236 protein-coding genes, 9 tRNA genes, 1 rRNA gene, 12 pseudogenes and 4 riboswitches (1 of these 262 cut by a window edge) are annotated in these 230686 nt (G+C 42.8%); of the genes and pseudogenes, 169 read left to right on the top strand and 89 right to left on the bottom strand.

The genetic code is table 11. The features are described 5' to 3' along the window. Positions 1–146, top strand: partial view of an aminotransferase-like domain-containing protein gene (locus tag AC0C66_RS16555; RefSeq protein WP_014112625.1) — the final stretch only. Its footprint begins 1189 nt before the window's first position; only the last 146 of its 1335 coding nucleotides appear in the window; the start codon falls outside the window, past its left edge; it ends in the stop codon at positions 144–146. Here the strand turns inward: AC0C66_RS16555 and AC0C66_RS16550 are convergent. The 8 genes and pseudogenes from AC0C66_RS16550 to bsdA form a co-directional block, all read right to left on the bottom strand. Beyond that, on the bottom strand, positions 141–815 hold the full coding sequence (locus AC0C66_RS16550; RefSeq protein WP_409509429.1) for a 4'-phosphopantetheinyl transferase family protein: 675 nt from the start codon (positions 813–815) through the stop codon (positions 141–143). The two genes, AC0C66_RS16555 and AC0C66_RS16550, sit on opposite strands and share 6 nt — an antisense overlap. A 104-nt stretch (positions 816–919) precedes the next feature. Further along, positions 920–1567: a YczE/YyaS/YitT family protein gene (locus tag AC0C66_RS16545; protein WP_014112627.1), complete on the bottom strand. Its 648-nt coding sequence runs from the start codon at positions 1565–1567 to the stop codon at positions 920–922. A gap of 121 nt (positions 1568–1688) precedes the next feature. Further along, complete coding sequence (locus AC0C66_RS16540) at positions 1689–1811, bottom strand: hypothetical protein (RefSeq protein WP_276206281.1); 123 nt, start codon at positions 1809–1811, stop codon at positions 1689–1691. Next, positions 1811–2697 (bottom strand): annotated as a pseudogene (locus tag AC0C66_RS16535) (response regulator aspartate phosphatase). Before AC0C66_RS16535 ends, AC0C66_RS16540 begins: the two are co-directional and overlap by 1 nt. A gap of 115 nt (positions 2698–2812) precedes the next feature. Further along, complete coding sequence (gene tcyC / locus AC0C66_RS16530) at positions 2813–3556, bottom strand: cystine ABC transporter ATP-binding protein TcyC (RefSeq protein ID WP_014112630.1); 744 nt, start codon at positions 3554–3556, stop codon at positions 2813–2815. Between the two features lie 13 nt (positions 3557–3569). Continuing rightward, positions 3570–4274, bottom strand: a complete 705-nt coding sequence (gene tcyB, locus AC0C66_RS16525) for a cystine ABC transporter permease TcyB (RefSeq protein ID WP_014112631.1) — start codon at positions 4272–4274, stop codon at positions 3570–3572. Continuing rightward, on the bottom strand, positions 4261–5067 hold the full coding sequence (gene tcyA, locus AC0C66_RS16520) for a cystine ABC transporter substrate-binding lipoprotein TcyA (RefSeq protein ID WP_061186179.1): 807 nt from the start codon (positions 5065–5067) through the stop codon (positions 4261–4263). The genes tcyB and tcyA overlap by 14 nt, the downstream gene beginning before the upstream one ends. A gap of 115 nt (positions 5068–5182) precedes the next feature. After that, complete coding sequence (gene bsdA / locus AC0C66_RS16515; RefSeq protein ID WP_014112633.1) at positions 5183–6055, bottom strand: transcriptional regulator BsdA; 873 nt, start codon at positions 6053–6055, stop codon at positions 5183–5185. 89 nt (positions 6056–6144) lie between these two features. Here bsdA and AC0C66_RS16510 point away from each other — a divergent pair, with 89 nt between their 5' ends. From AC0C66_RS16510 to AC0C66_RS16490, 5 genes are all read left to right on the top strand, one after another. Beyond that, positions 6145–6759, top strand: a complete 615-nt coding sequence (locus tag AC0C66_RS16510; protein WP_029316764.1) for a non-oxidative hydroxyarylic acid decarboxylases subunit B — start codon at positions 6145–6147, stop codon at positions 6757–6759. Positions 6760–6761: 2 nt separating this feature from the next. Next, the gene (gene bsdC / locus AC0C66_RS16505) at positions 6762–8183 is read left to right on the top strand and encodes a phenolic acid decarboxylase BsdC (protein ID WP_014112635.1); all 1422 of its coding nucleotides are present in this window, start codon (positions 6762–6764) and stop codon (positions 8181–8183) included. A 16-nt stretch (positions 8184–8199) separates the two neighbouring features. Then, on the top strand, positions 8200–8427 hold the full coding sequence (bsdD, locus tag AC0C66_RS16500) for a phenolic acid decarboxylase subunit BsdD (RefSeq protein WP_019257455.1): 228 nt from the start codon (positions 8200–8202) through the stop codon (positions 8425–8427). Further along, positions 8424–8888, top strand: coding sequence for a pyridoxamine 5'-phosphate oxidase family protein (locus AC0C66_RS16495; protein WP_072183608.1), 465 nt, complete (start codon positions 8424–8426; stop codon positions 8886–8888). Before bsdD ends, AC0C66_RS16495 begins: the two co-directional genes overlap by 4 nt. A gap of 67 nt (positions 8889–8955) precedes the next feature. Continuing rightward, a complete protein-coding gene (locus tag AC0C66_RS16490) occupies positions 8956–9801 on the top strand; it encodes an alpha/beta fold hydrolase (RefSeq protein WP_014112638.1) in 846 nt (281 codons plus the stop codon). A gap of 39 nt (positions 9802–9840) precedes the next feature. On the opposite strand, the gene AC0C66_RS16485 is transcribed toward AC0C66_RS16490, so the two are convergent. Beyond that, the gene (locus tag AC0C66_RS16485; protein WP_472973632.1) at positions 9841–11319 is read right to left on the bottom strand and encodes a peptide MFS transporter; all 1479 of its coding nucleotides are present in this window, start codon (positions 11317–11319) and stop codon (positions 9841–9843) included. A 279-nt stretch (positions 11320–11598) separates the two neighbouring features. Here AC0C66_RS16485 and AC0C66_RS16480 point away from each other — a divergent pair, with 279 nt between their 5' ends. Beyond that, positions 11599–13353, top strand: a complete 1755-nt coding sequence (locus AC0C66_RS16480) for a right-handed parallel beta-helix repeat-containing protein (RefSeq protein WP_061186182.1) — start codon at positions 11599–11601, stop codon at positions 13351–13353. A 16-nt stretch (positions 13354–13369) separates the two neighbouring features. On the opposite strand, the gene AC0C66_RS16475 is transcribed toward AC0C66_RS16480, so the two are convergent. Beyond that, on the bottom strand, positions 13370–13591 hold the full coding sequence (locus AC0C66_RS16475) for a YczF family membrane protein (RefSeq protein WP_014112641.1): 222 nt from the start codon (positions 13589–13591) through the stop codon (positions 13370–13372). A gap of 118 nt (positions 13592–13709) precedes the next feature. On the opposite strand from AC0C66_RS16475, the gene gerKA reads away from it, so the two are divergent. From gerKA to AC0C66_RS16460, 3 genes are read left to right on the top strand one after another with little or no spacing between them, the layout of a single operon-like run. Beyond that, positions 13710–15344 carry a spore germination protein GerKA gene (gerKA, locus tag AC0C66_RS16470; protein WP_472973631.1) on the top strand — a complete coding sequence of 545 codons (1635 nt, stop codon included), beginning with the start codon at positions 13710–13712 and terminating at the stop codon, positions 15342–15344. Then, positions 15334–16557 (top strand): Ger(x)C family spore germination protein, encoded by a 1224-nt coding sequence (locus AC0C66_RS16465; protein WP_072181735.1) that lies wholly within the window; start codon positions 15334–15336, stop codon positions 16555–16557. Before gerKA ends, AC0C66_RS16465 begins: the two co-directional genes overlap by 11 nt. Positions 16558–16581: 24 nt before the next feature. Beyond that, positions 16582–17706 (top strand): spore germination protein, encoded by a 1125-nt coding sequence (locus tag AC0C66_RS16460; protein ID WP_072181734.1) that lies wholly within the window; start codon positions 16582–16584, stop codon positions 17704–17706. Between the two features lie 102 nt (positions 17707–17808). Here the strand turns inward: AC0C66_RS16460 and AC0C66_RS16455 are convergent, their stop codons facing one another. Then, a complete protein-coding gene (locus AC0C66_RS16455) occupies positions 17809–18489 on the bottom strand; it encodes an ABC transporter ATP-binding protein (protein WP_088680296.1) in 681 nt (226 codons plus the stop codon). 15 nt (positions 18490–18504) lie between these two features. Next, entirely contained in the window at positions 18505–19959 is a 1455-nt protein-coding gene (locus tag AC0C66_RS16450) for an ABC transporter permease (RefSeq protein WP_461845819.1), read from the bottom strand. Positions 19960–20171: 212 nt separating this feature from the next. Here AC0C66_RS16450 and yclJ point away from each other — a divergent pair, with 212 nt between their 5' ends. The 4 genes from yclJ to phrC all read left to right on the top strand — a co-directional run bounded on the left by yclJ (position 20172) and on the right by phrC (position 23679). Beyond that, entirely contained in the window at positions 20172–20855 is a 684-nt protein-coding gene (gene yclJ / locus AC0C66_RS16445; protein ID WP_079288493.1) for a two-component system response regulator YclJ, read from the top strand. Beyond that, on the top strand, positions 20842–22263 hold the full coding sequence (gene yclK, locus AC0C66_RS16440; RefSeq protein ID WP_072565741.1) for a two-component system sensor histidine kinase YclK: 1422 nt from the start codon (positions 20842–20844) through the stop codon (positions 22261–22263). Before yclJ ends, yclK begins: the two co-directional genes overlap by 14 nt. Positions 22264–22424: 161 nt before the next feature. Beyond that, entirely contained in the window at positions 22425–23573 is a 1149-nt protein-coding gene (gene rapC / locus AC0C66_RS16435; RefSeq protein WP_014112649.1) for a response regulator aspartate phosphatase RapC, read from the top strand. Then, positions 23557–23679, top strand: coding sequence for a phosphatase RapC inhibitor PhrC (phrC, locus tag AC0C66_RS16430; RefSeq protein ID WP_003224994.1), 123 nt, complete (start codon positions 23557–23559; stop codon positions 23677–23679). The genes rapC and phrC overlap by 17 nt, the downstream gene beginning before the upstream one ends. Before the next feature lie 98 nt (positions 23680–23777). On the opposite strand, the gene AC0C66_RS16425 is transcribed toward phrC, so the two are convergent. Both AC0C66_RS16425 and AC0C66_RS16420 read right to left on the bottom strand, forming a co-directional pair. Continuing rightward, positions 23778–23885: a YjcZ family sporulation protein gene (locus AC0C66_RS16425; protein WP_041520857.1), complete on the bottom strand. Its 108-nt coding sequence runs from the start codon at positions 23883–23885 to the stop codon at positions 23778–23780. A gap of 152 nt (positions 23886–24037) precedes the next feature. Beyond that, positions 24038–25402 carry an aspartate kinase gene (locus tag AC0C66_RS16420; RefSeq protein WP_461845820.1) on the bottom strand — a complete coding sequence of 455 codons (1365 nt, stop codon included), beginning with the start codon at positions 25400–25402 and terminating at the stop codon, positions 24038–24040. 385 nt (positions 25403–25787) lie between these two features. Between AC0C66_RS16420 and yclN the strand changes: the two genes are divergently transcribed. From yclN to yclQ, 4 genes are read left to right on the top strand one after another with little or no spacing between them, the layout of a single operon-like run. Then, positions 25788–26738 (top strand): petrobactin ABC transporter permease YclN, encoded by a 951-nt coding sequence (yclN, locus tag AC0C66_RS16415; RefSeq protein WP_439846181.1) that lies wholly within the window; start codon positions 25788–25790, stop codon positions 26736–26738. Further along, positions 26731–27678, top strand: a complete 948-nt coding sequence (gene yclO / locus AC0C66_RS16410) for a petrobactin ABC transporter permease YclO (RefSeq protein WP_014112652.1) — start codon at positions 26731–26733, stop codon at positions 27676–27678. Before yclN ends, yclO begins: the two co-directional genes overlap by 8 nt. Beyond that, a complete protein-coding gene (gene yclP / locus AC0C66_RS16405; protein ID WP_014112653.1) occupies positions 27672–28430 on the top strand; it encodes a petrobactin ABC transporter ATP-binding protein YclP in 759 nt (252 codons plus the stop codon). The genes yclO and yclP overlap by 7 nt, the downstream gene beginning before the upstream one ends. 21 nt (positions 28431–28451) lie before the next feature. Then, complete coding sequence (gene yclQ / locus AC0C66_RS16400) at positions 28452–29408, top strand: petrobactin ABC transporter substrate-binding protein YclQ (RefSeq protein WP_014112654.1); 957 nt, start codon at positions 28452–28454, stop codon at positions 29406–29408. Between the two features lie 45 nt (positions 29409–29453). Here yclQ and AC0C66_RS16395 read toward each other — a convergent pair whose 3' ends face one another. The 4 genes from AC0C66_RS16395 to AC0C66_RS16380 all read right to left on the bottom strand — a co-directional run bounded on the left by AC0C66_RS16395 (position 29454) and on the right by AC0C66_RS16380 (position 32986). Further along, positions 29454–30872 carry an MDR family MFS transporter gene (locus tag AC0C66_RS16395; RefSeq protein ID WP_090557327.1) on the bottom strand — a complete coding sequence of 473 codons (1419 nt, stop codon included), beginning with the start codon at positions 30870–30872 and terminating at the stop codon, positions 29454–29456. Positions 30873–30891: 19 nt separating this feature from the next. Next, positions 30892–31770, bottom strand: a complete 879-nt coding sequence (locus AC0C66_RS16390) for a TetR/AcrR family transcriptional regulator (RefSeq protein ID WP_072181729.1) — start codon at positions 31768–31770, stop codon at positions 30892–30894. A gap of 162 nt (positions 31771–31932) precedes the next feature. Beyond that, positions 31933–32682 carry an NADPH-dependent oxidoreductase gene (locus tag AC0C66_RS16385; RefSeq protein ID WP_072181728.1) on the bottom strand — a complete coding sequence of 250 codons (750 nt, stop codon included), beginning with the start codon at positions 32680–32682 and terminating at the stop codon, positions 31933–31935. Between the two features lie 16 nt (positions 32683–32698). After that, positions 32699–32986 carry a putative quinol monooxygenase gene (locus AC0C66_RS16380; RefSeq protein WP_003240208.1) on the bottom strand — a complete coding sequence of 96 codons (288 nt, stop codon included), beginning with the start codon at positions 32984–32986 and terminating at the stop codon, positions 32699–32701. Between the two features lie 140 nt (positions 32987–33126). Here AC0C66_RS16380 and AC0C66_RS16375 point away from each other — a divergent pair, with 140 nt between their 5' ends. Beyond that, positions 33127–33441: an ArsR/SmtB family transcription factor gene (locus AC0C66_RS16375; RefSeq protein ID WP_014112658.1), complete on the top strand. Its 315-nt coding sequence runs from the start codon at positions 33127–33129 to the stop codon at positions 33439–33441. Between the two features lies 1 nt (position 33442). On the opposite strand, the gene gabR is transcribed toward AC0C66_RS16375, so the two are convergent. After that, the gene (gene gabR, locus AC0C66_RS16370) at positions 33443–34882 is read right to left on the bottom strand and encodes a MocR-like transcriptional regulator GabR (RefSeq protein WP_072181727.1); all 1440 of its coding nucleotides are present in this window, start codon (positions 34880–34882) and stop codon (positions 33443–33445) included. A gap of 105 nt (positions 34883–34987) precedes the next feature. Here gabR and gabT point away from each other — a divergent pair, with 105 nt between their 5' ends. The 4 genes from gabT (at position 34988) to gdh (ending at position 39547) form a co-directional block, all read left to right on the top strand. After that, positions 34988–36298, top strand: a complete 1311-nt coding sequence (gabT, locus tag AC0C66_RS16365; protein WP_072181726.1) for a 4-aminobutyrate--2-oxoglutarate transaminase — start codon at positions 34988–34990, stop codon at positions 36296–36298. Between the two features lie 68 nt (positions 36299–36366). Then, entirely contained in the window at positions 36367–37755 is a 1389-nt protein-coding gene (gene gabD / locus AC0C66_RS16360; protein ID WP_014112661.1) for a succinate-semialdehyde dehydrogenase, read from the top strand. 124 nt (positions 37756–37879) lie between these two features. Continuing rightward, complete coding sequence (glcU, locus tag AC0C66_RS16355) at positions 37880–38743, top strand: glucose uptake protein GlcU (protein WP_014112663.1); 864 nt, start codon at positions 37880–37882, stop codon at positions 38741–38743. Positions 38744–38761: 18 nt separating this feature from the next. Further along, a complete protein-coding gene (gdh, locus tag AC0C66_RS16350; RefSeq protein WP_014112664.1) occupies positions 38762–39547 on the top strand; it encodes a glucose 1-dehydrogenase in 786 nt (261 codons plus the stop codon). Positions 39548–39590: 43 nt separating this feature from the next. Here gdh and AC0C66_RS16345 read toward each other — a convergent pair whose 3' ends face one another. Genes AC0C66_RS16345 through ycnK form a run of 3 tightly spaced genes read right to left on the bottom strand, consistent with a single transcriptional unit; the run spans position 39591 to position 42451 of the window. After that, on the bottom strand, positions 39591–40205 hold the full coding sequence (locus tag AC0C66_RS16345; protein ID WP_014112665.1) for a YcnI family copper-binding membrane protein: 615 nt from the start codon (positions 40203–40205) through the stop codon (positions 39591–39593). A gap of 13 nt (positions 40206–40218) precedes the next feature. Next, positions 40219–41844 carry a copper resistance CopC/CopD family protein gene (locus tag AC0C66_RS16340; protein WP_072181743.1) on the bottom strand — a complete coding sequence of 542 codons (1626 nt, stop codon included), beginning with the start codon at positions 41842–41844 and terminating at the stop codon, positions 40219–40221. Positions 41845–41878: 34 nt separating this feature from the next. Next, positions 41879–42451: a copper uptake transcriptional regulator YcnK gene (gene ycnK, locus AC0C66_RS16335; RefSeq protein ID WP_072181725.1), complete on the bottom strand. Its 573-nt coding sequence runs from the start codon at positions 42449–42451 to the stop codon at positions 41879–41881. Positions 42452–42616: 165 nt separating this feature from the next. Here ycnK and AC0C66_RS16330 point away from each other — a divergent pair, with 165 nt between their 5' ends. The 5 genes from AC0C66_RS16330 to AC0C66_RS16310 all read left to right on the top strand — a co-directional run bounded on the left by AC0C66_RS16330 (position 42617) and on the right by AC0C66_RS16310 (position 47309). Next, the gene (locus AC0C66_RS16330) at positions 42617–42970 is read left to right on the top strand and encodes a hypothetical protein (RefSeq protein ID WP_088680032.1); all 354 of its coding nucleotides are present in this window, start codon (positions 42617–42619) and stop codon (positions 42968–42970) included. 171 nt (positions 42971–43141) lie between these two features. Next, a complete protein-coding gene (locus AC0C66_RS16325) occupies positions 43142–44575 on the top strand; it encodes a PTS mannitol transporter subunit IICB (RefSeq protein WP_461845822.1) in 1434 nt (477 codons plus the stop codon). Positions 44576–44599: 24 nt separating this feature from the next. Then, complete coding sequence (locus AC0C66_RS16320) at positions 44600–45031, top strand: PTS mannitol transporter subunit IIA (RefSeq protein WP_014112670.1); 432 nt, start codon at positions 44600–44602, stop codon at positions 45029–45031. Position 45032: 1 nt separating this feature from the next. Beyond that, the gene (locus AC0C66_RS16315) at positions 45033–46154 is read left to right on the top strand and encodes a mannitol-1-phosphate 5-dehydrogenase (protein ID WP_014112671.1); all 1122 of its coding nucleotides are present in this window, start codon (positions 45033–45035) and stop codon (positions 46152–46154) included. A gap of 90 nt (positions 46155–46244) precedes the next feature. Next, the gene (locus AC0C66_RS16310) at positions 46245–47309 is read left to right on the top strand and encodes a tartrate dehydrogenase (RefSeq protein WP_072181723.1); all 1065 of its coding nucleotides are present in this window, start codon (positions 46245–46247) and stop codon (positions 47307–47309) included. Here the strand turns inward: AC0C66_RS16310 and AC0C66_RS16305 are convergent. Further along, positions 47295–47903 carry a dienelactone hydrolase family protein gene (locus AC0C66_RS16305; protein ID WP_461845824.1) on the bottom strand — a complete coding sequence of 203 codons (609 nt, stop codon included), beginning with the start codon at positions 47901–47903 and terminating at the stop codon, positions 47295–47297. The genes AC0C66_RS16310 and AC0C66_RS16305 overlap by 15 nt on opposite strands. Positions 47904–47987: 84 nt before the next feature. Here AC0C66_RS16305 and AC0C66_RS16300 point away from each other — a divergent pair, with 84 nt between their 5' ends. Continuing rightward, positions 47988–48380, top strand: coding sequence for a 3-hydroxyacyl-ACP dehydratase FabZ family protein (locus AC0C66_RS16300; protein ID WP_461719646.1), 393 nt, complete (start codon positions 47988–47990; stop codon positions 48378–48380). A gap of 34 nt (positions 48381–48414) precedes the next feature. On the opposite strand, the gene AC0C66_RS16295 is transcribed toward AC0C66_RS16300, so the two are convergent. Then, positions 48415–48579, bottom strand: a complete 165-nt coding sequence (locus AC0C66_RS16295; RefSeq protein ID WP_061186203.1) for a hypothetical protein — start codon at positions 48577–48579, stop codon at positions 48415–48417. Between the two features lie 132 nt (positions 48580–48711). On the opposite strand from AC0C66_RS16295, the gene AC0C66_RS16290 reads away from it, so the two are divergent. The 9 genes from AC0C66_RS16290 (at position 48712) to AC0C66_RS16250 (ending at position 56136) form a co-directional block, all read left to right on the top strand. Beyond that, the gene (locus AC0C66_RS16290) at positions 48712–49461 is read left to right on the top strand and encodes a Cof-type HAD-IIB family hydrolase (protein ID WP_003225050.1); all 750 of its coding nucleotides are present in this window, start codon (positions 48712–48714) and stop codon (positions 49459–49461) included. A 205-nt stretch (positions 49462–49666) separates the two neighbouring features. Further along, complete coding sequence (pxpA, locus tag AC0C66_RS16285) at positions 49667–50440, top strand: 5-oxoprolinase subunit PpxA (protein WP_014112676.1); 774 nt, start codon at positions 49667–49669, stop codon at positions 50438–50440. 14 nt (positions 50441–50454) lie between these two features. After that, on the top strand, positions 50455–51669 hold the full coding sequence (locus AC0C66_RS16280) for an NRAMP family divalent metal transporter (protein ID WP_268455030.1): 1215 nt from the start codon (positions 50455–50457) through the stop codon (positions 51667–51669). Between the two features lie 5 nt (positions 51670–51674). Continuing rightward, on the top strand, positions 51675–52466 hold the full coding sequence (locus tag AC0C66_RS16275; RefSeq protein ID WP_014112678.1) for a putative hydro-lyase: 792 nt from the start codon (positions 51675–51677) through the stop codon (positions 52464–52466). A gap of 45 nt (positions 52467–52511) precedes the next feature. Next, positions 52512–53234 (top strand): 5-oxoprolinase subunit PxpB, encoded by a 723-nt coding sequence (gene pxpB, locus AC0C66_RS16270; RefSeq protein ID WP_461845825.1) that lies wholly within the window; start codon positions 52512–52514, stop codon positions 53232–53234. A gap of 2 nt (positions 53235–53236) precedes the next feature. Then, on the top strand, positions 53237–54244 hold the full coding sequence (locus AC0C66_RS16265) for a 5-oxoprolinase subunit C family protein (protein ID WP_090557481.1): 1008 nt from the start codon (positions 53237–53239) through the stop codon (positions 54242–54244). Positions 54245–54259: 15 nt separating this feature from the next. Further along, on the top strand, positions 54260–55012 hold the full coding sequence (locus AC0C66_RS16260; RefSeq protein ID WP_061186210.1) for an IclR family transcriptional regulator: 753 nt from the start codon (positions 54260–54262) through the stop codon (positions 55010–55012). A 63-nt stretch (positions 55013–55075) separates the two neighbouring features. Beyond that, positions 55076–55717: a spore germination lipase LipC gene (lipC, locus tag AC0C66_RS16255; RefSeq protein WP_472973630.1), complete on the top strand. Its 642-nt coding sequence runs from the start codon at positions 55076–55078 to the stop codon at positions 55715–55717. A 173-nt stretch (positions 55718–55890) separates the two neighbouring features. After that, entirely contained in the window at positions 55891–56136 is a 246-nt protein-coding gene (locus AC0C66_RS16250) for a YczI family protein (protein ID WP_014112683.1), read from the top strand. A gap of 5 nt (positions 56137–56141) precedes the next feature. On the opposite strand, the gene AC0C66_RS16245 is transcribed toward AC0C66_RS16250, so the two are convergent. Beyond that, on the bottom strand, positions 56142–56429 hold the full coding sequence (locus AC0C66_RS16245) for an antibiotic biosynthesis monooxygenase family protein (RefSeq protein ID WP_019257494.1): 288 nt from the start codon (positions 56427–56429) through the stop codon (positions 56142–56144). Between the two features lie 151 nt (positions 56430–56580). Here AC0C66_RS16245 and pbpC point away from each other — a divergent pair, with 151 nt between their 5' ends. From pbpC to AC0C66_RS16225, 4 genes are all read left to right on the top strand, one after another. Then, positions 56581–58587 carry a penicillin-binding protein 3 gene (pbpC, locus tag AC0C66_RS16240; RefSeq protein ID WP_472973629.1) on the top strand — a complete coding sequence of 669 codons (2007 nt, stop codon included), beginning with the start codon at positions 56581–56583 and terminating at the stop codon, positions 58585–58587. 100 nt (positions 58588–58687) lie between these two features. Beyond that, positions 58688–59590 carry an aldo/keto reductase gene (locus AC0C66_RS16235; RefSeq protein ID WP_014112686.1) on the top strand — a complete coding sequence of 301 codons (903 nt, stop codon included), beginning with the start codon at positions 58688–58690 and terminating at the stop codon, positions 59588–59590. A 189-nt stretch (positions 59591–59779) separates the two neighbouring features. Next, entirely contained in the window at positions 59780–61870 is a 2091-nt protein-coding gene (gene mtlR, locus AC0C66_RS16230; protein ID WP_090557309.1) for a mannitol operon transcriptional activator MtlR, read from the top strand. A gap of 211 nt (positions 61871–62081) precedes the next feature. After that, a complete protein-coding gene (locus AC0C66_RS16225; RefSeq protein ID WP_472973628.1) occupies positions 62082–63593 on the top strand; it encodes a class I adenylate-forming enzyme family protein in 1512 nt (503 codons plus the stop codon). Positions 63594–63611: 18 nt separating this feature from the next. Here AC0C66_RS16225 and AC0C66_RS16220 read toward each other — a convergent pair whose 3' ends face one another. Continuing rightward, positions 63612–64208 carry a class I SAM-dependent methyltransferase gene (locus AC0C66_RS16220; protein ID WP_014112689.1) on the bottom strand — a complete coding sequence of 199 codons (597 nt, stop codon included), beginning with the start codon at positions 64206–64208 and terminating at the stop codon, positions 63612–63614. Between the two features lie 150 nt (positions 64209–64358). Here AC0C66_RS16220 and AC0C66_RS16215 point away from each other — a divergent pair, with 150 nt between their 5' ends. The 5 genes from AC0C66_RS16215 to amj all read left to right on the top strand — a co-directional run bounded on the left by AC0C66_RS16215 (position 64359) and on the right by amj (position 68193). Further along, the gene (locus AC0C66_RS16215) at positions 64359–65219 is read left to right on the top strand and encodes an SDR family oxidoreductase (protein WP_014112690.1); all 861 of its coding nucleotides are present in this window, start codon (positions 64359–64361) and stop codon (positions 65217–65219) included. Positions 65220–65234: 15 nt separating this feature from the next. Then, positions 65235–65738, top strand: a complete 504-nt coding sequence (gene lyxE, locus AC0C66_RS16210) for a D-lyxose ketol-isomerase (protein ID WP_079288478.1) — start codon at positions 65235–65237, stop codon at positions 65736–65738. An 87-nt stretch (positions 65739–65825) separates the two neighbouring features. Further along, on the top strand, positions 65826–66377 hold the full coding sequence (locus AC0C66_RS16205) for a GNAT family N-acetyltransferase (protein ID WP_014112692.1): 552 nt from the start codon (positions 65826–65828) through the stop codon (positions 66375–66377). A gap of 77 nt (positions 66378–66454) precedes the next feature. Beyond that, positions 66455–66877, top strand: coding sequence for a pyridoxamine 5'-phosphate oxidase family protein (locus AC0C66_RS16200; RefSeq protein WP_061186218.1), 423 nt, complete (start codon positions 66455–66457; stop codon positions 66875–66877). Between the two features lie 506 nt (positions 66878–67383). Beyond that, entirely contained in the window at positions 67384–68193 is an 810-nt protein-coding gene (gene amj / locus AC0C66_RS16195; RefSeq protein ID WP_461845826.1) for a lipid II flippase Amj, read from the top strand. Positions 68194–68233: 40 nt separating this feature from the next. Here the strand turns inward: amj and AC0C66_RS16190 are convergent, their stop codons facing one another. Further along, a complete protein-coding gene (locus tag AC0C66_RS16190; RefSeq protein ID WP_072565758.1) occupies positions 68234–68527 on the bottom strand; it encodes a DUF3817 domain-containing protein in 294 nt (97 codons plus the stop codon). Positions 68528–68712: 185 nt separating this feature from the next. Between AC0C66_RS16190 and lrpC the strand changes: the two genes are divergently transcribed. From lrpC to AC0C66_RS16135, 11 genes are all read left to right on the top strand, one after another. After that, positions 68713–69147, top strand: coding sequence for a transcriptional regulator LrpC (lrpC, locus tag AC0C66_RS16185; RefSeq protein WP_072181712.1), 435 nt, complete (start codon positions 68713–68715; stop codon positions 69145–69147). 64 nt (positions 69148–69211) lie between these two features. Then, complete coding sequence (locus tag AC0C66_RS16180; RefSeq protein ID WP_014112696.1) at positions 69212–71398, top strand: DNA topoisomerase III; 2187 nt, start codon at positions 69212–69214, stop codon at positions 71396–71398. Between the two features lie 203 nt (positions 71399–71601). Next, positions 71602–72690, top strand: a complete 1089-nt coding sequence (locus AC0C66_RS16175; RefSeq protein WP_072565759.1) for a glycosyl hydrolase family 8 — start codon at positions 71602–71604, stop codon at positions 72688–72690. Further along, a complete protein-coding gene (epsK, locus tag AC0C66_RS16170) occupies positions 72671–73522 on the top strand; it encodes a cyclic-di-GMP receptor EpsK (RefSeq protein WP_072181709.1) in 852 nt (283 codons plus the stop codon). Before AC0C66_RS16175 ends, epsK begins: the two co-directional genes overlap by 20 nt. A gap of 10 nt (positions 73523–73532) precedes the next feature. Then, complete coding sequence (locus AC0C66_RS16165) at positions 73533–75242, top strand: DUF2334 domain-containing protein (protein ID WP_472973647.1); 1710 nt, start codon at positions 73533–73535, stop codon at positions 75240–75242. Next, positions 75235–76497: a glycosyltransferase family 2 protein gene (locus AC0C66_RS16160; RefSeq protein WP_014112700.1), complete on the top strand. Its 1263-nt coding sequence runs from the start codon at positions 75235–75237 to the stop codon at positions 76495–76497. Before AC0C66_RS16165 ends, AC0C66_RS16160 begins: the two co-directional genes overlap by 8 nt. Before the next feature lie 5 nt (positions 76498–76502). Beyond that, positions 76503–78614: a cellulose biosynthesis cyclic di-GMP-binding regulatory protein BcsB gene (locus AC0C66_RS16155; RefSeq protein WP_461845827.1), complete on the top strand. Its 2112-nt coding sequence runs from the start codon at positions 76503–76505 to the stop codon at positions 78612–78614. A gap of 133 nt (positions 78615–78747) precedes the next feature. Then, positions 78748–78891, top strand: a riboswitch (cyclic di-AMP (ydaO/yuaA leader). A gap of 193 nt (positions 78892–79084) precedes the next feature. Further along, entirely contained in the window at positions 79085–80908 is a 1824-nt protein-coding gene (gene kimA / locus AC0C66_RS16150) for a potassium transporter KimA (RefSeq protein ID WP_061186226.1), read from the top strand. 57 nt (positions 80909–80965) lie between these two features. Continuing rightward, positions 80966–81415 (top strand): NUDIX hydrolase, encoded by a 450-nt coding sequence (locus tag AC0C66_RS16145; protein ID WP_090557302.1) that lies wholly within the window; start codon positions 80966–80968, stop codon positions 81413–81415. 66 nt (positions 81416–81481) lie between these two features. Then, positions 81482–83206 carry a pyruvate oxidase gene (locus AC0C66_RS16140; RefSeq protein ID WP_079288473.1) on the top strand — a complete coding sequence of 575 codons (1725 nt, stop codon included), beginning with the start codon at positions 81482–81484 and terminating at the stop codon, positions 83204–83206. 96 nt (positions 83207–83302) lie between these two features. Next, positions 83303–83500, top strand: coding sequence for a hypothetical protein (locus AC0C66_RS16135; RefSeq protein WP_072181704.1), 198 nt, complete (start codon positions 83303–83305; stop codon positions 83498–83500). A 2-nt stretch (positions 83501–83502) separates the two neighbouring features. On the opposite strand, the gene AC0C66_RS16130 is transcribed toward AC0C66_RS16135, so the two are convergent. From AC0C66_RS16130 to AC0C66_RS16115, 4 genes are all read right to left on the bottom strand, one after another. Beyond that, complete coding sequence (locus tag AC0C66_RS16130) at positions 83503–83769, bottom strand: hypothetical protein (protein ID WP_461845837.1); 267 nt, start codon at positions 83767–83769, stop codon at positions 83503–83505. A 102-nt stretch (positions 83770–83871) separates the two neighbouring features. Next, positions 83872–85149, bottom strand: a complete 1278-nt coding sequence (locus tag AC0C66_RS16125; protein ID WP_072181703.1) for an Nramp family divalent metal transporter — start codon at positions 85147–85149, stop codon at positions 83872–83874. Between the two features lie 228 nt (positions 85150–85377). Then, on the bottom strand, positions 85378–85635 hold the full coding sequence (locus AC0C66_RS16120; protein ID WP_014112708.1) for a GlsB/YeaQ/YmgE family stress response membrane protein: 258 nt from the start codon (positions 85633–85635) through the stop codon (positions 85378–85380). 77 nt (positions 85636–85712) lie between these two features. Then, positions 85713–86165: a DUF2188 domain-containing protein gene (locus AC0C66_RS16115; protein ID WP_114150927.1), complete on the bottom strand. Its 453-nt coding sequence runs from the start codon at positions 86163–86165 to the stop codon at positions 85713–85715. 117 nt (positions 86166–86282) lie between these two features. Here AC0C66_RS16115 and AC0C66_RS16110 point away from each other — a divergent pair, with 117 nt between their 5' ends. The 4 genes from AC0C66_RS16110 (at position 86283) to AC0C66_RS16095 (ending at position 88432) form a co-directional block, all read left to right on the top strand. After that, positions 86283–87101, top strand: a complete 819-nt coding sequence (locus AC0C66_RS16110) for an EcsC family protein (RefSeq protein ID WP_090557300.1) — start codon at positions 86283–86285, stop codon at positions 87099–87101. 128 nt (positions 87102–87229) lie between these two features. Further along, a complete protein-coding gene (gene gsiB / locus AC0C66_RS16105; RefSeq protein WP_014112711.1) occupies positions 87230–87601 on the top strand; it encodes a glucose starvation-inducible protein GsiB in 372 nt (123 codons plus the stop codon). Between the two features lie 135 nt (positions 87602–87736). Next, positions 87737–88078, top strand: coding sequence for a cupin domain-containing protein (locus AC0C66_RS16100; protein WP_072181701.1), 342 nt, complete (start codon positions 87737–87739; stop codon positions 88076–88078). 9 nt (positions 88079–88087) lie between these two features. Beyond that, positions 88088–88432 carry a YdbC family protein gene (locus tag AC0C66_RS16095; protein ID WP_072181700.1) on the top strand — a complete coding sequence of 115 codons (345 nt, stop codon included), beginning with the start codon at positions 88088–88090 and terminating at the stop codon, positions 88430–88432. Between the two features lie 36 nt (positions 88433–88468). Here the strand turns inward: AC0C66_RS16095 and AC0C66_RS16090 are convergent, their stop codons facing one another. Together AC0C66_RS16090 and dctB are read right to left on the bottom strand one after the other, a co-directional pair. Further along, positions 88469–89290 (bottom strand): manganese catalase, encoded by an 822-nt coding sequence (locus AC0C66_RS16090; protein WP_014112714.1) that lies wholly within the window; start codon positions 89288–89290, stop codon positions 88469–88471. Between the two features lie 85 nt (positions 89291–89375). Beyond that, entirely contained in the window at positions 89376–90428 is a 1053-nt protein-coding gene (gene dctB, locus AC0C66_RS16085) for a C4-dicarboxylate TRAP transporter substrate-binding protein DctB (protein WP_072565766.1), read from the bottom strand. Between the two features lie 69 nt (positions 90429–90497). On the opposite strand from dctB, the gene dctS reads away from it, so the two are divergent. From dctS to AC0C66_RS16040, 9 genes are all read left to right on the top strand, one after another. Then, entirely contained in the window at positions 90498–92105 is a 1608-nt protein-coding gene (gene dctS / locus AC0C66_RS16080) for a two-component system sensor histidine kinase DctS (protein WP_072565767.1), read from the top strand. After that, on the top strand, positions 92095–92775 hold the full coding sequence (gene dctR, locus AC0C66_RS16075; RefSeq protein WP_061186237.1) for a two-component system response regulator DctR: 681 nt from the start codon (positions 92095–92097) through the stop codon (positions 92773–92775). Before dctS ends, dctR begins: the two co-directional genes overlap by 11 nt. Positions 92776–92895: 120 nt before the next feature. Next, complete coding sequence (gene dctP, locus AC0C66_RS16070; protein WP_003225140.1) at positions 92896–94161, top strand: C4-dicarboxylate transporter DctP; 1266 nt, start codon at positions 92896–92898, stop codon at positions 94159–94161. A gap of 150 nt (positions 94162–94311) precedes the next feature. After that, positions 94312–95364 (top strand): AI-2E family transporter, encoded by a 1053-nt coding sequence (locus AC0C66_RS16065; RefSeq protein WP_072565768.1) that lies wholly within the window; start codon positions 94312–94314, stop codon positions 95362–95364. Between the two features lie 48 nt (positions 95365–95412). Continuing rightward, a riboswitch (cyclic di-AMP (ydaO/yuaA leader) is annotated at positions 95413–95542 on the top strand. A gap of 73 nt (positions 95543–95615) precedes the next feature. Further along, positions 95616–96854, top strand: a complete 1239-nt coding sequence (locus AC0C66_RS16060; protein ID WP_014112719.1) for a dicarboxylate/amino acid:cation symporter — start codon at positions 95616–95618, stop codon at positions 96852–96854. A 91-nt stretch (positions 96855–96945) separates the two neighbouring features. Beyond that, on the top strand, positions 96946–97872 hold the full coding sequence (locus tag AC0C66_RS16055) for an ABC transporter ATP-binding protein (protein ID WP_072181698.1): 927 nt from the start codon (positions 96946–96948) through the stop codon (positions 97870–97872). Beyond that, positions 97865–98632 (top strand): ABC transporter permease, encoded by a 768-nt coding sequence (locus AC0C66_RS16050; RefSeq protein ID WP_014112721.1) that lies wholly within the window; start codon positions 97865–97867, stop codon positions 98630–98632. The genes AC0C66_RS16055 and AC0C66_RS16050 overlap by 8 nt, the downstream gene beginning before the upstream one ends. 94 nt (positions 98633–98726) lie before the next feature. Then, on the top strand, positions 98727–99062 hold the full coding sequence (locus AC0C66_RS16045) for a hypothetical protein (protein WP_014112722.1): 336 nt from the start codon (positions 98727–98729) through the stop codon (positions 99060–99062). A gap of 129 nt (positions 99063–99191) precedes the next feature. Continuing rightward, positions 99192–100337 carry an acyl-CoA dehydrogenase family protein gene (locus tag AC0C66_RS16040; protein WP_242734749.1) on the top strand — a complete coding sequence of 382 codons (1146 nt, stop codon included), beginning with the start codon at positions 99192–99194 and terminating at the stop codon, positions 100335–100337. Between the two features lie 24 nt (positions 100338–100361). On the opposite strand, the gene fbpB is transcribed toward AC0C66_RS16040, so the two are convergent. Together fbpB and AC0C66_RS16030 are read right to left on the bottom strand one after the other, a co-directional pair. Further along, the gene (fbpB, locus tag AC0C66_RS16035) at positions 100362–100541 is read right to left on the bottom strand and encodes a Fur-regulated basic protein FbpB (RefSeq protein WP_072181696.1); all 180 of its coding nucleotides are present in this window, start codon (positions 100539–100541) and stop codon (positions 100362–100364) included. Then, positions 100495–100659, bottom strand: a complete 165-nt coding sequence (locus AC0C66_RS16030; RefSeq protein WP_003225157.1) for a Fur-regulated basic protein FbpA — start codon at positions 100657–100659, stop codon at positions 100495–100497. Before AC0C66_RS16030 ends, fbpB begins: the two co-directional genes overlap by 47 nt. Positions 100660–100904: 245 nt before the next feature. Between AC0C66_RS16030 and AC0C66_RS16025 the strand changes: the two genes are divergently transcribed. Next, positions 100905–101777, top strand: a complete 873-nt coding sequence (locus AC0C66_RS16025; RefSeq protein ID WP_072181695.1) for a cation diffusion facilitator family transporter — start codon at positions 100905–100907, stop codon at positions 101775–101777. A gap of 14 nt (positions 101778–101791) precedes the next feature. Here the strand turns inward: AC0C66_RS16025 and AC0C66_RS16020 are convergent, their stop codons facing one another. Next, positions 101792–102112 (bottom strand): thioredoxin family protein, encoded by a 321-nt coding sequence (locus AC0C66_RS16020; RefSeq protein WP_072181694.1) that lies wholly within the window; start codon positions 102110–102112, stop codon positions 101792–101794. Between the two features lie 153 nt (positions 102113–102265). On the opposite strand from AC0C66_RS16020, the gene AC0C66_RS16015 reads away from it, so the two are divergent. From AC0C66_RS16015 to AC0C66_RS15995, 5 genes are all read left to right on the top strand, one after another. Next, entirely contained in the window at positions 102266–103351 is a 1086-nt protein-coding gene (locus tag AC0C66_RS16015) for a D-alanine--D-alanine ligase (RefSeq protein WP_061186244.1), read from the top strand. Between the two features lie 74 nt (positions 103352–103425). Then, the gene (locus AC0C66_RS16010) at positions 103426–104799 is read left to right on the top strand and encodes a UDP-N-acetylmuramoyl-tripeptide--D-alanyl-D-alanine ligase (RefSeq protein WP_072181693.1); all 1374 of its coding nucleotides are present in this window, start codon (positions 103426–103428) and stop codon (positions 104797–104799) included. A gap of 400 nt (positions 104800–105199) precedes the next feature. After that, positions 105200–106684 carry a degradosome RNA helicase CshA gene (gene cshA / locus AC0C66_RS16005; RefSeq protein ID WP_014112727.1) on the top strand — a complete coding sequence of 495 codons (1485 nt, stop codon included), beginning with the start codon at positions 105200–105202 and terminating at the stop codon, positions 106682–106684. 171 nt (positions 106685–106855) lie between these two features. Beyond that, the gene (locus tag AC0C66_RS16000) at positions 106856–107335 is read left to right on the top strand and encodes a PH domain-containing protein (RefSeq protein WP_014112728.1); all 480 of its coding nucleotides are present in this window, start codon (positions 106856–106858) and stop codon (positions 107333–107335) included. Further along, complete coding sequence (locus AC0C66_RS15995) at positions 107325–108806, top strand: PH domain-containing protein (RefSeq protein WP_041520861.1); 1482 nt, start codon at positions 107325–107327, stop codon at positions 108804–108806. The genes AC0C66_RS16000 and AC0C66_RS15995 overlap by 11 nt, the downstream gene beginning before the upstream one ends. On the opposite strand, the gene AC0C66_RS15990 is transcribed toward AC0C66_RS15995, so the two are convergent. Next, on the bottom strand, positions 108803–109402 hold the full coding sequence (locus AC0C66_RS15990) for a rhomboid family intramembrane serine protease (RefSeq protein ID WP_472973627.1): 600 nt from the start codon (positions 109400–109402) through the stop codon (positions 108803–108805). The two genes, AC0C66_RS15995 and AC0C66_RS15990, sit on opposite strands and share 4 nt — an antisense overlap. Positions 109403–109496: 94 nt before the next feature. On the opposite strand from AC0C66_RS15990, the gene acpS reads away from it, so the two are divergent. The 14 genes from acpS (at position 109497) to AC0C66_RS15920 (ending at position 120381) form a co-directional block, all read left to right on the top strand. Continuing rightward, positions 109497–109862, top strand: a complete 366-nt coding sequence (gene acpS / locus AC0C66_RS15985) for a holo-ACP synthase (RefSeq protein ID WP_014112730.1) — start codon at positions 109497–109499, stop codon at positions 109860–109862. 164 nt (positions 109863–110026) lie between these two features. Further along, positions 110027–111043 carry a LolA family protein gene (locus AC0C66_RS15980; protein ID WP_072181690.1) on the top strand — a complete coding sequence of 339 codons (1017 nt, stop codon included), beginning with the start codon at positions 110027–110029 and terminating at the stop codon, positions 111041–111043. A gap of 114 nt (positions 111044–111157) precedes the next feature. Beyond that, the gene (alr, locus tag AC0C66_RS15975; protein WP_090557282.1) at positions 111158–112327 is read left to right on the top strand and encodes an alanine racemase; all 1170 of its coding nucleotides are present in this window, start codon (positions 111158–111160) and stop codon (positions 112325–112327) included. Positions 112328–112442: 115 nt separating this feature from the next. Further along, the gene (endB, locus tag AC0C66_RS15970; RefSeq protein WP_003225183.1) at positions 112443–112724 is read left to right on the top strand and encodes a type II toxin-antitoxin system antitoxin EndoAI; all 282 of its coding nucleotides are present in this window, start codon (positions 112443–112445) and stop codon (positions 112722–112724) included. 4 nt (positions 112725–112728) lie between these two features. Next, positions 112729–113079 carry a type II toxin-antitoxin system endoribonuclease NdoA gene (ndoA, locus tag AC0C66_RS15965; RefSeq protein WP_003156187.1) on the top strand — a complete coding sequence of 117 codons (351 nt, stop codon included), beginning with the start codon at positions 112729–112731 and terminating at the stop codon, positions 113077–113079. Positions 113080–113195: 116 nt separating this feature from the next. Then, entirely contained in the window at positions 113196–114020 is an 825-nt protein-coding gene (gene rsbRA, locus AC0C66_RS15960; RefSeq protein WP_003240350.1) for an RsbT co-antagonist protein RsbRA, read from the top strand. 4 nt (positions 114021–114024) lie between these two features. Then, on the top strand, positions 114025–114390 hold the full coding sequence (gene rsbS / locus AC0C66_RS15955) for an RsbT antagonist protein RsbS (protein WP_003225190.1): 366 nt from the start codon (positions 114025–114027) through the stop codon (positions 114388–114390). A 3-nt stretch (positions 114391–114393) separates the two neighbouring features. After that, entirely contained in the window at positions 114394–114795 is a 402-nt protein-coding gene (rsbT, locus tag AC0C66_RS15950) for a serine/threonine-protein kinase RsbT (RefSeq protein WP_014112733.1), read from the top strand. A gap of 11 nt (positions 114796–114806) precedes the next feature. Then, positions 114807–115814: a phosphoserine phosphatase RsbU gene (rsbU, locus tag AC0C66_RS15945; RefSeq protein ID WP_003225194.1), complete on the top strand. Its 1008-nt coding sequence runs from the start codon at positions 114807–114809 to the stop codon at positions 115812–115814. Between the two features lie 61 nt (positions 115815–115875). Continuing rightward, positions 115876–116205 (top strand): anti-sigma factor antagonist RsbV, encoded by a 330-nt coding sequence (gene rsbV / locus AC0C66_RS15940; RefSeq protein WP_003225196.1) that lies wholly within the window; start codon positions 115876–115878, stop codon positions 116203–116205. Further along, on the top strand, positions 116202–116684 hold the full coding sequence (gene rsbW / locus AC0C66_RS15935; RefSeq protein ID WP_003234299.1) for an anti-sigma B factor RsbW: 483 nt from the start codon (positions 116202–116204) through the stop codon (positions 116682–116684). Before rsbV ends, rsbW begins: the two co-directional genes overlap by 4 nt. After that, a complete protein-coding gene (sigB, locus tag AC0C66_RS15930; protein ID WP_003240361.1) occupies positions 116650–117438 on the top strand; it encodes an RNA polymerase sigma factor SigB in 789 nt (262 codons plus the stop codon). The genes rsbW and sigB overlap by 35 nt, the downstream gene beginning before the upstream one ends. Further along, positions 117438–118037, top strand: a complete 600-nt coding sequence (gene rsbX / locus AC0C66_RS15925) for a phosphoserine phosphatase RsbX (protein WP_014112736.1) — start codon at positions 117438–117440, stop codon at positions 118035–118037. The genes sigB and rsbX overlap by 1 nt, the downstream gene beginning before the upstream one ends. Positions 118038–118221: 184 nt before the next feature. Continuing rightward, positions 118222–120381 (top strand): Tex family protein, encoded by a 2160-nt coding sequence (locus AC0C66_RS15920; RefSeq protein WP_472973626.1) that lies wholly within the window; start codon positions 118222–118224, stop codon positions 120379–120381. Between the two features lie 9 nt (positions 120382–120390). On the opposite strand, the gene cmpA is transcribed toward AC0C66_RS15920, so the two are convergent. After that, on the bottom strand, positions 120391–120504 hold the full coding sequence (gene cmpA / locus AC0C66_RS15915; RefSeq protein ID WP_003225207.1) for a cortex morphogenetic protein CmpA: 114 nt from the start codon (positions 120502–120504) through the stop codon (positions 120391–120393). A 103-nt stretch (positions 120505–120607) separates the two neighbouring features. On the opposite strand from cmpA, the gene AC0C66_RS15910 reads away from it, so the two are divergent. The 10 genes from AC0C66_RS15910 to AC0C66_RS15865 all read left to right on the top strand — a co-directional run bounded on the left by AC0C66_RS15910 (position 120608) and on the right by AC0C66_RS15865 (position 123863). Further along, positions 120608–121060 carry a SprT family protein gene (locus AC0C66_RS15910; protein ID WP_014112738.1) on the top strand — a complete coding sequence of 151 codons (453 nt, stop codon included), beginning with the start codon at positions 120608–120610 and terminating at the stop codon, positions 121058–121060. 122 nt (positions 121061–121182) lie between these two features. Then, positions 121183–121257: transfer RNA gene (locus AC0C66_RS15905), tRNA-Asn, on the top strand. Between the two features lie 4 nt (positions 121258–121261). Next, positions 121262–121352, top strand: a tRNA-Ser gene (locus tag AC0C66_RS15900). Positions 121353–121381: 29 nt separating this feature from the next. Beyond that, a tRNA-Glu gene (locus AC0C66_RS15895) sits at positions 121382–121453 on the top strand. 12 nt (positions 121454–121465) lie between these two features. After that, positions 121466–121540: transfer RNA gene (locus tag AC0C66_RS15890), tRNA-Gln, on the top strand. Between the two features lie 27 nt (positions 121541–121567). Next, positions 121568–121643 (top strand) — tRNA-Lys (locus AC0C66_RS15885). Between the two features lie 11 nt (positions 121644–121654). Next, positions 121655–121736: transfer RNA gene (locus AC0C66_RS15880), tRNA-Leu, on the top strand. Between the two features lie 81 nt (positions 121737–121817). Then, positions 121818–121901, top strand: a tRNA-Leu gene (locus AC0C66_RS15875). Positions 121902–122827: 926 nt separating this feature from the next. Then, positions 122828–123514 (top strand): hypothetical protein, encoded by a 687-nt coding sequence (locus tag AC0C66_RS15870; protein WP_072183595.1) that lies wholly within the window; start codon positions 122828–122830, stop codon positions 123512–123514. Positions 123515–123647: 133 nt separating this feature from the next. Next, positions 123648–123863, top strand: coding sequence for a hypothetical protein (locus tag AC0C66_RS15865; protein WP_133063244.1), 216 nt, complete (start codon positions 123648–123650; stop codon positions 123861–123863). Positions 123864–123960: 97 nt separating this feature from the next. Here the strand turns inward: AC0C66_RS15865 and AC0C66_RS15860 are convergent, their stop codons facing one another. From AC0C66_RS15860 to AC0C66_RS15850, 3 genes and pseudogenes are all read right to left on the bottom strand, one after another. Further along, positions 123961–124170, bottom strand: coding sequence for a helix-turn-helix transcriptional regulator (locus AC0C66_RS15860; protein ID WP_072183593.1), 210 nt, complete (start codon positions 124168–124170; stop codon positions 123961–123963). 549 nt (positions 124171–124719) lie between these two features. Beyond that, complete coding sequence (locus tag AC0C66_RS15855; protein WP_309294815.1) at positions 124720–125076, bottom strand: VOC family protein; 357 nt, start codon at positions 125074–125076, stop codon at positions 124720–124722. Between the two features lie 509 nt (positions 125077–125585). Further along, a pseudogene (locus tag AC0C66_RS15850) lies at positions 125586–125711 on the bottom strand (tyrosine-type recombinase/integrase); the annotation flags it as partial. Between the two features lie 3 nt (positions 125712–125714). On the opposite strand from AC0C66_RS15850, the gene AC0C66_RS15845 reads away from it, so the two are divergent. Continuing rightward, positions 125715–125834: a phosphatase gene (locus AC0C66_RS15845; RefSeq protein ID WP_072183293.1), complete on the top strand. Its 120-nt coding sequence runs from the start codon at positions 125715–125717 to the stop codon at positions 125832–125834. Between the two features lie 213 nt (positions 125835–126047). Here AC0C66_RS15845 and AC0C66_RS15840 read toward each other — a convergent pair whose 3' ends face one another. From AC0C66_RS15840 to AC0C66_RS15825, 4 genes and pseudogenes are all read right to left on the bottom strand, one after another. Beyond that, a complete protein-coding gene (locus AC0C66_RS15840) occupies positions 126048–126353 on the bottom strand; it encodes a YfzA family protein (RefSeq protein WP_072183292.1) in 306 nt (101 codons plus the stop codon). 495 nt (positions 126354–126848) lie between these two features. Continuing rightward, positions 126849–127306: pseudogene (locus AC0C66_RS15835) on the bottom strand (SMI1/KNR4 family protein). 8 nt (positions 127307–127314) lie between these two features. Further along, entirely contained in the window at positions 127315–127833 is a 519-nt protein-coding gene (locus AC0C66_RS15830) for a hypothetical protein (protein ID WP_072183290.1), read from the bottom strand. A gap of 10 nt (positions 127834–127843) precedes the next feature. Beyond that, a pseudogene (locus AC0C66_RS15825) lies at positions 127844–129565 on the bottom strand (ribonuclease YeeF family protein). A 417-nt stretch (positions 129566–129982) separates the two neighbouring features. After that, positions 129983–130086, top strand: a riboswitch (TPP riboswitch). A gap of 77 nt (positions 130087–130163) precedes the next feature. Here AC0C66_RS15825 and AC0C66_RS15820 point away from each other — a divergent pair. From AC0C66_RS15820 to AC0C66_RS15800, 5 genes are read left to right on the top strand one after another with little or no spacing between them, the layout of a single operon-like run. Beyond that, positions 130164–130610 carry a nucleoside 2-deoxyribosyltransferase gene (locus tag AC0C66_RS15820; RefSeq protein WP_072183289.1) on the top strand — a complete coding sequence of 149 codons (447 nt, stop codon included), beginning with the start codon at positions 130164–130166 and terminating at the stop codon, positions 130608–130610. A gap of 14 nt (positions 130611–130624) precedes the next feature. Continuing rightward, positions 130625–131632, top strand: a complete 1008-nt coding sequence (locus tag AC0C66_RS15815) for a thymidylate synthase (RefSeq protein WP_072183288.1) — start codon at positions 130625–130627, stop codon at positions 131630–131632. Continuing rightward, the gene (locus tag AC0C66_RS15810; RefSeq protein ID WP_072183287.1) at positions 131632–132402 is read left to right on the top strand and encodes a class I SAM-dependent methyltransferase; all 771 of its coding nucleotides are present in this window, start codon (positions 131632–131634) and stop codon (positions 132400–132402) included. Before AC0C66_RS15815 ends, AC0C66_RS15810 begins: the two co-directional genes overlap by 1 nt. 1 nt (position 132403) lies before the next feature. Next, complete coding sequence (gene thiD, locus AC0C66_RS15805) at positions 132404–133222, top strand: bifunctional hydroxymethylpyrimidine kinase/phosphomethylpyrimidine kinase (RefSeq protein ID WP_072183286.1); 819 nt, start codon at positions 132404–132406, stop codon at positions 133220–133222. Between the two features lie 11 nt (positions 133223–133233). Then, the gene (locus tag AC0C66_RS15800; RefSeq protein ID WP_240510055.1) at positions 133234–134469 is read left to right on the top strand and encodes an HAD-IIA family hydrolase; all 1236 of its coding nucleotides are present in this window, start codon (positions 133234–133236) and stop codon (positions 134467–134469) included. A gap of 865 nt (positions 134470–135334) precedes the next feature. Here the strand turns inward: AC0C66_RS15800 and desA are convergent. Then, complete coding sequence (gene desA, locus AC0C66_RS15795) at positions 135335–136363, bottom strand: Delta(5) desaturase DesA (RefSeq protein WP_072183283.1); 1029 nt, start codon at positions 136361–136363, stop codon at positions 135335–135337. A gap of 109 nt (positions 136364–136472) precedes the next feature. On the opposite strand from desA, the gene AC0C66_RS15790 reads away from it, so the two are divergent. Both AC0C66_RS15790 and cspC read left to right on the top strand, forming a co-directional pair. Beyond that, the gene (locus AC0C66_RS15790) at positions 136473–136643 is read left to right on the top strand and encodes a molecular chaperone TorD family protein (RefSeq protein ID WP_326199873.1); all 171 of its coding nucleotides are present in this window, start codon (positions 136473–136475) and stop codon (positions 136641–136643) included. A gap of 467 nt (positions 136644–137110) precedes the next feature. Further along, positions 137111–137311 (top strand): cold shock protein CspC, encoded by a 201-nt coding sequence (gene cspC, locus AC0C66_RS15785; RefSeq protein ID WP_013351108.1) that lies wholly within the window; start codon positions 137111–137113, stop codon positions 137309–137311. A 778-nt stretch (positions 137312–138089) separates the two neighbouring features. Here the strand turns inward: cspC and AC0C66_RS15780 are convergent. Continuing rightward, the gene (locus tag AC0C66_RS15780) at positions 138090–138551 is read right to left on the bottom strand and encodes a CarD family transcriptional regulator (RefSeq protein WP_041521131.1); all 462 of its coding nucleotides are present in this window, start codon (positions 138549–138551) and stop codon (positions 138090–138092) included. A 499-nt stretch (positions 138552–139050) separates the two neighbouring features. Beyond that, complete coding sequence (locus tag AC0C66_RS15775) at positions 139051–139923, bottom strand: AraC family transcriptional regulator (protein ID WP_472973625.1); 873 nt, start codon at positions 139921–139923, stop codon at positions 139051–139053. A gap of 241 nt (positions 139924–140164) precedes the next feature. Between AC0C66_RS15775 and AC0C66_RS15770 the strand changes: the two genes are divergently transcribed. The 4 genes from AC0C66_RS15770 to AC0C66_RS15755 all read left to right on the top strand — a co-directional run bounded on the left by AC0C66_RS15770 (position 140165) and on the right by AC0C66_RS15755 (position 144671). After that, complete coding sequence (locus tag AC0C66_RS15770) at positions 140165–141553, top strand: aminotransferase-like domain-containing protein (RefSeq protein WP_072183278.1); 1389 nt, start codon at positions 140165–140167, stop codon at positions 141551–141553. 97 nt (positions 141554–141650) lie between these two features. Further along, the gene (locus tag AC0C66_RS15765; protein ID WP_072183277.1) at positions 141651–142952 is read left to right on the top strand and encodes an MFS transporter; all 1302 of its coding nucleotides are present in this window, start codon (positions 141651–141653) and stop codon (positions 142950–142952) included. Positions 142953–143316: 364 nt separating this feature from the next. Continuing rightward, positions 143317–143691 carry a hypothetical protein gene (locus tag AC0C66_RS15760; RefSeq protein WP_072183276.1) on the top strand — a complete coding sequence of 125 codons (375 nt, stop codon included), beginning with the start codon at positions 143317–143319 and terminating at the stop codon, positions 143689–143691. Between the two features lie 386 nt (positions 143692–144077). Further along, entirely contained in the window at positions 144078–144671 is a 594-nt protein-coding gene (locus AC0C66_RS15755) for a YdeI/OmpD-associated family protein (protein ID WP_072183275.1), read from the top strand. Between the two features lie 194 nt (positions 144672–144865). Here AC0C66_RS15755 and AC0C66_RS15750 read toward each other — a convergent pair whose 3' ends face one another. From AC0C66_RS15750 to AC0C66_RS15730, 5 genes are all read right to left on the bottom strand, one after another. After that, on the bottom strand, positions 144866–145474 hold the full coding sequence (locus AC0C66_RS15750; protein ID WP_175304919.1) for a CPBP family intramembrane glutamic endopeptidase: 609 nt from the start codon (positions 145472–145474) through the stop codon (positions 144866–144868). A gap of 131 nt (positions 145475–145605) precedes the next feature. Beyond that, entirely contained in the window at positions 145606–145779 is a 174-nt protein-coding gene (locus AC0C66_RS15745; RefSeq protein WP_165762157.1) for a hypothetical protein, read from the bottom strand. A gap of 608 nt (positions 145780–146387) precedes the next feature. Beyond that, on the bottom strand, positions 146388–147101 hold the full coding sequence (locus AC0C66_RS15740) for a hypothetical protein (RefSeq protein WP_072183273.1): 714 nt from the start codon (positions 147099–147101) through the stop codon (positions 146388–146390). 416 nt (positions 147102–147517) lie between these two features. Then, positions 147518–148225 (bottom strand): SDR family oxidoreductase, encoded by a 708-nt coding sequence (locus tag AC0C66_RS15735; RefSeq protein WP_072183272.1) that lies wholly within the window; start codon positions 148223–148225, stop codon positions 147518–147520. A 249-nt stretch (positions 148226–148474) separates the two neighbouring features. Then, positions 148475–148750, bottom strand: coding sequence for an HPr family phosphocarrier protein (locus AC0C66_RS15730; RefSeq protein WP_014112777.1), 276 nt, complete (start codon positions 148748–148750; stop codon positions 148475–148477). 333 nt (positions 148751–149083) lie between these two features. On the opposite strand from AC0C66_RS15730, the gene AC0C66_RS15725 reads away from it, so the two are divergent. Continuing rightward, positions 149084–149629, top strand: coding sequence for a TetR/AcrR family transcriptional regulator (locus AC0C66_RS15725; protein WP_061186266.1), 546 nt, complete (start codon positions 149084–149086; stop codon positions 149627–149629). A 419-nt stretch (positions 149630–150048) separates the two neighbouring features. On the opposite strand, the gene AC0C66_RS15720 is transcribed toward AC0C66_RS15725, so the two are convergent. Continuing rightward, positions 150049–150810 carry an MBL fold metallo-hydrolase gene (locus AC0C66_RS15720; protein WP_072183271.1) on the bottom strand — a complete coding sequence of 254 codons (762 nt, stop codon included), beginning with the start codon at positions 150808–150810 and terminating at the stop codon, positions 150049–150051. 272 nt (positions 150811–151082) lie between these two features. Here AC0C66_RS15720 and AC0C66_RS15715 point away from each other — a divergent pair, with 272 nt between their 5' ends. After that, on the top strand, positions 151083–151493 hold the full coding sequence (locus tag AC0C66_RS15715) for an Lrp/AsnC family transcriptional regulator (protein ID WP_003225257.1): 411 nt from the start codon (positions 151083–151085) through the stop codon (positions 151491–151493). Positions 151494–151646: 153 nt separating this feature from the next. Here AC0C66_RS15715 and AC0C66_RS15710 read toward each other — a convergent pair whose 3' ends face one another. Then, entirely contained in the window at positions 151647–152510 is an 864-nt protein-coding gene (locus tag AC0C66_RS15710) for a DMT family transporter (RefSeq protein WP_014112782.1), read from the bottom strand. Between the two features lie 154 nt (positions 152511–152664). On the opposite strand from AC0C66_RS15710, the gene pdxR reads away from it, so the two are divergent. Both pdxR and AC0C66_RS15700 read left to right on the top strand, forming a co-directional pair. Then, positions 152665–154056, top strand: coding sequence for a MocR-like pyridoxine biosynthesis transcription factor PdxR (gene pdxR / locus AC0C66_RS15705; protein ID WP_072183270.1), 1392 nt, complete (start codon positions 152665–152667; stop codon positions 154054–154056). A 267-nt stretch (positions 154057–154323) separates the two neighbouring features. Then, on the top strand, positions 154324–154749 hold the full coding sequence (locus AC0C66_RS15700; protein ID WP_072183269.1) for a MaoC family dehydratase: 426 nt from the start codon (positions 154324–154326) through the stop codon (positions 154747–154749). A 52-nt stretch (positions 154750–154801) separates the two neighbouring features. On the opposite strand, the gene AC0C66_RS15695 is transcribed toward AC0C66_RS15700, so the two are convergent. Together AC0C66_RS15695 and AC0C66_RS15690 are read right to left on the bottom strand one after the other, a co-directional pair. Then, positions 154802–155374 (bottom strand): alpha/beta hydrolase, encoded by a 573-nt coding sequence (locus AC0C66_RS15695; protein ID WP_472973624.1) that lies wholly within the window; start codon positions 155372–155374, stop codon positions 154802–154804. A gap of 83 nt (positions 155375–155457) precedes the next feature. Next, entirely contained in the window at positions 155458–155787 is a 330-nt protein-coding gene (locus AC0C66_RS15690) for a winged helix-turn-helix transcriptional regulator (protein WP_072183267.1), read from the bottom strand. 254 nt (positions 155788–156041) lie between these two features. Here AC0C66_RS15690 and AC0C66_RS15685 point away from each other — a divergent pair, with 254 nt between their 5' ends. Next, on the top strand, positions 156042–156914 hold the full coding sequence (locus AC0C66_RS15685; protein ID WP_014112786.1) for a YitT family protein: 873 nt from the start codon (positions 156042–156044) through the stop codon (positions 156912–156914). Positions 156915–157091: 177 nt separating this feature from the next. Here the strand turns inward: AC0C66_RS15685 and AC0C66_RS15680 are convergent, their stop codons facing one another. Further along, positions 157092–157415: a winged helix-turn-helix transcriptional regulator gene (locus AC0C66_RS15680; RefSeq protein ID WP_072183266.1), complete on the bottom strand. Its 324-nt coding sequence runs from the start codon at positions 157413–157415 to the stop codon at positions 157092–157094. On the opposite strand from AC0C66_RS15680, the pseudogene AC0C66_RS15675 reads away from it, so the two are divergent. The 5 genes and pseudogenes from AC0C66_RS15675 to AC0C66_RS15655 form a co-directional block, all read left to right on the top strand. Beyond that, positions 157395–157901: pseudogene (locus AC0C66_RS15675) on the top strand (NAD(P)H-dependent oxidoreductase); the annotation flags it as partial. The gene AC0C66_RS15680 and the pseudogene AC0C66_RS15675 overlap by 21 nt on opposite strands. A 347-nt stretch (positions 157902–158248) precedes the next feature. After that, a complete protein-coding gene (locus AC0C66_RS15670) occupies positions 158249–158563 on the top strand; it encodes an ArsR/SmtB family transcription factor (RefSeq protein WP_061186304.1) in 315 nt (104 codons plus the stop codon). Positions 158564–158575: 12 nt separating this feature from the next. After that, positions 158576–159883: an arsenic transporter gene (locus tag AC0C66_RS15665; protein WP_072183097.1), complete on the top strand. Its 1308-nt coding sequence runs from the start codon at positions 158576–158578 to the stop codon at positions 159881–159883. A gap of 15 nt (positions 159884–159898) precedes the next feature. Next, positions 159899–160318 carry an arsenate reductase (thioredoxin) gene (gene arsC, locus AC0C66_RS15660; RefSeq protein WP_014112792.1) on the top strand — a complete coding sequence of 140 codons (420 nt, stop codon included), beginning with the start codon at positions 159899–159901 and terminating at the stop codon, positions 160316–160318. A 217-nt stretch (positions 160319–160535) separates the two neighbouring features. After that, the gene (locus AC0C66_RS15655) at positions 160536–161315 is read left to right on the top strand and encodes a GNAT family N-acetyltransferase (protein WP_072183096.1); all 780 of its coding nucleotides are present in this window, start codon (positions 160536–160538) and stop codon (positions 161313–161315) included. A 78-nt stretch (positions 161316–161393) separates the two neighbouring features. Here AC0C66_RS15655 and AC0C66_RS15650 read toward each other — a convergent pair whose 3' ends face one another. The 6 genes from AC0C66_RS15650 to AC0C66_RS15625 form a co-directional block, all read right to left on the bottom strand. Continuing rightward, positions 161394–162281 (bottom strand): LCP family glycopolymer transferase, encoded by an 888-nt coding sequence (locus AC0C66_RS15650; RefSeq protein WP_080376114.1) that lies wholly within the window; start codon positions 162279–162281, stop codon positions 161394–161396. Positions 162282–162493: 212 nt separating this feature from the next. Then, positions 162494–163324: a polysaccharide deacetylase family protein gene (locus AC0C66_RS15645; protein WP_072183094.1), complete on the bottom strand. Its 831-nt coding sequence runs from the start codon at positions 163322–163324 to the stop codon at positions 162494–162496. A gap of 248 nt (positions 163325–163572) precedes the next feature. Further along, a complete protein-coding gene (locus tag AC0C66_RS15640; RefSeq protein WP_072183093.1) occupies positions 163573–164706 on the bottom strand; it encodes a hypothetical protein in 1134 nt (377 codons plus the stop codon). Next, positions 164703–166154: a sensor histidine kinase gene (locus AC0C66_RS15635; RefSeq protein WP_072183092.1), complete on the bottom strand. Its 1452-nt coding sequence runs from the start codon at positions 166152–166154 to the stop codon at positions 164703–164705. Before AC0C66_RS15635 ends, AC0C66_RS15640 begins: the two co-directional genes overlap by 4 nt. 3 nt (positions 166155–166157) lie before the next feature. After that, positions 166158–166859: a response regulator transcription factor gene (locus tag AC0C66_RS15630; protein WP_461845838.1), complete on the bottom strand. Its 702-nt coding sequence runs from the start codon at positions 166857–166859 to the stop codon at positions 166158–166160. 233 nt (positions 166860–167092) lie between these two features. After that, positions 167093–167995 carry a DMT family transporter gene (locus tag AC0C66_RS15625; RefSeq protein ID WP_088680013.1) on the bottom strand — a complete coding sequence of 301 codons (903 nt, stop codon included), beginning with the start codon at positions 167993–167995 and terminating at the stop codon, positions 167093–167095. 133 nt (positions 167996–168128) lie between these two features. Here AC0C66_RS15625 and AC0C66_RS15620 point away from each other — a divergent pair, with 133 nt between their 5' ends. After that, positions 168129–169577 carry an aminotransferase-like domain-containing protein gene (locus tag AC0C66_RS15620; RefSeq protein ID WP_461845834.1) on the top strand — a complete coding sequence of 483 codons (1449 nt, stop codon included), beginning with the start codon at positions 168129–168131 and terminating at the stop codon, positions 169575–169577. A 118-nt stretch (positions 169578–169695) separates the two neighbouring features. Here the strand turns inward: AC0C66_RS15620 and AC0C66_RS15615 are convergent, their stop codons facing one another. Then, positions 169696–170319 carry a flavin reductase family protein gene (locus AC0C66_RS15615; protein WP_072183090.1) on the bottom strand — a complete coding sequence of 208 codons (624 nt, stop codon included), beginning with the start codon at positions 170317–170319 and terminating at the stop codon, positions 169696–169698. 89 nt (positions 170320–170408) lie between these two features. Here AC0C66_RS15615 and AC0C66_RS15610 point away from each other — a divergent pair, with 89 nt between their 5' ends. After that, entirely contained in the window at positions 170409–171089 is a 681-nt protein-coding gene (locus AC0C66_RS15610) for an ArsR/SmtB family transcription factor (RefSeq protein WP_072183089.1), read from the top strand. A gap of 64 nt (positions 171090–171153) precedes the next feature. Here AC0C66_RS15610 and AC0C66_RS15605 read toward each other — a convergent pair whose 3' ends face one another. The 3 genes from AC0C66_RS15605 to AC0C66_RS15595 all read right to left on the bottom strand — a co-directional run bounded on the left by AC0C66_RS15605 (position 171154) and on the right by AC0C66_RS15595 (position 172029). Further along, positions 171154–171597 carry a carboxymuconolactone decarboxylase family protein gene (locus tag AC0C66_RS15605; RefSeq protein WP_014112803.1) on the bottom strand — a complete coding sequence of 148 codons (444 nt, stop codon included), beginning with the start codon at positions 171595–171597 and terminating at the stop codon, positions 171154–171156. 88 nt (positions 171598–171685) lie between these two features. Further along, positions 171686–171862 (bottom strand): hypothetical protein, encoded by a 177-nt coding sequence (locus tag AC0C66_RS15600; RefSeq protein ID WP_072183088.1) that lies wholly within the window; start codon positions 171860–171862, stop codon positions 171686–171688. After that, on the bottom strand, positions 171859–172029 hold the full coding sequence (locus AC0C66_RS15595) for a hypothetical protein (protein ID WP_014112805.1): 171 nt from the start codon (positions 172027–172029) through the stop codon (positions 171859–171861). Before AC0C66_RS15595 ends, AC0C66_RS15600 begins: the two co-directional genes overlap by 4 nt. A 271-nt stretch (positions 172030–172300) precedes the next feature. On the opposite strand from AC0C66_RS15595, the gene AC0C66_RS15590 reads away from it, so the two are divergent. The 7 genes and pseudogenes from AC0C66_RS15590 (at position 172301) to AC0C66_RS15560 (ending at position 179748) form a co-directional block, all read left to right on the top strand. Further along, positions 172301–173524 (top strand): sensor histidine kinase, encoded by a 1224-nt coding sequence (locus AC0C66_RS15590; protein ID WP_087941762.1) that lies wholly within the window; start codon positions 172301–172303, stop codon positions 173522–173524. Then, positions 173517–174158 carry a two-component system response regulator YdfI gene (gene ydfI, locus AC0C66_RS15585; protein ID WP_014112807.1) on the top strand — a complete coding sequence of 214 codons (642 nt, stop codon included), beginning with the start codon at positions 173517–173519 and terminating at the stop codon, positions 174156–174158. The genes AC0C66_RS15590 and ydfI overlap by 8 nt, the downstream gene beginning before the upstream one ends. 121 nt (positions 174159–174279) lie before the next feature. Beyond that, a complete protein-coding gene (locus AC0C66_RS15580) occupies positions 174280–176451 on the top strand; it encodes an MMPL family transporter (RefSeq protein ID WP_072183087.1) in 2172 nt (723 codons plus the stop codon). 109 nt (positions 176452–176560) lie between these two features. Next, positions 176561–176932, top strand: a pseudogene (locus AC0C66_RS15575) (nucleosidase); the annotation flags it as partial. A gap of 301 nt (positions 176933–177233) precedes the next feature. Then, positions 177234–177503, top strand: a pseudogene (locus tag AC0C66_RS15570) (AzlC family ABC transporter permease); the annotation flags it as partial. A gap of 323 nt (positions 177504–177826) precedes the next feature. Further along, on the top strand, positions 177827–179149 hold the full coding sequence (gene brnQ / locus AC0C66_RS15565) for a branched-chain amino acid transport system II carrier protein (protein ID WP_088680020.1): 1323 nt from the start codon (positions 177827–177829) through the stop codon (positions 179147–179149). 155 nt (positions 179150–179304) lie between these two features. Then, positions 179305–179748: a Rok-like winged helix domain-containing protein gene (locus tag AC0C66_RS15560; protein ID WP_014112813.1), complete on the top strand. Its 444-nt coding sequence runs from the start codon at positions 179305–179307 to the stop codon at positions 179746–179748. 422 nt (positions 179749–180170) lie between these two features. On the opposite strand, the gene AC0C66_RS15555 is transcribed toward AC0C66_RS15560, so the two are convergent. From AC0C66_RS15555 to mneP, 3 genes are all read right to left on the bottom strand, one after another. Beyond that, positions 180171–180860, bottom strand: a complete 690-nt coding sequence (locus tag AC0C66_RS15555) for a DUF554 domain-containing protein (protein ID WP_014112814.1) — start codon at positions 180858–180860, stop codon at positions 180171–180173. A 91-nt stretch (positions 180861–180951) separates the two neighbouring features. Further along, positions 180952–181764 carry a MerR family transcriptional regulator gene (locus AC0C66_RS15550; protein ID WP_072183085.1) on the bottom strand — a complete coding sequence of 271 codons (813 nt, stop codon included), beginning with the start codon at positions 181762–181764 and terminating at the stop codon, positions 180952–180954. A gap of 147 nt (positions 181765–181911) precedes the next feature. Beyond that, complete coding sequence (gene mneP / locus AC0C66_RS15545) at positions 181912–182805, bottom strand: manganese transporter MneP (RefSeq protein WP_072183084.1); 894 nt, start codon at positions 182803–182805, stop codon at positions 181912–181914. Between the two features lie 483 nt (positions 182806–183288). Here mneP and AC0C66_RS15540 point away from each other — a divergent pair, with 483 nt between their 5' ends. The 6 genes and pseudogenes from AC0C66_RS15540 (at position 183289) to AC0C66_RS15515 (ending at position 187278) form a co-directional block, all read left to right on the top strand. Next, a complete protein-coding gene (locus AC0C66_RS15540; protein ID WP_072183083.1) occupies positions 183289–183909 on the top strand; it encodes a nitroreductase family protein in 621 nt (206 codons plus the stop codon). Positions 183910–183935: 26 nt separating this feature from the next. Then, complete coding sequence (locus tag AC0C66_RS15535; RefSeq protein ID WP_072183082.1) at positions 183936–184874, top strand: ring-cleaving dioxygenase; 939 nt, start codon at positions 183936–183938, stop codon at positions 184872–184874. A 136-nt stretch (positions 184875–185010) separates the two neighbouring features. Continuing rightward, positions 185011–185400 carry a DoxX family protein gene (locus AC0C66_RS15530; protein ID WP_072183081.1) on the top strand — a complete coding sequence of 130 codons (390 nt, stop codon included), beginning with the start codon at positions 185011–185013 and terminating at the stop codon, positions 185398–185400. A 186-nt stretch (positions 185401–185586) separates the two neighbouring features. Then, complete coding sequence (locus AC0C66_RS15525; RefSeq protein WP_072183080.1) at positions 185587–185925, top strand: thioredoxin family protein; 339 nt, start codon at positions 185587–185589, stop codon at positions 185923–185925. Between the two features lie 373 nt (positions 185926–186298). Further along, a pseudogene (locus AC0C66_RS15520) lies at positions 186299–186653 on the top strand (hypothetical protein); the annotation flags it as partial. Beyond that, positions 186643–187278 (top strand): annotated as a pseudogene (locus AC0C66_RS15515) (O-methyltransferase). The pseudogenes AC0C66_RS15520 and AC0C66_RS15515, both read left to right, overlap by 11 nt. 73 nt (positions 187279–187351) lie before the next feature. Here AC0C66_RS15515 and AC0C66_RS15510 read toward each other — a convergent pair. The 4 genes and pseudogenes from AC0C66_RS15510 to AC0C66_RS15495 form a co-directional block, all read right to left on the bottom strand. After that, a pseudogene (locus tag AC0C66_RS15510) lies at positions 187352–187593 on the bottom strand (spore germination protein). 676 nt (positions 187594–188269) lie between these two features. Beyond that, on the bottom strand, positions 188270–188701 hold the full coding sequence (cotP, locus tag AC0C66_RS15505; protein WP_072183078.1) for a spore coat protein CotP: 432 nt from the start codon (positions 188699–188701) through the stop codon (positions 188270–188272). Positions 188702–188713: 12 nt separating this feature from the next. Further along, entirely contained in the window at positions 188714–188956 is a 243-nt protein-coding gene (locus AC0C66_RS15500; RefSeq protein ID WP_014112826.1) for a spore germination protein, read from the bottom strand. Positions 188957–188969: 13 nt separating this feature from the next. Continuing rightward, entirely contained in the window at positions 188970–189242 is a 273-nt protein-coding gene (locus AC0C66_RS15495) for a spore germination protein (protein ID WP_041520868.1), read from the bottom strand. 240 nt (positions 189243–189482) lie between these two features. Between AC0C66_RS15495 and AC0C66_RS15490 the strand changes: the two genes are divergently transcribed. The 3 genes from AC0C66_RS15490 (at position 189483) to AC0C66_RS15480 (ending at position 191057) form a co-directional block, all read left to right on the top strand. Continuing rightward, complete coding sequence (locus AC0C66_RS15490) at positions 189483–190082, top strand: TetR/AcrR family transcriptional regulator (RefSeq protein WP_072183077.1); 600 nt, start codon at positions 189483–189485, stop codon at positions 190080–190082. After that, positions 190079–190423, top strand: coding sequence for a DoxX family protein (locus AC0C66_RS15485; protein ID WP_072183076.1), 345 nt, complete (start codon positions 190079–190081; stop codon positions 190421–190423). The genes AC0C66_RS15490 and AC0C66_RS15485 overlap by 4 nt, the downstream gene beginning before the upstream one ends. A 160-nt stretch (positions 190424–190583) precedes the next feature. Next, positions 190584–191057 (top strand): GNAT family N-acetyltransferase, encoded by a 474-nt coding sequence (locus tag AC0C66_RS15480; RefSeq protein WP_072183075.1) that lies wholly within the window; start codon positions 190584–190586, stop codon positions 191055–191057. 10 nt (positions 191058–191067) lie between these two features. Here the strand turns inward: AC0C66_RS15480 and AC0C66_RS15475 are convergent, their stop codons facing one another. Continuing rightward, a complete protein-coding gene (locus tag AC0C66_RS15475; protein WP_061186293.1) occupies positions 191068–191451 on the bottom strand; it encodes an HIT domain-containing protein in 384 nt (127 codons plus the stop codon). Between the two features lie 301 nt (positions 191452–191752). On the opposite strand from AC0C66_RS15475, the gene AC0C66_RS15470 reads away from it, so the two are divergent. The 6 genes from AC0C66_RS15470 (at position 191753) to AC0C66_RS15445 (ending at position 198171) form a co-directional block, all read left to right on the top strand. Beyond that, a complete protein-coding gene (locus tag AC0C66_RS15470) occupies positions 191753–192778 on the top strand; it encodes a Gfo/Idh/MocA family oxidoreductase (protein WP_072183074.1) in 1026 nt (341 codons plus the stop codon). A gap of 93 nt (positions 192779–192871) precedes the next feature. Next, positions 192872–193876, top strand: a complete 1005-nt coding sequence (locus AC0C66_RS15465; protein ID WP_014112832.1) for a LacI family DNA-binding transcriptional regulator — start codon at positions 192872–192874, stop codon at positions 193874–193876. 85 nt (positions 193877–193961) lie between these two features. Further along, positions 193962–195305: a sugar porter family MFS transporter gene (locus AC0C66_RS15460; protein WP_072183073.1), complete on the top strand. Its 1344-nt coding sequence runs from the start codon at positions 193962–193964 to the stop codon at positions 195303–195305. Between the two features lie 15 nt (positions 195306–195320). After that, positions 195321–196142 (top strand): sugar phosphate isomerase/epimerase family protein, encoded by an 822-nt coding sequence (locus AC0C66_RS15455; protein WP_072183072.1) that lies wholly within the window; start codon positions 195321–195323, stop codon positions 196140–196142. 251 nt (positions 196143–196393) lie between these two features. Further along, positions 196394–197608: an MFS transporter gene (locus AC0C66_RS15450; protein WP_072183071.1), complete on the top strand. Its 1215-nt coding sequence runs from the start codon at positions 196394–196396 to the stop codon at positions 197606–197608. Then, the gene (locus tag AC0C66_RS15445; protein ID WP_061186297.1) at positions 197605–198171 is read left to right on the top strand and encodes a TetR/AcrR family transcriptional regulator; all 567 of its coding nucleotides are present in this window, start codon (positions 197605–197607) and stop codon (positions 198169–198171) included. The genes AC0C66_RS15450 and AC0C66_RS15445 overlap by 4 nt, the downstream gene beginning before the upstream one ends. A gap of 39 nt (positions 198172–198210) precedes the next feature. Here the strand turns inward: AC0C66_RS15445 and vmlR are convergent, their stop codons facing one another. From vmlR to dinB, 3 genes are all read right to left on the bottom strand, one after another. Then, positions 198211–199839 carry an ABC-F type ribosomal protection protein VmlR gene (vmlR, locus tag AC0C66_RS15440; protein ID WP_072183070.1) on the bottom strand — a complete coding sequence of 543 codons (1629 nt, stop codon included), beginning with the start codon at positions 199837–199839 and terminating at the stop codon, positions 198211–198213. A 331-nt stretch (positions 199840–200170) separates the two neighbouring features. Further along, a complete protein-coding gene (locus tag AC0C66_RS15435) occupies positions 200171–201547 on the bottom strand; it encodes an amino acid permease (RefSeq protein WP_003225371.1) in 1377 nt (458 codons plus the stop codon). 174 nt (positions 201548–201721) lie between these two features. Continuing rightward, the gene (dinB, locus tag AC0C66_RS15430) at positions 201722–202240 is read right to left on the bottom strand and encodes a damage-inducible protein DinB (RefSeq protein WP_072183069.1); all 519 of its coding nucleotides are present in this window, start codon (positions 202238–202240) and stop codon (positions 201722–201724) included. Between the two features lie 166 nt (positions 202241–202406). Between dinB and AC0C66_RS15425 the strand changes: the two genes are divergently transcribed. Together AC0C66_RS15425 and AC0C66_RS15420 are read left to right on the top strand one after the other, a co-directional pair. Then, positions 202407–202865, top strand: coding sequence for a MarR family transcriptional regulator (locus AC0C66_RS15425; protein ID WP_072183098.1), 459 nt, complete (start codon positions 202407–202409; stop codon positions 202863–202865). Then, on the top strand, positions 202862–205519 hold the full coding sequence (locus tag AC0C66_RS15420; protein ID WP_472973623.1) for an MMPL family transporter: 2658 nt from the start codon (positions 202862–202864) through the stop codon (positions 205517–205519). Before AC0C66_RS15425 ends, AC0C66_RS15420 begins: the two co-directional genes overlap by 4 nt. Positions 205520–205683: 164 nt before the next feature. Here the strand turns inward: AC0C66_RS15420 and AC0C66_RS15415 are convergent, their stop codons facing one another. The 3 genes from AC0C66_RS15415 to AC0C66_RS15405 form a co-directional block, all read right to left on the bottom strand. After that, the gene (locus AC0C66_RS15415) at positions 205684–206313 is read right to left on the bottom strand and encodes a nitroreductase family protein (protein ID WP_014112842.1); all 630 of its coding nucleotides are present in this window, start codon (positions 206311–206313) and stop codon (positions 205684–205686) included. A gap of 15 nt (positions 206314–206328) precedes the next feature. Continuing rightward, positions 206329–206823, bottom strand: coding sequence for a MarR family transcriptional regulator (locus AC0C66_RS15410; protein ID WP_072565824.1), 495 nt, complete (start codon positions 206821–206823; stop codon positions 206329–206331). An 84-nt stretch (positions 206824–206907) separates the two neighbouring features. Beyond that, the gene (locus tag AC0C66_RS15405) at positions 206908–207465 is read right to left on the bottom strand and encodes a helix-turn-helix domain-containing protein (RefSeq protein ID WP_072565825.1); all 558 of its coding nucleotides are present in this window, start codon (positions 207463–207465) and stop codon (positions 206908–206910) included. A 118-nt stretch (positions 207466–207583) separates the two neighbouring features. On the opposite strand from AC0C66_RS15405, the gene AC0C66_RS15400 reads away from it, so the two are divergent. The 3 genes from AC0C66_RS15400 to AC0C66_RS15390 all read left to right on the top strand — a co-directional run bounded on the left by AC0C66_RS15400 (position 207584) and on the right by AC0C66_RS15390 (position 210031). Next, positions 207584–208309 (top strand): AzlC family ABC transporter permease, encoded by a 726-nt coding sequence (locus AC0C66_RS15400; RefSeq protein ID WP_072183066.1) that lies wholly within the window; start codon positions 207584–207586, stop codon positions 208307–208309. Next, positions 208306–208629 carry an AzlD domain-containing protein gene (locus tag AC0C66_RS15395; protein ID WP_014112846.1) on the top strand — a complete coding sequence of 108 codons (324 nt, stop codon included), beginning with the start codon at positions 208306–208308 and terminating at the stop codon, positions 208627–208629. Before AC0C66_RS15400 ends, AC0C66_RS15395 begins: the two co-directional genes overlap by 4 nt. Before the next feature lie 193 nt (positions 208630–208822). Further along, entirely contained in the window at positions 208823–210031 is a 1209-nt protein-coding gene (locus AC0C66_RS15390; protein WP_090557243.1) for a Bcr/CflA family efflux MFS transporter, read from the top strand. Positions 210032–210067: 36 nt separating this feature from the next. Here AC0C66_RS15390 and AC0C66_RS15385 read toward each other — a convergent pair whose 3' ends face one another. Next, positions 210068–210805: a sulfite exporter TauE/SafE family protein gene (locus tag AC0C66_RS15385; RefSeq protein ID WP_014112851.1), complete on the bottom strand. Its 738-nt coding sequence runs from the start codon at positions 210803–210805 to the stop codon at positions 210068–210070. Positions 210806–211053: 248 nt separating this feature from the next. Here AC0C66_RS15385 and AC0C66_RS15380 point away from each other — a divergent pair, with 248 nt between their 5' ends. From AC0C66_RS15380 to AC0C66_RS15370, 3 genes are all read left to right on the top strand, one after another. Continuing rightward, complete coding sequence (locus AC0C66_RS15380) at positions 211054–211728, top strand: GntR family transcriptional regulator (RefSeq protein WP_090557240.1); 675 nt, start codon at positions 211054–211056, stop codon at positions 211726–211728. A gap of 121 nt (positions 211729–211849) precedes the next feature. Continuing rightward, complete coding sequence (locus AC0C66_RS15375; protein ID WP_090557237.1) at positions 211850–213112, top strand: glycoside hydrolase family 18 protein; 1263 nt, start codon at positions 211850–211852, stop codon at positions 213110–213112. A gap of 159 nt (positions 213113–213271) precedes the next feature. Then, positions 213272–214459, top strand: coding sequence for a glycosyltransferase (locus AC0C66_RS15370; RefSeq protein ID WP_327816474.1), 1188 nt, complete (start codon positions 213272–213274; stop codon positions 214457–214459). Between the two features lie 37 nt (positions 214460–214496). Here AC0C66_RS15370 and AC0C66_RS15365 read toward each other — a convergent pair whose 3' ends face one another. After that, positions 214497–215207 carry a membrane lipoprotein lipid attachment site-containing protein gene (locus AC0C66_RS15365; RefSeq protein ID WP_041520872.1) on the bottom strand — a complete coding sequence of 237 codons (711 nt, stop codon included), beginning with the start codon at positions 215205–215207 and terminating at the stop codon, positions 214497–214499. A 65-nt stretch (positions 215208–215272) separates the two neighbouring features. Continuing rightward, positions 215273–216661, bottom strand: a complete 1389-nt coding sequence (gene phoB, locus AC0C66_RS15360; RefSeq protein WP_079288419.1) for an alkaline phosphatase PhoB — start codon at positions 216659–216661, stop codon at positions 215273–215275. Between the two features lie 143 nt (positions 216662–216804). On the opposite strand from phoB, the gene AC0C66_RS15355 reads away from it, so the two are divergent. Next, positions 216805–217413 carry a transglutaminase-like domain-containing protein gene (locus tag AC0C66_RS15355; RefSeq protein ID WP_176364376.1) on the top strand — a complete coding sequence of 203 codons (609 nt, stop codon included), beginning with the start codon at positions 216805–216807 and terminating at the stop codon, positions 217411–217413. Positions 217414–217448: 35 nt separating this feature from the next. Here the strand turns inward: AC0C66_RS15355 and AC0C66_RS15350 are convergent, their stop codons facing one another. Both AC0C66_RS15350 and AC0C66_RS15345 read right to left on the bottom strand, forming a co-directional pair. After that, positions 217449–217934 carry a YdhH/YoaO family protein gene (locus AC0C66_RS15350; RefSeq protein ID WP_072183057.1) on the bottom strand — a complete coding sequence of 162 codons (486 nt, stop codon included), beginning with the start codon at positions 217932–217934 and terminating at the stop codon, positions 217449–217451. Between the two features lie 17 nt (positions 217935–217951). Next, positions 217952–218416: pseudogene (locus tag AC0C66_RS15345) on the bottom strand (GNAT family N-acetyltransferase). 64 nt (positions 218417–218480) lie between these two features. Here AC0C66_RS15345 and AC0C66_RS15340 point away from each other — a divergent pair. Then, the gene (locus AC0C66_RS15340; protein WP_088680026.1) at positions 218481–219458 is read left to right on the top strand and encodes an HD domain-containing protein; all 978 of its coding nucleotides are present in this window, start codon (positions 218481–218483) and stop codon (positions 219456–219458) included. Between the two features lie 158 nt (positions 219459–219616). Beyond that, positions 219617–220233, top strand: a pseudogene (locus AC0C66_RS15335) (YdhK family protein). Between the two features lie 15 nt (positions 220234–220248). Here AC0C66_RS15335 and pbuE read toward each other — a convergent pair. After that, positions 220249–221415 carry a purine transporter PbuE gene (gene pbuE, locus AC0C66_RS15330; RefSeq protein ID WP_014112862.1) on the bottom strand — a complete coding sequence of 389 codons (1167 nt, stop codon included), beginning with the start codon at positions 221413–221415 and terminating at the stop codon, positions 220249–220251. Between the two features lie 54 nt (positions 221416–221469). After that, positions 221470–221569: riboswitch (purine riboswitch) on the bottom strand. A 176-nt stretch (positions 221570–221745) separates the two neighbouring features. Between pbuE and AC0C66_RS15325 the strand changes: the two genes are divergently transcribed. The 8 genes from AC0C66_RS15325 to AC0C66_RS15290 all read left to right on the top strand — a co-directional run bounded on the left by AC0C66_RS15325 (position 221746) and on the right by AC0C66_RS15290 (position 228993). Then, a complete protein-coding gene (locus AC0C66_RS15325) occupies positions 221746–222057 on the top strand; it encodes a PTS sugar transporter subunit IIB (protein WP_014112863.1) in 312 nt (103 codons plus the stop codon). Further along, a complete protein-coding gene (locus AC0C66_RS15320; RefSeq protein ID WP_014112864.1) occupies positions 222057–222389 on the top strand; it encodes a PTS sugar transporter subunit IIA in 333 nt (110 codons plus the stop codon). Before AC0C66_RS15325 ends, AC0C66_RS15320 begins: the two co-directional genes overlap by 1 nt. A 20-nt stretch (positions 222390–222409) precedes the next feature. Further along, complete coding sequence (celB, locus tag AC0C66_RS15315) at positions 222410–223738, top strand: PTS cellobiose transporter subunit IIC (protein WP_014112865.1); 1329 nt, start codon at positions 222410–222412, stop codon at positions 223736–223738. 17 nt (positions 223739–223755) lie between these two features. Next, positions 223756–225153, top strand: coding sequence for a glycoside hydrolase family 1 protein (locus tag AC0C66_RS15310; protein WP_072182137.1), 1398 nt, complete (start codon positions 223756–223758; stop codon positions 225151–225153). A 147-nt stretch (positions 225154–225300) separates the two neighbouring features. Continuing rightward, positions 225301–226014, top strand: a complete 714-nt coding sequence (gmuR, locus tag AC0C66_RS15305) for a transcriptional regulator GmuR (RefSeq protein ID WP_014112867.1) — start codon at positions 225301–225303, stop codon at positions 226012–226014. Positions 226015–226042: 28 nt separating this feature from the next. Further along, positions 226043–226942: an ROK family protein gene (locus AC0C66_RS15300; protein WP_088680029.1), complete on the top strand. Its 900-nt coding sequence runs from the start codon at positions 226043–226045 to the stop codon at positions 226940–226942. Beyond that, positions 226939–227886, top strand: coding sequence for a mannose-6-phosphate isomerase, class I (gene manA, locus AC0C66_RS15295; RefSeq protein ID WP_088680030.1), 948 nt, complete (start codon positions 226939–226941; stop codon positions 227884–227886). Before AC0C66_RS15300 ends, manA begins: the two co-directional genes overlap by 4 nt. Positions 227887–227904: 18 nt before the next feature. Further along, complete coding sequence (locus AC0C66_RS15290; protein ID WP_014112870.1) at positions 227905–228993, top strand: glycoside hydrolase family 26 protein; 1089 nt, start codon at positions 227905–227907, stop codon at positions 228991–228993. Between the two features lie 50 nt (positions 228994–229043). On the opposite strand, the gene AC0C66_RS15285 is transcribed toward AC0C66_RS15290, so the two are convergent. Further along, positions 229044–229898 (bottom strand): manganese catalase family protein, encoded by an 855-nt coding sequence (locus AC0C66_RS15285; protein ID WP_072182140.1) that lies wholly within the window; start codon positions 229896–229898, stop codon positions 229044–229046. A gap of 336 nt (positions 229899–230234) precedes the next feature. Between AC0C66_RS15285 and AC0C66_RS15280 the strand changes: the two genes are divergently transcribed. From AC0C66_RS15280 to AC0C66_RS15270, 3 genes are all read left to right on the top strand, one after another. After that, positions 230235–230311, top strand: a tRNA-Arg gene (locus tag AC0C66_RS15280). A 14-nt stretch (positions 230312–230325) separates the two neighbouring features. Then, positions 230326–230399: transfer RNA gene (locus AC0C66_RS15275), tRNA-Gly, on the top strand. 161 nt (positions 230400–230560) lie between these two features. Beyond that, positions 230561–230686: ribosomal RNA gene (locus AC0C66_RS15270) — 16S ribosomal RNA — on the top strand; the annotation flags it as partial.

Below are 230686 nucleotides of genomic sequence, written 5' to 3'. Positions count from 1 at the left end.
TGAAAAAACAAGGGGTTCTCCTTGAGGCGATAGACCGTCATTATTTATCAGATTATCCGAAAGAAAATCTATTAAAAATCAGTATTTCCAATGTGAAAACGGAAGATATTGAGCATGGCGTCAAGCTGCTGATGAGCCACTTATAAAAGCGCTTCGTACGAGACCATTGTGATATCCTCGGGGAAATCGTGGTGCGCGGCGCACACAGCCATTTTGTAGGCGGGATCCACCTCATAGGTTTTGATATAGCATGGTGTATGGCTGTCCGGAAGCTCAATGGATACTTGCCCGTCCTGGTGCAGGCGCACTGAAAAGGAATCAAGCGGAAGCGATAAGCCTTTGCCTTCCTGTTTGATAAAGCTTTCTTTCATTGACCATAGATGATAAAAATAGTCTGTCTGCTCGTCCTTATTTTTTGCCAAAAGGTCGCTGTACTCTGTTTTTGAAAAGAAACGTTTGGCGATCTCAAGGCTGATCGGTTTCATTTTTTCAATATCGATGCCAATCGGCTGTGAATCAAACGCACAAACGACCCAGCGGCCAGAGTGAGAAATGTTGAAATGGGCGTTAGGAAGATCAGGGATGCAGGGCTTCCCGTATTCCTGCGCGCTGAAGAGGATGTCGGCTTTGTCCAGCTGATACTGTCCGCTGATGACTGAGCGAACGAGCACATCTCCCAGCAGGGTGCGGTGAGCATCTTCTTTATGATAAAATCTCCGGCATTTCTCCCGTTTTTCAGGCGATATGAAAGACATTAACCGTTCAGTCTCTTCCTGTGAAAGCGGGCGGTCCATATACATTCCGTAAATCTTCATTCTAGATCCTCCGTCTGCAAAAGATTGTCAAAACCATCCTATCATACTTCAACAAGACTCATATAGAGGAGAAAATAAAAAAACAAAGCCGAGGCGGCTTTGTTTTAGTGTATAGGCGGAGATGCTTTCACAGCGGCTGTCCGCCTTGCCACAGCATAATTCAGCAGCTGGATTGACTGGGGCAATGAAAAGCGCAAAATGAGTCCGGTGAGGATGGCGGTCAAAATAGTGCCAAAACCGATCGGGCCGCCCATGCCCCATGCCGCAAATAAAATTGTTATTTCCATGCCGTTCCGCACCCATTGCACATTCCAGCCGGTTTTTTCTGTAATCAGCATCATCAGTGAATCACGCGGCCCCGCGCCAAGGCCTGCTGATACATAAACACCGACGCCGTAGCCGATCAGGAGCACACCGAGAGAGAAGACGATGACGGAGCCCGTGTAGGTCGAGGGGGCAGGCAGAATGAAATTGAAAAAATCTATAAATATACCAATGAGCACCATATTCAGGATCGCCCCAATTTTTGGCCAAGCCCTCGTAAACAATGACGTTAATCCGACGATGAGCGCTCCAATAATGATGGACCACTGGCCGACGGTAAGCCCGAAGTGCTGAAACAGGCTGTAATGAAATGCATCCCACGGGCTAATGCCGAGTGCTTTTCCTTCTATCGTCAGGGATACACCAAAAGCCAAAATGATCAAACCGGCAAAATAAAATGTCCAGCGCAGAACAAGTTCTTGCTTCACGTGAGGTCCCTTCTTTCGTAAAAATCAGTCGATTGTCATTGTAGCACATCTGACAGAAGGGCGGAATAGGCGAAAGGGGCTCAACAAAAAAAAGGGGCGCCTGTGGCAGCCCTGTTTTGGTTTAAATATTTATTGCCTTTTCTGCTACTTGAAATGAGTCTGACTCGTTAGCGTATGATCCTGCATTTAATAAACCAGCAAAAAGGAAACCAATCAAAGCGGTGCTGATAATAAGTTTTTTCATTATAGCGCCTCCGTAACTTTTAGTATTTGAGTTTGGGCATTTATAGTCCTCTTTAAGAAATTCCTTCCTTCGGTAAAATTTCCTGTTTCAAAATGAAAGTCACCTATCTTTTCTGTTAATTCTGCATATTCAGACCATAGACATTTCTTTTCCGAATATTTAAGGCTGCGCTCCACTTCTTTCTCATTATACTCTTCATAAATTGAATAAATGATTGTTAATTTTGCTTTATATTCTTCTTCATTAAAATGCAAGGCTAGTTTTAATGCTTTTTCATAAAATAAATGTGCTTCATCCAGTTTAGAAGATTGATAAATCACATTTGCCATCATATATAATGTCCTAATACTATTAGCTGTGTTCATGTGATCTTTCATTTCTAATGCTCTTCTGAAAAAATACTCAGCATCTGTAAGATTTCCACCTCTTGTTGATACCAGTCCTAAGTTATGGTGGATTACCCCGATAATCCTATTTGCTTGTTTTCCTTTCAAATGTTCAGCCTTGTGTAAAGCTTCTCGATAATAATGGATTGCCTCTACATAGTCTTTTTGATCAAATTCATACATTCCACGGAAAAATAATGAATAATATTTAAGAAGACCAGTAAGCCTTTTTTGGCGGTTTTCAATTTTCTCAAGCAGTTCTGAGATGCTTGGTCGCTTATATTTTTTCTCTGGCGGTTCTAAGGATCTAACATCAATTGGTGACGAAAACACATAAGAGAATAATAGAGGAGTAAATCTTGATCCTCTTCCATTGCCTTTATTTCTAGCTCAACCTCTGCCTTTAAAACTTCAGCATCAGGTACACTAAATTGACGAATCATCTTATACCATTCGTTAATTTTAACGCCTACGTGTGATGATGGTACTGCTGACCCCATATCATTTGCAATATGATGCTTGTCCGCAAAAAAACCGCAAACTTCTAGGAGTTATTACTAGATCTTATAAAAGAAAAAACCCAAAACGGCATTCGTTTTGGGTTTTTTTAAGATTTTACAGCGGGTTCAAAATCCGGTTCAAGAACCGCTGCGTCCGTTCTTCCTTTGGTGCGGAGAAAATTTGCTCCGGCGGTCCCTGTTCCACGATGACGCCACCGTCGATGAAGATGACTTCATCCGCCACATCCTGGGCGAATTTGATTTCGTGAGTTACGACGACCATTGTCCAGCCTTCGTTGGCCAAATCCTTGATAACCTTCAGCACCTCTCCGACAAGCTCGGGGTCAAGCGCTGAGGTCGGTTCGTCAAACAGCATGAGCTCAGGCTGAATCGCCAATGCACGGGCGATGCCGACGCGCTGCTGCTGGCCGCCGGAGAGCTGGAACGGATATAAATCCATTTTGTCCTTCAATCCGACTTTTTCAAGAAGCTGAATCGCTTCTTTTCTGACTTCCTCTTTGTTCCGTTTTTGCACCTGAACAGGGCCCTCCATCACGTTTTCAAGGGCTGTGCGGTGCGGGAACAGGTGATACGCCTGGAATACCATTCCGGATTTCCGGCGCAGCTTTAGGATATCTGCCTGTTTCACTTTTTTGGAGAAATCGATGGAGAAATCATCAAATGCAAGCTCCCCGCGATTCGGAATCTCCAGCGCGTTCAGGCAGCGGAGCAGCGTCGTTTTCCCTGAACCTGAAGGCCCAAGTATGGCGATGACTTTCCCTTTTTCAATCTTCATATCTATCTTTTTTAAAATTTCATTTTCACCGAATGATTTGTTTAATCCTTTAACGGTAAGCATACTCGGAACCTCCTTATTTGGCCACGTAGCGGTCAAGACGCCGTTCGATGACATGCTGGACGAGTGAAAGCAGGAAGCAGATAATCCAATAAATAAAGGCTGCTTCAATATAGATCACTAAAATCTGATCAAGATTCCGCGCGCCGATTTCCTGAGCTTTTCTGAATAGCTCAGCGACCAAAATCTGAGAGGCAAGGGATGTATCTTTGATCAGGCTGATAAAGGTATTGGATAATGGCGGGATCGACACACGAAACGCCTGCGGCAAAATGACGCGGAACAGCGTTTTCTGATGTGTCATGCCAATTGTGTAGCCGGCTTCCCATTGCCCTTTCGGCACGGATAAAATAGATGCCCGGATGATTTCAGATGCATAGGCGCCGACGTTTAATGAAAAGGCGATAACTGCGCTTGGAAATGGATCTAATGTGATGTTAAAGGCCGGGAACAGATAGAAAATGATGAACAATTGAACGAGAAGAGGAGTGCCCCGTATCGCGGATACGTATATGCTGAACACCCATCTCAAAGGTCTCACTTTCGACATTCTGGCAAGCGCCGTAATCAGCGCCAGTATCATTCCGAATATAAAGGAAAGAATGGTAAGGGGAATCGTATAGTAGATTCCCCCTGAAAGTATCGGCCAGAATGACTGCTGCACCAGATCCCACGGGATCGCCGTGCCAAGCGTCAATGCCGGCAGATTATTTAGAAACATCTTCGCCGAACCATTTTTTAGAAATTTTAGAAAGAGTCCCGTCCTCTTTCATTTCTTTTAAAGCTTTGTTGACTTGATCAACAACCTCGCCGCTTCCTTTGCGGAACGTGAAGTACGTTTCCTGAGGATCGCCTGTTTCAAACGCGATTTTCACGTTTTTGTTGCCTGATGTTTTTAAGTAGTTCAATACGGCAAGCTTATCGTTGTATGTCATATCGACGCGGCCTTGCTGGATCAATTGAAGGGATTGTGCCAAGCCTTCAACACCTTCTACTTTCGCGCCGGCATCTGTAGCTAATTTGTTGTAGTTGCTTGTCAGTGATTGAGCTGATGTTTTTCCTTTTACATCTGCTTCTGACTTAATATCGTTGTTGTCTTTTTTCGTCACGACAACGGCTCTTGATGTTGTGTATTTATCTGAGAAATCATATTTGTCTTCACGATCTGTTTTTCCGACTTGGTTGGCAATGACGTCAAACCGTTTGGAATTCAGGCCGGCAAACATGCTGTCCCATTGCGTTTCCTTAAAGTCGACTTTCAGTCCCAGGCGTTTTGCGACTTCTGTGATGACTTCCACATCATAGCCAGTCAGCTTGTCAGTGTCTTTGTCGTGGTAAGTGAACGGTTCATATGTTCCTTCCGTACCGACTGTCAGCACACCTTTTTTCTTAATAGAAGCCCAAAGATCGCCATCTTTGGCGTTATCTTTTGACTGATTGTCATTTCCTGCTCCGCAAGCTGCGAGAACGGCAATGCTTACGACCATGAATAAAGCCAATAATGCTTTTTTCATCTTATTCCCCACTTTTCTGGTTGATTTTATTGAAATAAAAAATTAGCTTACAAATCTAAAGGATAACTTTTTTTTAGTATGAGTCAAGTATTTGGTTTTCATAAGGCAAAATCTTTTAAAACAAATCCAAAAATTGCTGTACCGGTTTTGGCAAATAACTGTCTGTTCTCCACATGACTGCCGGTGTCATAATGAAGGGATTGTTTTCGATATGGACGGTGTGAACGTGGTTTCTCATATGGACGGGAATCATCGTGACGGGCAGAATGGACGCGCCGAATCCGGATGAGACGAGACTGAGCAAAGTTGCGGAATCGTGGCATTCGCAAACAATGCGCGGCTCCAGATTCAAACGATGAAATTCATTCATGACCTGATTATAGACGCCTTTTCCGTTGACAGGCCGCAGCAGAATCAGCGGAAAGGAAGGAATGTCCTCCATTTTAATGGTGTCACCGCACGGATACCCGGCTTCTTCTGAAAGCACGAGCACACATGGAATGTCATCAAGCTGTTTGAATTGAACTGTATCGCTTTTGATCAGTGTCGTCGTGACCGCAGCATCGATTTGACGGCTTTCCAGCAGCTCTAACAGTGTCGCAGGCTCATTCTCCCAAATATTAAAGGTGAGGTGCGGGTATCTCTCTTTGATCTGTGTTACTTTTTCAAGCATCAGAGCCGCGCAATAAATCGTTGAACCCACTGCCAGCGTGCCGGCTACCTCCTCCTTCAGCTCTTGTACCTCGATGACGGCATCCTCAAACCTATGCAGAATCTCCTTGGCTCTTTTCAGAAAAACAGTTCCTTCATATGTAAGCGTCATTTGTTTTTTCTTATTCCGGTCAAACAGAACAACACCTAGCTCATCCTCCAGCTGTTTCAGCTGCCTGCTTAAAGGCGGCTGCGCCATGTGGAGTTTTTTGGCGGCGGACGTGATTTTCTGTTCTTGGGCAATGGTAATGAAATATCGAAGCTGGCGAATGTCCAAAAGAAAGTGCCTCCTAACTATACCTTTTAGGTATTAAATATAGATTTAACAGATATTTTTCATATGGATATATCAGGAGTATGATGGAAATGAAAGCAGAATTCAAGCGTAAAGGAGGGGGCAAAGTGAAACTCGTTGTCGGAATGACAGGGGCAACAGGGGCTATTTTCGGGGTCAGGCTGCTGGAGTGGCTGAAGGCGGCCGAAGTAGAAACCCATCTCGTCGTGTCTCCTTGGGCTAACGTCACGATCAAACATGAAACAGGCTATACCTTAAAAGAAGTAGAACAACTGGCCACATACACGTATTCGCATAAGGACCAGGCGGCAGCCATTTCAAGCGGGTCGTTTGATACCGATGGAATGATTGTTGCGCCATGCAGCATGAAATCTCTCGCAAGCATTCGCACCGGGATGGCGGATAATCTGCTGACGCGTGCGGCGGATGTCATGCTCAAGGAAAGAAAAAAACTCGTCCTCTTAACGAGAGAGACGCCTTTGAACCAGATTCATCTCGAAAATATGCTAGCGCTTACGAAAATGGGTACCATCATTCTTCCTCCGATGCCGGCATTTTATAATCAGCCGAGCAGCTTAGAGGAAATGGTTGACCATATTGTATTCAGAACGTTGGACCAATTCGGCATTCGCCTTCCTGAAGCGAAACGCTGGAATGGGATTGAAAAACAAAAAGGAGGAGCTTGATCATGGCTTATCAAGATTTCAGAGAATTTCTCGCTGCCCTTGAAAAAGAAGGACAGCTGCTAACAGTGAATGAAGAGGTAAAGCCGGAGCCGGATATAGGGGCTGCAGCACGCGCAGCCAGCAATCTTGGCGATAAAAGCCCCGCGCTCTTATTTAATAACATTTATGGCTATCACAACGCGCAAATTGCGATGAATGTGATCGGCTCCTGGCCGAACCATGCAATGATGCTGGGCATGCCGAAAGACACGCCGGTGAAAGAACAGTTTTTTGAATTTGCGAAACGTTATGACCAATTTCCGATGCCGGTCAAACGTGAGGAATCAGCGCCTTTTCATGAAAATGAAATCACAGAAGATATCAATTTGTTCGATATACTGCCTCTTTTCAGAATTAACCAAGGAGACGGCGGTTACTATCTAGACAAAGCATGTGTCATTTCCCGCGATCTTGAAGATCCTGAGAATTTCGGCAAACAAAACGTCGGAATTTATAGAATGCAGGTCAAAGGAAAAGACCGCCTTGGCATTCAGCCTGTGCCGCAGCACGATATTGCGATCCATCTGCGTCAAGCTGAAGAACGCGGCATCAATCTTCCGGTCACCATTGCGCTTGGCTGTGAGCCGGTCATAACAACGGCGGCATCGACTCCGCTTCTTTATGATCAATCAGAATACGAAATGGCAGGCGCAATTCAAGGTGAACCATATCGCATCGTGAAATCTAAGCTGTCTGATCTTGATGTTCCATGGGGCGCTGAAGTAGTGCTTGAAGGTGAAATCATTGCCGGAGAGCGTGAATATGAAGGCCCGTTCGGTGAGTTCACAGGCCATTATTCCGGTGGACGCAGCATGCCGATTATTAAAATTAAACGAGTGTATCATAGAAACAATCCGATTTTTGAACATTTATACTTAGGCATGCCTTGGACAGAATGCGATTACATGATTGGCATTAACACTTGTGTGCCGCTTTATCAGCAGTTAAAAGAAGCGTATCCGAATGAAATTGTGGCTGTGAACGCCATGTACACACACGGTTTGATCGCGATTGTTTCCACAAAAACACGCTATGGCGGATTTGCGAAAGCAGTCGGCATGCGCGCGCTCACAACACCGCACGGACTCGGCTACTGCAAAATGGTCATTGTCGTTGACGAGGATGTCGATCCATTCAACCTGCCGCAGGTCATGTGGGCGCTTTCGACCAAAATGCATCCGAAGCACGATGCGGTCATCATTCCAGACTTATCTGTCCTGCCGCTTGACCCGGGATCTAATCCATCAGGAATCACTCACAAAATGATTCTTGACGCCACTACACCGGTTGCGCCGGAAACAAGAGGCCATTATTCACAGCCGCTTGATTCACCATTAACAACGAAAGAATGGGAACAAAAATTAATGGACTTAATGAATAAATAAGGAAAGGATGATCGAAATGCATACATGTCCTCGTTGCGATTCGAAAAAGGGAGAAGTCATGAGCAAATCGCCTGTAGAAGGCGCATGGGAAGTTTATCAGTGTCAAACATGTTTTTTCACATGGAGATCCTGTGAGCCGGAAAGTATTACAAATCCGGCGAAATACAATCCAGCGTTTAAAATTGATCCGAAGGAAACAGAAACAGCAATTGAAGTTCCGGCTGTGCCGGAACGAAAGGCTTGATCAGCGTGAACTGTATGTCAGATCGCCTCTTTGAGCTGCTTGACGGGAATCGCTTGAATGAGAAGCAGCATGAGGCTTTCGTTCTGCAAACTGTATCGGAGGGCGGCTGGCCGCACGCCGCTATGATCAGCGCGGGAGAAATCATCGCTCTGAGCCGAACAGATATCCGAATCGCTCTGTGGAAAAACACAGCGACTGCAGCCAACATCCTTCGCACAGGAAAAGCGCAGTTCACGGCATGGTGGAAGGGAGCCGCTCATTATGTGAAGCTGCAATGCGAGCCTTTGCCGCCTCTGAAAGAAGCCGAATATGACAGAGACCGTTTTGCCTGCCGCATCGTTTCAATGAAGGAGGATGTGGCGAAATATGCTGGTTTGACTTCTGGTGTCCGTATCCAGCTTCACAGCCCTGAAGAGGTGCTGAACAGATGGGAAAAGACGCTTGAGGAATTAAAACGGTAATATCGAAAGCCTGACGCCATGCGTCAGGCTTTTATTTTATATAATGAAAACAAAGGGGGCGTGAGAAATGGAACGTACGGGAATCTGTCACTCAGACGGTTTTGATTTATCTTATCGAATCGAGGGAGAGGGCGCACCCATCCTTGTGATCGGAAGTGCGGTTTACTACCCGCGTCTTTTTTCCTCAGATATCAAACAGAAATATCAATGGATATTTGCTGATCACAGAGGATTTGCCAAGCCAAAGCGGGAATTGCGGACAGAAGATCTGAGGCTTGAAGCCGTTTTGGCCGATATTGAAAGGCTGAGAACGTCTCTTCAGCTTGAGGATGTGGTCATCTTGGGTCATTCTGGACACGCATTTATGGCTTTAGAATATGCCAGGACATATCCTGAACATGTCCGGAAGGTTGCGCTTTTCAACACTGCACCTGATAACAGTGAAGCAAGACAGCGAAAAAGTGAATCGTTTTTCATGGAGACAGCCAGTCTTGAGAGAAAAAAACGCTTTGAAAAAGATATCGTGAATTTGCCGCTGGACATCAAAAAAGATCCCGAGAGACGCTTTGTGCACATGTGTATTCGCGCTGAAGCGAAAAGCTTTTATCAAGAGCGGCCGCATGCTGCTGCTTTATGGGACGGTGTTTTCACGAATATGCCGATTATTGATGAATTATGGGGGCATACATTTGCCCAGCTTGATCTTATTCAGAGGTTAGCTGATGTTCAAGTGCCGGTTTACATCGGCTTAGGAAGATATGATTATCTAGTTGCGCCTGTTACACTCTGGGATGCTGTTGCCGGTTTATATCCCCATGTGGAGAAGGTTATTTTTGAGAAGAGCGGCCATCAGCCGATGCTGGAAGAACCGCAAGCCTTTGATCAAAGCTTCAGCAAATGGATGGACAAATAAAAAACAGCCCGCAGATCAAAATCCGCGGGCTGTTTCTTATTATAAGACCCCTTTCATCGCGCGTTTGATAATCGGCGAAAGCAGCAGGAGAATGCCGCCAAGTACGATAGATATCAAACCGATGGTACCGAAGTAGGTTGTTTCAGGAATTTTATCAAATAATCCGGCTACTTGGGCATTGATCGCTTGGGCTGCTGCGTTAGTCAGAAACCACATACTCATTGTCTGTGCAGAGAATGCAGCTGGCGCCAGTTTCGTTGTTACGGATAAACCGACTGGAGACAGACACAGCTCTCCAAGCACGACAAGCAGGAAGCTGAGAACGAGCCAAAGCGGGCTTACGAGTGCTTCTTTTCCTTGCATTGCAGGGAAAACCATAATGATAAATGACAAGCCAGCTAGAATAATTCCGATTGAGAATTTCACTGGCGTGGACGGCTGGCGTTTGCCAAGCTTCATCCATAGCCACGCAAAAATTGGCGCAAAAATGACAACAAACAATGGATTTAATGATTGGAACCAAGATGACTGAAGTTCTAATCCACCCAATGAAAGCCTTATGCGTTCATCAGCGTAAACCGCAAGAATGGTCGCTCCCTGTTCCTGAATGGCCCAGAACATGACAGCACCGATAAACAAAGGGATGTAAGCGGCAAGACGAGATTTTTCTGTTTTGTCCGCTTTTTTGCTTGTAAACATGATGATGAAATAAACAATAGGAATCAAAATACCGAGAATACTTACAAGGTTGATGAAACCATTGATCGTCAGCATGCCTGTTTGTACAGAGATAATCACTGCGATTGTCACAATGATAACACCGATTCCAGTACCAATCGCAGATTTTTTAGACAGCGGATTCGGCACATTTGAGCCTGCAAGCCCGAGGTTATTCTTTCTTGTCAGAGCAAATACGATAAGTCCGAGAAGCATTCCAACAGCGGCAGCTCCGAAGCCGAGATGATAGTTGTACTTCTGTCCGAGTGTTCCGACAATTAACGGCGCGAGTAAACCGCCAAGGTTAATCCCCATGTAGAAAATACTAAAACCTGAGTCGCGGCGCGGGTCTTCTTTCGTGTAAAGATCTCCAACCACGCTTGAAACGTTTGGTTTTAATAAGCCTGTTCCGATAATGATAAGCACCATGCTGATATAGAATGCTGTCGCGCTGCCCGGATAGGCGAGTGCAATGTGGCCGAACATAATGAATATGCCGCCGTAAAACACGGTGTTTGCGGTTCCGAATACCCGGTCAGCAAGCCATCCGCCAATAATAGTGGACATGTATACGAGAGAACCGTAAATCGACATAATGGCAACTGCTGTGCCTTTGTCAAAGCCAAGCCCTCCGTTTACCGTCTCTGTATACAGATAGTAAAGCAAGATTGCTCTCATACCATAGTAAGAGAAACGCTCCCAAAATTCGGTGAAAAATAGTGTAAATAGTCCTCGCGGGTGACCAAAGAACCCTTTTTGCGGGACGCTTTTAATGATACTTTCGTTATCAATCGAAGCCATGTCAGCCAAACCCTTTCTTAAAAAAGTGTATTATAAAAATCATATTCTTATATAATACTTGTGTCAATATAATTTATACTCATTTCAAACAGTTCCATAATGGAAAAATTATAAATGTATAAAAATAGTGATTTCATCCTAATTATTAAGTCCTTTTTTGTAAGGTTTGCTTACAAAACTATTCCTTTATATTTTTTTAATAAAATTTTAGAGAAATGTACAAGCGGATCGGGCCTTTGTGAGTATCATGATAGTAATCATAGAGAAGGAGGCTCGCAATTGGCTGAATTCATATTAAATGCGGCGGATTTCGGTATCTCAGGAGATGGTAAAACGGATTCAACAGAACTGATTAATCAATGCCTCAGTACGGCTGTTTCGAAAGGATATCATACTGTCTGGTTTCCAAAGGGAACATATTTAATAGACGGAACGCTTGGAGGAGATCCCAATCAGAAGTTTCGAAACGCTGGGATCATTGTTCCCGGCAACCTTGAGATTGTGATGGACCCCGAGTGTATCATCAAAGTGATCCCGAACAGTTCGTGGGGTTATTCCGCATTTTATGTAGGCAAGCAAGAGAATATAACCATTTCCGGGGGACAACTTATCGGTGAACGCGATGAGCATACGTATGCGTCCGCAGGAATAAGATCAACCCATGAATGGGGCTTTGGCATTTGCATTGAAGGATGCTCGAATGTTGTCATTGATGATGTCAAAATTTCTGATTTTACCGGGGACGGGATCATTGTCAGTCCGAGGGGATTAAAGACAAATCATGATTATCGAACGTCAGAGCAAATTATCATCCGCCGCTGTGAGGTTCGGCGGTCGAGAAGAAATAATATTTCCATTACCGGATGTGATATGGTCACGGTGGAGGACTGCGTGATTGCAGATGCCGGAACGGGGAATGGAACAGCACCGAGATTCGGAATAGACATAGAAGGATATGGAGAAGGTGATATTGATTATGAAGAACCGATCAATGTATCCATTCGCAATAACCATTTTATCGGAAACGTTTCAAGTTCTGTGACCAATTTTAACGGGTACGGCATTTCAATAGAAGGAAACCACTCAGACAATACGATCAGTTATGGGTATGGAACGCAAACGGTAATTAAAGGAAATATTCTCAGACGGGCGGAAGGCGCGGCTGCTGCGCCTAGAGTTGGGATTACCGGACTCGGTGTGTCACAAGGAAAAGAGAGCAGTGATGCGGTCATCGCAGGCAATCTCATTACCGGGTTTTCCACCGGGATTGATGTCAGGGGAAAGAGTGTTCTTGTCACGAACAATAAAATCAGCAACTTTGAAAACACAGGGATATTGGTTTATCAGTCTTCTGACGTAAAGGTAGATGGCAACCAGATTCAAAACGGCCTGTCTGAAACAAGGCGCAGTACCGGCCTTCGCGCAGTGCTGTCAGATGATAGCGCATTTCTGAATAACTGCCTCATTCAAGTCATTGACGGCGTGAACATTTCCGGAGGCGATATGATCATTAAAGATAATGTGCTGAGAAAATTCAGCCGGGGGATCTGGATCGCTCAAGGAAACGCGGTGATTGAAGGAAATACACTGAATCCAGACGCGTTTGAAGCAGCCCCAGAATCATATGCTGTTTCTGTTACAAACAATGCCAGCGCTATCATCAAAAACAACACATGTAAAGAGTTTAAAAATTACCCGATTTACTGTTCCACAAGTGCGAAAACCTCAATTATCGGCAACCATTTCGAGAGATCTCCGCTTTTGGTTACCATCTATATTAACGCCGGTGTGCATGAAATTTTTGATAACACCATTTCTGTCAACAGAACAGCCGGAAATCCGATTGTCATTTATATCAACGGTTCTGCAGGCTCTATCATCTCTGGAAACACCATCAATAACCTCTCCGCAGGCACGGCGACAGCTATTCAAACAAACACCTCAACCAATTCCAAAATCATCGGCAATCGAATCTTCAAAGGAACCATCAACAGACATAGCAGCGATACAGCAGACGGCAATATTATCGCTTGAAAAAAAGCGCCCCGCTTTAGGGGTTCTTTTTTTTCGATTTATAGATCACGTACATTTCTCTCACTAATATGAAAACAAAAAATAAAAGCACGACCCATTCTGCAAACGTCGTCATCTTAAAGCTGGACACATTGTTATAAATGGCTTTTGTCAAACTGAAACCTTGAAGCATGTCCATAAAAACAGAAATGGTTAATAAACAAATCAGTATGACCCCTGTCACGCCTAATATCTTCATGCTTCATCACCCTCCACTTTTAGTGTCTATCTTTATCGGAGAAGTTATACCGCAGCATGCATAATCTGAACTCCAAAAGGAAGAATATGAGAAAATAACTAGGAAAGGTATTTTGTGTATGCCTTTATTTTCTAAGCAAAAGGAAAAGACCGATTCGAAAGATAAACAGAAAACAGAAGAAAAGAATCAGGATCAGCAGCAAGAAAATGAAAGGCCGGTTCTCGTTTCCGCAAGTTTGGCAAAAAATATAGCGGAAACGAAGAAAGAGGTCGGAAGCAGCTCGGACGTCATCATTCGCGAGATTAAAATCGGGGAGCAGGATCGTGTCCATCTGGCTGTTATTTATATTGCAGGACTGGTCGATAATAACACGATCCATGAATCGTTAATCGAACCTTTGGTACAGGATGAGTCTATCCAAAATCCTCATGCGATCCAGCAGATTCTTGAAAAAACGCTCCCGTTAGGCGGAGTGAAAGCGGAAAAGAGCTGGGACAAGCTTTTTTCTGAATTAATGCTCGGCAATGCGCTCGTTTTTGCTGATGGCTATGATGAAGCGCTTATCTGCAGCACTCAAGGGGGAGAGCAGCGTTCTATTCAAGAGCCGAGCACCCAGGTGTCTTTCCGCGGCCCGCGCCAAGGATTTACAGAGTCTCTTCAAACCAATATTTCCATGATCCGCCGATACATCAAAAATCCGAATGTATGGGTAGAGAAAATGAAAATCGGGTCTGTAACCCACACGGATGTCGCGCTCATGTACATTCATGGCATTTGTGATGAAAAGGTGCTGAAGGAAGTGAAGCAGCGCCTGAAAAAAATAGACATAGACAGTATTTTAGAATCCGGATATATCGAGCAGCTGATTGAAGATGAAACCTTTACGACGTTTCCGACCATGTATCATACAGAACGCCCTGATGTTGTAGCGGGAAATCTGTTAGAAGGAAGATTTGCGATCGTTGTGGACGGAACACCGTTTGTGCTTATTGCCCCGGCCTTATTTGTTCAATTCTTTCAGTCTGTTGAAGATTACTATTCGCGTTTTGACATTGCGACAAGCATACGGGTTCTGCGGGTTTTAGTCTTTTTTATTTCACTCGTGGCTCCGGCTGTTTACGTGGCAGCCACGACGTTTCACCAGGAAATGATCCCGACGCAGCTGTTAGTCGTCATTGCAGCCCAGCGGGAAATTGTCCCGTTTCCAGCTGTCGTCGAAGCACTTACGATGGAGGTTGCTTTTGAGATTCTCAGAGAAGCCGGTGTCAGGCTGCCGCGTGTTGTCGGCTCGGCGGTATCGATCGTAGGTGCGCTTGTTATCGGACAGGCTGCTGTACAGGCTGGTATCGTCTCTCCGGCCATGGTCATTATCGTTGCGATCACCGCGATTGCCAGCTTCGCGACACCGGCTTTCGCCATGGCGATTTCAGCCCGTCTCATTCGATTTATCTTTATTATTGCGTCCTCTATTATGGGGTTTTACGGGCTGATTTTAGGCATTATTATGATGTTTGTCCATTTATGCAGCCTGCGCTCATTCGGTGTTCCTTATATGTCGCCGCTCGCTCCTTTTTCATCTCAAGGGGTAAAGGACACATTGTTCAGGGTGCCATGGTGGGCTGATGAAAAAAGGCCGGAATCAATCAGCAAGCAAGATAAGGTGCGGCAGGGGGATGATCAACGCCCAGAGCCTGACGGTTCACGCGGAATGGTGAACAAAGATTTGGAAGAAGGGGATCAGAATGGTACGTAAACGTGTATTAACCGTCCTCATGCTTTTGAGCGTGATTGTGCTGCCCGGCTGCTGGGATAAGCGGGAACTGACGGACCTTGCGATTATCTCGGCGATTGGCATCGATCGGACGAACGAAGGCAACTACGTGCTGCATCTTCAAATTATCAATCCCGGAAATGTTGCCGGCGGGCTTCAGGGAGGCGGTGCTGGAGACAGGCCGCCTGTATCCGTTTATTCAATTGTAGGCGACAACATGACGGAAGCGCTCAGAAAAGCCTCCATGAAAGTATCCCGGCGGCTTTACTTTGCCCATACCAATCTCGTTGCGATCAGTGAAAAGCTGGCGAGAGAGGAAGGCTTGGATTTTGTGTTAGATAATCTTGATCGCGACACAGAATTCAGGACAACGGCCACAGTTGTCATCGCTCATAAAACGAAAGCGGAAAACATCGTGAAAATCCTGACGCCGATTGATAAAATCCCGTCAAATAAAGTCAATAAAACACTCGACTTCACGGAGGCGCAATACGGACGGGTGGTCAAAACCAATATTCAGGACGTCCTGAAACAACTTGCCACCAACACAAGAGCACCGATTATCCCGGGATATATGATGATTGGCGACGAAAAAAAAGGAATCAGCATGGAAAACACGCAGGCGACAGATCCGAAAGCCATTCTTCAGGCAGACGGTTTGGCGGTTTTTAATAAGTCAGGCCATTTAAAGTATTGGATCGAGGATAAAGAAAGCGTTGGAGCTGTCTGGCTTATGAACAAGGTTCAGCATACGTTTATTAATGCTGATTGGGACAAGACAAAGGACGCGGTCAGCTTACAGGTTACTCATCAAACCACAAAGCTCGTACCTGAGATGCGGAACGGACGTCCGCACATCCACGTGCGTGTGGCGGTTGAAGGAATTATAGATGCTGTCAAATACCCTTTCCAATTGTCTGATCCAAAGGTGCTGTCTGCCATTGAAAAAGCTCTCAACAAAGAGTTGGAAAAGGAAATCACCAACACTGTGAAAATGGTCAAGAAGAATAAAATTGACTTTATCGGATTTGGTGACACGATATACAGAAAGTATCCGAAGCAGTGGGAAAAAATGAAAGACACTTGGGATAAAGAGTATTTGCCCGAACTGCCAGTCGATGTGAAGGCAGAGACGTATATCAGAAGAACGGGATTGCGCAACAATCCAATCCAACACCAGCTTGAAGATGAATAGGTCTGGAGAAAGGGGACATGCCAGGTGGAAAAAGCCAAAATCAGCATAAGACAGCTGTTTGTCATGGTTATTATTTTTGAGCTGGGCAGCTCCTTATTGATTACACCAGGTTCAATGGCGGGCAGGGATGCTTGGATAGCGGTTCTATTCGGCTGTGCGGCCGGTTTGTTTCTTTACTATTTGTATCAAGGCATTTATCAATGTTACCCCGAATCTTCACCGAAAGAATATATGGATGATATGCTCGGAACCAAGCTGAGCTGGCTGTTTTCATTTCTGTATATCCTGTACTTTGCCTATATTGCAGCACGGGTGCTGCGGGATTTTGGGGAAATGCTGTTGACGTTTGCTTATCATGATACACCGATTCTGATTGTGAACGCTTTATTAATGATTGTTAGCATATATGCCGTCAGAAAAGGAATTGAAGTGCTCGCACGTGCGGCTGAGCTTCTTTTCGGAGCCATGTATATACTGGGCGCTCTCGGCCTTGTGCTGATTATTGTCTCGGGTTCCATAGATACGCAGAATTTAAAACCGGTTTTAGAAGACGGCATTGTTCCTGTCATTCACTCTGTTTTCACACAGACCATGTACGTTCCGTTTGGTGAAGTTGTTTTATTTGTGATGATATTCCCTAATCTTAATGACCGAAAAGATGTAAAGAAAGTGGGAATGGCTGCCATAGCCATCAGCGGATTGGTTGTGGCGCTTACCGTGGCGATTAATATTAGCGTGCTTGATGTTGATCTTACACTCAGATCCCAGTTTCCGCTTTTAAGTACGATTCAGACGATTAAGGTTGAAGAATTTCTAGACCGTCTCGATGTCTTTTTTATGCTGGCGCTGATCATCGGCGGTTTCTTCAAGGTCAGCCTCTACTTATACGCAGTGGTGGTGGGCGCGTCCACGCTCTTTAAGGAAAAGAACCCTTCTCAATTGGCATATCCGATGGGACTGGGTATCTTAATCCTTTCCATTACCATCGCGACTAATTTTTCGGAGCATCTGAACGAAGGCCTGAAGGTGGTGCCGCTGTATATTCATTTGCCCTTTCAGCTTTTATTTCCGCTTTTCTTGTTTATAATAGCCGTTTGGAAAAAGAAGCGAAGAGAGAAATCAAAGGGATCAGAAAAAAAGAAACAATAAAAAGAGCGGGGGGATGCAGCCACCGCTCTTTTTATGTTCACTTCTATATAAAAGGGGGATATAGGTTGCGCCCCTGTCTGCACTGGCAGAGGCGCGCTTTTGTTATACGACTGCGACGTTTTCCTTCACAGTAAAGCTTCCTCTTGAAAGCCTAATGTTGATGTCTGATACTTTTGCAATTTGCTCATCGTGCGTTACCATGATGACGCATTTATTTCCCTTGTGCGCCAGATCTTGAAAGAGCCGCACGATTTCTTTTGATGTATCCTCGTCAAGGTTTCCGGTTGGTTCATCAGCTACGATGAGATCCGTATCACAGCAGAAAGCTCTTGTAATCGATACCCGCTGCTGCTGTCCGCCGCTTAATGTCAGCACTTTTTGACGGGCTTGTTTTTCACTGATGCCAACCTTCTGCAGCATTTCCAGCGCATACGCTTCTTTGTTCTTTTCTTTAGAACCTGTGATTTCCATGGCGGTTGTGACGTTCTGCAGAGCCGTCATATATGGAAGCAGGTTGTACGCCTGAAAGATAATTGATACATATTGATTTCTGAAATTTGTTAAGCCGATTTTGGAAACCGCTTTTCCATCGTAAAGGATCGTTCCTTCTTTTGGTGCGTCAAGTCCGCCTGCCAGAGACAGGAAAGTGGTTTTCCCTGTCCCTGATGTGCCGACGATTGTATAGAATTTTCCTTTTTGAAAGCTGATGTTGATATCCTGAAACAATGGCTGGCTTTTGTCTTTATACCAGTAGCCGACTTGTTGAAATTCTAATAAGCTCATAGGTTTCGCCTCTTTCTATTCTTGTTTTGTCAATATCGTTTTCGGATGGAGCCGCAGTACTGAAATAGACGGCAGCAATGTTGCAATGATGGCGATTAAGATGCCGATTCCGCCAAGAACAAGCATGTCGTTCATAGAAACCGCGACGTTCAGTGAATCGATAACGTTCACGTTTGCTGAGCTGTGGCCGAACATTCCGCCGCCCATGCCGCCACCGCCGCTAGGCATATGTCCGTTTGCGGTTTGCGTTGAATCAGTTGATGAACTGATCTGCTGGGATAAAAGCTGATTGCCGAGCTGGTTCGCGACTAGATTTCCCGTTACCGATGCAAGGCCGATTGCGATAACGGCCACGATCAGAATCTCAGTTAAGAACTGTCCGATCAATTTCCAGCGTTTTTCACCGATGGCCATTAACACGCCCATCTCATATTTGCGCTCTCTGATTGACATCATGACAATCAGGCCGAGAATGACAGCGCCTGCCACTGATACAAGATACACGACGTTTTTAGAGAAAGAAGCTACATTTTCAATCGGGCCGACCATTTGCTGGTAAAGCTGATCGTTTGTATTCAGTGTGTACGTATCGAAGTCAATTGATGTTTTCTTCGCTGCTTTTACGAAACTGTCCATATTTTTCGCATCGTCCATATAGTAAACAGCTGAGTCAATCGTATTTTTATAGTCGTCACCTTTCAGCGCTGCTGTTGCTGTGTAAGGCGTGTAAAGCTTGTTGTAAGGATTTAAGAAAGAGAAATTTTGGGCTTGGTCGTCGCCTGAAGACGTTGTTTTATAGATACCGACAATCTTCAGCTTCACTGTTGTATCTTCGTCTGTTGCTGATTCAATTGTGATCGAATCTCCAATGCTTACATCATTTTCTTCCGCTAATGTTTCGTTAATCACTGTTACCTTTTTGCCGACATCAGATTTTGTAATTGCGCGTCCGTCAGTGATTTTTGAATCTCCGTCAGAGAAATCATCGACTAACGCTGTGCTGATGACACCTTCAATCGAAAGATCGGCTTGAACCATTTGCAGTCCGCCTTGGCTGTTTTTAGCATTTGAGCTTGAACTGCTTGAGCTGGAATCACTTGAACTAGAGCTTGAGCTTTCAATCGCATCAAAGTTTCCCGCGTTGGCTGAAGCTGATGTGATGTAGTTGTAGCTCTTCACATGATCAAGTGCAGCAAGCTTGTTTGCATCAGACACTGTGATCGGTGTTGATTCGAAGCTGCGTTTTTCTCCGCTGTCCTGCTGTTTTTCCATTTGCTTTTGGCGGTCAACTTGAAGCGTTACGCTTCCGCCGAGCTCCTGTCTGGCCAGTTCACTTGATTTTTGTGCTGCGGACTGGATGGTGAGGCCTGACAGAACAAAGACACAGATGACTGTAAACACAAATAATTGCAATAACGTTTTTCCCTTTTTAGCCTTCATATTCCAAAAGGCCCGTTTGATAAAGTTCATTTATGTTCCTCCGTATAGGTATTTTTATTGATAAGACCGCCTGTGGGGCGGACCCGCTTGTTGATAAATTAATAGTAGTCCAAAGGTATGAAAAAACTATGAACAATCTATTTCTGGTTGATGAAATAAAAACTAACAATTGTGAAACACAAAACCTTCTGTATAAAATGGTGCTAATATATAAAAAAGCGTCAAAACAACCGGAGGATATAATGAAAATATTAATGATAGAAGATAATGTTAGTGTATGTACGATGACGGAGATGTTCTTTTTTAAGGAAGGTTTTGAAGCGGAATTCGTTCATGACGGATTAGAGGGATACCAGCGTTTTACGGAGGAAAGTTGGGATCTGATCATTTTGGATATCATGCTTCCATCCATGGACGGCGTGACCATCTGCAGAAAAATAAGAGAGACAAGCACGGTGCCGATTATCATGCTGACTGCCAAAGACACTGAATCAGATCAGGTCATCGGTTTTGAGATGGGAGCGGACGATTATGTCACAAAGCCGTTCAGCCCGCTGACATTGGTTGCCCGCATCAAAGCCGTCATCAGAAGATACCAGGCGACAGGCAAGGCGGTCATTGATGAAGATATGATCGAATCGGAATGCTTTACAATTAATAAGAAGACGAGAGAAGTATTTTTAAACGGAGAGCCTGTAGAAAACCTCACGCCGAAGGAATTCGATCTGCTTTATTACCTTGTCCAAAACCCGCGGCAGGTGTTCTCCAGAGAACAGCTGCTTGAGCAGGTATGGGGCTATCAGTTCTACGGAGATGAACGAACGGTTGACGTTCATATTAAACGGCTGCGGAAAAAGCTTGCCAGCGAAGACAAGCCTTTCCTATACACTGTGTGGGGAGTAGGGTATAAATTTGATGAAGATTAAATATTTATATCAGCTGCTGCTGAGCCATATCAGCATTTTGATTTTAGCGTTTGTCATTATCATTTCTCTGTTTTCCCACTTTGTAAAAGAGTTTGCCTATCAAAACAAAGTAGAGGAATTAACGTCATATGCGGTGCAGATCGCAAACGAATTCCAAGCCGGCCAGGTTGACATGCGCAGACTGTATCCATATCAGGATATTTTAAGCACAAGAAAGACACAGTTTATCATCTTTAATGAAGAGCAGCAGCCTTATTTTCTTCCTGAAGGCTTTCACCATCAACCAAGGGAAAAGCTGAAGAAATCAGAATGGAATAAGCTGAAAAAAGGGCAGACTGTCATGATCAGGGCAGATGGCCGTTTTGATGATGAAGTGTCCCTTGTGGCGCAGCCTATATTTGTTCAGAACGAATTTAAAGGCGCCGTTCTGCTGATTTCTCCGATCAGCGGCGTTGAACAGATGGTCAATCAAGTCAACCTCTATATGTTTTACGCTGTGATCAGCACGCTCGTCATTACCATTCTCGTCAGCTGGCTTCTGTCAAAATTCCATGTCAAACGGATCCAAAAGCTGAGAGAAGCGACGGATAAAGTGGCTTCCGGCGATTATGACATCCACTTGGAAAACAGCTACGGGGACGAAATTGGCGTGCTGGCGTCTGACTTTAATATCATGGCGAAAAAATTAAAGCAATCAAGGGATGAAATCGATCGCCTTGAGAAGCGGAGAAGGCAGTTTATCGCAGACGTATCACATGAATTAAAAACACCGCTGACGACGATCAACGGTTTGGTTGAAGGGCTGAACAGCCATACGATTCCTGAGGATAAGAAGGATAAATGCTTCTCGCTTATCAGTGAGGAAACGAAGCGCATGCTGCGGCTCGTAAAAGAAAATCTGGATTATGAAAAAATCAGATCCCAGCAAATTACCTTGAACAAGCTTGATGTTCCGCTGATCGAGGTGTTTGAAATCGTGAAAGAGCACTTGGAGCAGCAGGCGGAAGAAAAACAAAACAAGCTGATGATCCAGGTAGAGGATCACGTCATCGTTCATGCCGATTACGACCGATTCATTCAAATTCTCGTCAACATTACGAAAAACAGCATCCAATTTACGCAAAACGGTGACATTTGGCTGCGCGGAATAGAAGGATATAAAGAGACGATTATCGAAATCGAAGATACGGGAATCGGCATTTCAAAAGAGGATATTGAGCATATTTGGGAGCGGTTCTACAAAGCTGATATTTCAAGAACGAACACGGCATACGGGGAATACGGACTCGGTCTCTCCATCGTTAAGCAGCTCGTTGAAATGCATCAGGGCACAGTAGAAATCAAGAGTGAAAAAGGAAAAGGCACAAAATTCATCATCCGCCTTCCTTTAACGGCAAAACAGAAATAATATACAGGGCGGCGGCATCTCAAATGCAGCCGCCTTTTTTGCATACCGCTTCGGTTTATTGCGTGCTCCCGAAACAAAGATTGCGTGTTTTTCGGGTTGGGACGGCCTGTAAACATGATAAAATATGACATAAACAGTTTTTGATGGGAGAGGGTGAAGGAATGAAGAGCGGGGTAATTCCTTCTTCAGCGGTCGGTCAAAAAATTAACGAGTGGTACAAATATATCCGCACATTCAGCGTACCGGATGCCGAAGTGTTAAAAGCTGAAATCCAGCAGGAACTGAAACACATGCAGCACGATTCCAACTTGCTGCTTTATTATTCACTAATGGAATTCCGCCACCAGCTTATGCTTGATTATCTAGAGCCGTTAGAGAAATTAAATATCGAAGACCAGCCCAGCCTGTCTGAATTATCAAGAAACATTGACAGCAACCAGGCAGATCTCAAAGGGCTGCTTGACTATTATGTGAATTTTTTCCGCGGAATGTATGAGTTTGATAAGCGGGAATTTATTTCTGCCATTACATATTATAAACAGGCGGAGAAAAAGCTTTCCTTTGTCGCAGACCATATTGAACGGGCTGAATTCTATTTTAAAATCGCGGAAGCCTATTATTATATGAAGCAAACGTACTTTTCACTGATCAATATAAAAAACGCCTATGAAATTTACGTGGAGCAGGAAACCTATAATGTGAGAATCATTCAGTGCCATTTCGTGTTCGGGGTCAACCTGATGGATGAAAGGAATTTCGAACAAGCCGCACGCCATTTCAAATTGGCGCTCGATATGGCCGAAGCAGAACAAAAAGCCCAGCTTGTCGGAAGAGCATATTACAATCTTGGATTATGCTATTACAATCAAGACCTTCTTGACCCTGCTATTGACTACTTTGAAAAAGCGGTCTCCACGTTTGAAAGCAGCAGGATCATCAATTCGCTGCCGCAAGCATATTTTTTAATCACCCTGATTTATTATAAGCGGGGAAAACATGATAAAGCTTCGGCATATCACAAGCGGGGCTATGAATATGCTAAAGAAACAGACGATGCAGACTACGCGATAAAATTCGAGTTTTTACAATCCCTATATCAGGATCAGCCCAATGAAGAAGGAATCGAACGATGTTTCCAATACTTAAAAAATAAAAATATGTACGCTGATATAGAGGATTTAGCCCTAGAAGTAGCAAAATATTACTATGAACAGAAATGGTTTAAACTGTCTGCTTCCTACTTTCTACAAGTTGAAGAGGCAAGAAAACAAATACAAAGGAGTGAAGGTTTGTATGAAATTGAAATCTAAGTTGTTTGTTATTTGTTTGGCCGCAGCCGCGATTTTTACAGCGGCTGGCGTTTCTGCTAATGCGGAAGCACTCGACTTTCATGTGACGGAAAGAGGAATGACGTAAGAAACAACACCCCTTCTCATCGTGAGAAGGGGTGTTTCTTTTTTAAAACAGCGCCGCAAGATGTAGACCTTACGGCGCTCGCAGAGACGGTCAGCAGCTTAGAAGCCGCCAAAAAACGCAGTCCCTACGATAATTAAAAGAATAAACAATACAACGATCAAAGCGAAAGAATTGCCGTAACCGCCGCAGTTAGAATATCCTGACATAAGGCTTCACCTCCCTATGAAGGATACTATAAGGTATGCAGAAACGATCAGCTTGGCAGGGATAAGAGTGGACAAGAGAAAAAATGAACAATTCGGCTATGATTCAGATCGTATCAAAAATAGCGGACGCTTGCGCCCGCTATTTATGTATATTAAGAGATCAGCACGCCAGCGAAAAATTCCTGGTATAACGCTTGAACGGCTTTTCTTTCTTCGGCTTCTTTCACGCCGAACATCATGCTTACCTCAGAAGAGCCCTGGTTGATCATTTCAATATTCACCTTTGCCTCTGATAATGCTTTGGCCGCTCTTGCCGTTGTGCCGACATTGTGGCGCATCGCTTCTCCTACAACCATAATCAGTGCGAGGTGATGCTCGACAATCACTTCGTCGGCGTGCAGATCCTCTTGAATCCGTTTAATGACGCTGCGTTCAGTGGCGGTATCCATTTGACCCTCCCGTAAGATGATGGTTATGTCATCAATTCCCGATGGAACATGCTCATACGTTAAACCGTGTTCCTCCAGGATTTGAAGGGCCCTGCGGCCAAAACCGATTTCTCTGTTCATGAGATACTTGCTGATATAAATGCTGAAAAAACCGGTATCGCTGGCAATGCCGACGACAGGCCCGTTTGTGTTATCCCGCTTGCTGACGACGCGGGTGCCTTCGGCTGACGGGTTGTTCGTATTTTTGATCTGAACAGGAATCCCCGCTCTGAATGCCGGAATGAGCGCTTCATCATGAAACACTGAAAAGCCCGCGTAGGAAAGCTCTCGCATCTCTCTGTATGTCAACTCGCTGATTTCTTTTGGATTCTCAACGTAGGAAGGATTGACAGAGTACACTGCGTCCACGTCCGTAAAGTTTTCGTATAAATCCGCTTGAAGCCCGTTGGCAAGAATCGAGCCGGTAATATCAGAACCGCTCCGTGAGAATGTGATCACATCGCCAGCCTCGCTGAATCCGAAAAAACCGGGAAAAATGATGAGACCGTCACGTTCCCGAAGACGATAGAGGTTTTGATAGGATTCAGGAAGTACTTGCGCGTTGCCGGGTTCATTTGTCACAAAAAGGCCGGCATCCTTCGGGTTGACATATTCCGCTTTGACGCCTTTATGGCGGAAATAGGCGGCGATCAGCTTGGCGTTATTATCCTCCCCGCTGGCTTTAACTGCGTCAAGATACTGCTCGGGATTGCTTTTATCTCCTTCTAAAAGCGTAAACAGATCATCGCGGATTTTTTCGATAATGCTTTGCTCTAGCTGAAGCTCATTTGCGATGAGGGCATACCGTTCCACAACAGCTTCCGCCAGTTCAGGGGCGCTGCCTGATGCCAAATATTGTTCTGCACATGCGATTAAGAGATCAGTCACTTTCGTATCCTCAGCATAGCGTTTTCCCGGAGCTGAAACGACTACAGCTTTCCGTGCCGGGTCTGAGGTTACGATGTGAAACACCTTTTCAAGCTGGGCGCCTGAAGCGAGTGAGCTGCCTCCGAATTTAACGACCTTCATGTTTACATCTCCTAATGTTTAAAATTTTCACACAAATTTAGTATTTATTATCTCTCTTTCAGTCCTGTAAATCAAGGGGGAATTTCTTTCTGTCGTGAACATTTGTATTTTCCACAAGGAATAATGTCAGGTGTGTTGACCGTATACATGCGTTCTGAAGATAAATATGGTAAACAACCTAACGATTTGGGATGGAAAATGATTAGAATGATTAGTAAAATTAAATACATGACTAGGTTAATATTTTGAAAGAATATTGACTAACACTAGAAAAATGGTAATATGTAAATGATAATGATAATCAATTACTATATGGCCATATTGTTTTGAGTCCTTGCGGAGTAGGAGATACGTTCTTTTTGCTGTAAGGATGTAAGGAGGCAGCATGAAGTTACGTTACTTATTTATTCTACTTATCATATTAGCAGTCACATCTGTATTTATCGGCGTAGAAGATCTGTCGCCGCTTGATCTCTTCGATTTAAGCAAACAAGAGGCGTCAACGCTGTTTGCAAGCCGTTTGCCGCGATTGATCAGCATTGTCATCGCGGGATTAAGCATGAGCATCTGCGGTTTGATTATGCAGCAGATCAGCAGAAACAAATTCGTGTCACCGACGACGGCGGGCACGATGGATTGGGCTCGGCTCGGCATTTTAATTTCATTGCTGCTGTTCACATCCGCCAGTCCTTTAATGAAAATGCTGGTCGCGTTCGTCTTTGCCCTTGCAGGAAATTTTCTGTTTATGAAAATCCTTGAAAAAATCAAGTTTAACGACACCATCTTTATTCCGCTTGTCGGTTTAATGCTCGGGAATATCGTCAGTTCAATCGCGACATTTATCGCATATAAATATGACTTGATCCAGAATGTGTCATCATGGCTCCAAGGAGACTTCTCTTTAGTGGTAAAAGGAAGATACGAGCTTCTTTATCTGAGTATTCCGCTCGTTATCATTGCCTATGTGTATGCGGATAAATTCACATTGGCCGGTATGGGAGAAAGTTTTTCTGTCAACCTCGGCCTGAAGTACAAACGGGTTGTGAACATCGGGCTCATTATCGTGTCCCTGATCACGTCTCTTGTCATTTTGACTGTCGGTATGTTGCCGTTTCTCGGTTTAATCATCCCGAATATTGTCTCGATTTACAGAGGAGACAATCTGAAGAACAGCCTGCCGCACACGGCGCTATTGGGAGCGGTTTTTGTGCTCTTTTGCGATATACTGGGCAGAATCATTATCTTCCCTTACGAAATCTCGATTGGCCTGATGGTCGGAATCATCGGCAGCGGCATTTTCCTGTTTATGCTGTTAAGGAGAAAAGCATATGCGTAACCAGATGAAAATTGCGTTGCTCGTTGTTTTAGCCATCGTATGTATTGGCTTGTTTCTGTTTTATGACTTAGGCAATTGGGATTACACCTTGCCGAGAAGAATCAAAAAGGTCGCTGCCATTGCGCTGACTGGGGGAGCGATTGCGTTTTCGACTATGATCTTTCAAACGATTACGAACAACCGCATCCTGACGCCGGGCATCTTGGGCCTTGATTCTCTCTACATGCTGATTCAGACCGGCATTATCTTTCTGTTCGGTTCTGCGAATATTGTCATCATGAATAAAAACATCAACTTTATCATCTCTGTTCTGCTGATGATACTGTTTTCCCTTGTTCTGTATCAGATCATGTTCAAGGGAGAGGGGAGAAATATCTTTTTCCTTCTGCTCATCGGAATCGTGTTTGGCACGTTGTTCAGCAGCCTGTCTTCCTTTATGCAGATGCTGATTGATCCGAATGAGTTCCAAGTTGTGCAGGACAAGATGTTTGCCAGCTTTAACAACATCAATACGGATTTGTTATGGCTCGCGTTCATCATCTTCCTGCTGACAGGCGCTTATGTCTGGCGTTTTACAAAGTTTTTCGACGTGCTTTCTCTCGGGCGCGAGCACGCCGTGAATTTGGGCATCGACTACGACAAAGTGGTGAAGCAGATGCTGATCGTGGTTGCGATCCTTGTTTCTGTTTCGACTGCGCTAGTCGGGCCGATTATGTTCTTAGGCCTTCTTGTCGTCAACTTGGCGAGAGAATTCCTGAAAACGTATAAGCATTCATACTTAATCGCAGGCTCCGTTTTCATCAGCATCATTGCGCTGGTCGGAGGGCAGTTTGTGGTTGAGAAAGTGTTTACCTTCTCAACGACGCTGAGCGTCATTATTAATTTTGCCGGCGGGATTTATTTTATCTACTTGCTGTTAAAGGAGAATAAATCATGGTAGAGGTCAAAAATGTAAGCAAACAATATGGCGGGAAAGTGGTCCTTGAAGAGACGTCAGTCACGATTCCAAAAGGCAAAATTACCTCGTTTATCGGTCCTAACGGCGCCGGCAAAAGCACGCTGCTGTCTATTATGAGCCGCCTAATCAAAAAGGATTCCGGCGAGATTTTCATAGACGGACAAGAGATTGGAGCCTGCGACAGCAAAGAGCTTGCCAAAAAAATGAGCATTTTAAAGCAGGCGAACCAAATCAATATCAGGCTCACCATCAAAGACCTCGTCAGCTTCGGCAGATTTCCGTACTCACAGGGCCGGCTGACAGAGGAAGACTGGGTTCATATCAACCAGGCGCTAGGCTACATGAAGCTTGAAGACATTCAGGACAAATACCTGGATCAGCTGAGCGGCGGACAGTGCCAAAGGGCGTTTATCGCAATGGTCATTGCCCAAGATACAGATTATATCTTTCTGGATGAGCCGCTGAACAATCTGGATATGAAACATTCAGTTGAAATTATGAAATTGCTGAAACGGCTGGTAGAGGAGCTTGGAAAAACGATCGTGATCGTCATTCACGATATCAATTTTGCTTCTGTCTATTCGGACCATATCGTAGCTTTGAAAAACGGCCGAATCGTAAAAGAGGGGCCGCCTGAAGACATGATAGAAACCTCTGTGCTTGAGGAAATCTATGATATGACTATCCCGATTCAGACGATTGATAATCAAAGAATAGGTGTTTATTTTTCTTAATATATAGAAGAGGTGAAGAGCATGAAAAAGTTCGCATTACTATTCATCGCTTTGGTGACGGCAGTTGTCATTTCTGCATGCGGAAACCAAAGCACAAGCAGCAGCAAAGGTTCTGATTCAAAGAATGAACAAATCACAGTGAAACACCAGCTGGATAAAAACGGCACAAAAGTACCAAAGAACCCTAAAAAAGTTGTTGTATTTGATTTTGGAAGCTTAGACACGTTAGATAAACTCGGTCTTGATGATAAAGTCGCAGGCTTGCCGAAACAAGCCCTTCCAAAGTATCTGTCTAAATTCAAGGATGACAAATATGCTGATGTCGGAAGCTTAAAAGAACCAGACTTCGAAAAAGTGGCGGATTTAGACCCTGATCTGATCATTATTTCAGGAAGACAATCTGAGTCTTACAAAGAATTCTCTGAAATTGCTCCGACGATTTACCTTGGCGTAGACACAGCGAAATACATGGAATCATTTAAATCAGACGCAGAAACCATCGGTAAAATCTTTGATAAAGAAGACGAAGTGAAAGATGAACTCGCAACAATTGATCATTCAATTGCGGATCTTAAGAAAAAAGCTGAAAAGCTTAACAAAAACGGTCTTGTCATTATGGCGAACGACGGAAAAATCAGCGCGTTCGGTTCTAAATCAAGATACGGCCTGATCCATGACGTATTCGGCGTAACACCGGCTGATAAAAACATCAAAGCGTCTACCCACGGACAAAGTGTTTCTTACGAGTACATTTCAAAAACAAACCCGGATTACCTGTTTGTCATTGACCGCGGTACAGCGATCGGTGAAACATCATCTACTAAACAAGTCGTTGAAAATGATTATGTGAAAAACGTAAACGCAGTGAAAAATGATCATGTCGTCTACCTTGATTCTGCTACTTGGTACTTATCAGGAGGCGGACTTGAGTCTATGACGCAAATGATTAAAGAAGTGAAAGACGGTTTAGAGAAGTAAACAAAAAAGAGCCTCCGCTTAAAAGCGGGGCTCTTTTTTTATGGATCAGCGTGCAGGCTGCTGTTCGGCAGGGCGCTGAGGTTTCTTTAATGTAAAGGATAGAAGGAAGCCGGCAAGCGCAATGCAGGCTGCCACGATAAATGCGGCGTTCATGCCGTGCAGGGCGGCATGCTTCACATTTGTCGTGCCTGCGTGAGCCGCCTGGTTGCTCATGACGGATACCAATAGTGCAGTTCCGATTGAGCCGCCGACTTGGCGAATCGTATTGTTCATCGCTGTTCCGTGTGGGATCAGGTGGCGCGGCAGCGCGTTGATTCCGGCTGTCGTCACCGGCATCATGATCATAGCGGTACCTAAGAGACGAACGGTGTATAAAACGACAATCCAAGCGAGTGACGTATGGTCAGTCAGCTGCATAAACGGCAGTGATGTCAGGAAGATGATACAGAAACCTGCAATCGCGAGGCCTCTTCCACCGACACGGTCAAAAATTCTTCCGATAATCGGTGACATGAAGCCCATCACAATGGCTCCTGGAAGAAGCATAAGACCTGTATCAAAGGCTGTAACGTCTCTGACGGTTTGTGTATAAAGCGGCAGGATGGTTTCCGTACCGATCAATAAGGCAAAGACAAGTGTTCCCAGCAGGGTTGTTAAGCTGAAGACACCAAATGTAAATACGCGGAATTCCAGCATCGGTTTTTCAAGCTTCATTTGTCTTGTGATGAACAGGAGCAATGCGATGACACCCACCAGCAATGAAATCAAGACGGTTGAACTGGTCCAGCCGTAAGAGCCGACGCTTGAGAAGCCGTACAGAAGGCCGCCGAATCCAAATGTCGAAAGGATCACTGATAAAATATCAATCTTAGTTTTTCTTAAAGACGTCACGTTCTTCATCAGGATGCTGGCAAGAATTAAATCAATCACAGCAAACGGAAGAATGATATAAAACAATGATCTCCAAGAGAAAGCTTCGACTGCCCATCCGGAAAGAGTCGGTCCGATCGCAGGCGCGAACGAGATGACCAATCCGACCATACCCATAGCCTGGCCGCGCTTTTCAATCGGAAAGATCGTCAGGAATACGGTCTGCATGAGCGGCATCATAATGCCGGCCCCGGCCGCTTGAATGATACGTGCTGTAAGCAGAACCGGGAAGTTCGGCGCGAATGCCCCGACAATTGTTCCGGCAGTGAAAATGCTCATTGCTGTGATAAGCAGCGTCCTGCTCGTGAATTTCTCAATTAAAAACGCGGTAATCGGAATTAAAATCCCGTTGGTTAACATAAATGAAGTTGTCAGCCATTGCGCTTGGTTGGCATCTACATTGAAATCCCTCATAATATGGGGAAGTGCAGTAATTAACAGCGTTTGATTCAAAATCGCGACAAACGCCCCGGCTAATAAAATGCCGACAATGACAGAACGGTTAAAAGGTTTTGGTTCGATACTTTTGTCCAATACATATCCCTTCTTTTCTTTAAGTAATTAACAGTGTTTTTAACATCGAAACGGGCTGTGTTAAAACACCGGTTTGTTCCAGATAGCCAATCAGTGATTTGAGCAAAAAAGCGCGGGGTTCTTCCTTCTTCGCTTCTTCCTCCAGCATGGCGGCTGCGGATGTCAGTTCATCTACGTCAAAGTCTGCGGCGGGCAGGGAAGAGATGCCATTATGTAATTCCTTCAGGCTTTCCGACAATAGGGCTGATTTATCCTTTGGCTTGTAGGAGGATGCTGAATGAATGTAAAGCTCGATGGCTTCGGGCGGAAGGAGAGACTGCCGGGTTTCCTTGTTTTTGACAATCTGATTGAGGGTGCTGATGATAAACTCTGCAATCGGGTCAAGCTCAAGCGGTTTTTCCTCTATTTTGATCAGCATTAAAAACTCACGCATCATGCCGTGAAGAATGATGACCAGATCCCACACAAACGGAAGAATGCTTTCTCCATACGCCTGGATCAGCGAATCACGGTGCCAGCAAATAATCGTTGACCTGGTCTGATGGATATGCTGTTTAACCCGGTTATTATGAAGCTTAGGATTTCCGTAGGTCAGCATATTGAAAAACTGCTGATTCCGCCTGAAGCCTTCCAGCTCCATTTTGACCTTTTGCGTCAAACGCTCCTCCGGTGTCAGGGCGGTATTCTCCTGAAGTCTTGAGGCCGCGGCCACCATTTGTTTCTGGTTAAATGACAGCAGCTCCAAAAGCAGATCTTCCTTAGATTGAAACAGCTTATATATCGAAGCTTTTGACATCTTACATTCTTCTGCGATCGCCTGCATGGAAACCGACTTAAAATCCTTTTCCGAAAAAAGCTTTCGCGCAGCTAACAAGATATCTGTTTTTTTATCAAGCATCTCATGGCTTCCTTCTTTCTTGAACATTAGAAAACCCATTGGTTCACAGAAAACCAATGAGTAACAATGAAAAAATTTTACCAAATAAACTAAATAGAAGTCAATGGATTTTAACCGGACAATCGAAAGGCCTGCCGGAAAATCCGACAGGCCGGGTGAGGCTTATTTTTCAACTTTAAATCCTTGTTTCTCAAGCATTTCACGGATGTGCGGATAGTACAGGCGCTCATAATAGGAAGCGATGCCCTGTGACCAATTTCTTGTTTCTTTACCGTTTGTCCGCTTATTCATATATTCAGACATTTGCTCATCATATGCCTGAATGTGAGAAGTCAGCTCATCTTGATTCAAATATGTTTCCTGATGATTGACTGCTTCCTGCGGAAGGCGCGGTTTTTTCGCTGAACGGTCAGCTGGATGGCCGATGACAAGGCCTGATACAGGGAACACGTATTTCGGAAGCTCAAGCAGTTCGATCAGCTCTTGAGGGTTTCCGCGAACCGCACCGATCGGAACCGTGCCAAGTCCAAGTGATTCAGCCGCTGCTGTCGCTGTGCCGAGGGCGATACCAGCGTCTACAGCACCGACAAGAACAGACTCTAAGCCATTTGTGATCTCCATTTTGAAATCATTCAGATCTTCAAGCGCGATTTTGGCCCGGTTGAAGTCTGCGCAGAACAGCAAGAAAACAGGAGCCTGATCAATCCAAGGCTGTCCGCCTGCCAGCTCGGAGATTTTCTTTTTGCGCTCTTTATCCTGTACTGTGATCACAGTCACTTGCTGCCCGTTGATAGAAGTTGGGGCAGATTGCACCGCTTGAATGATTTGGTCTAATTGTTCCTGAGCTACAGGTTCATCTGTATAGCTGCGAATCGAGCGGTGGTCTGTTAATGATTTGATGACTTCATTCATATGGGACACCCTTTCCTTACTCGCTAAGCTCTGTGCGGACAACATCAAGAGGAGCGCTCAGCAGTTCTTTTCCTTTTGCTACAAATCCTTGGAAATGCGCGGTTTCATTGTGGAATTTCATCGCCGCTTCATCTTTCCATTGTTCGAGCATTACAAATGTATTTTCTTCGCCTACTTTTTCAAATAGGTCGTATTGCGCGTTGCCTTCCTCAGCTCTTGAATGCTGAACAAGCGATTGTGCCTCGCTCAAAAATTCCTCGCGTTTTTCTGGTTTTACTTTGATGTAAGCTTGTAATACGATCATGTCAATCTCCTCCATCGTTATGCTGAATTTATTGTTCGAATTTCATCGAACTAACTGTACCATGTAATCAAAATGAGGTAAAGGAAAAACCCTTAAATAGTAAAATTGTCATTCTAATTGTTGTGTGATACATTTGTGTCATGAACATTCCAAACCATCCAGAAACAGAAACGTTGCAGCTGACAAAGGTCCTTCACGCACTGAGTGATCCGCTTCGTTTAGAGCTCGTAAAGCAATTAGCTGGCGCGAAAGAAAAAACGTGCGGCACCTGTGCGGATGTACAGGTTGCCAAATCGACCTTGTCACATCATTTTAAAGTATTGAGAGAATCAGGCATCGCTCAAGTTCGTATAGAAGGAAAGCGCCGGTATTATTCGCTTCGCGCTGAAGACCTCGAAAAGGCATTTCCGGGCCTGCTTGAAGCCGTGCTGAATGTGGACCAGGACCGCTGGTGACTCAATCCCCTGTACCGGGGATTTTTTTATGTCCGTAAACAGCACGGGAAAGCCTCTCGACACCCTCCTGAATGTCTTCTTCCTTCAGCCGGGCGAATCCGATAATGAGAGCGGGCCTGCCTGTTTGCCTTCTTTTTTCCTTCAAATCAAACCGGCTCATTCCGAAGATTTCAAGCTGCTGGCCGGCGGCATGTGCCAGGATGTCTTGTTCGGTGCGGCTGGTTTCAAATTCAGTAACAAAATGCAGTCCCGCATTTGCCCCCTTTACGGTAACCTCTCCGCTGAACTCTGTTTCTAAAGCGGCGATCAGGCTCTCTCTCTTTTCTTTATAATGCTGCTTCATTTTTTTTATATGCTTCTGATATTCTCCGGACTCGATAAATTCCTGCAGGGTGAGCTGCGTAAGAGACGAGCATGTCTGCAAATCATAGCCTCGCTGTTTGTATGTCCTCAATAGCTCAGGCGGCAAAACCATATAGCTGATCCGCAAGCCAGGGAGAAGGGATTTTGAAAAGGTGCCCATATAGATGACATTTTGAAAACGGTCGAGGCTTTGCAACGCTGGAATACTGTCTACATCATATGTAAATTCACTATCATAATCGTCTTCAATAATATAGCGGTGCGGCTTTTCGGCTGCCCAGTTCAGCAGCTGAATTCTTCTGGATACAGGCATAATCGTTCCGGCCGGAAATTGATGCGACGGAGTCGTCACCAGTACATCAGGCTGCTGTCTGCTGATTTCAGCAATCGACATGCCTTTGTCATCCAGCATGATGGTCTTCACCTGTTTTCCGGCATTTTTTAAAAGCTGGTACATGCGCCTGTAACCGGGTTCCTCCATCGCATACACCGCCTCCTTAGGCAAAAGCTCAGTCAATAGCTGCATAAGCACCTGTGTGCCTGCCCCTATGACGATTTGTTCCGGCCGGCATTTTACGCCCCGCGTCAGGGAAATGAGCCTGGTAATGGCCGCGCGCACCCCATAGATCCCTTGTGGATGCGACATATCGCCAAGTGTTCGATATGAGCGTGAGGCCGCTTTTTGCTCGCAGCGAAACCAGCTTTTGATCGGAAAATGGTCTGTATCGGCACTCATGTGTGAAAACGAAATCCAATTGCTCTGATCGATGTGAACCTCTTTCAGGTCATCCGCCAATGAAAATGGGGGGTGCTCCTCGGCAGAAAACATGTCGAGCTTCTCCACGAAAAATCCCTTTCGCTCAATGGCGTACAAATATCCCTCAGCCAGAAGCTGCTGATAGGCTGAATTCACTGAGTTTACGCTGACCTTCAGCTTCTCAGCCAGCTCTCTCTTGGAGGGAACCTTCGAGTGTGGCAGCAGATTGCGGCTGAGAATTTCTTTTTTCAGCTTTTGATAAATTTGCTGATAGATATAATCGGCTTGTTCTGAGCGATCGAGTGTGATTGTGATGTCCATTTGCAGTTTCTCCTTCTGGTACCATCAAAAAGTTATAATTGGTACTTTTCATCATACCAAAGAGAAGTCAGAATGATAAGAAAATAGCGACAGGGGGACATACACATGAGTCAAACAACAGCAAGCATTACGACTGCCCAGTGGCAGCAAAAACGGGATCAATTCGTGTCCAAAGGTGTGAGCAACGGCAATCGCAGTCTGGCGGTAAAAGGAGTAGGGGCTGAGCTGTATGATTTGGACGGCCGGAGATTTATTGATTTTGCAGGCGCCATCGGAACGTTAAATGTCGGACACTCGCATCCGAAGGTCGTTGAGGCTGTGAAGCGGCAGGCGGAGGAGCTGATTCACCCGGGTTTCAATGTCATGATGTACCCGTCTTATATCGAATTAGCGGAAAAACTGTGCGGCATTGCACCGGGCGGCCATGAGAAAAAAGCGATCTTTCTGAACTCAGGAGCGGAAGCGGTCGAAAACGCTGTAAAAATTGCCAGAAAGTATACAAAGCGCCAAGGGGTTGTCTCGTTTACACGCGGGTTTCATGGGCGCACGAATATGACGATGAGCATGACGAGCAAGGTAAAACCTTATAAATTTGGCTTCGGACCTTTTGCGTCAGAGGTTTATCAAGCACCATTCCCCTATTATTATCAGAAGCCGGCCGGCATGAGTGATGAAAGCTATGATGACATGATCATCCAAGCGTTCAATGATTTCTTCATCGCATCAGTCGCGCCGGAAACGGTCGCATGTGTCGTGATGGAGCCTGTACAGGGAGAAGGCGGCTTTATTATTCCTTCGAAACGATTTGTGCAGCATGTCGCATCTTTTTGCAAAGAACACGGCATTGTTTTTGTGGCTGATGAAATTCAAACGGGTTTTGCCAGAACAGGCACCTATTTCGCAATTGAACATTTTGATGTTGTTCCTGATCTGATCACGGTTTCTAAATCACTTGCAGCGGGATTGCCGTTAAGCGGTGTGATCGGCCGTGCGGAAATGCTTGATGCAGCAGCGCCAGGGGAGCTGGGCGGCACGTATGCCGGCAGCCCGCTCGGGTGCGCGGCGGCTTTGGCTGTCTTGGATATTATTGAAGAAGAAGGGCTGAATGAGCGTTCTGAAAAAATTGGCAAAACGATTGAAAACAAGGCGTATGAGTGGAAACAAGAATTCCCGTTCATCGGTGACATCCGCAGACTCGGAGCAATGGCCGCAATCGAAATCGTCAAGGATCCTGACACGCGTGAGCCTGATAAAGCGAAAGCGGCAGCAATCGCGTCGTATGCGAATCAAAACGGATTGCTTTTGCTGACTGCGGGAATTAATGGCAATATCATCCGCTTTCTGACGCCGCTCGTCATCTCAGACAGCCTTCTGAATGAAGGACTCAGCATCTTGGAGGCGGGCCTGCGAGCTTAATTATTGGAAAGAAAACGGCTGGGTCTGCTATCATTTTAAGTAATCATGAAAAGAAGGGAATGTTCAATATGCCAGATCAATTAACGGTCTACAACCCGGCTACGGGCGAGGAGATCAAAACGATTCCTCAGCAATCAGCCAAAGAAGTAGAAGAAGCCATTGAACGTTCACATCAAGCGTTTAAAACGTGGTCTAAAACATCAGCGAACGAAAGAGCGTCTCTTTTGAAAAAATGGTATGAGCTGATTGTTGAACATAAAGAAGAACTTGCAGATTTAATTACAAAGGAAAACGGAAAACCGTATCAGGAAGCGGTCGGCGAGGTCCTGTACGGCGCAGGCTATATCGAATGGTTTGCAGAGGAAGCGAAGCGTGTGTACGGAAGAACTGTGCCTGCTCCGACAACCGGTAAACGAATTGTCGTCACACGCCAGCCAGTCGGCCCTGTTGCTGCCATCACGCCTTGGAATTTCCCGAATGCGATGATTACACGCAAAGCTGCACCTGCTCTTGCTGCCGGCTGTACGTTTATCATCAAGCCGGCGCCGGACACACCGCTGTCTGCCTATGAGCTTGCGCGCCTCGCATATGAAGCGGGCATTCCGAAGGACGTTCTTCAGGTAGTCATCGGCGATGGAGAAGAAATTGGAAATGTGTTCACAGGCAGTCCGAAAATCCGCAAAATCACGTTCACAGGATCAACGCCGGTAGGGAAAATCCTCATGAAAAATAGTGCGGACACCGTGAAACATGTTTCCATGGAGCTCGGCGGACATGCCCCGCTGATCGTGGATGAAGATGCAAACATAGACCTTGCCGTTGAACAGGCGATGGTGTCTAAATACCGAAACGCGGGCCAAACATGCGTATGTGCGAACCGCCTGATCGTCCATGAATCCATCAAAGATGAATTTGCGGCGAAACTGAGCGAGCAAGTGTCTAAGCTAAAAGTCGGAAATGGACTTGAAGAAGGCGTCAATGTCGGCCCGATTATCAACAAAAGAGGTTTCGAAAAAATTGTCAGCCAAATTGATGATGCGGTTGAAAAAGGTGCGAAAGTTCTCGCTGGGGGCACGTATGACCGAAACGATGACAAAGGCTGCTACTTCGTCAACCCGACAGTTCTCGCAGATGTCGATACGTCCATGAATATCATGCATGAGGAAACATTCGGCCCGGTTGCACCGATCGTCACGTTTTCTGATATTGATGAAGCGATTCAGCTTGCCAACGATACACCGTACGGCCTGGCTGCTTACTTCTTCACAGAAAACTACCGCCGCGGCATCTATATTTCCGAAAACCTTGAGTACGGGATTATCGGCTGGAATGACGGCGGACCATCAGCGGTTCAAGCGCCATTCGGCGGAATGAAAGAAAGCGGCATCGGCCGCGAAGGCGGTTCGGAAGGCATCGAGCCTTATCTTGAAACAAAATATATGTCCATCGGTTTGTAAAAGAATGCAAGCTCCTGAGAGCTGCCGGATCTTCCGGCAGCTCTTTTTTGCTGTTCCGGCGAATAAACCCAGCCATTCCAGACAAAATAACAGCAAATACATTTTGAAAGAAGGTTCCCCAACAATGGATTTATTATTGGCTCTTCTCCCGGCTTTGTTTTGGGGGAGCATTGTTCTCTTCAATGTGAAATTAGGCGGCGGGCCGTACAGCCAGACACTGGGAACGACGATCGGGGCGCTCATTGTTTCTATCGTTATTTACTTTTTTGTTCAGCCCGTTCTGTCACTGCGGATTTTTATTGTTGGAATCGTATCCGGCTTATTTTGGTCACTTGGGCAGGCCAACCAGCTGAAAAGCATTGAATTGATGGGTGTATCTAAAACAATGCCGATTTCCACAGGAATGCAGCTCGTTTCCACATCGTTGTTCGGTGTGATCGTGTTCCGCGAATGGTCAACACCGATTGCGATTACGCTTGGCATTCTCGCTCTGATCTTTATCATTGTGGGAATCATTCTCACATCTTTGGAAGATAAGAAGGATAAAACAGAGGGCGAGCCAAGCAACTTGAAAAAGGGCATTTTGATTCTCCTTGTCTCGACTCTTGGTTATTTGGTTTATGTCGTCGTGGCGAGATTGTTCAATGTGTCCGGCTGGTCCGCGCTGCTGCCACAGGCGATTGGCATGGTGGTTGGAGGGTTAGTTTTAACCTATAGACACAAACCCTTTAACAAATATGCGATCAGAAATATTCTCCCAGGATTAATCTGGGCAGGCGGAAATATGTTTTTGTTTATTTCTCAGCCGAGAGTCGGAGTCGCAACAAGCTTTTCTCTCTCTCAAATGGGAATTGTCATTTCAACGCTCGGCGGCATTTTCATCCTGCGTGAAAAGAAAACAAAACGCCAGCTTATTGCGATTGCCATAGGGATTGCACTGATTATTGCGGCCGCTGTATTTTTAGGAATCGCCAAAACGAATTCATAACAATTGAGGAGGATGTATATGTATCCAGATTTAAAAGGAAAAGTCGTCGCCATTACAGGCGCTGCATCAGGTCTTGGGAAAGCCATGGCCCTTCGCTTCGGCAAGGAGCAGGCAAAAGTGGTTATCAACTATTATAGTGATAAACAGGATCCAAACGAGGTAAAAGAAGAGGTCATCAAGGCGGGCGGTGAAGCAGTTATCGTCCAAGGAGATGTCACGAAAGAGGAAGATGTAAAAAATATTGTGCAAACTGCCATTAAAGAGTTCGGCACACTCGATATTATGATTAATAATGCGGGACTTGAAAATCCTGTGCCATCTCACGAAATGCCGTTGAAGGATTGGGATAAAGTCATCAGCACGAACTTAACGGGCGCCTTTTTAGGAAGCCGTGAAGCGATTAAATATTTCGTAGAAAATGATATCAAGGGAAATGTCATCAACATGTCCAGTGTGCACGAAGTGATTCCTTGGCCGTTATTTGTCCACTATGCGGCAAGTAAAGGCGGGATAAAGTTGATGACAGAAACATTGGCGTTGGAATACGCGCCGAAGGGCATTCGCGTCAATAATATTGGGCCAGGCGCGATCAACACGCCAATCAATGCTGAAAAATTCGCTGACCCTAAACAGAAAGCTGATGTAGAAAGCATGATTCCAATGGGATATATCGGCGAACCGGAGGAGGTCGCCGCAGTAGCAGCCTGGCTTGCTTCGAAGGAAGCCAGCTACGTCACAGGCATCACGTTATTCGCGGACGGCGGTATGACACAATATCCTTCATTCCAAGCAGGACGCGGTTAAACAAAAAAAGCGACCCAGACATGACATCTGGATCGCTTTTTTATTACGCACGCTTTTTCTTTACAAGCGCTGCTATAGATAAAATAATGGCTGCCGCAGACAGCACAATCGCTGTGATGTCCAGAGCAGAAGAGCCCGATTCTTTGGAATCGTCCTCTGTTTTCGTAGCACCGTGCTCATCTGTCACTTGCTTTGCAGCGGTGATGTTTGTAATGGAATGAGGCGTATCCGCATCCTCGTCACCTGTCCACTCGACAATGCTGCCGTCTTTGTAATATTGGTATGCGTCCCAAGCTGCTTCCTCCGCTTTGTCAGGGTTTTTGGCAACAAAGGTAAACCGCTGGAACTGTCCTTCCTGAATGCCGCCGTCAGTCGCTTCCCACGTCACGGACACTGATTTGTCGTCGTGTTTCTGGGTGGATACCTTCCAGCCTGGAATTGGCTCGTATTGCTGGAATTCAACATCCTTCGGCATTTTGAGGACAACCTTTGTTGTCGGCTGATTTTTCTCAGAAGGAACCTTCATCGTATAAGTTTCCCAAGAGCCTGCAGCGGATTCAGCAGGCTTTACCGTAACGTGCGCACTGGCAGGGGCCGTAAAGAATAAGAGAGAGCCGACGATAGCCGGGCATAGCGTGAATGCAATTTTCTTCAACAATTCAAACACTCCTTTAATGGGTCTTTGTAAACATGATATTGATTTCGTTAAAGTCTCCGGTCAGCCCGTGGACTTTGATCTTCCAGTTTCCCTTTTCATTAATGGATAGGTTTTCATCCTGAAAGACGCCTTTTGTTTTCTCTTTTAATTGAAACGTGCTTTTGTTTTCGCTGCCTGACAGGCCTGTTTTATAAATGGTTAACGTGATTTGCTGGATGTTTTTCACCGGTTCGCCGTTATGGTCAGTGATCCGCAGCTCAAATTCGTTTTTCCCTGGTTGGTTCGGGCTGATGCTGAGAGACACGCTTTGTCCGTTCTCAATCGCTTTCGTTTGGAAGAACGGTTCCGGCGCCGGCTCAGGTGGGCTTGGCAGGCTTGTAAACACGGCCGCTGTGATCAATACAGCGATGCCGATTGCCCATTCCATTTTGAGCGTTCGGCTGATTCCTGTGCGGCGCTGCTTTCTGGTGAGCAGAAAATGAAGCGCGCCTAAGACCAGCATCAACACAAACAGTCCGCTTTTTACTATAAGAGCTTGGCCGTACGCTGTATGGAACAGCGAATCCATGGATCGAATGATGAAAAATCCATTGAGCAAGCCTGAAAACAAAATGACGCCGACTGCAGTAAGCGCCCATGGGGAGAACCGGCTTACCGTTTCCCATGCGAGCGTTTTGTCGGGCTGCCTCCATTCTTTTGCGAGCAGCAAAACGAGTGCTGCTATTCCGCCAACCCAGATGGAAGCGGAAGATAAATGAAGGAAATCCATTAAAATGCCGACCGCTTTTTCTTCAACGACAGCAGCATGTCCGGTAAACGCTTTGGCAAGCAGGAGACCGAAAAAGAAAATGAGCGGCGCTGTCCAATAGCCAAAGGAAGAAAAGCGTTTTTTGCGTATCACAGGGATCGCAGACAGTGCAAGCAGCAGATACAGCACGGCCTGTATGATCCAAATGGTGCCGCCTGCTGTCTCAAACAGAGTTTCTCTGATGTAGCCCGGCTGGAAGGCGCTGCCCCAGCCGCCGCCCGCGTTCGCTTTTGTCTGAATGGGAAGCTGAAGCAAAAGCGCCAGCCCCAATGCAGTGATCGAGACGATCAGGATACGTCTCGTCCGTTTGGCGAGTTGTTCTGGATCTCCTTTATACCAGAAGAGATGGAAGAAAACCGTCCCGATAAACAGAGATAAGGCTGTATACAGAATCGCGCGGTCTGCGGCTGTTGCCGGATTCAGCGCTGAACCGGCGGCTTTTTGGCTGCTGAATCCGCCGTCCGCTTTCCCGATGCTGAACGGAATGACACCGGAAACCGGATGCCCGTCCGCGGACACGGCATTCCATTCCGCTCTGTACACATCATGCGGCAGATTCTTTTTCAGCTTCACTGTCATGATGTGATGATTATCTTTTTTGATTTCAGTCTTATCTGTATCCACCCGATCGCCGTTTGAATTATAGACTTTAATGTAATGAAACCCTTCTTCAACCGGTTCATTAAATTCGATTTCCACCTGTGAAGGGGCGCTTTTTAATTCGCTGTTTTCACCAGGTGAAGATTTGACAATATAGGCGTGAGCAAAGCTTGTTTTCGGCAGGAAAACAAGAAAAAGCAGAAGGATGATCCACCATCTGTTTCGCTTCATCACTCAGACACCACCTTCCGCTGTATATGTTGTGTTATTTCTTGGTGCAGGTGCAGCGTTTTTTTCTGTCTTGAAGCATGTCTTCCAGCGCCTGATCGAAGGTGCGGACGGCTCCGCCGAATCCTTTTCGAAACCGTTCGGCATGGTCGAGTGTCGCAAACGGAATCGCCTGAGGCTGGCAGCAGTGCAGGTTTAGTTCAGCATTTACGACGAAATAAGCCGAACCGGCACTGACTGTTGTGTGTAACAGAAAATCTCTGCAAATCAAGTGTGAAACCTCTTCCGTTTTATCTGCATACCGCAAAAACGCACAATGTGCGCAGCATAGCTGTTCAATGTCTTGGTTTACCGTAATCAGCTGAACCGAATGGGCTTGATTGACCGGCTTCAGGCAATAGCTGCACATATGATCCGCTTGAGATGTTCGGGCTGGGAGCGTGATGCCACCGGCTGTTTTAATGACCTGATTTGACTGAACAAGCTGATTGACATCTCTGTATACTGTCATTTCCGAAACACCGAACCTTGCGCTGATATCAGAAATTCTGAGCGCGCCTTCTTCTTTCAGCCACTTCAGGATGTGTTGCTGTCTATTAATCGGAAGCATTCATACATCCCCTCCAAATAAGATCTATTTAAGCGTAGAGGATTTTAGAGACAGAGACAAGTAAGCTGATGATAAAAAATGTGAAAATGTGTTGAACAGCAACAAAACGAAACAGAAGGGACTCTGGTATAATAGACATATGGAATGGAAAGTGAGGAATACCCTATGAAAGAAACACGATGCCCGAACTGCGGCAAACCTTTGACAGGCGACATGGTCAGATCATCAAATGTGCCTTGTCAATTTCGCTGCGGACACTGCCGGGAACGGCTTCATGAATATAAAGTATCAGCTCCGATCATGCTGGTGTCATTAGCAGTCATCGTGCTGCTCATTTATCTTTTGCTGCTCCTCCGCAATGCGGCAGGTTCAATGATACCGGCCGTACAGCACGTGCCGATGGCTGTTTTTGCGCTTGTGTGCGCCTATCCCGTTTTTATTGTGAGTGAGCGGATGATCGCCAAGTACGTGATTCAAAACGGAAACATAATTTATAGAGGAAAGAGAAAAGGCTCCTGATATCAGGGGCCTTTTTATTTTTAAAAAATTGTCACACCCTTGTGCCAAAGTCCTCTTTACTTTCAATTGTATAGGGACTGTAAGCGTTTTAACATAGAGTCAAAGGGAAGCATCATTCTCTGAACATCTTTTTATATCTTACAGCGACAAACAAACAGGGAGGGTTTATATATGCAGCAAGAACAGCAGCAAGGCGGCATGAAAGTGAAAGTGCAGCGCTTCGGCAGTTATTTGAGCGGAATGATCATGCCGAATATCGGCGCGTTTATCGCGTGGGGCATCATTACCGCGCTGTTTATTCCGGCGGGATGGTTTCCGAATGAACAGCTGAATACACTTGTCAGCCCGATGATCACATATTTACTGCCGCTTTTGATAGCGTATACAGGCGGAAAAATGATTTACGACCACCGCGGCGGAGTCGTCGGGGCAACAGCGGCAATCGGGGTGATTGTCGGGTCGGATATTCCAATGTTTTTAGGTGCAATGATCATGGGGCCGCTTGGCGGATACCTCATTAAACAGACGGATAAATTGTTCAAGGATAAAGTCAAACAAGGCTTTGAAATGCTCATCAACAACTTTACGGCAGGGATTGTCGGCGCGGCTTTAACGATTCTCGCGTTTTACGCCATCGGCCCAGTTGTCCTGACGTTAAACAAATTGCTGGCGGCCGGTGTGGAAGTTATTGTACACGCTAATTTACTGCCTGTAGCCAGCGTTTTTGTGGAACCGGCGAAAGTGTTGTTCCTAAACAACGCCATTAACCATGGAATCTTAAGCCCGATCGGAATCGAGCAGGCAGCCCAAACGGGAAAATCAATTCTGTTTTTAGTAGAAGCCAACCCTGGACCGGGACTCGGCATTTTGCTGGCGTACATGTTCTTTGGCAAAGGTTCTTCAAAATCAACGGCTCCCGGAGCGGCGATCATTCATTTCTTCGGCGGGATTCACGAGATTTACTTCCCGTACATTTTGATGAAACCGGCCCTGATTCTGGCAGCTATTGCCGGCGGAGCAAGCGGACTCTTAACGTTCACGATCTTTAATGCCGGACTTGTCGCAGCATCGTCACCGGGAAGCATTATCGCATTGATGGCGATGACGCCAAGAGGCGGCTACTTCGGCGTATTGGCGGGTGTATTGGTCGCTGCGGCTGTTTCGTTCATCGTATCAGCAGTGATCCTGAAATCTTCAAAAGCAAGCGAAGAAGACCTCGCTGCCGCAACTGAAAAAATGCAGTCCATGAAGGGGAAGAAAAGCCAAGCAGCCGCAGCTTTAGAAGCGGAACAAACCAAAGCTGAGGAAGCGTCTGAGCTGTCTCCTGAAAGCGTAAATAAAATTATCTTTGCATGTGATGCGGGAATGGGATCGAGCGCCATGGGAGCATCCATCTTAAGAAACAAAGTGAAAAAAGCAGAGCTTGACATCAGTGTGACCAATACGGCCATTAACAATCTGCCAAGCGATACTGACATTGTCATCACCCACAAAGATTTAACAGATCGCGCGAAAGCAAAGCTGCCGAACGCGACGCACATATCAGTGGATAACTTCTTAAACAGCCCGAAATATGACGAGCTGATTGAAAAGCTTAAAAAGTAATCTCATAGAAAGAGAGTGATACTCATGCAAGTACTCGCAAAGGAAAATATTAAACTCAACCAAACGGTATCTTCAAAAGAAGAAGCCATCAAAATGGCTGGCCAGACGCTGATTGACAACGGCTATGTGACAGAGGATTACATTAGCAAAATGTTTGAAAGGGAAGAAACGTCTTCTACGTTTATGGGGAATTTCATTGCCATTCCACACGGCACCGAAGAAGCGAAAAGCGAGGTGCTTCACTCAGGAATCTCAATTATACAGATTCCTGATGGTGTGGAGTACGGAGAAGGCAACACGGCAAAAGTGGTATTCGGCATTGCGGGCAAAAATAATGAGCATTTAGACATTTTGTCTAACATCGCCATCATTTGTTCAGAAGAAGAAAATATTGAACGCCTAATCTCTGCTAAAAGCGAAGAAGATTTGATCGCCATTTTCAACGAGGTGAACTGACATGATCGCCTTACATTTCGGTGCGGGAAATATCGGGAGGGGGTTTATCGGCGCACTGCTTCACCACTCCGGCTATGATGTGGTGTTTGCGGATGTGAACGATACGATGGTCAGCCTCCTCAATGAAAAACGGGAATACACAGTGGAGCTGGCAGAAGAGGGGCATTCATCAGAGGTAATCGGTCCGGTCAGTGCCATCAATAGCGGCAGCCAGCTGGAGGAGCTGTATCGGCTGATCAATGAGGCGGCGCTCATCACAACAGCAGTCGGCCCGAACGTGCTGAAGCTGATTGCTCCGTCTATCGCAGAAGGGTTAAGACGAAGAGACGCTTCAAACACACTGAATATCATTGCCTGCGAAAATATGATTGGCGGGAGCAGCTTCCTGAAGAAAGAGATATACAGCCATTTAACAGAAGCTGAGCAGGAGTCCGTCAGTGAAACGGTCGGTTTTCCGAATTCCGCCGTTGACCGGATCGTGCCGATTCAGCATCATGAAGATCCGCTCAAAGTATCGGTTGAACCATTTTTTGAATGGGTCATTGATGAATCAGGCTTTAAAGGAAAAACACCAGTCATAAACGGCGCGCTATTTGTTAATGATCTGACGCCGTACATCGAAAGAAAGTTGTTTACAGTCAACACCGGACACGCGGTGACAGCGTATGTCGGCTATCAACGCGGACTCAAAACGGTCAAAGAAGCAATCGATCACCCGGAAATCCGCCGTGTCGTTCATTCGGCGCTGCTTGAAACCGGTGACTATCTCGTCAAAACGTATGGCTTTAAGCAAACCGAACACGAACAATATATCAAAAAAATCATCGGACGCTTTGAAAATCCATTCATTACGGACGATGTAACCCGCGTGGCGAGATCACCTCTCAGAAAACTGGGAGAGAATGATAGACTCGTAGGCCCGGCAAAGAAAATAAAAGAGCCGAACGCACTGGCGGAAGGGATTGCCGCAGCATTGCGCTTCGATTTCACCGGTGACCCTGAAGCGGTTGAACTGCAAGCGCTGATCGAAGAAAAAGGATACAGCGGCGTGCTTCAAGAGGTGTGCGGCATTCAGTCCCATGAACCGCTGCACGCCATCGTTTTAAAGAAACTCAATCAATAACCGACCACCCGTGACACAATGTCACGGGCTTTTTTTACCATCTCGCAATCTAGTATAATAGAAAACGCTTACGACAACAGGGGAAGGAGAATGACGATGAAACAATTCGAGATTGCGGCAATACCGGGAGACGGAGTAGGAAGAGAGGTTGTAGCGGCTGCTGAGAAAGTGCTTCATACAGCGGCTGAGGTGCACGGAGGTTTGTCATTCTCATTCACGGCTTTTCCATGGAGCTGTGATTATTACATGGAGCACGGCGAAATGATGCCTGAAGACGGAATACATACGCTTACTCAATTTGAAGCGGTCTTCTTGGGAGCCGTCGGAAATCCGAAGCTGGTTCCCGATCATATTTCGTTATGGGGGCTGCTGCTGAAAATCCGGAGGGAGCTTGAGCTCTCCATTAATATGAGACCCGCCAAACAAATGGCGGGCATTACGTCGCCGCTTCTGCATCCAAATGATTTTGACCTCGTGGTGATTCGCGAGAACAGTGAAGGTGAATACAGTGAAGTCGGCGGACGCATTCACAGAGGCGATGATGAAATCGCCATTCAGAATGCCGTATTTACGAGAAAAGCGACAGAACGTGTCATGCGATTTGCCTTCGAATTGGCAAAAAAACGGCGCGGCCATGTGACAAGTGCGACAAAGTCTAATGGCATTTATCACGCGATGCCGTTTTGGGATGAAGTCTTTCAGCAGACTGCCGCTGATTACAGCGAAATCGAAACGTCATCCCAGCATATTGATGCGTTGGCCGCTTTTTTTGTAACGCGTCCGGAAACGTTTGACGTCATTGTGGCGAGCAACCTGTTCGGTGATATTTTAACGGACATCAGCTCAAGCCTGATGGGAAGCATCGGTATTGCGCCGTCTGCGAACATCAACCCGTCCGGCAAATATCCGTCCATGTTCGAACCGGTTCACGGCTCAGCTCCCGACATTGCCGGTCAGGGCCTTGCCAATCCAATCGGCCAGATTTGGACAGCGAAGCTGATGCTTGACCATTTCGGAGAGGAAGAACTGGGAGCAAAGATCCTGGATGTGATGGAACGAGTAACAGCTGACGGCATCAAAACACGCGACATTGGCGGACAAAGCACAACGGCTGAGGTTACGGACGAAATCTGTATGCGTTTAAGAAAACTTTGATGAAACAGGGCGGGGCAGTTTTTCTGCCTCGTTTTTTATGATGGAAAGCGTTTTGAAGAAGAGTGCCCTGTCAAAATAAACCGACTCAGGATTGGCAAAGCCATGAAGAGCATCGAATTGATAAATCTCCAAATCGGGATGCTGTTTTTCCCTCAGTTTTTTGATAAGAACCGCAACATCAAACGACGGTTCATCTGAAGGGAAAAACAATAGGACTGGGCAGGCTGGCACGTGATGAAGAGAATCGCGTATCCGGGAACCGTAATAACAAACAGCTCCGCTCACCTCAGGCATACTGCTGCATTTCCATGCGATCGTCGCGCCCGCACTGAATCCAATCACAAAGATGCGCCGTCCCGCGTTTTGCCTGATCACGTTCTGAATGATGGTTTCTCCTGTTTTCAGCCGTTCATGTTTTGTAAACTGTTCGTATGCTGTTTTTTCCTCTTGCAGTGAGTAGACTTCACCATCTCCGAGCAGGTTGGGCGTTATCACATCATATCCAGCCATTTTGATCAGCCGGGCCATCTTTTTCATATGGATGTTTACACCGTATATTTCGTGTGCGAGAATGATGAGCGGTTTTTGGGACATAACAGGCTCCTTTTGCGTTTTTTCCATTATATCCTATCGTTGAGCTTAGGGCTGATATATAATAGTCAAAAAAGGAGAAATAGAATGAATTCATTATCTTTGCCTCACCGCTATCCGTTTTTGTTTATTGATGGCGTGACGGAAAGCGAGCCCGGCAAACATGCGGCCGCATATAAGCTGATTAGTGAGAACGACTGGTTTATCACTGACACGCAAACAGAAATGCCGTTTTCACTAGTGATTGAAGCACTTGCGCAAACGGCGGCTTTTACAGGGATTACAGATGAGAACAGCTTGGGGTTATTGTCTTCTGTGAAGAAAGCGGAAAAGCTGGGCGCGGCCGTGCCCGGTGACCGGCTTGATCTTTTGTTTGATGTCACGCGCAATCGGCGCGGGTTTGTGTTTGGACATGCCAAGGCGTCAGTAGGCGGGCAGCCTGTTGCTGAAGCTGAAATCGGCATTTATATTGAAAAATGAAAAAACCCTTCACAACGATTTGTGAGGGGTTCTATTATTTCGTATCGTAATCCCGTTCGCTCTGTGAGTCATCTCTTTGCTGGCGTTTGTGTTTTTCATCATTCATATTTTCCTTCAGCTCTTCATTCGGAATCGGATCGGTTAAGTCGTTGTGCTCGGGGTTTTCGTTTGGTTTGTTTTGCTGTTTTCTTTCTGTCATGTTTAATCACCTCACCGTTTGTTTTCCTCTTATCAGCGCACCTCAAACATGTGAAATCGCTTTTTTGTTCCGCTGGGTATAATGTATTAGAATAGAAAGAAGAACAACTAAAAGGCAAAGAGAGGTACATATATGTCTATTCAAAGAGAAGATGTAGATATCAAGCTGATCGCAATTGATATGGATGGAACGCTGCTTAATGACGAGCAGCTGATCTCGGATGAAAACCGTAAAGCCATTCGTGAAGCCGAGGATAAGGGCGTGTACGTGGTGATCAGCACGGGCCGGACACTGATGACGTGCCGGGAGCTGGCGGAATCGCTGAAGCTGTCATCCTTTTTAATCACGGCAAATGGCAGCGAAATATGGGATTCGAATTTTAATTTGGTGGAACGCAAGCTGCTCCATACAGATCATATTCAAATGATGTGGGATTTGCGGAATAAGCACAACACCAATTTCTGGGCTTCTACGGTGAATAAGGTATGGAGAGGTGAGTTCCCGGAAAATATTACGGACCATGAATGGCTCAAATTCGGCTTTGACATTGAGGATGACGACATCCGAAACGAAGTGCTGGAGGAGCTGAGAAAAAACAAAGAGCTCGAAATCACAAATTCAAGCCCGACAAACATTGAAGTCAACGCGCTTGGCATCAACAAAGCCGCAGCGCTTGCGAAGGTTTCTGAAAAACTCGGCTTTACGATGGAGAATGTGATGGCGATGGGTGACAGCCTTAATGACATCGCGATGATCAAAGAAGCGGGTCTGGGCGTCGCGATGGGCAATGCGCAAGACACCGTGAAAGAAACGGCTGATTGGATCACGGATACAAATATTGAGGATGGTGTCGCTAAGGCGATTCGCCATTGGGTACTATAAAAAAAGGGAGTCCTAAGATGGACTCTCTTTTTTTAGTTTGGCAGGTTTTCTTGTGGGACCATGGTAGGTTTTCTGACAAAAGTATTTCACAAACTGATATGATTGAATTATAATGAACCAAAGTTCAAAAATTCGGAATAGTAGTTCCGAATTTCGGAACAATAAATACATAAAGCATATCGTATGCTTTGGCAGGAGGGATTCTGTGTTTCAGATTGATTTGAACTGTGATTTAGGAGAAAGCTTCGGAGCCTATACGATAGGCCTTGACCAAGATATTTTAGAGTATGTCACATCAGCGAACATCGCATGCGGATTTCATGCAGGAGATCCCGGTGTCATGCGGAAAACCGTCGCGCTTGCGGCAGAAAAAGGCGTGAAAATCGGCGCACATCCGGGCTTGCCGGATTTACTCGGCTTTGGGCGCCGCAATATGGCGATTTCTCCTGAGGAAGCGTATGATCTCGTCGTCTATCAAATTGGCGCGCTCTCTGGTTTTCTAAAAGCAGAGGGACTTCACATGCAGCACGTCAAGCCGCATGGCGCTTTATATAATATGGCGGCAGTCGATCAAAAGCTGTCGGACGCTATCGCGAAAGCTGTCTATAAGGTTGATCCTGGCCTGATTCTTTTCGGTCTTGCTGAGAGCGAGCTCGTAAAAGCGGGAGAACGGATCGGACTTCAGACGGCAAATGAAGTGTTCGCCGATAGAACATACCAAGCGGACGGCACGCTGACACCGCGCTCGCAGCCGGACGCACTCATTGAAAGTGATGATGCCGCTGTCACCCAGGTGATCAAAATGGTGAAAGAAGGGGCGGTCAAATCTCAGCAAGGGCATGATGTGTCATTAAAAGCAGATACCGTTTGCATCCATGGAGATGGAGCCCACGCGCTGACATTTGCGCAAAAAATCAGAAAAGAGCTCAAAGCGGCAGGAATTGAAGTGACAGCTATTTCAGCACAGAAGTCAACATAAAGGAGGAACAATAGATGGGGCAACAGAAAAAAACAGCAGAAAAAAAAGCGGGCAGCTGGTCATTGCTGATGGGTGCTGCCTTTTTAATGGCCACTTCGGCGATCGGCCCAGGTTTCCTGACACAAACCGCAACATTCACAAACACACTCGCGGCAAGCTTCGGTTTTGTCATCTTAATCTCTATTATTTTAGATATTTTCGCCCAAACCAATGTTTGGCGCATTATCGCAGTGTCTGGAAAACGCGGTCAGGAAATTGCGAATATGGTGCTTCCGGGACTGGGGTATTTCATCGCCATTCTCGTCGTGCTTGGCGGACTAGCTTTTAATATCGGGAATATCGGAGGTGCCGGTCTCGGACTCCAAGTGCTGTTCGGCATTACACCAGAAACAGGCGCTTTGATCAGTGCTGTCGTTGCCATTTTCATCTTTTTAATTAAAGAAGCAGGAAAAGCGATGGACCGCTTTACGCAAATTGCGGGCTTTGCCATGATCATCTTAACGCTGTACGTCGCAATCACGTCTGCACCGCCAGTTGGACAGGCTGTGGCAAACACCTTTGCCCCTGGACAAATCAGTATATTCGCAATTGTAACACTAGTCGGCGGGACAGTTGGCGGATACATCACGTTTGCTGGGGGACACCGCTTACTGGATGCTGGCATTAAAGGAAAGGAAGCGATTCCGCAGGTGACAAAAAGCTCAGTTGCCGGAATTTTAATTACATCTGTTATGCGAATTGCTCTTTTCTTAGCTGTGCTCGGCGTTGTTTCAAAAGGCCTGCATATTGACGAAAGCAACCCGGCGGCCTCAGTGTTCCAGCTGGCAGCGGGAAATGTCGGTTATAAAATTTTCGGATTGATCATGTGGTCTGCGGCCATTACCTCTGTTATCGGGGCAGCTTATACGTCTGTTTCGTTCTTTAAAACCTTTTCTCCGAAAATTGAAAGGAATTCACGCGGCATTATTATCGGCTTTATCGTGATTTCTACGTTAGCTTTTGTCACAATCGGACAGCCTGCGAAAATTCTCGTGCTTGTCGGATCACTAAATGGCTTAATTCTGCCGATTGCGCTAGGAACGCTGCTTATTGCCGCATATAAGAAAAAGATTATTGGTGATTATAAGCATCCGCTTTGGCTGACCGTTTCAGGTGCACTTGTTGTGGTCGTAATGGCGATTATGGGAGTCTACACGTTATTTACACAACTTCCTCAATTGTGGAGCTGATAAAGGTGGAGCAATTAAACAAAATGGCGCCGAAGGATGTGCGCGCCTTGATACGAGAGGGAAAAATAACCGGGCCGACTGCAGGAATGTCCGGCGGCTATGCCCAAGCGAATCTTGTGATTTTGAAGAAAGACCTTGCGTTTGACTTCCTGCTGTTTTGCCAGCGGAATCAAAAACCCTGTCCTGTGCTGGATGTGACAGAAGCGGGTTCGCCAGTGCCATCGCTGGTCGCGCCGGATGCTGATATCAGAACGGACTTTCCAAAATACCGTATTTACAGGCAGGGTATCTTGACGGAAGAAGTATCTGATATTACGCCATACTGGGAGGATGACTTTGTCGGCTTTCTGATCGGATGCAGTTTCTCTTTTGAACAGGCGCTGATCAATAATGGAATAGCTGTCCGGCATATTGATGAGGGGACAAACGTCCCGATGTATCAAACGAATATCGATTGTGTTCCGGCAGGAGCGTTTCAAGGACAGATAGTTGTCAGCATGAGACCCGTTCCAGAACGGCTGGCTGTACGCGCTGCACAAGTGACCTCACGTTTTCCGGCTGTGCACGGAGGACCGATCCATATCGGCAATCCGGGAGCAATCGGCATTCGCGATCTGGACAAGCCGGATTTCGGAGATGCCGTTTCCATTCGTGAAGGCGAGGTTCCTGTTTTTTGGGCGTGCGGGGTGACACCACAAGCCGTGGCTATGAATGTAAAACCTGAAATGGTCATCACACATGCGCCGGGGCACATGCTCATCACAGATATTCGAGACGAGTCGCTTGCGGTGCTGTAACCTCTCGTCCTCCAAATGAACGAGAAATAAAAAGAGGTGAGAAAGATGACTGAACGATTTCAAATCGAGCAGCTCGGTGATTCTGCAATGATGATCCGATTTGGAGAAGAAATAAACGAGCAGGTTAACGGCCTTGTCCATGCCGCGGCCGCTTACATAGAAGAACAGCCATTTCCGGGATTCATTGAATGTATCCCGGCTTTTACAAGTTTGACGGTATTTTATGATATGTATGAAGTGTACAAGCATTTGCCTCAAGGCATAAGCTCACCTTTTGAGAAGGTCAAGCGCGATGTCGAAGAACGGCTGAAGGAAATAGCCACAGACTATGAGAACAACCGCCGCATTGTAGAAATTCCCGTCTGCTATGGCGGTGAATTCGGGCCGGATTTAGAAGAGGTGGCGAAGATCAATCAGCTGTCACAGGAGGAAGTCATCGCCATTCATACAAACGGCGAATATGTGGTGTATATGCTTGGCTTTGCACCTGGTTTTCCTTTTTTAGGCGGGATGTCCAAACGTATCACCGCTCCAAGGAAATCTTCGCCAAGGCCGTCGATTCCCGCCGGTTCAGTTGGAATTGCGGGAATGCAAACAGGTGTTTATCCGATTTCAACGCCGGGCGGCTGGCAGCTGATCGGCAAAACGCCGTTGGCTCTGTTCCGGCCGCAGGAAAACCCGCCGACGTTATTGAGGGCGGGAGATATTGTTAAATTCGTACGCATCTCAGAGGATGACTATCACGCCTATAAGGAGGAGTCCAATTGAGCATGAAAGTGGTAAAGCCCGGACTGCTCACAACGGTTCAGGATATAGGCAGAACGGGGTATCAAAAATACGGCGTTCTGGCAAGCGGAGCCATGGACGCGGTTTCGCTGCGCATTGCCAATCTGCTGATCGGCAACAGCGAAAATGAAGCCGGTCTTGAAATTACGCTGATGGGGCCCGGTCCGTCGTTTTATTTTTCAAAAACGACGTTGATTGCGGTGACAGGGGCGGACTTCACTTTGCGTATTAATGACGAAGAAGCGCCTTTATGGAAGCCTCTGCTCGTCAAGGAAAACAGCACGGTCAGCTTTGGTCCCTGCAAACTTGGCAGCCGTGCGTATTTAGCAACAGCCGGCGGCTTCGATGTGCCTGCCGTCATGGAAAGCAAAAGCACGTACGTCAGAGCAGGGATCGGCGGACTTCATGGCAGAGCGCTTCAAAAGGAAGATGAACTATCCATTGGAGAGACGTCATCTCTTTCGCAAACCATTCTTTCCCGATTAAGCCCGCAGCTTGGAAAGCAGGGATTTGCAGCGCCGAAATGGTCGGTCAGCCGCGGGAGGTTTCTGCCATTGAAAAAGAATCCTGTCATTCGGGTGCTGGAAGGAAAACAATTCGGCTTTTTTACAGAAAAATCGAAAACGCGTTTTTATGAAGAAACATTTCGTGTCACGCCACAGTCCGACCGTATGGGCTACAGGCTCAAAGGAGAACCGCTCGCACTGAAGGCACCACTAGAGATGGTGTCAGAAGCGGTTTCGTTTGGAACAGTTCAGGTGCCGCCTGACGGCAACCCGATTATCCTGCTTGCAGACCGGCAAACGACCGGCGGCTATCCGAGGATCGCGCATATCATATCCGCTGATCTTCCGATTGTCTCCCAAATCATGCCGGGCGAGCACGTCCAGTTTGAGCCTGTATCCCTTCAGGAAGCGGAAGCGCTAGCGATTGAACGGGAACAGCATATAAAAGAACTGAAAACGAGAATGAAGATGGAATGGCTGACATAACAAAGGAGATGAATGATGCAGAATAAAAACAAAACCGTAGTCAAATCTATGGCTCTGCTTAATTTGTTTTTGCATGAACCAAGTCTTACCTTAAGTGAACTGGTATCGCTGTCAGGTATGCCGAAAACCTCTGTTCACCGGATGGTCAGCTCTTTGGAGGAAATGGGGTTCCTCAATCGGGATTTGTCCGGCGCTTATTCGCTGGGACTGGTGTTTTTGGAATTCGGACAGCTTGTTGCTGACAGGCTGGATATCAGAAAAATAGCGAAACCGGTGATGGAAGAGCTGTGCCGGGAAGTGGATGAGGCCGTGCAATTGATCATGAGGGACGGCAATGAAGCGATATACGTTGAGAAAATAGAAGGGACACAGACTGTGCGGTTGTACACGGCGATCGGCAGGCGTTCTCCTCTGTACGCTGGAGCGTGCGCCAGAAGCATTTTGTCCTTTCTTCCCCGTGAAGAAATCGAAACATACATCAAACAAACGGAGCTCATTTCAATTGGCTCCGGCACGATTACCGATCCCGAAAAACTGCTGCAGGAGATTGATGCCTCTATACAAAATGGCTATACCGTCAGCTATTCAGAGCTCGAAAACTATACAGCGGCCATCGGCGCCCCGATCTTTAACCATAAGCGTCAGGTGGCAGCCGGCATCAGCATTGCAGGCTTTGAAGCGAGATTTACAGAAGACAGGCTGCCTTATTTAACAGAAAAGGTGAAGGATGCCGCTTTACAGATTTCCAGAAAAATAGGGTATTCATAAGTAGCCGATCTTTTCTCCGCTGCGTACATTAACGTATCGACGTTCAGGAGTGGAGGAAAGAACATGGTGCTTCGATATATAGCAGTGGGGGATTCTTTGACGACGGGGAGAGGCTCCGGGCTGTTTTCTCCCGGCTTCGTCCAACGTTTCGGAGACATGATGGAAGCCGACTTGAAAACAAAAACGGCAATATCCATCTTTGCCAAATCAGGCTTAAATACAGAAGAAATTCTGGGGCTCCTGTCATATCCCTATGTGCAAAAATGCATTCAAGATGCTGGCATGATAACCATTACAGGGTGCGGAAACGATCTCATCGATTCTGTCTTAGCCTACCAAACGTCTAAGGATGAAACGATTTTCAGCCGTGTATCCGCCCATTGCCATGAGAATTTTGAAAAGATGATTGCCAAAATCGCTGAGATCAAAGGAGAAAACCCGTCCCCGTACGCCATCCGTGTGTTCAACTTATACAATCCGTTTCCCGAAATTGATATCGCTGGCAAATGGATCACATCCTTTAATTCACATTTAGAAACACTTGCATCAGCACCCCATGTCAAAATCGCGGATGCCTACAGCATCTTCAAAGGCAAAGAACAGGAATATCTGTCCTTTGACGGTGTCCATCCGAACAGCAAAGGCTATCAAGCGATGGCTGAAGCAGTTCACAAGTTAGGCTATAAAGAATTGTCAGTTTCATAGAAGACGCGCCTTATGACAGGGCGCGTTTTTTATGTGTGAATGAAATATTAAAAGAAACTTAAAATTCCCTTTCTTCTGTTCTACAGACAAAAAAAGTGCGCTAGAATAATGGAGGACGTAGGCAAAAATAGCCATAACGTTCAATATTTCGTATATAAGGAAGGATGGTCCTTTTGTTTCGGATTTTTAAAATGTCTTTTGCGGTTATCATTATTGTACTGGCGCTTATTGCTTTTAAATATACGGAACACACCTCTGTTATCCAATCGGTCATGCTCGTCTTTCTTGGCGCCGTCATGTTTATGCAGGGGCTTGAAGAGCGCAAAAAAGAAAACGACGGCTCAGGCGCTTTCAATATTTATACCGCCGTTTTCGTATGGTCTGTCTCTCTCATCGGTTTTACACTTCATATTATATAAATCTATTACACATCCTGAAAATGCTCGACCGTCGGGAACGGGGTATAGAACCGATGAAGCAAGGCTTTCCACTCTTGATACTCTGAAGAACCGCGAAAGCCTTCCGTATGGTCCTCAAGTGTTTCCCATTCCACAAGCAGCAGATATTTATGTGTTTCTTCCATGCATTTTGATAACGAGTGAGTGATATAGCCCTTCATGCCGGAAATAATCGGCGCCGCTTGCCGGAACGCCTCCTCAAACTCTTGTTCAAGCCCTTCTTTAATGTGAAGCATTGCTGCCTCTCTGACCATGTCATCCCTTCTTTCCTTCTTTTCAAATAGTCTACAGCAAATGACAGGAGATTTCTGCAAAATCGAAGAACCTTTTCCTTCATTTTCAAAAAAATCTTGCACGCACCAATTCATTTAAGAGAAAATAATAAGTGGAAGGCAGGGGAAAGTCATGTTAAAAAAGTGTATTCTACTAGTATTTCTATGCGTCGGATTGATTGGGTTAATCGGATGCTCCAAGACAGATTCACCAGAGGATCGCATGGAAGCATTCGTGAAACAGTGGAACGATCAGCAATTCGATGACATGTATCAAAGCCTGACTAAAGATGTCAAAAAAGAAATCTCCAAAAAAGATTTCGTCAACAGGTATAAAACCATCTATGAGCAGGCAGGCGTAAAACATCTGAAAGTCACTGCGGGAGAAGTGGATGAAGACGATAAAGACAACAAGACGATGAAGCACATCCCGTATAAAGTCAGCATGGATACAAATGCGGGCAAGGTCAGCTTCAAAAATACCGCCGTGCTGAAATTAGAAAAAACAGATGACGAGGAGTCATGGAATATAGATTGGGACCCATCGTTTATTTTCAAGCAGCTGGCTGATGACAAAACGGTACAAATTATGAGCATTGAACCAAAACGCGGCCAAATCTACGATAAAAATGGGAAAGGCTTAGCCATCAATACAGATGTTCCAGAAATCGGAATTGTTCCCGGAGAGCTTGGCGACAAAAAAGAAAAAGTCATAAAAGAGCTCGCGAAAAAACTTGATTTGACTGAAGACGATATCAAGAAAAAGCTGGATCAAGGCTGGGTGAAGGACGATTCGTTTGTGCCGGTCAAAAAGGTCAAGCCGGACCAGCAAAAATTAGTGTCTGAGGCGACGTCATTACAAGGTGTAACAAGAACGAATGTCAGCTCCCGCTATTATCCGTATGGCGAAAAGATAGCCCATTTGACAGGCTATGTCCGCGCCATCACTGCGGAAGAACTGAAGAAAAAGAAAGACGGAATGTACAGCGATACGTCTAACATCGGCATCGCCGGACTTGAAAATGTGTATGAAGACAAGCTAAGAGGCACAACCGGATGGAAAATCTACGTGCCGCAAACTGGAGAAGTCATCGCTGAAAAGAAAGCGAAGGACGGCGAGGATCTTCATCTTACAATTGATATCAAAACGCAAACGAAGCTGTATGATGAACTGAAGGATGACAGCGGGACGGCAGTCGCGCTGCAGCCGAAGACAGGCGAAACACTCGCACTTGTCAGCGCGCCTTCTTACGATCCAAACGGATTTATTTTCGGCTGGAGCGATAAGGAATGGAAAAAACTAAACAAAGATAAAAACAATCCGTTTTCAGCGAAATTCAACAAAACATACGCACCGGGTTCTACAATTAAACCGATTGCGGCTGCCATCGGGATCAAAAACGGCACCCTAAAAGCGGATGAGAAGAAAACAATCAAAGGAAAAGAGTGGCAAAAAGATTCGAGCTGGGGCGGCTATTCAGTGACACGTGTGTCAGAGAGCCTTCAGCAAGTTGATCTTGAAAATGCCCTTATTACGTCAGACAATATTTATTTTGCACAGAACGCGCTTGATATGGGAGCGGACACCTTCACAAAAGGCTTGAAAACGTTCGGCTTCTCAGAGGATATTCCATATGAATTCCCGATCCAGCAATCGTCTATCGCAAATGACAAGCTCGATTCAGACATTTTGCTTGCTGATACGGGGTACGGACAAGGGCAAATGCAAATGTCTCCGCTTCACTTGGCGGCTGCTTACACGCCATTTGTCGACAACGGAGATCTTGTCAAACCGACGCTAATCAAAAAAGATTCGCAAACAGCTGATGTTTGGCACAAGCAAGTTGTCACGAAGGAAGGAGCGGCAGACATTACAAAAGGACTGAAGGGCGTTGTGGAAGACGAGCGTGGATCAGCGTATCAGCCTGTCGTGAAAGGAATCACCGTTGCCGGAAAAACAGGAACAGCCGAGCTGAAAACATCTAAAGATGATAAAGAAGGCGCTGAAAATGGCTGGTTCGTCGGCTACGATTATAAAAACAAAGACCTGCTTGTCGCCATGATGATCCAAAATGTGCAGGACCGCGGTGGCAGCCACTATGTTGTTGAGAAAGCGAAAAAGCAATTTCAATCGAATTAAAATGCCTTTTTGACAGGAGCGAAAGGAAAAAGGGGATCTGAGGCCGAATGAACTAATAAGGGGCAAAACCCGGTTTATACAAAGAAAAGAGGGATTTTGCATGCAGCGTATTCAATTGGCGGAGGATCTTCAATTTTCAAGAGTCGTACACGGGCTTTGGCGGCTGAATGAATGGAACTATTCAGATGCCGAGCTGCTCAGCCTCATTGAATGGTGTATCGATCACGGCATCACAACCTTTGATCATGCGGATATTTACGGAGGCTATACGTGCGAAAAACTGTTTGGAAATGCCCTTGCCCTTTCGCCCGGATTAAGGGAAAACATAGAGCTGGTCACAAAATGCGGCATTGTTCTTGAATCACCTGAACGTCCCGCACACAAATCGCATCATTATAACACAAGCAAATCACATATTTTGGCATCTGTTGAGCAATCCCTTTTAAACCTTAGAACGGATTATATCGACGTACTGCTGATTCACAGACCTGACCCGCTCATGGATCCGGAGGGAGTAGCAGAGGCGTTTCAGGCGCTAAAATGCTCCGGCAAGGTCAGGCACTTCGGCGTTTCAAATTTTAAAGATCACCAGTATCGCATGCTGGAATCGTATTTGCCTGAGAAGCTCGTGACCAACCAAATTGAGCTTTCTGCATATGAATTAGAAAATGTTCTGGACGGCACTTTGAACTTGTGCCAAGAAAAACGGATTTCGCCGATGGCTTGGTCACCGCTGGCAGGCGGCAAAGTTTTCACTGGTGACACGGAAAAAGACCGCCGTGTCCGCTCGGCGCTCGAATCTGTTCAGGCGGAAATCGGCGCCGCTTCATTGGACGAGGTGATGTACGCATGGCTGTTCACGCATCCGGCCGGCATCATGCCGATTGTCGGAAGCGGAAAACGCGAGCGGATTTCCGCCGCAGTAAATGCTTTGGCATACAAGCTTGACCATGATCAGTGGTTCCGTATTTTTACAGCCGTACAGGGTTACGATATTCCTTAACAAAAAGCACCAGCTTAGCAGCTGGTGCTTTTTCAATATTGTCACACCGCTTAGTGCCAAATTACCATTTATAAGTGATTGAAACTCACTTGAAAGCGTTTTATATTATAAAGAAAACCTCTCTTTTTCCTCTCCTGTATCTCCTTGCGACTTCATCCGCACATCATGACTGTCTAGGAGGCCTTTTTTATGTATATGACTGCCAGAGAACAAAAGCTTTTAAAGCACTTGTTATTACAAAATCGATATGTAACCGTAACTGAGCTTGCTGAGCTGATGGAAGTCAGCACGAGAACCATTCACAGGGAGCTCAAATCAATTAAGCCGCTGATGGAAACTGTTGGGCTTACGCTCGATAAGCAGCCTGGAAAAGGGCTGAAGGCAGTGGGAAGTCCCGAAGATAAACAAAAGCTGCTTACCGATTTATCATATGAACAGCATGAATATAGCGCGGACGAACGGAAACTGCTTATTCTCTGTTCGTTATTAGAGTCTCAGGAACCCGTCAAGCTGTACACGCTAGCTCATGACCTGCAGGTGACGAATGCCACGGTCAGTTATGACTTAGACGAGCTGGAGAAATGGATTTCTCCCTTCGGATTGACACTGATCCGTAAAAGAGGTTTTGGCATCCAACTCATAGGACCGGAGAATGCAAAACGTAAAATTGTCGGCAACCTGATTGTGAACCGCCTCGACATCCAAATGTTTTTGGAAGCGGTTGAATTAAACATCAAAGGTAAAGCGGATTCTTCAGAGTCAGAGAAAATGTTTGGTGTAGTCAGCAAAGGCGAGCTGTTAAAAATGGAGCGTATCCTATTTCAGCTGAAAGAAGAAATCGCCTTTTCATTGTCCGACAGCTCTTATATAGCGCTCGTCGTCCATCTGACGTTTGCGATCGAACGGATCAAGCTTGGGGAAACCATCACCATGGAGCAAAATGAGCTTGAGGAACTGAAAAATGCGAAAGAATACAGCTCCGCTCTTGAAATCGCTGGCGAGCTTGAACGTGCCTTCGGCGTGACGATTCCAGAAGCGGAGGTCGGCTATATTACAATCCACCTTCGAAGCGCCAATCGAAAATACAAAACAGAATACAAAGCACAGGAAATCGAACTGGAAACAGCCCTGCAAACAAAGCGGCTCATTGCTTTTATTTCAGACAAAATCAGAATGGATCTCACGAAAAACTACTCTTTATATGAAGGGTTGATCGCCCATTTGGAGCCGGCCGTCAGCCGCATAAAAGAGAATATCGAGATATATAATCCGATGAAGGAACAGATCAAGCGCGATTATTTTCTGCTTTATATGGCGATCGAAGAAGGCGTGGAAAAGTATTTTCCGGGTATGTCCTTTTCTGATGATGAGATCGCTTTTATCGTCCTTCACTTCGGGTCTGCCCTTGAAATCAAAAAAGAAGAAGCAAAAGTGAAAGCGCTTGTCGTTTGCTCGAGCGGGATCGGCTCTTCGAAAATGCTTGCTTCCAGACTGAAGAAAGAACTGCCGGAAATTCAATCGTTTGATATGTCATCTTTGATCGAGCTGAAGGGCAAGGACGTCCAAGCCTATGATATGATCGTTTCCACCGTTCCGATTCCTTACGAAAACATTGATTACATTATGGTCAGCCCGCTTTTAAACGAGGAAGATGCAAACCAGGTGAAACAGTATATCAAGCGGAAAATTCCGCTCATTCTTGAGAAAAACAGAAGCCCGAAGGAAGAGGTGCAGCAAGATGACGTACCTGACATGTTGAAAGCGGCGGAAAGCATGGGGCGGTATATGGCCGTCATTCAAGATGTTCTGCGCCACTTTACACTTACTCACCTCAAAACAAACCCGGATCATAGTATGCTCTTGTTAGAGCTTTTTCAACAGCTGAAGAAGGATGGCTTGATCCGTGATCCGAAAAAAGCAGCGGTTTGCCTGGCGGAGCGGGAGAAACAAGGGGGATTGGGAATCCCGGGGACGAACATGGCGCTTTATCATCTCAAAAATGATGAAATCGTCCTGCCTTTTTTCAAAATGTATGATCTGAGCACCTCTTATGAAGTGAATGGCATGGACGGAAATACCCTCAGCATGACACGCATCCTTGTGATGATGGCGCCTAGCTCATTATCTGCTGAAGGATCGGAGATTTTAAGCGCGATCAGCTCCGCTATTATCGAGAGCAGAGAGAGTATGGCGGGGTTTCAGGGAGAGGGAGAACAAGAACTGTATCAGCGGTTAAACCGCATATTTTTCACATGGATAAAGGGAAAAAACATACTGTAATCCGGCATGGCACACGTCAAAAAATTGGCGTGTGTTTTTATGTGGATAGGGTACAAAATAAGAAAAAGTGGGACTATTTTATCATTCAGTAATGGAATAATTCCAAAATGAAATAGTTTTACAAGTTATCTTTTTTGGGTTAAAATGGGTGAGGTAAGGAAGAAAATCTAACAAATAATTGAAGATTCAAGAGAATATAGGAGATGACGATATGGAAACATTACAGCATCTGATTCTGCATGACATGCCGGATAGCGAAGAAATAGAAGCTGTAAAAAGCGGAGCTCATACACTGACATATAAAGGTTACCGCAAACGGATTAATCAGCTGGCGAATGCCCTGCTGCAAAAAGGAATTCAAAAAGGCGACCGTATTGCATTGCTTTGCAAAAACGGTCATCCCGCATCAACTGTTATGTTTGCTGCGCTTGAAATAGGTGCTGTTGTCGTACCTGTCAGCTGGCAGCTGAAACCATATGAAATGACAGGTATTTTAAAAGCAAGTGAACCAAAAGCGATGTTTTATGGAGCGGAGTTTAAAGAGACACTGGACGAAGTTCTTCCTGAACTGTCTTCACTGTCTTTAACAATGGAAACAGGGACTGCTTACGAAACATCTGCTGAATTTGAAGCTCTGTTTGCTGGTCCTGATCATTTGCCCGAAACTGAAATGGTTTCCCCTGATGATACAGCGCTTCTGATGTTTACGTCTGGAACAACGGGAAACCCGAAAAGATGCATGATCACACATGGCGGCATATACAGATACGTAGCAAGATCCAACAGCTCAACAACACGCATGCAGAGCCTTCGTTTTCTCGCGTGCCACCCGATTTATCATACGAGTGCGCTCATTTGCATCATGCTTGGAACCTTTGCAGGCACAACCTTCATTTTTACAAAGGACCAAGATCCTGTTCATATGCTGAAGGTCATTGAAGAAGAAAAAATTCAGAGTGTGATGGCTCTTCCTGTGTTTTACACGTATTTGCTTGAAGCGTGGGAAACGCACCAAACCGACTTATCTTCGCTTGTGATTTTAATGACAGGCGGAACAAAAGTGCCGAGCAGCCTGATCCGCCGCTATCTTGATATCGGCATTCCGCTCGCGCACGGGTATGGAAGCACTGAAGCTTGGGGAATCAGCACATGGACGCCTGACATGGGAATGGATAAAGCGGCCTCTGCAGGAAAGCCTGTGGCAGGTGTTAAAGTCAAAGTGGAAGATCCTCAGACGGGAGAAGAACTCCCTCAAGGAGAAATCGGCGAAATCGTTGTTCACACCCCATTTTTATTTAAAGGCTATGAAGACAATCCTGAAGCGACAGCGAAAGTGCTGCAAAACGGCTGGTTTAGAACTGGAGATTCAGGCTATGTAGATGAAGATGGCTTTATTTTCATCACTGGACGCTACAAGGATGTCATTATTTACGGAGGCGATAACGTCTATCCGGATCAGGTTGAAGAAGTCATCCAGCAGATTCCGGGAATCCTTGAAACAGCGGTGGTCGGTATTCCTGACCCGCTGTACGGGGAAAAGCCGAAAGCTTTTATCGTGACAAACGGCGGCCAGCGTATAACGGAAGAGGATGTCATCGCATTTTGTAAAGAACGCCTTTCCGCTTACAAAATACCTGAAGTCGAGTTCGTTAAAGAACTGCCTAAAAATAACCTCGGCAAGGTGAAAAAAGACGTCTTGCGCAAGCAGGCCGTACATTCGTAAAAAGAGAAGCCCGCCACTTTATGTGGCGGGCTTCTTTGCAGTTGCACAGACAGAAAGCTCAGGCTTCATGTTTTTAAATTGCAACTCAATGTCTTGGAAGCCGGCCGCTTTGAAGTCAGCAATCATCTGTTTTCCAAATGATTTGGTTTTCTCGGGACTGGCATCCGCTTCCCGCGGCTGCATCGTAATCGCTGCTTTTCCGCCGGGCTTTAGCGCCCGAAATATCTGTTTCATGCCTTTTGTTTGGTCATTCCAAATGGTGTAGTTGTTAACGGAAATCACTTTATCATAAAACGAGGCATTAAGAGGAAATGTCTCGACACTTCCTTGTATCAGGCGCACCTCCTTCGTTTTTACTCTGCGGGCGGCCAGCTTCAGCATGGCCTCTGACACATCAATCCCATCAAGACGGATGTCCTTTTCACGATTCAGCATCTGCTGCATGCAGTATCCCGGCCCAAACCCCACTTCTAAAATGCTGTCCCCGCGTGTGATCCCCAGCTGATCTATTGTCCACTGATTCAGTGTCTGATTTTCAGCAGCCATGATGTACCCGGCAATCATGCCGATTACGCCCTTTGGCCTGCTGAATTTTTTAGAAAGCATGTTAATCATTCAGCAACCCCCTTTGCAAGTTATTTCCTCCTTGCGTTTCATGTGAAACATTTTTCTGATAAAGCAATGTGAAGGTGCCAATCCATGTTTATCCAAAGAACGTGTGAGGTACACAACAAATAGACATGAAAACAAAGGAGGAGAATCATCATGGCCAATTATCCAAAAGAACTGCCGGCCCAAACCCAAAATCGCCAACCGGGAATTGAAAGCGAAATGAATCCAAGTCCGGTGTATGAGTATGAGGATTATAAAGGAGCGGACAAATTAAAAGGAAAAGTAGCGCTCATTACGGGCGGCGACAGCGGGATCGGACGCGCGGTATCCGTTGCATACGCAAAGGAAGGCGCTGACATCGCCATTGTGTATAAGGATGAGCATGGGGACGCCGAAGAGACGAAGAAGCGTGTAGAACAAGAAGGCGTAAAATGCCTGCTGATCGCTGGTGACGTAGGTGAAGAGGAATTCTGCAATGAAGCGGTTGAAAAAACGGTCAAGGAACTAGGCGGCCTTGACATCCTTGTAAATAATGCCGGTGAACAGCATCCGAAGGAAAGCATCAAAGATATTACAAGCGAACAGCTTCACCGCACATTCAAAACAAACTTTTATTCTCAATTTTATTTGACTAAAAAAGCAATTGATTACCTGAAACCGGGCAGCGCGATTATCAACACGACATCTATCAACCCGTATCGCGGGAACCCGACGCTGATTGATTATACAGCGACAAAAGGCGCAATCAATGCCTTTACCAGAACAATGGCGCAGGCGCTTGTGAAAGACGGCATCCGCGTAAACGCAGTCGCGCCAGGACCAATCTGGACACCATTAATCCCGTCTACGTTCTCTGAAGATAAAGTTGCTCAATTTGGGCAAAATACGCCGATGGGCCGTCCGGGTCAGCCTGTTGAGCACGTCGGCTGTTATGTGCTGCTGGCTTCAGATGAGTCATCTTACATGACAGGCCAGACGCTGCATGTCAACGGCGGAGACTTTGTAACGACGTAAGAGGGAGTGAGACATATGGACATCACGAAAGAGGAAGTAAACGGCTATTATCAAAAAGCCGGTATTGTATTAACGGATGAGGAAGTAGACCAAATCCAGCTGATGGACTACGGCTTAGGAAAAGAAAGAAAAGTCGGGCTCCAGCTCTTTGTCTACGTCAATACGGACCGTTATTGCTCAAAGGAACTGGTGCTGTTTCCGGGACAGACTTGCCCGGAACACCGCCATCCGCCGGTCGACGGCCAGGAAGGCAAGCAGGAGACATTCCGTTGCCGCTACGGAAAAGTGTATCTTTACGTAGAAGGAGAAAAAACGCAGCTTCCAAAGGTTCTCCCTCCGCAGGAGGATAGAGAACACTATACGGTCTGGCACGAAATTGAACTTGAACCGGGCGGACAATATACCATTCCGCCAAACACAAAGCATTGGTTCCAGGCCGGGGAGGAAGGTGCCGTGGTGACGGAAATGTCTTCGACGAGCACAGATCAACATGATATCTTTACCGATCCAAGAATATAAGGATGAGGCGTAACAGCCCATCCTTTTTTGTGTTGAAAAAAAGGGAATCATCGTTATAATGGGTAAAAAAGGAAAGAGGGCGAGGGAATGTTCACCTGCAAGGTAAATGAGCACATCACCATTCGATTATTGGAGCCAAAGGATGCGGAGCGGCTGGCCGAACTCATTATCCAAAATCAGCAGCGGCTCGGCCAGTGGCTGTTTTTTGCGGAAAATCCAAGCAGTGCTGAAACGTACAGAGAAACGATCATTCCAGATTGGCGGCGGGAGTATGCCGACCTGAACAGCATCGAAGCGGGGCTCCTTTTTGACGGCAGCCTATGCGGCATGATCGGTCTGCATAACCTTGATCAAGTGAATCGAAAAGGGGAAATCGGATACTGGATTGCCAAAGAATATGAGGGCAAAGGCATCGTTACCGCCGCCTGCCGAACACTCATCACGTACGCTTTTGAAGAGCTTGGACTGAATCGCGTTGCTCTCTGTGCTGCTGTAGGGAATCAGAAAAGCAGAGCGGTCCCGGAGCGGCTTGGCTTTCAAGAGGAAGGAAAGGCACGGGACGGCTTATTCGTTAATGGCAGGTATCATGACCTTGTCTATTACAGCTTGCTGAAGCGTGAATGGAAAGGATCAAAATAAAGCGCGCATTTTTTTGTTTAAATCTTCCCCGGATGTGGAAAAGTAACAGCGGAGACGTTAAAAAGGAGTGATTCAAGATGAATCAGCAAGACATTAAACAAAAAGTGCTGGATGTTCTAGATCACCATAAAGTAGGCTCGCTCGCAACGGTTCAAAAAGGCAAGCCGCATTCCCGCTACATGACTTTTTTCCATGACGGGCTGACGATCTACACACCGACAAGCAAGGAAACTCATAAAGCGGAAGAAATTGAGAACAACCCCAATGTCCACATTTTATTAGGCTATGATTGTGAAGGCTTTGGCGACGCGTATGTTGAGGTTTCCGGGAAAGCCAAAATCAACAATTCGGCAGAACTGAAGGACAAAATATGGAGTTCCAAATTAGAGCGCTGGTTTGACGGTAAGGATGATCCGAATCTGGTGATTCTTGAAATTGAACCGGAGGATATCAGATTAATGAATGCCGGAGAGAAAACACCGGTCTCACTCGAACTATAAAAAATTTGTGTTTTCAGGGGCGATATGTTATCATGAATAGCTAGTAAGAAAAATAAGCAAATAAAAAAGAAAGTAAACTTCTTTTTTCTGTTTTGAGAGAGAAGCTTACCGCTTCCCCAAGCAGCATAACCAGCTGCCCTTATTCTTTTCCTTCATAACAAATCGCCCCTAACGATGAGATGGAAAAAAGACTTTTTTGTTTTACAATTCACACCGGCGCGGCTTCGGAGCCGCAGTGACGATTGAGAGGTAGGGCTTTCGTTGTCTTGTGTTCAAGAAATTTCCATGGTGTTTACTTTCCAGAATGATTCTTCGGAACAATGCTTTATGAATCTAACCCGCCCGACTTGGCGGATGATATAATCTTTATTTGCGTATAGAAAAGAATAAGACAAACCGCTCGGCGTACGCCGGCGGTTTTTTTATTGTTAAAAAACACATCGCACTGAAACCTCTTTGTCTCCTTTCGAGTCTTATCTCTAGGATGAAATTGGAGGAAGAATAACGTGCATGTCATGACAACACAAGTACTTTTTATTTTCTGTTTTTTATTACTGATTCACTCGATAGAAACCTTAGCTTACGCCACAAGGCTTTCCGGGGCCCGCGTGGGATTTATTGCGTCCGCGCTTTCCCTTTTTAATGTCATGGTCATCGTGTCCAGAATGTCGAACATGGTGCAGCAGCCCTTTACCGGACATTTAATTGATGATGCGGGAAAAAACGCACTGGCGATTGTAGGCGAACAGTTCCGCTTCTTGATTTTCGGATCGACAGTCGGCACCATCCTGGGCATTACCCTGCTCCCGTCTTTTGTCGCTCTTTTTTCACGGGCGATTATTCACTTGGCGAGCGGCGGCGGCTCCGTTTTTCAAGTGTTTCGAAAGGGGTTCTCAAAACAAGGATTCAAAAATGCCCTTTCCTATGTGCGTCTGCCGTCTCTTTCATATGTAAAGGGATTTCACATCCGCTTGATTCCGAAGCGTTTGTTTGTCATCAACATGCTGATCACATCGATTTATACGATTGGCGTGCTTTCAGCTTTGTACGCAGGCCTTCTGGCGCCGGAGCGCAGCACGACAGCCGTCATGGCATCGGGCTTGATCAACGGAATTGCGACCATGCTGCTGGCGATTTTTGTTGATCCTAAGGTATCCGTTCTTGCCGATGATGTGGCAAAAGGAAAACGAAGCTATACGTATTTAAAATGGACCTCTGTCACAATGGTCACATCAAGGGTGGCAGGCACTCTTCTCGCCCAGCTGATGTTTATTCCGGGCGCCTACTATATCGCGTGGCTGACAAAGTGGTTTTGATAAGAAAGGCTGGATCATAAAGATCCAGCCTTTTTCGCGCTTACTTATTTATTTTCCGTAATCCGCGGTCGTACAAAAAGTTTCCGAATGGGACAAAAGCGGCGATGAAGCCGGCGGCTGACCATTTCAGCGACCATTTGACTGAGAAGGTTGCATACGCCAAGACAAGCAAATACAAAATGAACAACCCGCCGTGAACCGAACCGACAATTGTCACCGCAAGCGGAAGGCCTGCCCAATATTTAAGCGGCATGGCGATGAACAGCAGGATTAAGAGTGACATTCCTTCAATAAAACCCATCGTGCGAAGTCTTCCGATCGGCGTTTGCAGCATAAATCGCCCTCCTTGTGGACACGTTTTCATTCTATACTATAAACAATCCAGAGGGCGCATATGACAGCTTTCAGAAAATGTTCGGAAAACATTCATTTTTAAATACTATTTCTAGGGGACTGTACTTGTCATTTACAAAAATACCCGAGATAATGTGTACAAAATCATAAAAGAAGGATGTTGAAATGAAACTTGACCAGATTGATCTGAATATCATTGAGGAGCTGAAGAAGGACAGCCGTTTGTCAATGAGGGAATTAGGCAGGAAAATTAAGCTGTCGCCGCCATCTGTGACAGAACGGGTGAGGCAGCTTGAATCGTTCGGGATCATTAAGCAATACACGCTGGAGGTCGATCAGAAAAAGCTGGGGCTTCCCGTTTCATGCATTGTGGAAGCAACCGTCAAAAACGCGGATTACGAGAGGTTCAAAAGCTATATTCAAACATTGCCGAATATCGAATTTTGCTACCGGATTGCGGGTGCAGCCTGCTATATGCTGAAAATCAACGCTGAAAGCCTCGAAGCGATAGAAGATTTCATTAACAAAACATCGCCCTACGCGCAGACCGTCACTCACATTATTTTCTCAGAAATTGACACGAAAAACGGGCGCAGTTAGAGAGAGCTTGTTCAAGTCTGTTATAATAAAAGGATGAGCGTGAAAGAAAGAGAAGTGATCAAGCATGTCAAAAACAGTTGTATTAGCTGAAAAACCTTCAGTCGGCCGGGATTTGGCCCGGGTGCTGAAGTGCCATAAAAAAGGAAACGGTTATCTCGAAGGCGATCAATATATTGTTACATGGGCTTTGGGCCATTTGGTGACACTTGCTGATCCGGAAGGCTACGGAAAAGAATTTCAATCATGGCGGCTGGAGGATCTGCCGATTATCCCAGAACCATTAAAGCTTGTTGTGATTAAGAAAACCGGAAAACAGTTCAATGCGGTCAAATCGCAGCTTACCCGTAAAGACGTCAATCAGATTGTCATCGCGACTGATGCAGGCCGGGAAGGGGAGCTTGTTGCGCGCTGGATCATTGAAAAAGCAAATGTCCGTAAGCCGATCAAGCGGCTGTGGATTTCATCTGTGACAGATAAAGCGATCAAAGAAGGCTTTCAAAAGCTGCGCAGCGGCAAAGAATATGAAAACCTGTATCATTCTGCCGTCGCCAGAGCGGAAGCGGATTGGATTGTGGGAATTAACGCGACCCGTGCACTCACCACAAAATTCAATGCCCAGCTATCATGCGGCCGTGTACAGACCCCAACGCTTGCTATGATTGCAAAGCGGGAGGCGGACATTCAAGCGTTTACGCCGGTTCCATATTACGGCATCCGCGCGGCGGTCGATGGCATGACGCTGACGTGGCAGGATAAAAAATCAAAACAGACGAGAACGTTCAATCAAGACGTAACTAGCCGTTTGCTAAAAGACCTCGAAGGAAAACAAGCGGTCATTGCTGAGCTGAAAAAAACAGCGAAAAAAAGCTTTGCACCTGCGCTTTATGATTTAACGGAGCTTCAGCGTGACGCCCACAAGCGCTTCGGATTTTCAGCCAAAGAAACGCTTTCTGTGCTGCAGAAGCTGTATGAGCAGCATAAGCTCGTCACATATCCGCGGACGGACTCAAGATTTTTATCCAGTGACATCGTCCCGACGTTAAAAGACCGTCTGGAAGGTATGGAAGTAAAACCGTATGCCCAATATGTCAGCCAAATTAAAAAACGCGGCATCAAATCTCATAAAGGCTACGTCAATGATGCGAAGGTATCAGACCACCACGCAATTATCCCGACCGAAGAGCCGCTCGTTCTCAGCAGTCTGAGTGATAAAGAACGGAAGCTGTATGACCTGATTGCGAAACGTTTCCTTGCTGTATTAATGCCGGCATTTGAATATGAGGAAACAAAGGTCATCGCTGAAATCGGCGGAGAAACCTTTACGGCGAAAGGCAAAACCGTGCAGTCACAAGGGTGGAAAGCCGTTTATGACATGGCGGATGAGGATGATGAGCAGGAGGATGACAGAGATCAGACACTCCCTGCCCTTCAAAAAGGCGATGCTCTTACCGTCCGCATGTTAACTGAAACAAACGGCCAAACGAAGCCGCCTGCCCGCTTTAACGAAGGGACCCTGCTGTCAGCGATGGAAAACCCAAGCGCCTTTATGCAGGGAGAAGAAAAAGGCCTCGTCAAAACGCTTGGAGAAACAGGCGGCCTCGGCACGGTGGCAACACGTGCCGACATTATTGAAAAACTGTTCAACAGCTTTTTAATAGAGAAAAAAGACAAAGATATTTTTATCACTTCTAAAGGAAAACAGCTCCTGCAGCTTGTTCCGGAGGATCTGAAATCACCGGCCTTAACGGCAGAATGGGAGCAAAAGCTGTCTGCGATCGCCGCCGGCAAATTAAAATCATCTGTCTTTATTAAAGACATGAAGGCTTATGCTAACCAAACGGTAAAAGAAATCAAAAACAGCAGCCAAACCTTCAGACACGACAACGTCACGGGAACGGCATGTCCGGAATGCGGCAAAATGATGCTGAAGGTAAACGGCAAACGCGGCACGATGCTCGTGTGCCAAGACCGTGAATGCGGAAGCAGAAAAACGATTGCCCGAAAAACAAACGCGCGCTGCCCGAACTGCCATAAAAAAATGGAGCTTCGCGGCCAAGGCGAGGGCCAGACCTTCGCGTGTGTCTGCGGGCACCGTGAGAAGCTTTCCGTATTTGAAAAACGAAAAAACAAAGACAAAGGGCGCGCTTCCAAACGGGACGTTTCCTCTTATATGAAAAAACAAAATAATAAAGAAGAGCCGATTAACAACGCGCTGGCAGAACAGCTGAAGAAACTCGGTTTGGATAAATAATAGAAAAACCTGTGCATATCGCACAGGTTTTTCTATTGGACTTAGGTCCCGTTTTTTTATTGATCAAAAAGGAAAAAAAAAAGCTAGCAATCTGCATTTTTTTCTTTTATAGTAAATGTACTTTGTAACATGGCAGTCATATTTTCGTCTATATATATTTGTGAGCGTCTGATTCGTTTCGGGCGACAAAGGGGGATTTGCCTGTGAGGCATCTGTTAATTGCTGTCATCTTATTCTTCTTATCTATCGGACTTTCCGCAGGGTGTGTTGAAGCTGGAAACAAGACCCAAAATCAGTCAACAGCAGAAATGAACACCAGCCCGCTCCAGCCGGCAGAGTATTTCATCTATCACAATCTAATGAATGACCAAGGGTTAATCAAAACCGATTTTTCAGAACAGCCTTCGTATCTATCAGAATCTCTTGGCCTGTGGATGGAGTTTTTGGTCAGCAAAAATGATGCCCCGCATTTCCAGGATCAATATCAGCATCTGACGGATTCATTTCTGCTGAGCAATCACTTGGTAACGTGGAAGATCCAAAACGGCCAAGCGAGCGGGACGAATGCGCTGATAGATGATATGAGAATTATGCTGTCTCTTGACCAAGCTGCCGCAAAATGGGGCCGCAGCGACTACGCGCAAACGGCCCGGGATATCGGCACGGCTTTGAAGACATACAATATGAACAACGGATTATTTACAGACTTTTACGACTCACAGGCCGCTTCAAAGGATGTGACGATTTCATACGTCATGCCTGATGCATTAGCTGTCTTAAAGAAGAATGGAATCATAGATGAAGAAACGGAACAGCGGAATGCCAATGTTCTCTATTCAGCTCCTTTAAAAAATGGCTTTTTGCCGAAAACATACAGCTCTGTCACGAAGGAATACACGTATGATAGTGAAATCAACCTGATTGATCAGCTGTACGCTGCTTGGCATTTGCCGGAAGGGAATGAAAATGCCGCTGTTTTAGCGGACTGGATCAAGCAGGAATTTCAGACAAACGGAAAGCTGTACGGACGATATTCGGCAGATACGAAGGAGCCTGCCGTCCAATATGAGTCGCCATCCGTATACGCATTAGCCGTATTATTTTTAACGAAACAGCATGAAGACAGCTCTGTCATCAAAGCCATATATGACAGAATGAGTGACTTTGAAATTCATGATCCGGTGAAATCGTATTATGGAGGCTATATGAGCGGCACTCAGACGCATTCTTTTGACAATCTGCTGCCGCTGTTAGCCGAAAGGAAGCTTTTTAATGAAAATATCATTCAATGAATCACAAAAATTATTTGCTTATTTTTCAGGGCTCATTGCAGCCCTGTCTCTGTTTATTTATTATGTGTCAGCCCAGCAATCGGAAGGCGCTCTGATCATTTGCATCACGTTTGTCGTCATCGCCGCAGGGATCTGGTTCGGCCCGATTTACGCGCTGGCAGTGACCTTAATCGTACTCTTTGTTCTCGGTACCTTAATGATGTTTTTCCAGACTGGACAGGCTGCGCTGTTTCCGGCTGAGGAAGGGCTGCGAATGCTTGTCGTGTGGGGAATTGCGCTTTTGCTGTTTTCTTTTATATCAGGAAGAATCCACGATATTGCAGCAGAGCTTCGGCGATCAGTTACACGGCTTCAATCCGAAATCAAAAGCTTTGTCGCTGTGGACAGAGTGACCGGATTTGATAACAAGCAGAGGATGAAGCTGGAACTTTCAGAGGAAATCAAGCGGGCGGAGCGCTACGGCAATTCTTTCGTGTTTTTGCTGCTGCATATGCATTATTTCAAAGAGTTTAAGTCTTTGTACGGTGAAAAAGAAACAGACCGTCTCTTCCAATATGTCAGTCAGCAAATCAGGTCAAGCGTCAGGGAAACGGATAAGAAATTCCGCCCCTCTGACGAGCGTATCGGGATCGTGCTGACGCACACGCCAGCTGAACATATGCCGGCCGTCCTGACAAAGCTGAAAAAACAATTAGACACGTATCAGCTGGAAAATGGAAAGTATGTGTCGCTCACGTTCCACGTCTGCTACTTGCCTTACCGTAAAGATATCAAAACAGCTGATCAATTTTTAGAAGAACTGGAAAACGAGATGATGATGAATGAATTATAAAGGAATCACGCTGCTCTGCGTCATAATGCTTCTGCTTTCGGCTATTGCATCTTTTCCCGTTTCCGGACAAGCGAAAGAGCCGGATGCCGGCATCCTCATCATCTATTCAACCTTGGACGGCAAAGAGTCGTCTCAAGTCAAAATGCTCGATTTGCTTGCGGGCCACTTTACATCCCATGTGACCGTCAAAAAAGATTCAGACGTGGAAGAGTCGGATTTCAAAGGCAAAGACCATGTGATTTATTACGGCCAAACGAAAAGAAAGCTCAGCAAAAAATTAGTATCTCTTATCAGCAACGTAAAAAAACCTGTTGTCGCCATCGGCTATAACGCTGGCCAAATCAGCCAATTTTCCGGGCTTTCATTAGCCCGCAAAGAAAATGTGTACCAGGTCCACAGCAGGTCGGAAAAGGCCGAGGTATCTCTGGAGAGCGGGCTTAACGTGCTGAGCGTATCAGGCCTGAAAGGAAAGGCGCTTTATACCTTCAAAGCCGGTGACGGCAAAACGCATTCTTTTATATGGAAAACAAAAAAAGACAATGTGTACATTGGATTAACGAATTTGTTGAATGACAATTTGATCGTGGCGAAACAGCTCAGAGAAGTTTTCGGTGAGAAGGCGGGGGCGACGTTATTGTATTTGCGTCTCGAGGATATCAGCCCGATGTCTGATGAAAAATTGCTGCTTCAAGCCGGTACATATCTGCATAAGAGGCATGTTCCTTTTATCCTGGCAGTGATTCCCGTTTACTTGAATCCGGAAACAGGCGACAAAGTGTATTTGTCTGATAAACCGAAGATGGTCCAGGTGCTGAAAAAGCTGCAAAGCATGGGCGGCAGTATCATTGTTCACGGCTATACACACGCCTATCGCTACAGTGAAACAGGAGAGGGCTTTGAATTTTGGGATGCAAAGGCGGATCAGCCGATTACATCTGGAAATGCCGAAGACACCCCATCCATTTTGGAAAAAGAGCAGGACTTTCCGAACGAACACGCCTATAACAGCTATCTAAAACCATTTCGTGAAAAGGAAGAAACGTATACAAAGCAAAAACTGACGCGCGCTATTGAGGATTTGACATCATCGGGTCTCTACCCGCTTGCATTTGAAGCCCCGCATTACACGATGTCCGAATATGGCTATCAGATCGCCTCGCAGTATTTTACAAGCATATTCGGCCAGGTTCAGCTCAGCAGCACAACGTGGAAAACATCCGGTGCACCCCCGTTTGTGAGTGCTCCTTCGATGTTGCACGGCATGACGCTGTATCCGGAAACGATCGGCTTTGTCGATACATCTAAGCAAAACCCGCTCGGCGATATGGAGGAGCACATCTCCCAGATGATTGATTTTGAAGGTGGAGTAGCCGGAGGATTTTATCACCCGTATCTCGGGATGAAATATCTGCCGGAGCTGGTTGATCAAATGGAACGCATTCCAGACAGTGAATGGCTTGATTTAAAGAAAACGAAACAAACCGTCAAAACAGACAAAGTGGAAATCCATACAAGCGGTGACGGAACGATTCAGGTGAAAAACGGCGTAAGCGCCATTGACGAGTTTTTCGATCATCATCGGCAAACCCCTCTGGAAAAGGCGTTATGGATTCTCTCCGCAATCGTGCTCTTATTTGTCGTCATGTTTGTCAGTTATACATTTTACTTGAGAGCCACATTGAAAAAACGAATTTTTAAGGAGAGAAGAAGCCTTGGGTAATACGCTGTTTTTTATCTCGCTAAGTTTAATATGGGTTATGCTTCTCTACCACATGTTTCTCATGCAGGGCGGATTTCGCCACTATATGACCTTCGAACGGGACATCCCGAAGTGGAGAGAAAACATGAAGGAGCTGCCAAAGGTTAGTGTTCTCATCCCGGCGCATAACGAAGAGGTTGTGATTCGGCAGACGCTGAAGGCGATGGTCAACCTTTATTATCCGAAGGACCGTCTGGAGATTATCGTCGTTAATGACAATTCATCAGACCGGACGGGTGATATCGTCAATGAATTTTCCGAGAAATACGATTTCATCAAAATGGTGATTACGAAGCCGCCAAACGCAGGAAAAGGCAAATCCTCTGCACTTAACTCTGGTTTTGCCGAATCAAACGGCGATGTGATCTGTGTATATGACGCCGACAACACGCCTGAGAAAATGGCCGTGTACTACCTTGTGCTCGGCCTGATGAATGACGAAAAGGCAGGCGCCGTGGTTGGGAAATTCCGCGTCATCAATGCGGCAAAGACGCTGCTGACGAAGTTTATTAATATCGAAACGATCTGTTTTCAATGGATGGCCCAGGGAGGCAGATGGAAGTGGTTCAAAATCGCCACTATCCCAGGCACCAACTTCGCGATCCGCAGAAGCATTATCGAAAAGCTCGGGGGCTGGGATGACAAAGCGCTTGCTGAGGATACCGAGCTGACGATCCGGGTGTATAACCTTGGCTACCACATCCGCTTTTTCCCTGCCGCCATCACTTGGGAGCAGGAGCCGGAAACGTGGAAGGTGTGGTGGCGCCAGCGCACCAGATGGGCGCGCGGCAATCAATATGTTGTGCTGAAATTTTTGGCGCAGTTTTTCAAGCTGAAACGAAAACGGATTATCTTTGATTTGTTTTATTTTTTCTTTACGTACTTTCTGTTTTTCTTTGGCGTGATCATGTCAAATACGATATTTGTAGTGAATCTGTTTTATGATTTGCATTTGTCGGTCGGTTTTTTGGCAATGATTCTCTGGATTTTGGCGTTCTTCTTATTTATGACAGAGGTCATGATTACGTTGAGCATTGAAAAAACAGAAATGAACAGGCAAAACTTTTTTATCGTATTTCTCATGTACTTTACATACTCGCAGGCATGGATTGTGCTGGTCATCTATTCTTTATTCGTAGAAATCAAGCACCGTTTATTCAAGCAGGAGGTCAAATGGTACAAAACAGAACGATACAATCAACATAAAAGCGGGTGACCTTTTTGAAACAAATAATGATTTTTCTCACAAGCTTCATGCTCATGGCGATGGCCGGACAAACGGCTTTTGCCAAAGAGGTGGAGGTCAGCGGTTTGCTCCTCGGAAAAAGCAGCCAAGAACAAGCCAAACAGCAGGTGCTGACAAGCGACCTGATTACACTGTACGGATCAAAAGACAGCGCGGAGCTGACGTATCAGATCCCGGCAGGCGCCTCTTCCGGCAACCAACAATTGGTGATTGAATACGAGGCATCAAATCTTTTAATTTCTCCATCATCGTTAACGGCTGTCATTGACGATGAACCGGTCAAAACGTTAAAGCTTGATGGTGATTCCAAACGGAAAACAGTAAAGCTAAACCTGAATAAAAGCCAGTCTGCCCAAGGCTATCACAACGTATCGCTGAAATTTTACGGCGTGATGAAAGAGGGCGTTTGCGTCAGACAGGATACGTCCGGCAACTGGATCAAAATTTATCCGGACAGCCGCCTGACGCTGGCGGACAGCAGTGAAGCGAAGGGAACGTCGCTGGACCATTATCCATATCCTTTCGCCCAATCGGGAAATACAGCGGAAGAAACCGTCATCGTCATTCCGGATGACCCAAGTTCGGCCGAAATTGAAGCTGCAGTTAAAACAGAAGGCTATTTGAAAACGGCGGACAGCAGTGTCAGCATTTCGTATGTTACGGAATCTGAACTGAAGAAAATCGACAAGCCGACGATTTTCATCGGCGTGGACAAGCATTGGGACGGCAAGGTGAAAAAGCTGATGAAACAAGCCGGCTTACAGGCAAAAGGAGACAAGCTCCTGCTTGCGGAGCGGGTGCTGAAAGCAGAGGGCAAGCAGCAGCCGGTTCTGTTTGCGCAAGCGTCATCCGATGATGTAATCACTGAAAAAATCAGTGTCATCACGGATCAGACTTATACAGGCCAGCTCAGCGGCGACACACTCTCAATCAGCAAGCTGAAGCAGGCAGAAAAAAAAGAAAGCAATAAGCTGACTCTCGAGAATTTTGGAGCGGGTGATATCACAATTGGAGCTGACAAAACTTCTTCTGCACATTACTTTTATCCAGCTTCGGCGGTTTTAGACCAAAACCAATCAGCAAAGCTGTCGCTCAAGCTGAAGAAGTCCGAAACGATTCAAGCCTTAACGGCGGAAAACGAATCGGTTTCTCAGGCGGCAGAACTGAAGATCATGATCAATGGCCAGCCGCACTCGGTCCGGCTTGATGATTTAGGAAAAGAAGATAAAAACGGATTCTATCATGTCATGGTAAAAGTGGACCCTAAACTGCTGCAAAAAAACCGCTACATTGATATTCAGTTCGTTACGACTGGGCTAAAGGAAAACAATCCTTGCAACACCACTGATGAAGAAAAGTGGGTCTTTATCGATAAAAGCAGTACATTGTCTTACGCCATCAAAGATATGTCTCCGTCAGCGGATTTCCAAGAGTGGCCGCTTCCTTACGCTGGAAATCAGGAACAAACAACGCTAATCGTGCTTCCTGACACCGTAAGCCAATCGAAGCTTGCGGAACTTTCTCTCGTAACGGAGTCCTTCGGCAGTGAAGCGCAGCACTCATATACGGTGAAAAAATCATCTGATGTAACAGCAAATGATGCCAAAGGGCGGAACCTCATTTTCATAGGGGGTATCGATCAATTTTCTCTTCTGAAGGAGAAATCATCAGATCTGCTTGTTCCGCAAACAAAGAACGGCTCGTTTGATGTATCAGGTTTTGAGATGCTGAATGAGACAACAAAACGAGTGGCATTTACTCAAGCATCTCCTTGGGATACACGCTACACAATGGCTGTCTTTGCACCATCAAAAGGAACTGGCACGGCTGTCACGAAAGAGATCATCAGTTATCTGAATAGTACCGATGACTCGGCAACCGTCGTTAACGAAACCACCAGCCAGCAGGTGTTTACAAACCACCAGCAGCTTAAATCTGAAACTAACAGTTCCAGCGCAGAGCAATCATCACAGGATAATAGCCAGAAATGGCTGTATATTGGTGTGCTGGCACTTATTATGGTGATTGCGGCTGTGTTCATTTGGGTTGCCGTAAGACGAAGAAAAAGAAAGACAGATACAGAATAAAACAGAGGCAATCTAGCCTCTGTTTTTTTATTTTTGGTATGTAAATTCCATTTGTGGAACCTATCATTTTATTTTTTTCGCCCGGCCAATAAGCCTCTTTACAACGTGCAGGAACGGGAGTATGATCTCTTTTAGAAAACAATCGCTTAATCTGAAATCAGAGCGGGGGACCCATTAGAACGGCTTTTTTGCCGTTGGGGTGAATCCTTTTAGGTAGGGCAAACTCTCATATGCCCGAATCCGTCAGCTAACCTCGTAAGCGTTCGTGAGAGGAGATGAATGAAACCTGTGTTCGATGTGATGGCACAGGGGCATCCGTTTGCCTCTGTGTTTTTTGCTGTTCATTTTTAGAATGCAAATCGCATACAGAGACATCATAGCAGAAAGGACTATTACAAAATGTGAGAGCTAGATGCTGATGTTTTTATTGTTTTAATTGAAAAATGAGAAATTAAAAGGGGAAGACATCGATGTATCATTCAATCAAACGTTTTTTGATTGGGAAACCACTAAAATCTCAAGCAGCTGGAGAGCAAAAACTGACGAAATTAAAAGCCTTAGCGATGCTTTCCTCAGATGCGCTTTCATCTGTCGCATACGGCACAGAACAAATTTTAATCATTTTGGCAACAATCAGTGCTGCTGCATTTTGGTACTCCATTCCGATTGCGATTGGCGTCCTCATATTGCTGCTCGCACTGATTCTTTCATACAGGCAAATTATTTACGCTTACCCGCAGGGCGGCGGAGCGTATGTTGTGTCGAAAGAAAACCTCGGTGAAAAGCCGGGATTGATCGCAGGCGGTTCACTGCTTGTCGATTATATTTTAACGGTAGCGGTAAGTATTTCCGCAGGAACGGACGCTATCACGTCGGCCTTTCCTGTATTGCATGATTATCATGTGCCGATTGCTGTTTTACTTGTTTTAGTCATTATGATTTTGAACCTGCGCGGGCTTTCGGAATCAGCATCGATTCTTGCCTATCCGGTTTATCTGTTTGTGGTGGCACTTTTGGTTTTGATAGCAGTCGGGTTGTTTAAACTCATGACAGGGCAAATAGACCAGCCAGTCCATCATACACCGCTCGGTACACCTGTAGCCGGCATTACGCTGTTTTTGCTGCTCAAGGCTTTTTCTTCGGGCTGCTCGGCTTTGACCGGGGTTGAGGCCATTTCTAACGCGATTCCTGCTTTCAAAAACCCGCCTGCGCGAAACGCGGCTAGAACTCTTGCAATGATGGGCATTTTGCTGGCGATTCTGTTTTCTGGGATCACGGTGCTCGCATACGGCTATGGAACGGCGCCGAAGCCCGATGAAACGGTGGTTTCACAAATTGCGTCTGAAACCTTCGGGCGGAATGTGTTCTACTATGTGATCCAAGGTGTCACATCACTTATTTTGGTCCTTGCGGCAAATACGGGATTTTCAGCCTTCCCGCAGCTTGCCTTCAACCTGGCGAGAGACCAGTACATGCCGCGTATGTTTACAGTCAGAGGCGACCGCTTAGGCTTCTCAAATGGGATTATCTTTTTAGGCGTTGCTTCGATTGTGCTCATCCTGCTATTCGGAGGACAGACAGAGCATTTAATCCCGTTATATGCTGTGGGCGTATTTATTCCATTTACGCTTTCGCAAACCGGCATGTGCATAAAATGGATTAAGCAAAAACCAAAAGGGTGGATCGGAAAAATGCTGATCAACTCCTGCGGCGCTTTGATTTCGTTTATGGTTCTGTCGATCCTGTTTGTGACGAAGTTTAATGTTGTATGGCCTGTGTTAATCTTTATGCCTATCGTCGTTTTGCTGTTTTTTGCGATTGAAAATCACTACACAGCTGTCGGTGAACAGCTTCGCATCGTAGACAAAGAGCCAGAAGAAATCAAAGGCACGGTTGTGATTGTGCCTGTAGCTGGTGTCACCACCGTCGTGCAAAAATCGATTCACTATGCGAAATCACTGTCCGATCAGGTGATCGCCGTTCACGTGTCATTTGACAGAGAACAGGAAAAGAAATTCGAAAAACGCTGGGAAGAGCTCAATAACGGAGTGCGTCTCGTTACGCTTCACTCCTCGTACAGAAGCCTCGTCCATCCGTTTGATAAGTTTTTGGAAACAGTTGAGGCAAAAGCGAAGAAGGAGCAGTTTTCCGTCATGGTGCTGTTTCCGCAATTTATTACGAAAAAACGCTGGCACACCATCCTTCACAACCAATCGGCCTTCCTCCTCAGAGTCCGGCTGTTCTGGAAAAAGGACATAATGGTTGCCACACTGCCGTATCATTTTAAAAAGTAAAGCTCTAGGACCAAGGGAATCACCTTGGTCTTTTTTTGCGGGAAAAGGAGAAATGCAATGTATACACAAGGTGCATTTGTGATCGTGTTGAACAACAATCAGCAGATTCTGCTGGTTAAACGAAAGGATGTCCCTTTATGGGATCTGCCGGGCGGCAGGATCGATCCCGGGGAAACGGCTGAGGCAGCGGCAGTTCGGGAGGTATTGGAAGAAACGGGATACAGCGCAGTGCTTTCTGCGAAAATAGGTGTCTATCAAAGGCCAAAGTTTCAAGATGAGCAGCATGTATTTGCCGGACACATAACAGGCGGACAAGCGATAGCGAACGGGATGGAGACAGCGGAATTGAAGTGGTTTTCTCCGCAGCGTTTGCCGCTTTTTATGGTGCCGAACCGAAAAAGGCAAATCAAAGATTTCGTGAATGGCGCTCTAGATACAACCATCACCCTCAAGGACAGAGGTATGCTTGCGGTGATCGACCTGTTGAAAAGAAGACTGGGCAAGTGATAAAGGTCTCCGGGTTTTAAAGTGTTTCTCCTGTGGTATTGAAAAAAGGAAAAAGGAGGATACGGCATGGCACACAAAACTGCAGGACAAGCAATGACAGAACTGCTTGAACAATGGGGAGTTGATCATGTTTACGGCATCCCTGGAGACAGTATAAATGAGTTTATCGAGGAATTAAGACATGAAAGAAATCAATTGAAATTCATTCAAACCCGCCATGAAGAGGTAGCAGCGCTGGCGGCCGCGGCTGAGGCAAAACTCACCGGCAAGATCGGCGTCTGCCTGTCAATCGCAGGGCCGGGTGCAGTGCACTTATTAAATGGTTTATATGATGCAAAAGCGGACGGCGCCCCTGTGCTGGCAATTGCAGGACAGGTTTCATCAGGCGAAGTCGGACGGGATTATTTTCAGGAGATCAAGCTTGAGCAAATGTTTGAAGACGTGGCTGTGTTCAATAGAGAGGTACATAGTGCGGAATCACTGCCGGATCTCTTGAACCAGGCAATACGCACCGCCTACAGCAAAAAAGGCGTTGCGGTATTAAGCGTGTCTGATGATTTGTTTGCGGAGAAAATCAAACATGAGCCCGTGTACACCTCACCAGTGTATATTGAAGGGAACCTTGAACCGAAAAAAGAACAGCTTGTCACTTGCGCGCAATATATAAATAACGCCAAGAAGCCTATTATCTTGGCGGGGCAGGGAATGAAAAAGGCGAAACGGGAGCTTCAGGAGTTTGCGGACAAAGCTGCAGCCCCGATCGTTGTCACGCTCCCGGCAAAAGGCGTCGTCCCCGATAAGCACCCGCATTTTCTCGGCAACCTCGGGCAAATCGGCACAAAGCCGGCCTACGAGGCAATGGAGGAATGTGATTTATTAATTATGCTCGGGACTTCATTCCCGTACCGCGATTATTTGCCTGATGACACGCCGGCGATCCAGCTCGATTCAGACCCGGCGAAAATCGGAAAACGCTATCCGGTGACAGCGGGACTTGTCTGTGATTCGACTCTCGGCCTGCGTGAGTTAACGGAGTATATTGAACGGAAGGAAGACAGAAGATTCCTGAATGCCTGCACGGAACATATGCAGCATTGGTGGAACGAAATCGAAAAAGATGAGGCCGAGGCGGAAACACCGCTCAAACCCCAGCAGGTCGTGGCACGTCTTCAGGAAGCGGCAGCCGATGATGCGGTGCTCTCTGTAGATGTCGGCACTGTGACAGTCTGGATGGCGCGGCATTTCAAAATGAACGCGAACCAGGATTTCATCGTTTCCAGCTGGCTTGCGACAATGGGCTGCGGCCTGCCGGGAGCAATCGCAGCAAGCTTGTCCGAACCGGAGCGCCAGGCCATCGCCGTCTGTGGTGACGGGGGCTTTTCCATGGTCATGCAGGATCTCCCGACCGCCGTCAAATACAAGCTCCCAATCACCGTCGTCATTTTAAACAATGAAAACCTCGGCATGATCGAGTACGAGCAGCAGGTCAAAGGCAATATCGACTATGTCACAAAGCTTCAAAATGTCGACTATGCCGCATTTGCAGAAAGCTGCGGAGCAAAGGGCATCAAGGTGACCAAAGCGGAAGAGCTTGCACCCGCTTTCCACGAGGCGTTGCATGCTGACCAACCGGTCGTTGTGGATGTCATGATTGGAAACGAACCGCCGCTGCCTGGCAAAATCACCTACGGGCAGGCAAAAGGCTTCAGCAAATACATGCTGAAAAATTTCTTCGAAAACCAAAATATCGAAATGCCGTCACTGAAGAAAAGTTTAAAGCGGTTATTCTAAAAAAACAGGGGCCTTTTGAGGCCCTTGTTTTTATGCATTGGAAACAAATGTATTTTTAGTTATCATAACATTACATTGCAAATAAAGGAGGAAAGTATGTTTGAATCCATAAAATTAGTGGTGTACTTATTAGGATCAGCAGGAATGATTTATGCAGCCTGTCATGATTTTCGCCATGCTCAAAACGGACAAAAGGACAAATGCATCTTCTTTCAAAGCAAAAAGATCAGCGCATTTGTCCTTTTATGTTTCGTATGTTTCTTTTCAAATCTTGCAGAGTTCGCTTCTTTATAAGTTTATTTCTCTTTTTTCTTAAGCCCGAAAAAGAAAGGAAAAGCAGAACCAACCAAGAAGGTGCCGAATAAAAACATGCCGCCGATAAACACGTGGAAATTCGTGTGTCCGGCCGTAAACGCGGTGATCAAGGAAATGATACTGAGCACGATCATGGCAATGCCGGGCGCGACTCTCACTTTTCCTTTGGATTTATAGGCAACAACAGAACATAAAATTCCGATTACAATAGGGACAATCCACAAATAAAACAGAATAAATACTGACATCATCAAAACTCCGATTTTTTCTTCTATCATAACAAATTTCTGTAAAAAAGGGTATCAATGAGCTTTTGCGAAAAATCAAAACCGGCTTAGCAGCCGGTTTTTTTAACGAAACGTATCAACAATTAAAAATACATTCAAAGCAACGATCAATACAGCAATCAGCCAAGAAACCACTGTGACCCATTTGGCGTTGATCAGTGACCCCATAATCCGTTTATTGCTTGTAAACATAATAAGCGGGATTAAGGCAAAGGCGATGCCGAAGGACAGCACGACCTGGCTCAGTACGAGAGCGGTCGTCGGATTGACGCCTGATGCGATGATCAAGATCGGCGGAATAATCGTGATAAACCGCCGTACATACAGCGGGATGCGATAGTTGATAAATCCCTGCATGATCACGTCGCCTGAAAGTGTGCCGACTGACGAACTGGATAGTCCGGCAACGAGCAGCCCGATTCCGAATAAAGCCGCTGACACAGGGCTGACAAGATGTCCGAATTGTTGATATGCGACATCGAGATCCTCGACAAACAGGCCGTTTTTGAAGAATAATGCAGCAGCCACAATCAGCATACTTGCATTAATAGCTCCTGCAATCAGCATCGCTATTAAAATATCAATAAATTCAAATCTGAAGATTTTTTTCCGTTCAGTATCAGTTTTGCCAACCACCCGCCGCTGTGTAAGGGCAGAGTGTAAATAAATGGCGTGCGGCATAACGGTTGCGCCGAGAATACCCGCTGCAAGAAGCACACTGTCAGTGCCATGAAACGCCGGGACAAAAAGGCCCTTCATCACTGACGCGGCATCAGGCTTTGCGAAAAAGGTCTGCAACGCAAAGGCGATCACCACTACAAATAGCATACCGGCAATGCCGGCTTCAAGTGAGCGATAACCGCGGCGCTGAAGCTCCAATATCGCGAAAGAACCGATCGCCGCTATAATAGACGCTTCAAGCATCGGGATGCCAAACAGCAAATACAGTCCCAGAGCCGCCCCGATAAATTCCGCCAGATCAGTTGCGATAATGACCAGCTCGCCCTGAATCCATAATCCAATGGAGACGGGTTTTGGAAATTCTTCGCGGGCAACCTCAGGCAGATTTTTGCCTGTCGCAATACCGAGTTTGGCGGATAGTGATTGGATTAAAAGCGCCATGATATTCGAAAATAAAATCACCCATAGCAACATATATCCGTATTTAGAACCCGCTGATATATTCGTTGCGAAGTTGCCGGGATCAATATAGGCGATGGCTGCTATAAATGCTGGGCCCAGAAAAGGAAGCAGCCCTCTGAATCCTTTGATTTTCCCGTCAAGCGCATCTTGGACTGCTTTGGAACGGGGAGTTTGTGCTGTGATGTCCTTGTTCATCATGTCTCACCTGAATTCTGATTGTTTTTGCCAAACAACAAAGAGTTTCCTTGAGGCAAATTATTTTATCTACATCATATGACCATCCCGGTTTATTGTCAACCGAAAATGTTCAAAGTACTTTCATAAATTTTTCCCTGTTATGTAACATGATATGTAGGGATTCGGATAAGGTCCCATATAAAAAGACATCGTTTCAGTTCGAAACGATGCCTCCTGTATGAAATGAGTCTAGGCTTCCTTACGCAGCCCGCGGAATACGAGGCCCAGCAAGAACACGAAGATGGCAGCCCCGATGATGGCTGGGAAAATAGCAAAGCCAGCGAGGCTCGGTCCCCAAGTGCCAAGGAGTCCGTGTCCGATCCAAGCACCGATCAGCCCGGCAATCATAGAACCGAAAATTCCTCCCGGCATCCGGTTTCCTACGATGGCGCTTCCGATTAATCCGATTACGATCGCAACAACTAATGAAACCAAAAAGCTAATCATTATACTCACCTCTCATAAATGATTTATCAATCAATAACCGCTTATGCCAAACCTGAAACACCGAAAAGCATATCGCTTTATGATTCTGCTTTAATTTTTCTCTGCACGCTGCCGTCAGCCAAATGAACAATCACCTCAGTGCCTTTATGTGCTGCAATTTCCTTTGCCCGTTCAATCGCATCTTTCTTTGTATCTTTGATCTCAGAGACACGTTTGGCACCCTCGGCTTTGACCGCCCAGCCGTTTTTATGCTTGATGACATGCTCAGCTTTATCCATAAGCTCTGGGCCGTTGCCACTGCTTGAATCTTCATCGCGTTCTGTCTCATCATCATGCTTGAGGAAATCATCAATTTCTTCTTTATAGGCGTTTTCCGCCCATTCCTTTGCTTTGCTTGTCGCAATCGGAATCGCGCGTCCGTCCTCATAGCCCTCATCAATCATCGCATTCGCAATTTCAATTGCTTTTTTCTGTACCGGCTTCTCAAGATTTTTTAATGAAGCGGGATAATCCTTCATCGACCAAGGCATGTCCATCACTCCTTTTCCTTTTATAAAAATGGTACCCGCAGGTGAAAAATAAAAACGTTTTCGGGAAAATGAAGGTATACTATATAGTAGAAAAAACGGAAGGGAAGTGCGAGTTGGGTGACACCTGAACTTAAAGAAGACTTACATCAGCAATTAAAAGAAATAGAAAAATGGGAAAAAGATCAGCAAAAAGTCTGGTTTTGGGAAAAGCTCAGCCGTCTCCCGTTTCAGCTGCTGGACAAGCTGACGCCGGAATTCATTCAGAAAAAGATCGGCAAGCTTTTGGATGAGGTCGGCAGCTTTGTTCAAACAGGAGGACAGTATCTGACATCGGAAAAACAGATTATCAAAACGTTTCAAAAGAAGCTGCCGGAGCAAACCTTTGAGTCTTTGGAGGACGTCCGAAAAGCGCCTCTGCCTGTCATGGATGAAATTGCGGAAGGAATGGGCAAAAACAGAATCAACACGGCAACCGTACAAGGCGCGACAACGGGTGTGGGCGGTGTGTTTACGCTGGCGGCAGACATTCCGGCCGTGCTTGGTCTGTCGTTAAAAACGTTACAGGATATCGCTGTTGCTTACGGCTATGACCCAAAGGAGAAAAAAGAGCGTGTCTTCATCGTAAAATGTTTGCAGCTGACATCGGCTGAGGTTGTCGGCAAAAAATCGATTTTGCAAGAATTAAAAGACTATGATCAAGATCGTACATATAAGAATGTCGCTTCTCAAATCCAAGGCTGGCGTGAAGTCGTATTAGGATATCGCGACACGTTTGGCTGGAAAAAGCTTTTTCAACTAGTGCCGGTCGCGGGAATGGTCTTTGGCGCGGCAGCCAATCGCTCAACATTAAACGACATTACCGAAACGGGCATGATGCTATATAAAAAGAGGCGCATTCTTGAGCGGCTGAAAGAAACAGAACAAGAGATGGAATAGAAGAAAGCAGACGGACAACGCGCTCCGCCTGCTTTTTTTAGTGGAAACACACCCAATGTGCTTTGTTTGTTTAAAAGAATTGATAGCGGGAAAACAACAACCAACACCAATTAAAGGAGGAATTCAAAATGGCAGACGATAACAAAATGAGCAGAGAAGAAGCAGGTAGAAAAGGCGGAGAAACAACAAGCAAAAACCATGATAAAGAATTCTATCAAGAGATTGGCAAAAAAGGCGGAGAAGCCACTAGCGAAAACCATGACAAAGAATTCTATCAAGAAATCGGCGAAAAAGGCGGAGAAGCCACTAGCCAAAACCATGACAAAGAGTTCTACCAAGAAATCGGCGAAAAAGGCGGAGAAGCCACTAGCGAAAATCATGACAAAGAATTCTATCAAGAAATCGGCCGTAAAGGCGGAGAGGCAACAAGCAAAAATCACGATAAAGAATTCTATCAAGAAATTGGCTCAAAAGGCGGAAACGCCCGCAACAACGACTAATCAAAAGCATAAAGGCAGACAACCTGTAGATAAAAAGCGATCCGGCACATCAGCTGGATCGCTTTTTTATTTTAGGAATTTTCTCAATTTATGCCGGTATTGCGATACAATAAGTGAAAAAAGGGGTTTTCGCTAATGTCCGAGATGCAAAATTTGCTCGCCATCGCCAATGAAGTCAAAGAAAAATACGCCAATTTTCCAATCTCAGAGGTCAACGACCACTGTGTGCGCCTCGCTGTGTTTACAGGAGAATATGACTGGCACCATCACCCTGACTCAGATGAATTATTCATTGTTCTTGAAGGTGAACTGCTGATCGATTTTAAGGACAAAGAAACCGCGGTACTCAAAGCAAATGACAGCCTGCTGATCCCAAAAGGAACGGTTCACCGCACGCGCTCTTACGTCAGAACGGTGAATCTCTGTGTCGAGCATACACAAGCGAAAACAGTCATCATAGAGGAATTGCCATGCTGATAAAAAAAGATTGTATGTGAAGTAGACGCTGCAAAGGCTGAAGCATTTTCAAAAGCGCAGTCACAGTGGGGAGCATTATCACATGTAAGTGGCTTCATCAAACAGGCCGGCGGCTGGCGGAAAACAGCAGATGGGCTGTTCACCGCAGAAATCATCAGCGTTTGGGAGAACAGAGCTGCCTATGATCATTTTATGGAGAACGAACATGACAGCATATACGAGGAAAATGAACAGAAGGCAGTGATTCTTTCGATAGAAGTGAAGCTGTACGAAGAGGGTGAACCGTTCATTCACGATCTGTTACATAACTCTGACATCCGGCACGAACCAGACTGGACGGTTCTGAAGGCATAATGAAAGCCCAAAACATCATGTTTTGGGCTTGTGTCTTTACTCGCGTCCCGGAAGCGTATCATGAACAAAAGGCGGTGCTGGTTTTAATTCCGGTTTTTCTCCAAAAGCTTTAGCTTCTTTCACATATTCAAAGGCTTCTCCATCCGGCGCTTTTTCGTTCAGCCAGGTTTGCTCGGCGCTTTCCTCGCCTTCAGAGAAATTGATAAGCTGATGCGAGAACTCTTGTTTTTCGAGTGCTTTCGGGAAGGTCCCCGGCACAATCGGGCCTTCTTGTGCTTCTAATTCTTTAATGGCAGCGAGCCATTGATTTTGGTGCATCGTGTCACGCGCCAGCAGGAAGCTGAGCATATCTTTAACGCCTTTGTCATCCGTCATTTCAAACAGGCGTGCAACCTGCAGACGGCCTTGTGATTCCGCATTCAGATTGGCGCGGAAGTCTGCCAGCAGGTTTCCGCTTGCTACGATATAGCCGCCGCTCCAAGGTACGCCTGTACTGCTTTCCGGCATGGCGCCAAGTCCTGATACAATTGCATGGTGAGGGTTCATGCCGCCCAGGATGGAGCCGATGACCGGATCTTCAGCGGCTTTTTCCTGCTGATCAAGCGGGGCATCCTCAAGAAGTCTGGCAATCATCGTAGCGATCATTTCAACATGCCCGAGTTCCTCAGTTGCCGTATCCATCAGCAAATCCTTGTATTTTTCATTTCCTCTTGTATTCCAGCCTTGAAATAAGTATTGCATGGCAACAGAAATTTCTCCGAATTGCCCGCCTAAAATTTCTTGCATTTTTTTAGCGAATAATGGATCTGGACGATCTGGTTTAGCAGGATGCTGCAGCTTTTTCGTATGCTTAAACATGTTTCCATCTCCTTTTTTCGTTTATCTCTATTTATATTTCCGATCAATTGAAAGATAAACGAAAAACAGCGTATCGAGATGGGTATTACGAATCCTCTCGCAGCTCTAAAAGCTCCTGTATCAGCTTCCGGCCGAAGATGGGCTCGTACTGCCGGTAAACAGGATCAAGGCGTTTCATCCATTCTTTTTTCTCTTTATCTGACAGCTCGTAGATTTTAATAGATGAATGTTTTTTGATTTCTTCCAGCTGCTCCTTGTTCATTTCTTCGGCATACGTTTCGTTCCACTCCGTCGTTTCCTTCATCGCTTCAGTCAAAATGCGCCTTGTTTCCGGTGTTTGCGCGTTCCAGAAATGCTCATCAGTCATGACAGCGTAGCCGAGATAACCGTGGCTGCTTATTGTCAAATAGTCCTGAACATTATAAAATTTTTTAGAATAGATGTTTGAGATTGTATTTTCTTCGCCATCGACTACATTGTTTTCTAACAGCTGAAAGGTAGAATTGAAGGATTCCTGATGAGGTGTTGCGCCAAGCAGCTTGAACTGATCCTCTATCACATCGCTTTGCATAATGCGGAGATCTTGTCCTTTTAAATCATCCGGGCCTTTGACCGGTCCTTGATTTGTCGTGATTTGCTTAAAGCCGTTTGTCCAATAGGCGAGTCCTTTTAATTGATTTTTCTTTAGAGAATCAAACAGCTGTGTGCCGATGCTGCCGTTCAGCCCTTTTTTGACAGCATCGTAATCTGTAAATGCATACGGAAGATCCAGCACGCCCCATTCAGGCGAGAGCATGCCGAGCTTCGATGTGGAGGGGGCGATAAATTGAACGTCGCCGTTTTGCAATGCTTCAATTTCTTCGATGTCCGAATACAGGCTACCATTCGGGAACACTTCAATTTTAATTTTCCCGCCTGATTTTTCGTTCACCAGCTCGGCGAATTTATTGGCGGCCAGCCCTTTCGGCGTATTTTCGGCAACCACATGGCTGAATTTAAACACGATTTGATCCTGTAAGCCTTCCTGGTCGTCATCATAAACAATCTCTTCACTGCCGGTATGATCATGGAATCCGATAAATAAAGCGGTTGCAATTCCGGCGATCATCAGTGCGAGACATGCAAGGAAACTCTTCATGAAAACCCCTCCCCTTCATTAAGGATAGTGGGGACAATGCCATTCGTAAAGACCTGAAAGGAGAAGCTGATGAACAAAAAGAAGCTCTCAATCCGTTGGAAAATCACGATCTTATCCTATATACTCGTCATTTTCTCCTTTTTGATCGGCGGCATTGTGCTCATTGGCAATATCCAGCATACAGAGGAGCGGGAGCTGAAAAAACGTTTGATGAATACGGCCCGGACGGTGTCAGAGATGACAGAAGTGAAAGAGGCCTTGGCGAGAAACAAACAAACAGAAGCGGTTCGCCATGCGGTTGAAGAAATCAGGATGATTAATGAAGCAGACTATATTGTCGTCATGGATATGAATCACATCCGATATACGCATCCTGTCAGCACAAGCATCGGCAAGAAATCTAAGGGTGCAGACGAAGAGGCGGCGTTTGCGGAGCACATTTATTTCTCAGAAGCAAAGGGTGAGATCGGCACGGCGGTCCGGGCTTTTTATCCGGTGAAGGATCATGATCTGAACCAGATTGGCGTGGTGCTTGTCGGGAAAACACTGCCGGGGATCGCAGACATCCTGCTTCATTTAAAGCGAGATATTACATTCATCGTTGTGCTGACACTAGGCTTCGGCCTTGCAGGGTCCTTTCTGCTGGCGCGCCATATCAAAAAACAAATGTTTCAGCTTGAGCCACATGAGATTGTCCGAATGTATGAAGAACGGACAGCGACGTTTCACTCAATGAATGAAGGCGTAATTGCCATTGACAATCGACTTATCATTACAATTTTCAATGAAAAAGCGAAACAGATCTTTGAGGTGCAGGGGGATTTGGTCGGGAAGGTGATTTGGGACGTTCTCAAGGATTCGCGCCTGCCCGAAATCGTGGAGCGGAACAAAGCGGTTTATAATGAAGAAATTCGCGTCAGCGGAAAGGTCATCATGAGCAGCAGAATTCCGATTGTCATGAAGAAAAAAGTCATCGGCGCCGTCGCTATTTTTCAGGACAGAACGGAAGCCGCCAAGATGGCAGAGGAATTGACGGGCGTCAAAAACTTTGTGGAGGCGCTCCGCGTTCAAAACCATGAGCATATGAATAAGCTGCATACAATCGCCGGCCTCATCCAGCTGGGGAAATCTGAAAAAGCCTTGCAGCTTGCATTCCAGGCATCAACTGAGCAGGAAAATGTGACTGAATTTCTGCACCGCTCGATTCAAAATGACGCCGCGGCGGGCCTTCTATTAAGTAAAATCAGAAGAGGAAGGGAGCTCGGCATTGCTGTTCATATTGATGAAAACAGCAGCCTTCAGCAATTTCCCGAGCATGTTGACCAGCATGATATCGTCGTGCTTTTGGGGAATCTGATTGAAAATGCCTTCGGCTCATTTGAAACCGTTCAATCTGATGACAAACGAATTGACATTAGTATCGAACAAACGGATGATATCCTTGCTATTTTAATAGAAGATAACGGCTGCGGGATTGAACCGACACACATGCCGCACCTTTACGACAAAGGATTTACGGTCAATAAAACAGGCGGCACAGGCTATGGCCTGTATTTAGTAAAACAAATCACAGACAAAGGATCGGGCACGATAGAAGTTGATTCACACGCGGGACAGGGAACATCTTTTTCTATCGTTTTTCCAATGAAGGGGGAGGAAGCACAGCATGGCTCGTAAGGAATGGAAGGTTCTGCTCATTGAAGACGATCCGATGGTTCAAGAGGTAAACAAGGATTTCATCACAACTGTCAAGGGCTTTACTGTCTGTGCAACAGCGGGAAACGGAGAAGAAGGCATTAAGCTGATTAAAGAAAAACAGCCCGACCTCGTCATTCTCGATGTGTACATGCCGAAAAAAGACGGAATCAAAACCTTGCAGGAGATCAGAAAGCAAAAACTTGAAGTGGATGTCATCGTCGTTTCCGCTGCAAAAGACAAAGAAACGATCTCTCTTATGCTGCAAAATGGAGCGGCTGACTATATCTTAAAACCGTTTAAGCTTGAGCGAATGAGACAGGCACTTGAAAAGTACAAGCAATATAAACAAAAAATAGAAGCGAGCGATACGCTATCCCAGGAACAGCTCGATGCGATCCTGAATATTCCGCAGCAGGCCGTACAGGATTTGCCGAAAGGGCTGAATCATTTCACGATGAATGAAGTTACTGCTTTTTTGAAACAGCAAACTGCATCTCTTTCTGCGGAAGAGGTCGCCAAGGCGCTCGGCATCGCCAGAGTGACAGCTAGACGATACCTTGATTATCTTGAAAAAACCGGAACCATTAAATTGGACGTTCAATACGGCGGAGTCGGCAGGCCCGTCAACCGCTACGTGTTTAAAGGATAAACCTGAGACCAAAAAGACCAAAATGTCCGTTATGATCATAAACTTCCCCAGACTGTATGAAAACGCTATCATTCTAGTAAGAAAGACACAAAGGTGAATAGGACAGGGGGAATGCAGGATATGAAACTGTTTAAAAATTTAACAGTTCAGGTCATAACTGCGGTCATCATTGGGGTCATTGTCGGACTGGTCTGGCCGGATGTCGGCAAAGAAATGAAGCCGCTTGGCGATACATTTATCAACGCTGTTAAAATGGTGATCGCCCCAATCATTTTCTTCACAATCGTTCTCGGGATTGCAAAAATGGGCGATATGAAGAAGGTTGGAAAAGTAGGGGGAAAAGCGTTTATTTATTTCGAGGTTGTCACTACCCTCGCACTCATTATCGGTTTATTTGTCGTCAATATCATGAAGCCGGGCGCGGGTCTTGATTACAGCAAGCTTGAAAAGGGAGATGTATCACAATACACGCAAAATGGCGGTCAGGGAATCGACTGGATTGAATTTATCACACACATTGTTCCGTCCAACATGGTTGATGCCTTCGCAAAAGGGGACATTTTGCAGGTCTTATTCTTTTCTATTCTTTTCGGAGTCGGTCTTGCAGCATTAGGTGAAAAGGGGAAAAGCGTGATTGATTTCTTCGACAAGATTTCTCACGTCTTTTTCAAAATCATCGGCTACATCATGCGTGCCGCGCCAATCGGGGCATTCGGGGCGATGGCGTATACGATCGGGCACTTCGGTCTCGATTCCATCAAGCCTCTGGCAAGCTTAATGATGTCTGTTTATATTACGATGTTCCTGTTCGTGTTTGTTGCTTTAAATCTCATCTGCAAGCTTTACGGATTCAGCCTGTGGAATTACCTGCGCTTCATTAAGGATGAGCTTCTGATCGTGCTTGGCACAAGCTCTTCAGAATCAGTGCTTCCGCGAATGATGGATAAAATGGAGCGCTACGGCTGTTCGAAATCGGTTGTCGGGCTTGTCATTCCGACGGGCTATTCATTTAACCTTGACGGCACATCCATTTATTTATCAATGGCGACGGTTTTTCTGGCACAGGTGTTTGGAGTAGACCTCAGCATCGGCCAGCAAATTACAATTATCCTCGTTCTGATGCTGACATCGAAGGGAGCGGCCGGTGTGACGGGAAGCGGATTTATCGTCCTTGCCTCAACACTGTCAGCGCTTCAGGTCATTCCGCTGGAGGGTCTTGCACTCCTGCTTGGGGTCGATCGTTTTATGAGTGAAGGAAGAGCGATTGTGAACCTGATCGGAAACGGAATCGCCACGATTATTGTTGCAAAAAGCGAAAATGAATTCGATGAAGCAAAAAGCATAGAGGCTGTAGAAGGCATGAAAAAAATGAAAACAGCAGTCTGAAAAAAAGAACGGCCCATCCATGGGGCCGTTTTTTTTAATTGTTTAAGAATAATTAAGGTGAGGACAGAGACCTCAGCATTTTTTTGTTATATAATTTACAAATGGATACTATATTGAATGAAGGACGTTTGTCCTAACAGGAGTGTATAAATGGCCGCTTTAGTTAAATTTTTTCAGCACCCGGGAGTAAGGCGTTTTTCCGTCTTTGTCGTGTTAACTGGTGTGTTATACCTATTTAAGAGCATGATCAACTTAATATTGCTGACTTTCATTTTCGCATTTCTTATGGATCGTTTGGAGCTTGTCGTACGGCAGTTTTTAAGCCAGTTCTTCCGTGTGAGCCAGCGGGTGGTCATTACGTTTCTTTACATGTTGCTGGCTGTGCTGCTTACAGTCGGGGGGTTTGTATTTTATCCTGTCGTCGCGGCGCAGATTCAGCAGCTGGTAAAGCAGATTAAACATATTGCGTATCACCCGGACACCATCCCTTTCTTTGATGAGATCACCAGTGTTTTCGGAGATATTAATGTCAGTTCATATGTCAAAGAGGGTTTCAATGTGGTGTATACGTATCTGGCCGATATCAGCACATTTGGCTTGCAGATCGTAATGGCGCTCATTCTCAGCATGTTTTTCTTATTTGAGAAAAAACGGCTTTCTGAATTCATGGCGAAATTTAAAACGAGCAAACTGGCGGTCTTTTATGAGGAAATTGCTTTTTTCGGAAGCAAATTTGCAAGAACGTTCGGCAAGGTGCTTGAGGCTCAATTCATCATTGCGCTCGTCAACTGTATTCTGACGTTTATCGCGCTTTGGATTATGCATTTCCCGCAGCTGTTTGGGCTTTCTATTATGGTGTTCTTCCTTGGATTGATCCCTGTAGCAGGCGTCGTCATTTCTCTGATCCCGCTCAGTATTATCGCTTACAGCACTGGCGGCGGAATGTATGTGCTCTACATTGTGCTTGTCATATTCGCCATACATGCGATCGAAACGTATTTCTTAAATCCGAAGCTGATGTCTGCGAAAACGGAGCTGCCGATCTTTTTCACCTTCACAGTACTCATTTTCTCTGAGCACTTTTTCGGCATTTGGGGTCTAATTATCGGGATTCCGATCTTTGTGTTTCTCCTAGATATTCTTGATGTCACCAACAAGGAAGAAGGACCCAAAAGATTCCAAGAGAAAAGTAACAAAAAATAGTTTACAAAATTGGATCTTTTCTGTATAAATAAACTAAATCATACAATAGTAAGCCACACGCTTAATCCTTTTAAAGGAGTGGGGGACCCAATCTTTTGGGGTTAATTTTTCATCTGAAAAACGGACATCTCTTCGTCCGAACCCGTCAGCTAACCTCATCAGCGTGAAGAGAGAGTCCTGTGGTTTGAAGTTACAGCCAAAGCCCACGGGAGTCTCTCGCGGGCTTTTTTTCAAAAAAGGGAGGAATGCGGATGAAACTGGCTACAAAGATAATCATTGCATTGGTGCTAGGTGCGGTGACGGGGATTATTCTTAACGTAACATCACCTGAATTATTTGAAAATTTAAATAAATTTGTATTCGGGCCGCTGGGCACCATCTTTTTAAACCTCATTAAAATGCTTGTCGTTCCGATTGTCTTTTTCTCATTGACACTCGGAGTAGCCGGGCTGGGCGATCCTAAGAAGCTTGGCAGAATCGGTGTAAAGGCGATTTCTTATTTTCTCGTCACGACAGCAGTGGCGATAACCATTGCCATCATTTTAGCTCTTGTCATCAAACCGGGAGAGTTTGGAACGTATGATACATCGTCTGCCGAATTCACTGCTGAAAAAGCGCCAAGTATTGCGGACACCCTGTTAAACATTATTCCGACCAACCCTGTGCAAGCGATGACGGAAGGAAATATGCTGCAAATTATCGCTTTTGCCATTTTTGTAGGGCTTGGGATTACAATGCTAGGAAAAAAAGCGGATATGCTTCTCAAAGTTGTTGAACAAGGAAATGAATTGATGATGTACCTGGTGAATCTTGTAATGAAGTTCGCTCCGTATGGTACATTCGGTCTGATTGCGACAGCTATCGGAAGCCAAGGGTTCAGTGCAATGAAAGCGATGGGCTTGTACATGATTGTGGTAACCCTTGCATTACTGATACATGCAGTCGTTACCTACGGATCTACGGTTGCGCTTATAGCCAGAAGAAATCCGATTACGTTCTTTAAAAATTTCTCAGAGGTTATGGTCGTTGCATTCAGTACTTCCAGCAGCAATGCGACCCTGCCGGTATCCATGGATGTGGCCCAGAAAAAATTAAAAGTGCCTGAGCCGATCAGCAGCTTCGTCCAGCCGCTCGGTGCTACAATTAATATGGACGGAACAGCCATCATGCAAGGGGTAGCCACTGTCTTCATTGCGCAGGTATTCGGGCATGATCTGACATTCACTCAGCTGCTGATGGTGATACTGACGGCAGTGTTAGCAAGTGTCGGTACCGCGGGTGTTCCTGGAGTCGGCTTGATTATGCTCGCCATGGTGCTTCAATCTGTCGGCCTGCCTGTCGAGGGAATCGGATTAATTCTTGGAATTGACCGTCTGCTTGATATGCTCCGTACAGTGGTGAACACAACAGGAGACGCGGCCTGCGCCGTCATTATTACAGAAACAGAAAAGAACAAACAGCCTGAGCAAACGCCGACTCTATCGGTTTAACCAAACATTTGGAAGCAACAAATGCTATAATACAAACAGTGCCTAATTTTTGGGCACTGTTTATTTTTTGTCGAAAAAGGAGGAAGGCTTTATGGCTGAGCCGATTTTACATATTGAAGGCCTCGATAAAAAGATTGGGTCTAAACAGATTTTAAAACAGATCAGCATGGACGTCATGGAGGGCGAAATCATCGGCCTGCTCGGTCCTAATGGTTCCGGAAAAACAACACTCATCCGTATCATCGTCGGGTTATTAAAACAAAACAGCGGAAGTGTGACAATCAGCGGATTTCAGCATGATACAGAGTTTGAAAAAGCGATGGAAGCGGTTGGAGCGATCGTCGAAAATCCTGAGTTCTATCCGTACCTGACAGGATGGGAAAACCTCAAGCACTTTGCGAATATGCACAAAAAAATAACGGATGAACGGCTTGATGAAGTAGTGGAACGTGTAGGGCTGACATCAGCGATTCATGATAAGGTGAAAACCTATTCCCTTGGCATGCGCCAGCGTCTTGGTATTGCACAAGCGATTCTTCACCGGCCGAAGCTTCTTATTTTAGATGAACCGACAAACGGTCTTGATCCCGCCGGCATGAAGGATTTTCGCGATCATATTAAGGAGCTCGCAGAAAAGGAAGGAACAGCAGTCCTGTTCGCCACTCACTTATTGCGTGAGGTTGAAGATCTGTGTGATCGTGTCATCATCATTCAAAAAGGCGAGATCAAAGCGGAAGTCAGCTTACATGGAACAGATCAAAAAACAGAAAAAGCGATCATTGAAGTGCAGCCGGAAGAAAAAGCGCTCAATTGGCTGGCAGGCAATCAATATCAAGCAGAGCGGCAAGACAGGGCGATTGTTGTTGAGGTAGCTAAAGAAAACATTCCGGAGCTGAATCGTTCACTTGTCGGACAAGACCTGAATGTCTTTTCCATTACGCCTTATACGCAATCACTTGAAGATGAATTCATAAAAGCGACAACTGTTCATCAAGAGGAGGGAGAAGAGCTTGTCTAAATTAATTTGGAATGAACATATGAAACTTTTTAATCGGAAGGTCACGTTGGTATCTCTTATCCTGATGGCGGTCTTTCAATTTTTCATGGCCTTGATCATTAAACGGATTGTCATCAGTGCCGGAACGGATGAAAACTTCATCGGCTATTTATCGTATACACCGAGTCTGAACATCCTGCTGCAAGCTTTAACGATCGTGATTGCAGCGACAATTGTTTCGATGGAATTTGATAAAAAGACGATCAAATTTTTGCTCATCCGTCCTGTTAAACGCCAAAAGGTTTTTTGGTCAAAATTAATCACAGTCGTAATGGTCAGCTTTTATTTGTATCTGGCATACTACATTTTGGCATTATTATTCGGTCTCGTCTTTTTCGGCACATCCGTGAGCGCGGAATCAAAGACATTGCTGATCAACACCTTAGCGCTGATCGGCTCAAACTGGCTTGAAGCCGTAATGATGGGATTATTCGGGCTGCTTTGTTCTTCACTGTTCCGCAACAGCGCGGTAGCAGTTGTTGTTTCTTTTGTCGTTTTATACGGAGCGAGTACACTTGTCCAGCTCATGAAGCTCTTTGAAAACAAATGGGGCAGCTTTTTGCTTTTTGCCAATACTGACTTTACGCAATACAGAAGCGGAGCAACAGCGTTGTTTTCCGGCATGACACCATTATTTTCAGCAGGGATTATCATCATACATGCCATATTCTTCATCGCCGTTGGCTGGTGGTGCTTCTGTAAACGGGATGTCCGGGTGTAAAGGCAAGGAATGACATTTTTGTGAAAAAGCTCACGTAAATCAATATCATTTGATATTTTGGTTTATACTAAAGGTACTGACGGAGGTGTCTCGATTGAGGAACTTTATTACCGCTTTACCGATTGTATTGCTGCTTGGATTCTCATTTGTGTCATTCATGTTTCAGTTTGAACATCTTGTTTATTTCAGACTCGCGCTTGGGTTGTTCTCTCTCGTGGGGCTGTACATGATATATAAAATGAAGACGGGCGTCCGTTATTTTATCATCTATCTGTATGCCAGCTGGATTGTGCTTGCGGCAGTGACTGCTTTTGAAGAGCCAATCTTCTCGAGCTTTTTCTTTGGCGGCCTGGTGATGACAATGGGTTACCTGACATATATGCTGATTTATCTCGGCATGAAACAAGACCGGGATGCAAATCCTGTGTAAGCGCGCTGTTCCCTTGGGGGAACGGCGTGTTTTTCTATACCGGACAAAAGGTTAACAGTTGCGGAATAATGGCAGGAAATCTATAATACATATTAAATTTATCGGAATTAAAACTTGGGGGGCTGCCGGATGTCATTATTTATACAAAACGATCAACAGCGGCAATGGATGGAGAAAATCGGACGGATTGCGGATGAATTTCAGCAAACAGCAGCTGAAGATGACGAACAAGGACGTTTTCCTTTAGAAAAAATACAAAAACTGCGTGATGCTGGGTATACGGCATTAACTTTGCCGGCATCTCATGGAGGAGGAGGCATTTCTGTTTACGATATGCTCCTGTTTCAAGAACGGCTGGCACGGGGAGATGCTCCTGCAGCACTGAGCATCGGCTGGCATTTGAGCGTAATCGGAGAGCTTGGAGAAGGCAATAGCTGGGATAAAGACGTGTTTGCGTATATTGCAAAGGAAGTTCAAAACGGAGCCGTCATCAACAGGGCGGCGACAGAAGCGAAAACCGGAAGTCCGACAAGAGGAGGGCGTCCCGGTACAAACGCCGTCAAAAAGGATGGCAAATGGGCAGTAAACGGAAGAAAAACCTTTACGACGATGTCACAAGCACTGGATTATTTTTTAGTGACGGCATGGATTGAGGAAAAACAAACAACAGGCGTGTTTCTCGTTCATAAAGATGATCCCGGTTTGTCGATTGAAGAAACGTGGGATATGATCGCGATGCGGGCGACTGGAAGCCATGACCTTGTACTGAATGAGGTAACGCTTGATGAGGAGAAACTGGTGGAATTGCTTCAAGGACCTCGGGGAGCTAAGCCGAATGGCTGGCTGCTTCACATCCCGGCGATTTATCTTGGCATTGCTCAAGCGGCGCGAGACTATGCGGTGCAATTTGCATCTGAGTATTCTCCAAACAGTTTGAAGGGACCGATCAAGAATGTTCCGGCCGTACAGCAAAGAACAGGCGAAATGGAGCTTGAACTGCTCAATGCCAGACATTTTCTTTTCCATATCGCTCAATTATATGACGATCCGGAGCGCCGCCCTCACTTGAGAAGCGAGCTCGGTGCGGCGAAACATATCGTCACAAATGCTGCGCTGTCTATCGTCGATAAAGCGATGAGAATTGTCGGAGCCAAAAGCCTTGAACGAACCAACCCGCTTCAGCGCTATTACCGTGATGTGCGCGCCGGTCTCCATAACCCGCCGATGGATGACGCGGTGATCCAAAAGCTGGCTACGGAAGCGTTTGAGTCATGAAAAAAAGAGCCATCCCGGCTCTTTTTATGTATTGTTTTGCTCTTGCAGATTTTTTTGATGCTTGCGGTCGATCCTGTCATAAATGACATTCATCAGCTTTGGATTGCCCATAATCGCCTCTTTGTTTTCCTGGATCAGCTGTTGGTAAGTTTTTATTTTACGCTTCGGCATGCTCCGGTGCCCTCCTGACATGTTTGTATTCACTTTCTAACTCCGTTAGCGACAATTCATACAAATGACGCTTTGACTTTTTGTATATACCATTCTGTATTAACAGATGAATGAGCTGTTTTTTTCTGATTTCAGCAGACTGAGGTGTCATTATGTCACCAACCTCCAATCGAACGATATTGATAATCATTATCAATTAACCCCAGTATACAATGTCCACAATAGTCTGTAAAGGTGAAAACAGTCCTATTCTTTCGCAAATTGGCAAACATTCAACAGATCGACAAAAAGTTTCCCGGGCAATAATTTGCTGTCGAAATGTCCCTCTTATGAATGTTGCCGCTCTATTTTTTATGTTTTGAACCATACTATGTAATAGAATGGAGGCTGGTATTCATGGAGCTGACAGAAAATCTAAAAAAAGGAGAAAAAGGAGCGCTCCTCAATATTTTGGCATATGTCATCCTTGCTGTTGTGAAGCTTGTAATCGGGATTTTATATCATTCCGAAGCGCTGAGAGCAGACGGATTAAATAATGGAACAGATATTGTTGCGTCAGTAGCTGTGCTGATTGGATTGCGTATTTCCCAAAGGCCGGCTGACAGCGATCATCCATATGGCCATTATCGGGCTGAAACGATTTCGTCTCTTGTTGCGTCTTTTATTATGATGGTTGTCGGCATTGAAGTGTTAATCGGCGGAGGAAGAGCGATTGCGGGCGGAACAACGGAAACGCCAAGTCTTATCGCTGCATGGACGGCGTTAGGCAGTGCTGTGTTTATGTATGGCATCTATTTATATAACAAAAGGCTGGCAGCGTCCATTAAAAGCTCTGCCCTGATGGCAGCGGCAAAGGACAGCAGGTCAGACGCTTTTGTAAGTGCCGGAGCATTTATCGGTGTGATGTCATCCCAGCTGCAGCTGCCGTGGATCGATCCGGTAACGGCTTTTATCATCGGTATCATCATCTGCAAGACAGCATGGGACATCTTTAAAGACGCTTCACATTCTTTAACAGACGGTTTTCATTTAAAAGATCTTGAGCCTTACAAACAGACCGTCGGCAGGATCGAGAATGTACATCGTCTAAAAGATGTGAAAGCGAGGTATCTAGGAAGCACAGTTCATATCGAAATGGTCATTACGGTTGATCCGAAGCTTACAGTAGAAGAAGGTCATGGAGTGGCGGATGAAGTAGAAGACAAAATAAAACATGAACACGATGTGACTCATGTTCATGTTCATGTAGAGCCTGACGACATAAAATAAGGCTGTTTAACGAATTAGCTTATATGTTCAGATAAAAATTCAGTCACTTCTTCAGGCGTTTTGGCATTGGCGCTGTGAAGGTGAGCTGTTTTTTCACCGTTTTTGAAGATAAGTAAGCTAGGAATACCCATTACTTGGTATTTTTCAGCCAGTTCAGGAAGCTCGTCCTTATTCAGCTCATACCAATCGTTTTGATTGTACTCTTCCAAAATATCGCCGATGAATATATTCATGCGCGTGCAGTCTGGGCACCAATCAGCATAAAACTTTACGATAATTTCTTTATCAGATTGAATCAGTTCGTTAAATTGTTCGTTTGTCGTGATTTTTTTCATATGTCACATCTCCTTTTCAATGCCATTTTAATATAAAATAAAAAGGAATTACATACAAATGCATTCAACATCAGCATGCCCAAAAATAATTAGATCATTTTCTTGTGAAAGTGATAAGATAGTAAAGATGAATTGTAGTGGGGGGAGTATCCATTGAAAACAAGTCTAGGATTAGTGTACGGAGGAAAGTCGGCAGAACATAATGTTTCCCTGCAGACAGCTCTGGCTGTAATCAAAGCGCTAAATACTGAGAAGTTTGATATACATCCGATTTATATAACAGAAAAAGGCGAATGGGTAAAAGGCGCCCGTTTAACTGAGCCTGTTTCAAACGTGAAAATGCTTCAATTTGAGCAAGGAGGCAGTGCGTTTTCTCCAGCTGCCCTAAACCAGGAGATGTTTCCGCAGGAAGCGTCACAGCAAAATGAAGCCATCGACGTCGTATTCCCGCTCCTCCACGGACCGAACGGAGAAGACGGTACGATCCAAGGAATGCTCGAACTGTTGAATATTCCTTATGTCGGCAACGGTGTGCTTGCTTCCTCAGCTGGCATGGATAAAGTTGTCATGAAACATTTATTCGCGCAAGCCGGCCTTGCTCAGGCTAAATACGCTGCTTTCCTTAAGAAAGACTGGACTCGTTCTCCGGAAGAAAGCTGTGAGCAGGTCGAACAGGAATTAGGCTATCCTTGCTTCGTAAAACCGGCGAACCTTGGCTCAAGTGTCGGAATCAGCAAATGCCGAAACCGCGAAGAACTGCAAAAAGCGTTTGAGCTTGCATTCCAATACGACCGCAAAGTCGTCGTTGAAGAAGGAATTAACGGCCGCGAGATCGAGATCGGTGTTCTTGGAAATGACGATCCTAAATGCTCTGTTGTGGGAGAAATCGCACCGAAGACAGATTTCTACGATTACAAAGCGAAATATGAGGATGGAGATACTGATCTGATGATTCCGGCAATTGTGACCGATGAGGAATACGCAACAATCAGTGATATGGCGATCAAGGCGTTTAAAGCGATCGATGGTTCGGGACTCGTCAGAGCGGACTTTTTCCTGACAGCTGACGGCGAAGTTCTGATCAATGAAGTCAACACAATGCCTGGCTTTACACCTTTCAGCATGTTTCCGCTCCTCTGGAAAGAGGCTGGAGTGGAATACGCTGACCTGATTGAACAGCTTGTGGAGCTTGCAAAAGAACGCCATGCTGAAAAACAATTGATTAAGCATACATTTTAATAATAAACATGGACACTGCCGGTCAGAGGGCAGTGTCTTTTCCCGTATATACAAAAGAAAGAGAGGGACCTCACTTGATTAAACGAACAGTAAAGAACATTGCGGAGATGGTCAAAGGCACACTGACAAATCCGCAATATGAACAAACAGTCATTCATGGAGTGGCAACTGATACAAGAAAACTGGAACAACAGCAGCTTTTCATCCCGCTGAAAGGGGAACATTTCAACGGCCACACTTTTGTGCCGCAGGCTTTTGAAGCAGGTGTAGCGGCCGTTCTTTGGGATCGGTCAGAACCAAACCCGCCCGAGAATCAAGCCGTGATCTTAGTGGACGACACCCTTTCCGCTCTTCAGCAGCTTGCAAAAGCTTATTTGCAGGAGCTTGGCACCCGTGTCATCGGGGTAACTGGAAGCAATGGCAAAACGACAACGAAAGATATGATTCACGCCGTCCTGGGAACCCGATACCGTGTCCACAAAACAGGAGGAAACTTCAATAATCACATCGGTCTGCCGCTGACGGTTTTAGCCATGCCTGAAGATACGGAGATCGCTGTATTGGAGATGGGAATGAGCGCCAAAGGAGAAATTGATCTTCTGTCCCGCCTGGCAAACCCGGATGCTGCAGTCATTACGAATATCGGCGAATCCCACATGCAAGACCTTGGCTCAAGAGAAGGTATCGCGGAGGCGAAGCTTGAAATCATTAATGGGCTAAAAGAAGACGGGGTGCTGATTTATATCGGAGACGAACCGCTCCTTCAAAATGCATACAGCTGCCAGACGAAAACGTACGGTACGGGAGCGCATAATGATTATCAGCTTCAGGATGTCAGCCAGAGCGAGGAAGGAACCCATTTTACGATCAAAGGGATGGAAAAAACGTTTTTTATTCCGATACTTGGCAAGCATAATGTCATGAACGCCATGGCTGCGATTGCTGCTGGGGTTTATTTCGGCATCACGCCTGAGGATGCGGCAAAAGGACTGAGCGGTCTAAAGGTAACCGGCATGAGACTTGAACTCATCAAAACAGACAGCGGCATTTCGATAATCAATGACGCTTATAATGCCAGTCCGACTTCCATGAAGGCTGCGATTCAATTGACAGAAAGTCTTGAAGGCTACGGGAAAAAAATGCTCGTGCTCGGCGATATGCTTGAACTCGGCGATCTTGAAGAAACATTCCATAAAGAGTGCGGCGCTGTGATCAGCCCTGAGAAAATTGACCGCGTCTTTACGTACGGAAAACTGGGAGCTTTTATCGCGGAAGGCGCACTGAAACACTTTGAGAAAGAACGCGTCAGCCATTACACTGAGAAAAAAGATCTCCTCCAAGCTGTGAAGGAAAACGCGTCAAAAGGAGATTTAATTTTATTCAAAGCGTCCAGAGGTATGAAGCTTGAAGAAATCGTTAAAGATTTAATAGAGAGCCCGCGTTCGTAAAAAAATCTTGCGGAAAAACCGCATATTGCATCATAAAATAACATGATGTGCAAACACTAATGTATGCCGGACGGAAATTATGTATATCTGGCCGGCTGCGGCTATGATACAATATATATAGGTTATTTCGCGATACGAACATATTCGCCCGGACTTTTCATCCGCTGACCCGAAGTTCTCCGCCGGATACAGGGGAGCGGATGGAGAAGCAGCCGGCATATTCGAGAAGCCGATCTGCTTCTCATCTTATTGAAAAACAACTAGTGTAATGGTAAGATAAAACTTAAAGTAATTCGGGCTTTGTATACGGATGGATCCTGTCCTTTTTGTCTAAAGGGCAGTTTTATAAGTGGTAAATCACGACATTACTGAAACAGCAATTAGAAGGAGTTTGAATAATTTGACTATAACGTTTCAAGATTTTAATTTAAGTTCTGATCTCATGAAAGCAATTAATCGTATGGGATTTGAAGAAGCAACACCGATTCAGGCACAAACGATACCGCTCGGACTTTCAAATAAAGACGTCATTGGACAAGCGCAAACAGGTACAGGTAAAACAGCTGCGTTTGGTATACCCCTTGTTGAAAAAATTAACCCCGAGTCTCCTAATATTCAAGCAATCGTAATCGCGCCAACCCGTGAATTAGCCATTCAAGTATCTGAAGAATTATATAAAATCGGACAAGATAAACGTGCGAAGGTTCTTCCTATTTACGGCGGACAGGATATTGGACGGCAAATCCGGGCGTTAAAGAAGAATCCGAATATTATTGTCGGAACACCTGGACGTCTTCTTGACCACATCAACCGCCGCACAATTCGTTTAAACAATGTAAACACTGTTGTAATGGATGAAGCGGATGAAATGCTGAACATGGGATTCATTGACGACATTGAATCTATTCTTTCAAACGTGCCGAGCGAGCATCAGACACTTCTGTTCTCTGCTACAATGCCAGCGCCGATCAAACGCATTGCAGAGCGTTTTATGACTGAGCCGGAACACGTAAAAGTAAAAGCAAAAGAAATGACGGTTTCTAACATTCAGCAGTTCTATTTGGAAGTGCAAGAACGCAAAAAATTCGATACACTGACTCGCCTTCTTGACATTCAGTCTCCTGAGCTTGCGATCGTATTCGGACGTACAAAACGCCGTGTCGATGAGCTGGCTGAAGCCCTGAACCTTCGCGGATATGCGGCTGAAGGAATTCACGGTGACTTAACGCAGGCAAAACGTATGGTTGCGCTTCGTAAATTTAAAGAAGGTGCAATCGAAGTTCTTGTTGCAACTGATGTTGCCGCTCGCGGACTTGATATCTCAGGCGTCACACACGTGTACAACTTCGACGTGCCTCAAGATCCTGAAAGCTATGTTCACCGTATCGGAAGAACTGGCCGTGCAGGAAAAACAGGTATGGCGATGACGTTTATTACACCGCGTGAGAAAAGCATGCTTCGCGCAATTGAACAAACAACAAAACGCAAAATGGACCGCATGAAGGAGCCTACACTTGATGAAGCGTTAGAAGGCCAGCAGCAGGTTACTGTTGAACGTCTTCGCACGGCAATCAGTGAAAACAACCTAAACTTCTACATGACAGCGGCAGCTGAGCTGCTTGAAGATCATGATGCAGTAACAGTGGTTGCGGCTGCTATCAAAATGTCTACAAAAGAGCCGGACAACACACCAGTTCGCTTAACAGACGAAGCGCCGATGGTCAGCAAACGCTACAAGAACCAGCGCACTTCTAAACGCAGAGACGGACAAGGCGGCGGCTACCGCGGCGGAAAAGGGAAAAACAACAACCGTTCTTCCTATGACAAAAAGCGTTCAAACGATCGCCGTTCTTCAGGTGACAGACGCCAGAAAAAATCTTACTAATTCTATCGATTGAAAGCCCAAAACATGACGTTTTGGGCTTTTTTATGTTCGCGATTGGCTATTCAGCAAACTTTCAGCTGACGGATGCCATTTTTCTCTGTATGCTTAAGAATGAAACCTTTCTGTATAAGAGACGTATAAGTAACGACGAAAAATCGGGAGGTAGGTATTTTGAGAGACCAGCCAAAAAACCAAATCAGTCCAGACGGATTAAAGGTTTGGCGACTTCAAGAGATCATCATATCCGCTGTTTGCTTGCTTATCGTCATAGCAGTTGCGGTATTAAGCTATTATTTTCATTGGCCGTACTGGATCAGCGGCGGACTCGGCGCTGCTTGGCTGCTGGGTTCGGTTGTGACGGTCTTTATCATTCCAAAGATCCGTCATAAAGTGTGGCGCTATGAAGTCCATGAACATGAAATAGATATTCAGTCAGGTATTTTTGTGGTGACGCGTGTGATTGTCCCGATGGTCAGAGTTCAGCACGTCGATACGTCACAAGGGCCGTTATTGAAAAAGTACAACCTGGCAACCGTAAAAATTTCCACGGCCGCGACCGTTCACTCGATCCCCGCTTTGGCGATGGAGGAAGCGGATCGGCTGAGAGACTCCATTTCCCGTCTGGCAAGGGTGACTGACGATGATGTCTGAACCGAAACGCCTGCACCCGGCGGCAGTCATTTTGAATTTATGCCATACCATTATTCAAACGATAAAAAATATCATTCTGCCATTCTTTTTTGTGTATATCGTCAATTCAAACAATACTGTCCGTTTTTACGGAGCCATTGCGCTCGGTGTGCTGTTCATCTGGCTTATAGCCGCAAGCATCATCAAATGGAGAAGGTTTACCTATCGAATTGAAGATGATGAATTCAGAATCGAAGAAGGCTTGTTTGTCACGAAAAAGCGATACATATCGATCGATCGGATTCAAACGATGAATACGAGCGCGGGTGTGGTCCAGCAAATCTTTAAGCTTGTGAAGCTGCAAATTGAAACGGCAGGCGGAGGCAAGGAGGCGGAAGCTGTTCTTTCTGCTATTTCTGTTGAAGAAGCCGAACGCATCAAGGAAGCCGTCTTTAAGAAAAAAGCGCAAAGGCACGAAAGCGAACAAGAGGAAGAATGGCTTGAAGCTGAGCAGGAGTTCATTCCGGCCGTTGAGCCGCAAGAGCACTATCGGATGAACGTGAAAGAGTTGCTCATGGCCGCTTCTACATCTGGGGGAATCGGAGTGATTATCTCCGCTGTATTTGCGCTTTTTACCCAGCTTGACGAAGTGCTGCCGATGGATTGGTTCTTTGATAAATTTTCCTTCCTTCAGCACGCGAGCATCGGCATTTATGCGGTACTCATTTTTATTGGTTTATTTATCGCCTGGGTGTTCAGCATCGCCGGTATGATGTTTAAATACGCGAACTTTCAAATCATAAAAAAAGAGCAGGAATTGGTGATTTCAAGGGGAATTATTGAAAAACATCAAGTCACGATTCCGCTTCGAAAAATACAAGCCATTAAAATAAAAGAAAACATCATCCGCCAGCTTTTCGGCTTTGTGACGGTGTCCATCGTCAGCGCGGGCGGAGGCGACCGGGAAAAAGAAGAGGGCGCTTTGACCATTCTTTTTCCGATGATTCATAAAAAAAAGCTTCCGCACATGCTCCGGACATTTACGCCGGAATATACGCTGGAAGAAAACGTCCGCCGCCTGCCGCGGCGCGCGTTGAAACGATATCTGTTCCGTTCCGTCATTTTTTCACTCTTTTTGATTATCCCATTATGTATCTTTTTTCAGCCATGGGGCTATCTGTCGATCATCCTGCTGCCGATTGAATTGATCTTCGGCTACCTCGCATTTAAGGATACAGCATGGACGATTAACGAGGACCGTCTTCAGCTGACCTCAAGATTTATCGGCAGAACAACCGCGATTGTGTTGAATAGGCGAATGCAGGTTTGCAAGTTCAGCCAATCCTATTTTCAAAAGAAAGGCCGCCTGTATACCATTTCTACCTCGGTAAAATCATCAAGCCATATGGAAGAATTAACGGTGAGGGATGTAGGGGAAGAGGATGCAGACTTCATTTTAAATTGGTATTCATATGAAAAAGCGGACGGTTAATACCGCCGCTCTTTTTTTTGCACACATAAAAACGAGAGAAGAAACCCGCCGCAAAGTCCAAACAGATGGGCCATCATGTTAATATTGGAGTTGATAAACGACATGAGAACGGCAAATGCGAGCAGTGTGAGAATCATTTTGGAATGCTCTTGCCCGATCAGTTCTTTGCGAAAAAGAACCATAAACAGGTACACGCCGAACAGCCCGAAAATTGCGCCGGAAGCCCCAACATGCACGTAATCAAGCGGCTCTGTAACATATGTGCCGATATTGCCGATGATGCCGGAGCCAGCGTACACAAGAAGGAAACGCGCTTTTCCCAGCATGCGTTCCAAAGCCGGGGCAAATAAAAAGATGGACATGGAATTGAACAGCAGATGGGTAAAACCGGCGTGCAGCAAAACGGGAGTGATCAGCCGCCACCATTCACCGTTTGCGACGCCTAAATTATAGCCTGTGACCGCATCTCTCCATAACACGACTGAATGGACAGGAAGTGAAAAAAACAGCCAGAGAACAGCTTGCAAGGCCAATATAAAGGTGACAATGGGATAAAGCTTGATAAACGTTTGAAAATTTTCGGTCCGTATAAACATTCCGAGCCCCTTTTCTTCATTTTGGTATTTCTATAGTAACACGTTTATGAGACAAACCTTTCAAATAGTACGTACGCAAAGGAGGTTATCACACATGATTTACGGCATTGGACTAGACATCACCGAGCTTAAACGGATCGCTTCTATGGCCGGACGTCAAAAAAGATTTGCTGGACGGATTTTAACTCGAAGCGAGCTTGACCAATATCATGAGCTTTCAGAGAAAAGAAAAATCGAATTTCTCGCGGGCAGATTTGCGGCAAAAGAAGCATTCTCGAAAGCATATGGCACTGGTATAGGGAAGCAGCTCAGTTTTCAGGACATTGAAATTAAGAAAGACCAAAATGGCAAGCCTTATATCATTTGCGCGAAGCTGAGTCAGGCCGCCGTTCACGTATCGATCACTCATACAAAGGAATATGCAGCCGCGCAGGTTGTCATTGAAAGGTTGTCAAGCTAGTCTGCATATTAGGGAAACCCCGCTCATATATTTGATAGTGCATTAAGGGAGACAAGTTGTTTGAGGCTTTTATGGTACGCATCCGTTCTGCCTAACGTGTACCGAGCGTACCGTTAAAGTCAAACAAGCGATTTCTTCCTTTTACATCAATTGAGAAAAAGGGGTTGAAAAAGGTGAGAAAAAGCTTTGTTTTGCTTTTAACGGGACTGCTTGCTGTCCTTATTCTTTCTGCCTGCGGGCAAAAAACGCAGCAAGATATTGTGACCGGTTTAGATGAAAAGGCGAAAGAATACACCTCGTACAAAGCAAAAGCAAAAATGACCATCGAGACAGGGAGTGAGCCTCAAGTATACAATGTGGAAATCTGGCACAAAAAGCCGTCTCTGTACAGGGTTTATTTAGAAAATCCGAAAAAGGACCAAAATCAAGTCATTTTACGAAACGAAAACGGAGTATTTGTTCTCACGCCGTCTTTAAATAAGAGCTTCAGGTTTCAAAGCGACTGGCCGAACAACAGCAGCCAGGTCTACTTGTTTGAATCGCTCGTAAAGGATGTTCAAAACGATTCGGATGCCGTTTTTACTGCCAAAGAAAAGAAATACGTATTCGAAACAAAAACGAACTATCAGCATAACAAAATGCTGCCAACACAAGAAATCACGTTTAACAAAAAAGATATGAGCCCGTCATCTGTCAAAGTCATGGATACAGACCGAAAAGTCATGGTGAAAGTAGAATTCAGCAGCTTTGAATTTAATAAACAATTCGACAAAGAATCATTTGACGAAAAGAAAAATATGACTCTTTCCCAAATGGATGTCGCCACAAGCGCGAAGCCATCCGATACGTTCGCGGTCAAAACGCCGCTAGAACTGCCGCTGGGCGTAAAGCTGCTTGAAGAAAAAGATATTTCTACTGAAGACGGGAAGCGGATCATCATGACTTACGGAGGAGAAAAGTCATTTACCTTAATTCAGGAAAAAGCCCAGATTGCCAAAGCTTCTTCTTCAGTTACGATGAACGGCGAACCGGTAAATCTCGGCTACACGATCGGCGCCTTGTCGGATGCATCATTATCATGGACCTATGACGGTGTAGATTACCTTCTCTCCTCTAAAGATCTTTCTAAAGAGGAAATGGTGACAGTCGCGAAAAGCATGCAGGGACAATCATCTAAATAACCGCCGAAGGCCAAACATGATTTGGCCTTTTTTTCGTTAGGCATCGTTTCCCTTTGTCCTTTAATTTTAGTATGATATGTAAATGATATTGAATAAAAGCTAGGAAGTGTCATAATGAGCACAAAACCTTTTTACAGAGATACGTGGGCGGAAATCGACTTGTCCGCGATAAAAGAAAATGTCAGCAATATGAAAGAACATATCGGCGAACATGTCCATCTGATGGCAGTTGTAAAAGCGAACGCCTACGGGCATGGTGACGCAGAAACTGCGAAGGCGGCTCTTGACGCAGGTGCTTCATGCTTGGCTGTGGCCATTCTGGATGAAGCGATTTCGCTGCGCAAGAAGGGCTTGAAGGCACCTATATTGGTGCTCGGCGCGGTTCCTCCGGAGTATGCGGAAATCGCGGCTGAATATGACCTGACATTAACAGGTTATTCTGTTGAATGGCTTCAGGAAGCCGCCCGCCACATGAAAAAAGGTTCTCTTCATTTTCATTTGAAGGTCGATACGGGGATGAACAGGCTAGGTGTAAAAACAGAAGAAGAAGTACATCACGTGATGGCGATTCTTGACCGCAACCCCCGTTTAAAATGCAAAGGGGTATTTACCCATTTTGCGACAGCGGATGAAAAAGAAAGAGGCTATTTTTTAAAGCAGTTTGAGCGCTTTAAAGAACTGATTGCTCCGCTCCCGCTAAAGAAAATGATGGTGCACTGCGCGAATAGCGCCGCCGGCCTTCGCCTGAAAAAAGGCTTTTTTAACGCGGTCAGATTCGGCATCGGCATGTACGGCCTCCGTCCGTCAGTCGACATTACGGATGAAATACCGTTTGAGCTGCGCCCTGCATTCACCCTGCATTCGACGCTGTCTCATGTCAAATTGATCAGAAAAGGCGAGAGCGTCAGCTATGGAGCGGAATACACAGCGGAAAAAGACACATGGATCGGGACGGTGCCTGTCGGCTATGCGGACGGCTGGCTTCGAAAATTGAAAGGAACCGAAATTCTTGTGAAGGGAAAGCGGCTGAAAATAGCGGGCCGAATCTGCATGGACCAATTTATGGTGGAGCTGGATCAAGAATATCCGCCAGGCACAAAAGTCACATTAATAGGCCGGCAAGGGGATGAATACATTTCCATGGATGAGATTGCAGGCAGGCTCGAAACCATCAACTACGAGGTGTCTTGTACAATTAGTTCCCGTGTTCCCCGTATGTTTTTGGAAAATGGGAGTATAATGGAAGTAAGAAATCCTTTATTGCAGGAAAATACAAGCAAATAGCTCATCTCAATGGAGAATTCATAAAACAGCTTTGCTTGCAGAGTGAATAATGGTATCATTATCACTGGATGGATAAAAGAGTCGTATCCGTAAGTTTGGTGGAGGTGTATGTTTTTTGTCTGAATCCAGCGCAAGAACCGAAATGAAAATCAGCTTGCCCGAAAACCTAGTAGCTGAATTGGATGGTGTAGCGATGCGGGAGAAACGAAGCAGAAACGAACTGATATCACAAGCAGTGAGAGCGTATGTCAGCGAACGAACAACTCGTCACAACCGTGATTTGATGAGACGCGGCTATATGGAAATGGCGAAAATCAACCTGAATATTTCTTCTGAGGCTCACTTTGCGGAGTGCGAGGCTGAAACGACAGTTGAGCGCTTAGTCAGCGGAGGATAATCATTTGATTGTGAAACGCGGCGATGTTTATTTTGCTGATTTATCTCCTGTTGTTGGCTCAGAGCAAGGCGGGGTGCGCCCGGTTTTAGTGATCCAAAATGACATCGGAAATCGCTTCAGCCCAACTGCTATTGTTGCAGCCATAACAGCACAAATACAGAAAGCGAAATTACCAACCCACGTCGAAATCGATGCAAAACGCTACGGTTTTGAAAGAGATTCCGTTATTTTGCTGGAGCAAATTCGGACGATTGACAAGCAAAGGTTAACGGATAAGATTACTCATCTGGATGATGAAATGATGGATAAGGTTGATGAAGCCTTACAAATCAGTTTGGCACTCATTGATTTTTAGACATATGTGCAGGTTGCTCAAATAGAGCAACTTTTTTTGTTTTCAAAAAACATAAACGATATAATAGTGAAATAACGTAAAAAAATATGTTGTTTTTTATTGGGAGGTAAGCGAATTTGATGTCGAATCAGACTGTATACCAGTTCATTGCCGAGAATCAAAATGAACTGCTCCAACTGTGGACTGACACACTAAAAGAATTAAGCGAACAAGAATCATATCAGCTGACTGACCAAGTGTATGAAAATATATCTAAAGAGTATATCGACATTCTTCTCTCATCTGTTAAGGATGACAGCGCTGCTGAAAGCCAAATTAGCGAACTGGCGCTTAGAGCCGTCCAAATAGGGCTTTCTTTGAAGTTTTTGGCTACGGCGCTGGCTGAATTCTGGAAGCGTCTCTACACGAAAATGAACGATAAGAGATTGCCAGATCAAGAGAGTACGGAATTAATCTGGCAGATCGACCGCTTTTTCAGTCCGATTAATACAGAAATCTTTAACCAATACTCAATCTCATGGGAGAAAACAGTATCCCTGCAAAAAATCGCGCTGCAGGAGTTATCAGCTCCGCTCATCCCGGTGTTTGAAAACATTACCGTGATGCCGCTTGTCGGAACAATTGATACCGAACGTGCTAAACGAATTATGGAGAACTTGCTTAATGGTGTTGTTAAACACCGTTCCCAAGTCGTGCTGATTGATATTACCGGTGTACCTGTTGTCGATACGATGGTTGCCCATCACATTATTCAGGCGTCTGAAGCGGTAAGGCTTGTCGGAGCGAAATGCCTGCTTGCCGGAATCCGTCCGGAAATTGCTCAGACCATCGTTAACCTTGGGATTGATTTATCCCAAGTTATTACTAAGAATACCCTGCAAAAAGGAATTCAAACAGCATTGGAAATGACAGATCGAAAAATTGTTTCATTGGGGGAATAACATTTTGAGACATCCGAAAATCCCGATCTTGAAACTGTATAATTGCTTATTAGTGTCCATTCAATGGGAACTCGATGACCAAACTGCATTAACCTTTCAAGAAGACTTATTAAATAAAATATACGAAACAGGCGCTAATGGAGTTGTCATTGACCTGACATCTGTGGACATGATTGATTCCTTTATCGCTAAAGTGCTGGGCGACGTGATCACGATGTCTAAACTAATGGGCGCAAAAGTGGTTTTAACGGGAATTCAGCCTGCTGTGGCAGTTACGCTGATTGAACTCGGAATCGCACTTGAGGAAATTGAAACTGCGCTCGACTTAGAGCAGGGGCTTGAGACATTGAAGCGGGAATTGGGGGAATAGCGAATGAACGACCAATCCTGTGTAAAGATCATGACAGAATGGGATATTGTGGCCGCCAGACAACTGGGACGAAACGTTGCAAAAGAACTGGGTTTCGGCACGGTAGACCAGGCTAGAATTACAACGGCTATTTCAGAATTAGCCAGGAACATTTATTTATATGCCGGTAAAGGCCAGATTGGAATTGAACAGGTCTCTGACAGAGGAAAAAAGGGACTGAAAATCATAGCGGAAGACCAAGGACCGGGAATTCCTGATATCCGCAAGGTCATGGAAGACGGATTTTCAACGTCTGGCGGACTCGGGGCGGGACTTCCCGGCGTGAAAAGGCTGATGGATGAATTCAGTTTAAATTCCGTAGCGGGGGAAGGAACAGAGATACAAGCCATTAAATGGCTTCGGTAGGAGGTAAGAAAGTGGATTTTAGGGAGGTTATTGAGCAGCGGTATCATCAGCTGCTTAGTCGATATATAGCCGAATTAACAGAAACATCTTTATATCAAGCCCAAAAATTCAGCCGAAAAACAATCGAGCATCAAATTCCTCCGGAAGAAATCATCAGCATTCACCGAAAAGTGCTGAAGGAGCTGTATCCGAGTCTCCCGGAAGATGTTTTTCATTCGCTGGATTTTTTAATAGAAGTCATGATTGGATATGGAATGGCTTATCAGGAGCATCAAACCCTCAGGGGGATACAGCAGGAAATCAAATCAGAAATTGAAATCGCAGCAAATGTCCAGCAGACGCTGCTCGGAACAAAGATTCCGCAGGAAGAAGCGCTGGATATCGGCGCCATCAGTGTGCCCGCTAAACAGATGAGCGGTGATTACTACCACTTTGTCAAAGACAAGGAATCCATTAATATCGCAATCGCGGACGTGATCGGCAAAGGCATTCCGGCGGCTCTTTGTATGTCCATGATCAAATACGCGATGGACTCTTTGCCGGAAACGGGCATACACCCTTCTCAGGTGCTGAAAAATTTGAATCGGGTTGTTGAACAAAATGTGGATGCCAGTATGTTTATTACGATGCTTTATGCAAATTACAATATGGATAAGCATCAATTTACATATGCTTCAGCGGGACATGAACCGGGATTCTATTATTCTCAAAAAGACAACACGTTTTACGATTTAGAGGCCAAAGGACTCGTTCTCGGCATCTCACAGGATTATGACTACAAACAATTCGATCAGCATCTCGATAAGGGTGATATGATTGTTTTATTTTCTGACGGCGTCACAGAATGCAGAACGGAAAATGGTTTCTTGGAGCGCCCTGATCTGCAAAAGCTTATTGAAGAACATATGTGTTCCTCCGCGCAGGAAATGGTCAAAAATATTTATGACAGCCTCCTCAAATTGCAGGACTTTCAGCTTCATGATGATTTTACGTTAATTGTTTTGCGAAGAAAGGTTTAGCGTCAGCCAGCCGGGGGTATAAGACAATTAGTGATTTGAAGGAAAATTTGAGGTGATACGAATGAATATAAATGTTGATGTAAAGCAAAATGTGAATGATATACAAGTAAACATTGCGGGAGAAATTGATGTGTATTCAGCTCCGGTGCTCAGAGAGAAGCTCGTTCCTCTGGCAGAACAAGGCGCTGATTTAAGAATTTGTCTGAAAGATGTCAGTTACATGGATAGTACTGGGCTCGGTGTTTTTGTAGGCATCTTTAAAACAGTCAAAAAACAAGGCGGTTCGCTAAAACTTGAAAATCTTTCTGAGCGGCTGATCCGCCTGTTTGAGATTACAGGCTTAAAGGACATCATTGATATTTCTGCAAAGTCAGAAGGTGGAGTGCAATGAAGAATAACGCAGATTACATCGAAATGAAAGTGCCGGCCCAACCTGAATATGTAGGGATTATAAGGCTGACACTGTCAGGCGTCGCGAGCAGAATGGGTTATACGTACGATGAAATCGAAGATCTGAAAATCGCAGTCAGTGAAGCGTGTACAAATGCAGTTCAGCACGCTTACAAAGAAGATAAAAATGGGGAAGTGTCAATCCGATTCGGTGTGTTCGAAGACCGTTTAGAGGTCATTGTGGCGGATGAAGGAGACAGCTTTGATTTCGATCAAAAGCAGCAGGATCTAGGGCCGTACACACCTTCGCACACAGTTGATCAATTATCAGAAGGAGGGCTCGGTCTATATTTAATGGAAACGCTCATGGATGAAGTCAGAGTGCAAAACCACTCCGGCGTCACCGTAGCGATGACAAAGTATTTAAATGGGGAGCGAGTTGATCATGACACAACCATCAAAAACTACGAAACTAACTAAGGATGAAGTCGATCGGCTCATAAGCGATTACCAAACGAATCAAGATGAACAGGCGCAAGAAACGCTTGTGCAGGTGTATACAAATCTTGTTGATATGCTTGCGAAAAAATATTCAAAAGGCAAAAGCTTTCACGAGGATCTCCGTCAGGTCGGCATGATCGGGCTTCTCGGCGCGATTAAGCGATACGATCCCGTCGTCGGCAAATCGTTTGAAGCTTTTGCCATTCCGACAATCATCGGTGAAATTAAACGTTTCCTCAGAGATAAAACGTGGAGCGTTCATGTGCCAAGACGGATTAAAGAACTGGGTCCAAGAATCAAAATGGCGGTTGATCAGCTGACGACTGAAACACAAAGGTCACCGAAAGTAGAAGAGATTGCCGAATTCCTCGATGTTTCAGAAGAAGAGGTTCTTGAAACAATGGAAATGGGCAAAAGCTATCAAGCCTTATCCGTTGACCACAGCATTGAAGCGGATGCGGACGGAAGCACCGTCACGATTCTTGATATCGTCGGATCACAGGAGGACGGATATGAGCGGGTCAACCAGCAAATGATGCTGCAAAGCGTGCTTCACGTCCTTTCTGACCGTGAAAAACAAATCATAGACCTTACGTATATTCAAAACAAAAGCCAAAAAGAAACTGGGGACATTCTCGGTATATCTCAAATGCACGTCTCGCGTCTGCAGCGCAAAGCTGTGAAGAAGCTCAGAGAGGCCTTGATTGAAGATCCCTCGATGGAGTTAATGTAATGATCCAGGTTGAAGAAAACGAGCATATTCAAACTCTTGTATACCAACTGAATAAAGAAGGAAAATCGATTTGCGGCGACAGCTTTTTTATGAAAGCTGATGATAAGGAGTTAATTTGTGCGGTAGCTGACGGACTTGGAAGCGGATCGCTTGCCAACGAATCTTCTGCAGCCATCAAAGACTTAGTGGAAAACTATGCAAATGAAGATGTACAAAGCATTATCGAACGCTGTAATCAGGCGATGAAAAACAAAAGAGGCGCTACAGCATCTATCCTGAAAATCAATTTTGAACAAAGGCAGTTTACGTACTGCTCTGTCGGAAACGTACGTTTTATTCTGCATTCCCCGTCTGGTGAAAGCTTTTATCCTCTGCCGATTTCAGGCTATTTATCAGGCAAGCCGCAAAAATACAAAACGCACACAGCCACCTATGAAAAGGGTTCAAGGTTCATTATACATACAGATGGACTCAACGTGCCCGACATCCGCTCCCATTTGAAAAAAGGCCAATCGGTAGAAGAAATATCAAATTCGCTGAAAATGTATACGACATCGAGAAAAGATGATCTGACCTATATTCTTGGACAGCTGTCCTAAGAGATCAAAAAAAAGAAGCTGGACATCCGGCTTCTTTTTTTGCGCGATGTGTGTTTGAAAACAGCCAGAAATCTTCTTTTGAAAAATGAATAAAGACGTGCAGCACCAGCTGTCTTTTTTTATGTGTTTTTTTCGGTTTTTGATACACTAGAGAAAGAACGACAAAATTGGAGGCTTTGGTTACATGGAAACGTCAGCCCTTTTAAAACAGCAAATTGCGAAAGAAATAGGTTTGTCACAAAAATACGTTGAAAGTGTCATCCGCCTGCTTGAGGACGGCAACACAGTCCCGTTTATCGCCCGGTACCGAAAAGAGCAGACGGGGTCAATGGATGAGGTTCAGATTCAGACGATTTCTGAACGCTGGCAATACATACAAAACCTGAATCAGCGAAAAGAAGAAGTCATCCGGCTCATTGCAGAGCAGGATAAATTAACAGATGACTTAAAGCGAAAAATTGAGCAATCGGTGAAGCTTCAGGAAGTGGAAGACCTTTACCGCCCGTATAAACAAAAACGCAAAACAAAGGCGACAGTCGCAAAAAGCAAAGGCCTCGAGCCGCTTGCTGACTATATCCTGACACTTCCGCGAGATAACCGTCTGGCACAAACCGCAGATCAATACATCAGCGAAGAAAAAGAAGTGTTCACACGGGAAGAGGCGATTGAAGGCGCCAAGCATATTATTGCGGAACAAATCTCAGACGAGCCGAGTTTCAGAAAGTGGATTCGCCAGGAAACCTTTAAAAGAGGAAGCATTAAGTCTGCAGCCGGAAAATCGGCAGACACAGACGAGAAAAATGTGTATGAAATGTATTACGAGTATGAAGAGCCAATTGCAAAAGTCGTTCCGCACAGGGTGCTGGCGATGAACCGCGGCGAAAAAGAAGACATTTTAAAGGTGTCTATCGAACCGCCTGCGGATCACATTAAGGCGTATTTAGAAAAACAAATCATCAAAAACCGATCAACGTCCGTAAAAGAGATTTTGCAGGAAACGATTGAAGACAGCTATAAAAGGCTGATCCAGCCGGCAATAGAGCGTGAAATCAGAAAAGAGCTGTCAGAAAAAGCGGATGAACAGGCAATTCACATTTTTTCTGAGAACTTGAGAAAGCTTCTTCTGCAGCCGCCGATGAAAGGCAAAACCGTTCTCGGTGTTGACCCAGCGTTCCGAACTGGCTGTAAGCTTGCTGTATCAGATGAGACCGGAAAAGTCTTGAATATTGATGTCATCTATCCGCATGCGCCGGTCAACAAAACAAAAGAAGCCCATGAAAAAGTCAAAGCGATTCTCGAGCAGCATCAAGTCGAGATGGTGGCGATTGGAAACGGCACGGCATCAAGAGAAACAGAGCAATTCATCGTCAATGTACTGAAGGACATGCCGCGGAAAATTTATTATGTGATCGTTAATGAAGCGGGAGCAAGCGTATATTCGGCTTCTGAGCTTGCCAGAGAAGAATTCCCTGAGCTTCAGGTTGAAGAGCGCAGTGCCGTATCTATTGCGCGAAGACTTCAAGATCCGCTGGCGGAACTCGTGAAAATCGATCCGAAATCTGTTGGTGTCGGACAGTACCAGCATGATGTCAGCCAAAAACGCTTAAATGAATCTCTGCGGTTCGTCGTCGAAACTGTTGTTAACCAGGTGGGAGTAAACGTCAACACAGCATCCGCCGCGCTGCTTCAATATGTAGCGGGATTATCGAAGTCTGTCGCAGGCAACGTTGTCAAAAAACGTGAGGAAATCGGTAAGTTTTCGAATCGAAAAGAACTGAAGGACATCCCGAGACTCGGTGCGAAAACCTATGAGCAATGTATCGGTTTCTTAAGAGTGCAGGAAGGGACAGAGCCTTTGGACAGAACAGGCATCCACCCGGAAAGCTATAAAGAAACAAAAGCACTATTGAAAAAGCTCGGCCTTTCAACAGAACAAATCGGCACGGCGGAATTGAAGGATAAAATCAATCAGCTGGCGCTTTCTGAAACGGCACAAGAGCTGGGAATCGGAGAAATCACCCTGAAAGATATTTGTGAACAGCTGACAAGGCCGGAACGCGATCCTCGCGATGAGGTGCCTAAGCCTTTGCTGAAAACAGACGTCCTTCAGCTGGAAGATTTGAAAGAGGGAATGGAGCTGCAGGGCACCGTGCGCAATGTAGTGGACTTCGGAGCGTTTGTTGATATCGGAGTCAAACAAGACGGGCTTGTGCATATCTCAAAACTCAGCAATCAATTCGTCAAGCATCCTCTTGATGTCGTATCCGTCGGCGATATTGTAACGGTTTGGGTTGGCGGCGTAGATGTACAAAAAGGCAGAGTATCGCTGTCTATGGTAAAATAAAAGCACTGCTTACGAGCAGTGTTTTTTCCTATAAAAATACCAGCATTGATTCAGCAGTTTAATTTGGTAATTATCTTTTTCAAGGAACGCTTTTTGCATCTGTTTTTTAAGCCAATTTGGCATAGGCTCATTCCTCCTCAGCTTTTTTCATATGAGGGACGGTGATTACCATATTGTATGCGAACGGTGAATTGTCCCGTTCAATGTTTTTTAAGTGAGGTGCACCATGGATAACAAAGAGCTTCAAAAGCTGACAGAGGATATTTCCGAAACGTATTTTAACAAGCCGTTCCGCCATCAGGCGCTTTTTAATGACAGGCTTAAAACCACGGGCGGAAGGTACCTGTTAACCTCCCATAACATTGAATTGAACAGAAAATATCTGATTGAACACGGTAGGGAGGAACTAATCGGCATCATCAAGCACGAGCTCTGCCATTATCATCTTCACCTTGAAGGAAAGGGGTACAAGCACAGAGACAGAGATTTTCGAGTGTTGCTGCAGCAGGTCAACGCGCCAAGGTTCTGTACACCCCTTAAGAAAAAAACAGAAAACAAAAAAACTTATATGTATATCTGTACGGCGTGCGGCCAACAGTATATAAAGAAGCGTGCCATGAATCCTGACAGATACAGATGCGGAAAATGCCGCGGAAAAATAAAAAGAATTTTTTCGTAAAAAAGGTTGACGGATATGGCAAGCCTATGTTACATTATAAAAGTCGTCACGAGAGATAAATAAAAACATTTACCTCTTGACACTGTAAATTGAGGCTGATATAATAAGTCTTGTCTCATTATTCCACAGTAGCTCAGTGGTAGAGCTATCGGCTGTTAACCGATCGGTCGCAGGTTCGAATCCTGCCTGTGGAGCCATATTGGAGAAGTACTCAAGTGGCTGAAGAGGCGCCCCTGCTAAGGGTGTAGGTCGCGTAAGCGGCGCGAGGGTTCAAATCCCTCCTTCTCCGCCATAAGATTTCGATATAAGTTCTCAACCATCGGCCCGTTGGTCAAGCGGTTAAGACACCGCCCTTTCACGGCGGTAACACGGGTTCGAATCCCGTACGGGTCATTCCATTTTCGTTGGGCTATAGCCAAGCGGTAAGGCAACGGACTTTGACTCCGTCATGCGTTGGTTCGAATCCAGCTAGCCCAGCCATTTTTATTTTTTGAAATCTAATAGTAAGAGCCATTAGCTCAGTTGGTAGAGCATCTGACTTTTAATCAGAGGGTCGAAGGTTCGAGTCCTTCATGGCTCACCATTTGTCTTTTTGCGGGTGTGGCGGAATTGGCAGACGCGCTAGACTTAGGATCTAGTGTCTTACGACGTGGGGGTTCGAGTCCCTTCACCCGCACTTTATTTACAAAGTGCACGCAAATTGGTTTTACTAGGTTAAGAGCCTACTAAATCAGCACAAATACAATTTAATGATCACGCGGTCGTGGCGGAATGGCAGACGCGCTAGGTTGAGGGCCTAGTGGGTGAATAACCCGTGGAGGTTCAAGTCCTCTCGGCCGCATCAATGATACCAAGGGTTTTGAGTCCTTTGGTATTTTTTGTTTTTGAAGAAAATATGTTTTGTAACCAAAAGTGTCCACTAACTTAAAGTAAGTTATCTATTTGTTCGCCATTTCTTTTTGTTTGTTACCTTCTCGTTCAGATCAAAAGCACACAGTCAGCGTGCAAAGTGAATTAATTAGAGGAATAGACTAATTTATCAAGACCACAAATTTTAAAAAAAGATAAAAAGGACATAACATATTATTTATATAAAATATGTTATGTCCTTTCTTGTTCTACTAACGTATTCGCTCTATAAATGTACACAATGTTACTTTATTATGGAATAAAAACAAGTGTCAGTCAGCTTGCTACCATCTAATTTGATAACTAAATTTACTTCCTTTTTTAACATAATTGATTCTATCGATTTGCAACATCGTTAACAGTTATCTCTTTATTGAGAAAAGATTGTTGAGACTTAGTTGAACCATCTCATAAATTAGGTTGATGACGCTCTAAATATGCTTATTCCTCGCTTATCAATGAGGAATGATTGTCCTCCAAAAGTGTATTTTCTGCTTTGAAAAGTTTTTAATTCGTTTACATCTTAACGAGTCAAGAAGTATTTGATGTGTTTTACGGGACTATAAAAGGTCGCCAGCTTATGCAAAGAAATACAAAAATGGTGAAATGGACAAGCATAAGTGTGAGGATCAAAATAAGTATTTTTATAAATTAATATTTTTATGGGATAAGATTTATTGAAATTAATCAAGAATATGTAGAGTTGACAGAAGAGGAAAACAACAATATAACGATCATTTGATTGATGAAATGGAAGTAGAGTAGCATGAAGATGCTCTTTCGTTTTGTATATATAATGTTTACTATCAATTCAATGTATATTATAATAATTGGTAAAAGGAAAGGAGATTGGAAAAAATGATAAAAAAAGTATTAAAATCTACATCTCTTAAAGCGTTACTGGTTTTTTCATTAGTTTTATCCCTAGCTTCTGGATTTAGCAATAATGCACAAGCTGATTCAGGTGTCACAGCCTTAAATGGATCAGGTGAGTCTGTCAATGTTGAAAATGTTAAAGGAAAATTAGCAAATGAACTTAAGAAAAAAGCCATAGAAAAAATTAAAGGTGAGGAATTACAAAAAATTAGCTTTAAAGACCTTAATCTAAACACCCCAAAGGTCTTGTCGATAAAATCTGGAGATTATTTTGTTCAATTTGGTGTTAAAAATTCTAGTAAGCTAGATAAATTCAGTAATGTAACAGTTGTTTTTGATGAAGAAAAAAATATTGTTTCTTTTGTTGAGCAATACCTTAAGTTGTTAAACGATGAAACTGCAGAGTTTGTAATGCATGAAAATGGAAACCTATCGTATAATGAAATTCTTCATAAACCAGATGTTCAACCTCAATTTTCATGGGGAGTCCTAAATGACTGCCTTGCTGCACAAGGGATTTCCTGGGCTGCTATAGCAGTTATAGGCGTTGTATGTACTTTTGCTTGTACTATTGGTGGTCCTGCTGGATGTGCAGCTTGTATTATTACTGAAACAGCTGCAACAGGTTCGGTTGTAAGTGTATGTGTAAAAAAAGCATTTGAAGCTTAAATAAAAACATAAAATGAGTAACAAATAAAAAAAGTTGACTGAAACCTCAGTCAACTTTTTGTTTGCCCTAGTTGGTTAAAGCTTCTTGCTAATTATTATCAAAGAAAATGAGTAGATAAAGATTATTGACGATATGATTAACATTAATATATTTGTAGGTTCAATAAGTATAGGGGCAAGTTTTATTAGCAATAATATACAAGTAATAGAAGCTAGGGATAATAAAGCTGTCCAGAACAGTGAACGTTTTTTAATTTCTTTTGAACGTTCATCATTATCTTTAAGTTCAGGAAATAGATATAGTGCAAGGGCGAATGTAGATAGTGATAAAACCAAAAATGAATTGTAATTTATTTTATTACTATCAGACATAATTGAAGCAACTATCATTAATATGAAAATTAAAAAAAGAATTATACTACAATATAAAAGTGGTTTTCTTATATTCAATTTATAACCTCCTTGTGATCTAAATAAAATATTTTTTCAACAGGCACATTAAATCTTTTCGCAATTTTAAGAGCTAGTTGTAATGATGGTTTATATCTGTTTTTTTCAATCGAAATAATAGTTTGTCTAGATACGTTTAGTTCTTTCGCTAATACTTCTTGTGAAAGGTTATGTTTTTTTCTAAATAGTTCTAATTTGTTTTCCATTCATTCCCGTCTCTCCTTAATGTATTCTTCGATAATCCACATTTTATTATAAAATACAAAAAACGTAAAGTGAACTTTACAATTTAGGGGAAAAGGGGCAGAAAAACGAGCAAAAAACTTACTTCATCAGCAGTTTAGACCAAAAAGAACTAATTTCCTAGTAATTCTGGTGCAGTTCCAGTTGTAACTTCAGCTATAGCTTTATTAATAATTAAGTATCCTAAATTAACCTAATAGTGAGGTTAGGGAAATCAGTTGCTCTAAACATAAAAGAAAAACAAACCATTAAACCGACAGGGTTTTGGACATTTTTCTGTAACCCAAAGGTTTGGGCTATTGATGATTTTTTGAGTTCAAACCAAATAGAAGATACATTTTCCATTACAAGTTGGCAAAAAGAGTGGTTTAAGGAAAGTCAACAAGGGATTATTAGCGTTGGACATGCTGACATCCGTTATATCCTTATGGACGTCTTACATAGATTTGTATAGAATTTTGAATTTGGGATGGTTTACGGTTTAGTAATCATCCATGTAACACCAAATTTATCTATAACTTCTCCATAGTATGGCCCCATGGCTGCAAAGCAAAGGGATATTTGTTTTCTCCACCCTCACCAAGCTTTGTATATGCCTCTCTTGCTTCGCTCTCATTATCATAGGTTAAAGCAAGACTGATGCTGCGATTACCGACCACTTGTTCAAAGGAATCAGCAAGCATTAGGGTATTGTTTCCAGCTATCATCAAAGACAGATGCATAACTTTCTCCTTCATATCTTCTGAAGTTCCTGGTACCTCACCGAATGTTTTAAGTGATACAATTTCTCCACCGAGTGATTCTAAGTAAAAATCCGCCTGGCTTCTTGCGTTCTCTGACATTAGATAAGAGTTTAATTGTGCTCCCATGATTTCAACAACCTTTCCATTTTTATTTGTCTTTCTACGAATACAACGAATACGACTTAATGAAATCGACAAAGGAAAAAACTTATTTAAAATCTTTTTAACATGTGGAGTTGTTCCATTAAATTGGTTTCCATAATCAGAACATTTGAGTCCCTTAAGAACTCCCCTATCCTCCTAGATTACTTTTCGACAATTACTTTCGACGGCAAGTAGAAAATTCCTGCTGGTCATAAAAGGGTAGTACGGACGTTTATTGTTTGTGCTCACCATTTTTTAACCATAACTAATATAAACATATAGAAATGTTGGCAAATGAATATAAGAAGTGTAATGAAAACAAGCTTTCATAACCAGTGATAAGGATTTACTATGTTGAGGGCCTAGTGGGTGAATAACCCGTGGAGGTTCAAGTCCTCTCGGCCGCATCAATGATACCAAGGGTTTTAGACCTTTGGTATTTTTTTATGTTTTCTTTTATTTTTAAGGTTTACTCCTGTTTACTCCACTTGTTAGAATAATTCATCCAGCTTATCAGCAGTTTCTTTTTGTTTATTAGGAAAGAGATGACCATGAACATCGATTGTTGTTTTGATGGAAGCATGTCCTAGTCGTTCTTTTATTGTGATGTAATCTTCTTAATGAAAATCAGCCGGATTCTATTGGCAGCAGTGATTTTAAGTAGTGTATTTTCAATAAGTTATATGCAAAGTGATCATAATACTGAGATCAAAGTGGCAGCAGATAGGATAGGGGCATAGGTTACTAAAATAATTAGAAAAAGCTTAATCTTTTTGATTAAGCTTTTTTTAAAAGGTTCTGTTAAAGTTTAATGTTGGTTTACTTATAAAAAATGGAACTTCAAATATATGGAAGTTCAATTCTTATAACATTGACTTGTTCAACTAACGCACCCGTTACTTTAAGTACAACTCTTCTCAAACTTTATTCATTTTAACAAACCATATTTATTTTTAATCACGGTTATTTAGGCTATTACTATAGTGTCTAGGCGAAAATACGTTTTTTAATGCACTTATTATTCCAGGCACAAGAAAGAAGACGCCAAAAAAGACAGTAAGTAAATTTAATTGTGGTGTTTCATAAAAAGTAAACCAATTTATAAAAATTGACGATTCCGTAATTCTCCCAAATAGTGTTCCATTAATCTCTCTATAATTAGGTAACCATCTTGTTGTTTCAAATGTAATAAAAATTATCTGTGACAATAAAAATACACCAATTTGAGAAACCCAATATTTTTTTAAAAAATGGAACACTTTTTTGCTTTTCAGCCAACTAATATCCCTCCCTGCATTAGATACCGTTTTATATTGATATACGGAAAATTAAAGAATAAGTTTCAAAATCTAATGTTGAATGGATTCTAACACTTGAAACCAAGCTAGATAATTGTTCAGATATTGAAGGAAGTTGATGCGGAGAGATACCTGTATACACAGCAAGAATGGGAGCAATATCAAAGAGATTTAGCATTATTTTATTACGACAGGGCAATGAGTGACATATCACCTGATGAAATATAGAGTTCCGTTGGTCTCTAATATGCCCAATTTGTGCCCATAATTCATAAAAAATGGTGAGGTGTAAATAAAATAAACAGATGCTTTGATTAAAAGCTTTTGTAACCCATTATACGTTTTTACTAGGTTGAGGGTCTATCTTAGAAACCATACCAAACATCTTGGTATGATTTTTTTATATTGTAATCATTCAATTTCGAAAAAAATCTTTATTTTGAGGGAGTGTAAAGATTAATCTTCCCAATCCTCATCTTCATTTAAGTCCTCTTTACCCTTTTCTAGTCGCTGAAGAAGAAATTCTAGAAAATTAATTGCAGCTGTATATCCATTTCCTTTATGGTTATCCCAAAGAATAACTGGACACTCTCCATCTACCATTTTGTTTGTATCAAGACAATAAGAAAATTCATCTATATACTCAATAACAACAAGACCTGGTATAAGTTTGTAAAACGTTCTGTATTCTTTTGTTTGCTCTACAACTTCAGCTCCATGAGAGTCATAACCGAGTATCATAGTCCCGAACACGCCTCCTGAACCATACTTAGTTAAAACCACTTATAACTGTCTGGAAGGGTTACTCTGAGATCTTCTTCTATCTCTTTAATTTGTTTGTCAGTGACGCCTCCTATAAGAATTGAATATTTTTTATTCTCATCAAAGAATTTTTTCACTCTAGAGTAATTCACATTTAGCCTCACATACATTTGATTTTGGTTTGCAATTCATCGATCTTATTAAGTTCATACTCATAATCACAGTTTTCTTCTAAAACAAAATTCATAGTTTCAAAGAAACTTCTCGCATTCTTTAAGAGTGATTCAAAAAAATCAAGTTTCGGTAGTAAAACTTTTTGTTTTTGATCAATTTCACATAACAACATATCATTCGATATTGATTTCATTTTTAATAGAAGAGGTTGATCTGGAAAATAAGTTTCGCTTTCTCCTGTTTCAATAGCTTCTTCAATTAGATTTAAAAAATAAGCCCACAATTGGTCAACCAAGTCCCACATAGTGACATCAAGCAAATCTTGTTCACCATATTTTAAAATAATCGCCCCAGATAAATAGTAGGAGTCTAACTGTGATTTCATATTCTTTAGTCCCTCTATATTGCTAAGTGGAACAAAGTAATCGTCAATATTATTTTTTAAGATTGAAAGATCGTTTATCTTCTTATTTGGCCTAAGGATTAATGATTGAATATAAAACATTTTACCTCTCCTATTTTTCCGGATAAAATTGTCCTACTCTTCCTTTTTGAAAGCCTACAACATATTGTTGACCCTCATATGTTCCTCTAATTTGATAACTAAATTTAGTTCCTTTTTTCGTTAACTCTTCACGGTTTTGTTTCATAATTGATTCTATCGCATCTGCAACATCGTTAACAGTCATCTCTTTATTAAGAAAAGATTGTTGAGACTTAATTGAACCATCCCATAAATTAGGATGATGGCGCTCTAAAATATGCTTCATTCCTCGTTTGTCTATGAGGAATGATTGTCCTCCAAAAATGTATTTTCTGCTTTGAAAAGTTTTTAATTCGTTTACAACTTCATGCGGCTTAGCTTTCTTTAATCCTTGTACAGTAGACGAGGTCTTGAATATTTCAAGTGCAGAGTTTTTATAATTCTCTCCATCAATCACGTTGAAAGGAAAAGTCCCTGAACCACCAGCCATTGCGTACTGTTGTTCAAAAACATTTGGTATTTTAACGTATTCAATACCTTTTTTTATTCCTGCTTTTGATACTTCAAGTGTCTTAGTTGCAGCAACTTTTGAACCGGCTTTTGCAACTTTGGATACTTTATCAATACCCTTTGAACCAACTATTGCAAGGACAACCGTACTGCCTACATAGGAAACCCATTTTGCTCTGCTGTAGCTATCTCCATTAATCATATCACGTTGAAATGTGTCTTCTATGTCTTTTGCTATGATCTTATAAGTATCGATTGGATGTAAGGCTGCGTTCACAGTTCCAGAAAGCGATTCAATCGGGTGTCTTGCAAGTTGATAGAGACCCATCACTGTATCTTTACCTGCTTCATACATTCCCACTGCAATACCTTTTCCAATTTCAGCTTTTTGTTGGAGTTCTTCGAGTTGGCGAAAATAAACTTGCTGGTCAGGTTCCAAATTCTCGTATCCTATTTTCTTCGCAATTTTTAAATACTCGTCTGGATCTGTTACCTTTACAAGCTGTTTTTTCAAATCTTTTATTTCGCGTTTTTTAGCTTCTTCTTTTTTAATCTTCAAATAAGCTTCAGACTGCTTCTCGATATCGCTTTTTTTCTTATGTATATCGCTCTCACGATATGCCTTGGCATTATAGTGAAGGGGTGTAGCATTCTTGCCCTTACCTGTTGATTCCTGTAACTTTTGAAAGTCTGCTTTAATGAATTGTTCGTTAGGTTCAGTTATTGCATATTCAGTTTTTAAGTTTTCGTCCACATCGCCTATTTTATCAACAGTCTTTTTCCGTTTGTTTTCGTTAGAAGAGAGCTCATCCTTAAAAGTCTCTGTTGAAAATAAATCAAGTGGAAGAATGTCATCGATGTCATTCAGAATATCTTTCATTGCTTTCTTCTGCTCAGACATAATTGATTTTGATTTTTTATATGCGTTTGCTAATTCATGTTCTAAGAAGGATTCCTCGATATATGCATCAGATAAGCTGGCATCTTCTAAAACACCGGAGATACTAGTAAGGAAAGCGATCTTCATTTCAATTAAATCAATCCATTGATCAGTAACACCCACATGATCGTGATAAAATGCTTTGATATTGTTTGCTCCCTTGCCAGACAACTTACTGTCATCCAGATCAGCAACAGCCTTAAATGCTTTTCATAGTTTAATCATTTGATTTTTCAATTCTTTATAATCTTTTGCTCGGTTTTCAGCTTCAGATAACAAAGACTTAGCTTCAAATACCTTCATTGTCCAATCCTTTCAGCAAGTTTATATCCAAATATTACCATGGAATAGATATGAAGGTTTCAAAAATTGTATTTACGAATGTTAAATCATTTGATCATAATGCGATTTGGAAAAGTCCAGAAGTAGGGTATTTTTTGCTCACCAATTATATTAACGTAAAGTGAAGTTAGAAAGTGTAATGAACATAAGCTTTCATAACTAAGGCTATAAATTTGCAATGTTCAGGTCATTTTTTAACCACACTAGAAATAGGGGATTTTTATGCTTTCCTTTTTTAAGCTCTATGACTTGCCATCAAATGCAAGTCGTGGTAACTTTCAAAAAACATTTTTCGGCTGATACGCAGGGTTCAACGCTTATCAATCATTGTTTGACTAATGATATGGAATAGTTTAGGATGAAAGTAAATATTTATATTTTATACACTGGGGGAGCTTTTAGAAGCTGAGAAGAGACACAAGTCCTGACCCTTTGAACCTGATTTGGTTAACACCAGCGTAGGGAAGTGAGAAAATTAGAGAGATTTTTTATCTTATCTATTTTTAAGCCACTTTCCATATGAAAGTGGCTTTATTTATTTTGAAAGGATGATATTAAAGTGACAACTAAAAAAGTTTTTTTAGCAGGGCCTTTTAAAAGTTTAGTAGACGAGAATACTGGATTGATGAGCTTACAAGAAAGGGGAAAGTTGGAATCTTTAATTTCTTTTTTTGAAAATGAAGGATGGTTAGTTCATAATGCTCACAAGCGAGAAGGATGGGGGAAAGATTTCATGACACCTCAACAATGCACTAAAATTGATTTTGATGAAATAAGCACTTGTGACCTTTTTGTAGCTTTTCCTGGCTCACCGGCTTCTCCTGGAACACATATAGAAATTGGATGGGCTTCTGCCTTGAAAAAAAAGATAGTGTTATTACTAGAAAAAGATAGAGATTACGCATTCTTAATCCAAGGGTTAAATGTAGTAGCTGATGTTGAATACATTAATTTTAAAGATACCGATGATTTATTACAAAAGATTAAAAGTATCCTTATGAAATAAAAGGTGGAATCTAAATGAGAAAGAGAACTTTTCATGAAGCATATATGGAAACACTGTATGACATCTATCACAACCCTGAATTTTTGAATTCACCGCGTGGACAAAAAAGCAAAGAAAAATTGAACTATCATCTGACCCTTGAAAATCCAGTAGAACGTGTCACTTACTTACCCTCTAGAAAAACAAATATCGTGTTTAATTTTGCTGAAGTTTTATGGTATTTGTCGGGGAGTAACAACTTAGATTTTATTAGTTATTACAATAAAAAAATGCCTTTATATTCAATGAATAAAAAAACATTAACAGGCACTGCGTATGGACCTAAAATATTTGAATTTGGAAACGCAAAACTAAATCAATGGAATAGAATAAAAAATCTTTTGACACAAGAAGACATTGATTCAAAAAGGGCATTTATTCAAATATTCGATGCCTCGGAACTCTTCGTTTCTGGAAACATTGATGTTTCTTGCACAATCGGTTTGCAATTTTTCATAAGAGAAAACAAGTTATATATGTCTTCCGTAATGCGTGCAAATGATGCATTTCGAGGAATGATTAGTGATCTTTTCTCTTTTACATTTATGCAAGAATTAATGGCGAGAGAACTTCATTTAGAAGTCGGAGAATATTTCCATAATGTTGGTTCCATTCATATCTACGAGTCCGACAACGAATGGGCAAAAACAGTACTTGAGGAAGCTAAAAATTATAATGATACCTCGGCTTTTGAATTTCCTAAAATGCCTGCCGGGAATAATTGGCCTTTCATTGAAACAGTTTTAGAATATGAGTCTTTGCTTAGAAAAGATCAAATTTCATTGTCAAGGCAGGATATTGAAACTCTAGAATTACCTGAGTATTGGGAACAGGTTCTTTTACTTTTCAGTATATATCAGCATATTGCTTATAAGCGAGATATGGACCTTTCTCTATTTCAAGGCTTACTTCCTACTTATCAATTTTTTGTTAGAAATAAGTGGTTTAATTACTTCTCAACTAAACAAAAGGAGGAAATTTAATGAAAACTTCTTGGAAAGAAGACAGTGTTGCTGGTAAATTCGATGCTTATAACGACGTTTTAGAACAAACATTAGGTTTTGAGTATGTTTTTCGTAAATTTGATAAAGCGGATATTAAAAAGGTGCTCGATTTTGGCTGTGGTCCCGGAAAGGTAGCATATAGGTTAGCTGACAGAATAGATTGCAATGTAATCGCAGTAGATGAATCAAGTAAGATGTTGGATATAGCAAAGACAAAAAGAAAACATCCACATGTTGACTATCATTTAATTGAACATGATAATCTTTCCTTCTTACCAGATCATTCAGTTGATGCTGCTATGGCATGTTACGTCTTTATTAATACAGATAGTGATCAACGTATCAAAAGAATCATGGATGAAATTTTTCGTGTGTTAAAACCAGGTGCTTCTTTTGTTATACTCGATACAAACCCTGACTCAACTGGAATAGAATTTTCAACCTTTCGCAACGGAATACCGGGGAAAGAGTATTCTTATGGAGAAGAAAGAAATGAGTGGCTTCATGTTCCTGAACAAGAAGATTTAATTTTAAATGACTTTCATTGGCCGAAGTCAATGTACTATAAACTTTTATCTAATGTAGGTTTTGAAAGTGTAACATTACTGGAACCAACGTTAAACGATATTGACGGAGAGCAGTTAAAGGCCATCGAACAAAAATTCAAATTTAATAATTGGAAAAGTGAAAAGGAATACCCGCCTTTTATAATTTTTGAAGCAGTGAAACCTACCTTAGGAGGTGTATGAGTTGACGGATATCTATAAAGCACTTTCGATTGCTGGAACAGATCCAACCGGGGGAGCGGGAATTCATGCAGACTTAAAAACCTTCCAGGAGCAGCAAGTATTTGGAATGGCTGTTATTACATCAGTTGTTGCTCAAAACACACTTGGTGTGAAAAGTTTTGAGGAGGTATCTCTGAATAATATATCTCAGCAAATAGACTGTGTCATCGGAGATATAAAACCGGATGCTGTAAAAACTGGTATGCTTGCAAGCGTGGATATTATAGAACTGATAGCTGAAAAATTAAAAGCGGCTAATTTCCAATCGTATGTGATGGACCCAGTTATGGTTGCTAAAAGCGGACATCATCTACTTCATAAGGATGCCGTTAATCATTTGAAAAAATTATTAATACCTCAAACAACTGTTATTACACCAAATATTCCAGAAGCAGAAGTAATAATCGGCAAATCAATTAAAACTGTACAGCAGATGCGCGATGCTGCTAAAGAAATTGTGGAAGTATATGGAGCAAAGAGTGCTGTCGTAAAAGGGGGGCATTTGAACGGAGAAGCTCGCGATATTATGTATTGTGATGAGGCTTTCGAGGAATTTGTTTCTCCTCGCTTTGATACAAAACATACCCATGGAACAGGCTGTACTTTTTCGGCCGTTATAACTGCAGAGCTAGCAAAGCAGCACAGTATACCGAAATCTGTAGCAACTGGGAAAGAATTTATTTCAGCAGCTATTAAACATCCTTTAGGTATTGGGAAGGGACATGGGCCTACAAATCATTTCGCGTATCGCTCAATCATTAACCCCACGACAGCTACTTAAGGAGTGTTATGATGATCTATAAGGAATATGATGTATTTTTATTCGATTTAGACGGAGTTATTTATATAGGAGACAAAGCTTTACCAGAAGCTGTTTCTTCTTTAAAACGTCTCCGTGAAGAAAAGAAATCCATACGTTTTTTAACGAATGATCCCTGTGTTACAAGAGAGACGATTGTTAAAAGGCTTCATAAACTTGGAATTTCAGCAAGTATTGATGAAGTAATTACTTCGGGGTGGGCAACAGCTGATTACCTTGTTAAGGCCGGAGTAAAGAGAGCGTATATATTAGGAAATGATGAACTTAAAAGTGAGATTCAAAAAGCTGGTATTGATCTTGAAGAAGACCTAGCAGAAGCTGTTGTCATTGGATGGGATAACAATATTACTTTTCAAGATATACATAAGGCGGTAAATCTCATCCGCCGTGGGGCTTCATTTATTGCTACAAATGGAGATAAAACATTTCCCACCGCTAATGGACCAGCTCCAGCTACAGGTGCCATAGTAGCGGCTGTTAAAACGGGAGCAGATAAAAAGCCCATTATAATTGGAAAACCGGAGTCTTCAATATTTGAAAAAGTACTTGAGTCCTTTGAAGACAAAGAGAGATGCGTCATGATTGGAGATACACCTGAGACAGATATTATTGGAGCGAATCGAATGGGGATAGCTTCAATCTTAGTTTCTGATCAAAATACCTTATTTCCTGTAGAACATGACTTTAGAAATCCAGATGTTGTGATCCGAGATTTGAAGTATTTGTTCGATAGTGAAGTTAAGATAGAAGTGCGTGAGAAACCAGATTATCAATGGACAGAACAAGTTAAAGCTGGAGTCGCTGGAATAATAATCAAAGAATCAAGTTCGGTTTTATTAATGAAGCGTGCTGATAATGGTCTATGGGGCATCCCTTCAGGACATGTGGAACCTGGTGAATCAGTTGAACAAGCGATAATAAGAGAAATAAAAGAGGAAACCGGATTAACTGTTAAAGTTTCTAAAATGATAGGAGTTTATTCAGATCCAAGCTCACAAACATTTATTTACCCTGACGGAAGAGTCAGTCACTTTATTACCAACTGTTTTCAATGTGAAGTTATTGGAGGGACATTGAAAAAATCCACAGAGGAGGCCTTAGAAGTTAGGTATTTTAATATTCATGAGTTACCTGATAATCTATTGCCAATGCACCCTAGGTGGCTGGAAGATGCTTTAGCACAGAAAGACCTTGCTTTTATTCGTTAAATTAACTTTATATTTTCAATTAGTAAGATGAAGTATCCGATGAAGTATGCAAACAAGTGTGAAGGGAATCAAATAGAGAAGATGCCAATGATTAAATTGGTATCTTTTTTATTTGATTCCCTACAGATTTATCCTTGATGAAGTAGTAGTGATTATTTTGTACACAAAATGAACGTAACTTTATGCAAACATAGAGATTGAATGAGCCTTCACACTTGCGATATAGGATCTGAAAAAACAAAGAATTGCAAAATAAAAAAAGACTGTCATGTTGAATTGGGGACGTCAGAAATAACAAATAAAGAAGCAACCCCTATTTGGATACAAATACAAGAAAAAATCGTAAGCGATATTGGTAAAGTACTATACGAAAAATTCTTGAAACTCTAAAAGCCATACGATAATCAATTAAATATACAAGATTACTGAGAATTTAAAAGCTTTCTCTCTCTTTATTTCGGCTATTTTAAAAGACCTGACACCAATGACATGTCATGTAACTTTCTGGTGATGAAAAAACTACTCCATTTTCACTCCACAATATGAGTAAATCATTGTAAACCAACATAATCAAAATAAATAAACACTGATATAAAAAGGGTTTGTAACAGAAAGTACAGATTCACTTTATTGAGGGCCCAGTGGGTGAATAACCCGTGGAGGTTCAAGTCCTCTCGGCCGCATCCCAATAATACCCAGGGTTTAATCACCTTTGGTATTATTTTTTTGCGGAAAATACGGCAACAAATGTACCACATTGTCGAGTCACTAAAAAAGTGCTGACCTCTGCACAAAACCGTTGCGCGAGTCTGCACTTTTATTCTGCAAGATACACTGTCCCTTTCATCGATTATGGGGAGTTTATTTAATCTGTTGTTAGCCGCGCTGATACTTGGCCTTTAGAAGCTTTTTTTAAGTGGCTAAAACCAACAAATTTTTTGCCTTCTTCATCCCATAGGTGGAACTTTAACGACTTGAGACTTGTTGCCAGTGTAATGGTCGGAACGTTTTGCAATGGTTCAGTGTTGTTATGCACTTTTTCAAGCTTATAGTTTGGGACTCTCGGGCTTAAATGATGAACATGATGGAAACCGATATTTCCTGTTAGCCATTGCATAACTTTTGGTAGCTTATAAAAAGAACTCCCTTCAACTGCTGCTTTTACATATTCCCAATGCTCATCTTCTTCAAAATAAGAATCCTCAAACGTGTGCTGAATATAAAACATCCAAATTCCGAGAGATCCTGATATCATAAAAATGGGCACCTGAACCAGCAGGAAGTTTTGCCAGCCAATAACCCAACATAAAAGTGCTGCCAAAGTGACGATCCCCAGGTTCGTTACATACGTATTCATCCGTTCTTTGCGTTTTGCCCCTTTACGATTAAAACGATTGGTAATCCCGAAGACGTAAATCGGCCCAATCATAAACATAACAAACGGATTTCTGTACAAACGGTACATGATTTTTGTCTTAGTTGAGGCTTTCTTATATTCTTCAACGGTAAGTACCCAAATATCGCCTGTACCGCGTTTGTCCAGGTTGCTGCTTGTCGCATGATGGACAGAATGGTCGTGTGACCAATGATCAAAAGGGTGCAGAGTCAGAATTCCTGTTATTGTTCCAAGGATTCGATTCGCCTTTCTGTTCTTAAAAAAGGAATAGTGGCAGCAATCATGAAAGATGATAAAGGTTCTTACTAAAAAACCTGCCGCAACGACAGAAATCGCTAATGTAAGGAAATAAGAAATCGACAAACTCTTATATGCCAAACACCATAGCAGGAAAAATGGTACCAATGTGTTAATGATTTGACAAATACTTTTTTGTAAATCGGACTTTTCATAAGGTGTAACCAGTTTTCTCAAAGTCCTTAGGTTTTGTTCTTTCATTTTTAAAAGTTTCCCCTTCCCTGATGATCTTCTAAGTGTAGAAAACGTTTTATAGCCTTTGAAGGCCCAACGTCATACACCACATATATGATAAGTATTCTTCCCCTCTATCTGTGAAATTATTGGAAATGATAAACTGATTTCCAGTTCAATTACATCTTTATTAGCAGAGCCAGCCGGGATACAAATGGTGTATGAAGATTATACCCGGCTCTTTATCGGGCCAAACTCGCTCACTGCTCCCCTATGGGAATCGATTTATTTAGACCGTGAACATTGATTGTTTGAGGTGAAAAGGTTTTGGAAAGTGATAATGAAGTAATGGGGATATCCATGAGTGACTGTTTGGAAACATCTGCAGTAACAAAGTTTTACAAGTGAACAGCCCTGCCTTTAAAAGATTATCTTGTACTTGAACAAGAAACAGCTGAGCTTTTTGACAATCATTAATGAAATACTATTAAGCAAAGAAACAGGTTTGAAGACACTCGTGATTCATTTTCACAGTGTTTTCAAACCATAGTTATTAATAGGCCTCTTATTCGCACTGGCATCCATATGTTTAACAAATAATGCCATGAATAAAACGACAATATTAATTTGCAGTTATTTCCGTTTCGTGTTATGATAAAGAAGAATTATTTTTGTTCGGTGTAAAGGATAGTATGAATATTGACTTTTCGTCTTGATGATACTTTGGGCAAGGATAGTATACACTGTGTGGTTACACACTAGGAGGCAACAAAAATGGAACAAGGTACAGTGAAATGGTTTAATGCAGAAAAAGGTTTTGGCTTCATCGAACGTGAAAACGGAGACGATGTATTCGTACACTTCTCTGCAATCCAAAGTGACGGATTCAAATCTTTAGACGAAGGTCAAAAAGTAACGTTTGACGTTGAGCAAGGTGCTCGTGGAGCTCAAGCTGCTAACGTTCAAAAAGCTTAATCTTCAATCGTTTATACAAACAGGCTCTTTCTATAGGGCCTGTTTTTTTATGTTCTCTTAATAATTCTCAATAAAAAACCCTACTCAACGTTCGAGTAGGGAGATGCTACAAGGTAATAGAAAAAGATTTAAAACTTCAAAGGTTTGTTTACAGTATAACATACTGGATTGACAATATGCGGAATGTATATAAATTAATTACTTTTCTTTTCGAATGCAACTGCATTTTATTCATTCTTTTTTCACTAACCTGCCCGTTAATTTAACTACAAGATTAAATGAATCATAAAAATGATTTCTAGTTCTAGAACTTCGTCATTTTTTTATTGTGGGCCATATATTTAAATGTTAACAACCCGTGTATCTCTTTTATGAAAAGAAGATACACAATTACTATTCACTGTCGCAGTGGATATAAGAAATTCTTAAAGATAGAGTGGAAATTGAATGTTTTATCTACAAGAAATAATCACTTAGAGATACCTAAAACAATGAAAGCCCTACCTCTCTTCCATCCTTACGGCTCCTTGTCCGTGCCAGTGTGAATCAGGATTACAAACATCAAGTGACTATTTCATCGAGTTTTTTTGATAAAACTTCAAATGTTGTAGAAAAAATGTAAATAATAAAAATGGATTAGATTGTAGGAATAACAAAAGAGGTTAATGTTTTATTAGTAAGTTGAAGAAGTTGAACGTTTTTGAAATGGCTTTACTTTTTATCGTGATATTATCGAAAAATTCGGGATTTTCATGCGATACATTCTCTATAATTAACCTTAACAAAAACTTTTTATTTGTTTTTCAGTGATTCCTTTAATTACTTCCAGTTCACTAATCAAAAATTCATATGCATTATCCAACATTTTTTTTTCGCTTGCATTAAGTGCTTTTTCTTTCTTCATACGCAGTAAATCACGTACAACTTCAGCGCCTTCTTGTATTTCACCCGTTTTTATTTTGTTCGTGTTTACTATATACCTTTGCTTCCACGGCAGTAACCTATCTGATTCTCCATGCTGAAAAATGTGTATAATGTGTTTTAATGCACGTATATCAGTAACTGGTCGTATACTTGAGCTCAATATTTTACGCGTTGGAATCATAACTTGCATATTACTAATCGTCATCTTTATGACATAATACTGTTGTTTTTTCCCTAAGATTTCTTTTTCTTCTATGGCTTCAATTATACCTGCTCCGTGCATTGGATAAACAATGTTATCGCCAATTTGAAACATATCATCCACCTCCATGTATGGTAACCTTCTTAAGATTACCATATATGGAGGTGGAATATCAAACTTTTAATAATAACATGATCAATTTTTAGTTGTCAATAACTTTATTTAGAAAATCAGATCAAGCAAAAACAATAGGGAACGTGTCGGATTCCCAATAAAGGAAAGGGCAATGGTCCGTGTATATCCTGAAACCCGACTAATTAACATCAATCAGTTTTTCATTGAAAATGAGTTATTAAATCTCTTTACGAATTCATGACTTGGCATTAATGACATGTTTGCTAATCTATATGGGCACAAATTCACCAATTTTTAAACCAAGGGTTGTAGACCCTTGGTGTTTTTTTAGAATAATTCACCAAGCTTATCGATGTTTGCAGACAGCTCTTCAAACGGTGATTTCAAAAATTGCCGCGGATCAAGTTGGTGCATAAAGAGGAAGGAATTAGCCCCCGCCTTAAAGATCCTTCAATTCCTCTTACATCATCGTGAAATATTACTTTTTTAGAATCGGTATCCAAATTTCACTTTTAAAAGATGGCGATGTTACATCTTTATGCTCGTTCCACAGGATTTCTGGGCCTTCTATTTGTTCATAATTTGATGATGGAAACCATTCGGAATAAATCCGTCCCCATACTTCTTGCATTGCATCCGGAAATGGTCCGATTGCTTCGAATACAGCCCATGTTGAGGCAGGGACTTCAAGCTGTGATAGGTGATTTGGGCACTGTTTCGTTGTGGCTGCGCCAATATAGTGATCAAGCTCTCCATTCTCCTCCATCCGACCTTCAGAAAAATTCGTGGATGCACTAATGAGTCCTGATGGTGCTACATTAGAAAGCTCTTTTAGTTTATTTATTGCTTTTTCATCTAAACTTTCCCACATAGATGCAATTTCCGGATTAATCCCATTGAAAATAATAGGAACTCTTTTTTTAATGCCAACGATGCGAAATGCCTCTTTTTCTTCAATACGGTAATTCATTTCATTTCCTCCTTTGATTGATAGCTGGAAGGTCATTCGTGGATAGGCTTTAAGGGAATGGCCATTAAGTCTGGCTTTTGATGGGTTTATGCCATGTAAATTCTGGAATGCCCGCGCAAAAGAATCTGGTGAGTTATAACCGTACTTTATTGCTATGTCAATCACTTTTACATTGCTGTCTTTCAGTTCAAAAGCTGCAAGAGTAAGACGTCTGCGACGAATATATTCCGATAATGAAATACCTGCAAGGAAGGAAAACATCCTTTTAAAATGATATTCAGAGCAGAAAGCAAGCTTTGCTACTTCTTTAAAATCAATATCATTTGTGAGGTTTTCTTCAATATAATTTAGTGCTGTATTCATCCTTTTAAGCGAATCCATTTATTTGACCTCCTTTAACAAAAGAATAGCAGGAGCGAAATGTATCTACCCGACATTCCGTGCACAGTTTTGCAGGATAACTTATATGTAATAAATTATGTTATTCACCTGTATTTGTACAGATAGAGAAAACACCTAACAAGAGAAAAGGATTATTGCTTGGATTGCATAAAATGAAAGAAGGGTTATCATTGTTTTATAAATAACACGTTCTTATAATTGAGTGAAAAAGGAGCGTCTCATGCCGATTAATTCTTTTGAAAATTATCCGATGAGCTGGAAGCCATCAATTGATAAAACGGAAAAGCCTATCTATAAAGCACTTGCAGGGCAATTGGAACAGGATATTATAAACGGAGTTTTATTACCTGGAACAAAACTTCCTCCACAGCGAGAACTGGCCGATTATTTAGATTTAAATGTGAGTACCATTTCAAAAGCGTTTAAAGTGTGTGAGTTAAAGGGCTTGCTAAGTGCGTCGGTAGGGAGCGGCACATTTGTATCATACGATGCGTTATCGAATACGTATTTACTTGAGGATACAAAGCCGAAGCATTTAATTGAAATGGGTGCAACACTTCCTGATCATGCTTCTTATGAGCCGCTGTTACTCCAACTAAAAAACATGCTGCAGGATGAAGATTATGAAAAATGGTTTGGTTATGGCCGGACGGGCGAAAGCCTTTGGCAAAAGGATGCAGCTGTAAAACTAATCCGAAGAGGCGGGGTTGAAACAGGCGTTGATCACATTTTGTTTGCAAATGGGGGACAAAATGCGATCGCTGCTGCATTGGCGAGTCTTTGTAAGCCTGGAGACCGCATTGGTGTTGACCATCATACGTACCCTGGATTAAAAACTGTGGCATCAATGCTTAGTGTGCAAATCGTGCCGATTAAATCAGTAAATAATGAAATGAGTCCGCAGTCACTTGAATACGCGTGTAAAAATGAAAATATTAAGGGCGTTTATTTGATCCCGGATTATCATAATCCGACAGCTTCCTTTATGTCTGTTGAGAATCGAAGAATGATTGCAGAATTAGCAAAGAAATATCATCTGTTTGTTATTGAAGATGCATCGTACCATCTTCTCAACAAAAACCCGCTTCCAGCACTTGCATCATTCGCGCCGGAACAGGTTATCCATATTGCAAGTTTATCAAAATCGTTAGCACCTGGTCTGCGGCTAGCCTATGTAGCAGCACCGAGTCAATTTAAGGAGCCGATTTCAAAGGCGCTTTATAATTTAAATATAACCGTTTCCCCATTATTAGCTGAACTTACAGCCCGCACGATTGTGTCAAATCAATTTGAAGTCTTAATTGAGAGCCATCGTGAACAAACCATTCGCAGAAATCAGATCGTAAACCGGTATTTTGCTGACTATACATGTTTAGGTGTTGAAACAGGCATCTTTCGCTGGTTGTTGTTGCCGGGGAAAATGACTGGAGCTGAATTTGAAGAATTAGCTGCACAACATGGGGTGCAAGTGTATGCAGCTGAACGCTTTGTAGTCGGAAATAGTTGTCCAGAAAGGGCTGTAAGGGTTTCTGTCTGTGCACCAAAAACACTCGAAGAGCTTGAGCAAGGATTAATGATCCTTAAACGTTTGTTAAACGGTCTTACCTAATATTGTTCGCCATACAATTATAATATTGTATGGCTTTTTTGTGCGTGTTATGATGATCCACATCTAGAGTGAGGCTCTTAGAAAGGCAGGTCAGACTATGTTACACAAGGAAAGTGAAAAAGCATTAGAGGTTCAAACAGATTCGTTACAACGCTACATCAATTCTCCAGAAAAACAAAAAGCGTTATACAAGCGTACATTGTTTGTTGTCAGTATTTCACAAATTTTTGGCGGTGCAGGGCTGGCCGCAGGGGTTACAGTCGGCGCGCTTATCGCACAGGAAATGCTTGGGACGGACGCGTTTGCTGGTCTGCCTGCTGCTTTGTTTACTTTAGGTTCAGCTGGGGCTGCATTAGTTGTCGGGAGACTTTCACAGCGTTTTAGCCGGCGAACAGGTCTGTCAGCTGGTTTTATCATTGGCGGCCTTGGAGCAATAGGAGTCATCATTGCGGCAATCATAAATAGTGTTATCCTGTTATTCGCTTCATTGCTTATTTATGGTGCTGGATCAGCGACAAATTTACAAGCTCGCTATGCAGGCACGGACTTGGCAAATCGTAAACAGCGGGCGACTGCTGTTAGTATTACGATGGTTTTTACAACATTTGGTGCAGTTGCCGGTCCAAGTTTAGTGAATGTGATGGGGAATTTCGCTCTTTCGATTGATGTTCCATCACTGGCAGGCCCTTTCATTTTAGCCGCGGCAGCATATATCTTGGCAGGTGCGGTCCTCTTCATTATGCTTCGTCCGGACCCATTAGTGATAGCAAGAACAATCGAATCGATCAACCAAGAACCTAGTGATAAAGGACATTTGGCTACAAACGAGCAAGCAGAAAACAAAAGAGGCATCATCGTTGGCGCAACGATAATGGTTTTTACTCAAATCGTAATGGTGGCTATTATGACAATGACACCAGTTCATATGAGACATCATGGACATGGCTTGGGGGCAGTCGGTCTTGTCATTGGTTTTCATATAGGTGCCATGTATCTTCCTTCACTGGTTACAGGTGTCCTTGTTGATAAGCTGGGACGTACCGCGATGGCGATTGCTTCTGGAACGGCGCTGCTTTTGGCAGGCTTAATAGCAGCATTTGCACCAGGGGATTCTATGGTCCTTCTCGTCATCGCTCTTTCTTTACTTGGATTAGGATGGAATTTTGGATTGATAAGCGGGACGGCACTTATTGTTGATTCAACTGGAACTTCCACACGGGCAAAAACCCAAGGTACAGTGGATGTTTTGATTGCGTTGTCAGGAGCTGCTGGCGGAGCATTGTCTGGAATGATCGTGGAAGGTTCAAGTTTCCTAACATTATCGTTTGCTGGAGGGATCTTATCGTTATTACTTATTCCAGTGGTGGTTTGGTCTCGTGGAGGTAAAAGGTCAGCCTGATGGGTCAATACCCGTTATCCCAATAATACCAAGGGTTTAACTGCCTTTGGTATTATTTTTTTATGCCAGTTTTCTTCCTGCTTATGTTTTTGCCCATTGATCCAGCATAAGGTTTGAATTGTCTAATTTCCATTAATTTGTTATGTTGTTACATAAAGATTGTTATAAAAATTTCCTGAAAAGGAGTGAAGCTGTTAGAAAGCAAGCGTTTGATATTGCTTGGATCATGAGAGTGAGAATAGAAGAATCAATGAAAAATAGAGTTGCATTCATATTTTTTATTACATAACATAAATTGGATATGGAATTGAAAAAAGTCAGGATACCCGATGTTAGGTAAAATGATAAAAAAGGAGTCATACCGTTGTTAAAAAGGTTTTGTCTTGTTTTTCTTACGCTAATGATGTCTATCGTCGTTGTGCTGGTAGCTGCTAAAGATTCCCCTGGAGATAACGTCATTTCATTTGATCAGCCTATTATCTTAATGATATCAATTGGGATCATTGTATTTTTATTCATCCCTCCTTTAACCATGTCCTTTTTTGGTAACTTGGTTGTAAGAATAATTTCAGGAGTATATCAATGTTTTATCGTTTTAACTTTTCTGGGACTCATTCCAATTGGATTTCTTATTCCCAATGGCTTTTTGACAATTCTTGTTTCTGTTGCAGGAACTTTAGTCAGTATAGCTAGTGTTGCAGTAACCTTATGCATTGGCAAGAATAAAAAAGGTACATGATAATTGAATTGTTATTTTTTCAGATTGTGAGTGAAATAATAAAACAAGGTGAGAAGGCTATATTGGCCTTCTTTTTTTATATTGTGGACATGGATATAACCCTTGATGACTGCTGTTGCTGTTTGGATATAGATACTCGGCAAGCAAAGTGTACCCGGGCATATCTCATAAGATGTCCGTCATATGAATCCCTGTGTTTTTTGTTGTTGCATCATCTCCACTTTAAGCTTAATCTATTGAATAATAAGAGAAGGAACCTATAGAAGAATAAAATAAATACCGAGATGTCAAAAATAAAACTGGACTTCATTAGTGTTAATTCACGTAAATGTATGACGAACCATTAAGCCTTTATTAAAAATGCCTGGAAAGAGGGGAATTCCTTCATGACAAATAGCAGAACGAATCCTAAGGTTGATGAATTTTTAAGTAAAGCGAAAAAGTGGAAGGAAGAATATGAGAAGTTGAGAGCTATCGTTCTTGACTGTGAGCTGACCGAAGAATTTAAGTGGAAGCATCCTTGCTACACGCTTAATAATAAGAACATCGTTTTAATACATGGATTTAAAGAATATTGTGCGCTTCTGTTTCACAAAGGTGCCTTGTTACAGGATGGCCATGGGATTCTCATCCAACAAACGGAGAATGTACAGGCGGCACGCCAGATCCGGTTCACCAATGTTCAGGAAATTGATGAAATGGAAACGATCTTGAAAGCCTATATTCATGAGGCCATTGAAGTTGAAAAAGCCGGGTTGGAAGTGGATTTAAAAAAGAATACAGAATATAAAATTCCTGAAGAACTTCAAAATAAATTCGATGAAATCCCTGCCTTGAAAACAGCTTTTGAAGCATTGACGCCAGGACGGCAAAGAGCATATATTCTTCATTTTTCTCAAGCCAAACAATCCAAAACCCGAGAGTCAAGGGTTGAAAAATATGTGCAAAAAATTCTCGATGGAAAGGGATTAAAGGATTAGTAATTTTCCGGAACTCTAAGTATTACTAGTTACTCGAACTGCTTCGGATTCCTAAAAACAAAAAAGATTCGAAAGAAGCAATAATTAGTGTGTGCATTGAAAAAATAGATACGCTGAAATGTCGAGGAATGTGTAAAAAAACCTTAATTAAAAGTTAATCAAGGCCCAAATATCAATAAATTAAGTTATATGCGTTATCTTTTCATCCGTAATACATTGTATTTAAATAAAAGCGTTATGCCTAAGTTCATTAGAAAATGTACAACAAAAGGTACTAAAATATTGTTCGTGTCAAAATATATCCACCCGAAAGTCAAACTTGGGATGCTTATATTTATGAGCATCATAGGCTTTTGAAAGTATTGGATATGAAAACCTAAGAAAATTAGAGTGGCAGTTATAATTGCAATCCATTGGTTCTCTATGAATATAAAAAGCAAATTTTGAATAGTTCCCCTGAACAAAAGTTCTTCAAATAACGCACCTGCAAACATAAAGGCAACAATACTTAACAGTGAATAATTTTGATAGCTCTTGTTTGTATCGTCAATATATTTGGAGGGAATGGAAAGCGATAAAATTACACCAAACAAAAGCAGAGCAAATGAAGCAATAAATACATGCAGTATCATTCTGATTGGTTTATCGAATGACAGGAAATTTTGAATCGTGAGTACATCATAAACCATTAGCATAAAAATGATAGCCACGCAAATGAATGTAAAAGAAGAGAATACGAAAACAGCGTCTTTTGGATTGAAATCCTTTTTTATTTTCTTGGTTTCGTCTTTTATATTTTCCATGCTTACCTTCTTTTCTGTATTTTTAGATGAATGAAAAACACTTTATATCTCTATTTTGTAGAAGGCACTCGCCGAAAAACAGTGCCCGTTTCGTGCCCCCTGCCTCTTTCTAGGAAGGAGACATTCAAAAGTTAGTTAGTTGCCGATTGCTTTTTGAGTTTCATGAGACTTCCAATAGATGTTGATGCTATAAAAGCTCCAGCAAAACTAATACACTGAGGGTAATCAAATTTTGCTTCTGGCAAAAGAATACCAGTAATAAATAAAGTAATACCAACTAAAATTCCAGTAACTCTAATTTTCATGATGTAATGCCTCCTGCAAGTAGATAGGAAGAATTATACATTATGTTGCTGGATACCGCATCTCAAAAAGGTTAATAAGGCCCGAGCAAACAAATAATGGAACACGTTTTTTACTGTGATGTTGCTCAAAAGAATTATAGTTTGCTGTTATAGATAACGTGAATGTAATAGTTCAACCACGTTTAAGATCTAAGAGGCTGAATATGGAGTCAGAGTTTGAAGGAATTAGCTACTGTATGTAGAAGAAAAACAAGCATATTGTTATATGCTTGTTTTTCTTAAGACATCATTCATTTACTACTAAGATGTTATTTTTTGATTAATATTGTATGCTACTAGACATACAGCGCTATAAAATAATAATGCAACACCTAGTAATAATACGATCCAGTGAAAAGGCTCTGATAATTTTAGGGTAAGACTCATCACATTTAGAATGCTTCCAACTGATAGGATAGCTAATAGAATCGGTAGATTTTTCAGCAAGTGATCACACTCCAAACTTTGCTCAATAGTAATGTATCATACTTTTTCCTTATTATCCATTATTTATAAAAGGAGATTCAGGTGAAAAAGCGCGTTGTCTGCTGTAGACAAACGATTACTGATTAATGAATAACCATGATGTCAATGAGTCGCTTGATTTTTTCATTGTCACCTGGATCAACGTACACTTTTTTTATATTTTTAATGATATTCTCAGTCACTTCCCGCATCACGCCTTGATCGAGATCATCAGCGGAATCCCAGCGTAAAGGGACATTGTATACATGAATCGTGCCATCTCCATTTCCATGATAAGTGACTGATCCATCCACTAATCGAGAACCAGCTAACTGGATCACATCTTCTGGATAGCTCGCACTTGTATCATCATTAGGATTAATCAGTTCGCCAGCTGAAATGTGTCGAACATTCAATTCATCTATCTCTTGATTGGGTCCAAGCTGGAGCCAAACTCGGGCATATTCGATTTTTTCAGAAGAGTATGCCGCCAATACATTGCCTTCTTTACCTTCCTCTTCGTTTTTTACTTCTTTTGATGAAGTTTCATTTGATTCATCCGCTGCGGTTTCTTTTGAAGGATGTTCATTTGAAGCCTTTGTTACGGATTCTTCTGATTCTGTTGTTGGCTCCGATTCATCTTTGTCTATTTTGGTGCTATCTTCAGTCCCATTATGATTTTCATCAGATTGTGCAGCAGCATCATGATTTGAAGATTGTTTTGATACTTCGTTCTTACTGCCCGTACATCCAACAAGCAATAAGGCGAGAAGCAACAGGGCAACATTACTATAAAATACCTTTCTAAGTTTCTTCATTCTTTCATTCCTCTCCATCAATATATAAAAGTTTATGTATCTAAATATTACTATGTAATAGATATGATCGTTTTGAAATTTGTTTAAAAAGAGGAAACGATTTTTAGATCAATCCTAGGGCCCGGCTGTTAGCTTGCCAAAACTTAAGAATTCCTAAGAACTTTTGCCCCTTTTTCTTCAGGTTTTGAATGTAAAGTAGGATTAAAAATGCAAAACAAATGGAGAGATTAGATATGAAACGTCTGTTATTCTTTCGGCATCCAACAATCCCAAGGGTATAACTGCCCTTGGGGTTATTTTCTTATGCAGAAAGATGCCCGGCGGCATTCATTATAAAGGCAACCGAACTGCGTCCTAAACGTTCTTTAATTGAGGTAAGCCTTTAAATAATAAACGATCATAAAACATGTTTTTGATTACCAATCAATTCGTTCTCTGTCTCTGAAGAATTCCCCGTTAGGTCCATCTGGCCCAGTCGTCGCTAACCAAAGGATAGACTCGGCAGCTTCCTTAGGCGTTCTCGGAGCAGATGGCCCACCCATATCTGTACTTACCCATCCCGGATCGACCGCGTTTATTTTGATATCGCCCTTGATTTCTGCAGCGGCCAATCGTGTCAATCCATTTAGTGCAAGTTTGGATAACTTATAAGCCCCGACTCCTTGGTCAGACATTTCGCTCACAGCTCCATATTCTGAAGAAACATTAATAATTCTCCCGTAGCCCTGTTTTTCCATGAGAGGAATAAAGGACCGCATGACATGATAAGCGCCGAAGAAATTAATTGCCATCGTTTTCTCTAGGATGGAAGGGTCCATATACAATAATTTTTCATTCTTATCTAAATACACACCTGCATTATTGATTAATACATCTAATCTTCCATATTGCTCATTTACTGTAATCACAGCTTGCCGGATGCTTTCTTGATCTTCTACATCAATCAGCACAAATGAAACATCAAGACCTGAAGCCCTAAGTTTTTGTGCCGCTTCAGGACCTAACACTGGATCTCGGCTTGCCAGAATGACATTAAACCCATTCACACCTAATTGCTTGGCCAGTTCATATCCAATTCCGCGATTTCCGCCGGTGACAAGTACAACTTGTTTGTCCTGTGACATATATAAATCCCCCATTCTTGCTTGTGATCATTTTTTGGTTTCTCTGTTTCTGGTTGAAGCATAACCAGAAGAAAAATGAAATCGTGATCTGGAAAGCTGTTTTGTCGAACGATAAAAGCTTTCTTAGCCAACATTATGACCATCGATCATTGTGTGTCTGGTTTTGATATGAAGAACCGTCTGCGGCTGTACCAAAAACAAAACAGACGCTGGGCTATATTTGATATGATGGCATGAATTGAACATTGATTACTGTATATAATCGTTTTTTATTAAATGCTCTTTCATTTTTTGAATAGCCTTCGCTTCGTCGGCTCCATGAGCGTATATATATATTTCGGTTCCGGGTTTAATTCCTAAATCCATAATGTCCATGATGGATTTTGGTGCTTGTTTGAGGTTGACAGTTTTCCCTTGATGTTCGAGAAAAATATCAGATGTAAACCGATGAGCCAAACTGACTAATAGGGTAGCTGGTCTTGCAAATCCTGTTTCATTAATGATCGTAAATTGTCTTTTAATCATTCTTCACCTCATAAGATATTTTTGATGCAAATCTGCTTCTTGACGGATTTATCGTTGGGTTGCGGGTCAAATTTGAATTTAGATAAGCGGACTCATTCCATCATTTTCTCTGTATTTTGACATAACGCCCTTTCTTTGTGTTTACAAAATAATACTCTTGTCACTAAAATGGACATTGACTTCATCCAAAAAAACATGATTCATTAATCAACATTTGTTTATTATTGTAAATAGAAACATGGTGGGTACAATGGTTAAATTCAAGCGATTTGTTGATTATTCAACATTCCACTCTAAATTGTTGATTATCTTAAGAAAGTTAGGTGAAAAGCTATGTCCAAAGTGGATAGAAGAATAACCAAAAGCCAAGAGGCTATTAAAAGGGCTCTGATTGAGCTGATGACTGAAAAAAGTTTTGATCATATTACGATCAAGGAAATTTCCGACAGGGCAAATGTGAACCGGGGAACTATCTATCTTCATTACTTAGATAAATTTGATCTATTAGAAAAGATTATGGAAGAGCATATCAACAATATGGGGAATTTTTGTGAATCGGCAACTGAAATGGACTGGATTGAATCGACCGTACACTGCATGGAATACCTTGAGAGTAATTATTTATTCTTTTCCACGATGTTAGCCAGTGAAGGAGCTCGATATTTTCGCAGTCAGTTCCTTAAGTTTAATATCGAAGAGTTCAAGAAAGATGTCGATATAACGAAAGGAAAAAATCATGGCCAAAGTGAAGATGTCATTGTTGAATTTGTTGCAAATGCTTACGTAGGAGTAGTGGAATGGTGGTTAAAAAACGAAATGCCTTATCCGCCGCATGTCATGGCAGAAAAAGTGGGAGAATTGTTAGAGAGGATTGTATAATGGCAATAGATGGTGGGGCATTAATGCACGAAGAATGATTACGCGCAAGAGTTGCGCTTTTACGATCTCAACGGGAATACAGATGAAAAAAAGACCAAGCCATTGCTTGATCCAGTTGATATATTTCTCTCACTAGCGAAGGAATGCCAAGCTGATGATGAAGAATATCGTGCACATCTGATATGATCTTTGTTCAATGGTTTTACTCTTCAATACGCAATAAAATCATAAGAGAAAATGCAACGAATTTCCCAATTTGCAGGGACATCAGTAAATTGAGTTTCTTGATGCTTGGCTTCAAGTATAAAATAAACAGCTACAAGGCAGTCCCTACAGACATATTCGCTTAAATTAGCATTTTGAAATCTTGGAAAGCATCATAGTTTTTCTTCTCAGATCTCTCCTTAAAGCAGTAACATTTAAAATGAATATGATTCGCCATCATCAGGCACTAACACATGAGAGGAGATTGCTTTTTCATGAATAAAGGATTTTAATTCTTCTCTTGATAATCCCCAATGGTTGACAGCTTCCATGTGGCTCACGATGATTTTTGCTTTTGGAGCAGCCTTATACGTTTCATAGATATCTTCTTTACCCATGATGAGAGAACCACCTTCATAGAATTGATTATCTCCGCCGTTCACTACAATGATTTCTGGCTGATGTGTAGCAATCTCTTCTTGAACCGCATCATACCAGACTGTATCTCCAGCTACATATAACGTTTTTTCACTTTGGTGCTTGAACACAACGCCGCATACAAGTCCTGCAAGTTTCAAAATTTCTCCTCTTCCGTGTTCTCCTTTGGTTTTGATTAATTGAATGCCTTCAAATACTGTATCCTTTGTTAAAACTTCGACGTTTTTGAATCCGGCATTTCGTATTTCTTTTGCATCGTCTTCATTTTGGGAGAACAACTTGATATCTTTTGGCAATAACTCTTTAGCTGCCTCATCCCAATGATCATCATGTAAATGAGTTACAATGACAGCATCAATATGATGGATAATATTGTCGACAGAAGTTGGCAATTCAACCAAAGGGTTGTTTTGATCCTGTCTTGGCGCATTTGGGAATGGAGGGTAAGCACCTTTCTCAGCTAACATTGGATCTATTAAAAACGTTTTGCCTGCATATTCGACAACAAGTGTAGCATTACGAATTTGTTGAATGTTCATGTGTAAAACTCCTTTTCTTTAATGTGTGATGTATAGTTTACATACAGCCGCTGAATAAATACATGGAACTAATCAAGTCTTTCTGTCGATTGACTTGATTTTTGAAAGTATGTATTTTAATTTGTATAAATTGTCACTAAAGTAGAATCAGGGTAATTTAAAGCACGGATAAGAAAACGAATTTTTAAAGTAATGTGCAGGACTGCACCTTTTTAGAGAGAGGATGAACAGGAGGATTTTATTCTTAACGAATATTGAAGGGATTTGATTTCATGTTGGATCACACAGACATGCAAATATTAGAAGAGTTATCTAAAAATAGCCGTATTACGATGAAGGAATTAGGCGAGAAAGTTCATTTAACTGGGCAAGCAGCCGCCTTGAGGGTTGCCAAATTAGAAGATAACGGAGTAATTGAGGGATACACAATCAAAGTGAACCAAGTGAAATTAGGGTGTTATATACATGCTTTGCTTAATATCTATATAAAAAGCACCCATCATCAGCCATATCTGTCATTTATAAAAACACAAGACAAATATGTCATCAATAATTATAAAATTAGCGGGGATGGCTGTTATCTTCTTGAATGCAAATTTCCGTCTAATGAGATGCTAGATCAATTTTTAGTGGAATTAAACAAGCATGTCAATTATAAATTATCGATTGTGATTAACAAGTAGAGAGACCTTTTACTGTATTGAGGGCTAGTGGACAATTAACCCATGAGGTTCAAGTCCTCTCGGCCGCATGAAAAATACCAAGGGCTGCGGCCTTTGGTATTTTTCATACCTTCATTTATTTTTACTCATCGGCCTTTTTTCAAATGGCCTGCCTTACTTTGCAAATCGCCGAGCAGCAGCCACGCACATGATAACGGCGATATTCACTGCCACGAGCGCCCAGCCCACTTTCTCGTGCAGAATCACTGAGGCAAGCAGCAGTCCAAAGAAAGGCTGGAGAAGCTGCAGCTGACCAACCGCCGCAATTCCGCCTTGGGCGAGACCTCGATACCAGAACACGAAGCCGATCAGCATGCTGAATAAGGACACATAGGCAAGACTGAGCAGCGCAGGAACGCCGATGCCTGACCATGAGTCCGGTGTAAAAAAGAACGACAAAGGCAGCATAAGAGGAAGCGACAGAACGAGTGCCCAAGAGATCACCTGCCAATTCCCCAGACGCCGTGAAAGCCTAGCCCCTTCTGCATAACCAAGACCGCATACGACGATAGAAGCCAGCATGTACGCGTCGCCGAGCGGGGATGATCCTCCCCCTTGGATCAGAGCGAACCCTGCTACTAGTAAGCTGCCAGCAGCTGAGAAAATCCAGAAGACTGGGCGGGGGCGTTCGCCTCCGCGCAGTACACCGAAAATCGCCGTCGCGAGCGGAAGAAGCCCAACGAAGACAATGGCATGTGCGGATGTGACATACTGAAGCGCTAAGGCTGTCAGCAACGGGAAACCGATTACCACGCCGAATGCTACCACCAATAGTGAAATGATGTCTCTTTTGGCAGGATGCTGCTGCCGGAAGATGAGTAGGAGACATCCAGCCAATACACCAGCTATCGCAGCGCGGCATACGGTGAGGAACAATGGGTTGAAGTCCGTCACCGCCAAGCGGGTTGCAGGCAGCGAGCCGCTGAAAATGAGTACGCCTATAAAACCATTTATCCAGCCATTTGTTGTTTTGTTCATGACAATCACTCCAAATATGTTTCTTTTTAATGATCTGGATTTTCTTAACAAAACCAGTATTTAAGGATTACAATGACTATAAACTGGAATTGGCCTTTTATAAACAGCCAGTTTTCATAAAAAAATGCATACCAGTTAGGAGAACAATGTGTAAATGGATATCACGCCTTTTTTGAATAGAAATCTGGATATTCCGCTTTATCAGCAGCTCTATCGCTATTTCAAAGAAAACATGCATCAGGGGCGTATTCAAAAAGGAATGAAGCTCCCTTCCAAAAGACTCCTGGCGAGTCAGCTTTCCATCAGTCAAACGACTGTAGAACGTGCCTATGAACAGCTTGCTGCTGAGGGCTATATCATAAGCAAGCCAAGAAGCGGATGGTTTGCTGATTATCATGATTCTGATTTTGCCTATCGTAAAATGCCAAGCGCATCACCAAGTGAAGAAAAAGCCCAAGAACATAAACAATGGATTGATTTTCACTATGGAAATGTAGATTCTTCTTACTTCCCTTTTTCTGCATGGCGAAGAAGCATGGTCAATAGTTTAGACCAATATGGCCACGAGCTTTATCGGCCGGGACATGTTTTAGGAGAGTTTGAGCTAAGAACACTCATTGCAGAGTACCTGTATCAATCACGCGGTGTTCATTGTGCCCCTGAACAAGTCATCATAGGTGCCGGGAACCCTATTCTTCTGCAAATCTTGTGCCAGGTTTTTGAGCCGAATATTTTCATAGGATATGAGGATCCAGGTTATCCAAGAGCACGCAAGATTTTTGAAGCCAATCGTATGAGTATTCTTCCTATACCAGTTGATAATGAAGGAATCTGTATACAGAAGATCAAAGAGCAGCAGCCAAACCTTGTATATGTCACGCCTTCTCACCAATTTACGCTGGGAACCATTATGACGATTAACAGAAGAATTGAACTGCTCAAATGGGCGGCTGAAAATCAATCTTTTATCATAGAGGATGATTATGATGGGGAATTTAGATACACAGGACAGCCGGTTCCTTCCTTACAAGGGCTAGATCAGCATAACCGTGTCATTTATATGGGCACTTTTTCCAAGTCTCTTCTTCCCTCGCTGCGCATCAGCTATATGATTCTTCCTTCGCCTCTTTTAAAAAAAGGCCATGAAATCACGTCATTATATAAGCAAACGGTATCCTGCCACAGTCAGCTCACGCTAGCTGACTTTATAAAAAATGGAGAGTGGCAAAAACACATCAACAGAATGAGAAAGCTTTACCGTAAAAAAAGAGCCATTTTACTTGAAACTGTGCAAAGAGAATTAGGGGAGCATGTCAGAATTCGCGGAGAAAACTCTGGACTTCGCATTTTACTTGACGTTTATTTGCCATTTAGTGAAAAAGAGTTAATTGAGAAGGCAAAGGAACATGGAGTAAAAATTTATCCTGTATCTCTTTCCTATAAAGACCATCCTCCTACAAAAACGGTCTCACTTGGATTTGCAGGGGTTTCTGAATTCAACATACAGGAAGGCATAAAAAAACTGAAAGCTGCCTGGAAGATATGAGGGTGCTTTCAGGTTAGATTATAAAATAAAATACTCTGATATTCGAAAGGATAGCGGTTTCTCTGGTTGTGAAATATTGTCTCATGCAATTGATCCATCTTTTTCTTTCTCTTTTTTATTGTGAATAAATACTTCTTATAACCTTACGTCTTCATGAAACGCTTTGGAGGATAGGGAGATGAAAAAATTCCGGAGCGATTTTTTTATTAACTGTTTTGGCAGTGCTAAAATAAACAAGTACATAATTGACAAAATAGAGGTGTAAGGATGAAATTAGATGAGTTTACAATTGGTCAGGTATTCAAAACGAAATCACTAAAAGTAACAAAAGATGATATTATGCGGTTTGCGGGTGAATTTGATCCTCAGTATATGCATTTAGATGAAGAAAAAGCGAAAAAAGGCAGATTTAATGGAATTATCGCTTCCGGAATACAGACGCTGGGCATTTCTTTTAAACTTTGGATTGAAGAAGGTCTCTATGGAGACGATGTGATTGCCGGGACAGAAATGAATAACATTAAATTTATAAAACCCGTATATCCTGATGATGAACTGCACACAATTGTTGAGGTTCTTGATAAGCAGCCAAAGAGAAATGAATTGGGAATACTCACTGTATTGTTATCTACTTATAATCAAAAAGAAGAAAAAGTATTTGAAGGTGAGTTATCTGTATTGATGAAACAATAACTCAGAAAGCCCGTTTTTCGCGGGCTCGAGTGAAGCAGATGGGTGAAAGATTTTAGCGAGTTTCTTTTGAAAAATAAGAGGTTAAAACATCATAAACAATAGGCAAAGAAGTAAACCCTTCATTTTCTAGAAAATGGCCCCCGTGCTGGACTTCGTACAACGCAGCGTCAATTTGTTGTGCCAGATCCTTGCTCCATGAAAATGGAACAATTTGGTCGTCCTTAGAAGCAATGACAGCACGGTGCTTCGCGGACTCGATGATTTTTTGATGATCAAACGATCCCTGTGTAAATTCATCTAACATCTTTAAAGTGGGCAATGATTTGGCAAAGCCGGAAACAAGTATGATTCTGCCAAGTTGTTTTCGTAATTGAATATGTTCCAAAAATCTCAAAATGGCGGGGCACCCTAAGCTGTGCGCAACCAAATACGTATTTTCATGTAAAGTGTGTTGATAAAAAGAGAGTGTATCCAGCCAATCCTCAAGTCTTGGCTGGAGCGGATTAGGCATGTTTAAAATGTCTGCTTGGACCCCATCTGCGAGCAGACGTTTTTTCAGCCAAGGGAACCAATGATTTGTTGAGGAGGCTCTGTAGCCATGAATGATATAGACTTGTTTTGTCATTTTTTCCTCCTAACGAAGTATTTTCATTCAGTATAAAATTCCCCTCATTGGGAAACAAGTACGCACTTTTTTGTAAGTAGCTTTTACATATGAGGCATTCCTTGTGCTATTCCCCACTTACACATTTCATCTATGAGGGGATACAAAGATAGCCCTCTGTCAGATAACGAATATTCTACTTTCAGTGGGATTTGAGAAACCTCAGACCGATGAATAAGGCCGTCAGTTTGCAATTCCTTAAGTTGTGCGCTTAACATTTTATGCGTGATGAAAGGCATAGCCCTTTTCAGCTCGCCGTATCTCATCGTTTTTTCACACCCTAACTCATAGAGAATTCTCATTTTCCATTTGCCCCCTATAAGAGATAAGGTGTATTCAAATGGGGCTTGTTTACTGCGGCACAGGCTATTCATTGTAATCAAACCTCCTTTTTTAAGTATCATATCAGAATAAATTAGGATTTTCGGTGTTGAAGTTTGAGGGCGATTCACGATCTGAACTGAAAGGGCCGCTTGCTCAACAGGCGGCACTGCACATGAATGTTCTAAGTCAAAGAGGGGTTACCTTACTGTTAATTAATTTATTTAAAAAAACGCATGTTTTTAGCTGAAAATATCTCTTATGGTATATTTAAATATAACGAAATATTTGAGAAATGAGGAATGGTATGAATAGAATCGAAAAACATAAGAAATTTAAAGTGAAAAAGATACTGCAAGTCATCATGGTCATTATTGGAGGAATCATAGCGGCATATGGATTAGAAACAGTTTTGATTCCGAACAGTGTCTCTGATGGAGGGGTGACAGGCCTCAGCATTGTTGGTTCACAGCTATTCAATTTGCCGCTGGGGATTCTTATTGCTGTCATTAACATTCCGTTTGTTTGGTTAGGATATAAGCAAATTGGGAAAAGCTTTGCGTTATTATCAATTATCGGAATCATATCACTCGCCGCGGGGACAAGTTTTTTCCACCACACACCCGCTATTATAGAGGGAGATACTTTGTTAATCACCGTTGTTGGCGGGATTATCCTTGGATTCGGAATGGGGTTGGCGCTGCGTAATGGCGGCGCATTAGATGGGATTGATATGCTTGCTGTGCTGCTATCCCGAAAACTGCCATTTGGAACGAGTGATCTCATTTTATTCTTAAACCTTTTTGTGTTTATTTTTGTTTCCACTGTATTTGGCTTGAAAGGGGCATTGCTTTCAGTCATTGCTTACTACATTGCATCGAAAGTCATTCATGTCGTTGAGGAAGGCTTAAGCGGTTCTAAAATGTTTCAAATTATTACAACCCAACCTGAATTGATGGTAGAGACCATACGTGATCAATTAGGCCGAAGCGCCACATATAAAGAAGCTTACGGGGGTTTTTCCCACGAGAAATTTAAAGAAATCACATGTGTCATCAACCGCTTAGAAGAAACCAAACTAAAGGAAATTATTAATGATATTGATAAAACTGCCTTTGTTACCGTATATGACGTAGCTGAAGTGAAGGGCAGCAATTTTAGAAAGCTTAATAATCATTAGAAAAAGAATGACCTTTTTAACGGTAGCCCTCTTTGCCACCATACGTTTAGACATGCCGCCAGTGATATAATCAAAAACGCTTTATTGAGGTCTTGCGGATGAATAATCGGTGAGGGTCTCAATCATAGAAATACCAAGGGTTTTAACGCCCTTGGTATTTTTTGCATTTTGCTGAATTTAGATTTCTTCTTCAGCTTTACGTGTTGTTTCAATTTTATTGATTCTGTCTCTGTACTTTTCTCCCCAGTCTTTCATGTGCAGGATAACAGGTTCTAACGTTCTTCCAAACTCGGTTAAAGAGTATTCCACTTTTGGAGGGACCTGTTTATAAACCTCGCGGTGAATCACGCCATCCCGTTCCAATTCCCTTAATTGTAGAGTAAGCATGCGTTGGGTAATTTTAGGATATAATCTTCGGAATTCATTAAACCTCTTTTTACCGTCAATGAGATGATAAAGGAGAATGCCTTTCCACTTACCCCCGTGGATGTAACTGTTCATGATCTCTATGAAAAATATCGCAATCAACCGATTGATGTGGAATTTGAACAACAGCAGCTTCTTGCCCATGACCGTATTGTTTTTCAGTTTCCGTTATATTGGTACAGCAGTCCCCCGCTGTTAAAACAGTGGTTTGATGAAGTGTTTACTTTTGGCTGGGCTCATGGCCCTGGCGGAACGAAATTGAATGGAAAAGAGTGGGTGACTGCCATGTCCATCGGTTCACCTGAACATTCTTATCAAGCCGGAGGATATAACTTATTTTCAATAAGCGAACTGACAAAGCCGTTCCAAGCATCTGCCAATTTAGTAGGCATGACTTATCTGCCTTCCTTTGCTGAATATCGCGCTAATCGAATCAGTGACCAAGAAATCGCCGAAAGTGCGAATCGCTATGTAAAGCATATAACAAATATAGAATTAAACCCTAAGGTTCGCCTGCAAAGGTATTTAAAGCAACTGGAGAGTGTTGATTTAAAATCATGATGTAATATGTGAAAAATTATCGGAAATCCTGTTCTCATCAGACAGGATCTTTTCTTGTTTTGCAAACTGCCTTAGTTTATACATAAGGGAAATGAATGAAAGAGGCTATATGCAGCTTTTATAATGACGAAAGGTATGCAAAGTGAGGATTCTCATCATGAGATGTGACATTAAGCAAATCAATTTTATTTAATGTTTCAAATATAAGTTATTGTTTATATAAACAATAACTTATATAATGTCGGAGTGATATAAATAATGAATTGGCTCATTTATAATGATTTAATTATATTGTTTTGGAAGGAGGAGTTCATTTGGCTGTTGATACAAAAATAGGAGTTGCCACGATGACCCGCTGTTTAAAAACACTTAGTGATCAAACAAGGCTTATGATGATGAAATTATTTCTTGAAAAAGAATATTGTGTCTGTCAATTGGTTGATATGTTTGAAATGAGTCAGCCTGCCATAAGCCAGCATTTGCGAAAATTAAAAAATGCAGGATTTGTAAATGAGGACAGAAGAGGGCAATGGCGCTATTATTCAATAAATAGTTCATGTCCTGAGTTTGATACATTGCAATTTGTTTTACTTCAAATCGATCAGGAGGACAAATTGTTAAAGCAGATCAAACAAAAGGAAACTCAAACGTGTTGCCAGTAAGGAGGCATTAGATTGACTTCAGTGATTTTGGCGTTATTGATATTTTTAGTAACTTTGGTTTTGGTCATATGGCAACCGAGAAACTTGTCTATTGGGTGGTCAGCCTGTGGAGGAGCTGTTTTAGCTCTAATAGCCGAAGTTGTCAATTTTCATGATGTATTAACTGTGACAGGGATTGTGTGGAACGCGACATTGGCATTTGTGGCAATTATTATTATATCGTTAATCCTTGATAATATCGGTTTCTTTGAATGGGCAGCGCTTCATATGGCTAAGGCTGCAAAAGGAAACGGTGTGCGGATGTTCATATATGTATCTATATTAGGAGCTATCGTCGCCGCATTATTTGCAAATGACGGTGCGGCTCTTATAATGACACCAATTGTATTAGCGATGGTCAGAGCATTACATTTCAATGAAAAATTAGTTTTTCCTTTTATCATAGCCAGCGGGTTTATTGCAGATACGACTTCGCTTCCATTAGTAGTGAGCAATTTGGTCAACATCGTTTCAGCAGACTATTTTCATATTACGTTTATTGATTATGCATCCAGAATGATTGTCCCCAACTTGTTTTCGCTACTGGCGAGTATCATTGTACTTTACCTTTTCTTTAGAAAAAGCATACCCAAACGTTATGATCTGACTGAGGTTAAAAAACCTGAAGAAGCCATAAAAGATCAAAACATGTTCAAGCTATCATGGTATATCTTGGGGCTGCTGATAGTTGGATATTTTGCCAGTGAATTTTTCTCTATTCCTGTATCAGTTGTAGCAGGTATCATTGCAATCTTTTTCTTAGTTGCTGCACAAAAGAGCCCGGTCGTTCAAACAAAGAAAGTACTGAAAGGAGCGCCGTGGGCTATCGTGTTCTTTTCAATTGGCATGTACGTTGTTGTGTACGGTGTCCGTAATGCTGGATTGACAGATGTCCTTTCAGATGTAATTCAAGCCGTGGCTGATCAAGGGATGTTCGCAGGTACAATTGGAATGGGCTTTATCGCGGCGATTCTTTCTTCCATTATGAATAACTTGCCGACTGTCATGATTGATGCACTGGCTATTGCCGGCACAGATACGCATGGAATGATGAGAGAAGCGCTCATATATGCAAATGTCATTGGTTCAGATTTAGGACCTAAAATAACGCCGATTGGTTCCTTGGCGACATTATTATGGCTTCATGTCCTTTCACAAAAAGGTGTGAAGATTTCCTGGGGCACGTATTTTAAAACAGGAATCATTTTGACAGTCCCAACATTATTTATTACACTTGTCGGCCTGTATCTTTGGCTGATGATCATCCATTCATGTTTCTAAAAGGAGAAGATAAACATGTCAAAGAAAACAATCTACTTTTTATGCACCGGAAACTCTTGCCGCAGTCAAATGGCTGAAGGGTGGGGGAAAAAGTACCTTGGTGATAAGTGGAACGTGTACAGCGCAGGAATCGAGGCTCATGGATTAAACCCTAATGCTGTCAAAGCAATGAAAGAAGCGGGGATTGATATTTCCAATCAAACTTCAGATAAAATTGATCCGAACATTTTAAACAATGCTGATTTAGTTATTACTCTCTGTGGTGATGCAGCTGACAAGTGCCCAATGACGCCGCCGAATGTAAAACGCGAGCACTGGGGATTTGATGATCCGGCAAAAGCACAAGGAACAGACGAAGAAAAATGGGCATTTTTCCAAAGAGTGCGTGATGAAATTGGAGACCGCTTAAAACAGTTTGCTGAAACTGGGGAATAATTAATAGATATACTCAGCTTTTTCTTTGGTTTATATAAGTTCAATGTGTTGTTCAACAGGTGTCTGCGGGCTAGTGCAGACACCTGTTTTTGGTTTAACTTATCTGTGATCCGTGAACTGCCTGCTTAAAAGGGAAGTTATTTAGCTTGTGACAGAGGAAAATTGATTTTGTTAACAGAATCATGAAGGAGACGCTGTTTTTAAAGGAGTTGTCAGTTTGCAGGAATTAACAAAAGAAAAATATAACGGCTTAAAAACATTGTTTGATGAAACATTTTGCCCAACATTTGTCTATTCAATATTAGAACAAACCATTCCGGGAGTTGTTTATGTAGATGACCAAACATTCCCTAGATCGTTTTTAATAGGGACTGAATCAGGAATTTATTTTATTGCAGGAAACCAAGGGAATCGAGCTTTTAATGAGTTCATTGCAGGATATTATGAAGAGCAAGCGAGATCCACAAAACGATTTACCTTGTTTTCTTCTAACGATACATGGGATAGAGTAATGAACACAATACTGAAAGACGATTTGAATCAAATGAAAAGAGTGGCATTTTCTTATCAGCAAAAACCTTCTAAAACAGATATGGTTCCAAAGGGGCTTGAACTGAAAAGAATAGATGAAGACGTCATTTCAAACAGCACAGAATTTAACAGAGCTTATTATGAGGAATATTGGGATTCTGTCTCACATTTTTCATCAAAAGGCTTTGGGTTTGCCGTATTACATGGCAATCATGTTGTGAGTGAGTGTACCTCTATATTTTTAGGACATAATCGTGCGGAAATGGATATCTATACACTTGAAGAATATAGAGGTATGGGTTTAGCTTATTGCGTAGCAAGCGAATTTATAGAATTTTGTCTGAAGAACGGGATTATTCCTAGCTGGGATTGTGATGTTTGCAACAATGCGTCCATTACATTGGCAGCTAAATTAGGCTTTACGCCAGTAAGCGAATACTCTATTTTTTATTCCGGGAAATCGTAAAACATTGATCTAAAAAAGAGAGAAGAGATAAGAACTCTTCTCAATATCTGAATAAGCGGTTTTATGAATACATTTATTTTAAGATTCTAGATTTAATTGCTGGCGAAGTTTTTTCGATAAGCCCTTTCTCGTTTCATCAGTTACAACATGATACCATAAGTGATCTATTTTTTTATCCTCACCTTTTATTTCGATCTGTTTCACATGTTGAACGGCTTCTTTATAAGAACGGTGAATATCGATCATTTTATCAAGTGTTAAGTTTGTTTGAATATTTTTTTCTAAGGCAGTCAAAATTCCTTGATAGTTTTTTAGTGATTTTAATTGTGCGCCTTCGTGAATAATTTCATTAATAATTTCACGCTGCCGCTGCTGGCGCCCAAAATCACCGCGGGGATCTTCTTTTCTCATCCGTGCATATGTAAGAGCAACCTTTCCATCAAGGTGCTGTTCCCCTTTTGGTATATGCACTCCTTCAAGGGTGAAAGGGAAATCATTATGCACTGTTATTCCGCCAATGGCATCTACAATATCTTTAAAACCTTCCATATTTACTTTGATATAGTAATTGATTGGAATGTTTAAAAATTGTTCGACGGTTTGAACGGTACCTTCAATTCCCTCATAAGTATATGCTGAGTTCATTTTAATATTGGTATTCTTTGATCGCATAAATACCCTGGTATCACGCGGTATACTTACCATTGTCGATGTTTTCGTCTCTGGATTTACCGTCAGAACGATCATCGAATCAGGGCGTCCCTTATCACCGGGACGCTCATCTATTCCCAGCAAAAGAATGGATATAGGGTCATGCCCGATATCAGCATCTTGTTGCTTGGAATCTTTATCTAGAGGCTCATACATATGATTGACTGATTTTGCTACGTTGCGGTAAATACTGTAGCAAGTTAGGCCTCCAATGGTTAACAAGAGGGCTAGAATAAACAATATAATACTATGCATTTTCAGTTTCCTTCTCCCGATTTTCACTATCATAATCCTTTCTAAACAATTGGTAGATTCTAATACAAATTGTTATGCACTGTATCTTATGCTTCGTATCTCAGATATTTTTGGAATGAAATTGTGGTATACAGGTTAACGGTTCTCTTATAAATAATTCCTTTATCTCCGTGATATTTTTTAGTTCATATAAGATACTTTAGACTTTTACTTCAATTGAATCTGAATTGTACCGGCTTTATTGAATCATGGATTGCTTTCATGTCGTAGCCGCTTTCGCGGAAATATTTTAATAATTCTTCTAGATATGCCGCAGTAGTCGGTTTTTCATGCATTAATACAACAAGCGGCTCTTTCCCTACAAGATTGTTTACTTGTTGAATTGTATTTTTTACAAATTCGCCGTGAGTGTATTTCCAGTCTTCTGAATCAACTGTCCAATCCCATAGATTAAAATGATCACGCTTAACAACTTCTCTAAATGGGCCTGTAATGTAAGGCTTTGACCCGTAAGGTGCTCGTATCAAATGTGTGTTGACTTTGGTTGTATCTTTGATATAGTCCAGCGTATCGTTCATTTCTGTCGCAAAGCTTTCAGGGGATTTATAGATTTCGGAAACCTGATGCGTCACGCCGTGAGACCCCACAGAGTGACCGCTTTCTACCATTTTTCTCACAAGAGCAGGATTTCGCTCGATATTAGGTTTTAACATGAAAAACGTTCCTTTAGCATTGTATTTATGGAGCAAATCCATAATTTTCTCTGATGCAGTAGGGTTTGGTCCGTCATCAAATGTTAAATAGACCACCTTTCCGATTTCAGGTGATGTTTTTTGTTCCTCCTTTTTCTGTGCTGTATTTTTGTTCTTATCTTTGTGCATTTGCTCAGAAGTAGCGGCACTTTCTTTTATTGGTTCCTGCTTTGGACCAGCAAGTGCTTTCCAAGAAATGCATAATAAAGTGACACCCAGAATAATCAATATCCCAAAACCTATTTTGCCTATTTGATTTAATTTACGGTCCCTTCTTGGTGAATTTGACACTTTTTCCAACTCCTCAATTGTAAATATCAAAACTAGTCACATAGATAAGAATGAAACTTTGGAAACAAAGTTTGATAGTAATGATGCTCTTTTACTATAAATAGAAGATATCGCAGAAGTTTGATCAACTTGTAAACAAAATGTCAAAAAAAGCAGGAATATTGCAGCGGGACTTTTTCATTCTCTTGCTGACACAATAAAAAAACCTTATTTCCGTATTCAACAGAAATAAGGTTTTAAATCATAGATTATTTAAATGTAATGATATAAGAGTGAGCGTCAAAAAATCGCACTGATGAATTTTCTATTGAGGCATACTGATTCTGGTTATAAACGAGCAGGTTGCTGCCATCAGGACTCCAATATATTTCTGATGGATTGGGGCCATGGTATATTGGTTCTGCGTACAGGATATTTTTCCCTTGCAGTTTTCCTGCATACGTATTGTCCTTATTAGATAAAGAGTAAGCGATTTTCTTTCGGTCGTTTGAGATTTTGAAAACAGCTACATTTTCGAGCAGAACAGAAAGCTCATTGTTTCTGAGATCGTATTCGTATAAGGTTTCTCCGGTACCTAAAAATACAAATTTGTCATTGTTTAACCAAACAGGCCCGTCATAGCTATTCTGCCGCTTGTTCTGAATGGTGATGCCATCACCGCTAATGGTTCCCGTCATAATGCGATATTGTTGCCCGTGTAACATCGTAAACAGCAAACTGCGTCCATTATCAGAAATTGCCGCTGCTGTAGGCGACTCTTTGTCATCAAGATTCTTCAATGGATACGTTTTGAGAGTTCCAGAATCTATATGAAATACATTGACCGCAGTCTGGCCATTTTTCGCAGGATCAATGACAAGATAACAAATGTATTTGCTATTATTTGACCATGAAACATCTTGTACATAGGCATCCTTGCTAGGAAAGCTGGCTATTTCCTTTTTGTTTCTGTTCGTCAATGACATCAGATTTAATGTTGTCTTATCCGATGACATCGTTAATCCGACGATACTTTTCCCGTCGGGAGACATCTTTAGGTTAGCAGTATTGCTTTCGATGCTCTTCAGGGTTTCAGGTTTTTCAAAGGGGAAGGGAAGACGCAGAAGATGATGCGCTGCACGTTCAGTTGAGTCATTTCCTTTGAAAAAACCAACTATAGCGTTCGATGAAGACCATCCAAGCAACTGGTCAGCTTTGGGGAGGCGATATATCTTCTTCACTTGAAAGGAGCCGGACTTCTGATCATCCTCACTCTGATTTTCTTCCTTGTTTGGAATGATAATGGTTTCCGATCTTTTTCCCATATTATAACTGGATACAAAAATCACGAAAATCAGTAGAATTCCTAATAAAATAATAAACTGTTTGTTCTTCATGATCATTTCTCAACCTTCATGTAAGCTAGTTCAATCGTGATTATTGTATGGTTTTCTTTGTAGAACATCTTGATTGTTCCCCGATGTTCCTCAACAATTGTTTTCACTATGCTTAAACCCAAGCCTAAACTTCCTTCTTCCGTGACCTTTTGGTTAATCGAATAAAAAGGCTGAAACACTTTAGTGTATTGGGTGTCATCATATGGATCACTTGGATTCTTGAATATAAAAAGAACCTGATCTCCAACAGCTTTAGCCTTAATCATGATTTTTGAATTCGATAAACTGTATTTGATTGCATTGTCCAGAAGATTAATAAAAAGTTGGCGCAGTCTATTCGTTTGGCCATACACATAGAGGCCTTCGTCCATTTCACAGATGATCTTTTTGTTATATCGTTCTGCACGAAATTTCATAGATTCGCATACATCTTTCAAAATTGTTCCTGCATCGATCCTATTGAAATGACGATCTTTAGATGTTTCTCGAGATACCTCAAGAAGTTTTATGACCAAATTGTGCAGACGCCGGCTTTCTTCAACAATATGATTCATTCCTTTATTAAAAAACTTCGGATCTGATTCCCCTTTTTCTTTTATGATTTCCGCATAGCCTTGAATAGAAGTCAAAGGTGTTTTCAGCTCATGGGTCATATTGTCAAAAAAACGTTTTTCCTGCTCGTTAAGTTCCTTCAACCGATCCCGATCTTTTTCGATGGTTGAAATTTGATCTCGAATTCTGGTAATCATATCATTGAAATTTATAGTAAGCTGGCCAATTTCATCTTTTCTAGGAAAGTGGATATCCACATCCAGCTTTCCTTTTTTGACTTCTGAGGTAGCCTCTGTCAGCTTGACGATTGGTATCGTGATATGTCTGGAAAGTATATAAGAGAAAAGGAACGCCGCCACAAATATCGCAAGGGCGATATAAAAAATAATATTTAAAATCTCTCCACTTTGTTTGTAAAGCAGGTTAAAATCTTTAGAAAAGCGTAATATGCCAACTTTTGCACCATCAATGACAACTGGATAAGAGAAAAATACCTGTGCTTTATTTCGATCATAGGTGATGTGATAAGCATTTTTTCCGTTAATCGCTTTTTCTAGGTCCTCATCAATACCTTGCGAAAACACCGTTTTATTAGAAGAAGACAACAAATTGCCATCCACGCTATAAACACCTACATTGCTTCCGGTTGAATGAGTTAAACTTTCCACTATTTCATCAGCCATATCGCCGAAGTATAGTTCATTGTTTTTATAATGATTGATTAAAAACGCTTGGTTGATATACACGATACTGTTTTTTTTCAACTCTATTAAATCTGAGGTCACAATTTTTTCATTACTTGACCTAATGACGCTCTTGACCGTTTGATTGAGCACAAGGAAAGAGAGAGAGAAAATCAGAAAAAACCCAATAATGAATTTACCCTTGATGGTCCGTAACACTCTCTACTCCTCCTGCTTCTCACATTTATATCCGATGCCAAATACTGTTTTAATCAAGTCACTTGCATTCAGTTTTTTACGGAGTCTTTGAATATGAGTATCTACCGTACGTGTATCCCCGGCAAAATCATATCCCCAGATAAATTCCAACAGCTCTGAACGTGTAAAGATTTTCCCTCGATGGTCAATCAACGTCTTAAGCAGATCGAATTCTTTAGGAGTCAAATCAACAATGATCCCGTCTTTTTTTACTATTCTTTCGTCTGGGATGATCACAATATTTTTAAACTGAATAGGTTCCTCATTAGACGTTCCTAGATCATTAACATGGTTAGCTTGTTCAAGACGCCTAAGTATCGTACGAATTCTAGCAATAACCTCGCGTAAGTCAAATGGCTTTGTAATATAATCATCGGCCCCAAATTCCAACCCAAGTACTTTATCGGTGATGTCTGATTTTGCGGTGATCATAAGGATAGGGATATTATAGCGATGGGTCACTATTTTACAGATATCCAATCCGCTGCAATCTGGCAGCATCCAATCGAGCAGCAGAAGATCGGGTTTGAATTGATCTAGCTGTTTCAACCCTAAAGCGCCGTTAGCCTCAGTACACGTTTGAAAACCTTCCTGCGCAAGCCCGTATGAAAGTAGATCAGCTATTGCTTCGTCATCTTCAATAATAAGTATTTTAGTTTTATCCATCATTTCATTCATTCCCTATTTCATGATTATATTGAATATATCTATCCTGGAGTGTACATTATCAATTCATTATAGCATCCTTTAATATAGATTATTAATAACTTCAGATCATACTATAATTGGATATTTTCACCATATTCACATAATGGGGGGAGTTGGATTAGAGCATTAGGGAGATACAATTCTATTTGATACTTAAGAAGAAGATACCAAACCATATTGGTATCTTCTCTTTATTTGTGTCTAAGAGCGTTTCCATACCAATTCATTTTGTTTTGTCTTAAATAGGTGAAACACACCCCGCCGACTGTCACCACTCCGCCTAGCAGAGAAATGAATGCGGGTATTTCACCTATCCACAACCAAGAAATAAGCAAGGCTAAAGCCGGTGTTGCATAAAGCGAAAGGGTTGCTTCTGATGAGCCGACGAGTGAAGTGACATATGCAAGGGCAAAGTAAGGCACGATTGTTGGCAGCAAACCTAAATAAACAATAGACAGTGTTGAGTTCATGGAAGCGTTTATCATCTCTCCGCCTAAGCCTGGCAGAAATATAAGCATAGGTATTGTTCCGCCCCAAATTGAAAATGTAACGAATCGGATAAAGCCATATTTTTTTATATAGCGGGGTTGAAAAACGAAATAAATACTCTCCGAAAAAGCGGCCAGCAGGATGAACAAAATACCTTTCATTGAATAGGTATAGTCTCCAGACCCAAATGCAATCAATGACACACCCAATAAACTGATCATAGAGCCAATCCATTTCGTAAATCCAAAACGCTCTCTAAAAAACAGGCGGGATAACATGGCAGAAAAGATCGGTGCTGTGGTGACGAGTAAGCTTGCAACTCCAGCACTAACTGTTTTTTCACCGATATTCAGCAAAATGTGATAGAGTGCAAAACCTAAAAACCCTAACAGAAAAATGGCAGGAATGTCTTTCATGTCAGGCAAGCGCATCTGAGTCAAAACAGCAAAAAGCAATAATGCCATAGAGCCGATTAACAAACGAAATAAAGCAAGGTGTTCTGGTGTGTACCCTTCCAGACCTGCGCGAATTCCCGGAAAAGCTGATGCCCACAAACCGATCATCAGACTGTTAGATATGATCATTTGAACTGTTTTCTTTCGCATATTTCTCACTCCTCTTTACAAAAACCAACCAGTTATTTAATGTGTTTCTATACTAATAAAGATTTGGTGATATGACTTCAACCAGTTAAACGAATTTTGACCCAACCAATTTAGTTGTAAGGAGACTGCTTTCATGAGCTTTCCAGAAGAAAAAAAGACGAAAAAGCTTCCTAAGTACAGACAAATCGTTCATTTTATTAAGGAGAAAATAGGAAATGGAGAGTGGCCGATTGGAAGCCAGATTCCAAGCCAGCGCACGCTTGCAAAAGACTTTCAGGTAAATCGAAGCACAGTGATTACGGCCTTAGAGGAATTAATGGCAGATGGGTTAATAGAAGGCAGAATGGGGAAAGGCACAGTTGTTATCAACAATACATGGACACTATTAGCTAAGAATTCTGCTCCTAATTGGGATCAATATGTAACCTCTGGAATTCAGCAGCCTAGCCAAAAAATCGTACAGGAGATAAACCAATCAGAATCAAATATGGATCTTATACAGCTCAGTAAAGGCGAACTTTCAACTGAGATTTTTCCTTTAACTGCTATGAAAGAGATGATGGGCAAGGTATCTCAAAACATGGAAGCATTCGGATATGAGGAACCAAAAGGATATTTTCCGTTGAGAGAGGCATTAAGCAACTATTTAAGAACCTGTGGCATCAATGCCTCATCTTCTTCCATTCTAATTGTTTCGGGAGCATTGCAAGCCCTGCAGCTGATATCGATGGGGCTTTTGCAAAGAGGATCAACCGTTTATCTTGATCAGCCATCTTACCTTTATTCATTACACGTATTTCAATCAGCTGGCATGAAACTGACCGGGCTTCCTATGGATAATGAGGGACTTTTGCCGGGAAATCTTCATATCACAAGAGGGGAACGGGGAAGGGCTATATTATATACAAATCCTTGTTTTCATAATCCGACCGGTATTTTAATGTCGCAAAAGCGGCGGGAAGAAATCATTGCAGCTAGTGAGAATACACAGCTTCCCATTATTGAAGATGACATTTATCGCGAGTTATGGATAGATGAAATTCCCCCCTATCCTATTAAAACAATAGATAAAAATGGGCATGTGCTATACATAGGCAGTTTATCGAAAACATTAAGTCCGGGCTTGAGGATTGGGTGGATAGTCGGACCAGAACCGGTGATTGAACGTTTATCTGACATTAAAATGCAAACAGATTACGGATCCAGTTCATTATCCCAGAGAGTAGCGGCGGAGTGGTTTACATCCGGCCAATACCAGCAGCATTTAGAAAAGGTTAGACAGCAATTAAAGGTGAGAAGAGAATTGGCCTTGAGTGCATTAGAAACCCATTTGAAGGATGTTGCGACATGGAACATGCCAAAGGGAGGGTTCTTTGTCTGGATAAAAATATTGCCTTTAATATCAATGAAATTACTTTATACTAAAGCTTTATCAAAAGGGATTCTTCTCAATCTCGGCAGTATCTATGCTCAGGAAAAAGGGAATTATGTTCGCTTATCATATGCTTATGCATCCCTTGAAGATCTTCAAAAGGGGATTTATGAGTTGGGTTTAATGATAAAAGAATTGGCAAGTAAGTAACTTTTATATCCTTAAATGGATGTTTCACTAAAAAAGAGACCAAGCCTAATGATCGCTTGATCTGATAATAACAAGGGTTACTAGAATAGATCAAATCATGGCTCGGTCTTAAAAAGGGTCATGTTGCTGAACGAAAGGTCTTTCCTATTTCTCTTCCTAAACCAAAATAATGTCTAAAGTTATAGATCAGCGGACTCCATTTTGAAGGATTGATATGGTTTTCGTTCAATATGATACTCTCCTCGGCGTGAAAATGTAGTGCCTGTGTCTCTACAATCGCAAATGATGGCTCATATTCTGGGAACCGAATATGTTTGACTTCGGCTTCAATGTGAATAGGGCATTCTTTAATGCGTGTTGGTGAAACTGTTTTTGATTGTAAAGGTGTTAAGCCTGCTGACTCGTATTTTTCTTTTTTATATGTAAACCCGAGCTCTTTCTTCAAAGGCGGTATATTCTTTTTTCCGCTATAAGACGAAATTCTTTCAACGTTTTCCCATAATTCCGGGCCAGGCAAGTTTATGACGCATTCTTTGTGTCTTTCCAAATTTTCAATGGCTTTTCCTCCTAGCCCAACTCCAAGGACAATATAATTTCCAAGAGCCCAAGAAGAAGACATAGGACTGATATTAGTGGTTCCATCTTCATTCAATGTGGTAAGAAGAAATGTAGAGGTACCATAATACATGATGTTTGGTTTGATTTCTTTAAAATGAAGAGTATCTTGTTTTTCAATGTCCAACGTTTATTCCTCCTTGTCATCCTTATATTCATATTGTAAAGGTTTAACATTTCAACTATCATCGAAATATGAATGTAAGGAGGAAAATCATGAATCCTAATATCGCAAAAATCTCATCGTTGCTATCTGATCCCTCCCGTTCTTCCATTCTTCTCACCCTAATGGATGGAAGGATACATCCTGCGGGAGAGCTTGCATATCTCGCGAACATTAAACCTCAAACCGCAAGTTTTCACCTGAAAAAATTGCTTGAAGAAAAGCTGATCAGTGTAGAGAAGCATGGAAGACATCGGTATTACAGATTGTCTAACTCTGATACTGCAAACATGATTGAGCAATTGCTTCGTATTGCGCCTAAAGCCAAAGTCACATCTTTAAAAGATTCAAAAGAGAAAAGTGACTTGCATTTCGCCCGCACCTGTTATGATCATCTGGCAGGTTATGTGGGTGTGCAAATGACACATTCACTAGTTGAGCAGGGAATATTAAAAAAAGTCGATTTAAACTTTGAGGTGACTTCAGAGGGTTCTTTGTTCTTTTCGAAGTTAGGCATCAATGAAGAGCACCAACGACATAAGAGGAGAGCATTTGCCCGCTGCTGTTTGGATTGGAGTGAGCGGCAGCATCATATTGCAGGGGCGTTAGGAAACGCCTTATTGGTGCGCATGTTAGAAGAAGAATGGATCGTTCGTATGCCGAAAACGAGAGCGGTTAGGATGACACAAAGCGGGAAAACCGCATTTGAGAAATACTTCAAAGTGAATATTTAGGGAACTTTTTAATAAGAGAATGAGAAAGAAGGAGTAAGATTCGTTAAAATCTTACTCCTTCTCATTATCTCGAAGTTGCTTGATTACCCATTGCAATAGAGATGCGATTCCAACTGTTTATTTGATTGATGATGAGAACAAGGTCAACATATTGTTTTTCATCGTAATGTTCTCGCACTCGATGATACAGCTCATCAGGAACCCTTTTAGAGGGAATGAGCGTGATGTGTTCAGATAGTTCGAGCGCTGCTTTCTCTTCAGGTGAATAAAAATCACATTCATTCCAAGCATGTAAACAGTAAATTCGCTGTTCAGTTTCGCCCATTTTGCGGGCATCAGAAGTATGCATATCTAAGCAGAAAGCACAGCCGTTTATTTGAGAAACTCTGATTTTAATTAGCTCTCTCGTCGTTCGGTTAATTGAAGATTGTTTCGTGTATTTCTCCATATCCATCATCATCTTCATACCTTCAGGTGCAACATCATAGTAGGACACTCTTTGACTCATAAGGCAAGACTCCTTTCCTTAAGATACATAAATTGTATCCCGACATTGACCATTTTACCAATGTGCAGTTTGTATGGCGTCTATTTCATTATCTTTTGGCAAGAAGCTGCTTTGAATAAAAGTAAGGATAGCCAACAATGATGAGTGGAGCTGCTAATGCAAGGAGTATCCATGAGCCTGAGTGACTGTCTCTAATGACTCCAATGAATATACAAGTACCGATGAGAAAATATAATAAAGCGCCTAAAAACCAATACATATTCATTCCTCTTTTTCTTTACACGTGTTCTTTGATTGAGCATTTTTGTTTCTATGCTTGTCTGTTTTTTGGTTCACATTGCTTAATCGATCAGGGCACTGATTTTTTAACACTTTCTCAGTTCGGATTCCTTTTCTTTTTAATGATAAAATTGTGAGATCAATCGATTTCAATGATGATCATTCCTTCAATGAATAGTGAGTTCCTCATTATTTTAACTGTAAATTTGGAAAGATAAAACGTACATAAAGGCAGAACGCTTATGTACTTTTGGGCAATGGTCACATGTCAGGAACTCTAGTTATTCACTGTATCTTGGTATTGTTGTGTTCCTGCTCTTCCTATAAAATGAGTGGATAAAAGTATGGGTTGCACGTTCAAATAAATGGTGTGCCGCTGTCATTAGGATCGGTTCGGTAAACAGTTAAAGGAAGTGGATGAGGTTTGTTTAGAAGGAATCCTTTCAAAGAAAAATACCACTCACATGATAGGCGGGCATTAAATATGCTTGCACTCAGAGTGCCGGGACTGGCTTTTATTCTCATGATCTATATAGCCTCTATCGTGCTGCAATTTATTATTGGGAGCTGGTCCATTTTATTGCTTCATGTGTTTACAGTATTGACCGCCATTTTTGCTTTGCTGCATTGGCATTCATATCGCTGGGTTAAAAAAAGGGTCATTCTATATTTTGTGCTGCAAGGTTTGATCACTTTTACACTGGCTAATGTCATGACTGGCTTCTTAGTGCTGATCATCATTGGCCTTTATGCATTTTTGATTGGACAGATTGCAGGAATGGCAGACAGAAGAAAGACGTTCCTCATCCTTTATTTATTGCTTCTGCTGTCAATCAATGTACCACATCAGATTCACAAAGGTGAATATTTGCATTTTCTTGTCATTGCCGTACCTATTATGAGCGTGATTATTACTTATGCCGCTACATTATTTGCCCAAGTCGATGAAAAGATAAAAGCGCAGCTGACTCTTGAAAGGCTGGAGCTTGCCCATCAGCAGGTAGAACAGCTGACACTGCAAAACGAGAGACAGCGTATGGCCCGGGACTTACATGATACGCTTGCTCAAGGGCTGGTTAGTTTAAACATGCAGCTGGATGCGATTCATGTTCATCTCGCCAAAGACAACACAGAGAGAGCAAAAGAAATCGTTCAACAATCTATGAATAGAGTGAAAAGCACATTAGCTGATGCACGTTCAGCGATTGACGATCTGCGCAGCAAATCAGAAGAAATCGGTTTTTTAAAAGAAAGAATTACCTCTTTAATGGATCATTTTCAGGAGTCAACAGGCACGGCTTGTTTTGTAGACTACAGGTTACATCAGGTGTTAGACGTTCGTACAGCTGAAAACTGCTATTACATCATTGGAGAATGCATAACGAATGCAGCAAAGCATGCCGAAGCAGAAACGATCTGGGTATCCATTTGGGATGATGAAAAAGGGAGACTGCATCTAACTGTCAAGGACAATGGCAAAGGATTTAATGTTGAGAAGGGAAAGAAAAAGAGAGGACATTATGGGCTTCTTGGTATACAAGAACGCGTCAGAGCAATGAATGGCCAATTCAATATAAAGAGTACAAAATCTATAGGAACACACATCGAGATTAACGTACCAATTCAGGGAGAGATGCAGGATGAATAAGGTTTTAGTCGTTGATGACCATCTTGTCGTGAGGGAAGGTCTGAAGCTTTTAATTGAAACGAATGATCACTACACCATCATAGGAGAGGCGGAAAATGGCAAAGCAGCAGTCCGCCTTGCAGATGAATTAAAACCGGATATCATTCTCATGGATTTGTATATGCCTGAGATGAGCGGGTTAGAAGCCATTAAACAAATAAAAGAAAAACACGACATCCCCATCATTATTTTGACTACGTATAATGAAGATCACTTAATGATCGAAGGAATTGAATTAGGGGCGAAAGGATATCTATTGAAGGATACGAGTTCAGAAACCCTCTTTCATACAATGGATGCAGCAATAAGAGGAAACGTGCTATTGCAGCCTGATATCTTAAAACGTCTGCAAGAAGTCCAATTGGAGCGGATGAAGAAGCAGAGCAGTGATACGCAGCTGACAGAAAAGGAAGTCATTGTTCTAAAAGCCATTGCTAAAGGTCTTAAAAGTAAAGCGATTGCCTTTGATTTGGGTGTCTCTGAGAGAACTGTAAAGTCTAGATTAACGTCCATTTACAATAAATTAGGCGCAAATTCAAGAACTGAGGCAGTGACGATTGCAATGCAAAGAGGCATTCTGACATTAGACGAATAACATCATATATTTGAAATTTGCCCAAACGTACATGCCCGAATGTACGTTTTTTTTATTTCAATGTCAACTACAATGAGAAAGCAAAGAATGTTATCAAGCAATGTGCTGAAAGGAGATTATCATGTCTAGAATGTTATATAAATTAGGAGGATGGGTTGCTCGCAATCGCATAAAAGTAATATGTGCGTGGATCGTTGTGTTAGTTGCTTCGGTAGGCCTTGCAATCACGTTAAAACCAAGTTTTTCTGAGGATATGTCCATACCTGACACACCTTCGGAAAAAGCGATGGATATCATTCAAAAAGAATTTCCTCACGGTCCTGATAAAGGGAGCATACGGGTGATTTTCGGAGCTGAAGATGGAGAGAAACTTACTGCAGAGTCAGCCAAAAAAGCAATAGAAAATACGTTGACGGAAATCAATAAAGATGATTCTGTTGACTCGATTGCAAGTCCTTTTGTTACAGGAACAATCGCGAAAGATGGCACCGTTGCCTATGCTGATATCAAGTATAAATCTTCAGCAGATGATATAAAAGATTACTCTATCAAACACTTAAAAGACAGTTTGAAATTGGCTGATGACGAGGGATTACAAACTGAGCTAAGCGGAGATGTACCAGGAGCCGAGATGGAGATAGGCGGAGTGTCTGAAATTGTCGGCATTATTTTGGCCTTTGTCGTTTTAGCCATTACATTCGGCTCCTTATTAATAGCAGGTTTGCCGATTTTAACTGCACTGATTGGATTAGGTGTAAGTATTGGACTTGTTTTGATTGGGACACAAGTATTTGATATTGCTTCCGTTAGTCTTTCATTAGCCGGAATGATTGGCCTTGCTGTTGGGATTGATTATGCTTTATTTATTTTTACGAAGCACCGCCAGTTTTTAGGCGAAGGTATACAAAAAAATGAATCAATCGCGAGAGCTACAGGAACAGCTGGGAGTGCAGTTGTTTTTGCCGGACTTACTGTTATCGTCGCACTTTGCGGATTGACTGTCGTTGACATTCCTTTTATGTCTGCAATGGGGCTGACAGCAGGGCTTAGTGTATTGTTAGCTGTTCTCGCTTCAATCACGCTTGTGCCTGCCGTCTTGTCGATAGCGGGGAAACGGATGGTTCCGAAATCAAACAAGAAAAAAGAAAAACAAAGCGCTGAAACAAATGTCTGGGGACGCTTTGTCACAAAAAATCCTATCATGCTAAGTGTATGCAGCATTCTCATTTTGCTCGTTATTAGTATCCCATCTATGCATTTGGAGCTGGGCTTGCCTGATGCAGGGATGAAAGCGAAGGATAATCCAGATCGCCGGGCTTATGACTTGCTTGCCGACGGTTTTGGAGAAGGATTTAATGGTCAATTAACAATCGTAGCGGATGCCACAAGTGTAACAGAAAATAAGGCGGAAGCCTTCGCAGATGCAGTGAAAGAAATAAAGGAACTAGACCATGTAGCGAGTGTCACGCCTGCAATGCCTAATAAAGAAGGGAACTTTGCCATCATTACGGTAGTTCCTACAACAGGTCCAAATGATGCAGCAACGAAGGATTTGGTAAAGGATGTACGCAGCTTATCAGATAAAAATGGGGTAGATTTGCTCGTTACTGGATCGACTGCAGTGAATATTGATATTTCAGAACGCCTTAATGATGCGATACCGGTGTTTGCTGTACTCATTGTTGGTTTTGCGTTTGTATTGCTGACAATCGTATTCCGTTCGTTGCTTGTGCCTCTTGTTGCTGTTGCGGGTTTCATATTGACGATGACAGCCACTCTTGGAATCTGTGTATTTGTTTTACAAGACGGGAATCTCATCGACTTTTTCAAAATACCTGAAAAAGGGCCGATACTCGCGTTCTTGCCAATTTTATCTATTGGGATACTGTTTGGATTAGCCATGGATTATCAAGTATTCCTTGTAAGCAGAATGCGTGAAGAATATGTGAAAACAAAGAATCCAGTACAAGCGATTCAAGCTGGATTAAAACACAGCGGTCCTGTTGTCACCGCAGCCGGCCTGATCATGATATTTGTTTTTGCTGGATTTATCTTTGCTGGTGAAGCTTCTATTAAAGCCAACGGATTGGCTCTTTCCTTTGGTGTGCTCTTTGATGCATTTATTGTACGAATGACACTGATTCCAAGTGTCATGAAACTGATGGGGAATGCAGCCTGGTATTTGCCAAAATGGCTAGACAAGATTATTCCGAATGTGGACATAGAAGGGCATCAACTCACGAAGGAAATACAGCCAGAAATAGATCATGAACAAAAGAAACAAATCATGTAATAGAAAAAGCAGATCATTTATGATCTGCTTTTTTGCTTAACGTTTATTCCCTGATCATGCTGTAGGCGATTTTATAGCCTTTCAATGTGGTAGTATTTAGAAGGTGAAGCCGGCAGTTAAAAAGATGTTCAGATATTTTAAAAACAACAATTATTCAATTTTTATAGCGAGTAATGGCTTAATAGAGTATCAAAAAGCAATTGCGAGTTTTTATCAATGGACAGGTGGGTAACTGAAACATTTAGTATTCAACAAATACATATTCTTAATAAAAGTGATTTCGTTAATACTATTCTGCAAAAATACGTCATTCAACATGCAGCAGTTGTCGGAGACCGTCTATCTGACATATAAATGCGGCTAAAGATAATGGTTTGCTGGCAATCGGATGCTATTTTGATTTTGCAAAGGAAGAGGCCCAAGCTGACTTTGTCATACATGATTAATTGAGCTGGAAACATTATTGCCTGAGCTGAAATAGAGGATGCTAAGCGATAAGGCACCAGTGAATTTGCTGGTTTTGTCATTTATAGCCATTCATAGGGATTACAAACAAACATACCAAACGGTTTGATATGTTTTTGGGTTACAGCATTCATTTTAATAACTAATAACACTTACCGGTCCAAACTAGCCTAGATAATGTTATTCTTAACTATCTAATGATTCTGTTGAAGAAAGCATAACACTCATATATGGTTCTCTATTTTATTATACAAAGAATCATTGTCATCCTTACAATGATCTTGTTTTTTGTATGGATTTTGTATGGTACATTAAATATGTTGCTCAAAGGTGTGAATCAAAAAGGAGATCAAAAATGGGCTGTATTTCGTTCGGCCTTCCGATATACGATTCCGATTTAGGCAGGATTTTTATTTTTGGGGATTGCTTATGGAATCTTTATGCATTACTTAGGAATTCATGCAATCTATCCGAGCATCATGAGTTTCATCATTTTTACGGGATCAATGGAGTTTGTAGCCGCTCATTTTTTGCGAGGCGGTTTTGCAGAATTAAAGCTTGGGAGTCTAATTCATATGGTTCATGCACATGAAAAAAATCCTGTCTCGGCGACAATCCAGTTTTTTTAACCGGCTAAACCAGTTGATCAGAACATCGCCCATGCGACAGAGATCAAACGCAGCAATCGCCCTGGATTCTATTGAATCGACATCTTACATGGCCAAAGTGAGATAACAGCCATGGATGCAATGTCTAATCGAAAGGATTATTATGTTATTTGAACTTGATAAAAATATGTAAGACTGATACAAGCTTATGATTTTAGAATCAACGCCGTGCCAATGCAAATAGCAGCTGCAATGTTTGCTGGTCATTTAAAAAAGTATTTACGGTAATCGGAGGATTTATCATGTCAAAGAAAGTTTCTTCTTCCTATATCATCATTATAGGATTAATGCTATTTGCATTGTTTTTTGGAGCAGGAAATCTCATTTTCCCGCCTATGCTTGGTCAAATGGCTGGAACAAATGTATGGATCGCCAATGCTGGCTTCTTAGTGACAGGAGTTGGCTTGCCATTGCTGGCAATGACAGCATTTGTTTTTTCAGGTAAACATAATTTACAATCGCTAGCCAGCCGTGTGCATCCGGTGTTTGGAATTGTGTTTACGACGATTCTCTATCTGGCAATCGGGCCTTTTTTCGCAATCCCGAGATCTGGGAACGTATCGTTTGAAATTGGAGTAAAACCTTTTTTATCAGATGATGCAGGCCCTGTTCCATTAATCATATTTACGATATTATTTTTCACAGTTGCATGTCTGTTATCACTCAACCCTACAAAAATTATTGATGTAGTCGGAAAATTTTTAACGCCAATTAAATTGACATTTATCGGATTGCTTGTAGTGGTAGCTGTTGTCCATCCAATCGGAACAATTCAAGCACCATCAAAAGGGTATACATCACATGTGTTTTTTAAAGGCTTTCAGGAAGGGTACCTGACTCTGGATGCCCTTGTAGCATTTGTTTTTGGAATCATCATCGTGAATGCAATTAAAGAACAAGGTGCTGCCACCAAAAAACAGCTGGTGATCATTTGTGCAAAAGCAACTGCGATTGCTGCGACACTCCTAGCCCTTATCTATACTGCCCTTTCATATATGGGAGCCTCCAGCGTTGAAAAGCTGGGGCTTTTAGAAAATGGAGCCGAGGTTTTGGCTAAGGTTTCATCCTATTATTTTGGATCCTATGGTTCCATCATATTGGGCTTAATGATTACAGTAGCATGTCTGACAACAAGTGTCGGACTGATCACAGCGTGCTCTTCCTTTTTTCATGAATTATTTCCGAACATTTCGTATAAAAAAATAGCTGTAATGTTAGCAGTGTTTAGTACGCTTGTCTCAAATATAGGGTTAACACAGCTCATTAAGGTGTCCATGCCTGTCTTAATGACGATGTATCCAATCGCGATTTCCTTAATCTTTTTAACGTTTTTGCATTCTGTATTTAAAGGGAAGGCTGAAGTGTATCAGGGCAGTTTACTGTTCACGTTTATCATTAGCCTATTTGACGGTTTGAATGAAGCTGGGATAAAAATTGAAGTCGTAAATCGCATTTTCACTCAGATTCTTCCTATGTACAGCATAGGGCTGGGATGGCTCATTCCAGCTATTATAGGGGGAATAGGCGGCTATATACTGAGTATGTTCCGAACAAAAAGATCATGATAAGCGCATTTATAAAACGAATAAAGGCTTAATAGCGCCACTCATCTTCATAAATATTTTGGTTTCCCTGGTCAGGGTACTAAAGAGTTGAACAATTACTCAGATCTGCAGGTGGAATAAAGCTCTTGTCCGCCTGCTTAATTGGGGGGAAGAAGATGGCTGATCAAAGAGAAGCTTTGTGTATGAGATTAGCAGAAATAGATAAACATGAAATATCGATACTTCGTGAGTTCCAGTTAGAACGGGAGAAGATCTTTTCAAGCTTAAGAGCATTAGAACGGTCTAGTAAAGAAAAGAAGCTCCCATCTCAAGTCGCGCTCGAACAAACAGCAAATGATGTAAAGACATATCGTGTAACATCAAAACCAATCCAACAAAAAAAAAGAAGACAGGGCAGAGCTGAATCAAAAGCCTCTCGTGAAGCAGCATTACACATATTAAAGCAGCAGGATAAGCCAATGAGCAGTATTGAGCTGAAAAGAAAGATTGAGAAGGAAACTGGTGTGCACATCTCTAATATGACATCATTTATGAATACTTTAATGAAAATGCACCCAGAGGTGAAAAAACCTTATAGAGGACAATATAGAATGATTTGATTCTTGCGTGGTATTCGGTTTCTGATTTCCAAAGACTGAGCTTCATATTGTCTGATGCTGGGCGCATAACAAGGTATCCTTGCTATTACGAATGTAGAACGGGGACTAAGGTAGTGGCAGGGAATGTCATTTTCACATGATACCAAGGGTTGTGAATACCTTGGTATTTTTTTGTGCGTGTGTTGTGAAGTGAGCTGAGCTGCTGTCCGAAAACTGCCGCCTAGTCATTAGGGTTGGTTCATGTAGAAAAATAGAGCCCGATTAGAGAGACTCTATTATTGGAAAATATCCATACGGATACAATTCACTTCCTTATGAACCACTCACCATCTGTTTCACTGATAAAACATGGCGGCATTAGTGAATTCCGCTTTACTATCTGGAACACCCCCTTCCTTGAAGCCTGTGTTTGAAGCTCGACATTAAAAACGCAATCCAAATACATGAATCACGTAAATGACAATAGGCGGGATCAACAGGGACGGCAGCAGATTCAGCGTTTTAAACTTCTTAATTCCCAGAATGCTTAACCCTGAGCTAAGGATGAGTATGCCTCCTACAATTGTGATTTCGTTGATAAGGTCTGTATTGATTGCGCTCTCCATTACTTTAGCAAATAAATAGATGGAGCCCTGCCAGACAAATAATACAATGGCAGCCGCTGCGATTCCAAAACCAAAAGTCGAAGCAAGCACAATGGAGGTAATGCCATCTAACATCCCGTTTGTCAGGAGATACGTATAATTTTTATTTAGAGCCGCTTCAACAGGGCCCAATATTGACAGAGAACCTATACAAAATAATAAGATCGCAGTTGATAAACCCTCCGCTAAATTGCTTTTAGAGAATTTATTCACCAGCTTGTTGAATCGTAATTCCAGATTGATGCTTTGGCCAAGCAAACCTCCAAGGGCTAAACTCACGATAAAAAGAATGGGGTATTTACTATCAGGCAAATGCTGTGTAATCGCGTTGATCCCCAGCGCGACTGCAGCGAATCCCATTGCCTGCATCAGGATATCCTGGTATTCATCTTTAATGCCTTTTTTGAATAACCCGCCAATTATACTTCCTGCAATGATCATCACTGTGTTAAAAATGGTCCCAAACATAAGCTTTCTCCTCCAATAATGATTCCTGCATAAAAATTAAACCCTCAAGTTAGTAGAGAGTCAAGGGAGATTAAAAACATATTCATGAAATTTATTTGATGGGCAGCAGGATTTCAGTCACATAATTGTCTAGATTATTTGTAATCCCATAATCAATGAGTGTGATTTCGATTGAGTCTCCCGCTATCTCATAATGATGTTCGTTCATATATGCCAGTAACTGTTTGTAATATGGTTCGGCTTCTGGATGTGACCCTTTAAACCTGATTTGCAGATAGTCTCTTGGAGGAAAAATGATTTCGGATGAAGTTTCTTCATTTTCATCTTCAAGAATCATGAATATGCTGGAATATTTGTCGAACTGATTTGCTATTACATTTGCTGCTGAAATAGATAAACCGATCTTGCCTATAAATATATTCTCGTTTACATTCAGATGAGTTCTTAATTTGGCTAATGAATGTTCGATATCATGGCCGAGAATATACTCATGCTGTAAATAAGCCACACGTAATGCGGGAAGTTTGATTTTTGTAATGTGATGTAACGGCGTGTGGACGGCATTTTCTATTTGCATGATGCGGCGGGAGATCTTTTTTTCTATGCGTTCCAATTCTCTCTTTTTGCGATCAATTTCAGTTTGCTGGCTTTTCAGTAAATGAATCAGAGTGTTTGTATTTTGAGAATTATAAAAATCAAGAAGTTTATTGATTGGCAGGCCTAAAGCTCTCAAATACTTGATGGTATCCAACCGCTCGAACTGTTGGGTAGAATAATATCTATAGTTCGTATGCTCGTCTTTATATTCCGGTTTCAAAAGACCAATTTCATCATAATACCTAAGAGTAGAGACTTTCACATTGAATAGCTTTGAAACTTCTCCAATCGAAAAAAATTCCTTCATTTTAACAACCTTTCTGTTCATATGATTTATACATTCACATTATATAGTAAGGCGCGATAATGTCCGAACAAATTGACATTATCGAGGATAAAAAACATTTTTGAACAAACGGCATAAAGAAAAAGCTCCTTTTGAAAAGGAGCTTTTTCATTCTTCAAAATAAGGATTCACATGGATGAGCACTTCTTCAACATCTGGATACTGTCTTTTGATTTCATTTCGGATTTCGCGGGCAATATCGTGTCCCTGTTTAATCGTCAAATCATGATCCAAAGATAGACGGACATCAAGCAATTTATAGTGGCCATGTTCTCTCGCGCGGATTCTATCGATTCGCTTTACTTGATCACATTGAAAAATAACAGCTTTATATTCCTCTATCAGCTCGGGAGCAACACTTTTCTCCATAAGAACATCAACAGACGGCCTGATTAATTCCATTGAAATCTTAAAAATAAGGTAAGCCACGATTGCACTGGCAATTGCATCGGCGTACAACAGATAGGACCATCCGCGGGTGTTTCCGATAATCGCCAATAGGACGCCGATAAAAGCGGCAAGAGAGGCAACGATATCGCCTTTATGATCGTATGCAATCGCTATAATCGCTTTACTGTTCCATTTTTCTCCCTGCTTTATGGAATAACGATATAGGATCTCCTTAGCCACGTACGAAATCAGAGCTGCAAACAATGCGCTGTATTGTGGAACGCTTGGCCCTTCAACAAAGGACAGAATCGCTTCTATTAGGATATAAACGGATACGATCACTAAGATAATTCCTACAATCGCCTCACTAATGACTTCAGCTTTTCCATGCCCAAAAGGATGGTCTTGATCAGGCGGTTTATTGGATATGCCGATCACTGCCAGGACAGCAATCGAAGCAACGACATCCGCTGCGGAATGGATTCCGTCTGCAAAAACAGCTTCACTATCGCCTATCAGCCCAAAAAAGACCTTTCCTGCCATTAAGATCAGATTGGCTATCAATGCAATCAAAGCAACCTTTTTGCTTATTTGTTCTCTTTCACTTGCCATTTTTTCCTCCTATAAAACTGCACAAAAAAATAGGAGTGCTTTTTATTCGCTCTCCGTATCCTTTCTTGTGTAATCACTTTGCTTATCATACCAATTCCATTTCGAGTGGGTCTATAGCAACGTTGTTTCCTGTTTACTAATAAATAAGGTGAAAGAAAAAAAGTTGGAGCCGGGCTAAAGATCACACAGCAAACAAATAGGTTCTTATGTAACAAGCGGTGATGGTCAACTAAAATTCTGCTTCAGTGAAAAATTTCCACTTCATTTTTAAAAACCTGTTGACATTAGAACATCCGTATTTTATTATTATCTCATATTCAAGATATTTTAATTCAAGATAAAATGCCAACGATTCAAGCGTAAACCTGCGTGTTGCTGAATAATGTAGAGAATCTCAATCATTGTAAGTTCTTTTGAATTTTGTGCAATGTGATTTTTTATAAAGTAATATCTCGGATTCGAGATAAAAGGGGTGTATCGTAAATGGCTGAATTTTCACAGCTAGTCAAAGAAAGAAGATCTGCAAGCAACTTCCTTCCAGATCATCCAATCACGAAAGGTGAACTTAATGAGATGTTTGAATTGGTTGCATTGGCTCCATCGGCTTTTAATTTGCAGCATACAAAATATGTGACGGTTCTAGACCCGGATGTAAAAGAAAAGCTGAAACAGGCCGCAAACGGACAATATAAAGTGTTTAGCTCATCTGCGGTTCTTTTGGTATTAGGGGATAAGCAGGCATATCAGCAAGCGGCTGACATCTATGAAGGATTAAAGGTGTTAGGGGTATTAAATAAGCAAGAGTATGATCACATGGTTCAAGACACCGTTTCGTTTTATGAAAACAGGGGAGAACAATTTAAGAGTGATGAGGCGATAAGGAATGCTTCACTTTCAGCGATGATGTTTATGCTGAGCGCTAAGGAAAAAGGCTGGGATACCTGCCCTATGATCGGCTTTGATGCGGAAGCCGTGAAACAGATTTTGAATATAGATGATCAATTTGAGGTTGTCATGATGATTACAATTGGGAAAGAAAAAACAGAGAGCAGCAGGCCGCGCGGCTATCGGAAGCCTGTAAATGAGTTTGTCGAGTATATCTAAATGAACGTTTAAAGGAGCGGATAAAAATGGCTAAAAAAACGATGGGAATCCATCATATTACAGCAATTGTCGGTCACCCTCAAGAAAACGCAGATTTCTACGCAGGAGTCCTGGGGCTTCGATTGGTCAAGCAAACGGTCAATTTTGATGATCCAGGCACGTATCATCTTTATTTTGGAAATGAAGGCGGGAAGCCGGGAACAATCATCACCTTCTTTCCGTGGGCGGGAGCCCGCCGAGGCATCATTGGAGATGGGCAAGTTGGCGTGACTTCTTATGTGGTGCCGAAGGGAGCTTTGGCTTTTTGGGAAAAGAGACTTGAAAAGTTCAACGTTCCATACACCAAAATCGAGCGTTTTGGAGAACAATATGTAGAATTTGATGATCCGCACGGCCTGCATGTAGAAATCGTGGAAAGAGAAGAAGGAGAAGCCAATACGTGGACGTTCGGAGATATAACACCTGATGTTGCCATTAAAGGCTTTGGCGGTGCAACCCTGTTATCAGCGCAGCCTGATAAAACCGCTGAGCTATTAGAAAACATCATGGGGCTGGAACGAGTCGGCATGGAAGGAGACTTCGTTCGTTATCGTTCTGCCGGTGATATCGGAAATGTGATTGACCTTAAATTAACGCCTATTGGCCGCGGGCAAATGGGAGTCGGCACGGTGCATCACATCGCTTGGCGTGCTAGCGATGACGAAGATCAATTAGATTGGCAAAGATATATTGCTTCTCACGGATACGGTGTGACTCCTGTTCGGGATAGAAACTATTTTAATGCGATTTACTTCAGAGAACATGGGGAAATTCTGTTTGAAATCGCAACTGACCCGCCGGGCTTTGCACAAGATGAATCACCAGAAACAATGGGTGGGAAATTGATGCTGCCTGTGCAGTATGAACCGCATCGAACACAAATTGAACAAGGGCTGCTGCCGTTTGAAGTGAGAGAGTTGGATTGATTTTAATGAATGCTGACGCATGATGAAAATAAAAGGCATATATTCAACAGATGATTGCTGGACGGTACTGGCGGCAAAGAATCAGACTGGTGCCTTTCAGCATATCATGTTACATGAAAAATAAGGAGAGATAAAAATGGAAGATGCAGGACTATTGCTTATTCGTATTATGATTGGTGTGGTGTTTCTGTTTTATGGATCACAAAAATTATTCGGCTGGTTTGGCGGATACGGGATTAAAGGAACCGGACAATGGTTCGAGTCAATTGGGGTTAAACCAGGTAACGTCGCGGCCGCTTTATCAGGTCTTGGGGAATTAGTAAGCGGAATTCTATTTATTTTAGGTGTGTTCCTCCCGCTTGGAGCTGCTATCATCACGATCATTATGTTAGGTGCTATCGTAAAAGTCCATGGAGCGAAAGGATTTGCGAATGGCGCCGGCGGTTTTGAATATAACGTGGTGCTGATTGCAGTCTCCATCGGGGTTGCACTCATCGGTTCAGGGGCTTACGCTGTGCATTTTTAATACGAAAGTATCTAAGAACAGTTACTGGCATGCGGTAACTGTTCTTTTGTTTTGCGATTTTCGGGCAAACTTGCAGGTACCCTGCAAAGCAAAAAAGCGGATATAATAAATATAAATGTGTATAGTGAATGATACGTATCGATGAGCTTGGTCATGAAAGACAGACCAATTTGAAGGAGTAAATGGATGAAAGAGATGACAGAATTACATTCATTATATGCTATAGAGAATTTTATTAAACAGCATCAATTCAGTTTTATCTATATATCAAGGCCCGGCTGTACAGTATGTCACGCTGTTCTGCCGCAGCTCAGAATAGTCTTGGATCAGTTTCCAAATATCACATTGGGGCATATCAATGCTGACGATGTAGAAGAGGTCGCCGGCAGATTTTCAGTCTTCACCGTCCCTGTGCTTCTTTTGTTCATCGATGGGACTGAGTTTCTGAGAGAAGCCCGTTTTGTTCATTTTGAACAGCTCGAAGAAAGGCTGAAAAGGGTTTATCAGTTATATGAAGATGAATAAAGCTTTACGCTTTCCAAATGAAAAGGAGCTTTCTGAAATTGAGCTGGAGCAAATGAATCAATATGTTCTGCATTATAGAATGAGGATCAATCATGGGATATAAGTGATTGATCCATCAGCATATCAGTATTCCTCACTTCATCATATTTTCAGCAGCCATCCTGTGGAATATCATTGGGCTTGCATAGAAACATCACATCAAATCCAGCAAAATCATTTCTAAACAAACCAATAAGTGAAGCAAAAAAGGGTGCTACAAGGTGTAGCATCCTTTTTGATTTTTTAGAAACAGTAATATTCAAATGATTATCTGACACTTTGTATACGTTTGTATACAATTAGCATCACATAATGTAGGAAAGGGGCTTTATGAATGAAGAGCAAAGATGTTAAGAAAGAAGGGCATCATCGTGGGGATCGTCACAGGGGCAGAGGCGGTTCACAGCATCATGGACCAAAAACTTTTCGCCGCGGCAGGGCCATGGCCTTTTTAGAGATGATGCATTTGAAGCGCGCGACTATTAAGCAGCAGTTAGAACAGCCGGAATTCCAATCTATCCAGCAAATGCTTGTCGGCGAATTAAAAGCCATTGATATGGTGATCAACGAATTTATCCAGTTATTTGAAATACATTGAAAGTGAAGCAAAGGATGTATCCGGAAAAGGTGAAGATACAGAGGCATCTTCAGAAAATGGAGAGAAAGGAAAGGAACCGAATGAAACAAATGAACATTATATTGATTCGTGTTTTCTAATGAAGATGATCTTTTGGAAGAAGTGGTTTCGTCCATCAAAGAAAATGGTATGCCATCTATATCTGTATCTCCTTCTGCTGGAAAGCTGCTCACCATGCTTGTGTCCATTTCAGGCGCCAAACATGTTCTGGAGATTGGGGCACTCGGGGGGATAGCGGAATTTGCCTTGCCAGAGGATTCGGGAAAGAAGGAACATTAACCTCTCTTGAATTAAAGAAGGAATATGCCGAGTTAGCGCACAGCAATCTAACAAAAGCCGGCTTTGGCGGTCAAGTCACATATATGACAGGTGCTGCGTTGCAAAGCCTTGAACAATTGGTCAAAAGTGATAAGCGATTTGTTTTTTTATTTATCGATGCTGACAAAGGGAATTATGAACAGTACTTGACACATTGCATTGAGCTTGCAAAGCCAGGTGCTGTCATTGTTGCAGATAATGTGCTTGCAGGTGGCAGTGTGGCAGATCAAAAGGCTGCACCCCGGCGCCATACAGAAGTCATGAGGACATTCAATAAAACAGTGGCTCAGCATCCTCAGCTGGAATCCCTGCTGATCCCAATCGGCGACGGAATGACTGTTTCAAAAGTAAAGAAATAAACCAAAAACACCTGAGTGATTTCCTGACAAAAGGTGAGATACAAAAGCTGGAGAGGCACTTTCATCAAAATGTTTAAGAATTGGCTAAAAGCTTTTGGATAAGCTCTTGAAGTGAGTTTATCACTTGTTGACTCGAATATTGACTATTGGTGGAGCTTGTTTGACTAAAAAGGTTATATTGAAAAACAATTCCCTTATTCGATCCACCAACACCGGATTCTGATTTAGACATCGTTAGCGGACTGATAGAAAATGCGCCGCAGTATTCGAGACGCTGTTTCCAGAAATCGAATGAATAATTGGATGTTTGTCCATTATATTTCTCCTCTCTCTGTATGAACTGCTTATTAGTTTACTCAGCGTGAGGATCGATTGGTTAAACGAAACGGTAAAAAATAACGTGAAAAAATCGAAAAGACGTCCAAAACAGGCGTCTTTTTAATGCGGCTTATGAGGACTTGGTTTTACATTCTCATTGATTTTATCAATTCTAACCCTAACTGGCCGTTTGCTTCTAATGTCGCTTTTTTGACATCCGGTAGGTACTCTCTGAAGTCTCAGTTGCAATTTCAATCTGATCAGCTGTAAGCCTCATTCTTTTTAAGTTTTCTGTATGTACATGTCTATTATCAATAACGATTCTCGCTTTTCCAGTTAGCCTTCACTTGAAGCCATTACATAAAGAGAGCAATCGTAAAGATTGCAGCTGCGATCAGTGTTTTGATGAGGTTGTGTTCGATGATGGGCTGAACGATAATCGTTCCGATATAAATCCCGACATTCTCAGCAAGATGACATCAGATATAATGAGAACAAAATCTTCCCAAGTGAAGTTCATACTACCACTTGACCAGTTTAATTTAGATTTCTTTGAAATCCGAAAGGGTGGTCATTCATTCGTATAAGAATACCGGGCGGGTTCATTTGAGGATCATATTCACAGTCTCTCAACCATGACTGATTGTTGATTAGATGGTATAAATGTATCTTATTAAAGCCCTTTATCAAACGCGATGGTTTCGACTTGTCTTGGGTACGAAATGTGAAGAAGCCCGTTTAACAGCTGAAGCTGCAATAAATGGGATTCGGTGGCTTCAGGAAGCTGAATAGTGCGCTCAATTTCGCCGTAATACCGTTCACGCAGCACCTCCATTTCGGCGGGAAAAACAGGCGTGATCGTTCCTTTGATCAGCAGCTGGGTTTTAGATATTAAGCGGATCGTTAATTCCTCTTCATACACACCGGGCATTTCCACAATGATAAAATTATTCTCTTCATCTTGATAAAAGTCATAAACGAACGTATAAGTATCGGAATCAAAAAATTGTTCCGGGGCTTTATGCTTGAGCACATTTGTCCAAAAATCACTTTGCTTATATTCTTTCGTAATCTCAAGCCATTTTCGTATTTTTTCGATATCCATATGACGTTCTCCTTATATTTGATTTGCAATTGGTGCAGAAAAATTTCCGATTTTGTCTTGGTCACTGACGTCAGTATCAAGATTTCCAGTGTTTAAAAGCGAAGAAGAAGGCGAAAAATCCCCTAAAGAAAAGTTTGCTCCAAAATACTTGCTGTTCGCTGTATGACTGTTATGCAAAGTTGGACCGATATCCACATTCCCGTTTTGCGTAACTCCATTAACCTTAATATTCGCGATATTAATTTGATATGGCATAAACGAAACCCCTTTAATCTAAGATTGGCGGCGGTACAATCGGAGGTGTATTAACATTGGATGTAGCAGAGCTGCCGATAGATGTCTGGTCATTAACATCAGGATCATTTAAGAAGTTTTCCATTACGGATTCTGTAGGTGATGTATCACCGAAAGAAGAGTTGATCCCTTGAGATTTATTATTGGCGGTATGGCTGTTATGCGCGGCTTCGCCTATTGTAATTGAACCATTGCCTGAAATGCTGTTGATCTTCAAATAATATAGATTGATTACTGTAGTCGGCATCCCATCACACCCTTCCATCATTCTGTACAGTACAGTATGCGCCGCTGCATCCAATTGTTCCTTGTATTGGGGATTCAATAAGCAGAAGAGAATGAGGCGGCCTGTATTAATGATATGAGGAAAAAACGGGCGGCCAAGTCTGGATAAAAATGAAATTTATTGACATAAAATCCAACGGCATGAAATAATACTCACAAGTAACATTACTTGTGAGTATCTTTTTGTGGAGGATGATCCTAGTTGAAAAGCAAAAAAGGACGTAAAGGGGAAGAAAGCCGGAAACGATTACTTAACGCTGCTGCTAATGAATTTGCGATTTGGGGATTTCATGAAACGAAAGTAAGTGAAATTGTGAAAAGAGCGGGACTGACGCAGCCTTCCTTTTATCTGTACTTTCAAAGCAAAGAAGCGATCTTTGAGGAGTTAATCAACGATTTTCACTCCCGTGTCAGAAAGCTGACAGAGTCACTCCTCCTAGAAAACGGATTACACACGGAGGATGTGTCAAAACGGGTGCTGTCTGCTGTGGAAACTGTTTTTCAATGTCTGGCTGAGGACAAGGATGTAACCAAGATCGGCTTTTTTCTCAACCCAGAAGCGAAACAAATGAAAAAAGGCTTGGCGATGGTTTTGAAAGAAAACCTAGAAGCAGAACAGCGGCTTGGCTATTTTCACTCCGAGCTGGACATGGAAACGGTCGCTGAGTGTTTGATCGGCATGATCGAACATTTAACGGATTCCTTTTTGTTAACCGGAATAAAAGATCCGGCAAGCCTCGCCGCAGAGGTTGTAAATCTTTTAATATACGGGATGCTTCCAAAAGGGAGTGACGTAAGGTGATATCTATGATTATGAAAGTCAGTTTGGCAGCTTTTATGCTCGCGGGAGGCATCATAAAGGTGTTCCGCGTTCCCTTTCAAGTTGAGCATTGGCGGCATTATCAATATCCATTATGGTTTCTGACTGTTACTGGAATTCTTGAAATAGCTGGGGCACTTGCTATGACAGCGGGAATTTGGAATCGGTATGCAGCATTTGGAGCAGGCGTCCTGTTTGTCGTTCTCATGGCGGGAGCGGTTCATGCGCACATTGTTCGAGCGCATCAATCGCTTCTCATGACGATACCCGCAGCGATCTGTTTGATTGTTTCGATCATGATCATTATTAGAGAGTTCACGTAAGCTTTTCTCTTATATTTCCACAGTCTTTTATTTTGGTTTGCAGGAAATCTATTTCTCTTATCGAATGATAGAGAGTCAGAGGCTTAAACCAGCTTATTTTTTATTTGTACGCAGTGATTGTCCGGCATTGGCTGGACTTTTTTCATAAGGAGGAAACAGGATGACGTTAACCTTGGAAGACATGACTGTAGAAGAGTTCGAAGCATTTCGCGGGATGTCCGTGCAAAATTATGCGAAACAAAACATAAAATCGGGAACTTGGACAGAAAAGGAGGCGTTCGAAAAATCGGAGCAGGCATATGAGAACATGATTCCGGAGGGACGAAACAGCAGAAATCATTATTTTTGGAACATCGCAAATGAACAAGGAGAAAGGAAGGGTTGGCTCTGGCTGTATGCTGATCCGTTTCATCCGCAAAAGGAAGCGTTTATCTATTCCTTTGGATTGTATGAAGCCTTTCGCGGTAAAGGGCTGGCTCAATTGGCGCTTCAAACGCTGGATGAAAGAGCAAGAGAGCTTGGTGCGGAAAGACTTGCTCTTCATGTGTTTGCGCACAACGAGACAGCCGTCTATCTTTATCAGAAGATGGGCTATGCCATGACCAATATACGTATGCGGAAACAGCTGTGCTGACCCCAGCCGCTTACTTAAGCGGTTTCCCAAACACAATATGCCAATGTAGATGTTTAGAGTCCTGGTAAGCTCCTAAGTTGGTGATCACACGGCATGCGCCTTTTTCTTCCGTCACCATGGAAGCGACCTTTTGAATGACACCCATTAATTCAAGAAGCAAGCCATGGTCGTGCTCTTCCAGGGTGATCAATGAGGAAATATGTTTCTTAGGAACAGCCACAATATGGACTGGATAAAAAGGCTTTGTATGATAGTATGCCAATACGTTATCTGTCTCTAGTACCTTATTCACTTTCGTTTTGCCGCTAAATACCTCATCACAGTAAAAGTCTTCAGTCATATGATCCATCCTCACTTTGTTTGTTTCATTTAATAATCTTCTGCATTTCTTCATCACCTCCCTTCTATTGTGGGAAATTTCCATTTGAATGATCAAGGGCCGCGCACCCTTGATATTTTTTTGCCCATGAACATGAATTATCGCAGGCTTGATCGACGGCTAAGGAGAGGCCTGCTGTTAAAAACAGCAAAAAAAGATTGACCTGTAAAATGTAAGGGATTACAATTGAAAACAGTTAGGAAAGACTTTCCCTGTTTTTAAATTATTATTATAAATATTTTTGGGAATTACTTTTATTTTCTAATGATATATAGGGAAAGACTTTCTTTATTTTCGCAGAATGGGAGTGGTAATCATGGGAAATGTACAGGTTGGGCTATTAGGTGCGGGACGGATGGGAGCTTTTCATGGAGAAAGTATTGCGTTCCGTGTGAAAGGGGCAGATTTGTATGCGGTTGCAGATCCGGTTCCGGGTAATGCAGAAGCATTAGCAAAAAAGCTCGGCTCAAATATTAAAGCGTTTACAGATCCGTTAGACATGCTGGAGCACCCGGATATTGATGCGGTCATTATTGCTTCGCCGGCAAGGACGCATGCCGCAAACATTATTGCAGCGGCAAAGAAGGGGAAAGCTGTATTTTGTGAGAAACCGATGGCTGTCACGCTGGAAGAAGCGGATGAAGTCACCAGGGTAGTGAATGAAGAGTCTGTTCCGCTTCAGATCGGTTTTAACAGACGTTTCGCTAAAGGCTTTCGCAGTGCGTATGAGGAAATCCGCGCAGGAAAAATCGGCACGCCTCAGTTAATGCGTTCCATCACAAGAGACCCGGCACTCGGTGATCCGACACCAATTCCTCAATGGACGATCTTCTTAGAGACGCTGATTCATGACTTTGATACGTTACTCTACCTCAATCCAAATGCGAAGCCGATTGAAGTCTATGCCGCTGCTGATGCGCTAGTCAGACCTGATTTTAAAGACAAAGGTTTTTTGGATACTGCAGTTGTCACGATCAAATTTGATAACGGAGCGATCGCAACGGCGGAAGCGAACTTCCAAGCCGTTTATGGATATGATGTCCGCGGAGAAGTGTTCGGCTCTGAAGGCATGCTGACCATCGGAGATATCCGCCATACAAACATGACAAGGTATAACAAAGACGGAGTCAGCTACAACACAATTCGCTACGACCAGGATTTATTATTTGATGCTTATGTTGATGAATTGCAATCGTTTGTTGATGCCGTTCGAAATAATAATCCAACCTCAGTAACAGGTGAAGATGCGCGTGCAGCACTTGCCATTGCCACAGCTTGTATAGAATCTTGCAAAATGAAGCAGCCTGTCACATTAAAAGACGGAGTGCCTCAAACGGTTTGAGTTTTTCATAGAAGAAGCGCCTTTTTAAAAAGAAATTCCTGTCGGCATTCGTTTATACTAGAGAGGATCTATTTTATAAAGGTGGCCTTCTTAATGAAAACAACCATTTATGATGTTGCGAAGGAAGCAAACGTTTCAATCTCTACAGTTTCAAAGGTTCTTAATCATACAGGCAATATAAGTGAAAAAACGAAAAAAAGAATTTGGAAAGTGATTGAGGAGCTTCAATATCAGCCAAGTGTTGTGACTTCAACGAGAAAAATGATGAAGACCATCGGGCTGCTCATTCCTGACATCGCTAATCCATTTATGGCCGAGCTGGCCAGAGCTGTGGAGGACAGCGGCCGTAAAAAGGACTTTAGTGTCATCATATGCAGTACGGACAACAATTCGCTGAGAGAAGAAGAATATATCACCATGCTGAAGCAAAAACATGTAGACGGCATTATTGTGGCGACGGGTCTCAAGAACAGTCAGGCGATACGTGAACTGATTGAAAGCGACATGCCTGTTGTCATGCTATCGAGAGATATACCGCATCTGCCTGTAGACACTGTAGTGGCGGATGATTTTAAAGGGGGATATGAGGCAGCCGTCCATTTAGCCCAATTAGGGCATACCAACATAGCTGTCATAGCAGAAAAGATTAACAATACATCAATTAAAAATCGTGTCATCGGCTTTAAAGAAGGACTGCAGGTTTCAGGAATCCAAATCGATGAATCAGCCATTCTGGACTGTCCGTATGACTTGTCAGCCAGTAAAGACATCAGTTTAAAGCTGCTTCATCAGAAACATAGGCCGACGGCTGTCTTTGTGACGACTGAGTTGCTTGGTTTAGGGGTTTTGCAGGCTGCAAGGCAGCTTCACATTTCTATTCCTTCATCTCTTTCACTGGTTGGGTTTGATAACAGCATCCTGGCAAAGATCAGTGATCCTCAGTTAACGACAATCGCACAGCCGACTGAAGAAATGGGAGAAAAGGCAATTGAACTGCTGATAGACGGCATGGCTCATTCAAAGCAAAAGAAAGCGGTACAGCGGGTGATGCTGTCTCCTTCATTAATCGTGCGGGATTCAACGGCCTCACTGTTATAACCCTTTTGGCATTGGGAGATCTTTCTCTAAAACGGAGGAATCTCCCTTGCTTAAACGTCAAATACAATAAGTTGGAGGTTTCTTGATGACATCCAAAAAGGCCTATATCAGTCTTATTTACTTTTTCGGGGCATTAGGAGGTTTGCTGTTCGGGTACGATACAGGTGTAATATCCGGTGCTCTGCTGTTTATAAGGGAAGACATGGAGCTGACTCCATTTTTAGAAGGATTAGTTGTCAGTGGAGTGCTGATTGGCGCTTTAGTTGGCGCAGCCTTTTGCGGAAGATTTTCCGATCGTTATGGCAGAAAAAAAACCATCATCTGGCTGGGTGTGCTTTTTACAATTGGAGCCATTGGAACAGGCCTGGCTCATAATATCGGAATATTATTAATATTCAGAATAGAACTGGGCATAGCGGTTGGAGGAGCCTCGGCAATTGTTCCTTTGTATTTGTCAGAAATGGCACCTGCCGCAATCAGAGGCAGAATCGCTTCATTGAATACACTGATGAATTCTTTCGGGATTCTCATGGCTTATATTGTGAACTTTGTTTTTTCATCTTCCGGCAGGTGGGATCTGATGCTCCTATTAGCAGTGATTCCCTCCTTCATTCTCATGGCCGGCATGTTTTTTATGCCTGAAAGCCCGCGATGGGTGTTGCAGAAAAGAAGTGAGGATGAAGCACGCCATATTTTGCTCCTGACGAGAGATCCGAAAACAATCGATGCTGAGATTCGCAGTATGAAAGAGATCAAGACGGAAGAGCGTGTTTCAATATCAATATTATTATCGCCGGCAATCAGGCCGATCTTATTTATCGGTATTGGGGTCGCCATCTTTCAGCAAGTGATAGGCACGAATACGATTATTTATTATACACCGACGATCTTAGAAAATGCGGGGTTCGGCGCTTCCAGTGCCATTGCAGGAACCATTGGCATCGGCATTATCAATGTCTTATTTACGATCCTCGGCTTGCTGCTGATTGATATGATAGGCCGAAGAAACCTCATGCTGATTGGCAATGTCGGAATGTCTTTGGCACTTGGTATTTTGGGGGTCAGTACGCTTTTCTTTCATGCACCCGGGTGGCTGCTGTTATCCTGCTTATGCTTGTTTATGGTAGCGTATTCAGCGAGCTGGGGAATGGTCGTTTGGGTTGTGCTGGCTGAAATTTTCCCGTTACACATCAGGGGGACGGCATTGGGGATCGCAAGTACTTGTCTGTGGCTGGCAAATATTGCGGTGTCGCTGTCCTTCCCGCTGCTTTTAGATCTGATTGGTACAGGTATTTTATTTCTCATGTACGGTGCCATTGGCGTCCTTGCCTTTCTCTTTGTCTATAAATTTGTGCCGGAGACAAAAGGCAAATCATTGGAACAGATTGAAGGAGAAATCATGTCAAAGAATACAGCTTCATCTTTCTAAAAGGGGGATTTCAATATGGGAAGAGAATATGGGTTATGCTTATGGACTTTCGGCAGCATTCCACTTGAACAAAAATGCCGGCTGGCTGCAGAAATCGGAGTAGACGGAGTTGAGGTCGAGGGGGATATTTCTCTGAATCCGAAAGAGCTTGCCGAAACACTGGCTGCTCATCATGTAAAGGTTTTATCGGTAACGCCAAGGAATGTGGATATTTCAAGCACGAATGAAGAGGTTCGGTCAAAGGCTGTACAATATTTCTTGGACTTACTGGACTGGGCTGTGGATTTAGGGGCTCCCCGTATCTGTCTTCACGGTGATGTCGGCAAAGTGAGAGGGAGCGGTGATGATGAGAGGGATTGGAGTTTATTGGTCGAAAGCTCTAAAAAGATTATGGCTAAAGCGGAGGAATTACAAATTCAGGTGGTATTCGAAGTATTGAACCGGTACGAAAATCATCAAGTGGTCACTGGCGAAGAAGCTCTACAATTCATACGTGATGTCGGCAGTTCCAAACTCGATGTTCTTCTCGATGCGTATCATATGAACATAGAAGAGGCTGATCCTGTGAAGGCCATTGAAATGACAGGGCAGAAACTCGGAGTCTATCACGTGGCTGATTCAAATCGCCAGGCCATCGGAAACGGCCATGCCAATCTGAAAGAGCAAATCGAAGCACTCCATTCTATCGGTTATAAAGGCCCGATTATTATGGAGATGGTGGCAGCCGGTCCTGACCCTTTTACTCCGGTAAAAGGAAATAGCTATCTGGAAGTGGTGACGGGGTACTTTAAGTCATCTCTAGAGACATTAAGGTCATGGGAAGGTTTGAAAATATAAAGAAAAAGGACAACATGTGTTGTTCTTTTTTTTGTCAATATTCTATGGAGCTACTCGCCTGTAACGACTAACCAAACTTATTTTCCTCCATTTAAATGAATCTGACTAATGTCAGTTTTGTGATTGGGAACCATTTAATAATAAACAATTATCATAAGTTTTATTTATATTAACAGTTTACAATCTGACTAAGGTCAGGTAAAGTGAGTGTGACCAAATAAATCGATGAACAAAAAAGGAGAAGAAACCTGATGGAGGTACAAGTAGAAAAAATACATACTGCAAAAATATGGTCCTTATCATTTATTTTTGTCACACTTTCAAATGCATTTTTATTTATGGTGTTTGAAATGTTATTGCCGACATTGCCATTGTTTGTAACTGCTATCGGAGGAGGGGCAAAGCAAGTCGGATTGGTTACAGGTATTTTTATGATATCTGCCATTGCCATACGTCCTTTTGCAGGGGTTTTGGCAAAACGATTTAATAAAAAATATTTACTTATATTTGGAATTGTTATCAGTGCCTGCTCAACCGGTGCATATTATTTGGCGTCAGATGTGAGCGTCCTATTGCTCATTCGCTTAATACATGGTGCCGGTTTTGGATTAGCAACGACTTATTTTGCCACGATTGCCGCGGAAATTATTCCGAAGGAGCGCCGAGGTGAGGGGATTGGATATTTTGGGGTAGGCGAAACGATTGCAGTTTCGGTTGGACCTATGATTGGTATCGCAGCACTGGAGCTTTATGATTTTGAGAGGCTTTTTCTTGGCGGGATGTCCATTCTTTTACTGGCTGTGCTTATGGCTGCACTTGTGCGGAGGCGGCCTGAAGCAAAAGACACGGCTGAAAAGGGAATGGTAAAGGTAAAGGTAAAGGTAAAGGTGTTAGAAAGACGTGTGCTGTTTCCTTCGTTTCTTATTTTATTAGTAGGCATTGCTGCATCTGGGATCATGTCCTTCTTTTCACTCTATGCGATCGAAAAGGGTTTCCGAAGTGTCGGAATGTTCTTCTTTCTGATTGCGGCAGCCAGTTTTTTTATACGTCTTATCTCCGGGAAAATATTTGACCGATTTGGAGCGGCAGCCATCCTTATCCCCGCATCAATATTTTCAATAGCAGGCCTTTCAATATTATATATTGCCCAAACCAATGCAATGTTTTTTACTGCGGCAATATGTTACGGTTTTGGGTTCGGCTCAATATTTCCGGCTATCCAGACATGGTGTATCAATCTTGTAGAAGAGCATGAACATGAGGATGCTATGGGGACATTCTTTAATTTTTTTGATATGGGTATTGGCGGAGGCTCGTTGTTATTAGGTGTGGTGGCAACGATCTATTCTTATCAGGAGCTTTATATCGCTTCCGTTTTGGTGTACCTGCTGTTTCTTTTATTATATATTTTATTTATCTGTTCCAAGAGAAAACGGAGAAATAATGTAGGGAGGGCAGAACAGTGACCCGTGAGAATATAAAACGCACAGCCGTTCGCCAATTTAATGAACTTGGCTACGAGGGAGTCAAAATGGCACATATTGCAAAAGAATTGGGAATTCGGAAACAATCTCTGTCCTACCATTTCTCATCAAAGAAGGATCTGCTGATGGAAGTATACCCCGAGATTGTTGAAGAAGAAGTAGCGTTTATCAATGATTTTTTTGAATCCCGAAAGCATTTGCCAGCCAAGAATCTTATATATGATTTTTTAAAAGAAACGCAGGTGCGCTTTCATGCTATGCCCAATGTAGCCTTTTTGCAGGCGATGTCGTTTAAGGCTCCTGCTGAAGTAAGTGACTTTATTTCAGCCCAGTACCTGATGTTTCTGCATGCTTTGAAAAGCCGGGTTGCACTTGTTTTTAAAGAATCGGACATCACCTGTCCGCCCGAGAAGTGTGCGATAGCCTTCATCACTCTTTTTGACGGTCTGAACATTCAGCTGGTATACGAGAATAAACAATCATTTGAGCGATCTTTAGAGATTTCCTTCGATATTTTTTGGCGAGGGCTGAAGGCGAAAACTTGAAAAATACCAAGGGCGAAAAGCCCTTGGTATCCTTACATGCTATTGATCCAGCTCTTTCATTCGTTTCGTAAGCTCATTGAAAGCCTGATCAAGCTCCTTGTACTCTTTATCATTCGGCGTCATAAAACTGAGCTTTCCCAGCACTTCTTGTCTTTCTGTTTCAAGCTTTAAACGAAGCTCTTCCCGGTCATTTCTTTCTGATGGAACGTCACTCAATTGCTTTTCGATGCCATTGTCCGAGATGACGAGTTTACTGTTTGTTGTTTTTTCGAGAAAGTATCGGTCATGTGAAACCGCCAGCAATGTGCCGCTATAGTGTGACAGTGTTTCTTCCAGTTGTTCGCGTGACGGCAGGTCGAGATGGTTTGTCGGCTCATCTAAAATCAGCACGTCTTTCTCCTCCAGAATATATGCCATCAGCTTGACCTTTACACGTTCACCCATACTCATATGCTTGATTGGCTCAGTCCATTGGGAAGCAGTAAAACCTAAGTGTCTCATCAGATTTTGAACGTGCCCTCTTGCTTTGTATGTTTCATTCTCAAATAACTCTTCCGGTGTTTGTTCTAAAGGTAAATCAAACACCTCCTGCGTTAAATAGCCGATATTTGCGGACGGCGACACCCACACACTTCCCTCAGCCGTTTCCTGTCCCAGAATGATTTTCAGTAATGTTGTTTTTCCGCTGCCATTGGGGCCTATGATCGCAACCTTTTCGCCGTGCTGAATTGTAAAATGTGCGTTTTTAAACAGGGTTCTTTCGCCAAAAGCCTTCGTTACATGCTGAACTTCTAAAAAACGTTTTCCTGTTTTTTTGGTTGTATCAATTGAAAAGCGGACAGTATATTCCGGCTCAACGGGTTCCGCCTTTACTTTTTCCAGTTCTTGTTCAAGCCGCTTCCGCTTAGATTTAACCTGGGCATCCGTACGCTTCGCTTTCACACGGTGATATTCTTTAAACCCTTCCTTTTTCGTCGATTGGGCGTGGGCTTTTTCCGACCATGAAGCAAGCTCATTCATTTGTGCTTCAATCCGTTCAACCATTTTTTGCTGCTTTTCATATTCACGCTGCTGGGCGAGTCTTTTCTTTTCTCGGTACTTCATATACCCAGAGTAATTTCCTTTGAATTCAATCAGGGTTTGAGCTTCAAGCGACCATATTTTTGTTGTAGCTTCGTCTAAAAAATAACGATCATGGGAAACAAGAATCACAGTGCCTCTATAACTTTTCAGCTGTTGAATGAGAAATTGCAAGCTTTCTTTATCAAGGTGGTTTGTCGGTTCATCTAATAGTAAAAGATCTGCATCCTCTGATAGTCCTTTCGCCAGCCGTGCTTTCAGTTTTTCACCGCCGCTTAACTGTTGGAAATCCCGGACGGGCACACGCCATTTCTCCAGTAATTTCTTTTCGGCAGGCGTCTGATCCGCAAAGCAATACGACGCGGTTTCCTGTTCAACCAACGTCATTTTTAAATCCTGCCGAAGGATTTGTCCCTGTGCAGGAGTTAAGTCATTGTGTATGAGGTGCAGCAGCGTAGATTTCCCAGCGCCATTTTTGCCGATAATCCCAATGATATCTCCCTGCTGAATACTGGCATTTACGTTTTTAAAAACAGTCATATCCTTCACTTCATAGCTGACATTTGTTAATGTTACGATCTCTTTCATTCATATCCCTCGCTTTAAAGGGAGAATAAAAAAATCCTCCCAAATGTGTTGGAAGGATTAGCCGCGCCGTTGCATGATCAAATAAGCTATTATTCATAAATAGCAATGTCGTATATATAGAAAATGGGCAGACTAATCCTATTTTTTCTGATTTGAAATATTGATTTCAAACGGTAAAAATAAGATTAGTTAATCATTGTCCACCCATCATCCCTTCTTGTTTTGATTACACACACTATAGCATAACCTCAAATTCAAAAGCAAAGGTCATTTGTCATTTATTTTCATTAAAAAACTCCTGCTCTCATTTCTGAGGCAGGAGCTGCGAATCTTATTGATGCTTCGCTTTTCTCACTTTATAAATCACAATCAGCAAAATAAACCAAACCGGCGTGACAAATAAGGAAACACGAGTATCCTGAGCCAATGCCAGCACAACTAGGATAAACGCCAGGAACGCAAGAATCAGGTAATTTGTAAACGGATAAAGCGGAAGCTTAAACTTGTTTGTTTTTGCTAATTCAGGTCTTGTTTTACGGTATTTCATATGGCAGATGACTGTAATACCCCAGATATAGATAAAGCAGACGGTTGAAATGCTTGTGATCAGGGTGAATACGCCTTCTGGCATGATGTAGTTTAATGTAACACCGATTAAAATCACGATAGCTGAAAAGAACAACGCATTTCTAGGTACTTTACGCGGAGTCAGTTTTGCCATTGATTCAGGCGCATTGTTATCTTTCGCCAGAGAATAGACCATACGGCTTGTACTGAATACAGCGCTGTTGCATGCTGAAGCAGCGGATGTCAACACAACAAAGTTGATAATGCTTGCTGCCCCGACGATGCCAACTGCGACAAACACCTGTACGAATGGGCTTTCGCTGGGATTGATGACATTCCAAGGATAGATGCTCATAATCACGAGAAGAGCACCGATATAGAAAAGCAACACCCGGACAGGGATATTGTTGATCGCCTTAGGGATTACTTTTTCAGGGTTTTCTGTTTCACCGGCTGTCAGTCCGACCAGCTCAATGCCGACAAAGGCAAACACAACCATCTGGAACGATAGGATAAACCCGTGCATGCCATTCGGGAACATGCCTCCGTGGCTCCAGAGATTTGTGAAACTGGAGACCCCAGAGCTTGTGGAGAAACCTTTAAAAATCATTACAAGGCCAATGACGATCAGTGCCAAAATGGCAATGACTTTAATTAACGCAAACCAAAATTCTAATTCTCCAAAAAGCTTGACGGTTGCCAAGTTCATAATCAGTAATATAATCAGAGCGATTAAGCCGGGCACCCATTGCGGCACACCCGGGAGCCAATATTGAGTGTAGAGCCCGACGGCTGTCAGATCAGCCATTGCAATCGAAATCCAGCAGAACCAATAGGTCCAGCCGGTGATAAAAGCTGCCATATCGCCTAAATAGTCTTGTACAAAATCAACAAAAGAGTGATAGTTCAAATTCGATAACAGCAGTTCACCCAGAGATCTCATAATTAAAAAGCAAATGATCCCTGTGATCATGTAAGCAAATAGAATAGACGGTCCAGCAAAATGAATCGATTTTCCGGAGCCGAGAAATAAGCCCGTTCCAATGGCTCCGCCGATGGCGATGAGCTGGATGTGCCTGTTTTTCAAGCCTCTCTCCAATTTTTGCTGATTTATATTGTCTTTCGTCATGTCGTCTGTCACTTTGTGTGTTCCTCCATTGAAAAATTGTTTATTGAGTCAGCAATATATTTTTAATGATTATTATAACACTAAAATTTATATCTTTTTTACTATACAGAAAATATGAAAAGAAATTTTAATGTTTTTGAACGTTCCATCATAAAAAAAGCGGCTCAATTTAGGAGCCGCTTTCTTTTATGCCATTTCAGTTTTTTTCATGTACAGGTAGAGCCCATAATCTGTCGGAGCAGATGCGTATCCTGTCTGCCGCAGCATTGCTGTGATATTTCCGCGGTGGTATGTCCCGTGGTTGACAACGTGGGGAACCAGCTCAGAAACAGTCGTTTTCATGATTCCGCCTGAGGGGTTTTTAATCTGGAGGGGCTTATTGAGCTGTTCTTTTTGCTGTAAAAATAATGTATAGCGCTCGGATAACGTCAGAAACAGGGCTTCCATTTCCTCCATTTCTTTTGCCTCTGTCTGTTCTTTGAGCTGTTCAGCTAACATCAAAGCATCGGTCATGCTTTGGCCGGAAAACACTTCAATCCAGCCGAGATCAGAAAGATAAACATGAGACAACACATGGGATATCGACGGAAACACGCTTTGAATCTCTTGGCGGTACACCTCTTTTGGAAGCTCTTTTAATCGGTTGAATATTTGCTGATTGGCCCAGACGTTATATTCATACAATGTTAATGAAAAATCTGACATGTTCATTTTCCCCTTTCGTGTTTCTGATGTCTATTATACACGAACGAGCGTTCTCTTTTAGATGTTCATAAATAAAATTTGTTGACAGATATAGTTTAGGGGAATAAACTATTTGACATTGATCATAAAGTTTAGAGGGGTAAACTATAATGAGGAGGGGAAGATGTTGAATGAACAAAAGCTATGTCAGGCGATAAACCTGTTTGTGGAAGTATTACTTGAAGGGACAGAGTTTGTGCATCATGAAATTAATCAGGATGTATTCAAGAATATCTCAAGGGAACAGGCAGACTTGTTAAAAATTTTAAAAGTCAAGGGGCCAACCTCTCCCGGCAGCCTAGCCATGTATCAAAATGTCCATAAAAGCGCGATTTCTAACAGACTGAAAAAGCTGCTCGATAAGGGATTGGTTGAATGGGATGACTGTCCGGCGAAAAGTGATAAGCGCTCTAAGCTTATTAATATCACAACCAGCGGTGAAACCATATTGGAAGAATTAGATTCTGCCATTTTTAACGCTCTCAAAGAGTTGATCGATGATATAGATGAGAAACACTTAAATTCTATCATAGAGATATTCACCATTCTAAAAAACAAATTTAAAGGAGGAGATTCTGCAGAATGAGAGCAATCATCAAATTCAAGTGGGCAATTGCAGCGGTTATATTAGCACTTACCGTCGTTTTGAGTTTGTTTTCTCCGAACTTAACGGAGCTGGCCAATCAAAAGGGGCAGGCCCAGCTTCCTGCAGATGCTGTTTCAGAAAGAGCAAATGCCATTTTAAAACAAGCGGGAGAAGACAATAATTCGATCAGTATAGTCTTTACATTAGACCACGCTTTGAAGGAAGAAACAGAGGATCAGCTCCGGACAATGATCGATAAAGTCAAAAAGATCGACGGTGTAGAAGAAGTAACGTCTCCTCTGACAGCGGAAAAAGAAGTCAAAGACCAATTGATTTCAAAAGACAAGAAAACGGTTCTCATTCCTGTCACGATTACAGGTTCTGATAAAAAAGCGGAAAAAATCGCGGATGACATTTATACAATCGTTCCTGATGATGTGACGGCATATATTACGGGAGCCTCTCTTATCAATCAGGATTTCGCTCACAGCTCAGAGGAAGGGCTCAAGAAAACGGAAGTGATCACAGTCTGCTTGATCATCGGTTTACTGCTGATCGTGTTTCGATCTGTTGTGACGCCGTTTATCCCGATTGTGGTTGTCGGTTTCTCTTATCTGATCAGTCAATCCATACTGGGCATCCTTGTGTACAATGTTGATTTTCCTATCTCGACGTTTACGCAAACCTTCTTAGTCGCCATTCTGTTCGGGATCGGAACAGATTACTGCATTCTTCTTCTGACCCGATTCCGTGAAGAGTTAGCAAACGGGCATGACAAAAAAGAAGCGGCGCTTATCGCTTACCGTACAGGGGGAAAAACCTTATTTATCAGCGGATTTGCGGTATTGATCGGATTTTCCGCCTTAGGATTTGCGAAGTTTGCGATTTTCCAATCCGCAGTGGGAGTCGCAGTTGGTGTCGGAATTCTAATGATCATCCTCTACACATTGCTGCCATTATTTATGGTAACGCTGGGTGAAAAATTATTTTGGCCTTCTAAGAAAGTGCTGTCGCACAGTGACAACAAATTATGGGCGTTTCTCGGCAAGTATTCCGTTGTGCGTCCGTTTCTGTTTATTGCCATCACGGTGATTATCACGCTTCCGTTCATTTTGACCTATGATGACCAGATTTCATTTGATTCGACTGCAGAAATCAGCAGCGATTATAAATCAGTAAAAGCTCTCGAGGCCATCAAGGATGGATTCGGTGAAGGGAAAGCGTTCCCGATCAATGTTGTCGTGAAAGGAGACAAGGATCTCACAACAGCTGATACAATCCCTTATCTCGGAAATATCAGCAAAGCGATCGAGAAAGTCGAGCATGTTGACTCTGTCATGACCATCACGCAGCCGACTGGTGAAAAAATCAAAGATTTATATATTGATAAACAGCTAGGCTCGGTTTCAGACGGACTGGATAAGACGGTAAAAGGAATCACCGATGTCCAAAGCGGTTTAACGGATATAGAAAACGGGTTGAATCAAATGGCGGGACAAACCGGCTCAGCCTCAAATAGCAGGTCCGGCAGTTCACTGGGCGATGCGGCAGACGGATTGGGCAAAATCAATCAGCAGCTGCAGCTCGTGAGCAAACAGATTTCCCAAACCGGCAATACTGCGCAGACCGTCCAGCAGCTTACGGCAATCAGCGGACAGCTTGGACAGATTCAAACCGGACTTGAACAAGCGAACCAGCAGCTCTCAGGCCAGCAGGCACAAGCTGGAACGCTGACAGAAAGCCTGCAGAAGCTTGCCGGGGGCGTGAAGAGTGCTAATGATGGCCTGACGAAAATCTCTGACGGCATTACAGCTTCCAGTGATATGTTAGAGGACATGAGCAAAAGCTCAACCGTAAGGAATACAGGCATATTCATTCCTGATCAAGTAATGAAGGATAAAGACTTTAAGAAGTCAATTGACCAATATTCCTTTGCAGACGGCAAAGGCGTGCAATTAAGCGTCGTCCTGGACTCTAATCCTTATTCAGAACAAGCCATTACAACAATAAACCAAATCAAAAAAGCTGTAGCAAACGAAGTTGACGGCACGCCTCTCGAGGATGCACAAATCGTATACGGCGGGGTCACGAGTGTGAATGCAGACTTAAAAGAGCTGTCCACAACGGACTTCTCCAGAACAATGGTGATCATGATTATTGGCCTGTTTATCGTGTTAACGATTTTGTTCCGCTCAATGATCATGCCGATTTATATGATCGCGTCACTGCTGCTGACGTACTATACGTCGATATCCATAACAGAATTAATTTTTGTAAACGGCTTAGGAAACGCCGGCGTCAGCTGGGCAGTACCATTCTTCAGCTTTGTCATCTTGATCGCGTTAGGCGTAGATTATTCGATCTTCCTGCTGGACCGATTTAAGGAAGAGGTGCACCTTGGCATTGCGCAAGGTGTCGTCAGATCAATGAGCAAAATGGGATCCATCATTATTACAGCGGCCATTATTTTGGCCGGAACGTTCGCAGCGATGATGCCTTCAGGCGTCAATACGCTGATGCAGGTGGCAAGTGTCATTATTATCGGGCTGCTGCTTTACGGCCTTGTCATTCTTCCGCTCTTCATTCCGGCAATCATCATGACCTTTGGCGAAGGCAACTGGTGGCCGTTTGGCAGGAAGAAAATCAAAGAATAACAGAGAGAAGAGTGATGAATGATCATCACTCTTTTTTATGACTAAACGACAAAATAAATTTCAAGGATTAACTTCAGACGTGTTAACCAAAAAATAGGTCAGACGATCGTACGGCGGCTGTATTTAAAATAAAGAGCCCGGAACATATTCCTGGGCTCTTTGTTTTATTTCCATTCTGCAATTGTATCAATCGGCAGACGGTAGGAAGCATAGCCTTCGTCTGCTGCTTTTCCGATAGAAAGAAGCATGACCGGTACATAACGTTCTTTATCTAATCCGAACGTTTCAGCGATGTTTTCTTTATCGTATCCGCCGATCGGGTTTGTATCGTAGCCGTGTGCACGTGCAGTCAGCATCAGCTGCATGGAAACAAGACCTCCGTCAATCAGGATCGTTTCGCGGTTCACCTGTGCCGGAAGCTTTTCAAAATGAGCGGTCAGCGCGGCGATTTGTCTGTCTTTGACCTCCTGCGGCATGTAACCGAGTTCTACGGCTTTTGAATAGATTTCTTCTAAGTAGTCTGCATTGTTCATGTCTGCAAATACAGCAATGACGGCAGATGATGTTGTGACTTGAGTTTGGTTAAAGCTTGCAAGCGGTGCGAGCTTTTCTTTTCCTTCCGGGCTGTCAATGACGAGAAAACGCCATGGCTGCGCGTTGACAGAAGATGGAGCAGTTGTTGCTTCTTCTAAGATCTCTGTCATTTCTTCTTTGCTGATTTTCACTGTCGGATCATAGTTGCGAATAGAACGGCGGCCTTTCATAATCTCCATAAAATCGTTTGTTTTGATCATGTTGATACACTCCTCTTATGCTTCAATATTGTCTATGTTGTTCCGCATACGCGCCAGCACGTCAATGAGCAGGCGGCGCTCGTCTGCACTTACATTTGCGAGCATTTCCTTCATGAAACGCTCCTTTTCTTTCTTCGAAGACTCGATTCGCTCTCTCCCTTGGTCTGTTAACCGAACAAGGGTGATGCGGTTGTCTTCAGGCTTGCGCCGTCTTGATACCATGCCTTTGGCTTCCAGCTGTTTCAGGTGTCTAGTAACGGCGGCGCTATCAATATTTACTTTCTTTTGAAGGTCGCTTTGACTGATCTCATCTGCATGATAAAGCAATGTCAGCAATTCCAAACGAGATTGGCTGATGCCCGTGCATGCCTCGAACTTCACGCCAATCACCTTGTTCACGCCTTGCAGCTGATATAAAACCTCGGCTTCCTCTGAACAAAATGACGCCAAAACCCATCCCTTCCTTCTTGTCAAAACTATTAATTGATATATCAATGATTGACACGTCAACTAATATACAACGATTGATTTCATCTTGCAAGCCATTTGCATATTCGAAAAACCTCCCAGCGTATTTAACTGGGAGGTTGTTAGTCATCCTTGCGGCTCCGGATAGTACATCAGCAGAAAAAAACTGGCTGTTTCTTCAGATGAATTGATGTAGCTGTGCGGGGTTGCCCCTGTAAACTGCAAGGCGTCTCCAGAGGAGAGCGTATGCTCCTGACCCTGCAGAATGACTGTTAATTCGCCTTCTTTAATTAAAATATATTCTTCTCCTAAATGTGTTTTTGCTTCATGTATACATCCAGGTTTCAGATCAACAACGTAAATTTCAAACTTTGTTTCAGGATTGTAGGGGAAAAAAGGATAGACGCTGTAGTTTTCTTCATTATCTGTAACAGGTTCGATATCCTGCAGATTGATTTTTCTAACTTTCGGCTTGTCTTCTTTCAGAAATACAGAAAAGGATACTTGAAGCCCGTTTGCGATCTTCCATAGCGTGGTGACAGTCGGGGTTGATTTCCCTTTTTCGATTTGTCCGAGCATCGCTTTACTGACACCCGTTAATTCAGAAACTTGATCAAGAGTCAGGTTCCTATTTTTTCTAAGCTTGACTAGATTCATTGCGATAATGGCTTGGATATCATCCATACATGTATCTCCTTACGTCCATATTCGCTTTATTATAACATATGGAAGTCTGTTATCACATTTTGTTGTAAGTTATAGCATACGTGTGTATAATATGTTAGACAAGGAGGAGAACAGAATGATATCTGAAAAAGAAATGACTCATGCAAAAACTGACGAGCCAACATTCCTGCAGGGGTTTCAAGATTGTGTTCCGACGCTGGTCGGTTACATTAGTGTAGGCTTAGCTCTCGGAATCGTGGGGGTTGCGTCGCATTTAAGCGTGATGGAAATTGTGTTCATGTCAGGATTGGTTTTTGCAGGCGGCGCCCAGTTCATTATGTGTGCATTGTTAGCGGCGAACAGCCCGATGTCCGCCATTATTCTGACTACGTTTATTGTGAATTTACGCAATTTTCTATTAAGTGCCGCGCTCGCTCCTCATTTTTCAAAGTATTCACTGGCGAAAAATGTAGGAATCGGCATGATGGTCACAGATGAATCGTTTGGTGTCGCTTCAAATAAGATTGTCAAAAACGAGCCGATTAACGATCGCTGGATGTTCGGTTTAAATCTTACAGCATATGCGTGCTGGGTGCTGTCTTGTGCGGCGGGTGCTGTTTTTGGCAAGTGGATTACCCATCCGGAATCGTTCGGACTAGATTTTGCGGTGACGGCTATGTTTTTAGCGCTGCTGGTTCTTCAACTGGAACATGTTGTGCCGGCGAAGCTTAAACATTATGTATCTCTCATTATCTATATGGTGATTGCCATGATTGTTTTTTCTTTCTTTATGCCGTCTCATCTTGCGGTCATCATATCAACGTTCATCGTAGCCACAATCGGGGTGGTGACGGATAAATGAGTATCAATACATACATCTTGATGGTGATTATCGGCTGTGCGCTGGTCACAATGATTCCCCGCATCATTCCCTTTTTAGTTGTTCGGAATATTACTTTGCCGGAGCCCGTGCTCAAGTGGCTTTCCTATGTGCCGGTGTGTATATTGACAGCGCTTGTCGTAAAGGATTGTATGATTCAGTCTAATGATTCTCTTCAATTGAATTGGCCCGCAGCCGTCATCTTGATCCCGACTCTCTTGATTGCGATGAAAACAAAAAGTTTATCCATTACTGTGATCAGCGGTGTTCTTCTTATGGCGGGTTTGCGATTATGGGTATAGTACAACAGGATCGGAACTCACTAGATCAGGGCAGAAGACCCTGATTTTTTTGTGTCTTTCGTTCAAGCTTTAAAGCTGCTTTCACAGGCTGAAAGTTATGATACAATATACAAATGTTTTACAGCTCCAATCCACCGCTGGAGTTGACATCGATTTTATATAAGGGACTAGGTTGAAGGGAAGGTTTGATAACATGCTGCACAATCCAACTGGAAAAGAACGCTTGGCATTGGCGTTTCTGCTCGGTATGCTTGCTATATTGGGCCCGCTTAATATAGATATGTATTTGCCAAGTTTTCCTGAAATCGCGGATGATTTATCAGCAAGTGCTTCACTTGTACAGTTAAGTTTAACAGCCTGTCTGGTCGGGCTTACGATCGGCCAGCTGATTGTCGGGCCGGTCAGTGACGCGCAGGGAAGACGGAAACCGCTATTAATCTGTATTTTTTTATTTGCATTATCTTCTCTGTTTTGTGCGCTGTCGCCCAATATTACAACATTAGTGGCTGCGCGTTTTTTACAGGGATTTACCGCTTCCGCAGGGCTTGTGCTGTCTCGCGCAATCGTCCGCGATGTGTTTACCGGAAGAGAGCTTTCTAAATTTTTCTCACTGTTAATGGTCATTACAGCTGTTGCGCCAATGGTTGCGCCAATGACAGGCGGTGCCATTTTACTTTTGCCGTTCGCAACGTGGCATACGATCTTTCACGTGCTAACGATCATCGGATTTTTACTTGTTCTTCTGATTGCATTGAGGTTAAAAGAAACGCTGCCGCCAGAAAAACGGATCCCAAGCTCAATCGGAACATCTGTTAAAACGATGGGCAGCCTGCTGAAGGATCGATCCTTTATGGGGTACGCGTTAACGGTCGGGTTTATTCACGGGGGAAGCTTTGCATATGTGTCCGGTACGCCTTTTGTATACCAGGATATCTATGGAGTGTCGCCTCAGGTGTTTAGTATTCTTTTCGGCATTAACGGCCTGGCGATTATATCGGGCAGCTTTATTATCGGGCGCTTTGGCGGGATCATTCATGAAAAGAGCCTGCTTCGCATGGCGGTCATTACGGCTATGATTGCGACTGCTGTGCTTTTGACCGTGACCATGATTCACGGCCCTCTCGCTACATTAGTCATATCTATTTTCATTTACATGATTACGATCGGCATGGTTCTGACCAGCACGTTTACGCTTGCCATGGAGAGGCAGGGGCACCGTGCCGGAAGTGCAAGTGCGCTGCTCGGAATGCTCCCGCTGCTCCTCGGTTCGATCGTGTCGCCGCTTGTAGGCATTAACGAGACGACAGCCATTCCGATGGGAGCGATCATGTTTGTGACAGCGGTCATCGGCGCACTGGCGTTTTTTGGATTAACGAAAGAACGAGCAGAGCAAAACTCATAAAAAAACCTGACATGACGTCAGGTTTCTTTATTTTATTTAGAATAACAACAGCAGGCCCGCAATCGCAGGAGTCAAGAAGATGGCTGATTTTAAGACCACCTTTGGCATGAGGTTGGTGAATTTCGCGCCTACATAGGCACCGCACATTGTGCCGACAAGCACCTTGATCAGCAATACATAATCGACAAATCCTTCTGTGATATATCCGATGCCTCCTCCTATAGCGAGAGGGATGATCACAAGCATAGTCGTTCCGACAGAATGGCGGATGGACAGGTTCAGCATAATCATTAAACCGATTTGAATAAAAGGCGCCGACCCGATGCCGAATGTGCCGGAAAGAACGCCTGCTACAATTCCTAAGATGACCGCTCTCGTATACGTTGAAAGAGAGCTTTGATTCACTTGAGCCTTCTCTTTTAAAAGAAATAATCTGATTAAAATGAGAATCGCTGATAAAAATAACATTCCCGCCGTCAAATAATGAAGCAAATCAGCCGGAATGAAAGATGTCAGCTTGGCGCCGAAAAATGAGCCAACCGCAGCAAAGCATCCGACTATTAAGCCGATTTTCATTTGTATGTTGCCCTCGCGATAATGGCTGTATGCCCCTGATAAGCTTGTAAAAGCCATGCCAGCGAGAGAAGTGCCTAAAGCCGTATGAATCGGGATATGGAAAAGAAGCGTTAAAAGAGCAATGACAAAGCCTGCTCCTCCGGCACCAATAAAGCCTAAAATAATTCCGAGAAGAAACATAACAAGAATAATGAGCATATTTTTTCCTCCATTGAAAAGATCTAAAAAAGTATTAGTGCGCTATTCTGGCGGAGGTATAGTGTCCTATTGACGAAGAAAAACATGCCGGTTTTTCAGTTGCCAGTAGTCCGTCGACCGTCGTTCAGCAAACATATCGTACCTTAAATTCTGAGATCTGACAAGGCAGTTTGTTGCTTCCCATTACCATCTGTTATATGATTTTGATGAAGAAAAGCCCCTGAATATATTCAAAAGAGGTATTATATATGGACGATTTTAAATTAGACAAACCGACTCCTTACTACCTGCAATTTTATAACCAGCTGAAAAAAATGATCTTCAACGGGACTTTTAAGCCGGGGGAACGGATAAATGAAACACAGCTGGCGAAAAGCTTTGGCGTCAGCCGCTCTCCGATAAGAGAGGCCATGCGGCTGCTTGAGAAAGACGGTTTGTTAAAAGCAGATGACCGAAATGGATTTTCTATCACGTCGTTAACGGCAAAAGATGTAGATGAGATTTATAAAATCAGAATTCCGCTGGAGCAGCTGGCAGTCGAGTTAGTCATAGACGAAGCGGATGAGAAAGAGCTTGTCATGCTTGAAACACAGCTTGAAGAAACAGAAAAAGCCATTCACAACGGAATGGAAGATACGGAAATCATCCATTTAAACCAAAAGTTTCATGAGCTGCTTGTTGATTTTAGCCATAACAGACATTTGAAAAATTTGCTTGAGAATGTAAATGATCTGATTCACTTTTGCAGAATCCTTAATTATACTGGCGACCACCGTGCAGAAACGATACTGAGTGAGCACCGCAACATATTGGAAGAAGTGAAAAAGAAAAACAAGGAAGCAGCCAAACAGTATGTGATGGCTCATTTCAATCATGACTGTGAGCATTTGAAGCGAGTGCTTGAAGAAGGAAAAGAGAATTGATTTGCGTGATACAGTACCAAGGGGAGCTGCTCCTTGGTTTTTTTGTTTTCACAAACATATAAAAGGGCTCCCGTTAATAACATTTTATGATGGATTTATTAACGAATAATGGGGGTTAAACATGTTTATCCATATCGTCCGGCCTGGTGATTCTTTGTTTTCCATAGGCAGAAGTTACGGTGCTTCTGTTGATCAAATCCGGGGTGTGAATGGGTTAGACGAAACGAATATCGTGCCGGGGCAGGCTCTTCTTATCCCTCTTTATGTATATACAGTCCAGCCGGGAGACACGCTGACCGCCATTGCGGCAAAAGCGTTTGTTCCCTTAGAGCGACTGCGGGCCGCAAACCCTGGCATCAGTCCAAATGCATTACAAGCGGGAGCGAAAATAACGATTCCTTCTATCTCAAATTACATTGCGGGAACGTTAAGTTTTTACGTCCTCCGAAACCCTGACCTCGATCGGGAATTAATCAATGATTATGCACCATACTCGTCTTCGATTTCAATTTTCGAATACCATATTGCACCTAACGGCGACATTGCAAACCAACTGAATGATGCGGCCGCTATTGAGACAACATGGCAAAGACGAGTGACGCCGCTTGCCACCATAACAAACCTTACATCAGAAGGCTTCAGTACAGAACTCGTTCACCAAGTCTTGAACAATCCGACAGCAAGAACCAATCTAGTTAACAATATTTATTACTTAGTCTCCACAAGGGGATATGGCGGTGTCACAATCGATTTTGAACAGGTGAGCGCCGCGGATCGTGATCTTTTCACTGGGTTTTTACGTCAGCTGAGAGATCGTCTTCAGGCGGGAGGGTATGTGCTGACGATAGCTGTTCCGGCAAAAACAAGCGATAATATCCCATGGTTGAGAGGCTACGATTACGGAGGAATAGGATCGGTTGTCAATTATATGTTTATCATGGCTTATGATTGGCATCATGCCGGAAGTGAGCCGGGCCCTGTAGCACCGATTACTGAGATCAGGAGAACCATTGAGTTTGCGATTGCGCAGGTGCCGAGCAGAAAAATCATTATCGGAGTTCCGCTCTACGGGTACGACTGGATCATCCCGTACCAGCCGGGTACAGTTGCTTCAGCTATTTCAAATCAAAACGCAATCAAAACAGCGATGAGGTACCAAACCCCGATACAATATTCAGCAGAATATCAATCACCGTTTTTCCGGTACAGTGATCAGCAGGGGCGAACGCATGAGGTATGGTTTGAAGATGTCAGGAGCATGAGCCGTAAGATGCAGATCGTCCGCGAATACAGGTTGCAGGCTATAGGCGCTTGGCAGTTAACCTTGGGCTTCACGCCAGGCCCATGGCTTCTGCGGAAATTTTTTACGATCAGAAAGGTATAAAAAAAGGCACCAGGGCTCGGTGTCTTTTTTTGCTTCAGTCTAGAGGAGCAGAATAGTTCAATCATTTGTCCCTTGCGTGGGATTACGTCTCCATTTTACGATTAGTAGTAGTCTGATCAAACAAAGATTCAGAATACGATGTGAGAGGGAGTTGTCTAAATGAAGACAGTATTGATTTTAAATTTTCCTGCGGAAGGCCATGTGAATCCTACCTTAGGCATCACAAAAGCGTTTTCTGATAAGGGATATGACGTCCATTATATTTCCACTGAAAAATACAAAAAACGATTAGAAGCGGCGGGAGCAACTGTCCATCTTCACCGGGATCTGCTGCGAACAACACCTATTCATGTCGGTTCGCCCAATGGCATTCTTGATTTCTTGAAAATCCATATCAAAACCTCGCTGGATATTTTACAAATTGTGAAAGACTTATCTAAGAGCATTCAATTTGATTTTGTGTATTATGATAAATTCGGCGCGGGGGAATTGGTGAGGGATTACTTAGATATTCCAGGGGTTGCTTCATCAGCGTCCTTCCTGTTTGGCGAAGAGCATCTGAAAATCCTGCCGCTGCATCCTGAGTCTGGAGCCCCGCTTGAGTTGGATCAAGAGTGCGAAGACCTTTTGGCAAAAATGAAAGAAACGTACGGTGTTGCCCCGAAAAACCTGGTTCAATTCATGAACAATAAAGGGGAATTGAATGTAGTGTATACAAGCCGTTATTTTCAGCCTGAAAGCGATCGTTTCGGGGATGAATGTCTGTTTATCGGCCCCAGCTTTCCAAAGAGAGCGGAAAAATCAGATTTCCCGATTGAACAGTTAAAAGATGAAAAGGTCATTTATATTTCAATGGGGACTGTTCTGGACAATACGGAGGAATTTTTCAACCTTTGTATTGATGCATTTTCTGGCTTTAACGGAAAAGTCGTCATCGCTGCCGGAGAAAAAGCGGACCTGACCAAATTAAAGCAGGCGCCGGAAAACTTTATCATCGCCCCATATGTCCCCCAGCTGGAAGTGCTGGAGCATGCTGATGTTTTTATTACACACGGTGGAATGAACAGCGTAAATGAAGGCATTCATTTCAATGTGCCTCTGGTTGTCATGCCTCATGACAAGGATCAGCCGATGGTGGCGCAGCGTCTCTCTGAACTCCATGCAGGCTATGTCATTTCTAAAGATGAAGTCGATGTACAAAAATTAAAACAGGGCGTAGATGAGGTTTTGCATCACGATCAATATACGGAAGGTATTAAAAAAATCAATCAAAGCTTCCAAGAGTCTATGAATATGGATGAAGTGATGGAGCGGATTGATGAATTCATTCGTCAAAAAAACAAATAAGCAAAGAACTCCCGTATCTGGTACGGGAGTTCTTCATTTAAAACTTGATTTTGATTTTTTGAGCATCACTGATTTTCTTATGGTTGTGGTCAAAGACGTCACTTGTTGTGATTTCGATCCACTTGATCTCTTTTTCTTTCTTCTTATCATCAGCATCTTCGTCATGTGCATGGCCGCTTGATGCGTTCACAATAAAGCCGAGATTTCCGGACTTTTCGGCTCCGCCTTCCAATTCGCCATTTAACTCTTCAAGATAAATGTCTTTGTTCCAATCAAAGGTTTCCCCTGTATTTGTTTTCATCAAGGCAATCGGCGCAACATTTACTTTCTTAGAAGATGTGTTCTTAATGTCAACGAAGACCTTAACGAAATCAAACTCTTCATCATGTGTTAACACATGAAAATAATCAATCATGCTGTAATCCGGACGCAAATGGATCAGCTTCATTTCTTTTACTGTTAACTCCACGTCGCCAATCTGATAGGTTTGATTCACTTGCTTGATATCCTTTAAAACAGCTTTTCCCTTGTCATCAGAAAACGTTTGGCCAACCTTCAGCAATGACCGGTCATCAGTTACTTGGGAATTAGGCTGATACTCATCTATACTGTCTTTTTGAGATGATGTGCTTTGCGGTGTGGCTTTTACCGCTTGCTCTCCGCCCGCACTTTGTTTTTCTGTATTGGCGTTCGATGAGCAGCCCGCAAGCACGATGGCAAAAACAAAAATTGAAAGAATTCTTTTCATGATGATTCCTCCATTAAAAAGAGAGCCCGTTACTTCATACAAGCAACGGGACACCTTGTATTCTTTTACTTATCGTTAATCTTAATGTTGTATTGTAAAGCCTTGAAGACATTTTTAGCGATTTGTGTATTATCGATTTGGCCGGCAAATGTCTCACTAGACGGTCCGTACGCATAGACGGGAACATCTTCACCAGTATGTCCGCCTGTCGTCCATCCAGTGTGAGAGCGTTTATTGAAAATCTCCTCGATCGCATTATCGATTTCAAGCACTTCTTTCGATTTTGCGGCTTTTTTAACAGATTGGATTTCTGATTCAGTTAAAGCCAATTTCTTTTGGTCAATATACGTTTTTAATGTTTTTTCAACATCTGCGCCGTCAGCGATTTTTTCTGCCATAAAGTCAGGTGTGCGTTTTGCGGCTTTAATTGGTTCACTGAACCAGTTGTAGATGCCGTCTGCACCGATGGAGTATCCGCCGGTCGAGTGGTCAGCCGTTGCCACAACCAATGTGTGCTTGTCCTTTTTGGCGAAATCAAGAGCCGCCTTATAAGCTTGTTCGAAGTCCTCCATTTCACTCATGGCGCCGACGATATCATTGTCATGCCCCGCCCAGTCAATCTGGCTGCCTTCCACCATGAGGAAGAATCCGTCTTTATCCTTGCTTAATTTTTTAATCGCTGTGTTTGTCATATCTTTTAATGAAGGAATATCCTTCGTGCGGTCAATCTTTTTAGGCAGGCCGCCGTCAGCGAATAGGCCGAGAACTTGGCTGTCTTTATTTTTCAGCATGTCCTTGCGGTTATCCACATAGCTGTATCCCGCTTTTTTGAATTCCTTGATCAAATTGCGGTCCTTGCGGTCAAAATTGCTTTTTCCTCCACCTAGAAGGACATCAATTTTGTGCTTGCCGTTGACCATTTCATCAAAATAATCATCGGCAATCGAGTTCATATTTTTTCGGCTGTGATCGTGTGAACCGAAAGAGGCCGGAGTGGCGTGTGTAATTTCTGAAGTGGCCACAAGTCCTGTTGCTTTTCCTTTCTCTTTCGCCGCTTCAAGTACTGTTTTGGCTTCTGAACCATCGTTATCCACAGCAATCGCATTGTTATATGTTTTGATCCCGGCTGACATAGCCGTTGCTGCAGATGCAGAATCTGTTACGTTTTGTTCTGGATCTTCAGGATAAGTCGTCTGCTGGCCGACAAGGTATTGATCAAAAGCGGTAGGCTCTACAAACTTTGTCTTTTTATTATCTTTTAAATAGCGATGAGCAGACGTATAGGACACACCCATACCATCACCAATCAGAACGATAACATTCTTAATTTCGTCTTGATTCCCCTTTTTCTTTTCCTGGGCGCTGGCTTCAGGCACACTGCCGCTGGCTAAGCTGCTGAACGCAATAGATGATAAAACCGCGATAGGCAGTAATTTCTTCGGGAATTTTTTCAACTGGATAACCTCCTAAAAATAGATGAATCTCAATGACAACCCCATTATATTTTTAAACTGTTAAGCTAGTGTTAATCGATTTTAAAGATTGGATTTACAAGAATAAGAGGATGACGGAAATTGAGGAAAAGGGAGTGGGTTAAGTGAAGATGATTTGTGAATCAGGCCGGCTGAGTGATTATGTTTGTGAGTCGAAAGAAGTTGATTATTCCCATCCCATGATAAAGGAGAAGGCAGCTGAACTTTTTCATTCATCTCAAACAGAAATGGACAAAGCGAAAATTGCTTTTGAGTTCGTAAGGGATGAAATATCACATTCATGGGATATTCAAAGCAAACGAGTTACTTGTCATGCTTCAGATGTTCTGAGATTCAAAGAGGGGATTTGCTATGCCAAATCAAATCTTTTCGCTGCCTTACTACGCGGAGAAGGAATTCCAACAGGATTCTGTTATCAAAGATTAATGCTGTTCGATACGCCGGACAAAGGTTATTGCATTCATGCTTTAAACGCTGTATATCTTTCTTCTGTTAGAAAATGGGTAAGGCTGGATGCCCGAGGGAATAAGGAGGGGGTCAATGCACAATTTTCGATTCATAAAGAGAGACTGGCTTTTCAGGTCAATGAGAGAATGGGTGAACAAGATAAGCCGATGATTTATACAAATCCCCATTCAAAAACAGTAGCTGTATTAAATGGACATACAGACGCTTTAAAGATGTATCTATATCATTTACCGGATCACTTGTAAGCAGAAAGCAGGGACCTCTATGAGAATCCCTGCTTTTAATCAAATAAGGTCTTTTCATTAAGGGTAAACTGACTTGCGGAATAATGATTACCTTGCTTCCATTTCACTTCAATTGTAATATCATGGCCTTCAAGCTCATGTTCATCTAATCGCTCTAAAAAAGAAACGGACTCCTCTTTTGCGCTTCCATCGCGAGAAGTGCCGCCGGAATAATCTCGTATGGGGATTTCTGTATCAGAGCTCAGCAGAACCTCATCATCTTTTTTTACAATCAGTGATTCCACATAAGTGCTGTCTGCTTTATCTGTATCACCGATCCAATAAAGATTGCCGCTGTATTCATTCGGTGCATCTTCATTTTTTGTGAAAACAGCTTCCCAATTCCGATCTTTGCTTTCTCCCTGCCAGTTCGGATACTCCAATCGCACATAATGAATCAGCTGATAGGAAAAAAAGATCAAGCAGAAAGCCAATAATAGGGAAGCCGTGAAAATAAGAGGATATTTATAATGACTGGACATAAAAAACTCCTATTCGTTTAATCAATTACCTTTGAAAAAAGAATTTTATCCCGAATCAAAATGCCGTTTTCAGCTTTCTCGGGAATCTCCGGCTTGAGTCGCCTCGCTTCTTCAACTGCATTCGGAAACAATGCGGCGAATTGATAGCCTCTCTTTTGATAAAACGCCATCGCATGTACATTATCATTCGTTGTGATAAGCCTTGCATGTTTAGCCGTCTCTTCAACCTGCTGTAGGAAAGCTGTGCCGATTCCTTTCTTTTCAATGATACTATCTAATGAAATGATTTCACAATCTTTTCCATGTATCACGTATGTAATATAACCGATGATTTCGCCACCCTCATCTACAGCGGCATAGCCATCTAATTCATCACATCGAAAAATGCCGCTGGAAATCACCATCTCGGGTGACTCTCAATGCTTGGCAAAAAAATCGGTTATCGTATGTTTCGACAACTCACTGCTTGAGATAATCCTCATCCTCCTTTTAGAAAATGTGTAATATCATATATAACAATAACTAAAAAGATGTTGAGGTGACGGCATGGAAATCAACGATGTCATTTATGGGCAGCACCATATAGACAAGGTGCTGGAAGAGCTTATCAAGAGCGCGCCGGTACAAAGATTAAAAGGAATCTACCAAGGCGGAGCAAGCTTTTTAGTCAATCGAAAGTGGGATGTGACCCGGTATGAGCACTCTATCGGCGTGATGCTCCTCATCAAAAAGCTGGGAGGAACGATAGAAGAGCAGATAGCAGGCCTGCTTCACGACGTATCACACACGGCTTTTTCCCATGTAATCGATGTTGTCTTTGAAAATGAAGCGGAAGACTACCATGAAAATATCTTTCAACAAGTCATTGTTCACTCTGAGATTCCGGGAATTTTAGAAAAACACGGTTATGATGCCGAAGAACTTTTATCAGACGATACGAGATGGACATTGCTGGAACAGCCCGCACCAGAGCTCTGTGCCGATCGGACAGACTATACGCTGCGGGACATGTACCGGTATGGGCACATTAGTCTGAACGAAGCACAAACCTTTTTGGATCACCTCATTGTGAGAAACGGAAGGATGTTTCCGGATGGAATCGAAGCTGCCGAATGGTTTGTCCGGGTGTATTACATGGAGGTGATAGATTTCTTTTTGAATCCCGTGAATGTATATGGGTATGAATATTTAGCACAAACGTTGAAGGCTGCGTTACAGCATAATGTCATATCCGCAGAAGATCTGCTGAAAACGGATCAAGAGGCACTCGACATCTTGCACGCATCAAAAAATAAAGAAGTACTGAGCTTGCTTAAACATATTCATCCCCGCATCCAAGTAAAAGAAGATAATATCCAGTACGATTTCCATCAAAAGAAGAAAATGCGCCTCATCGATCCATCCATTTTTCATCATGACGAATGGGTCAAAGCATCAGCTGTATCCGAAAACGTCAGAAAAATGGGAGAGGCCGCTTATCAAAAAGCAAAAAAAGGTGTGTATATAAAAGTGTTACATCACTAATTGCCGCGTAACAGCGGCTTTTTTCATGTTTGACTATGCCAACCAAGGGGAATAGGACAAACTGTGGGAACGTTTTATGAGAATATCAGCGTATTTACATACCATTCGGGGGTATAGTATTATCGAAGAGCATGTTTGCTTGCAGATATGCGATTTTATTGTCTGCGGGCAAAAATCACAGTAAAAAATGAACCAAAGGAGAATGAACATGAAAATTACTAAAAAAGCACTGGGAATTCTGATGTTATCTCTTATTTTTGTTTTATCAGCTTGCGGCAATAACAATAGCACAAAAGAAAACACTCATGAAAATCATTCAGATTCGTCATCACATGAAGAAATGGAGCATTCCGGATCAGCTGAAGTACCAGAGGGATTACAGGAATCTAAACATCCGAAATATAAAGTAGGAAGCCAAGTGGTCATCAATGCATCTCATATGAAAGGCATGAAAGGTGCCGAGGCTACAGTGACAGGAGCCTATGACACAACGGCGTATGTTGTCTCGTACACTCCGACAAACGGAGGGCAGCGCGTAGATCATCATAAATGGGTAATCCAAGAAGAAATCAAAGACGCGGGAGATAAAACATTAAACCCTGGAGATCAGGTGATTTTAGAGGCTTCTCATATGAAAGGCATGAAGGGAGCAACAGCCGAGATCGACTCCGCCGAAAAAACAACCGTATACATGGTTGACTATACATCGACAACGAGCGGTGAAAAAGTGAAAAACCACAAATGGGTGACCGAAGACGAGCTTTCAGCTAAATAATAAAAAATCCTCCTTTTACAAGGAGGATTTTTTTACTGTCTGAACAGGTCTTGTTAACGAAATTAAGGCAAACAGGACAGCGATAATGACAATCGATCCGCCGCACCATGCCGTTGAGACAACAGTACCCGTCTGATCCAAAACAACACCGCCAATGGCTGAGCCAAGGGCAATTCCGACTTGGAGGGCAGATGTATTAAAGCTTTGCTGAATGTCAGACGAATCTGGTGCAATTTCAATTAAATAGCTTTGTTGAGCCGGGGCGAGGCTCCAGCTCAGAAGACCCCAAATCACCATGACAGGCAAAAAGAAAATCATAGACGCTGTAGACAGCGGCAGTAAGAACATAATGATGGCAAAGGAACCGGTCACCAGCAAAATGCTCTTAAAGGAACCAAGCCGGTCAGAAAGCGCTCCTCCGAAAGGGCCTCCGCATACAGCAGATATCCCGAAAAGGAAATAACAAATGCTGACCCAGAAAGAGCTCAGGTGAAGAGTCTCTTCTAAAAACGGCGCAAAGTAAGCGTATAGCGTGTAGTGGCCAGCTAATGTAAACATCGTGACGAGGTGTGAACTCGCGATTTTCAGATTGCCAATCGTCTTGAGTTGTTCCCGGAAAGGAATCATTTTCTCCGCCGGTATTCGTTCAAAGAAGATTGAAATAATCAGCATGGAGACCAGTGCCAACAGGCCGATGCCAAGGAACAAAATGCGCCATCCGAAGGAGTTGCTGATTAAGATTCCGAGCGGCACGCCTAATGCGATAGCGGAGCTGAATCCCATAAAAATAATTCCGATTGCGCGGGCTCTGTATTCAGGCGCTACAATTTTCGGGGCAATCGTTAAAGAGAGCACAACAATCAGCCCTGTACTCATTGCTGCCAATACCCTAGATACCATCAGTGTTGCAAAATTAGGGCTGAAATAGGCGACAAGATTGCTTAGGAAGAAAACAAATAAGGCAATTAAATATAAACGCTTCCGCTCAATCTTCGCAGTCAATGCCAAAAGCAGCGGCCCTGACACTGCATATCCCAGCGCAAACACACTGATCAGCTGCCCGGCTGAGACAATGGAAATGTCTAAATCATTTGCGATCTGAGGAAGAATTCCTCCCACAATTAACTCAACCAATCCGACTGCAATCGTAGAAGCTGCAAGCAGGAAAACTTTAAAATTCATAACAAACTCCTTTACTTAAAAGTTTTGACAAATAAAAAAATCCTGATTACAAAAAATGTCATAAACAATTTTTGTAATCAGGATTTTACGGTTCCTGGTAGACACCCTCAAACCATATTATTGAGGTTATACAAGTGATAATAGCTATTTAATTGATTCGTTTCTGTTGATGAGTGTATCACATTATGAATGAATCTTCCATAGAAAAATTTACAAATCGATGAACCGGACGAGTAAATGATTATATTTATTTTTTAAAAGTATAGACATTTAAAAAATAATGACTATAATAAAAATTGTAAGCGTTTTAATCACAAGGGGGGATAGCAGTTGAAAAAAATATTACTGGCGTGCAGTTCAGGAATGTCTACCAGTTTATTGGTGACAAAAATGAAGGAATACGCACAATCCATCGGAGAGGAAGCGGAGATTTGGGCAGTCGGCCAAGATAAGGCGAAAGAAGATATGAGAAAAGCAGATGCCGTTTTGATCGGCCCGCAAATGAGCTTTCTGAAAAGCGAACTCCAAAAAGAGGCGGATCAATACAACATTCGGGTTGAAGTCATTGACATGATGGCCTACGGAATGGCAGATGGCAAAAAAGCGTATGAGCAAGCATTGTCCTTAATGGAGAATCAATAATGGAACAGATGAAAATCACGAATTTAACTGACGAACAAATCAGTTTTCAGCTTATCCTGCACAGCGGCAATGCCCGAAGCTCCATCATACAATCTCTGCGCACCTATAAGGAAGGGAACAAGGAGGAGGCGGATGCCCTCATTGCCAAGGCTGAGCAGGATTTATCCGCAGCCCATGACATTCACTTTCAAATGATACAGAAAGAATCCGGCGGGGAAGAGGCGGCTTTCTCCTTGCTGCTCATGCATGCGGAGGATCATCTGATGTCAACATTAACCATGAAAGAATTAGTGAAAGAACTGCTTGATCTCTTTAAAACAAAGAATCTATAAAAAAAATCGGGGTGGATAGGGTGTTCGAGAAAATCAGCCAATTCCTTGTTCCAATTGCAGGGAGGTTAAACAATAACCGCTATTTGCAAGTGCTGCGTGATGCATTCATGCTGGCTTTTCCGCTTACGATATTCGGTTCCATTTTTGTGGTGTTAACGAACCTGCCGTTCTTAAACAAAATCATGAATGCTTCAATGCTTACATCGTTTCAGTCTCATTTCGGCATTGCGTCCACAGCGACTATGGGCATTATGTCTGTCTTCGTCGTATTCGGGATAGGCTACTACCTGTCGAAAAGCTATCAGGTTGAAGCTGTATTTGGCGGCGCGATCGCTTTGGTATCCTTTTTGCTCTTAACGCCATTTATCGTTCAGCCGGAAACAGGAGATGCCATTACAGGGGTTATCCCGGTCGACCGTCTCGGTGCAAAAGGGATGTTTCTTGGCATGATTACGGCATTTCTTTCAGGTGAAATCTACAGAAGAATTGTTCAAAAAAACCTGACGATCAAAATGCCTGCCGGTGTTCCGCCTGCTGTAGCAAAATCATTTGCCGCACTTATTCCGGCTTTTATTACATTGACAGTGTTTTTGCTGATTAACGTTCTGGTGACACAGCTTTTTAAAACAAATATGCACGACGTTATTTATCATGCGATTCAGGCGCCGCTTGTCGGACTTGGAAGCGGTATCATCCCGACGCTGATTGCCGTGTTTTTCATTCAAATCCTTTGGTTTTTCGGACTGCACGGACAGATTATTATCAACTCCGTGATGGACCCGATTTGGAATACACTGCAAGTAGAAAACCTTTCTGCTTACACGGCGGGAAAAGAAATCCCTCATATTATTTCAAAACCGTTTATGGAGATTTATACAGTAGGGATGGGCGGAACCGGGATGACGCTTGCGATTGTGTTTACCATTCTCATATTCATGAAAAGCAGGCAGATGAAGCAAGTATCGAAACTCGGCCTCGCCCCCGGTATTTTTAACGTAAACGAACCGATTATCTTCGGGCTTCCGATTGTCATGAACCCGATCATTATTGTGCCTTGGGTGTTGGCGCCGATGGTTGTTACGCTCGTCACCTATCTGGCCATGTCAGCGGGGCTCGTTCCGCCTCCGACTGGTGTAACGGTGCCGTGGACGGTTCCATTATTCATTAATGGCATCATGGCGACGAACTCGATCATGGGGGGCGTGATGCAGCTTGTCAATCTGCTGATTGTCTTCGTGATATGGTTTCCGTTCCTGAAAGCAATGGATAAATTAAATCTGGCAAAAGAAAAGGAACAGGCTGTGCAGGAAACAGCTGCCCAGCAAAATGATAATAGTATCAAAATGTGACATAAGGGGAGAGAGACTTGGCACAAACAGAACAATATCGTTTTCCGAAAGATTTTTGGTGGGGCTCGTCCGCTTCAGCAACACAAACGGAGGGTGCCGCCGATAGAGACGGAAAAGGGCAGAATATATGGGATTATTGGTTTGAAAAAGAACCGCATCGTTTTTTTGATCATGTCGGGCCTGCAGCTACATCTCGATTTTACGACAACTATAAAGAAGATATCAGGCTGATGAAGGAGCTTGGCCACAACTCGTTCCGAATGTCGATTTCCTGGTCGCGTTTAATACCGGACGGAATAGGCGAGATCAATGTCAAAGCCGTGGATTTTTATAGTAGTGTCATTGATGAGTTGATCGCGAACGGAATAGAACCTTTTGTCAATTTGTTTCATTTTGATATGCCGATGGAACTTCAAAAAAACGGCGGCTGGGTAAACAGAGAAACGGTTGACGCTTATGAAAACTATGCGAAAACAAGCTTTCGTTTATTTGGCGATCGGGTGAAAAAATGGTTTACGCATAATGAACCGATCGTCCCAGTAGAAGGCGGATACTTATATGATTTTCATTATCCAAACAAGGTCGATTTTAAAGAAGCCGTCCAGGTCGGATTTCACACAATGCTATCAAGTGCCCGAGCCATTCAGGCTTACAGGGAGATGAAGCAGGACGGAAAAATCGGCATCATCTTAAATTTGACCCCTTCATACCCAAGAAGCAGCCATCCGGCGGATGTAAAAGCAGGGGAAATAGCAGACGCGTTTTTTAACAGATCCTTTTTAGACCCTTCTGTCAAAGGGGAATTCCCAAAAGAGCTGGTTGAGATTTTGAAGAGCGAAGGCTTTTTGCCCGGCTATAAGAAAGAAGATCTTGAGGTCATCAAACACAATACGATTGATCTGTTGGGTGTGAATTATTATCAGCCGAGACGTGTAAAGGCAAAAGAACATCTTCCGAATCCCGACGCTCCTTTTTTGCCCGACAGGTATTTTGATCCTTACGTCATGCCGGGCCGCAAAATGAATCCTCATCGCGGCTGGGAGATTTACGAAAAAGGCGTTTATGATATTTTGATCAATTTAAAAGAAAACTACGGGAACATCGAGTGCTTTATTTCTGAAAACGGGATGGGAGTTGAAGGCGAGGAACGCTTCAGGGATGAACAAGGCATTATTCAAGATGATTACCGGATTGAATTTATGAAAGAGCACCTCAAATGGATTCACCGTGCCATACAGGAAGGATCAAATGTAAAAGGCTATCACTTATGGACGTTCATGGACAACTGGTCTTGGACAAATGCCTATAAAAACCGATACGGGTTTGTGTCAGTCAACCTCGAGAAAGACGGGGAAAGGACCGTCAAAAAGAGCGGAAAATGGTTCAAAAAGGTTGCTGAGCAACACGGTTTCTAGATTTCCCAAAGATCCAGGTCTTCCGGCAATCATCATGACGAATAGAGATCACGAACAGCCGCAACATTGATGAAATAGGGAAAAGAACTTATGATATCCGTAAACGCTTATGTGATATCATACTCTAACAGCTGCCGGAGGATACCAATGAATAAATACGAAATCATTGCAAATGAAATGAGAGATAGAATCAAAAATAACGTATATCCGATTGATCAGCCCATTCCTGATGAAGTATCTCTTGCAAAAGAATTTAACTCAAGCCGCATGACGATGAAGAGAGCCTTGGATAATTTAGTTGCCGAGGGTCTGCTGTTTAGAAAACGGGGCCATGGCACGTTTATTATTCAATCAGCGATACAGGATGACCATGTCCATGTAGTCAGCAATGAGATTCTGGGATTGACTAACTTGCTGAAAGATAAGGAAATTAAAAGCAAGGTCATTCAGTTTGAAGTGCAATTTCCAACAGAGGAAGTGGCTGCCCATTTGTCCATCGATCAGAAGACACCCGTTTATTATCTCGTTCGGCTTCGGATTGTAGAGGGAGAGCCCTATGTCTTGGAAAAAACATATATGCCGACTCATTTAATACCGGGCATTAATGATGATGTTCTTCATGATTCGATCTACAACCACATCACAAACGAGCTGCAGCTCAAAATCGCCGGAACGCATCGGAAAATCAGAGCTTGCAAATCTGATCATATTGACCAGCAGCATTTGGGCTGCAAACAGGATGATCCAATTCTTGAAGTTGAACATGTGGGCTTCTTAGACAACGGCATTCCATTTGAGTATTCCTTTTCACGTCATCGGCATGACAAGTTTGTTGTTACTTCTGTAAACATACGGCGCTGATTGCGGAGACAACAAGGAGGCCATCTGCATGCTTGGCGGTATTGAAGCAGGCGGCACAAAGTTTGTTTGTGCTGTCGGTAAAGAAGATGGAACGATCATTGACCGGATAGAGTTCCCCACAACGATGCCGGATGAAACGATAGAGAAAGCGATTCGATATTTTCGCCAATTTTCTTTACAGGCTATCGGCATCGGCTCCTTTGGTCCCGTTAATAACGATAAAACCAGTAAAACATACGGAACCATTACGGCCACGCCGAAAGCGGGCTGGAGACACTATCCCTTTTTGCAAACCGTTAAGAATGAAATGAAAATCCCAGTCGGTTTTAGTACGGATGTCAATGCTGCGGCGCTGGGTGAATTCCTTTTTGGTGAAGCGAGGGATCTCAACAGCTGCCTGTATATAACGATTGGCACTGGCATTGGTGCGGGAGCAATTGTAGAGGGCCGGCTCCTTCAGGGGCTGTCACACCCAGAGATGGGCCATATTTATATCCGGAGGCACCCGGATGATGTATACCAAGGGAAGTGCCCGTATCATAAGGATTGCTTTGAAGGTCTGGCTTCCGGTCCTGCCATAGAAGCGCGCTGGGGAAAAAAAGCTGCTGATTTATCAGAAATAACTCGAGTCTGGGAACTGGAAGGGTACTATATTGCCCAAGCGCTGGCTCAGTATATTTTGATCCTTGCACCTAAAAAAATTATTCTTGGCGGCGGCGTCATGAATCAGAAACAAGTATTTCCTTATATTTATCAATATGTGCCGGAAATTATGAACAGCTACCTAGATTTTTCTGAATTATCAGATAGTATAAGTGATTATATTGTACCTCCACGTTTAGGCAGTAACGCCGGAATCATCGGCACGCTTGTTTTAGCGCATCAGGCTTTACAAGCAGAGCAAGCTTACGGGGAGGTGCGGTCATGAAGCACCCTTTATTTTTGGAGCCTGTCTTTAAAAAGAGAATATGGGGAGGAACAAAGCTTCGTGATGCCTTCGGCTACGCGATACCCTCAGAAAAAACAGGTGAGTGCTGGGCCGTTTCTGCACATGCCCATGGCTCGTCGGCTGTTCAAAACGGCCCGCTGGCAGGAAAGACACTTGATCAAGTATGGCAGGATCATCCGGAAGTTTTCGGTTTTCCAGATGGAAAGGTGTTTCCGCTGCTGGTAAAGCTGCTGGATGCCAATATGGATCTCTCCGTGCAGGTACATCCTGATGATGATTATGCGATACTGCACGAAAACGGCGATCTCGGAAAAACGGAGTGCTGGTATATTATTGATTGCAAAAAAGACGCAGAACTGATTTTAGGCCATCACGCAAGCACAATGGAAGATTTTAAACGGCGAATGGAAAGCGGCGAATGGAACGGGCTGCTGAGGCGAATCAAAATCAAACCCGGAGATTTCTTTTATGTGCCAAGCGGTACGCTCCATGCCTTATGTGAGGGAACCCTTGTCCTTGAAATCCAGCAAAACTCTGATACAACGTATCGCGTATACGATTATGACCGCTGTAATGACCAGGGCCGAAAAAGAACTCTTCATATAGAAAAAGCCATGGAAGTCATAACGATACCGCATATCGATAAAGTGCATACACCGAAAGTGAAAGAAGTTGGTAACGCGGTGATCACTGTTTATGTACAATCGGATTATTTCTCAGTGTACAAATGGAGGATTAGCGGCCGAGCTGTTTTTCCTTCTCATCAAACCTATTTGCTGGGGAGTGTTCTGAGCGGATCAGGACGAATCGTAAATAATGGTATTCAGTATGAGTACAATGCAGGCTCACACTTTATTTTGCCTGCGCAATTTGGAGAGTTTTCAATAGAAGGAACATGTGAGTTGATGATATCTCATCCTTAATGAATGGGGGAATTGCATTTGTTTAAGAAACATACGATCTCTTTGCTCATTTTATTTTTACTTGCGTCTTGTATTACGGCAAAGCCAATTGAAGCTCATACTGTGTCGCCTGTAAATCCTAATGCGCAGCAGACAACAAAAGCAGTGATGAACTGGCTGGCTCATCTGCCGAATCGAACAGAAAACAAAGTCCTTTCCGGAGCGTTTGGAGGGTACAGTCATGACACATTCTCTATGGCTGAAGCTGATAGAATCCGAAGCACTGCCGGACAATCACCTGCTATTTACGGCTGTGATTATGCAAGAGGGTGGCTTGAAACTGCAAATATTGAAGATTCGATTGATGTAAGCTGCAACAGCGATTTACTTTCGTATTGGAAAAGCGGAGGAATCCCGCAAATCAGTTTGCACCTGGCGAATCCGGCTTTTCAGTCAGGGCATTTTAAAACACCGATCACAAACGATCAGTATAAAAACATATTAGATTCATCAACAGCGGAAGGGAAGCGGCTGAATGCTATGCTCAGCAAAATTGCTGACGGACTTCAAGAACTGGAGAACCAAGGTGTGCCTGTTCTGTTCAGGCCGCTGCATGAAATGAACGGTGAATGGTTTTGGTGGGGACTTACATCATATAATCAAAAGGATAATGAAAGAATCTCCCTATATAAACAGCTCTACAAGAAAATCTATCATTATATGACCGACACAAGAGGACTTGATCATTTGCTTTGGGTTTATTCTCCCGACGCCAATCGAGATTTTAAAACCGATTTTTACCCGGGGGCGTCTTACGTGGATATTGTCGGATTAGATGCATATTTTCAAGATGCCTATTCGATTAACGGATACGATCAGCTAATAGCGCTTAACAAACCATTTGCCTTTACAGAAGTCGGCCCGCAAAATGCAAACGGCAGCTTCGATTACAGCCTGTTGATCAATGCAATAAAACAAAAATATCCTAACACCATTTACTTTCTGGCATGGAATGATGAGTGGAGCCCAGCTGCAAACAAGGGTGCATCAGGTCTATATAACCACAGCTGGACACTCAATAAGGGAGAGATATGGAATGGTGATTCTTTAACGCCTATCGTTGAATGAATTCGAAGCAGAAGGTGCTCAAGAAATTTCTTGAGCACCTTCATACCTGATTAGGCATTCATATCGCCTAACCCAGGACTGTGTTCATTCGGCATTTCCGGAAGCACTGGTACAGGGAACCCTGCCGGAGGCTCTATTACTTTTAACTCTCCGCCATTTCTGCTTGGAGACGTTCCTTGAAAGATGTCGCCGATTCTTGTCTCATCCAATCTGAAATTAAACTGTGCATTGTGGTAGCCTAATTCAACATACTTTCTGCACTCAGGATATTTATTAATGTCGTAATTCGGCACAGGTAAGAGCTTCGCCCACTCAACGCCCAATGTCTCGAGCGCTTTCGCAAACGCATTCTGGTGAGCATTGTCACGTACAATCAGAAAAGCAAGAGTCTCCCGAAACGTCTGGTTAGAACTCATTTCATAAATTCTTGTTTTTTGCAGCACGCCTGTTGACTCAAGAAGCAAGTTATCCAACAGGTCTGTAATTAAGTTTCCATGGTTATACACCCATGACCCATTCCACGGATTGCCTCCTGCATCAACAGGAAGGGAACTTTGCGCCCCAATAATATAATGATGAGGATTAGCATGTTTAACGGCTTCATCAAGTGGTGCCTGATCTGCACCTTGACTGCCGACACCTGCACCTCCTGATTCATCTAATAAAGCATTAATTGTGTTTTGGACCAGTTCAACGTGTGCGATTTCCTCTAAAAAAATGCCACGGAGCAGATCGCGGTACTGTTTCTGTTTTCCTCTGAAATTGGAGCTTTGGAAAAAAAACTGCATCATTGTACGCATTTCTCCGTAATGACCGCCTAATATTTCCTGCAGAACCTTAGCAGCTGCCGGGTCTGGCTTGTCCGGCTTAATGATATTTATCAGCTCTTCTTTGTAGTAATACATAGCACACCTCATTTCTTTTCTAGTGATTGATTTCTTATATACTTTGTAAAAAGAGATAAAATATACGTATCACTAAGCACGTAAAAGAATCCGAAAAAAATATAGAAAAAGTGTTGACCGCAGAAATTGCACATGGTATATTATTAAACGTCGCTGATGAACAGCACGAAACAAAACAAAAACAAAAAAGTTTTCCTAAGGTGTTTACAAGTTTTTAAAAATGTGTATAATAAGAAAAGTCGAGTTGAAAAAAGATTCGATCTTCGAAAAAAACATTTTAAAAAACTTCTTGACTTCAACATCAAATGATAGTATGATAGTTAAGTCGCTTAATAAGCGCCCGTAGCTCAATTGGATAGAGCGTTTGACTACGGATCAAAAGGTTAGGGGTTCGACTCCTCTCGGGCGCGCCAATATAAAATACCACGCGGGTGTAGTTTAGTGGTAAAACCTCAGCCTTCCAAGCTGATGTCGTGAGTTCGATTCTCATCACCCGCTCCATTTTGAATGATCTTTGAAAACTAAACAAGACAAAACGTACCTGTTAATTCATTTTTATAAAATCGCACAGTGATGTGCGTAGTCAGTCAAACTAAGGCCTGCACGACGCAGGTCACACAGGTGTCACCGCAGGATGCGGTGAACTTAACCTGTGATCCACTTTATCGGAGAGTTTGATCCTGGCTCAGGACGAACGCTGGCGGCGTGCCTAATACATGCAAGTCGAGCGGACAGATGGGAGCTTGCTCCCTGATGTTAGCGGCGGACGGGTGAGTAACACGTGGGTA

It is taken from the genome of Bacillus sp. VA13, assembly GCF_055710085.1.
Note: the sequence above shows the minus strand (reverse complement) of the source record. Positions and strands in the feature narration are given on the sequence as shown.

Bases quoted from the DNA above. Each gene is read 5' to 3' on its own strand.
- AC0C66_RS16550 (WP_409509429.1), bottom strand. From the start codon at position 815: ATGAAGATTTACGGAATGTATATGGACCGCCCGCTTTCACAGGAAGAG.
- AC0C66_RS16540 (WP_276206281.1), bottom strand. From the start codon at position 1,811: ATGAAAAAACTTATTATCAGCACCGCTTTGATTGGTTTCCTTTTTGCT.
- tcyC (WP_014112630.1), bottom strand. From the start codon at position 3,556: ATGCTTACCGTTAAAGGATTAAACAAATCATTCGGTGAAAATGAAATT.
- tcyB (WP_014112631.1), bottom strand. From the start codon at position 4,274: ATGTTTCTAAATAATCTGCCGGCATTGACGCTTGGCACGGCGATCCCG.
- tcyA (WP_061186179.1), bottom strand. From the start codon at position 5,067: ATGAAAAAAGCATTATTGGCTTTATTCATGGTCGTAAGCATTGCCGTT.
- AC0C66_RS16510 (WP_029316764.1), top strand. From the start codon at position 6,145: ATGAAAGCAGAATTCAAGCGTAAAGGAGGGGGCAAAGTGAAACTCGTT.
- bsdC (WP_014112635.1), top strand. From the start codon at position 6,762: ATGGCTTATCAAGATTTCAGAGAATTTCTCGCTGCCCTTGAAAAAGAA.
- bsdD (WP_019257455.1), top strand. From the start codon at position 8,200: ATGCATACATGTCCTCGTTGCGATTCGAAAAAGGGAGAAGTCATGAGC.
- AC0C66_RS16490 (WP_014112638.1), top strand. From the start codon at position 8,956: ATGGAACGTACGGGAATCTGTCACTCAGACGGTTTTGATTTATCTTAT.
- AC0C66_RS16485 (WP_472973632.1), bottom strand. From the start codon at position 11,319: ATGGCTTCGATTGATAACGAAAGTATCATTAAAAGCGTCCCGCAAAAA.
- AC0C66_RS16475 (WP_014112641.1), bottom strand. From the start codon at position 13,591: ATGAAGATATTAGGCGTGACAGGGGTCATACTGATTTGTTTATTAACC.
- gerKA (WP_472973631.1), top strand. From the start codon at position 13,710: ATGCCTTTATTTTCTAAGCAAAAGGAAAAGACCGATTCGAAAGATAAA.
- AC0C66_RS16465 (WP_072181735.1), top strand. From the start codon at position 15,334: ATGGTACGTAAACGTGTATTAACCGTCCTCATGCTTTTGAGCGTGATT.
- AC0C66_RS16455 (WP_088680296.1), bottom strand. From the start codon at position 18,489: ATGAGCTTATTAGAATTTCAACAAGTCGGCTACTGGTATAAAGACAAA.
- AC0C66_RS16450 (WP_461845819.1), bottom strand. From the start codon at position 19,959: ATGAACTTTATCAAACGGGCCTTTTGGAATATGAAGGCTAAAAAGGGA.
- yclJ (WP_079288493.1), top strand. From the start codon at position 20,172: ATGAAAATATTAATGATAGAAGATAATGTTAGTGTATGTACGATGACG.
- rapC (WP_014112649.1), top strand. From the start codon at position 22,425: ATGAAGAGCGGGGTAATTCCTTCTTCAGCGGTCGGTCAAAAAATTAAC.
- phrC (WP_003224994.1), top strand. From the start codon at position 23,557: ATGAAATTGAAATCTAAGTTGTTTGTTATTTGTTTGGCCGCAGCCGCG.
- AC0C66_RS16425 (WP_041520857.1), bottom strand. From the start codon at position 23,885: ATGTCAGGATATTCTAACTGCGGCGGTTACGGCAATTCTTTCGCTTTG.
- AC0C66_RS16420 (WP_461845820.1), bottom strand. From the start codon at position 25,402: ATGAAGGTCGTTAAATTCGGAGGCAGCTCACTCGCTTCAGGCGCCCAG.
- yclN (WP_439846181.1), top strand. From the start codon at position 25,788: ATGAAGTTACGTTACTTATTTATTCTACTTATCATATTAGCAGTCACA.
- yclO (WP_014112652.1), top strand. From the start codon at position 26,731: ATGCGTAACCAGATGAAAATTGCGTTGCTCGTTGTTTTAGCCATCGTA.
- yclP (WP_014112653.1), top strand. From the start codon at position 27,672: ATGGTAGAGGTCAAAAATGTAAGCAAACAATATGGCGGGAAAGTGGTC.
- yclQ (WP_014112654.1), top strand. From the start codon at position 28,452: ATGAAAAAGTTCGCATTACTATTCATCGCTTTGGTGACGGCAGTTGTC.
- AC0C66_RS16390 (WP_072181729.1), bottom strand. From the start codon at position 31,770: ATGCTTGATAAAAAAACAGATATCTTGTTAGCTGCGCGAAAGCTTTTT.
- AC0C66_RS16385 (WP_072181728.1), bottom strand. From the start codon at position 32,682: ATGAATGAAGTCATCAAATCATTAACAGACCACCGCTCGATTCGCAGC.
- AC0C66_RS16380 (WP_003240208.1), bottom strand. From the start codon at position 32,986: ATGATCGTATTACAAGCTTACATCAAAGTAAAACCAGAAAAACGCGAG.
- AC0C66_RS16375 (WP_014112658.1), top strand. From the start codon at position 33,127: ATGAACATTCCAAACCATCCAGAAACAGAAACGTTGCAGCTGACAAAG.
- gabR (WP_072181727.1), bottom strand. From the start codon at position 34,882: ATGGACATCACAATCACACTCGATCGCTCAGAACAAGCCGATTATATC.
- gabT (WP_072181726.1), top strand. From the start codon at position 34,988: ATGAGTCAAACAACAGCAAGCATTACGACTGCCCAGTGGCAGCAAAAA.
- gabD (WP_014112661.1), top strand. From the start codon at position 36,367: ATGCCAGATCAATTAACGGTCTACAACCCGGCTACGGGCGAGGAGATC.
- glcU (WP_014112663.1), top strand. From the start codon at position 37,880: ATGGATTTATTATTGGCTCTTCTCCCGGCTTTGTTTTGGGGGAGCATT.
- gdh (WP_014112664.1), top strand. From the start codon at position 38,762: ATGTATCCAGATTTAAAAGGAAAAGTCGTCGCCATTACAGGCGCTGCA.
- AC0C66_RS16340 (WP_072181743.1), bottom strand. From the start codon at position 41,844: ATGAAGCGAAACAGATGGTGGATCATCCTTCTGCTTTTTCTTGTTTTC.
- ycnK (WP_072181725.1), bottom strand. From the start codon at position 42,451: ATGCTTCCGATTAATAGACAGCAACACATCCTGAAGTGGCTGAAAGAA.
- AC0C66_RS16330 (WP_088680032.1), top strand. From the start codon at position 42,617: ATGAAAGAAACACGATGCCCGAACTGCGGCAAACCTTTGACAGGCGAC.
- AC0C66_RS16325 (WP_461845822.1), top strand. From the start codon at position 43,142: ATGCAGCAAGAACAGCAGCAAGGCGGCATGAAAGTGAAAGTGCAGCGC.
- AC0C66_RS16320 (WP_014112670.1), top strand. From the start codon at position 44,600: ATGCAAGTACTCGCAAAGGAAAATATTAAACTCAACCAAACGGTATCT.
- AC0C66_RS16315 (WP_014112671.1), top strand. From the start codon at position 45,033: ATGATCGCCTTACATTTCGGTGCGGGAAATATCGGGAGGGGGTTTATC.
- AC0C66_RS16310 (WP_072181723.1), top strand. From the start codon at position 46,245: ATGACGATGAAACAATTCGAGATTGCGGCAATACCGGGAGACGGAGTA.
- AC0C66_RS16305 (WP_461845824.1), bottom strand. From the start codon at position 47,903: ATGTCCCAAAAACCGCTCATCATTCTCGCACACGAAATATACGGTGTA.
- AC0C66_RS16300 (WP_461719646.1), top strand. From the start codon at position 47,988: ATGAATTCATTATCTTTGCCTCACCGCTATCCGTTTTTGTTTATTGAT.
- AC0C66_RS16295 (WP_061186203.1), bottom strand. From the start codon at position 48,579: ATGACAGAAAGAAAACAGCAAAACAAACCAAACGAAAACCCCGAGCAC.
- AC0C66_RS16290 (WP_003225050.1), top strand. From the start codon at position 48,712: ATGTCTATTCAAAGAGAAGATGTAGATATCAAGCTGATCGCAATTGAT.
- AC0C66_RS16280 (WP_268455030.1), top strand. From the start codon at position 50,455: ATGGGGCAACAGAAAAAAACAGCAGAAAAAAAAGCGGGCAGCTGGTCA.
- pxpB (WP_461845825.1), top strand. From the start codon at position 52,512: ATGACTGAACGATTTCAAATCGAGCAGCTCGGTGATTCTGCAATGATG.
- AC0C66_RS16265 (WP_090557481.1), top strand. From the start codon at position 53,237: ATGAAAGTGGTAAAGCCCGGACTGCTCACAACGGTTCAGGATATAGGC.
- AC0C66_RS16260 (WP_061186210.1), top strand. From the start codon at position 54,260: ATGCAGAATAAAAACAAAACCGTAGTCAAATCTATGGCTCTGCTTAAT.
- lipC (WP_472973630.1), top strand. From the start codon at position 55,076: ATGGTGCTTCGATATATAGCAGTGGGGGATTCTTTGACGACGGGGAGA.
- AC0C66_RS16245 (WP_019257494.1), bottom strand. From the start codon at position 56,429: ATGGTCAGAGAGGCAGCAATGCTTCACATTAAAGAAGGGCTTGAACAA.
- pbpC (WP_472973629.1), top strand. From the start codon at position 56,581: ATGTTAAAAAAGTGTATTCTACTAGTATTTCTATGCGTCGGATTGATT.
- AC0C66_RS16235 (WP_014112686.1), top strand. From the start codon at position 58,688: ATGCAGCGTATTCAATTGGCGGAGGATCTTCAATTTTCAAGAGTCGTA.
- mtlR (WP_090557309.1), top strand. From the start codon at position 59,780: ATGTATATGACTGCCAGAGAACAAAAGCTTTTAAAGCACTTGTTATTA.
- AC0C66_RS16225 (WP_472973628.1), top strand. From the start codon at position 62,082: ATGGAAACATTACAGCATCTGATTCTGCATGACATGCCGGATAGCGAA.
- AC0C66_RS16220 (WP_014112689.1), bottom strand. From the start codon at position 64,208: ATGATTAACATGCTTTCTAAAAAATTCAGCAGGCCAAAGGGCGTAATC.
- AC0C66_RS16215 (WP_014112690.1), top strand. From the start codon at position 64,359: ATGGCCAATTATCCAAAAGAACTGCCGGCCCAAACCCAAAATCGCCAA.
- lyxE (WP_079288478.1), top strand. From the start codon at position 65,235: ATGGACATCACGAAAGAGGAAGTAAACGGCTATTATCAAAAAGCCGGT.
- AC0C66_RS16205 (WP_014112692.1), top strand. From the start codon at position 65,826: ATGTTCACCTGCAAGGTAAATGAGCACATCACCATTCGATTATTGGAG.
- AC0C66_RS16200 (WP_061186218.1), top strand. From the start codon at position 66,455: ATGAATCAGCAAGACATTAAACAAAAAGTGCTGGATGTTCTAGATCAC.
- AC0C66_RS16190 (WP_072565758.1), bottom strand. From the start codon at position 68,527: ATGCTGCAAACGCCGATCGGAAGACTTCGCACGATGGGTTTTATTGAA.
- lrpC (WP_072181712.1), top strand. From the start codon at position 68,713: ATGAAACTTGACCAGATTGATCTGAATATCATTGAGGAGCTGAAGAAG.
- AC0C66_RS16180 (WP_014112696.1), top strand. From the start codon at position 69,212: ATGTCAAAAACAGTTGTATTAGCTGAAAAACCTTCAGTCGGCCGGGAT.
- epsK (WP_072181709.1), top strand. From the start codon at position 72,671: ATGAAAATATCATTCAATGAATCACAAAAATTATTTGCTTATTTTTCA.
- kimA (WP_061186226.1), top strand. From the start codon at position 79,085: ATGTATCATTCAATCAAACGTTTTTTGATTGGGAAACCACTAAAATCT.
- AC0C66_RS16145 (WP_090557302.1), top strand. From the start codon at position 80,966: ATGTATACACAAGGTGCATTTGTGATCGTGTTGAACAACAATCAGCAG.
- AC0C66_RS16140 (WP_079288473.1), top strand. From the start codon at position 81,482: ATGGCACACAAAACTGCAGGACAAGCAATGACAGAACTGCTTGAACAA.
- AC0C66_RS16135 (WP_072181704.1), top strand. From the start codon at position 83,303: ATGTTTGAATCCATAAAATTAGTGGTGTACTTATTAGGATCAGCAGGA.
- AC0C66_RS16130 (WP_461845837.1), bottom strand. From the start codon at position 83,769: ATGTCAGTATTTATTCTGTTTTATTTGTGGATTGTCCCTATTGTAATC.
- AC0C66_RS16125 (WP_072181703.1), bottom strand. From the start codon at position 85,149: ATGATGAACAAGGACATCACAGCACAAACTCCCCGTTCCAAAGCAGTC.
- AC0C66_RS16120 (WP_014112708.1), bottom strand. From the start codon at position 85,635: ATGATTAGCTTTTTGGTTTCATTAGTTGTTGCGATCGTAATCGGATTA.
- AC0C66_RS16115 (WP_114150927.1), bottom strand. From the start codon at position 86,165: ATGCCTTGGTCGATGAAGGATTATCCCGCTTCATTAAAAAATCTTGAG.
- gsiB (WP_014112711.1), top strand. From the start codon at position 87,230: ATGGCAGACGATAACAAAATGAGCAGAGAAGAAGCAGGTAGAAAAGGC.
- AC0C66_RS16100 (WP_072181701.1), top strand. From the start codon at position 87,737: ATGTCCGAGATGCAAAATTTGCTCGCCATCGCCAATGAAGTCAAAGAA.
- AC0C66_RS16090 (WP_014112714.1), bottom strand. From the start codon at position 89,290: ATGTTTAAGCATACGAAAAAGCTGCAGCATCCTGCTAAACCAGATCGT.
- dctB (WP_072565766.1), bottom strand. From the start codon at position 90,428: ATGAAGAGTTTCCTTGCATGTCTCGCACTGATGATCGCCGGAATTGCA.
- dctS (WP_072565767.1), top strand. From the start codon at position 90,498: ATGAACAAAAAGAAGCTCTCAATCCGTTGGAAAATCACGATCTTATCC.
- dctR (WP_061186237.1), top strand. From the start codon at position 92,095: ATGGCTCGTAAGGAATGGAAGGTTCTGCTCATTGAAGACGATCCGATG.
- dctP (WP_003225140.1), top strand. From the start codon at position 92,896: ATGAAACTGTTTAAAAATTTAACAGTTCAGGTCATAACTGCGGTCATC.
- AC0C66_RS16065 (WP_072565768.1), top strand. From the start codon at position 94,312: ATGGCCGCTTTAGTTAAATTTTTTCAGCACCCGGGAGTAAGGCGTTTT.
- AC0C66_RS16060 (WP_014112719.1), top strand. From the start codon at position 95,616: ATGAAACTGGCTACAAAGATAATCATTGCATTGGTGCTAGGTGCGGTG.
- AC0C66_RS16055 (WP_072181698.1), top strand. From the start codon at position 96,946: ATGGCTGAGCCGATTTTACATATTGAAGGCCTCGATAAAAAGATTGGG.
- AC0C66_RS16040 (WP_242734749.1), top strand. From the start codon at position 99,192: ATGTCATTATTTATACAAAACGATCAACAGCGGCAATGGATGGAGAAA.
- AC0C66_RS16030 (WP_003225157.1), bottom strand. From the start codon at position 100,659: ATGACACCTCAGTCTGCTGAAATCAGAAAAAAACAGCTCATTCATCTG.
- AC0C66_RS16025 (WP_072181695.1), top strand. From the start codon at position 100,905: ATGGAGCTGACAGAAAATCTAAAAAAAGGAGAAAAAGGAGCGCTCCTC.
- AC0C66_RS16020 (WP_072181694.1), bottom strand. From the start codon at position 102,112: ATGAAAAAAATCACGACAAACGAACAATTTAACGAACTGATTCAATCT.
- AC0C66_RS15995 (WP_041520861.1), top strand. From the start codon at position 107,325: ATGATGTCTGAACCGAAACGCCTGCACCCGGCGGCAGTCATTTTGAAT.
- AC0C66_RS15990 (WP_472973627.1), bottom strand. From the start codon at position 109,402: ATGTTTATACGGACCGAAAATTTTCAAACGTTTATCAAGCTTTATCCC.
- acpS (WP_014112730.1), top strand. From the start codon at position 109,497: ATGATTTACGGCATTGGACTAGACATCACCGAGCTTAAACGGATCGCT.
- alr (WP_090557282.1), top strand. From the start codon at position 111,158: ATGAGCACAAAACCTTTTTACAGAGATACGTGGGCGGAAATCGACTTG.
- rsbT (WP_014112733.1), top strand. From the start codon at position 114,394: ATGAACGACCAATCCTGTGTAAAGATCATGACAGAATGGGATATTGTG.
- rsbV (WP_003225196.1), top strand. From the start codon at position 115,876: ATGAATATAAATGTTGATGTAAAGCAAAATGTGAATGATATACAAGTA.
- rsbW (WP_003234299.1), top strand. From the start codon at position 116,202: ATGAAGAATAACGCAGATTACATCGAAATGAAAGTGCCGGCCCAACCT.
- sigB (WP_003240361.1), top strand. From the start codon at position 116,650: ATGACACAACCATCAAAAACTACGAAACTAACTAAGGATGAAGTCGAT.
- rsbX (WP_014112736.1), top strand. From the start codon at position 117,438: ATGATCCAGGTTGAAGAAAACGAGCATATTCAAACTCTTGTATACCAA.
- AC0C66_RS15920 (WP_472973626.1), top strand. From the start codon at position 118,222: ATGGAAACGTCAGCCCTTTTAAAACAGCAAATTGCGAAAGAAATAGGT.
- cmpA (WP_003225207.1), bottom strand. From the start codon at position 120,504: ATGCCAAATTGGCTTAAAAAACAGATGCAAAAAGCGTTCCTTGAAAAA.
- AC0C66_RS15910 (WP_014112738.1), top strand. From the start codon at position 120,608: ATGGATAACAAAGAGCTTCAAAAGCTGACAGAGGATATTTCCGAAACG.
- AC0C66_RS15870 (WP_072183595.1), top strand. From the start codon at position 122,828: ATGATAAAAAAAGTATTAAAATCTACATCTCTTAAAGCGTTACTGGTT.
- AC0C66_RS15865 (WP_133063244.1), top strand. From the start codon at position 123,648: ATGATTAACATTAATATATTTGTAGGTTCAATAAGTATAGGGGCAAGT.
- AC0C66_RS15860 (WP_072183593.1), bottom strand. From the start codon at position 124,170: ATGGAAAACAAATTAGAACTATTTAGAAAAAAACATAACCTTTCACAA.
- AC0C66_RS15855 (WP_309294815.1), bottom strand. From the start codon at position 125,076: ATGGGAGCACAATTAAACTCTTATCTAATGTCAGAGAACGCAAGAAGC.
- AC0C66_RS15845 (WP_072183293.1), top strand. From the start codon at position 125,715: ATGAAAATCAGCCGGATTCTATTGGCAGCAGTGATTTTAAGTAGTGTA.
- AC0C66_RS15830 (WP_072183290.1), bottom strand. From the start codon at position 127,833: ATGTTTTATATTCAATCATTAATCCTTAGGCCAAATAAGAAGATAAAC.
- AC0C66_RS15815 (WP_072183288.1), top strand. From the start codon at position 130,625: ATGAGAAAGAGAACTTTTCATGAAGCATATATGGAAACACTGTATGAC.
- AC0C66_RS15810 (WP_072183287.1), top strand. From the start codon at position 131,632: ATGAAAACTTCTTGGAAAGAAGACAGTGTTGCTGGTAAATTCGATGCT.
- AC0C66_RS15800 (WP_240510055.1), top strand. From the start codon at position 133,234: ATGATCTATAAGGAATATGATGTATTTTTATTCGATTTAGACGGAGTT.
- desA (WP_072183283.1), bottom strand. From the start codon at position 136,363: ATGAAAGAACAAAACCTAAGGACTTTGAGAAAACTGGTTACACCTTAT.
- cspC (WP_013351108.1), top strand. From the start codon at position 137,111: ATGGAACAAGGTACAGTGAAATGGTTTAATGCAGAAAAAGGTTTTGGC.
- AC0C66_RS15780 (WP_041521131.1), bottom strand. From the start codon at position 138,551: ATGTTTCAAATTGGCGATAACATTGTTTATCCAATGCACGGAGCAGGT.
- AC0C66_RS15775 (WP_472973625.1), bottom strand. From the start codon at position 139,923: ATGGATTCGCTTAAAAGGATGAATACAGCACTAAATTATATTGAAGAA.
- AC0C66_RS15770 (WP_072183278.1), top strand. From the start codon at position 140,165: ATGCCGATTAATTCTTTTGAAAATTATCCGATGAGCTGGAAGCCATCA.
- AC0C66_RS15765 (WP_072183277.1), top strand. From the start codon at position 141,651: ATGTTACACAAGGAAAGTGAAAAAGCATTAGAGGTTCAAACAGATTCG.
- AC0C66_RS15755 (WP_072183275.1), top strand. From the start codon at position 144,078: ATGACAAATAGCAGAACGAATCCTAAGGTTGATGAATTTTTAAGTAAA.
- AC0C66_RS15750 (WP_175304919.1), bottom strand. From the start codon at position 145,474: ATGGAAAATATAAAAGACGAAACCAAGAAAATAAAAAAGGATTTCAAT.
- AC0C66_RS15745 (WP_165762157.1), bottom strand. From the start codon at position 145,779: ATGAAAATTAGAGTTACTGGAATTTTAGTTGGTATTACTTTATTTATT.
- AC0C66_RS15740 (WP_072183273.1), bottom strand. From the start codon at position 147,101: ATGAAGAAACTTAGAAAGGTATTTTATAGTAATGTTGCCCTGTTGCTT.
- AC0C66_RS15735 (WP_072183272.1), bottom strand. From the start codon at position 148,225: ATGTCACAGGACAAACAAGTTGTACTTGTCACCGGCGGAAATCGCGGA.
- AC0C66_RS15730 (WP_014112777.1), bottom strand. From the start codon at position 148,750: ATGATTAAAAGACAATTTACGATCATTAATGAAACAGGATTTGCAAGA.
- AC0C66_RS15725 (WP_061186266.1), top strand. From the start codon at position 149,084: ATGTCCAAAGTGGATAGAAGAATAACCAAAAGCCAAGAGGCTATTAAA.
- AC0C66_RS15720 (WP_072183271.1), bottom strand. From the start codon at position 150,810: ATGAACATTCAACAAATTCGTAATGCTACACTTGTTGTCGAATATGCA.
- AC0C66_RS15715 (WP_003225257.1), top strand. From the start codon at position 151,083: ATGTTGGATCACACAGACATGCAAATATTAGAAGAGTTATCTAAAAAT.
- AC0C66_RS15710 (WP_014112782.1), bottom strand. From the start codon at position 152,510: ATGAACAAAACAACAAATGGCTGGATAAATGGTTTTATAGGCGTACTC.
- pdxR (WP_072183270.1), top strand. From the start codon at position 152,665: ATGGATATCACGCCTTTTTTGAATAGAAATCTGGATATTCCGCTTTAT.
- AC0C66_RS15700 (WP_072183269.1), top strand. From the start codon at position 154,324: ATGAAATTAGATGAGTTTACAATTGGTCAGGTATTCAAAACGAAATCA.
- AC0C66_RS15695 (WP_472973624.1), bottom strand. From the start codon at position 155,374: ATGACAAAACAAGTCTATATCATTCATGGCTACAGAGCCTCCTCAACA.
- AC0C66_RS15690 (WP_072183267.1), bottom strand. From the start codon at position 155,787: ATGAATAGCCTGTGCCGCAGTAAACAAGCCCCATTTGAATACACCTTA.
- AC0C66_RS15685 (WP_014112786.1), top strand. From the start codon at position 156,042: ATGAATAGAATCGAAAAACATAAGAAATTTAAAGTGAAAAAGATACTG.
- AC0C66_RS15680 (WP_072183266.1), bottom strand. From the start codon at position 157,415: ATGAACAGTTACATCCACGGGGGTAAGTGGAAAGGCATTCTCCTTTAT.
- AC0C66_RS15670 (WP_061186304.1), top strand. From the start codon at position 158,249: ATGACCCGCTGTTTAAAAACACTTAGTGATCAAACAAGGCTTATGATG.
- arsC (WP_014112792.1), top strand. From the start codon at position 159,899: ATGTCAAAGAAAACAATCTACTTTTTATGCACCGGAAACTCTTGCCGC.
- AC0C66_RS15650 (WP_080376114.1), bottom strand. From the start codon at position 162,281: ATGCATAGTATTATATTGTTTATTCTAGCCCTCTTGTTAACCATTGGA.
- AC0C66_RS15640 (WP_072183093.1), bottom strand. From the start codon at position 164,706: ATGATCATGAAGAACAAACAGTTTATTATTTTATTAGGAATTCTACTG.
- AC0C66_RS15630 (WP_461845838.1), bottom strand. From the start codon at position 166,859: ATGGATAAAACTAAAATACTTATTATTGAAGATGACGAAGCAATAGCT.
- AC0C66_RS15625 (WP_088680013.1), bottom strand. From the start codon at position 167,995: ATGCGAAAGAAAACAGTTCAAATGATCATATCTAACAGTCTGATGATC.
- AC0C66_RS15620 (WP_461845834.1), top strand. From the start codon at position 168,129: ATGAGCTTTCCAGAAGAAAAAAAGACGAAAAAGCTTCCTAAGTACAGA.
- AC0C66_RS15610 (WP_072183089.1), top strand. From the start codon at position 170,409: ATGAATCCTAATATCGCAAAAATCTCATCGTTGCTATCTGATCCCTCC.
- AC0C66_RS15605 (WP_014112803.1), bottom strand. From the start codon at position 171,597: ATGAGTCAAAGAGTGTCCTACTATGATGTTGCACCTGAAGGTATGAAG.
- AC0C66_RS15600 (WP_072183088.1), bottom strand. From the start codon at position 171,862: ATGAATATGTATTGGTTTTTAGGCGCTTTATTATATTTTCTCATCGGT.
- ydfI (WP_014112807.1), top strand. From the start codon at position 173,517: ATGAATAAGGTTTTAGTCGTTGATGACCATCTTGTCGTGAGGGAAGGT.
- AC0C66_RS15580 (WP_072183087.1), top strand. From the start codon at position 174,280: ATGTCTAGAATGTTATATAAATTAGGAGGATGGGTTGCTCGCAATCGC.
- brnQ (WP_088680020.1), top strand. From the start codon at position 177,827: ATGTCAAAGAAAGTTTCTTCTTCCTATATCATCATTATAGGATTAATG.
- AC0C66_RS15560 (WP_014112813.1), top strand. From the start codon at position 179,305: ATGGCTGATCAAAGAGAAGCTTTGTGTATGAGATTAGCAGAAATAGAT.
- AC0C66_RS15555 (WP_014112814.1), bottom strand. From the start codon at position 180,860: ATGTTTGGGACCATTTTTAACACAGTGATGATCATTGCAGGAAGTATA.
- AC0C66_RS15550 (WP_072183085.1), bottom strand. From the start codon at position 181,764: ATGAAGGAATTTTTTTCGATTGGAGAAGTTTCAAAGCTATTCAATGTG.
- mneP (WP_072183084.1), bottom strand. From the start codon at position 182,805: ATGGCAAGTGAAAGAGAACAAATAAGCAAAAAGGTTGCTTTGATTGCA.
- AC0C66_RS15540 (WP_072183083.1), top strand. From the start codon at position 183,289: ATGGCTGAATTTTCACAGCTAGTCAAAGAAAGAAGATCTGCAAGCAAC.
- AC0C66_RS15535 (WP_072183082.1), top strand. From the start codon at position 183,936: ATGGCTAAAAAAACGATGGGAATCCATCATATTACAGCAATTGTCGGT.
- AC0C66_RS15530 (WP_072183081.1), top strand. From the start codon at position 185,011: ATGGAAGATGCAGGACTATTGCTTATTCGTATTATGATTGGTGTGGTG.
- AC0C66_RS15525 (WP_072183080.1), top strand. From the start codon at position 185,587: ATGAAAGAGATGACAGAATTACATTCATTATATGCTATAGAGAATTTT.
- cotP (WP_072183078.1), bottom strand. From the start codon at position 188,701: ATGGATATCGAAAAAATACGAAAATGGCTTGAGATTACGAAAGAATAT.
- AC0C66_RS15500 (WP_014112826.1), bottom strand. From the start codon at position 188,956: ATGCCATATCAAATTAATATCGCGAATATTAAGGTTAATGGAGTTACG.
- AC0C66_RS15495 (WP_041520868.1), bottom strand. From the start codon at position 189,242: ATGCCGACTACAGTAATCAATCTATATTATTTGAAGATCAACAGCATT.
- AC0C66_RS15480 (WP_072183075.1), top strand. From the start codon at position 190,584: ATGACGTTAACCTTGGAAGACATGACTGTAGAAGAGTTCGAAGCATTT.
- AC0C66_RS15475 (WP_061186293.1), bottom strand. From the start codon at position 191,451: ATGAAGAAATGCAGAAGATTATTAAATGAAACAAACAAAGTGAGGATG.
- AC0C66_RS15470 (WP_072183074.1), top strand. From the start codon at position 191,753: ATGGGAAATGTACAGGTTGGGCTATTAGGTGCGGGACGGATGGGAGCT.
- AC0C66_RS15465 (WP_014112832.1), top strand. From the start codon at position 192,872: ATGAAAACAACCATTTATGATGTTGCGAAGGAAGCAAACGTTTCAATC.
- AC0C66_RS15460 (WP_072183073.1), top strand. From the start codon at position 193,962: ATGACATCCAAAAAGGCCTATATCAGTCTTATTTACTTTTTCGGGGCA.
- AC0C66_RS15455 (WP_072183072.1), top strand. From the start codon at position 195,321: ATGGGAAGAGAATATGGGTTATGCTTATGGACTTTCGGCAGCATTCCA.
- AC0C66_RS15450 (WP_072183071.1), top strand. From the start codon at position 196,394: ATGGAGGTACAAGTAGAAAAAATACATACTGCAAAAATATGGTCCTTA.
- vmlR (WP_072183070.1), bottom strand. From the start codon at position 199,839: ATGAAAGAGATCGTAACATTAACAAATGTCAGCTATGAAGTGAAGGAT.
- dinB (WP_072183069.1), bottom strand. From the start codon at position 202,240: ATGTCAGATTTTTCATTAACATTGTATGAATATAACGTCTGGGCCAAT.
- AC0C66_RS15420 (WP_472973623.1), top strand. From the start codon at position 202,862: ATGAGAGCAATCATCAAATTCAAGTGGGCAATTGCAGCGGTTATATTA.
- AC0C66_RS15415 (WP_014112842.1), bottom strand. From the start codon at position 206,313: ATGATCAAAACAAACGATTTTATGGAGATTATGAAAGGCCGCCGTTCT.
- AC0C66_RS15405 (WP_072565825.1), bottom strand. From the start codon at position 207,465: ATGGATGATATCCAAGCCATTATCGCAATGAATCTAGTCAAGCTTAGA.
- AC0C66_RS15400 (WP_072183066.1), top strand. From the start codon at position 207,584: ATGATATCTGAAAAAGAAATGACTCATGCAAAAACTGACGAGCCAACA.
- AC0C66_RS15395 (WP_014112846.1), top strand. From the start codon at position 208,306: ATGAGTATCAATACATACATCTTGATGGTGATTATCGGCTGTGCGCTG.
- AC0C66_RS15390 (WP_090557243.1), top strand. From the start codon at position 208,823: ATGCTGCACAATCCAACTGGAAAAGAACGCTTGGCATTGGCGTTTCTG.
- AC0C66_RS15385 (WP_014112851.1), bottom strand. From the start codon at position 210,805: ATGCTCATTATTCTTGTTATGTTTCTTCTCGGAATTATTTTAGGCTTT.
- AC0C66_RS15380 (WP_090557240.1), top strand. From the start codon at position 211,054: ATGGACGATTTTAAATTAGACAAACCGACTCCTTACTACCTGCAATTT.
- AC0C66_RS15375 (WP_090557237.1), top strand. From the start codon at position 211,850: ATGTTTATCCATATCGTCCGGCCTGGTGATTCTTTGTTTTCCATAGGC.
- AC0C66_RS15370 (WP_327816474.1), top strand. From the start codon at position 213,272: ATGAAGACAGTATTGATTTTAAATTTTCCTGCGGAAGGCCATGTGAAT.
- AC0C66_RS15365 (WP_041520872.1), bottom strand. From the start codon at position 215,207: ATGAAAAGAATTCTTTCAATTTTTGTTTTTGCCATCGTGCTTGCGGGC.
- AC0C66_RS15350 (WP_072183057.1), bottom strand. From the start codon at position 217,934: ATGTCCAGTCATTATAAATATCCTCTTATTTTCACGGCTTCCCTATTA.
- AC0C66_RS15340 (WP_088680026.1), top strand. From the start codon at position 218,481: ATGGAAATCAACGATGTCATTTATGGGCAGCACCATATAGACAAGGTG.
- pbuE (WP_014112862.1), bottom strand. From the start codon at position 221,415: ATGAATTTTAAAGTTTTCCTGCTTGCAGCTTCTACGATTGCAGTCGGA.
- AC0C66_RS15320 (WP_014112864.1), top strand. From the start codon at position 222,057: ATGGAACAGATGAAAATCACGAATTTAACTGACGAACAAATCAGTTTT.
- gmuR (WP_014112867.1), top strand. From the start codon at position 225,301: ATGAATAAATACGAAATCATTGCAAATGAAATGAGAGATAGAATCAAA.
- AC0C66_RS15300 (WP_088680029.1), top strand. From the start codon at position 226,043: ATGCTTGGCGGTATTGAAGCAGGCGGCACAAAGTTTGTTTGTGCTGTC.
- manA (WP_088680030.1), top strand. From the start codon at position 226,939: ATGAAGCACCCTTTATTTTTGGAGCCTGTCTTTAAAAAGAGAATATGG.
- AC0C66_RS15285 (WP_072182140.1), bottom strand. From the start codon at position 229,898: ATGTATTACTACAAAGAAGAGCTGATAAATATCATTAAGCCGGACAAG.